Raw genomic sequence first — 230,686 nt, forward strand, 5'->3', positions numbered from 1 at the left:
GTTTGCAAAAACCAAATCATTCGTGTTGTTTTCGCTGCCGTATCGGCAGATTTAAAAGATCGGTTATGTCATGGGCAAGAGTATCTGTGGTTCCTAGTCATTAGGAAGACATCTTAAACGACGTAGTTGGCAATACCGAGATGAATGACCAATTTATTATTGGGTTTAAAGGCTTGTATTATTTTATTGATCACATTGGTTTTGATTTTTTCAAAGTCATCAACCAAGTGGCGTCCGCTTAAGTTGTTCGGTTGCAATCGAGCCTATTTACGATAACGCCAATGGTGCTTTAGCGCACATTATTCTGGGTGTTACACAACTTAAATTAAGGAAAATATAAATGAAACAAAAGGTATTCACTTTCTCGATGCTTACAGCTTCGTTGTTTGCGAGCAATGCATTCGCGGCCAATCATCAGGTGACCATTAGCGCAAATTTACAAGACCGTGGCGCTGTCATTAATAAGGACATCTATGGCCAATTTGCTGAACATTTAGGACGAGGTATTTATGGCGGTTTGTGGGTCGGACACGATTCCGACATTCCGAATACAAAAGGTTTTCGTAACGATGTTGTTCAAGCTTTAAGAGACATCAAAGTCCCTCTGATTCGCTGGCCGGGGGGGTGTTTTGCCGATCAATATCATTGGCGGGATGGGATTGGTCCTCAAGCGGATCGCCCGATTACCATCAATTCAAACTGGGGGGGCGTTGACGAAACCAATGCGGTCGGTACCCACGAATTTTTTGATTTAGCCGATCTGATTGGTGCTGAGACTTACATCAACGGCAACCTAGGCACCGGTAGCGCGCAGGAAATGGCTGACTGGATTGAGTACATCACGTCCGATAACGATTCCGCACTCGCCAATGAACGCCGCGCTAATGGCAGACGAGAACCGTGGGAAATCAAATACTTTGGTATTGGTAACGAGGCATGGGGTTGTGGCGGTAATATGAATGCGGATCACTACGTTGACCTTTATCGCCAGTACTCGTCAGCCATTCAAACGCCTCCGGGTAAAGAAATCTTACTTGTGGGGAGCGGTGGTACCACGGAGGATACCCAGTGGACTGAGGTGCTGAGCGACCGGATCCACAACGATATGGATGGGATCAGTTTCCACTTCTATACGCTCCCCACCGACGATTGGGATAACAAAGGTAGCGCCACCGAATTTGACAATACCATGTGGTTTCACACCATGGAACGCACCTATCGCATGAAAACCTATCTGGAAAATAATATCGAGATCTTGGATCGAAATGATCCTGAGGGTAAGTTAGGTTTCTATGTTGATGAATGGGGCACATGGTACGACACGGAAGAAGGTCGTGAACCCGGCTTCTTATATCAACAAAATACCTTGCGTGACGCGGTGGTTGCAGCAGTGAACCTCGATTTGTTTCACCAGTATGCCAAACGTGTTCATATGACAAACATCGCGCAAATGGTCAATGTGCTGCAAGCCATGATCCTGACTGACGGTGCAGAAATGGTAAAAACACCGACGTACTATGTTTACGATATGTATAAGATATTTCATGATGCAACGTCGATTCCGTTTACGCTGGACACCACGAAGTATGCTATGGATGGTAAAGACCTACCAGCGGTCAGTGCGTCATTAGCGCAGGGAACAGACGGCCGTATATACATGGCTTTGGTGAATTTGGATCCGGTGAACGATGCAGATATTGACTTGAATCTAAACGGAAAAATTAACACCATCTTAGCGGGGCGTATTTTAACTGCCGACGCCATCAACGCTAAAAATACGTTTGATAACCCACATGCTTTAGAGCCACAACCGTTCCAGGACTGGGCGGATAGTTTTGTGCTTCCTGCTAAATCAGTGGTTGTGTTAACGCTCAAGTAGCGGTCAGTCAGATTTGGTCAGACATCAAGCCAGGCGAGGGGACTCGCCTGGCTTTTTATGCAGAGAAAACCTCCAGCTAGGCTTGGGGCAGTGAAGCTTTTAGCTATGGGCCAGTTATCAAACCCCTCTCAATTTGTTAAAATAGCTTGAGGTTAGCGACTACAAGAGTTAACAAAAAACTGAAAAAGGGGGTAGAGCCCGGATGGAATCTAAAGTCGCCGTTTAACCCCCAAAAAACATAGAGGTAACAGGCTTAAACTAAAATTCGATGCTTTCCCTAAAACTTGTCGGGTTCCAATCACAAAGCTAACAGTATTGATGGAGATTACGGGCTCGAACCCACTGATTAAAAGAGACAGTCAAACGAACGACTTAATTAATGCTCGATGTTATAACTAATGGTGTCAATTCCGGACTTATTCATTATAATTTTCTCAATGCATTAGAGAGGTGTTTCGTAAGCTGTATGTTATGCACATGCTTGCTTTCTCACTTCATGAATTATCTGAACTGATACGCTATTGTAAGAACAAGCATGGTAATCACACTCGTGTTCTACTGCGGTAAATCACAATAGATACATGAGTGTTAAGGCTGGCAGATAATTATAAAAAGAATAGATCTGTCATTTAAAAAGAGAATGATAAATTTCGGTATGTGCTATGAATGAAAGTTTAAATTTTTCCAGCTTTTTCCCGTTCTCCAGTTTAACGTTTCCTCCGACGACATCTGAAGGACTAAGCTCTGTTTTTGTTGTTTTATTGATTTTTTTATCTGTTATTTTTGGATTTATTTCAATACGAGCTTATCTTCGAGCGAGAGGTCGTATTACTTCATTAAAAAAACTATTAAAAAAGACTGAAAACAATAATGTAGTGGATATTCGTCAAGATTTAATTGATGAGCTATCTCCTCCTAAATATGCTCAAATTCGACACCTATGGAATGAATTCGATGAAACGTTAATCGAGGCCATAGGACGAGATGGAATAGTAAGGCTTTATAACACTTATGATGCTGCCTATTTTTTTAATTCCAGTACTCTTGCTGCAGGAAGCACTGAGAGTCGGATGCTGACAGCTGTTCCTGGTTTTCTTACTGCCGTTGGGGTCATTGGTACCTTTATGGGATTACAATTGGGACTGGCTGATCTCAATATTGGTGGTAATGTTGGTATCGATGAGATGAAAAACGGAGTCGCAGGTGTTATTAGCGGTGCGAAAATTGCGTTTGTGACGTCTGTATGGGGTGTAACGTTAAGCGTTATTTTTAATTTTGTAGAAAAATTGTTTGAATACAAAATTCGTCGGCGTTTAAGTGACTTACAGCAAATTATCGATGACCTATTTCCTAGATTGAGTACAGAGTCTCAACTTGAACGTATAGCTCATGACAGCCATCAATCGCGAGAAAGTCTTCAGGGGTTGGCTGAACAAATTGGTGATCGATTACAAGATTCTCTTATACAGGCGACACAAGGTATTCAGAACGGTTTGGAATCGAGTCTCGAAAAAATTATGGCACCGGCTATTAACAAATTTGTCAATGAAACTTCAGACGGTAACCAAAAAGCGCTCGAAGCTACGCTGCAAGCATTTATGGATGGTTTTGGTCAACAAGGTGAGCAACAGCGTCTTGCTATGGATAGTGCGTCGAATGGTGTAAATGCATCTTTAGATAAGATGAGTACATCAATGGAGGCATTTTTAAATCGATTACAGACGCAGCAAGATGCATCGTCTGAACGAGAAAAAGATCTTATTAGTTCAATTTCAGTTCAAGTATCAGAGTTAGTTGAACAAGGAACAGAACAAAAGCGTACTCTTGCAGAGCTGGTGGATAGACAGGTTACAACACTTGGTCAGCAGTTTGATGATAGAGAAAAGGCTGCTGCACAACGTGAAGAAAAACTTGCCACATCTATAGAAACAACGATTAAAGATCTTGTTGATAATGTTTCTAGTCAAAGTCAGGTTCTCAGCAATTTTGTTAACGAACAAATAGGTTCTCTGACGAGCAGTTTTAATGAGAGGGATCTAAAGTCGCAACAGATGGAACGTGACCGGAATGAAGTTTTTGTTCAACAAACAGATGCGATGAAGCAGGGGACAGAAACATTGTTGTCGCGTGTTTCAGATGTCAGTGAAGCGAATATGAAAGCCGCTGAAAATATCCTTTCTCAAGGAAAACAATTACAAGCTAGCCTCGATTCATCAGTTTCAGCTTCAGCACGAGCTACGGAAAGCATGCAACAATCGGCTAAAGAGCTAAGAAGTGCTTCTGATAATATGCAGGTGTTTGGATCTCATATTAGAGAAGCTGGTAATAATCTTTCAGGTGCTGTTCAGCAGGCTGTTGAGAGCACAAAAGATCTGGCACAACAAAATCAGCTTTCCAGTGACAGAATCGAACAATTAAGAGTTAAATTACTGGAAGATGCAGCTAAGTTTGATTCCATTGCTCAAACATTAGATCGAACAATCATTAATGCGGACAGCACATTTACGGCACTTAAAGAATCTCAAAGTGAATTTTTGCAACAACAGCAAAGTAGTCTGACAAAGTTAAGTGAAAATATTCAAAATCATGTTAATGAGCTAAGTTCTCGGATGACTTCATTATTAGAGGACTACGCTGAACGAGCTAATTCGCAAACATCGAATCATCTTACCGTATGGTCTCAGTCAGTAAATGACTATGCAACAAATATGAATTTAGCAGTAAATGCTCTTTCCTCTGTAGTTGATGAAATTCAAGGTAAGGTGAGCTACGCACAATGAAAAAAGGATTAGCTAGTCACAACAAGCGGCACATCGATGAAGAAAACCCTTATTGGGTATCTTTCTCCGATTTGATGTCTGGATTATTGGTTATTTTTATTCTTGCATCCGTTGCGTTGATTATTGAACTAACCCAAAAGACGAATCAAGTCGATGCGGGAATTGAAGAACTGAAAAAGGCTGAGCAAGTACGTCGTAATATTGTGTTTGATATTAAAGAAGAGCTTGCCCGCCGCAATGTATTTGTTGAGATAGCTGAAAACGACACAGTTATACGTATCCCAGACAAGACATTATCATTTTTATCTGGTGAAGATGAATTACCCAAAAATAGTGAAATGCAGGATGCTGTACGAGAAATTGGATTGGTACTTCATCAAGCAATAATGAAGGAAGGTCGATTGAAATATCTCGATACGGTCTTTGTTGAAGGTCATACAGATAGTGACAATATCTATTATCGAGGTAAAGGTAACTGGGGGTTATCTGTAGATAGAGCGATCTCCGTTTGGAACATTTGGCAGAAAGATATTGAAATCGAACCAAAGTTTGGTGTTTTAGATAATGTTTATGGACAAAAATTGTTCTCGGTTAGTGGCTACGCTGCAACACGTAGGGTAAATACCACAGAAATTAATGATTCTGAAAAAAGCCAGAATAGGCGTATTGATATCCGTTTTACAGTAAAACGTCCAACTATTGCTGATTTGGAGAGGATAGTTGCGCAATGATGATGAACCTAAAGCGATTAAATTTTACTTTGCTCGAGCCAGAGACATTTTTTGAAAAGGAAATTTCAAATTTAAAAAAACTGAGTAATGAGCTCAGTGTTTGGGCTAACAAAGCGGGAACGAATAATCAGCGTTTTAATCGAGCGTTGGATGAAGTTCAAGATGCGATTCGATTTAAACGCCCGTTGGAGGAAACTCTCTGTTCAAAAACACATGTTCGAGCATTTGCCCTTTCTCTTGAATCGGATACCGATAACAAAATTAAGATTACTCAAAGATTATTAGATGCGATTACACAAATAGTTATAAAACCGACCAGTTTACTTATCGAGTCACTTTTTCAGCATTTTTTAAAGAAATTTGATGAACTTGGGGATATTGTCGCAACAGGTGCGTGGTTGCATAAGTCAATGAAGGGTCGAGGGATAGAATTAAAACACGGGAACGAAATATTATCTGAAAATGGTCCCCAGTGGTTAGCGAATCAGGCAATACAACAAAATATTGATTTTGACCAATTGGTTCGTGAATTAAAATTAGATCGTTACTCAAGCGGAAAATTTATCACATTGGCGCAAAGTATATATTATGTTGAGCGCTTGAAAACAATCACATTGAATCAAGGTCATGAACTCCTACATGAAGTTCAAAAGCCTAATGTTTATCAAGCTAGGTATGACAGCGAAAGTTTGTTAGGGCATAAGATTCTCGAAATATTGATCTCCAGAGCACAAGGAACGGCTATCGATGATTCTTGGCTTAATGTCATTATGGCGATAGCTGGCGATCCTCGGATACCTAAGTCCCATGAACGATATATCAAATGGTGGAGTCATATTCATCCCACATTGATTCAAACCGTCCGAGGATGGTTATCAAAACTCGATTTACGTCTGTTCCTTGAAGCCTTAGATGATTTTGCTAAAACATCCCACGACAGTGAATTGCGCCGAATGTATCCGGCGAGAAAACAATTTCTTGAGGGGCTATTTGATGCCGGATTAATTACTCATACTAGACTGTATATGAGTCGCCAAGCAGATTATTTTCTAAAGAGAAATTACGATAAAAACCACTTACCCAATTACTCTTTAGTTTCCAACGGTGATAAGTCGATCATTTATGTTCAGTTAACCGGAGCTCATCTTATTGAAGGTAGCCACAGCTGTTATCTCTGGATGTACAAACATCTCGATCCGGAAGTCTGTGTGTTCAACTATGACATTTCTCAGCCGACGTACAGTCAGTTGACGTCTGGTATTAACCATCAGATGCTTCAAATATCCGAGGATATGAGGGCGAAAGCAAAAATAACCCATTCACCAACCAATTTTTCTTGGCAGCGTAAAGCATTAACGACATTACGGGAACTGGGAGTTAAGGTGACGCCGAAAGATGTATTGAGCGATAAAGATTACAAACAATTCAAACAACAATTTGGGACAAGAGAATGGCAATAGGATCATTAATCAGCCGTTTTTTCTCATCTACAGATAAATCAGAATGTTTTGATGTAATTTGCGACGATGGACTCGATTTTTCCGCTGATAAAAAAGTACTGAATGCCATTACCATCGGTAATGCTGGTGAATACATTACCGCACAATATGTCTGTTTGAAAATGCTGGAAGAGCAGGGGCTGGTAACTGCTTTTCCGGATGGCTTTATGATGCCAAGTGATACGGCGGTCAGGTTGAGTGCTGAAGAACGTGAGTTGTTAAAACTCGCTGAGGTATGGACGGGCGGCATTGAGGTGGATGTGACCGGCCGTTCGAGTCATCCGGACTTTGCTGTTTCGTTTTCGGTCTCCAATTTCCGTGGGCAGATGACCAAAAGTTATCAGATTTCAGGTCCTTATATTCAGTTTAGTGAGCAATCCAAATATTTGCTCAGCCCTCAACAACTGATAGCATTTCAGGCGTTGGCCTCTCATCACTCTTCCGCAAAATCAGAATACGACAACCTGTTATTGATTCATGCATTGCAGCAAGCGCAGGAACAGGGGGGGCGGATTAATCTACAACACTTTGATAAATTGAGAATTATTACTCCAGATCAAATTGCAGTGGAAGCGGAAGTGGATGCCTCTGGGAATTTAATCCTTACACCGAACCTTGGACAAAAAGCGTCCCACAACAAGATGCAACGGGTGCTTGGTCAACTGACGCATGATTCTGCAACCACGCTGCGAATCGGTGACGAAATCGTCTTATTCAACGAAGAAAAACTGGATGCCGTTAAACAGATCATCTCAAATCGGGTGATTCCCAAACATCAAGTAAAACAGTTTTTAAAAACACCAACTGCATTTATTGATGCCAGTCTGGTCGATTTGGATCTGGGCTTTTCTTTGCGTGTCCATGGTGCGACAGTATTTAAGCATGCGTATTTTGGTGAAACGGATCAATCTGGTATTGATTGGTTTGCTCAAGCAGCTAATGCCGAAGTTATTTATCCGTTTTCAAAAATAAAAGATACTGTATCTGATGCTGAAACCTTGGAACAACTCAGTCAGAAAATTGATGATGCGATTCAAACTGGAGCTACGGTTATCGATTTTATGGGTAATACGTATGAGATACCCGATAAGGATGTTGCTCATACTGTTCTCAATGAAATCAAACATAACCTAGATATTGGGCATGAAACTATAGCTAATGAAGTTGATGATAAGGACGTTACTGAGAACGAAGGTCAAGTTTCAGAGCAGGATGGTATTTATGTTGTTGACATTGATCTTAACGATGACGATTTAAGTCAGGAATCAACCGTTGTAGTTAAAAATTTAGATCATGTGCTGGATAAGCACGAGTTAGACTGGAGCAACCATAAACGCACGCCTTTCCTTCATCAGGAGATTGGGGTGCGCTGGATCTTAGGGCTCGAAGACAAAGCTCGATCAGAAGATACCATTAGCGGTGCCATATTGGCAGATGATATGGGGTTGGGGAAAACATTTATGGCGCTGTCTGCTATCGAGCATAGTTACCAGCGTTGTGAATCGATGGATGTCACACAAAAACCAGTTCTTATCGTGGCACCATTAAGCCTGTTGGAAAACTGGCAAGATGAAGTGGATAAAACCTTTCATACATCACCATTCAACGATGTGGTGATTCTCCAATCGGATGCTGATTTATCCACGTTTCGTCTAGGCGGCACAGAAATAAGAGGGTCATCTGGCAATGACGACGAGCTTGAGCTCAGATATTCCTTAAAAGTCGGTAAGGCCTTTCTCAATGAGCGTCTCGATTTGCCTAAGCGTTTGGTGATTACCACCTATCAGACGTTGCGGGATTACCAATTTTCGCTGTGTCTGATTGACTGGGGAATGGTGGTATTTGATGAAGCGCAAAACATTAAAAATCCGAATTCACTGCAATCTCGTGCGGCCAAAGGTTTAAAAGCTGATTTTAAACTGGTGGCGACCGGGACGCCGGTGGAAAACAGTCTTGCCGATTTCTGGTGTTTAATGGATACCGCCTGCCCGGGATATTTGGGCAGTTATCAAGAATTCCGTGCTACCTATATTTCACCCCTTTTAAAGGCTGCGGGGGATGAAGTGGAAGCGATCCGACATCAGCTGGGCCGCGCCCTCAGAGAAAAAGTCGGTGCATTAATGTTGCGCCGTGTCAAAGAAGATAATTTAGAAGGATTACCTGAGAAGCATCTACATGCAGGCGGGCATTTTGATGGCTGGAATTATCTCGATTCACTGCATTCCGTCATGCAGGGTTATCAATGTAATGTGTATGAAGGCAGTATTCTTAGTCAGCTACAAAATGAAGACAGTCATGCCTTGACGACATTAGCCCGTTTGCGTGACAGTTCGCTGCATCCGAGATTAGCCGATGGCGGGCGGTTAGATGTCGGTAAATCATTCAAAGAGACCCTAGCGATATATCAGGAGTCCGGCAAACTGATGTCGCTGCTTACCACTTTGGAACAAATTAAAGCGAAGCAGCAAAAAGTGATTATTTTCGCCGTTAATAAACGACTGCAGAGTTTTCTCAGTGTTTCGTTAGGACAGCTATTTGGCTTAGGGCCGCTCTCGGTGATCAACGGTGACGCCAAAGCGGTTTCAAAAAATAGACTGAGTCCGACCCGCAAAACCATGATTGAAGCTTTTGAGGCCAAAGATGGCTTTAACATTATCGTGATGTCACCAGTAGCCGCAGGGGTGGGCTTAACGGTGGTCGGTGCCAATCATGTGATTCATCTTGAACGTCACTGGAACCCGGCCAAGGAAGCGCAGGCAACAGATCGGGTCTATCGCATCGGTCAGAAAGAAGATGTTCATATTTATGTGCCGTTGCTGTATCACCCCGAATACGAATCGTTTGATGTGAATCTGCACCGTTTGCTGACTAAGAAAACGCAGTTGAAAGATGCGGTTATCACTCCAGAGGATGTGATCCCTCAGCCCGCCGGAATGGGCAATGGTGTGTTTGGCGATACCCTATCAACACGAATTACGGCAGAGAATGTTGACCACCTGAGCTGGCAACAGTTTGAGGCGCTCTGTGTTGAAATTTTTGCGAAGCAGATGTCGTCTGAGAGCTGCTATTTAACCAAGCAGGGTAGCGATCACGGTGCTGATGGTATTATTGTCGGGAAACAGGGCACAAGTATCCTGATTCAGTCCAAATTTACCCTGCGTCGCTACGAAGGATATAAAGCTGTTCAGGAAATCACCTCAGCCAAACCGATTTATGAAAATGCGCTGAAAACCACCTTTGATCGCTTGGTGTTTATGACTAATTCTTCGACGCTCGGCAAAAAAGTGATGGAAGTCGCTAAGGCTTGTGATGTTGAAGTGATCGGTCGGGCGATGTTACTGGAACTGTTATCAAAAACCGAAGTGACTTACAAAGATGTATTAACCCGTTTAGATAAACAGCGATTATCTTTGTAACGCATAATTGGGAGCGAAATGTTGTTGGGTACCATAGTTTAACCAAGGGGGTTGGGTTTCATTGACCGCATAAGCTGCAAACCTAGCGCATCTCGCTAGGTTTGTTGTTATAGACGTATCGTTATAGACGTATCGTTATAGACGTATCGTTATAGACGTATCGTTATAGACGTATCGTTATAAACGATGGTTATAAACGTATTGTTATAGACGTATCGTTATAAACGATGGTTATAAACGTATTGTTATAAACGTGTCGTTATAGACGGTTAGAATTGGTAGTCAGCAATGACCCCAAATGTCCGTGGGGCGCCGATTTCAAGCAGATCGTTCTTATGTCGTAACACATAGTCTTCGTCGGTGACGTTTTTAACGTAAGCGCGAATCGTGAAGTTATCCGCGGCATAACCGGCGTTCAGGTTGACCACGGTGTAGTCACCGGCCGACGTGCTTTTCGTATTGGCTAAGTCAGTATAATACTCCGAGACGTAGTTCGCCCGGGCGCCGAAGAAGATGCCTGACTCAAGGTGTTGCGTGAAGCCGAGACTTGCAGACAGATCCGGCGCATAGCTGAACTCTTTGCCGTTGAGGTCTTCTGTTGTGCCGTTAGGCCCTTGAGTGACTTCTGTTTTCAATAGACCAACAGAAGCAAACACGTCTAAGCCAGAGTCGAACCAGTAAGTGGTTTCGACTTCAGTCCCATAGGTTTTGCCTTTCGGAATATTGGCAACGTAGTTGTCTAATCGGCTACCGCTGTCGCCATAAACAACCGTATGGTAGTTATCGTAGTCGTTGTAGAAGAGATTGGCGGTGACCCCCAGTTTTTTATCGAGGAAGGTGGAGCGTGAGCTCAGCTCGTAAGTCCAGACTTCTTCTTGTTTAAATACAAAGAGTTCTTGCTTGTACTCGTTATAACCAATTCCCCCGGCGTTGTAGCCTTTACGCGCGGTCAGTCCCAGCGTTGAGTTGCCGGAAACGTCATAAGTGACGCCAACTTTAGGCAGGAAAATGTTGTTATCATCATCGGCCTTAAAATCAATCGGATACTTTTCATGATCAAAATCGCGATCAAGGTCATCCCGCTCATAACGAGCGCCAAGCAACAGCCCCCATTTCGGTGTTAGCTTGATTTTGGAATCAAAGTAAATTGAATGGGTTTGCGTTTTATCAAAACGCTTCAGGGAGTCCGTCTGTGTATCCTGATCTTTGAAGTAACTGCTGAACCCGACAATCGCACTGTATTTTTCGTCCAGAGAGTTGTAAGCCAGCTTGGCTTCTGCGGTGTAGTTCTCCTCGTCGATATCTCCCCACCAATCCGTTTTTGGGTAAGCGATAAACTGGGTTGAGTAGTCACGTCTTGCAAGCAGGACATCCACTTTCAGTTCTTCATCAATCAGGTAAGCAACGTCTAAGTTAACGTTCCAGCTCTTCGTTTCTTGACGACGAGTACCGTTTGAGTCGGTGTATTCAAACTTGCCTTCTTCAGAAACCAAGTTGGTGTACTGACCTTTTTCATTACGGCTGGCGATCGTTAGCTTCGCCGTGAGTTTGTCGGTTCCCCACGGTTTGAACAGTAATTTACCCCGGATATTATGAGATTTGATTTCAGAAGGGTCCCAAGGATACTGGTCATTATCCGGTAAGGAATAGTCAATCGGCGTATTGCCTTTGGTGCCTTCAGCCGCAAGACGGAAGGCGAGTTTATCAGCGACGATTGGTGCGGAAACGACACCGGCTAAATGGTATTTGTTATCTTCGTTTTCGTAACCGGCGCGAACTTTGCTCTCGGTGTGAAACGTTGGATCTTTGGTTTTGATCACCACCGCACCACCGATACTGTTACGTCCTTGGTTGGTTGATTGCGGGCCCTTGTAAACTTCAACCTGTTCGGTGTCCCACAAACCTGCTTTACCGAATGCTTCGCCGGTCCATGATTCAGAGACACCATCAACCGTGGTATTGACGCGGGGCGTTGCACCGGTCATGTATGAAAGAAATCCGTCTCCGGCACCACCGCGACCATCGACCCCACGGATATGCGGCATGCCTGATGGCGCATTCAGCACATTCGGGACGCGATCCAGTAAATCGTAATAAGTCTGGTCTTCTCCGTTATCGGCCTCTGCGGTAAAAACGGTCACCGAACTGGTATTTTCGGCCAGCGTTCCCCCCAACTTTTCGCCAAGGACCACAATCGTCTCCGGGTTTTGAACGTTGTTTTGTTGCGGCGATTTTTCCGCATAAGCCCCTGTGCTGACGCCTAAGCAGATCAGACTACCCATTGCTGAAATGATCCTCTTCTGATGACGAAGAGAATAACCACTGTTTAAATCGATGAGCTTCATGGTCTAAGAAATCCTTTAAAATTTTAAAAATGTTTGATGTTGTAACAAATTTTATGTAAAAGTTTTCGCGAATGATTATGTTAATGATAATTATTATTGTTTACAATGATAATCAAAGTAAATTTATGCCACTTGATCACTTTTTCTGTGAATGAGTACGTGGTTTATCAATCGGAATAATTATGGTTTTTGAAAACATCCAAGGACAAGATAAACAAAACATGGCTGACGTTTGTCGTTGTCTCATCAGGAAAAATTGCAATATCGGGGATGAAACATGGTGGCAGAATATTTGCGCGGAAGGGACGCCGATAGTCGCTGCCGTTGCTGATCAGTTGGTTGATGTCATCTTTCTCTGGCGTGCGTCGCCATCCGATGCGGGATCCGCAGATATCCAAGCCGTGTACATTGATATCAACGGGGTCACCGATCATCACCGCTTCAATATGGCGAAGCTGACCCGGATAACCGGTACGGATGTGTGGTTGTATGTCGCATCAATTCCGCGCACTTGGCGCGGCGGATACGCGTTTATTCCCGTAACCTCAGCCGATGTACAGCCAGATTATGTGGGGCACGACGACGAAAAAAGAGAGCAGCACCGCCAATGGCTCCGGCGTATCTTTCCGCTGAGCTGCCATGATCAACTCAATTCAAATGGGCTGAGTCACTGTGGCTGGGGTTATGACAAAACGCCGCTGCATATGCCGGATGCACCCCCACAACCGCAGTGGCAACCGTTCGATCGGCGTTGCGGACAAAGTATCGAGAAGGCGACTTTCGCCATCGATTGGCACAGTGAGATATTAAACGGGAGCCGCCGGGTCTGGCTCTATTCCACTGCTTCCGCAGAGCAAGTCTTGCCGGTGGTATTCATTCTGGATGGCCGGTTTTGGTCAGAGTCGCTGCCTGTCTACGATGCATTGTCATGTGCCACCCAAGACGGCATTTTGCCAGAAGCCGTCTATGTACTGATTGATGAAATCGATGGGCGTCAGCGGAGTGAGGATCTGAGCTGTAACGCAACGTTTTGGCTGGCGATTATTCAAGAGCTGTTCCCTTTGGTGTCTGGCTATTTCACGCTGAGTGCCGATCCGCAGCGAACGGTCGTGGTTGGTCAGAGTCTGGGTGGGTTAGCCGCGATGTTCGCCGCGCTCAACTGGCCTGAGCGCTTTGGGTCGGTGGTCTGTCAGTCCGGTTCATTCTGGTGGCCGGACTTCTCGATTGTGAAACCGCCCGGTGATTATGTCGCACCCGAATCACCCCATCTGTTGAGTGATATGAGTCGGCAGGTGCATAACGGATTAGGGCGTCGCGCCTGTTTAAACATCTTCATGGAAGTCGGCAGTGGCGAAGACATCATGATTGACCTCAGTCAGGACATGTACCACCAACTCGCGGCGCAACAACACAATATTCAATACCGGGTCTTTGAGGGCGGCCACGAGCGCCTCTGTTGGCGTGGTGGCATCATCGACGGCCTGTCTTACATTTTTTCATTATAAATTTTTATCAGAACCTAACGGAGTCAGCTATGGCAGAACAATATGTAAACCCTTTTGATGATCCTGAAAATCAGTTCATTGTCCTGATCAATCACCACGGTCAATACAGCCTGTGGCCTGAGTTTAAACAGACGCCTTCCGGTTGGAAACAGACTTTTGGCCCATCCGGTAAACAGGATTGTATCGAGCACATTGAAGCAAACTGGCAAGACATCCGAGTGTAAACCGCACCGTAAGACCACAAAAATAACGAGAAAAAACAAGTCATTATTATTTTGAAGGAATGGACGAATGAAAGACCATCAAGTGCCAGAAGAACAGTATGCTCTGATTGGTACGCAGCAGGGGATTTGGTTTGGGCAGCAAGTCATGCCAAGACCGGAATCATTGAATGTCGCTCATTACATCGAGATTGAAGGCACGCTCGATTTAGAACGCTTCACTCAGGCCGTCAATCATGGTGTGGCAGCCGCAGACTCGCTGCATGTTGAATATCTAGACGTTGACGGAGCAATCAAACAAAGGGGGTTTGCGCCGGAACATGCGCAAGATGTTTTGGAAGTGATGGACTTTTCTCAGTCGGCATTGGTGGAGGCGTCTGCGCTGGCGTGGATGAAAGCCGATCTCGCGACGCCGATTGAGCTACAAGGCACCAGCCCAAGATATCGTCACTGTCTGATCGATGTCAGCGAGTCGGGGCAGCCGAAATGGCTGTGGTATCAGCGCTATCACCATATTGATGTGGATGGATTCAGTTTTAACGCGATCACGCAGCATATCGTCAGTGAATACAACCGGCTGATGCTGGGGACAGCAAAGCCAGCACCGTTTACACCGTTCAAAGCGGTGATTGCCGAGCATCAGCAATTTTATCAGTCTGAAGCATGTCAACAAGCCCGCAGTTTCTGGCAAAACCAAGCCAGCCAACTGCCCGATATCATGTCACTCGCGACCGGCGGGCGACGGCGCTCGGCCACCGGTGTCGAAAAATTCACGATTGAACTGGCGGGTGGGGATTGGCTGCACCGGGCCGGTCACCAAGTGCTGCCTTCAGAATTTGCCATGGCGTTAGTCTTTGCCTACTTACATTTAGTGTCAGGTACGCAACACGTATGTGTCGGCTTCCCGTTTATGCGTCGTATGGGAAGTTCGGCAGCGCGTTCAACTGGCGCCGTGGTCAATGTACTGCCTTTGACACTCGCGGTTGAGCCAACAATGACTATCTCTGATGTCGCGAAGTCGATGAACAAGGTCATTCGTCAAACCCGCCGCCATCAAATGTACGATGCGGAACAAATCCAGCGGGATTCCGGCAGAGTCGGGCAGGCGCTGTACGGGCCAATACTCAATTACAAACCGTTTGAAGAAGAAATCAATCTGGCCGGAACAAAAGGTCACACACACATTCTTTCCGCTGGTCCGATTGATGACATTGAGTTCTCTCCGCAGCTCAAGCATGACCAATTGAGCCTGACGTTAACAGCGAATGCCGAGACATATTCCCGGCAATCACTGGCTTTACATGCCCGGCGTTTCGCCCAGATGGTCGGGCAGATTGCCCGCAACCCGGATCGACCGCTACACGCTCTGGATATCGTCCCAAGCTGTGAACAGGCAAATATCGCCCGCTGGTCTACGGGACGCGTGTCGGAGGAACGTCTGCAAGCGCGTAGCGTGTTGACCGTGTTTGCGGGTCAGGTAAAACAGAAGCCTCATGCCATTGCGCTCAGTTTTGCGCAGCAACGCTGGACATTTGCCCAGCTTGATCAAGCCATCACAACGCGAGCGCAGCAGATAACCGCCTTCGGGGCCGGCAAGGGCGATATGATTGGGGTTGCCTTACCACGCAGCGCCGAAACGATCATCACGATGTTGGCAGTTCTTCGGGCGGGCGCGGTCTATCTTCCCCTTGATTTGGCATATCCTCAGGAGCGTATCGAAACCATCTTAGCGCAGGCCCGGCCCAAAGGCGTGATTGTCGAACAGACCGAATCACTGCCGTGGCAGAGCCTGACACATTGCATCTCCCTGACGGCGCTTGCCAGCCTGAATGTCACCGAATCAGAGCATCCTGAGCTTGAAATTGCCCCTTCGGATGTGGCTTATATCGTCTTTACCTCTGGCTCGACCGGGAAACCCAAAGGCGTGATGAATACCCATGTCGCGTTGGTGAACTTATTGGATTCACACCGGCAGTCTGTTTTTGCCAACGCGATCCATCGCCTTGCAGAGCAACAGCAGTGCGATGAAAGTGATGTACAAGTTCGGGCAGCGCATACCACATCGTTCTCATTTGATGCGTCTTGGGAGCAAGTGATCTGGATGCTGTGCGGGCATACCCTTCATCTGTATGACGATGAGCAGCGTAAAGATGCCTGTGAACTGACCGAAAAAGTCGCACAAGACCAGATCAATGCATTGGATCTGCCGCCTTCACTGTTGAGCCAAATGCTTGATAACGGCTTGATGACAGCCAGCCATGTGCCGACACTGGTGTTAATCGGGAGTGAAGCGGTGCCGGAACCACTCTGGTCAAGAGTCAAAGCCTACCCGGACTTGCTGGTTGAAAACTGCTATGGGCCGACGGAGTTTACGGTGGATGCGGTCAGTGCATCATTGAACGTCGATGACACCCCGGTGATCGGTCAGCCTATTTTAAATGCCAAAGCTTATGTGTTCGATACACAGTTGAATCCTGTTGCCGTCGGTGAGGTCGGTGAGTTGTATCTGGCCGGTGCCGGACTGGCAAAAGGATATCTCAATCAGCCCGGGATGACGGCAGAACGATTTGTTGCGGACCCGTTCGGCCATGGGCAAATCATGTATCGAACCGGTGACTTGGTGAAATGGCGCGACAATGGTCAGTTGGCGTTTATTGGTCGGAGCGATGACCAAGTCAAAGTGCGGGGGTTCCGTATTGAACTGGGCGATGTTGAAAGTGCGATGAATGCGATTGACGGTGTCGAGACCACCGTGGTCATTGCCCAGCGTCATGGCGCGTCACACCGACTGATAGCTTACTGCACCTTGGTGAATCATGCCCGGTCTCAGTTGGATGAGCACAGCTTGTTGACTCAAATTGCTGCCGCCGTGCCTGAATATATGGTGCCTGCTGCGCTGGTGATCATGGCGCAATTCCCCCTCAACGTGAATGGCAAAATTGACCGGCAAGCACTGCCTGAACCGACCATTGTGTCTGGTAATACCTGGGTCGCGCCGGTCAATCATCAACAACAAGTGCTGTGTGATGCGGTGGCTGAGTTGCTCGGTGCCGATAAAGTCGGCACCGCAGATGATTTCTTTGCTTTGGGTGGCGATAGTATCTCTGCGATGGGCTTGGGCACATTACTGAGAAAAGCCGGTTATGAACTGCGTCCCCGGGACATTTTCTCCGCCCGGCAGTTAAGGGGAATGGCTGAGTTGATGCAACCTCTGCGCCGTCAAGTGACGCAGAATCAGGACGGGGATATTTTGCCTTTGCCGATGTGGCGTTGGTTTGAAGAACACTTTGCCGAGCACACCCGCTATGTTCAAGGCGTCTTTGTCGAGATTGAATCGGATGTCACCTTGGCTCATCTTCAGGCCGGATTGACCCAACTGGTTGCCAATCATTCCGCGTGCCGACTGATCAAACAAGAGACGCGTTATGTGATTCAGTCGATGGCGCAGCTCAAGGTGGACACTTGGGTCGAGACAATGCAAGTTGCAGACCTTGATCACGCGGATTTAGATGGTGTGTTTGCCCACGCGAGTCAAATGCTCTCGCCAGACAGTCAGATGCTCCGGCTGGTGCAAATGCGGGATCGTACCGGGCGTTGCGGGCTGATGATCCTCGCGCATCACCTGATGATTGACGGGGTTTCCTGGCGAATTCTATTACCGCAGTTAAATACGCTCGTCCGGTCCCAAGTGAACGGTGTCAAAGCTGAGATGACACCGGAAGTGACTGGGCTGAACACATGGTCGCAAGCCCTCTGTCAACATTTGCCACAGTTGACGCAACAAGCATCCGATTGGATTGCGCAAGAATCCCGTTTTGTTGAACCATGCAAACCGCCAGCGGAAAAGGGGAACGTCGTTCACCGTCGCGTATTGCTGCCGACGGTACTGACGCAAAGTATGCTCAGCCACTGCCAAGATTCACAGGCGATTGATATCGATGAGTTGCTCATGGCTGCGGTGACTTCAGCGCTGGGACAGTGTTATCAAAAAGAGGCGATCAAGCTGTATTTGGAGTCTCATGGCCGCGAAGAGTTTGATGCTTCACTGAACCTCAGCCAAACGCTGGGTTGGTTTACGACCGAATTCCCGTTAGTCATCGATTTGCCCGCAGCGGGTGAGATTTCAGCCTTACTCAGACAGGTGAAGCAAGCGAAGCGACGTGTCAAAGATAAAGGCTTGGGTTACATGTCTCTCCGCTATCTCGACTGCCCCTCTCTCGACAACCCCTATTGCGAGACGCTCACCGCGTTATCTCAACAGCATCCGGCCTCGTTATTGTTCAACTATCTGGGCCGTTTTGAGCAGACACAGGCCATGTGGACGCCCATCAGTCGGGCAGGCCAGTTTGCTGACTCGTTTGCGGTGTCACTGAACAGTGAGCACGCGCTGTTACATCCGTTAGAGCTGAATATTTTCGTTGATGAGAGTGATAACGAGGCTCAATTTGCGCTCAACTGGGCTTGGGATGACGCGCAGTTCAGCCATGATGAGATCGATACCATTTGTGACCGGATCACGCAGCAACTTGCAGTCATGCTGCATTGGATGAATGCACAACAAGCGCTACAGGTCTCGCTGCGGGTTGCTGCTGAATATACGCAAACCGGCGTCTCGCTTGACGACGCAGCCGCGTTCGCGAATCGCTTTGGCCCGCTGCGCGATATTCTGCCAGCTTTGCCGCTGCAAGAAGGGTTGCTGTTCCAATCACAGTTAGGCGATGAGAATAGCAATTACAACTCAACCACCAGACTGACTTTCCAAGGCGAGGTCAATCCGCAGCAAGTTCAGCGAGCGTTAAACGCGGTGATCACGCGTCATCCGCAACTCGGGGCTAAATTCGACAGCTCGATTTTAGGCCGGACGGTTCAGCTGATGCCTCAAACCGATGTGTCTTGGCCATTAACGTGTGTTGATATCCGCAGCGAGAGCGCGCAACAGCAACAGACCTACCTTGCGCAAGCCGAAAAGCAAACGCTTGTTCGTCAGTTCGATCTCCATCACCCGGACGAATCCTTGCTCGATGCGACGCTCATCCACCATGGCGACGGGCAAAGCACACTGTTTGTTTCTGCGCATCACTTGGTTGTCGATGGGTGGTCAACCCCGATTTTGCTGGGGGATTTTCTTACTGCATACGCACAAGGTACGCCAAGCCTGCCCCCCGTATCGGCCAGCTATGCCGATGTGGTCAGCCAGTTGAAACAACGTGATAAAGGACAGGCCGGCCTGCTGTGGCAGCAAGTGCTGCAAGACGTCACGCCGACCATCGCATTTGAAGATGTGCCGGTTGACGATCAGGTTAAAGAGCATGCACTAATCATTGATGCGGAAAAAACCCAGCAACTCAGTCAACGGCTGAGTGCTTATGGCCTGACGATGAACTCGCTGATGCAGGGGGTTTGGTCATGTATCCTTGGCAGTATGACCGGTCGCGAAGATGTGGTGTTTGGGACGCCAGTCTCGGGGCGTTTCGGCCATGTCAAAGGCATTGATGAACAGATCGGTTTGTTCAGTAATACCATCCCGGTGCGGATGAAACTTGATGCCAAACAGAGCTTGTTGGCGCAATTGCAAGCGCATCAGGCAACGCAGATTCAACTGCTGGAACATGATGAACTGGGCTTGGGTGAAATTCAGCAGTTAGCCGGTGGCGAAACGTTATTCGATACCTTGTTGGTGGTGGAAAATTACCCGGATCATTCAGCGTGGTACGACCAAGATTATCAGGGGGCCACCCTGACCCATATTCACAATCGCGGTTATACCCATTATCCATTCACCATACTGGTGCTTCCCGGTGAGCAAATTCATGTGCTGTTTGAGTACCGGGACACGGTCGGTATTGCGCAGCAAGTGATGCAGCGTTTTGCAACGGTGCTGCAAGCCGTCATCGATGCGCCTGAACGACCACTGACGCAGCTTGATTTACGTCTGGATGACGAAATCGCGCTTCAGCAACGGATCAACCAAACCACCGCGGAGGTGAGTCAGCAGACGTTACGTTCCTTGATGGCCGCGCAGGCAGCGCGGACGCCAGAACAGATTGCACTCGTCGATAGTGACTATCGTTTGAGTTATCAGGCAATGCGTGAGCACGTGATCGCTATCGCGAATCTGCTTGTCCGGCAAGATGTGGGCGTGGGAGATGTGGTTGCGGTCGCTCTGCCAAGAAGTGTCAAGCTCAGCCTTGCCTTCAACAGTATTATTGAATGTGGCGCGGCCTACCTTCCGTTGGATGTGAGTTACCCCGATGAGCGGTTGGCTTATATGATCCATGATGCCAAGCCGAAACTGATTGTGACCACGTCTGAGCATCAAGCCCGTTTTGGTGATTATGGTCAGTTGTTGATTTTAGATGAGTTACCCGACCCAACACCATTGAGTGATGTGCCGGGCCAACCGGTTCTGGATCCGGCGCACGGGGCATATATCATCTATACCTCAGGTTCAACGGGGAATCCGAAAGGTGTGCTGGTGTCTCACCGGGCGATCGTGAATCGTTTGCAATGGATGCAGTCTGAGTATCAGCTCAATCACCATGATGTGGTGTTGCAGAAAACACCATGCAGTTTTGATGTGTCGGTGTGGGAGTTCTTCTGGCCGCTGATTCAGGGCGCGACGTTAGTGATGGCACCACCAGAGTCACACAAAGATCCGGAGTGGTTGATGGCGGTGATTGAAGATTACCAAGTCACCACCATGCACTTTGTGCCGTCGATGCTCGCGGCCTTTATGGCCTCGGTCGAAGCCAACGCTGAACAGCTTACTATTGAACAGATGACTGCTGAACAGACGGTTCAAGTTGCGCCGAGCTTACAGCGCGTCTTTTGCTCGGGCGAGGCGCTGTCTAAAGCGCTCGCCCATGTCTACGCGAAGTGGATTGATGCGCCGTTACATAATCTGTACGGCCCCACAGAAGCCGCAGTGGACGTGACATATTGTCCGGCATTTGGCGACCCCATCGACGAAAGCCTTGGTCACAGTGTGCCGATTGGTTTACCGGTATGGAATACCCAGCTGTATGTGTTGGATAGTTTTCTGCGAGCAACACCGGTCGGGGTGCCCGGTGAGTTATATCTCGCCGGTGATCAACTGGCGATTGGCTACTTAAATCGCAGCGCGCTGACCGCAGACCGGTTCATTGCCAACCCGTTTGAGCATGGGGAGCGTATGTATCGGACCGGGGATGTCGTGCGTTGGTTACCGTCGGGCAAAATCGAATATCTGGGCAGAAGTGATGACCAGCTCAAAATTCGGGGACAGCGCATTGAACTGGGAGAAATCGAAACGGCGCTGCAATCGCTGCCGGGGGTGAAGCAAGCGTTGGTGTGTGCGAAAGCTCTCGGGTCAGACACACTCGGGTCAGACAAGAGCATCACCGGTGCTGATGATCGCCAATTGGTGGGCTATGTGATTCTCAATGCCAGTGAGCAAACGGATGGTGAAGCGCTGAAGGCTGCCTTATCCACGCATCTACCGGCACATATGGTACCGATTGCGATCATCGTGCTGGAAGCGTTTCCGCTCAGCGCGAATGGGAAGTTGGATCGCAAAGCGTTGCCGCTGCCGAGTGACATTGTGACGGGAGAAAGGCGTAAAGCCCGCCCCGGTCTGGAAGCCCAACTGGTGGCTATTTTTGCCGACGTACTTGGTATTGACACCCTTGGGATTCATACCCTGTCGGCAGAAGATGACTTCTTTGCGTTGGGGGGACACTCTTTGATGGCGATGAAGTTAGCGGCAGACATCCGGCGGGTGTTGAATGTTCCGGTGACCGTCGGCCAAATCATGGTTAACCCGACGGTCGAAAAACTGGCGCTGTTACTGCTGGATGATGAGGCTCGCAATGATCCGACGCTGGCCGGTTTTGGCGAAGTCCTTCCGATCCGGGCAGGAAATGGTCCGGCGTTATTCTGTATCAACTCCGCATCGGGGTTTGCTTGGCAATACACCGGATTACCGAAATATCTGCAAGGCAACTATCCGATTGTCGGACTTCAGTCGCCACGACCGTCTGGTGCCATTGCAGCGGGGGCCGATATGCAAGCGGCTTGTGATATCCATATGCAAGCGCTGAAAAAAATTCAGCCTCACGGGCCTTATCATTTATTGGGATATTCATTTGGCGGCACCGTGGCGCAGAGCCTCGCCGCTCAGCTTCAGCAGCAGGGGGAAACGGTGGCGTTTCTTGGTTTACTGGACACTTACCCCCCTGAAGGGCAGGACTGGGACGGGCCTATGAATGAAGAAGCGCAGGAGGAAATTGAGCGGGAGAAAGACCTGTTTCTGGCCGCCAATGATGTGACAGATGATGAGCTTGATCAGCAAAGAGCCGCGATGTTTCAAGATATCTCAGCCAACTATGCAGATGCGGTGCGGCTGCTTTCGGGGGCGCGCTCCTCACCGTATGAGGGGCGGGTCGATCTGTTTGTGGCGCAACGAACACTGCCACAAGGCTATGATATCGACCACCACTGGCAGCCGTTTCTGACGCAGTTAGAACAGCACCACTTTGATTGCTCTCACGAGGATATTCTCGCGCCTGAGCATGTCGGTGACATCGGTGAACACCTCAATGCATTGTTGTGTCAGGTAGAGACCCTCCAGTCATAAAGCAAAGAACCGGCATCTGCCGGTTCTTTTTTCGTGTGACATTTTCGTGTGACAAGGGAAGGGGATTTACCCGGTTTCAGCTCGGATTTTGGCTAGCGTTTCGATAAAGGTTTCGGAATGACCAATGGGGTATGGGTCAATGGGTCATCAATCACGATGCTGTTTAATCCATAGACATCGTGGATTAGCGTTTCGGTCATGATGTCTTGTGGTGCGCCTTGAGCGATAACGGTGCCGGATTTCATCACGATCAGGTGATCCGCGTAGCGACAAGCATGATTGAGATCATGCAAGACCGCGACGATGGTACGGCCCTCTTGCAGGTTCAGTGTGCGGAACAGTTCAAGTAATTCGATTTGATGGGCAATATCCAGATACGTGGTGGGCTCATCCAAGAGCAGGTAAGGCGTTTGCTGGGCTAACACCATTGCAACCCAGACACGCTGACGTTGTCCGCCGGACAGCGATTCAACGGTCTGTTGTAGTAGCTCTTCAATCTGAGTCGCGTTGATGGCGTCATTGACCGCTTTTTCGTCTGCCAGTGTCCAGCGCCGCATGAAGGACTGATGGGGAAAACGACCTCTCGCCACAAGATCATGCACCGTGATGCCACTGGGTGCGATTGCGGATTGAGGGAGCAGGCCGAGTGCTTTAGCCAGCGCTTTGCGCGGATATTGCTCGAGGTCTTGACCATCAAAACAAATCTGCCCTTTGCTTGGCGAGAGTAATTTGCTCAGCCCGCGAAGTAGGGTTGATTTGCCACAACCGTTTGGCCCCAGAATCACGGTGAACTGTTGATCCGGTATTTTGAGTGATAACCCTTCAGTGATCAGCGTCTCTTGATAGGCGAGCGTGATGTTTTCGGCTATCAGACGATAGTTATGGCTGTGTTTATGGTTATCGGTGCGTGTGGTGTGCAGTACATCAGTCACAATATCAGCTTCCGGATTGTTGAATTAAAAGATAGATCAGGTAGACACCACCAATGCTGATGGTAACAATGCCGACCGGTAATTGATTCGGTGCGAAGAGGTTGGCTGCGACAAAGTCTGACAAAGTCAGCAGCATGGCGCCCATTAAAGCCGACGGAATGATGGCGACGCCGCCTTCCCGGGTCAGCTTTTTCGCCAATTGCGGGGCGACCAGCGCAATGAAAGAAATCGGGCCCGCAGTGGCTGTGACCGCCGCCGTTAAAATCACGCCGAATAACATCGCCAGTTGCCGTGTTTTTTCACTGCTGATGCCCAGCATATTCGCACTGTCATCCCCCATTTCGAGTAGGTTCATCTTTCTCGCTAATAGTGCTGCGGCAAGCAAAGCGATGACGATGAAGGACATCGACGGCACCACTTGATCCCAGCTCACACCATTAAGAGAACCGGCGCCCCAGAGTGCCGCTGCCATCGACGTTTCTAAGCTGCTCGAAATCATCATCCAAGTATTAAAAGCGCTCAACATCGCACTAACACCGATCCCAATAATGATCAGACGAAAGCCTTGTATACCTTGCTTAAACGCCAGCAAATACACCATGGCGGCACAGACAATGCCCCCGACAATCGCCCCGAAAGCAATCTGCAAATAGCTGCCGCCAAACAGAATGATGACCACGAGCGCGCCCGTATAAGCACCGGTGTTGAAGCCAATCACATCAGGACTTCCCAGAGGATTGCGGATGAGGGACTGAAACAAAGCCCCGCTGACGCCCAACGCTGCGCCAAACACTAATCCGGATGTGAGACGGGGCAGCCGCCATTCCAGAACAACGGTGGTCAGGAACTTTTCTCCTTCACCAAAAAAGACTTGTGACAGTTCAGCAAAGGTGGTTTTTAACTGGCCGGTGGATAGCGCAAAAACCGCAACGACAGCCGTGAAGCAGAGTAGCGCTAAAGACCACTTCAGCGCCCGTTTAGAGAGCAGAATATTGAGCCAGCCGGTTTGGCTGCCGAGCAGAATCGTATTGGATGGTCGCATTAGAGTTTACCAAAAGAGGTGACTTGACGTGCCAGATAAATCAGCACAGGCGCACCGACAAAAGCTGTCACAATCGAGACTCGGATTTCATTGACGGCGATAACCCGGCCGACAATATCGGCACTGATGATCAGTAGCGGGCCGAGTAAAATCGCATACAGTGTGAGCCAGAGTTGGTTCGGGCCCGACAGACGCCGGGCAATATGCGGGATCATTAAACCGATGAAGCCAATGGGGCCGGCAATCGCTGTTGAACAGCCGCACAGCAAGGCAATCGAGAACAAAGCGGCAAGCTGTACTAATTTCACATTGGTGCCTAAACCTTGCGCAATGTCTTCACCGAGCGAGAGGTTATCTAATGCCGGGGAAATCACGAGAGCGAGGAGGATGCCAAATATAATCGGTAACACCGCCATGGATGCGAGGGACAGATCGCGGATATCCAGTGATCCGGCATCCCAAAAACGCATTTGATCAAATGCCATCGGATTCATCAGGGTGATCGACGAAGACACCCCCGCGAGGAGCGCCCCGATAGCCACTCCGGCTAATGTGATTTTGAGCGGATTGACGCGGGCTTCTTTGTACGTGCCAACAAAATACACAAAAACACTGGTGATCAACGCGCCGAAAAACGCCAGCCAGAGATGCTCTGGCATACTTTGGTTCCCGAGTAACACTACCCCGGTCAGCACAAAGAAACTTGCCCCGGCGTTGACACCCAGAATCCCCGGGTCGGCAAGGGGATTGCGCGTGATGGATTGAATTAAGCACCCCGCGACAGCCAAAGCCGCACCGACGAGTAAGCCGATCACGGTTCTCGGGAATCGGCTCTCAACAATGATCAAACTTTCAGTTGAGTCAGTGTTGGCGAGTAAAACATCCATCACCATACTGGGTGAGATACTTTTGGCACCGACAAAGATGCTCACCGTACAGATCATCAGGAGCGCGAGTAGCAGCGCGATGAGTTTGCCTGACGGACTGGATCGTCGTGTCGGGAGCATGGCGCGTTGTCTGGAGATTTTTACGTCGTGACAGGATGTTTCAGGCGGTGAAAATAAGTTGGTCATAGATGCTAATAAAAACAATTATCATTTCCATTATTATAAATTAATGATTAGAATGTTCAAGCTTTAAGCGCTCGTCACGACGAGTAACGCCTTTAAATTCCTCCAATTTTGACGTAGAAGATCATGACAACGCGAAAACTGCTATTAGATTTTAGTCTGCTGAAAGAGAACCCCCATTTTAGAATGGTGTTTATTGCCAGAATGATGTCCGTACTCGCTTTAGGTATGATGACGGTCGCCGTGCCCATCCAGATTCATCAAATGACCGGTTCAACCTTGCAGGTTGGCTTGATTATGGCCTTAGACGGCATCGGTATGTTTATTGGCCTATTATTCGGTGGGGTGCTGGCCGATAAATATGATCGCCGGAAATTGATTTTGATTGCCCGCGCGACCTGTGGCATCGGTTTTGGGGCATTAGCGCTCAATAGCCTGTTGGCGAACGCATCATTGAGTGCGCTTTATATCCTCTCCGTGTGGGATGGTTTTTTTGGCGCAATGGGCATGACGGCGCTGATGGCGTCGCTGCCTGTGATTGTCGGGCGAGAAAACCTACCGGCGGCAGCGGCCTTGAGTATGTTAACGGTACGCATCGGGATGGTGCTTTCGCCGGCGATTGGCGGTCTGATCATTTCATTTGGTGATGTTAGCTGGAACTATTTAGCCGCGGCTGTCGGGACACTAGGGACATTGATCCCCTTGTTCAGACTGCCGACGATGAAACCGACGTATCACACGCCGGAGAATCCTTTACTCTCTTTGTATGAGGGGGTTAAGTTTCTGTTTTCCAATAAAGTGGTTGGCTGTGTGGTGGTATTCGGTACATTGGAGACTCTGGCGACAGCGGTACGGGTGATGTTCCCGGCATTGGCGTTAGAAACGTTTACCGGTGATGCAACGAATGCCGGTTTAATGTATTCAGCGATTCCCCTTGGTGCCATGGTCGGCGCTTTAACTTCCGGGTGGGTGAAAACGTCACGCAAGCCCGGCATGGTAATGATTTATGCGACGATGGGGACCTTCTTATCCATTGTTTTAATGGGATTGGCAGGTAACTTCTGGTTGTTCTTAGTGATTCTGGTGGTCTATGGCTATGCCGGCTCGGTTGCTTCTCTGTTGCAATATTCCATCGTTCAGGGGCATACGCCGGATCACTTATTAGGACGTGTCAGCAGCCTGTGGACAGCGCAGGATGTAACGGGAGATTCAGTCGGTGCGCTGGGGCTCGGCGCGCTTGGTAAAGTCATGGCGCCGGCGGTGTCGGTCTTTAGTTTTGGGGTCGGGGCAACCGGTATCGGCATGTTGATGGTGATTGTATTTCGTTCTTTACGTCAGGCGACACTGTTCGATCCGGCCTTAGCGCCTCAAGATGAAGCGGGTGGTGATACGCCACAAGCCACGACAAGCTAACTATTGCCGCCATCAGCGAATACTGTCACAAGTTAATACCGTTACAAGTTAATACCGATAGAAGTTAAACCGACGAAATCAAAATACCGCCTCAAACGAGGCGGTATTTTGGTTCGTCAAGCGTTTATTGGCTAAACGTTTTATTGGCTGAACGTCTCGTCCAGCGTGACAAGCAAGTTCATCGCACTGTAGTAATCGAGCCTGAAAGAGTCGTTACCCATTGCAAAAGCATTGCCTTGGCTGATCGCGGGCAGGTGGGCGATGAACTTGTTATGTTTAACCTGCTTGATCAGCGACTCATCTGCGGCAAATAACAGCACTGAGCGGCCTGTAATCGCATCGGCAAAGTTTTCTCCGTTGACCGGCACGATATCTTGGCGTTGGCCCATTTGATGGTTGTTCTTCAGTGCGTCAGGGAGCGGGCTCAGGGTAAAACCCAGTGCGTTCAGTATTTGTCCCTGTGCTGAGTCGTTGGTCCAGAAGTTACCGCCACGATTGTCTCCGTAATAGACCAGCGCGGAGACCGGTTGCGGTGGCAGTGAAATTCGCGCTCTCAATGCCGTCAGTTTGGTATCAAATTTGGTGATGGCTGACTCGGCTTGTTTTTCTCTGTCGGTGATAGACGCCAACAGACGCGCTAACGTTTGCCAGCTCTTGTCATCGTAATTGATGACCAATGTCGGTGCGATGGTTGAGAACTGCCGATAGAGTTTGAGCGCCGAGTCTCCGCCGGTCGCAGACACAATAATCAGGTCGGGTTTTTGTTTCGCGACGGCTTCCGCATTGGCGACGCCCTGATACAAGGGCTTGACCCCGCGGGCGTAGGCGACTTGGTTCCACTGATAAAAGAAACCGTTCTGGTCAGCCACGTGTGTGTTTGGGCGTGAGCCTCCCGAGGCAATGAGCGGCGCATCGATGGTGAGCAAGGTGCCGGTGATCGACACGCTGGTGGAGACAATGCGTTGCGGGGGCGCGTTCAGCGTCACCTTGCCGTAACGGCTGACAATGGTTTTCGGCCAGCCCTCGGCAATCGTCAGGGTGGTTTCTGAGGGTTGATTTGTCGTGTGATCATTGCACCCTGTCATGAGCGTGGAAAGTATGATCCCCAGAAGGAAAAATGATAAGCGAGACATAAGGTGCTCCAGTGTCTGTTGCGCGCAGATCTGATTGGATTGATCAACCAGCCGGTTACAGCGCTTGAGTTCATTGTTACAGGGCACACTTTATTGCGAATGGCTATCATTATCAATTGATTTTATGAAAGTGGCTGTTTATTATTATGGAAATGATAACTGTTAGCATTTGAGTGATTGTAAGTGCTAATTCGTATCGGTTTACTTCTGTTCGTGATTCTGTGTTGCGTGACTCTGTGTTTCGTGACTCTGTGTTTCGCGACTCTGTGTTTCACGACTCTGTGTTTCACGAACGTGAGTCGTCAGTCAGCAATTTTTTCAACAAGGATAATCGTCATGGCAATTCCCAAGATAGCCGCATACCCCATTCCCACTAGTGATTCATTCCCAGTGAACAAGGTCAATTGGCAGTTAGATGCAAAAAGGGCCGTGCTGCTGATTCACGATATGCAGGATTACTTTATTAATTTCTTCGATAAGAAAGCTGAGCCGGTTCCTGCGTTGATTCAACATATTCAGTCAATCAAACAGGCGGCAAGTACGGCGGGTATTCCGGTAGTGTATACCGCTCAGCCTGCGAATCAGGATCCGCAAGAACGTGCGCTACTAACCGATTTTTGGGGAACCGGACTCACTCAGGATACTGCAATCCTCACGGATGTCGCGCCGCAAGACAATGATACGACTTACACCAAGTGGCGCTATAGCGCATTTAAAAAGACCCCGCTGTTGGAATGGATGAACGACACAGGGCGTGACCAGCTGATCATTGTGGGTGTTTATGCCCATATCGGCGTGCTGTCTACGGCACTGGATGCTTTTATGCTCGATATTCAACCCTTTGTGGTTGGAGATGCCGTTGCCGATTTTTCATTGGCGGATCATCAATATGCCTTGCAGTTTATTACGGGCAGAGCAGGGAGTGTCAAATCCGCTCAGCGGGTTATCGACGAAATTCAGCAGAGCGCGTCATCCGTCACGTCGCTTGATCTTGATATCATGCAACAAGACGTCGCGGAGATTTTAGATCTCGATATCGAAGACATTGATGTCGATGAGAATCTGATGCTACTTGGGCTGGATTCCATTCGCGCCATGAGTTTGTTTGAAAAATGGCGCAAGCACGGGGTGGATGTCACTTTCTCTGAGGTTATCCAACAAGTGACGTTAAGATCGTGGTGGCAAACGATGGAAGCGGCTCAAGCCCGCGCAGTCGCCTGAGTGCGTTTGATATAAAAACCATTCATAAAAAAACCGATTTCATGTGAAATCGGTTTTTTTAGTTAGCGGGCCGAGAATTGTTCTCTGAGCTGTTTTTTATTAATTTTACCGACTGGGGTTTTGGGTAAAACATCCATAAATTGGATTTGATCGGGGATTTTATATTCCGCGAGGCCTTTGCCGTGCAAGAAGCGCTTGAGCACAATTGGTTTGATCGTCTTGGCTTGGTCGAGGCGCGTTTGGTTGAGAACAATAATGGCGCAGCTGCGCTCGCCGAGAAACGCATCCTGAACTGCAATTAAGGCCACATCATGGACATCCGGGTGTTGCAGTAATACGTTTTCGACTTCTTCAGCGGCAATTTTCTCGCCACCGCGGTTGATCTGATCTTTATCCCGTCCGGTGACGATGATATTGCCATCCTGAGTTAACTTGACTAAATCACCCGTCGAGTAAAAGCCCTCATGATTAAACGCTCGTCGGTTATGTTCCGCTGCCCGGTAGTAACCGCGAATGGTGTAAGGGCCGCGAGTGAGTAATTGGCCTTCCTGACCGGCAGGTACCGGTTGGCCCTCTTCATTGACCACCAGCACTTCGTCATCGGGCGAAATCGGGCGTCCTTGGGTAGAGACGATCACGTCAAGCGGATCATCCAATCGCGTATAATTGACCAGACCTTCTGCCATGCCGAAGATTTGCTGCAATTGACAGTGCAATGTCTCTGGCAGTTGTTGTGCCGCACTTTGGCTAAATTTGGCGCCGCCCACCTGAACCAGTTTTAAACTGGAGACGTCCTCACAGGCCGAAGGGGCGTACTGCATCCAGAGTAAGGCTAACGGTGGGACCAGCGCGGAGACGGTCACTTGGTAGCGTTCGATTAAGCCAAATGCCGCTTTCGGGGATGAATCTTGACCTAAGATGACGCAGCCCCCGGAAAAAAGCACACCCAGTGAGCCGGGAGAGCTCAACGGAAAGTTATGTGCCACAGGCAGAACACACAGGTATTTGGTTTCCGGGCCAAACCGACAGATTTCAATGCTCCCGATCACGCTGTACACGTAGTCATTGTGCGTTCTGGGGATTAACTTTGGTGTGCCGGTCGTCCCGCCAGATAACTGATAAAAAGCCACATCTGTTGCCTGACGGCCTTGTTCAGTACAAGCAAGTTTATTACCAGCGTGTTTGGCACTGACTTGCTTGGCACTGACTTGTTGGTTACTGACTTGTTGGTTACTCCCATCTAAATAGAGGGCGTCGAGCGATTGAATCTCGGGATGAGCCGCAGTACCTGACGTGATCGCAAGTTTTACCGAAGGGCAAGTGGCAAGCAGCTGTAATGCCTGTTTTTGGGTATCAAAACCGGTGATCTGATCAGAAAAAATATAGGCTTTTGCCTCGGTGTGCTGACAGAAATAGCTTAATTCCATATGACGATGGGCGGGCAGCGCGAGAACCGGTTTAATCCCTTGCATAGTTAAGGCAAAAAAGCAGTCGTAAAACTCAGTTTCATTCGCCATTTGCAGCACCACATTGTCACCGGCGTTGAGACCCAGAGAAGCAAAGCCTTGTGCCAGCCGGACGATGTTCTGCCGTAATTGTTGATACGTATATTGCTGATCGTGACACACCAAGGCGATGGCATCCGGTGACTGATCCACGGTTGCCGATAAGCAATCAAATAGTGTCCGGTCTTGCCAGTATCCTTGCTTACGATAGTGCTGCTCATATTCCGCAGGCCAAGGGGTAAAGTCTAATTGTGTTGAGGAAATCACGGAATGCCCCTTATGCTGTCAGTCGTTCGTCAAGTTGAATGCCTGCGGCTTTCAATATGGTGCCCATTTTGGCGCCGGTTTCTTCAAGTTCACTTTGAGGGGAAGACTCGTTGACAATGCCGGCACCGGCAAAAATGCACATTTCGCGTTGGCCGACTTCAGCGCAACGAATCGTCACCACCCACTCACCGTTACCACGTGCATCACACCAGCCAATCATGCCACTGAAATATCCGCGCTCAAATGTTTCGATCTGCTTGATGGCTTGATAGGCCGACTGTCTCGGGAAACCACAAACGGCGGGGGTCGGGTGAAGCTCCGCTGCGATTTGCAGCGCGTTCACATCCGGGTCAATCGCCTGACCTTCTAACACCGTCGAGAGGTGCAGCATCGTTTCGGTTTCGATGACCGATGGCACCATCGGGGTAAAGAGATTCCGACAATAACGGCTCAAGACTTTTTCGACTTCTTCGACCACAAAGCTATGTTCATTTAAATCTTTTTGGGTATCGAGTAACGAGGTATGCGAGCGCTGGTTGTCTGATGCATTGGCTGACTTGGGACGTGAGCCTGCCAGTGGGTTTGACATGACGTGTCCGCCTTTTTTGGCTAACAGTAACTCAGGGCTGGCTCCCATCAGCTTGGCATTGTCTCCGATATCCGCAGCAAATGTGTAACCGCGAGCATTGATGGAAAGCAGGTTTCTGAGCAGGGCGGTTTGATTAATATTTTGATCGGTTGCGATGCGCACCGAGCGGGAGAGGACCACTTTAGAAAGCTCGGTGGTATCGAATAGATTTAATAAGGTTGAGACGCCTTGTTTATAGTCATTGCCGGTCGGCGGAGAAATGACCGTCGCTTTGTTTGCACCAAGCGTGTCATATTTGCGCCCTCTGGCACTACTGGATACATACAGTTTTTGAGGAATAAAAAATTTCGTCGGCGTGTTTTCATCGAACGGGACAGTGGCAAACAGTACCGGATTATCATTGTCTGATGTTTTCGCCTGCGCAAGCATTTGGTTGGCGTACCGGGCAAGTTCAGAGAAGGGGATAGCCTGATTGAATTGTTGTTCAATACCGACACCCAGCATGGCGTTGTTTGGCGATGCAAAGAAAAAAGGCGCTGTCTGTAGTTCTTGGTTCAAGAGCTCTTGAGCCATTCTGGAGAATCCAACCACTTCGCGTTTCATAATTACCTCTTTCAAATTTGGTGACAAATAGTTGCCATTTGTTTCATACACAAAACATTGGTAGGATTATAGGTGAGAACGATTATCAATTTCAAATGATAATTTATCTTGTTTATAAATTGGCAATTGTCATGGTCGTGAATCGCAACAGGAGACGTTGAGTTGAAGCAAAATAACGAAACGGTATTGCTTACCGGAGCAAGTCAGGGGATTGGATATGCGGTATTGGAACGGTTGTTGGCTGAGGGGTACAAGGTGGTTGCAACGGATCGATGCATGGACGCGCTTGAGTCAAAGTTAGGTGATTTTAAACGAGCGTATGGTGAGCAGCTCGATTGGTACGCCATTGATCTGCTTGATCGTCAGTTGGCGCAGCAGGTCGCGCAGCTTTGTCGTGAATATCACTTCGATCATTTTGTCAGTTGTGCGGGGGTATTAAGCATCGGAAATGTTCACGCAATGGCTGCTGAAGACATCAGGCAAATGTTTGACATCAATACCTTCGGTGCTTTGACCATGATTCAACATGTCGCCGAGGGGATGAAACATCGTCAATCGGGGAGCATTGTGGTGATTGGTTCGAATTCAGCCAACACGCCAAGATTGAATATTGGTGCCTATGCTGCCTCAAAATCCGCTTTACAGATGTTGGTGAAGTGCACTGCACTGGAACTGGCGGAGTACGGCATTCGTTGCAATATTGTCAGCCCGGGCTCGACCAGAACCGAGATGCAAACTCAGCTCTGGCATGATAACTATGGTGAACAACAAGTGATTGAAGGCAATCTCGAACAATATCGTCTGGGCATACCATTGAAAACCATGGCCGAACCGGTCGATATCGCTAACGCGGTGCTTTTCCTGATGTCTGACTCTGCCCGTCAAATCACGATGCATGATCTGCGGGTCGATGGTGGCGCAACGTTGGATAACTAATCTGATAGCGCTCCCGCTTGTCTGATAGCGCCCCGTTTGCGACCCGACCACGAATTGGGTCATTGAGGCGAATCGATAACAATCACCATCGGCAAAAGCGGTGGTGATTGATGATGTCAGGCCTGATGGCTGCTTTGCTAAAACCTAAAAATAAGTATTGTATCGGTCGATGATGTTCAAGCTCTCATCCACAACCGCGATTTCACGCCACTTATCAAACGTTAAACAAGGGTGGGATGTCCCAAAACTCATCATATCTCCGACTTGTAAATCGATGTCAAAAGTCATGAATGCATGTTGGTCCATGATATCTTTTACCACACATGTTCCTGAATGAATGGCAATCGGCGTTTGGTCTCCGACATGATAATAAGTCAATGGGGTGGGGAGCCCGGCATCAAATGCCACATCACGTTTACCAAATCCAACAATGGCGACCCCTGGCTCAGGGATGGATAAAACGTAGGCCCAAAGCTCCATAGCAGACTGTAGCGTGGTATGACTCGCTTGGCACTGTGCATTTCTCAACATAATCTGTGTTTGAGAATCTTCATATATACCCATATCGTGAATCACGTAACATCCGGGACGAATGATCGGCACAACGTTTGGATGAAGATCCGCTTCTTTGAAAGCTTCACAAACGATGTCGTACCAAGCAGAACCGGCTCCGGTTAATAGTGGATGTTCAGCACGAATGGATGATTGAAAGAAATCAGATGTGAAGATGTTTAGTACCCAGTCAATAAAATTGCGGACTTGAGTGACTTCATCATCACCATGTATGACCCCTTCATAAAATTCCACACCAGATAAGCGTAGAGACGTGCTTGTGTTGATGGCTCTAACCACTGAATTGACTTGCTCTTCAGTCCGACAGCCACAACGGCCGTGGTGTGCACCAAGCTCGATGAGGACATTGAGTGTCAGCGATTTTTCAGTAAAAAATGTATCTAATGCGGATACGTTTTCGACTGAGTCAACGACGCAATAAAATTGAATACTGCTAGTTTCAAGCATATTGGCGATGATCGACATGTTTGCTTTACCAACTAATTGGTTCGCCATTAAAATATTCTGACATCCGGCATGATAAGCCGTTTGAGCCTGAACCGGATTGGCAACCGTCATTCCCCAAGCACCAGCCGATAATTGCGCTTTGATAATCTGAGGCGTCATTGTTGTTTTTGCGTGGGGAGCTAACTGAACGTGATATTTTTCGCTAAAGTTTTTCATCCACTGGATGTTGTTTTCTATTCTGTCTTTATATAAAAGCAACGCAGGTAAGCTAACATCTTCACGAAGTACGTTCGCTGCGGTATTTATGGGGTGACCTTTTTCTAGATATGTCGGATTCACTTTATTCATCTGATTCATCCTTGAGCGAATAATAACCGCTGTTGTGATTGATTAATGACTTCCATTCAGCTTTTGTGTCAGTTTGTTTGCGCAGCTGATAAGTTCAGATTTATAGTCATCAAAATTCTTTAATGCATCTTCTTTAGGCGCAATTAAACATAGGGTCGCTACCGGTACACGGTTTTCATCAAATACTGGGGCAGCAAAGCATCGCGTGAAAGTGTCAGAGATACTATTGAATGAGAAAAACCCTTCCGCTTTGGCCTGATTACATTCTTTGAGAAACTGCTCCTCAGGCAATCGGCTTTGATCTGGAAGAATGAAGTCATCAGGGGCGATAAACGCCAAAATTTCTTCATTACTCAGATGATTTAAAAGTAATCTGCCTGACGCTGTCCAGGGAATGGCAACTTTTTCACCGATATCCGCACTAATTCTGAAGGGGCGATCACCTTCTTTCATCATTGCAACCGTATATTTGTGTCCGTCAAGCATACATAACTGAGCGGTTTCTCGGGTCATCGTAGATAAGTGTTCTAAATATGTTTCTGCTTCACTTGCTAAGCTGAAATGTTTTAAATAACTCGTCCCTAAAAAATGCAGTTGTCTGCCCAAAAAAACACGGCCATCTTTATGAAAATTTTCTAATACGCCCATATCAAGCATGATTTTTATTAATTCATAAATAGAAGAAGTTGGTGCTTGCAACGCTTTTGCTATTTCAATTGGCCTGACCGCTTTTTCATTATTTCGAAGAAATTCCAAAATTTGAAATGCTCGCTCTATCCCTCTGGCTCTCACAAGACCTCCCATCATGATTTATATGAATGAGGTATTGATTACCCCATTCATGATCTAAGCTATTTTTGTTGATATGCAACACAGTCGATTTCCACTTTTGCGTCAACCATTAAGCTTGATTGTACACAGGCTCTGGCTGCCGGGAATTCGCCAAAATATTCAGTAAACACACCATTAAATGACCAAAAATCTCTGGCATCGTCAAGCCATACGCCAATTCGGACGATATCTTGGACATCGTAATCTGCCTCTCTCAGAATTTTCAGCATATTCTGAATTGCTTTATGTGATTGGTCGATAATACCACCATTGATAACTTCACCATTTTCCATGGCGACTTGTCCTGAAACATATAACCAGCCATCGGCTTCGGTAGCGCTTGCGAAAGGAAGTTGTTTGCCTGCTGCACCACGAGCATCGCAGCCGTATCGTTTAATTGTCATCGTTAAATTTCCTTCATAAGATTAAAAGTGGGAACTTTTCAAGAATTCAGCCAATCGGTTTGATTTAGGGTGATGATAAAGTTCTTGAGGATGTCCCTGTTCCTCTATTTGTCCGTTATTCATAAAAATAACGTTGTCTGACACTTCATAAGCAAACTTCATTTCGTGTGTTACAAGTACCATTGTCATGCCATCCTTCGCTAAGTCTTTCATGACATTTAAAACTTCATTGACTAACTCAGGGTCAAGAGCAGACGTGACTTCATCAAATAACATGAGCTTAGGGCTCATCGCCACTGCGCGAGCAATGGCGACTCGCTGTTGCTGCCCGCCGGATAGCTGAATCGGGTAATGGTCTTTTCGGCTCAACATCCCAACTTTATCCAGCCAATGCTCTGCGGTAGCGGTCGCTTCACTTTTACTCATCTTTTTGACTTTTAGCAGTCCAAGCGTGACGTTATCTAAGGCTGTCATATGAGGAAATAAGTTGAAATGTTGAAACACCATCCCTGTATGTGAGCGTTGCTTCGCTATTTCAGATTCCGAATGACGCACTCTCTTACTATTGGTGATGGAGTACCCCATATCTTGACCATCTAAAATAATTTGTCCTTGCTGATAATCTTCTAACAGATTAATCGTCCGTAATAATGTTGTTTTACCTGAACCACTAGAGCCGATGATAGAAACCGTCGTTCCCTTTTTGACTTCAAGGTCCACACCTTTTAATACTTCCAAATCTCCGTATGATTTATGAACGCCACGAATACTTAGTAGCTTCTTTCTATCCGTCATCATTTATTCCTTAAATAATACGATTCAGCGAATCGTCACTTTCCGCTCGACATAGCGGCCGAGTTGTTCTATTCCGAAATTAATACAGAAGTAAATAAAACCTGCGAATAGATAGAACTCCATACTCATAAAATTTCTGGAAATTATTTGCTGTGTAGTCAGCATGAGTTCTAAAACGCCAACAATTGACAAAAGCGTTGACGCCTTAACCATTTCAGCCGCTGTGTTAACCCAAGTCGGGAGAATTTGTCTCAATGCCTGAGGCAACAAAACATAGATGAACGTTTTTAAAAATGTTAATCCAATTGCCTTGGCTGCCTCTGTTTGTCCAATAGGAATTGCTGCGAGCGCGCCACGGACAATCTCTCCAATATGCGAACTACAAAAAATGGTTAATGCAATCACCCCGGCTTGGAATGCATCCAAATTTAAGCCCGCTGCTGAAGGTATATAAAACATGGCTAGTATTAAAACAAATACGGGGGTTCCCCGAATCATGTCAATATAAATACGAAACATGAATCTTATCGGTAAACTCCCATATTCAAGAGCCAGTCCAACGATAACACCGAGCATCGTGCCTAAGATGATAGCCAATGCTGAGATACTAATCGTGATGATAACACCGTGGTAGATAGCGCTTCTTGCATTCCATAATTCGTGTAAAAAATAGGATATATCCATAATTAGCAATTCTCCTTACCAAGGGAACTTGAAATTATGCTTGTAGATGTTGAACTGTTTTTTCGGGTTTTAGAAATCGTGATTTTCTTTTCTAAAACTCTGAGCGCGTATCCCAGTAAAAAACAGACAATAATATAGATGCCACTTGTTACCATCCATGTTTCAATCACCCGAAAACTCTCAACGTTTATTTTTCTTGCATAAAATGTTAACTCTGGTATCGAAATCGCTGCTGCGAGAGAAGTATCCTTGAATAAAGAAATAAAATTATTTGTAAGTGATGGTAATATGTTTCGTATCATGATAGGGACGAGGATCATTCGTTTTATTTGCAACGGTGTTAATCCAATAGCCAAGCCTGCTTCATATAACCCTTTCGATATTGATGTTAACCCTGAGCGGAAAACCTCTGTAAGATAAGCCCCCGCATAAATAGAAAGCGTTATAATAAATGACTCTATTTTCCCGATGCGTATCCCCATCTGTGGCAACGCAAAATAGGTGAAGAGTATTAATACTAAAATCGGCGTATTACGAATGATTGTAACGTAAATAGATGAAACATATTTAAAAAATCTATTTTTTGATAACATCATGAATGCGCATATGATTCCAATAACGCAGCCAATTAAAATAGAAATGAAGGCTAGACCCAGACCTAAGCCTAACCCCGATATTAATATGTCCCAATTTCGCCATACAACACTGAAATTGAAATCATAATCCATGTCTAAGTGTCCGATTTATTTATATTCAACAGGGAAGCCAGTTTTTGGCATTGGCAATTGCACGCCAAACCATTTCTCAAATGATTGAGAGTAAGCACCAAAATCAACACCTGTCATCGCTTCATGGAACACGACATTCACGAAGTTCAGCCATTCCTGATCACCTTTTTTAACGGCACAGGCGTAACTTTGAGGCATCCAAGAATAACCAGAATCCTTATAATGACCCGGGTTTTGCACCATATACCAACGGAGAGAAGATTGATCTGTTGCTGCTGCATCGGCTCGGCCAGAGTTTAATGCCTGATACATTAATGCAACGCTTTCATATTGATCGACCTCAGCTTTCGGTAACGCTGCATGCACCATCTCTTCTGCATAAACGTTTTGTAAAACCGCGACGACGACGCTGTCTCCGGCATCTTTTAATGAATCATAGTCGCTGTATTTACTTTTATTCATTAATAAAAGTCCGACACCTTCCCGGTAATACGGTATCGTAAAGCCAACCTGTTGAGCCCGACTTGGGGTAACTGTCATGAACTGGCAGCTAAGATCGACTTTATTTGTGACTAAATTAGGAATGCGGGCGTCACCCGATTGGTCAACAAATTTAATCTTGGTTTCATCGTCAAATAATCCTTTAGCCACTAACTTTGCCATATCTATATCAAAGCCTGCTAAATTATTTTTTGTATCTTTAAAGTGCCAAGGCGCATTTGTGCTTCCGGTGCCTACAATTAAATATCCGCGATCTAACACCTCTTGTAGTTTATTTTCTGCATGGCTAGTCGCTGAAATAAACAGGGGCAACAGAGCGAATGAACTCAAAACATATTTACTGGCTTTACTCTTCGTATTCAATCTCATCACTTATTCCTTGTTGTTGTGCTATCCATTAATTCCGGTATAATGGAATGAATATCTTTATACTGGAATATGTTTTTAGTATGCGGGGACTCTAAATACCTGTCAATAGCTCAAAAAACAATCAGTATATAGCTAGTGATATTATTATCAATTGGTGGTTTTTATGCTGGATTATTCGTTTTATCTAATTTAACAGTCTGGATTGTTTTTATATGACGGCTATTTATGCTGAATCCAATTTGGTGCGTTTTTTGTTTTTCTGCACAAGACTGGTGATCAATTGATTTATCTATTTTCTGTTGAATCTTTAACTCATTCATAAAGAAGAACATTAAATTGATGTTGCCGGATTCCGATAAAGCCACGGATTGGGCTTTGATATGTCGGTGTGACGACTGCCAGTGTATTTGAGGTCTGTTGCACGCTCTGAACGGTATTTTGTCATACCATTGATGAGCGGATTGAATCGGATGGTCATTGGAACATGCTAGTCGTGATTTCATGTTTTGCGGTTGAAGCTGAGGAGGATAACAGAGCCTCATGCTCTGTTATCCTATCATTACCCCGCGGTACTGGCTCTGCGTTTGAGCTTATATTTGAGGGTAGTTGACGACACCAATAAGTCGTCACCTTTTATGGCGCGTATCAGCTTTTCAGCGGCTTTTGTCCCCATGGTCTCATAGTCAAACTCCGCACAGCTCAGACTTGGGTAGGCGTGTTCTCCCATCGATGAACCTTCAAGACACATAATTGCGACATCTTTCGGCACCTTGAGCATTCTGCGATGACATTCAAATAACGCCCCAATCGCAATATCTTCATGACTGCATACGAATGCATCCAAGACTGAATCGCGTAAAAGCAGTTTCGCGAGCCCTTCCGCGCCTAATTGAGAAGAGGGGGCATCCGGTGTGGTTAAGAAATGATCGGGGGTTAAATAGCTATCGATCATCGCACTTTGCCAGCCATGTAGTTGATGTTGCAAGGTAAAATGGTCACCTCGCGCACCGATGAAGCCAATATGTTTAAAGCCTTGTTCAATCAGATGCTTGGTACACGTTTTCCCGACGTCGAAGTAATCAAAGCCGATGTTTAAGTAGTTTTCTTTTGAACATTGCTCTGCGATTTCTAACACAATGGTATTGGTTGATTTCAGCAGTTGGTGGGTTCGCTTGGTATGCTCTTGGCCGAACAGCACGACACCCGCCGGGCGACTTTCCAAAAATGTGGAGACCAGACTTTCTTCCTGAGTGATTGAATAATCACTGTAGCCGATGAGTAACTGATAGCCCGCTTTATTGAGTGTATGTTGAAACTTCGGCAGGAAAACCGCACAAGATTTTTCAAAAAGTGACGGAATGACCAGTGCGATAGAGTGACTGTCTGCGGATGCAAGTGTTCCCGCTGCTTTATTGGGGATATAACCAAGCTCATCAACAACTTGCTGAATTTTTTCTCTGAGATGTTCTGAAACTAAATCCGGTGTTCTTAATGCTCGTGACACCGTCATTGTGCCGACACCTGCTTTTTGCGCGACATCAGCCAATGTGACGCTACCTGTACTTCTTCGTTTACGCGGTCTGCTCATTTTTCCAATTTTATATGATAGGTTTGCTACGCTGACATGTTACCACAGCATGTTGATTATCGGTTCGATACTAACTTATCCGCATTCTGATTCCATTGATTCAACCCGGAGCAATGAGCAAACTTCTACGCGCGTCACACAAATGATAGCGCTATCAGATAGCGCTATCATTTGTGATCAGTTTAAGATTTTTCTGGCACATTGTTCGGTAAAGTATCATTAAATTACACGACAGAGTTGGACATAATCATGCTACGTGAACTGATAACCCCTGATGTGGTGCGCATTTATTCTGATGCGAGCGACTGGAAAGATGCGATTGAAAAATCTTGTGTGGCCCTGATTGACAACCATGCCATAGAACCCAGCTACGTTGATGCAATTTGTCGCTCGCATGAATCGATAGGTCCTTATTACGTCGTCGGTCCGGGGATGGCGATGCCTCATGCTCGCCCGGAGGATGGCGTCAACCGTTTAGCGCTTGCAGTGACGGTCATTCAGCAAGGGGTGAATTTTAATGCCGATGAAAATGACCCGATCAAAATGCTGGTGACATTAGCCGCGACAGATAGTAACAGCCACATTGAAGCGATTGCGCAGCTCGCTGAACTCTTTATGAATGAAGCGCATGTACAACAGATTTGCAACGCGCAAAGCCCAGACGATGTGCTGGCCGTGATTCACCAATATTAAATGTTATACCTCCTTACACTACTGAAAATAAAGGTCTGAATGATGAAAATTATAGTTGTTTGCGGTAATGGTCTTGGCACCAGCCTGATGATGGAAATGAGTATTAAAGCGATTGTAAAAGAGCTCAATATTGATGCGACCGTTGATCATGTTGATCTCGGCTCAGCGAAAGGCACCGATTGTGACATCTTCGTCGGTACGAACGATATTGCCGAGCAGTTAAATGCGTTGGCGGTAGCGCCACGTATTGTTGCACTGGATAACATGGTTGATAAAGCTGCGATGAAAGCGCGTTTGTCTCTGGCTTTGCAAGCGCTCGGTTACCTGTAAGGAGAAAGCGATGGAATTCTTTAATTTCTTAATGAATGATGTCCTGTCAGAACCCTCGGTGTTGGTCGGTTTTATCGCCTTGATCGGTCTGATTGCACAGAAAAAATCGGTGACGGAATGTATCAAAGGAACCGTAAAAACAATACTGGGTTTTATCATCTTGGGGGCAGGGGCCGGTCTGGTCGTGAGCGCGCTTGGTGATTTTGCTACCATTTTTCAACACGCCTTTGGCATTACCGGTGTTGTTCCCAATAACGAAGCTATCGTCTCGATTGCGCAAAAATCATTTGGCCGGGAAATGGCGATGATCATGTTCTTTGCGATGCTGGTGAATATTTTGATTGCGCGTTTTACACCATGGAAATTTATCTTTTTGACCGGGCATCATACCCTGTTTATGTCCATGATGGTTGCCGCGATTCTTGCCAGCAGCGGGATGGAAGGTGTGTCGCTGATTGCTTTAGGTTCGATTGTGGTCGGTTGTATGATGGTGTTCTTCCCTGCCATTGCTCACCGCTACATGAAGCAGGTGACCGGTTCTGATGATGTCGCAATTGGTCACTTTTCGACACTGTCTTATGTGCTCGCTGGGTTTATCGGTAGCAAACTGGGCAATAAAGAACACTCCACTGAAGATATGAATGTTCCGAAAAGCTTATTGTTTTTACGGGATACGCCGGTTGCTATCTCGTTCACCATGGGGATCATTTTCATTATCACCTGTCTGTTCGCCGGCGGTGACTATGTTCGTGAGGTCAGTGGGGGTAAACATTGGTTTATGTTTGCCTTAATCCAGTCAATCTCCTTTGCCGGTGGGGTATATGTCATCCTTCAAGGGGTACGGATGATTATCGCGGAAATCGTACCGGCGTTTAAAGGCATCTCCGATAAGCTGGTTCCCAATGCAAAACCTGCATTGGATTGTCCGGTGGTCTTTCCCTATGCGCCGAACGCGGTATTGGTCGGTTTCCTGTCGAGTTTTACCGCAGGTTTAATCGGGATGCTGCTGCTGTACATGATGAATTTAACCATCATCATTCCCGGTGTGGTACCGCACTTCTTCGTCGGGGCTGCCGCAGGTGTTTTCGGTAACGCAACCGGCGGACGACGCGGTGCTATCTTAGGCGCGTTCGCGCAAGGGCTGCTGATCACATTCCTGCCAGTCTTTCTACTCCCTGTACTGGGCGATTTAGGATTTGCCAATACCACATTCAGTGATTCTGATTTCGGAGTGATAGGGATCCTGCTTGGATTGATCGTTCGTTAATCGATATTTTTTAAAATCAAGATCTCGCTTGCGGGGAATGCAATGCCAGTCAGTTAAGCTGACTGGTATTTGTTCTTTTGGGGGCCTGATCACGTTTGAAGACCCATTTATGAAATGAATACTGATTTTAAACTTTCCCTCAATTTCGAATCAATATAGTATACATTTTGTTGTATACACATTAGTTGTATATTCGTCAGTTGTATAAATATTGGTTGTATATGTGTATCAACATATCTGAACAGCGGCAGGATGTCAGAACGCTGTTTACGCTCTAATCTGAATCTAAAGGAATAAAAATGAAGCTTAGAATATTATCTCTTTCGATCATGGGTCTGTGCTCACTTGGTGTTCAGGCCAGTGATTTATCACAATTTACTGAAATCTCTCAAAAAGCAAATTTTATTGATGGCGTTAATGTTGTTCAGCCTCCGGAATTTACCAACGATCCGACTTTCAGTGATTCGATTGTTGACCGGGCAGACGCCATGGGAGCGATTGCCGTTGATCGGGACGGAAATCAATCCACCGCTGAGATTTCAGAAGATGCATTGCGAGCACTTGAGGACGCAGTCAAGACATTGGATGAACTGGGTCTGGATGCCACGCTATTTACCACACCGGAAAAAGACGCAACGATTAAACCTAAAGTGACCGGAGAAGAGGAAGATGTTCAGGGGGTGGTCATTGGTCGTGATGATCGGACCCGGATCACAAGAACAACCGTTTCACCTTACAACTATATCGGCCATATCTCCGTTGGATGTACCGGTACACTGATTGGTAGTAAATATGTACTGACAGCGGGCCACTGTGTTGCAAACGGTCGTGGCAGTTGGTACAAGAAGCTGGATTTTGCCGCCGGACAGAATGGTTCTGCAAAACCTTGGGGAACCACCGGGTGGAAAACTGCAATCACCACTAAAGCTTGGTTCAATAACCGTAATTCTAATTACGATTATGCGTTAATCGTGTTGCAAAAAGCGCCGCACGGTGGTTACTCTGGTTGGGGAGTCTATTCTGGTGGTACCCATTCGGTGACCGGATATCCGGGAGATAAAACCCACTGGACCCTATGGACTGACTCCGGTAAAACCAATACCATCTCTTCTTATCGTGTCTGTTATACAATGGATACCGCCGGTGGCGAAAGCGGTAGCGGAATCCGGGATACTCGTAACTACGTTCGCGGCATTCATACAACGGGTTCATCTTCCCGTAACTGTGGTACTCGGCTGACTAGTACCGTATACAATACGCTGAAACAGTGGATATCTTCCTATTAATCGGTATTTTTTAAGTGGTACTGATGATAAAAGGAGCGGGTTTTGCTCATGCCGATCAGTTAAGCAATCCATGAGCGGTTGAACGCTATCCAAACCAGTGATAAAGGCTCTCAGAATTCAATCCGGGAGCCTTTTTTGTCTTTCAGCGAGGTGCTTTTTATCTTTCAATGAAGTGATTTTTTGTGATGCAGCGCTCGATCTGCCCGATGAATGATGTATGTGAGTGTTTCAACCGCGCGTATGATTGTGCTGTATTGGTGCAAAAATGCACAAAATGAGTTCAGTTGTAGCGAATCCGGTTCAGATAGGTTTCGTGTTTAACCCGCTTTTGATAATCGAGCGGTGTGGCACTGACTAATCGTTTGAATTCTCTCAAAAAATGAGACTGATCACTGAATCCCAGACCATAGGCCAAGTCAGAAAAGATGACCTGTTGCTGGTGGTTAATATGATACACCGCAGACTGGCACCGGATGATCCGGCTGAACGCCTTGGGCGACAGTCCTAAATCACTGAGAAACTGGCGTTGTAACGTGCGGCTGGTGTAGCCGGTCAATGCCTCTAACTGTTTGATCTGAATATTCCCTTTGTGATGAAAAATGTGCTCAATCGCTTGCGACGTGAGAGATGAAAAGCGCCGCTTTCTCTGACTGCACAATGACTTATCTTTCAGAAACTGCTGCGTCAGGGTCACTTGCTGGATAAACGTTGGCGCACTGACCACTTGTTCAAACAGGGCGTTGCACGTTGGCACCACATCATGTAAATGCAGTAAATGATTGACCATTTCACTGGCCGACGCATTCAGGAAATCAGGAATGACACCCGGCACAAACCGAACCCCGAAATAACGATGTTGTTGGACAAAATTGGCGTTGGTCGCTTCGAGTGTCGTCCCGCAAACGTATGCGGTCGGAGACGTGGCATCACAATCGAAAAGGATATCGATACAGCCATCCGGGATTGCGAGTGTCAGTGATGCAGACGAGTCCGCTTCAAAACCATAGAAGTGAGAAACCTCAGGAATATCAGAGGAACAGAGCGAAAAATCCTGCGCAGCACTCAGGACAAACCAAGGTTGTTTGGCGTGGATGCCTGCCACGCGTTTGACAATCGAAGCTTTTGACATAACGACACCTGCTTTCCGGGATAAATCGCGCTAGATATGGTGAGCAAAGCAAGCGAGGTGCCAATTTGTTGTTTTTATCAATACTTCTTCCAGAGAATCGACAATCTTTGTGTGATGTCGCAAAAATTCAATACGCTGCTTATCGGGCCCTCTATCATCCAAGCTATCCGTTGTTCATCCGATGTGCTTCGCCAAGGAAGGTCGATGACTGACATCCTCGGTGACCGGAACACGGCATACAAATTATACCCCCTATTTTTTGAGGTGATGTTATGTCAGAGAGTACCAAAATCGATTTTATTTACCTGTCGGAGCAGGACATGCTCAACGCTGGTGTTACCGATATGCCAAGCTGTGTCGATACCATGGAAGAAATGTTTGGCCTGCTGTGGCAGGGCGACTATCGCATGGCCGGTGCAAATAATGATTCTCATGGTGCGATGGTCATTTTTCCGGAGGAATCGCCTTTTCCGACCATGCCGAAACCGACCGCTGATCGTCGTTTGATGGCCATGCCGGCTTATCTCGGCGGAAATTTCCAGACGTGCGGGGTGAAATGGTATGGCTCTAACATTGCCAACCGGGAAAAAGGGCTGCCACGTTCGATCCTCATGTTTATCCTCAACGATATTGAGACAGGGGCGCCACTGGCATATATGTCTGCGAACCTGTTATCCGCTTACCGTACCGGTGCTGTTCCGGGCGTTGGTGCCCGTCATCTGGCGCGTAAAGACTCGAAAGTGATCGGCCTGCTTGGCCCCGGTGTGATGGGCAAAACGGCCGTGGCTGCATTTATTACCGCCTGTCCTCAGATTGATACCATCAAAGTGAAAGGCCGCGGACAGAAAAGTCTCGATAGCTTCCTCACATGGTTGGCATCCACCTATCCGCAAATCACTACTGTCGAGATTGTCGATTCACTGGAAGACGTGGTGCGAGGCTCCGATATCGTGACGTACTGTAATTCGGGCGAGACCGGTGACCCATCGACATATCCGATCGTCAAACGCGAATGGGTCAAACCGGGCGCTTTCTTGGCGATGCCCGCCTATTGTCGCCTGGATGAGGGGATGGAGCAGGATGACGTGCGCAAAGTGCTCGACAATACCGGTTTGTATCAAGCTTGGTACGAAGAAGTGCCGAAGCCGGCCCATCATCATATTCCGGTGATCGGTGTGCGCTTTATGGACATGATTGCCGAAGGAAAAATCACCCTCGATCAACTTGAAGATATCGGTGAGATAGTCTCCGGTGAAGCGCCCGGTCGCCACAACGATGAAGAGATCGTCATTATGTCCGTCGGGGGCTTACCCGTAGAAGATGTGGCGTGGGCAACGGTGATTTACCGTAAGGCACTCGCGCAGGGAATCGGCGTCAAACTGAACCTGTGGGACGAGCCTGAGCTAAGTTGAGCTGAGCTTTAGCACTGTATAGACCCCAGCCATTGTTATTTGCGATGTATTTTATTTGTGATGCAGGGAACCCCCAATGACCCAGATTGTAAAAGTAAAAACCGGCTCAAAATTTGAAGCGCTTGGCAGCTATTCCCGCCTTGTGGCCGTGGATAACTGGATATTTGTTTCCAATACAGCCGGCCGTCATCCTGAATCTCAACACATCTCTGATGATGTGATTGAACAGGCACAGCAGGTATTCGACAACATTGAAAAAGCATTGGCTTCCGTCGGTGCCGGGTTGGCCGATGTCGTGATGTCTCGTGTTTTTATTCAGGATCCGGCCGATGTTCCGCTGGTGATGGAATTTGTCGGCCAAAAATTTAAGGGAATTGACCCTGCAACGACGGTGACCTGTCCCCCTTTGGGATCGACGATCTATCAAGTTGAGCTGGAAGTCACTGCCTATCGTGGTGCCGGTGATAGCGAGACAAACAGAATCACGATCTGATGGTGATGCATTCAAGACGTCGCTGTTTGGTTGAGAAGAGATTTTTAAGGATGAGACGATGACACAGAGATTGGAACCCGTAAAGACGCAAGACCAGCACCCCGCATCAACGCAAGTGGTGATTATCGGTGGGGGCATTATCGGTGCCAGTGCCGCATTAGCATTGGCTGAGCGGAACATTCCGGTGGTATTGCTGGAAAAAGGACAAATAGGTGCGGAGCAGTCATCTCGTAACCTCGGTTGGATCCGCAAAACCAATCGTCATGCTGAAGACATTCCGTTGGCACAGGCCGCAGACCGACTCTGGGCTGAGATGCCGCAGCGGCTCGGGCGTTCGGTCGGTTACCAGCAGTCAGGCATTCTGTTTGCTGCGCGTGATGAAAAACAGATGGCCATGTATCAAGGGTGGCATCAATCCGTTCAGTCATTGCAATTGGATTCTCAACTCCTTAACCCACAGCAAATTGATCAACTGGCTCCCGGTGGTCGTGATCAATGGATCGGTGGCGTGTATACCCCTTCCGACGGATTTGCAGAACCAGCCATTGCGACCAGTGCCATCGCTCAGCGAGCCATTGAAAAAGGGGCGGTGCTGGTACAGAACTGTGCCGTCCGCACACTCTCAACCGCTGGCGGTAAGGTGAGTGGGGTTGTCACCGAGCAAGGTGAAATCCGCTGTACTCAAGTGCTGCTTGCCAGTGGTGCGTGGTCGAGACGTTTCTTAGGCAATCATGGGGTGTCGTTTCCGACACTACCGATTATCTGTTCAGTGTTGCGTACGAAAGCCACCCAAGGGCCGACGGATATTGCATTTGCAGCACCGGATTTTTCTTTTCGCCGCCATGCAGACGGTGGGTTTGTCATTACACAGCGCGGGGCGCTGGATGCACCGTTGACGCTGGATCATTTGCTGATCGGTATGCGTTATTTGCCGCAGTTACGTGCACAGCGCAGTTATATGCGCATGTCGCTCGGGCGTCATTTCCTCCGGGATTTGGCTTTGCCACGGCGCTGGAAGGCGAACGGTGTGTCTCCGTTCGAACGGATTCGTACCCTGAACCCGCCAGCGAATGACGGAATTAACCAAGAAGCACTGACGAATCTTGCCAATGCTTGGCCGATGTTTGCAGGCATTGGGATTGATGAAAGCTGGGCCGGTCTGATTGATGTAACACCGGATTCCGTTCCCGTGATTGATCACATTGGGGCGATTCCCGGCCTGACGGTCGCCACCGGCTTTTCTGGTCACGGATTTGGGACCGGCCCGGCAGCAGGACAGCTCGCCGCGGATTTGGTCGCGAATGTCACACCGATTGTCGATCCGACTCCTTATCGGTTTGAGCGGTTTTAAATATTGATTGATTTAGACATTGACCGATTTGAAGCATGGATCGGTTTACAGCATGGATCGGTTTACAACATGGATCGGTTTACAGCATGGATCGGTTTACAACATTGACGTTGTTTTTATTCATGAGAGGGATTTCACATGAGCAATCACACACATGTACAAAGTATGGATACTGTCGGGCTGTCGATGCCCCCTCGTCCACGGTTAAAAATGCGTTTGCCGACAATGATGGCAATCTGTATTGGTTTGGTTATCGTTCAAGGGGCGATGATTTCTGCAACGCAAGGCATCGGGATCGGCGGTATGTCGTTCATCACCGCGATGATTGCAGCATTAGCGCTCGCCCAGTTTAATGCGATGAGTTTTGCTGAATTGTCACTGATGTTTCCGCAAGAAGGGACGTTAGCCACGTACACGCAAAAAGCGATTGGTCATTTCCCGGCGATTGTCGCGGTGTTTGCCGGGTATGTTGTCGTTGCGATTCTGGCAATCCCCGTGGAAATGTTTCTGGTTGATGGCATGTTAGCGCAGCTGTTTCCGGGGACGCTACCGGACAAGGTGGTTCCGCTGCTGATTTTAGGGGTTCTCACCATCACGAATCTGGTCGGGACTGACGTGTTTGCCCGCGTTCAGAATATTCTGGCATTTGTGTTGGTCAGTGCCTTAATTCTGGTGGGCTTGACCGCAATTACCGGCTTGAGTCAGCCGCATCCTGATTTGGCCGGGCAAGCGGTGGACTGGAGTTTCAGCGGTGTGTGGGACGGGAGTTTCATCGGTTTGATCGCTTTAGCCATGTGGATGATGGTCGGGGTTGAATTTATCTGTCCGATGGTTAACGACGTCAAACAGCCGCGGAAGAACATTCCCCGGGCCATGCATTTATCACTCTTATTCATCTTCTTGATCTTTTTGGCTTTTGCTTATGGTGCCAGCCTTTATTTAAGTCGGGATACGCTGGTTGAATCGCCTCTGCCGTATTTGGATTACGTCAATGCTGTTTTCGGTCAAAGTGGGTTAGTCATCGCAACCGTCATGGCACTCGCTGCCACCTGTAGTACGATCAATACCGTACTGGCCTCGGTACCGAAAATGTTGCATGGTATGGCAATGCAGAAACAGGCTTTTCCGCAACTGAAAGCAATTAACCGGTTTGATGCGCCATGGGCTGCCATTATGATGCTTTCTGTCTGTACCGCTGTGTCTTATTTTATCTTCGATATTGATGCGTTGATTGTACTGGTGATTGCGGCAACCACCAGCTGGCTATTGGCCTATATTGTGGCTCACATTGACGTGATTGTGTTACGTCAGCGGCTGCCGCAACAAGAGCGCCCCTACCGCACACCGTTCTACCCTTGGCCTCAGATTATCGGGATTGTCAGTATGCTGTATGTGGCATTGAATAATTCACCGGACCCGAGTATGACCCGGATGGTGTACACCATCACTGGTAGCATTTTACTTATCATCAGTTTGATCGCGGCATTCTGGGTGAAATTTTACATGAAACGCGGATTGTTTGAGCCGGATGTCGATTAAGTCGTTCTCTGGGGGATCAACGCCACCAGAGACATTGTATCGATGAGCACAGAACTCACCGTGTCAGCGTCAGGACACTCGGATGAGAAACACCAGCAGCGTGACAGCGTGCGGTGATTTTCTTTCGAGTGTTTTCTCAGAATCCATGCTCAGGATTAAATCGGGGGGAGCTGATGATTTTCTCGCTGTGCATAGGCCTGTGGTGTGCATCCAAACAAGGTTTTAAAGGCACTGATAAAGCTGCTCACACTTTTATAGCCTAATTCATAGGCGACGCGATTGGTACTTTCTCCCTGTCTTAACAGCTCAAGTGTGCTAATCAAACGGTGCCTGCTGCACCATTGTCGATAAGTCATCCCCGTTTCTGCTTTAAACAGCCGTTCAATCGTACGGACACTGGCACCCACTTGTGCAGCACGCTGCTGTAGCGTGATATGGTGTAATGGCTCATTGATGATATGCGTGATCAGCCGGTTTAACCTCGGGTCTTTACCCGCGGGTAAATACACTTTGAGTTCATCCAGCGTGGCAATTTCATCAATCAACACCAGTCCGAGCCGTTTCATCGGTCCTTCTTGTAACGAATCGTGCCCTTCAACCAATCGCAAGACTAACTCACGGATCAACGGGGTCATTTTCAGCATCGCGATGCCTTTTTGCTGTGCCCGAATCGGAAATGACGGATCAACATACAAGTTGCGCATGTGGGTCACTGTTTCCGATTGAACCTGATGCACGACGCCACCGGGGATCCAAACGGCATGCGTGGACGGCACAATCCAAATCGCCGCATCACTGGTGACTTTGACAATGCCTTGGGCTGCCCATAACAACTGACCTCTGGGATGGGAATGCGGTGTCATGCGGGTTTCCGCCAACATACTGCGGCTATGCGTGAGCACCGGGCGAGAAGGGTCGATGGTATAGGCAAACTGGCTCGGTGGCAGTAATGTCGCTTTAGAAATATTCTTTGGCATTTTTAGGTCTTTTTGCGTCACGCGATATCCGCTATCTTAGAGATCATTATTTCTGCAATCAAGATGAATCAAGGTGAACGATATGAACAACAGTGTGTCGTTGAGGCATATTGCAGTTGCCCTCGCACTGATACTGGCTGCTTGGCTGGTTCTATTTCCGGTTGAGGGGGTTCAACCCAACGTTTCGCACAGCGCAGCGGTGATACTGATTACGCTGGTGGGCTGGAGTACCGGTTTGTTTCCGCCATTTTTAACTGCCTTAATCTTCTTTGCGCTGGTGACCATCTTCCAGTTACTTGCCCCGGGGGTACTGTTTGCAGGATTTGGTTCGACCGCCGTGTGGTTAATTATTTCCGGATTTATCATTGGCTCAGCAATTAGTCTTTCCGGATTAGGCAAAAGACTGGCATCCCGGATTGCGCCATATTTGGTCGGTAGCTATTTCCGCCTGATTTTCGGCTTGGTTGTGAGTGCGATGATATTGGGATTTTTGATGCCTTCGTCCGTGGGGCGCTCTGTGGTAATGATCCCAATCGGCATGGCTTTGGCGGAGAAAGTCGGTTTTTCTCGCGGCAGTAACGGGCGTCTGGGGGTCGCGACATCACTGACACTGGCCTGTAATATGCCGAGTTTTGCGATTCTGCCGGCCAATATTCCTAACATGATCTTAAGTGGTGCCAGTGAGACGTTATTTCACCTGAGCTTTGGTTATACCGAATATCTGTGGTTACATTTTCCTGTTCTCGGTATCGTGAAATCGTTAATCATTGTCGCGCTGACATTAGTGATCTTTCCTGCTCACATTCGTGCTGAAGCCAGCGATGAAGCGCCGCAACAGCAAGAAGAGGTATATCAGACAGCGTTACAAATCCGAGTCGGTATAATTTTAGGCGTGACATTGTTATTGTGGGTGACGGACACCATTCACGGAGTGAACTCTGCGTGGGTCGGGCTGGCTGCGGCGATTGTGTTGCTACTTCCCCGTTGGGGTGTGGTCCCCCCCAAATCATTTAACAGCAGTATTGATTTCGGAGCGGTTGTTTTCGTTGCCGCAGCACTTGGGCTCGGGGCGTTAGTGAATCGGTCGGGGATTGGTACGATCATGGGCGATATTTTGGGAGGCTTCATTCCCGGCAAGGCTGGGGGCGATTTTCTGAACTTCATGGCGCTTTCGCTGATGTCAATGCTTACGGGTTTCGTTGCGACAGTTCCCGGGGTTCCGACCATCCTGACTCCGATGGCCGGAGATTTAGCGCAAGCCACCGGTTTTACCGTTCCTCAGGTATTAATGACTCAAGTGGTTGGTTTCTCGACAATTATTTTTCCATATCAGGTGACACCACTAATCATTGCGATGCAGTTATCGCATGAACCGTTGTCGAAGCTGTTGAAACTGACATTCCCTCTGGCGATTATCACGGTATTGGTGTTAATGCCGTTAGACTATTTATGGTGGAATTTGTTGGGGTGGCTGGGGTGATCTTGGGGGGGGGGGAAGCGCTGCTGTATCTCTACTTTTATGTACCTAGCCTCCGACCCTGATTGTCTACGCTGAAACCCAAAAAGATGCTTTTGGTTCCTTTTGACATTTATCAAAAGGAACTGGGGCGCTATTGAAGAAATTATTGAAATCGGCAAAAGCAATTGCGCACCAAACCAGCAGACTATGATTTTTACCTTCCCAGCCACCGGCCCCAAAACTGGAACATTGCAGTGCCGACACCATCCGTCTAAACACAGAAATGTTATCTCCATTCAAAAAATCGCCTTCCCAAAATCAAACTGACTTGATAATGCGTGAATCCTAACCTGCATGTTGCATATAATGGTCCGACTTGCAGATTAATTTTTATTTTATATCAATCATCTGACTGCGGTAGCGTGGTGGCTCAGGAAAGACTTGGTTAAACAGTGTTCAGTCACCATGTTCCAACAATCATAAAGAAAGCACACGAAGGGTGTTTACATGGCAACGTTAGGATTCAGACTCACCATTGATGGCGTCAATGATGAGACATTGGTGGTCCGTGACTATCAGGGCGTCGAATCGATTTCAGACTCGGTGGATGATCAAGGTCAACCGGTTTATGGCTATCGGTATCGCATCGATATTGCCAGCCGCAACAGCGACCTGAGTTTCGAGCAGATGGTCGATAGCAGTGCATTGCTGGAAGTGCTGCGCGATCAGGAAGTGGTGCAAAAAGTGCACGGCATTATCCGCAACTTCAGCCGGGGCGATACCGGGCATCACCATACATTCTATTCACTGACGTTGGTGCCTTCTCTGGAAAGACTGTCGCTGCGCCATAACAGCCGGATCTTCCAGCAACTGGATGTGCCGGAAATTCTCTCGGTGCTGTTTCAGGAAATGGATATCAATGATTATGCGTTTTCGGTACGCCGTGAGTGTGCCAAACGCGAATACTGCGTCCAGTACCGCGAGACCGATTTAGAATTTTTCCACCGTCTGGCGGCTGAAGAAGGGCTGATGTACCACTTTGAGCATCAGCAAGACAAGCATGTGTTAGTCATCACCGATAATTCCGAAGGGTTCGGTCGCCTTGCCATGCCGGTGCCGTATAACGCGCTGTCCGGCGGGGTGTTTGAAACTCCGTATGTCTCGACCCTGACCGAGCATAAACAAATGGACGTCAGTGACGTCCGACTGGGCGATTACAGTTTTAAAAAGCCATCCTACAATCTGGCCCAGTCCGCCACTGGCGCTGATATGAGTTATCAGCGCGGTGACTATGAGCACTTTGACCAGCCGGGACGATTTAAAGACGACCCCAGCGGTCAGGCGTTTACGCAAATCCGCCTTGAAGCCTTGCGCCGACATGCGCATACCTTCAGCGGTAAAAGTAATGAGGCGCAACTTCAGGCCGGGAAGCGTTTTGATTTGATGGAGCACTTGGATGGTGAGATGAATCGCAATTATCTGCTGATTCAGGTCACCCATCAGGGCAGCCAGCCGCAAGCGCTGGAAGAATCCGGTGGCAGTGGTGCCACCACGTACGCCAACCAGTTTGCTGCGGTGAGCGGCGATCAGGTGTGGCGCATGACACCACGCAACAAACCAATCCTGAAATTTCCGACCATGGGGAAAGTGGTCGGCCCTGACGGCGAAGAGATCTATTGTGATGAGCATGGCCGGGTGAAAGTGCAGTTCCCATGGGATCGCTATGGCAGCTCGAATGAGCAAAGTTCTTGCTGGCTCCGTGTCACACAAGGTTGGGCCGGCGCGCAATATGGCATGATGGCCGTACCACGGATTGGTCACGAAGTGGTGGTGCATTTCCTCAATGGCGACCCCGATCAGCCAATCATTACCGGTCGGACATACAACGCCAATAATGTTACGCCGTATCCGTTGCCGGAGCACAAAACCAAAACGGTGATCCGCACCGAAACTCACCAAGGCGAAGGTTATAACGAACTGAGTTTTGAAGATCAGTCAGGCAGTGAAAAAATCTACCTCCATGCGCAGAAAGATACCGACACGCTGGTCGAAAACGACGCGACCACGCATATCAAGCATAACCAAAGTACCACCATCGACAATGACCGCTACAGCCATATCAAGGTCAATGATCACCACACCGTCAGCGGTGAAGCGCGCACCAAAATCGCCAAAAGTCAGACACTGATGATTGAAGGCGAGCTACATGTGAAAGCGGGTAAAGTGTGGGTCAACGAAGCCGGTACAGAAATCCACATCAAAGCCGGTGAGCAAGTCATCATCGAAGCGGGGAATGAAATCACCCTCAAAGCCGGTGGCAGCTTCGTTAAAGTCGATCCATCTGGTGTTTCCCTCAGCGGTGCCGGGGTGAACCTCAACTCCGGTGGCAGTGCCGGGAGTGGCAGTGGGTTTGGTGGGGAATTACCATTTAATGCCAAGGCTCTTATTCAGGAAGAGCAAAAACATATCATGGAGTTCTTCTATATGGATCCTGAGTTACAGCCATATGCAGGTACAAAATATAAAGCTGTTCTGAGTGATGGTACTGAGTTAACAGGAGCACTTGATGAAGACGGGTATGCCAAACTTGAGAATGTACCTAACGGTGTTGCCCGCATTCATTATCTTTCCGATGAAGCCTTTGATGATATTCCCAGAGAATCGATTTCTAAGGTTGTGAATCGACTTGATAGTTTACTGGGAGCGTAATTCATGTGGGGAAATGATGTTTATGAATGGCTTTATGACAATCTGGAAGATGCTTATACCGCAGGCGAAGACTATATCAAGCAGAAAGCTCAGGAAGCAAAAGATGCGGTTATGGGGCCAGTTCAGTGGATTTGGGAAACCCTTCAAGGCGACTTTAATGCAGATATGAGTACTGGGCAGATTGCTGCCAACACTGCGTTGGGGTTAATTCCAGTTGTTGATCAGATATTAGACTGCCGAGATTTGGTAGCGAATTGTAAAAATATCAAAGAGGATAAAAGTAATAAAGGGGCGTGGATTGCTTTATGCTTGACGTTGATTGGTCTATTTCCGACATTGGGTTCGGCAGCAAAAGGGATTTTGAAAATATTCTTCTTGTTCCTGCGTAAAGCGGGAGGGGATGTAGCGAGAGTGATTCGTCCGGCGATGAAACCTGTTCTGTCTTTTCTGGCAGATCCGAAAGTACAGAAAATACTGGGTCAGAAGCAGGCCGGGGAAGTATTGACCAAAGTTGCTGACCAGTTGAAAGAGCTCTCTTCGATGGTGACAAAATCCAAACTACTTGCTTTGTTCGATGAAGCAGCCGATGCATTGAAAGGCGTCGTCAATAAAGTCAAAGCGGTTGCGCCTGCAAATGTCTGCCGGATGTTGGATGATTTTGTGGAGACGGTTGTCGAAATTCGCGGTAAAGCCGATGAAATGATCGGGGTTGTACTTGAGCCGGTACAAAAACTTCTCGATGATTTGGAAAAGCATCTGAAATTACAGATTGATGAGTTGAATAACAGCCATTTAGCTCCGGCAGGAGGTGTTGTTGTCCATCAGTTGGATGATAGTGTGGTGGCTATTCAGCCAAGAATTATTAAAGCGACCAATAAAGAGAAGGGAATTTTCGGTGAAATTATCAGTGATACTTTTATGGAAAACCGACAATTCAAAAATATGTTACCGGAGGACCGTCGTGTAAGAAAGATGACGGATAAGCCCCGAGGGCGGGGGATTGATGGCATTTATGAGAACACCAATCCACCACCACCGTTTGTGGTTACTGAAACTAAATATCGAACAGATACGGGTAAATATATAGATGATGATGGTGTAGCGAAGGATTCTGTTCTTAGTAAAACACGAGGTTCATCAGGTTTTCCAGCAGCGAAGCAGATGAGTGATGAATGGATTGAACCTAGAATTAGAGCCGAGCTGAATCCTAGGAAAGCTGAAGAAGTAATAGATTCTGAGTATGAGCGTTGGCTTATGATTGTAGATGATTCCGGCCATGTGATTAATGTTACTAAACTAGATGATAAAGCTAACAGTGTTGAAGAGGTTATTTTATGACGATGGATGTGACTGATTTTGAATTAAGTAGACGTGATCCTTTATTAAGTGGTGATGTATATAATGAACAGAGAGACTTTTTTCAAGATGATAAGTCAAATCGATATGATAAAGTAAACGACTCGACAAATAGTATCGCGTTAAGAAGTCGGGTCAGTTGGTCATTGTCATTAGGTAAATTTGAGTATGCAACACTTGAATACTCGGCGGGAAGTAGTCTTGAAGAGGCTGAAATTCTAATTAGAGATGCCCTTGCTGAGCTGAATAGGCACAAAACTCAGTTTCCATTTAAATCATTTTCATATTGGGAACCAGATTCGTTTCAGTTTTTACTTTGGTCTCTCAGTTTTGCTATATTTTCTGGAGAGAAAAAATCGCTTGCCACGATTATACGTATGTTAAGCAAGAATCCACAAGATGATGACGATCCTCTTCTTAGCATCCTTTTAGCTCGTTTAGGGTATATAGGTTTACCTCGTATAACCTATTTAGTATTCCCAAAATCCTATCAGCACCTTTACGATGCAATTAAAGGCGATGGTATTTCTCCTACAAAAACAGAGCGGCAGGAAAGTATCAAGCAGTATCTCAAAGGTTGGTATAAAGGGATGAAAGACTGCTACTGGTATAACCGTCATAAAGGTCAATTCCCGACTTTCTTTGGCTACTGGGCATTTGAAGCGGGGTTGGTGACATTACTCTATGGTTTGGACGATAGCAGTTACCGTCACATGCTCTACTATCCAAAAGATTTGGTTGATCACGCCAGAGCACAGGGGTATGACCAATTGTTTGCACCGGAGCTAATGGAGCAGCAGAAGCACTATATTGTTTTACCCGGAGATGAATGTTCGATAGATGGCACTTTTTTATGTAATCTGACGAATGACCAAATTATATTAAACCGTGGTGATCGAGCTCCGGGGCCGATAGAAGATGAGAATGGCAACCGTATCTTTTGGGTGAGTCAATAGGAGGTTGTTCGAGACTATTCATTATATTGTGAGTTTCATTCTATCAATCCAGATAAGCCACTCAAAATGATGCCTAAATCAAACCGAGCCGCATCCGCGGCTCGTTTATCACAAACACTTGGATGGTGAGATGAATCGCAATTATCTGCTGATTCAGGTCACCCATCAGGGCAGCCAGCCGCAAGCGCTGGAAGAATCCGGTGGCAGCGGTGCCACCACGTACGCCAACCAGTTTGCTGCGGTGGGCGGTGATCAGGTGTGGCGGATGACACCACGCAACAAACCAATCCTGAAATTTCCGACCATGGGGAAAGTGGTCGGCCCTGACGGCGAAGAGATCTATTGTGATGAGCATGGCCGGGTGAAAGTGCAGTTCCCATGGGATCGCTATGGCAGCTCGAATGAGCAAAGTTCTTGCTGGCTCCGTGTCACACAAGGTTGGGCCGGCGCGCAATATGGCATGATGGCCGTACCACGGATTGGTCACGAAGTGGTGGTGCATTTCCTCAATGGCGACCCCGATCAGCCAATCATTACCGGTCGGACATACAACGCCAATAATGTTACGCCGTATCCGTTGCCGGAGCACAAAACCAAAACGGTGATCCGCACCGAAACTCACCAAGGCGAAGGTTATAACGAACTGAGTTTTGAAGATCAGTCAGGCAGTGAAAAAATCTACCTCCATGCGCAGAAAGATACCGACACGCTGGTCGAAAACGACGCGACCACGCATATCAAGCATAACCAAAGTACCACCATCGACAATGACCGCTACAGCCATATCAAGGTCAATGATCACCACACCGTCAGCGGTGAAGCGCGCACCAAAATCGCCAAAAGTCAGACACTGATGATTGAAGGCGAGCTACATGTGAAAGCGGGTAAAGTGTGGGTCAACGAAGCCGGTACAGAAATCCACATCAAAGCCGGTGAGCATGTCGTTATTGAAGCGGGTAATGAAATCACCCTCAAAGCCGGTGGCAGCTTCGTTAAAGTCGATCCGTCCGGTGTTTCCCTCAGCGGTGCCGGGGTGAACCTCAACTCCGGTGGCAGTGCCGGGAGTGGCAGTGGGTTTGGTGGGGAGATGGCAGAGTTGCCTTTAGCAGAAGGTCACAGAACAAATCAGGGGTTTTACGATGAGTAGTATTGCACTAAAAGAAATATTGACGAATAAAGAATATACTTTTAAAGAAAATATCAACTTAGACAACAATACATCGGTTATGGCAAGCTTTCAGTTACAAGATAAAAATGGAAAGCTTTTAGGAAAAGAGATCCCGAAAAATTTAAAAATTAAGGACAAGAAAGTCTCTACTAAAGTAAAGGTGGAAGATTTAGCTAAACAGAATAAAGTTTCTGTTAAAGATATTTATAAGCTAATGGCTTCAATTGATGTAGATAATGACAAAGTTTTTCAGAAAAATGAAAAAACTACTGTTGAAGTAATACCTATGGTATTGCAATCTGATCTGCTAAAAGATTCGGAAACTCTGAATAAGCTCGCAGTGAAGAGAAGTAAAGGATACAAGAAAGGAATTAAAGGAAATGAGGAAGTTAAACTAATTCAGAAAGCTCTGATTGAGTTGAATTTTGATTTGGGGAATGCTGGCGCTGATGGTTATTTTGGTAATGGGACAAAAGGAGTCATTGCACAGTTTCAAGCAGCTTATACTCCCACACATGCAACACACAAAGTATATGATTTTGGTGATATTGATGGCATTGTCGGTAAAGATACAATTCTTGCTTTAGATGAAGCTTTATGTGATGAATGGACTAGTGAAATTAAATGTTCATGTAATCGGGACTTCTCTGTCGAAGATATAAAGAAATTAGTTGCGGCTATTCGGAGTAATACATATTACGATGGAGAGAGAATATTATTTTTCCATAAGAATAAACTCTTTAATTATTATGCTAATGTTCCAGATGAAGATAGAACACATGAGAAACTAACTAAAGTATTGAATGATTCATTTAATAAATATGGAATATCAAAATGTATACACAAAATACATTATTTAGCTAATATGTATGTGGAAACAATGTATTTTACTGCTACGAGAGAAGGTAAAGGGATATCTGACTATAGATATGATCCGTATAGAGGTCGAGGATTTCAGCATCTAACCTGGAAAGAAAACTATGAAAATTATAAAGAAGAACAATGTGTAGATATAGTTACTAATTATGAATGGGTTGCTGATAAGTTAGATATTGCTGCTGATACAGGAGCATGGTATTGGGATAAGAAATCAATAAATGATTACGCGGAGAAAGATAGTATATTTGATACAGCACGATTAATAAATATTCCTGGGGCGAAAAAAAGCAGTCAGATTAATGGTTATGATAATAGAGAAAGTGCATGGAAAGCTTTGAAAAATATATTTAAATATCCAAGTAAGTGTTCTAGTGGAGGGGCTTAATATGATGTGGATGACTTTTATTATATTGTTTATTTCATCTGTCTCTAGTGCAGAATCAATAGAGTATGATCCTTTGAATTATATAAAAATTAAAGATATATCCAAAAGTGGATATATAGTAAAGGATTTGAATGAAGATGGATTGAACGACTTTATTATAAAAGAAAAAAATAGTCTTAAACTATTTTTATCTGAAGTTGATGATTATACTAGTTATGAGTTTTTTGTAAAATCAGATCATTTTGGATTGTCAAATAAAGACAATTTCTTACCTAATAATACTAATGGTTTTAATCTCTGGTTTGCAGAGAAAAATGGTGTTGAAGCTGATGTCGCATTTTTATATATAGATGGTAAAATAAAGAGTTCTATTGGATATTATAAAATTTCTGAATATGATGTATTGGGGAATCGTTTAAAGAAACAAATGTATGTCATATGTGATGATTTTTCTCTTGATAAGAATGATGTTTATAGCATAATGGACAAAACATTATTTTATAAAGATAATCATTTCTCAATAAACGAAAGTGATCTTGAATATTTATTAAAAGAAAATCCAATAAATAAGAAAAATTTAATTATGTATAGTGATACTGCCAATATTTTACAGAAGAAAGGTTTCTTAAGTGCATCTATATATCTATTGGGTGAGATTGTTAGAGTATATCCATCAAAAACTACTGCTTATGAAAATCTTGGTGATGCCTACTGGGTGCTTGAAAAGGTCAATAAAGCAAAAGATGCATATCGGACTTATATTGAATTAATGAAAAAAGATGGTAAGGAAAGTAAAATTTCTGAGCAAGTCTTAGAACGTGTAGCTCGATGATTACTAGGAACTGTGGAATAGTTAGTCGTGGTTGTTGTGCAATTTAAAGTTTAACTATCTCTCAAACCGAGCCGCATCCGCGGCTCGATTATCACAAACACCAATCAGGTTTTATGCAATATTTTCATCCCCGTCTTCATGATACCGACAATAGTGGGTGGTTATTAAGTTGTTGAGATAGAGTAAAACTTCACACATTTCCTGTCGGTTTTCCCGTTGTTCCGCCAGAAAAATCTCTTCCAGTTGGCGTAAGTATTCACGGGCTTTTTGTGACAGTTGTGGATCATAGTGGATGGTTTCGAACATAGTAAATTCCCAGGTAAAGTTGAAATTTGTTCCATCATCCAAAGGGACCAATCTTTGGGTGGTGGACTGAGTCGGGTTTGGTCCTACCGTTACCTAGGCTACGGCCAGCCAAGCGGCTGCCCAATCAGTCCACCATAATTTTCAGGCGGCACTGATAGTCGCATAAAAACAGTTCGGAGAGAACCGTGTTTATGCACCTAAGTATTAGAAAACGGGGGACCAATCCCATCCCGGAATGTTTCCGGTACAGGGTTAGATTAATGAACGTCGGGCACTGGTACAATAGACGCAAGTATGGAAAAAGTATGAGGTTCTTCGAGTCAGTTCACTTTTCTGATGGAATCTAAAAGAGAAGCGCGATTGATGATGAAGACAGGCACATAATCAGCCAGATGAGAATTGGATGAAGGTTATTCAGCGTACAATACAACTCAATTTATGGTATTCTTGCTTTAGATGAAGCTTTGAAGGAAAAGTGGGAGCATAAATTTAAGTGTGCATGTAGTCGTGATCTCACAGTTGACGAAGTAAAACTAATTGTAAAGGTTTTAAGAAAATCTGAGTATAAAAAGAGTCTGGATCTCTTTGATGATTCCAGTTGTAATATCCCAGATAAAGATAAAACATACGAAAAATTTACAGAAGAACTAAATAAAACCTTTAGTAAATATAAAATTAATACTTGTATCAGGAAAATTCATTTCTTAGCTCAAATATATCATGAAAGTTCTAGGTTGAAGAAGACTGTAGAAGATGGAAATGGAGATCAATACGATCCTGAAAATAATGTTAAAGCTGAAAAACATGGTAATACTAAAGCTGGTGATGGGAAAAAATATCGTGGCCGAGGTTTGATGTAATTAACTTGGAAAAACACATATGAATATTATAAAGATTATTCTGGTTCTGATGTTGTAACTAATTACACTGATGTATCTGATGATTTGCATACAGCAATAGACAGTGCTGGATGGTTCTGGCAACAAGGAAAAATACTAAGTAATAATAAGCCAGGAACATGGTCGGCTCCCTCCTTTAAAGGTAAAGTAGGAGAAGCTGTTGCAGCTGAATCACCCAGTATAACGAAGACAATAGTAACATATGGTAAAAATAAAACAGAATATGGAGTCCTTGACTTAAATTTATTAGCTGATGAAGATTATAGAGATACGATTAGTTGGCTAGTTAATGGTGGTGGAAATGGTTTTGAGGAAAGACAGAAGTATGTTAAATATTTAAAAGTGGTGATGAAGTATGAAAAATGTTCTAATTAGAAATGGATTTTTTTTATTTTCAATTCTTATATCGATTAATTGTTTGGCTAATAATTTTGATGGTTTTATAAATAATGATAAATATGAAATATATTACTTTGATATAGATCACGACGGTATTAATGATGCTGTGGTTAATGATTTATCCAATGAAGAAATATTGGTTTTTCTTAATGTAAATGGTAAATATAAATACAAGTATAAATCTGAAAATTATAACTTTCAGGGGATTTATATGGTAAGAAAAATTAAGGAAGAAAAAGGTGATGATGTTAATTTATCTATAATATCAATGTTTTCTGGTGCCGGTGGTCAAGAGAAAAAATACTTCTTAGGTATAAATGATAATAAATTAGAACTTGTTCAAACAGTGACGTTCGATTCTTCTTACAATAATGATTCGTATTCATTACGTATCTGTGTAATAAATAAATCGGGTAAGAGACTGTTCATTATTCTGTGTCACGCCCATTTTTATAAATCCAGATATGGAGTGAGTCGGCCTTCAAAGTGGATGCTGAGCTGAGACAGTGTCAGGTTCCAGTTCTGCACCGGATGTGTCCACTTTTCACTGGCTTTCAACATACCTGCATACAACAGCTTGAGCAAGCTGGTTTCATTAGCAAAACCGCCCTTGGTTTTGGTCAGTTTGCGGAACTGACGATGTACCGCCTCAACCGCATTGGTGGTGTAAATGGCTCTGCGAACCTGCTCGGGATATTTGAAATACACCGATAAGTTCTCCCATTTATTGCGCCATGACTGAATCACCAGCGGGTATTGTGGTCCCCATTTGGCTTCCAGCTCATCCAGCTCATGTTCGGCAGCTTTAAGGGTTGCCGCTTTATAAACACATTTTAAATCCGCCATAAACGCTTTCTGATTTTTGCTGGCGACATACTTCATCGAGTTACGGATTTGATGGATAACACAGAGTTGGACTTCAGTCTGCGGGTAAATGGTTTCAATCGCCTGAGGGAACCCTTTGAGGCCATCGACACAAGCAATACAAATATCTTTGACACCGCGATTTTGTAAGTCGGTCAGGACACTGAGCCAGTAATGCGCGCCTTCGGCATCAGAGAGATAAATCCCCAGCAGCTCTTTTTTTCCTTCGATATTGAGTGCAAGGATGGTGTAAATGGCTTTGGAAACAAAGCGACCGTTTTCCTTGATTTTGTAGTGAACGGCATCAAGCCAGACGACCGGATAGACGGGGTCTAAATCCCGCTCCTGCCATGCTCTGAGCTCAGGGATAAGACGGTCGGTGATGGCGTTAATCGTGCCATTGGAAACGCTGATACCATACATATCCAGCAGATATTCCCGGATATGTTGATAGCTGTTGCCAAGGGCAAACAGGGAGAGGACATTACGTTCCATCTCATCGGTCAGTCGGGTCTGGTGCTTCTTGACAGTTTGCGGGTCAAAAGAGCCATTTCGGTCACGGGGCGTTTCAAGTTCAAATTCCCCGGATGAGGTTTTAACGGTTTTGCGGGATTTTCCATTTTTGCGATTGTCGGGCTCAGCTTCAAGGTGCTGTTCGATTTCAGCCCCGAGCGCGGCTTCAGAGATTTGCTTAATCAGCGGGGTGAGCAAACCATCTTTGCCGTTGAGGCCCTGACCGGATTGCAATGCTTTGGCAAAAGCTTGAATATCAATTTCGAATTTATCGTCAGACATAAGGTGTCATTTCCTTTTTGGTTCAGTTTAAAGAAATGACACAGAAATTTGAACACTACCTCGGGTAAAGAAAAATGCCACGTTAAAAAATCTGATAAGCCTTTTAATTCTAAGTATATAGACGAATATCCTTATACAAATGTTCCATAGCTACTCATGTTTTATTGTTAATGCAAATTGCTCAAGAGCCAATAAATCATGTTCAAACCGAGCCGCATCCGCGGCTCGCTTATCACAAACACTAATCAGGCTTTATGCAATATTTTCATCCCCGTCTTCATGATACCGACAATAGTGGGTGGTGATTAGGTTGTTGAGATAGAGTAAAACTTCACACATTTCCTGTCGGTTCTCCCGTTGCTCAGCCAGAAATATCTCTTCCAGTTGACGTAAGTATTCACGGGCTTTTTGTGACAGTTGCGGATCATAGTGGATGGTTTCGAACATAGTAAACTCCAAGTAAAAGATTATATTGCTTCACCACAAAAAGGGACCAATCTTTGGGTGGTGGACTGTATCGGGTGTGGTCCTACCGCTACTTGGATGACGGTCAGCCGAAGCTGCCCGATTCAGCCCACCATAATTTAGGCGCACTGATAGTCGCATAAAAACAGCTCGGTGAGAACCGCATTTATATATCCAAGTATTAGAAAACGGGGGACCAATCCCGTTCCGGAATATTTCCGGTACAGGGTTAGATTAATGAACGTCGGGCGTTGGAACAATAGACGCAAGTATGGAAAAAGTATGAGGTTCTTCGAGTCAGTTCACTTTCCTGATGGAATCTAAAAGAGAAGCGCTATTGATGATTAAGACGGGTATACAATCAGTCGGATGAAAATTGGATGAAGGTTATGCTGCGTACAATACAACTCAATTTATTATGGCAACGCTAGAGTTCAGGCTCACCATCGATGGTGTCAATGATGAGACATTGGTGGTCCGTAACTATCAGGGGATCGAGTCCATCTCAGATTCAGTCGATGATCAAGGCCAGCCGGTTTATGGTTATCGCTATACCATCGATATTGCCAGTCGCAACAGCGACCTGAGTTTCGAGCAGATGGTCGATAGCAGTGCATTACTGGAAGTGCTGCGCGATCAGGAAGTGGTGCAAAAAGTTCACGGCATTATCCGCAACTTCAGCCGGGGCGATACCGGGCATGATCTACGTAAATCCGCTTTGAAACTATGCACGGACAGGTTCTTAGTACCAAAATAGTAGTCTGATTTTGATGGAAAACTTTTCATTAATAGAGCAATATATTCAATTATGAGGAGAATCACAGTGAATAGAATTTTATTTATTATTTTTTGTTTATGCTCATCATATATATACGCAAATGAACTATATAATGAACTTATAGAAGATGACCGATATATTAGTTTTGATATCTATTTGAATGATGACTTAATAGTTGATAAGGTAATAACAAGTAAGCCATACGAAGGCGATGAAATATATCTGTTTATCAATAAAAACAAAAATTATCTATTATCTTTTAAAGGAAGTAATTTATCTGAAGATGGTGGGATGATATTCGATAACATTGTTCAATCAGATATGGATCGTAAGAGAAAAATATTTTATATTATACTAAATTCAAACAATGAAAATTACAAAGAAATTCATCATATCAAATATATTCAGGGCGTGTGGTATATAGAATCAACAGATTATGTTATTAATAATAACTTGAATGACTATACGAAGACTTTCCATTGTCATGTTAAACAGAATATTGAGTTGAAATCATATAGTCGAATACACTCAGCGCCTAACTCAGATGATTATGATAAGAAATGCACAGTTGTATATTATGTAGAATCGTCTTTAGCTGAGTTTGAATCTCGATTCAATGATGATGACTCTGTTATTTATTTAGGTGTAGATAGATATAAGGATTTATTAATTAAATTCCCATTAAACAATGATAGTGCAGCTCAATATAGTAGTATTGCTTCTATGTTAGTCAGAAATAAAGCATATAAAGAAGCTATATATTTATTAAATCATATTATTGATGTCTACCCATCCAGAACTGTTGCATATATAAATGTTGGTGATGCTTACTGGGCGCTTGAAGAGACCAATAAAGCAAAAAATGCATATCGGACTTATATTGAATTAATGAAAAAAAATGGCAAGGAAAGTAAGATACCTAAGCAAGTATTAGAACGTACAGCTCGATGATTACTAGGGACTATGGAATAGTTAGTCGTGGTTGTTGTGCAATTTAAAGTTTAACTATCTCTCAAACCGAGCCGCATCCACGGCTCGTTTATCACAAATACCAATTAGGCTTTATGCAATATTTTCATCCCCGTCTTCATGATACCGACAATAGTGGGTGGTGATTAGGTTATTGAGATAGAGTAATACTTCACACATTTCCTGTCGGTTTTCCCGTTGTTCCGCCAGAAAAATCTCTTCCAGTTGGCGTAAATATTCACGGGCTTTTTGTGATAGTTGTGGATCATAGTGGATGGTTTCGAACATAGTTGTCTCCTAGACTGAGTTAAGTTTTCCATCATCCAAAGGGACCAATCTTTGGGTGGTGGACTGAGTCGGGTTTGGTCCTACCGTGTCTAGGAAAACGGCCAGCCCGGAGGCTGCCCAATCAGTCCACCATAATTTTCAGGCGGCACTGATAGTCGCATAAAAACAGTTCGCTGAGAACTGCTAATATGCGCCTAGACTGGTGAAAACGGGGGACCAATCCCGTCCCGGAATGTTCCGGTACAGGGTTAGGTTAATGCAGATTCCCCAGTCAGAACAATAGGCGCAAGTATGGAAAAAGTATGAGGTTTTTCGACTCAGTTCTCGTTTTGGATGGGATGACCGGAATCTCAGCGTCAGGCCGCCCCAAAAAACTAATCAATCAGACGGTGATTGTCATCAAAGAACGGGTAAGGCCCGTCCACTGCATCGATATAACTGATATGGCTGCAAATGCCACTGGGCTCCAGACGAAAGAGCTGAATCGCTCTCGGCTCCAGAGAGAAGCAGGCAGGCGCTTGAGGATCCAAATCGAGTGTGACGGCATGGCTATGGGAGGGGCCGATCCAGACGGGGATCCGGTGCCACGTTGCAACTATCGGGCGATGGACATGGCCGACGACAATCCCGGCAACATGTGGATGTGATCGCAGCACATCATATAACGCATCACTGTTTTGCAGATTTTGTACATCCATATGGTGTAAGCCAACCGTCATGGGCGGGTGGTGCATGAATAGTAACGCCGGATGCGGTGTCACTGCCGAGAGTTGTTCATCGAGCCATTGGAGTGATGCTTGACTCAACATACCATAAGGTTGGCCGGGTACGGCAGTATCTAGCCCGATCAATTGATAGCCGCCGAGCGGTTCACTGAAGTTACAACACTCCGGCGTGTCAAACGCGAGCCATCCCTGCAACGCATCGCGCAAGTGCGTTCTGTTGTCATGGTTGCCGGGAACCACTCGGACCAGTGGTTTCAGGCGTTGGAGCTCGGTAACCAGCAATTGATATTCGCTCGGGTGACCGAAATCCGCCAAGTCACCGGTGATGACCACTCGGTCAGGCATGGGGTTGAGATGGTTGATATGATCGATAGCGCGCCGTAAGCAACCTAAGGTATCGACCTTTTGATACGCCAGTTTTCCTGACTGCTTAATGTGTAAATCGGTTAACTGTGCGATTAACATTCACGGTCTCCCAGAAAAACCAATCGCTGTGGCGAAATGGATAAGTAAACGGGTTGGTCAGGCTGATAATGACGTCGGGCAAAACAGTCGATCAGCAATGGCTCATCAAGGCTGGCGATTTTCACCTGTACACGGGTCCGGTCGCCTAAAAAGGTACTGTTTTGCACTTCACCGAGCAGTGTCTCTTCGGTGGCTTCATCGAGGATTTGAATATCTTCCGGGCGAACCATCGCGGTGACGGGGTGTCCCTCATGGAGTTGTGCGCAGTGTTGCTCGCTCAGATGTAATTGTTGCGCCTGACCCAGAACGAATGCGTTGTTTTTCCGTTTGCCATAAAAACAGTTGATCTGACCGATAAAGTCAGCCACGAAGTGATTGTTGGGGGTCAGATAAATCTCTTCTGCACTGCCGATTTGCGCAATTTCACCGTGCTCAAGAACAGCAATTCGATCCCCCATCACCATCGCTTCTTCCTGATCATGCGTGACATAAATAGCCGTGATGCCTAATCGTTTGAGCATCTGGTGGATTTCACCGCGCAGCCGTTGTTTGAGGCGAGCATCTAAGGCTGAAAGCGGTTCATCAAGCAACAATACTTCAGGTTGGGTAATAATCGCTCGGGCCAGCGCGACGCGTTGACGTTGTCCTCCGGAGAGTTGGTGGACATCACGATCAGCATAGGGTTCAAGATCGAACATGGTGAGCATTTCAGCGACTTTGACTTGTCGCTGTGCTTTGCTTTCACCGCGCACCCGCAAACCATAGCCAATATTTTCCCGGACATTCATATTCGGGAAAAGTGCATAGGATTGAAACACCATCCCGACTTGGCGATGCTCGATGGGGTGATGGGTGACGTCACGCTCACCAAAATGGATCGCACCGCCCTGATCGGCAAACTCTAGCCCGGCAATCAGACGCAGGGTGGTGGTTTTGCCACAGCCGGAAGGGCCGAGCAGAACTAAAATCTCACCGGGTTCGACATGTAAATCAAGAGGTTTGAGTGCCAATGTGCCGTCAGCAAAGGTTTTCTGAACCTGATTCAGAGTAATCGCAACACTGGATTTCGCTATATTCATATGGATATCACTTTCATGCAGCATCGGTTAACGACGCTGAGTTTTTCGGTTAAATAGTTGGGCCAGAATCAGCAGCGGCAGAATCAGACACAAAAAGATCAGGGTGTAGGCAGAGCTCACTTCAAGCCGCATCGACGCGTAAGCATCCGCAAGCCCGACCGGCAGCGTTTTGGTGAGGGGCGTGTGCAGCATCCAAGTGAGATTAAATTCACCGACGGAGAGTGTCAGTGTCATCAGTACGCCACTGATGATGCCAGTCATACAGTTTGGCACGATAATATGCATAAACCGCTGCGAGAAGCTGGCTCCCAGACTTGCCGCCCCTTCTTCCAATACGTGAAAGTTGATGCTGGTGAGAATCGCTAAGACCGCTTTGACCATGAATGGCAAGGTAAAAATGACATGACCGACTAAGATGAACAGCCAACTGGTGCGAAAGTGGTGAAAGCCGCCGTAAATCGAAATCAGCCCCAGCGCAATCGCCATGCCCGGTATAGCAATCGGTAATGTCAGGCATTCTTCGAACCACAGCGCAAAACGATTGCGGTAGCGGGCGAGATAGTAAGCACACGGTACACCGACGATCACGTTAATACAGGTGGTGGTTAACGCAATTTGTAACGTCAGCCAGACCGTATCGGCATACATCGACCAGACTTGTTCAACCCAACGCAGCGTGAGTCCACTTTTCAGGCCGACGAAATAGTTTTCGGTTAAACCTGCCATGACGGACATCACCACAGGGATAATCAGAAATGCGCACACTAGAATGGTAAAGATCAGTTGTGCGTAGAAATAACGATTTTTGTCCATGTGTCAGCCTCCCATGTTCAGGGATGTCGCCCCTTTCATCCGCGCCAGTGCGAGACACAGCCATGTCACCGCACCCAATATCAGACTTAATGCAGCCGCCATGGCGAAATTGGCATTCAAGGTAAACTCCGTATAAATGGTCATTGGCAGCACATCGATGTCGGTTGCCAGTGAGAAGGCGGTGCCGAACGCACCCATCGATGTTGCAAAACAGATGGAGCCGGAAGAAATCAGACCGGGGGTTAAAGCCGGCAGGGTGATATCCCGCAGGATTTGCCAGCGACTGGCGCCCAGTGAGCGTCCGGCTTCAACCAGATGATGATCGAGTTTTTCGGCCGCGCCCATAACCGTCAGCACCACACGCGGAATCGAGAAATAGAGATAGCCGAGGAACAGCCCTGCCATCGTATAAGCAAATACCCAACGTCCCCCCGTCAGGGCGAGACTCATCTGAGCGATGATCCCTTGTCGGCCTGCCAGCATAATGACGAAAAAGCCAATCACGACCCCCGGAAAGGCCAGCGGAAAACTCAGCATTGCAATCAGGAGTGATTTACCGCGAAACTGATAGCGGGTTAAAAACAGCCCGGAGATGGTCGCAATCACTAAACTGACGAAGGTCACAAGAGTCGACAGGACAATCGTCGAGAGCAGGCTGCGGTAGTAAATCGGTTGGGTGAAAATCGACCAGTAGGGCTGCCCAGTCCCATCTGCCAATGACAGCCAGATGAGCTTACCAACGGGCAGAAGAAAAAAAGCCAGACTGATAATCAATGCGGGCAGCAGTAACATCAGCCGTGAAAAATCGTGTTTCATCATAAGATGCAGGGTGGTGTTGCCACCACCCGGCCTGTCATTATTTAACTTCATTCAGATAACGTTGTGCAAAGGCGTTTTGTGCCTGTGACATCTTGGCAAAATCGACAGCTTGTGCTCGTTGGTAGTCAGCATCCGGCAGGAATTTCGCGCGAGTGGCAGCATTCATTGCCGAAGGGATAACCGGACGAAGATAGGCATCAGCCCACAACCGTTGACCCGCATCAGAGAGGACAAAGTCGAGCACTTTGCGGCCATTCTCAGGGTGAGGTGAGTTTTTCACTTTACTCATCACGTAAGGTACGACAATGGTGCCTTCTTTGGGGATCACAAACTCAACCGGGGCTTTATCGTTATATTTGGCACGATAGGCGTTAAAGTCATAGTCAAGCAGAATTGGGATCTCGCCTGAAACCACGCGAGCGTAAGAGGTTTGCTTGGGCACAATCGGGTGATTTTTACGCAGGGCTTGGAAATAGTGAATGGCCGGGGTGAAGTCATCCATATTGCCGCCCATCGCTTGGTTGATCGCCACTGCACTGGCATAACCGACAAACGCGCTGGTCGGGTCTAAATAACCGATCATTCCACGGTATTCCGGTTTGAGTAAATCTTGCCATGACTGAGGCACCGGTGCGCCATCGAGGGCCGCTTTATTGACAAAAAAGCCCAAAGTGCCGGAATGAATTGCAAACCAGTAGCCTTGCGGATCTTTCAACCCTGCCGGGATTTTGTCCCAATTGTGTGGTTTATACGGTTCGACAACCCCTTTCTGAGCCGCGTGAATTCCAAAAGAGACACCGTAGTAGACCACATCTGCAACCGGGTTATCTTTTTCTGCGACGAGCTGAGACAGAGATTGTCCTGAGTTTTTGTTATCAATGGGGATATTGATGCCTAATTTATCTTTAATCTGTTTTAACTGGCCGCCCCAGTTGGCCCATTCCGGGGGACAGTTATAACAAATGGCATCGGCCGCCTGCGCACTACCAGCAATCAGGCCGGTTGCCATCAGTGCCAAAGTAGCAATATGTTTTAATTTCATAACAATCATCCTATTGATTGAATTGATTCAAAGTGAGGTTTAACCGGAGCAACGGTCCCTGTAAGACTGAGCTCATAGGGCAGTTCTCGCTGTCGTGGTAAAGTGGTGTGGTGTTTCGAATTTAAAAGTAAATCAACGGCAAGATGTCCCATTTGCAGATGAGGAACCTTAACCGTTGCCAAAGCGGGGTAGGTGATTTGTCCGAGTGACATTCCGTCAAATCCCACCACGGAGGTTTCTTCCGGAACGCGCGTCCCTGCATGGCGCAGGTGACGGATGAGTTTCAGCGCAATAAAATCATTGCTGCAAAACCAAGCACTCGGGGCATTGTTTAATAAAGAATTGTTTAGTGAGGCATTGTTTAACTGATCATTATTTAACTGATCATTATTTAACGGATCATTATTTAATGGATCATTGTTTAACGAAAAACTATGTACGCGTGACTGTTCAAGGTCGGTAAACGGGGAGTTGGCCATCGGATCAATTTCCAATAACGTCAGCAGCCGAGCCTGTTTATCCTGAGAAATTCGTGCTTTGAAGCCTTCGTAACGCAATCGTGCCCGGTCAGAACGGTTGAACTGGCCTGCGACCATCCCGAGTTTTTGATGGCCGAGCCTGAGCAAATGATCCGCGACATCCCAGCCTGCTTGAAAATTGTTGACGTAAACTGTGGCATCATCAGCCGTGAACTGGTTGTGAACCAAACTCAGCGGGAAGTTAAATTCTTTCAGCAGCGACAAGGCTTGATTCTTCTCGATACTGGCGACGGTCAGAATGACACCACTGACGCGTTGACGAATGAAATCGACCACGGCCTGTTGTTCGCGCGCTTGCTGGTATTCGGTGTCGATAATGATGGTCGAGTAACCAAAGTGACGGGCTCTTTCTTGAATCCCTGCGACGATTTCAGCAAATACCGGGTTGAGTAAACTGGGGATCAGAACACCAATGGTCGGGTTGTGGTTGAGTGCGACGCGAGTTGATTTCTGCTTCGGATGATAGCCGGTCAGGTGCACGACTTTCTCAATTCGCTCGCGAGTCTGATGACATATCAGTCCATTGCCATTGAAGTAACGCGATATGGTTGCCGGAGATACATTGGCTAGTGCTGCAATATCTTTAATGTTCATCATTTCCCTCCCAGGTACCGCAGCAAGGTTAGGAATAGCAGGTGACGTATTTATGACAGAAAAAACAGTGAATGCATTATTTTGGCGGTGTGTTTTTACCTTTTCGCTGCATTTTTTCTAAAAATAGCGGATGAAACATTCTCGTTTCATTGACAATTTATGACAGATACAGAAACTCATTACTGAGTTAAATATTATTTATAGTGTGATTCTGGTCACGTTTTTGGGAGGGGAATTGGTCGTCTATGGCGTGGCTATCCGCGCTCTCAATCTGACAGTCCCGGTATTGGTGACTGTCAGATTGATGTTGCACCGGACATACAATGAGCACCTTCAACAATGGTTACCTAAAACAATGGTTACCTAAAACCATCTTTACTTAAAACCATCTTTACTTAAAACAATGGTTACCTAAAATAATGTTTACCTAAAACAAAGAGGAGGCTTGATTAGGATGACGCGCCTTGCTGTGCTTTTTTGGTTTGTGACGCTTTCGTTGATGCGGTTAAAGTGTCAGTTGTTTTAGCTTCCTGAAAATCGACGACTTGTTGCTCCGGAGCCGGTTTGGTCACGCCATTGAAGCGTCCGCCTTGTTCAATGCTGATATCGTCGGTATAGAGTGTGCCATCGACACGACCTTTACTTAAGATTTCAACGCGAGTGGCATAGCAGGTACCGTTGAAACAACCGTTGACGATGATGTGCTCGGCATAAATTTCACCACTTGCAGAGCCGGATTCACTGATAATGAGCGTTTTATCTGTCTGGATCTGGCCTTCAATCTTACCATCCACCTGCATATTGCTTTCTACTCTGAACTGGCCATTAATGGCACAGCCTTCAGCGATGAGAGTTGTAACTGAGCACTGACTCTTTGCTCGACGTTGTTTATTAAAGATTCCCATCTTACTCCTCCAACTTTTGTAAATATCGTATCAAAATTATTAATTCCCCAGTTCACAAAGGGTTTGGGATTTAACGAACGGCCAACAAAGCGAATTTCATAATGTAGGTGTGGCCCGGTACTCAATCCAGAATTACCCACGTAACCGATGAGATCGCCTTTACTAACGAATTCACCCATTTTGACAGCAAATTTGTTCATATGAGAATAAGAGCTGGAAAATCCGAATGAATGTCTCAATCTTAGATAATTTCCAGAGCCTTTGACCAGACTAGGACGCACAACTTCGACCACGCCGTCGGCTGGCGCGTAAATTTTCGTGCCTTTTGGTGCGGAAAAATCCTGACCGCGATGGAATTCACTCTTTCCGGTCACCGGATTAATCCGGCGCCCATAATCGGAAGACATTCTGTATTTGAGAACCGGGAAGCCATTCGGGATCTGATTCAGCAGCACCATACGAACAGAAGAGGTGATCGCAGCGGTATCCAATCGGGATTCAATGGTGGCGTCGTCGGAGTCACTGACACCGAGCACTTTTTCCAAATCACCCAAGCGATCCGAGACCGTCTGCATTTTTTCTTCACGATCAAGCAGCTCACTCTGCAAGCCGACCTTTAGTTTTTTGAGTGATGCGACATCTTCAGAGAGTGACATCGACTGATTTTCCAGTTCTCTTTGCTTTGATTTAGCAAAATCCACTTCGTGCATCAGATAATAAATGATACCGGCTGTACCAATAATGGCTGCCATTAGGATATAACCAGCACTCTTGATAAATTTCTGATACCAACGGCCGACATGGAAATGATGTGTCCCGTTGATAGAAGATACTGATATAACGAGGTTCTCTTTCATACATCATCAGCATTCGTAAATACAATGTCAGGATTCTATCAGTTTTCTGTCAATGATTGAATTTTCATCAGTGATCTTGAGTGGAAAACTGCAATATTGTATATCTTTCGCTTAAACGGTATGCAGAAGCACCGACATGCATATGTCTAGTCGGTGCGAGTCTCACTCAAAAATAATTGGTTTTGATTACTGAGGGGATTTCAGTGCGATAGTTGGTGAATCGCCTGACTCAATGCAGCATCCCGATGGTGGCTGAGATCGGCCAGTGTAAAAGGCACCGTCGGTATATCTGGTTGTATTCCAGACGATACGTTCCGCACCATATAAAGTATCTGCTGAGCTGCCATTGATGACTCGTACACTGCCGGAATCCATCATTTGTTGTTGAGTCAGGGAGACTTGCGCCAGGCTGTTGGCAATATAGGTATCGAAGTCGCTGATTGCGGTTTGATTGAGAAAGCCTTGTTGCAGTGTTCGTAACACGCCTTTCGGTGGGGCGGGAGAATACTCTTCATCACCATCAGTCAGAGAGACATGATCATCGGAAAAGCCACTGAGCGACATTTTGATCACCGCGAGTAGTTCACTGTCGGTCATGTCGGTACTCAAATTCGCTGCTGCTTGCTGATAGACCTCATCCCAGTCGATGCCGCGTTCCTGAAAGAAAGCATTATAGTCATGCATAGTCGCCCAGAAAAAACGATAGACTTCAAGGGGAGATGTCTGCGTATCGAAATAATTGCCCGGGTTGGCACATGGCGGGTAATGCGGACAGGCGTTCAAATTGCTGCACAAAAGGACGTGCTATTTGGTGCGACGTCAGGTTCATGCCGTCATCAGAGAGCGTCGCATTGGGAAAGTAGGTGGCTTGCATGGCTACTTTTGTCATGGTTTCTGCCAGCACACAGCCCTCACTGTTAAATTGATAGATTTTACTTTCAGTATCGTTCAACTGATAAATGTCACCGTATCCCGTATGTTTCCACAATCCATCAAAATACAGGATATTGGGATACTCAATGGTTATATTGGTGTGCTCCACTCTTTGGTGGATTGATGGCTGTTGTTTGCAGTCGACTACTTATCCCGGGAAACGATACCACCTCACTGGAATATAGTGATAGGCTATCTCGATGAAGCCTGTTCTCTATTTATAATCTATTTGAGGAATAACTGAACGACTATAACAATAGTTATATAAATATTTAAAATTAATAATTTACTTTCTGACTTCGTCTTTCTAATATGATGACATCACGCCATTTGCCATCCATTTCACCCACTTTTTCGCGATGCCCGACTTTCCTGAATCCTTGATTATGGTGTAATCGGAGACTTGCTAAGTTTTCAGGAAATATGCCTGATAGTAAAGTCCAGTAGCCTGCTTTTTCTGATTCGTTGATTACTGTGGACAAGAGTTGTTTACCTACCCCGAGTTGATGGTGTTGAGGGCTGACATAGATACTTATTTCAGCAACACCCCGATAAGCATGGCGGCTGGAGTATGGGGACAACGCAACCGATGACTTGATCATCTATACAGGCGACATAACGGCAAATATCTATATGGTCCTTGTCCCATTCACTCCACTCCGGTGCGGAGGTCTGAAATGTGGCATTGCCACTATCGATACCAGCTTGGTAAATCGTTTTGACAGCATTCCAATCCTTCTCCTGCATCGGTATTACATTTATTCCTGACATTCGACTATCCTATAGAAATTAATTTTTAATTAATAAAAAGACTAGTCTGAAAATATCATTACATGGTATGACTCGCAACGATCTATTTCGCTATGTAATTTGAATTACATATACAAAAATGTTTACGGAAATTATTATTGCAACTTTTACCGTAAACGAAATCAGTTGTCTTTTGTATGTATGGGAAATCGCTTGTTCAACTTATTTTAGTTCCATCAGAGCATCGTCGACCATAAATTTTGTAATTCTTGCTCATCAAATGCATTCACATTATCTAGCTCTTGTGAAAAGAAAGTCTTGGCGTGCGGATTGTTGGGATGCCATCTGGTGTAGGACGCCATATCGGGATGATATATTGCGAGTGTTTTTTTCTTCAACCCGGTTGCGATATGTACAGTTGCTGTATCGACAGATACGATAATATCACTCATATCAATATGTGTTGCCACATCATCAATTGAGGCACATTGCTCATCACAGAAAACGTCATCATTAAATTTATAACAAATACGGTTGACTAAATCAGAAGTGCTTGGTGAAGAAGATAAGAATACAGAATATCCGTTGTGTGCCAAGATTGGAATAATTCTACAGATTGTTTCTTCATTCATACTTTTTGACTTATTACTACCAAAGGGATTGAAAAATACCACTTTTCTACTTTTGAATTGTGGTGCCATTCGCTCCCGGCAACAAGCCGATAATGGAATGATGTAAGAATTATCATATTTCGTGATATTAAATGATGATAATAAACTATTAAATCTTTCAACATAGTGACCATCATTTTTGAGACGAAGGTTATACATTTTTACATCAGGTAATATCCCGGCATTTGACTCGGCTGATATCATTCTCAAAAGAAATAGATCTTTCATTCTTACGATATCTTGCGCATTGATAGCAATGTCAATTTTTCCTAAGCCCTTGGTTAATTTAAATATTTCAAAATATGAAGGGCGTTTTTTTAATGCATAGACGTTATCAACGAATTCCATTTTCTGATAAAAATCATAGGTGTTTTTTGAAGAAATAACTTTGATGACTGAGTTTGGAATATTTTCTTTGATGGCTTTCATTGCAAATGACGATATAACTGAATCACCATACTTAGAGTCATTTCGAATGAATAAAAAATTTTTCACATGATTACGGTTGAAATCTTTTTTACGAATATCAAAAATTATTTTCCCTAGCCAGAATCTAAAGTCATCTCTAAATAACTGGAACTTTGATATCAAGCCTTTACTCATTAAATATCACCATCATACAGTTTAAATTACCTTTGCTTCAAATTTGTTCTATATCGTTATTTAAATGTACAACATATAGCAAACAGGTATATGTTGATGAAGCAAGACTCCATTGCTTACGTATATAACGCTGTGATTTACGCAAAACACATAGCAAAATACCTTCTGATCATATCAGAATGGTCTGTTGATAGTGAAGCTATTTATGTGTCAATCTTCGGACAGGTTTGTGTGGTCCTGATTAGGGACATCTTATTCTCAGGCATCCGCTTCGTGTCGCGTCATTACATTCAATCTGGCAGTCTTATGATGTCTTGAGTCTCTTGTCGATTGTTCGGGCATTTGAGGTAACTTTGGTCGTCAACCGATAGTCTGTACGATGGATTGGTTGAAAAACCAATTCTTTAGCAACAAATCGTATGAGAAACTATCGACTTCGGCATTGTTCGATTAAGATAGCGGATGATTTGTTGATACATACATTGAAGGATTCATCGATGGGGCGGAATAAAATTCCTCGTGTTATTTGTGGTAAACCTGCGGATAGTTGTTTCAAACCGAACGGCATTCCGATGAGCCAGCTTGAGCATCTTGAGTTAGCTGCCGACGAATTTGAAGCACTGCGCTTGGTTGACTTACAAGGCATGCATCAGCAGGATGCGGCCGTCGCAATGGGGGTCTCCCGACAAACGTTGGCAAATTTGGTCAAGGCTGCCCGTTTTAAAGTCGCGGACTGTTTAGTCAATGGTAAAGCATTAATGATGAGCCATTAAATTATCCTCCTTTCTATTTTCTGATCGCCCGCTTTGCTGACAAACAACCTGGCATGCATCATCAACGGTATGTCCGGTTATTTGTATCCGTGATTAACCTGTCTTCTCTGGTTTTTCGATACATCGCTCAAATCCGTCTGTTGCACCATCCTGTTGTACCATCCTGTGGCGCGTTATCCGGCACTCTTTGAATATTTATAATTTGCATATGCCAAAAAATAGGACTATAAATAGCATATGCTAATTAATTGAGGTGCAAATCCTCACTCTGTCGATGATAGGACAGCACTGGTGAGCACCGTTTTTATCTCGATCAAACGCTTATTTCGACCAAACTCATTTTGTCGGCTGGGTTTGATCAACACTCAGTACAGGAGTTATTTCTGATGATTATTGCTATCCCGATGAAAGAAGACCGAATTGCCAACCATTTTACCAAAGCTGACCATTTTCTTTTTATGGATGAGTCTGGTGAGGTAGTGGGACAGAAACCCAATCCTGCACAACATGCTGGTTGTTCAGGGAAATCAGCATTACTTGCATTACTCCAGAGCGAGCGGGTTGAACGAGTGATTGTCCGTCAGATTGGTCAGCGGATGCTGGGGCGGTTACTCGAAAACCAGTTGGCTGTGTTTCAAACGCATACAGGCCGCCAGACTTTGCAGCACATTGTCCAGACCGGGAATGAACTGGTTCCGCTCACGGATGCAGAGCAAGGGCGTCAGTCTGTGAATTATCAAACAAAGCAACAACAAGGCGGTTGTTGTGGACATCATCAGCATGAACATCATGCCGATGTTCATGCTCGCGGTCAGGGACATCGTTGTTGCGAGACCGGTGAGCAGCATCGTGGGTGTGGTGCCCATGAAAACGGTGAACATCATCAACATCGATCTGGCAAAGGGCGTTGTTGTCACCATTGAAGAGATTGTCACCCCTGAAAATGCATAACAATGAGAGCCATATGGCTCTCATTTCTGTGGTGGAAGATTTGATATCGGTGACGTTGTCACTTAGCGGCCTGAGCCACTCGTTTCTCCTGCTGCTGTAATTGATACATGGCACGATATTGGCCCTGTGGTCGCGCCATGAGCTGGTGATGGTCACCTTGTTCGATTAAGTGACCATGCTCCAGTACCAGAATCTGATCGGCATGACGAATGGTGGACAAGCGATGCGCAACTACAATCAGCGTGACCTGACCTTGCAGATCGTTCAGCGCCCGCTGGACAACCTGTTCGGTTTCACTGTCGACATTCGCGGTGGCCTCATCCAGTAACAATACCTTGGGTGAGCCTGCCAAGGCTCGGGCGATAATCAGTTGTTGACGTTGCCCGGTTGAGAGTCGCAAGCCGCCTTCGCCGAGCTGTGTCTGGTAACCCTCGCTCATGGCAATAATCACATCATGCAAATGCGCCTGACGTGCGGCAAGTCGTACTGCTGACTCACTTAAGTTCCGCCCCATATCGATGTTATCGAATATGGTGGTAGCAAGAATAAACGGATCCTGCGGAATAAAACTGACCCCTTGACGTAAGGCGTCATGACTATAGTGATCAAGAGGATGTTCATCAATACAGATCGTGCCTGACTGGGGCTGATAAAAATTGAGTAACAGACTCATTAAGGTACTTTTACCACTGCCGGTATGTCCGACGATGGCAAAGAGTTGTCCGGCATTGATTTCGGCATTGATATCCTGCAACACCGGATGATTATTGTGGTAAGCAAAATTCAAGTTTTTGATACTCAGATGTCCGGTATCAATCCGGGAAAAGGTGCCTTTTTCGGGCTTAGCCGAAGATTCTTGCAGCAGTTCATAGACTCGGTTACCTGCCACAATCGCTTGCTGGTATAACCCGAAACGTTGCGTAATCTCGATTAATGGCTCTGAGAATCGCCCCAAATAGTTGAGGTAAGCATATAGCACCCCGACTTCAGCGACGCCTTGAACGACCTGTAGACCAAAAAACCACACCACACCTCCCAGCGCCATAATACTGAATAAGTTGATTGCCGGGCGGAGCAGCAAGGATGAAATCGTCACGGTTTTCAGCCGGGTATCGTAGTAGTGCGCATTGATCTGATCAAACTGAGACAGTTTCGCCTGTTGTTGATTGGTTGCCTGAATTACGGTCATACCGCTGATGGATTCATTCATTGTGGCGTTAATGTCTGAACGTAAACGGCGGCTGTCCGTGACGTTTTTGACACTGAAACGTTGATACAGATAAATTAATCCTATCACCGTCGGTAGCAGCAAGAGCGCGACCAGCATCAGTTGAATGTCCAAAATCGCCATGGCAATCAAAATACCGATCAGCAGAATGATATTGGTCAGGACATTGGATAAAAACTGTACGTAAATATCTTTAATTGACTCGGTATCATTGGTAATCCGGCTGACCAGTTGCCCGGTACGGGCATAATCGAAATACGACATTGGCAAAGACAGGACATGTTTAAACACCCGTTTGCGAATATCAAGCACCGCGAATAATGCCATATCCAGAAAACGCAGGGTTTGTCGATACTTGAGGTAGGTTCCCACAATCGTTGACAGAATAAACAAACTGATAATGCCGACAATCGGCCAGAACGGATAATGATCCGGCACAATGAAGTCATCGATAAATACTTTGCTTAATAGCGGGCCCAATACCTCAAATCCCGTCGCGATCACAACCAGAATCAAGGTTTTAATCAATAAAGCTTTGTCTGCGAAAACATAACTCATCAATAGGCGTAGTGAGCCTGCGTGTTTATCATCCTGCTTAGAATTCTTGGTACTCATGAGGATGTACTCTCCATCGCCTGTTCCATCTGTTGATAGGCTGCCATTCGTGAATACCAGCCGTCACCCGCAATTAATTGTTGATGTTTGCCTCTTTCAATCACTTCACCATGGGCCATGACAATAATTTCATCCGCGTGTTCTACAGCGGATAAGCGGTGACTGACAATGATGAGTGTCTGAGTTTTTCGTTGCCGCAGATGCTGAATGATGATTTTTTCCGTCCGGATATCAACGGCCGAGAGCGCATCATCCAAAATGAGGAGCGGGGCATCACTGATCAACGCCCGGGCAATCGAAATCCGTTGTCGTTGTCCCCCGGACAGGGTTACACCGCGCTCTCCGACGGTGGTCTGATAGCCATCGGGGAACTGGCGGATATCATTATCAATCGCGGCTAATTTAGCGGCTTGATAGACTTGTTCATCGGTGGCTGCGGGGCGTCCCATGCGAATATTTTCCATGATCGTGGCACTGAACAAAAATGCATCCTGAGGAACATAAGCATAAAGTGCCCGCAGTTGAGCCAGCGGAATCTGGCGCAGTGGTGTGCCACTGATCTGGATGGCACCTTCTCCGGATTCCCAATAGCGCATCAAAAGCTGGAGTAGCGTTGATTTTCCTGCACCGGTGGCACCGACAACCCCGAATACGCGGTTTTCTCTCAAACGAAACGAAACATTCTTCAGACTCGGCTGAGGGATATCCGGATAATGAAATGTCAGGTGGCTGACGGTTACCTGATATCCTCTGGGGGTGAACTGGCCGTGGTCTTCGATGGTATCGGGTAAGGTGAGTAACTCATCGAGACGTTCGATGGCGGCATTGCCGCGTTGCAAGATATTCATTAACCAGCCAAAGGCAAACATCGGCCAGATCAGCTCTGATAAGTACAGGGTAAAGCTGGTTAATTGCCCGACAGTTAAGCGACCTTCGTGTATTTGCCAACCACCGGCAAGTAAGGCGATGAGTAACGCTGCGCCAAGACTCAATTGAATGATGGGATCAAACAGGGCTTCTGAACGTTGCACTTTATAGGTACTGCTGGCGGCCTGTTCTGCAATCTGGTCAAACTGTTCGGCTTCGATTGACTCTCTGCCCATCGATTTGATCATGCGAATGCCAGTCATGGCTTGTTGGGTTTGCTCATTCAATGAGGAAAACCGGTCAAGTGTGGTCTTGAATTGGTGGTGAATCTGACTGGACAGGCGGTAAAAGCCGATCCCCATGAATGGAAAAGGGAGGATTGCTAAAGCTGCCAACTGCCAGTCGATAAAAATAAACATCATTACCAGGACCAGAATAAAGGTTAGCAACCCGTCAAAGCCCGATAAAATCCCTTCACCCGCAGCGATTTCAACCGCATCAATATCATTGGTGGCGCGAGCCATCAAATCACCGGTTGAGTGGTGATTATAGAATGCCTGTCCTTGTCGGGTCAGACGCTGATAAAACTGCTGACGCAAGAGATTGCCCAGCTTATAGGATGTGCCGAATAACATCCGTCGCCAGCCATAACGGAGCAGGTAGACGATGATACTGGCGAGCAATAAACCGAGAAGATCGTATTTGGCTTGTGCCATGGTGCGCGTTGCGAGCAGGTGGTCAATCGTTTGACCAATAAACCATGGGATGGCCATGTTGATCAGCGCGACGATGACGAGCATGAGTAACGCAAATGTGTAAGTCAGCCAATAGCGGCGAAAGAACCATCCCAAGTGTTGAAATAATTGCATGTAATTTTTATCCGGATAAGCGTGTGAGCGTTGATCTTTTGGGGCTGCTCATATTGAGTCGATTGCATTGTCTATCGGGAGCATTTTTACGTCAACCAAGTCACCTTGTCTAGTCAGATGTCTTGAACTTACCGTTATGCGTCGCCTGGTTTGTCGCGTTGCGGTTGCACCGTGGCTCAAAATTGCTTGGTTCTGAGCATGTTCTGGCTGTGAAGTCCATGTTTTTGGGGCGTATCCCCGATACTTTGGGTATAGTAATCTTTTCTGCCTGCCGTTAAACTTTGGCCAGTTTTTTTATCAATCAGGTTGCTTTATGTTTACCCAAAGAATGTTGTTGAACCATTTTCGTTGTGTTGCTGCGCTGGTGTGCCTTGTTATGGTGACCGCCTGTAGTCGGACACCGGAGTTACAGAAGTTGGAAGGTTATGCTCAGGGAACAACCTATCATATCAGTTGGTGGTCTGAGTCGGATGTGTCGCCCGATGACATTCGTCCGTTGTTTGATCAGCAGTTGGCGACGATTGATAAAGAATTATCGACTTATCGGGATGATTCTTATATTTCAAAATTTAATCAGAGCACTTCAACCCAGTGGCAACCGGCTTCAGATGATTTCTTACAGCTTCTGAGTATTGCGCGGCAGATCAATCAGAAAACCCAAGGTTGTTATGATCCGACTATCGGGCCGCTATTCAATTTGTGGGGATTCAGAAAGCACGATTTCAAAGTGCCGGATAGTCAGCAAATTTCAGCCGTGAAAACCGAGGTCGGATTGGACAAAATTCAAGTCGATGAACAGGGCAAACGCATTCGTAAAACGTTGCCACAGGTGCAGATCGATTTTTCTTCGATGGGTGAAGGCTATACGATTGGTAAGCTCAGTGCGATTCTGGAATCTCAGGGGATTGTCAATTATTTGGTGGAGTTTGGCGGAGACATGAAAATCAAAGGCCACAAACCCGATGGTTCGAAGTGGCGTATTGCCATTGAGCGCCCAATCCATAAAGATGATGATATTCAGCCTTATAAGATTGTGACGATTCAGGATGAGCAAGGGGTGACGCTCGACACATCAGGGACTTATCGTCGTTCTTTTGATGCCGATGGTCAGTCATACTCTCATATTCTTGACCCGCGGACCGGGGCTTCTGTGACGCACGATTTGGTGTCTGCTTCGGTATTCGGCCAGACCCCCGCAGAAAGTGACGCATGGGCTACGGCGATGCTATGTCTTGGTCCGAAAGCGGGGTATCAGGTCGCGCAACGGGAAAACCTAGAAGTGTTCTTTATTCGCACAGAACAAGGGAAATTTATTGATCAGCAGAGTTCGGCTCTCGAGCACTCCAAACGAGTGATGTTCAATCAGGAATAAACCTGAGAATGCTCTCCGGAGGGACATATCGGTTAACTCTCGTGATGAGTAACGGCAAATACAGGGTAACCTGAAGAAAAGGTGAAAAATATGGCACATTTTACGGTGATTGGTTTAGGGCGGTTTGGCGTGGCAACCAGTCTGGAGTTGATCAATCTCGGGCATACCGTGACCGGCGTCGATCGAAATCCGAAAATCGCTGAGTTGTATGTTGAAGAATTGACGCAATCAATCATTTGTGATGTGACCGATGAACACGCACTTAGGGAGCTGGAACTGGCAGCGAGTAGTGCCGTGCTCGTTGCGATTGGTGAAGATCTGGAATCGAGCCTGCTGTGTATTCTGGCGTTAAAGAATCTTGGTGTAAAAGAGATCTGGGTGAAAGCCAGCTCTAGAGCTCATCATACCATTGTCTCAAAGCTTGGTGTGGCGAGAATTATTCACCCTGAAGAAGAGATGGGGGTGCGAATCGCACAGGCTCTGAATTATCCGATGGTGAATAATTACCTGGCGATCGGCAATGGCTTATATGTGGTGGATATTGAGGTAACGTCGGGACTACATCATCAGCCGGTTTCGACCTTGCTGGATAAAGCGCAAGGCAAGGTTGAGGCGATTTTGGTGAAACGCGGTCGGGAAACATTTACCCAACTGACGCATGATTTTCTTTTACAGGAAAATGATACATTTTTGCTGTGCGGGAGCAGAGAAGCGTTAGAACAGATTGCGCCAAGGTTGGTGTGACATGGCATTATGGCAGCCGTCCACATCTCCGATAGTCAGGAGACCAAAAACAAGGCGAAAGATTGCAGCTGCGCCCCCGATTGTCTTATGTGGCAGTTTTCTGTTGTTGATTTTACTGGGGACATGTTTATTGAAGCTGCCGCTGGCGACGGTGACGCCAATCAGTTGGGCGCACAGTCTGTTTACAGCCACCTCGGCAGTGACCGTAACTGGACTCTCCGTCGTTGATACAGGCACCGCGTTTACCGGTTTTGGTCAGGTGATTATTGCCATACTGATCCAGTTCGGTGGGTTGGGGCTGATGACATTTGCGGTTGTGACGCTAATCGCATTGGGCGGTAAAATTAATTTCTTGCAGCGAACGGTGATCAGAGAAGCGTTTAATCAAACCGATGCACCGACATTAGTTTCTACTGCTAAATCTGTTTTATATTTTTCTTTGATTGTCGAATCGATCGGCATGGTCATTCTGTCGCTTTATTGGTTGCCGGAACTGGGATGGAAAACCAGTTTCTTTCATGGCTTCTTTTATACCATCAGTGCGTTTAACAATGCCGGGTTTGCGCTGGATAGCCGTAACCTGATGCCGTATGTCTCGGATCCGGTCGTCAATCTGACGATTACCGGATTGTTTATTATCGGGGGATTGGGATTTTCCGTCTGGTTGGATTTGATCCGCAATCGCCGCTGGGTTTTGCTGACACCGTACAGCAAATTAATGATCTCCGGGACGATTATCATTAACGCGGTGGCCGTGATTCTGATCTATTGTATTGAATACGATAATCCTCATACGCTGGCACCTTTGAGCGAAACAGGGAAATGGCTGGCTTCATGGTTTCAGGCGGTGACGCCGAGAACCGCCGGGTTCAATACGCTGCCAATCGATCAGCTTAAAGATGCCACCACATCTGTGATATTGGTACTGATGTTTATCGGCGGCGGCTCAATGAGTACCGCCAGTGGCATTAAAGTGGTGACATTCATTGTGCTGATTTTAGCAACATATGGGTATTTGCGGCGAGATTCAGCCATTCAGGTGTTTAAACGAGAAATTTCCAAAGAAACGATCAATAAAGCATTGGCGCTGACCGTTATTTCCATTGGGGTCAGCTGGATGGCTATTTTCGGTTTGCTGCTGAGTGAACATGCCCCGATGGTTGATATTATTTTTGAAGCAATTTCGGCATTGGGAACGGTCGGACTTTCCAGAGGATTGACAGCGTCGCTGTCTGGTACCGGAGAGGTGATTATTATGTTGATGATGTTTATCGGCCGGCTGGGACCACTGACCATCGCTTATTTTCTTGCCAGCCCCAGAACGCATCGTTTGCGTTATCCGGAGACAAAACTCGTCATTGGGTAGCGGCGTTATTGGATCGCGGATAGACAAGTTGATGTTGTGGTTGATAGCTCAACCATCATGTCTGCCTGAAGGAAGATCCGCGTATTGACGTTGGTATCTGGCCAGCATACTGATATTGCCCAGTAAACCGCCTTGATGAATATAGATCAGCGGTGTGTCAGGATGTTCGGTCAACCAGTTTTGCAGGCAGCGCCACATCAGCGGGTCATAGAGTAAATCAAATTCAACTTGGGTCTCGTGACAGAGCTTCAGCCAGAGCGCGTAGTCTTCGCGATACAATTTGCCGAAATGGTGCTTTTGTGCCAGAGACAAAATTGTCGGGTAGCTGGTGGCTGCCAGCATATCCCACTGTTGCTTCAGGTAAGATTCCCCACCGACACAGGCGCAGGTCAGCACTTCAATCTGATGAGCGGCCAGATGTTGATGTAAATAGAGTGCGGTAGTGCCGGTGCCCGCGGGCAGCGCGACGACAGGGCGCTCAATCTGGTGTTTATTGCACCAGTCGATGATCTCATCCCCGAGGGTGGCGATACCCGGTTGAGCAATATCACTCCGTCCGCCTTCGGGCAAAACCAGGCAACTTTCATCAGGGCGACGAATCTGTTGAATATGATCACAAGGGTGCATCGCTGAGGCTGGATGTTGTCCTGTGGGATAGATGGTTGCACCGAGTGCCAACGCTGCTTTGTAATTTCCCTGCGGATGTTCGGCTAACCACTGAGGAATATGATCAACGTAATATTCAAACTGCCAGCCTCTGAGCTGTGCCAGCGCGGCAAATGAGAAAAGAGAATTGGCTTGCGGAGAACCATAGCTGATCAACGTGGTGATTTGAGGCAGAGGGGTATCAAGCAAAGTCATCAGTTTGCGGGCTTTGTTGCCTGAAAACTGAGGATGGAGTAGATCATCTCGTTTGAGATAGAAGTGTTTGCCGTTAAAGGTGTGTTCGGTGGTCGGGCTTTGGGTCAATATATTCATGTCGGCCAGCATAGCTTGAGTTGATTGTTATCACAAGGCGTACCCAAGGCAAAAAGCAAGACAAAAAAAAGCCAGTACAATCGGTACTGGCTGCTATAAATAGGAGTTAACAAGAAAAAGCAGTATTGACAAAAAATCATCCAACATTTCTGTCAATCTTGTTAAATCAGACTGGTGATGTCACAGATAGTTCCTCATGTTTTTTATTTTTTGTTTGAATTCGTGGCACGAGTGAGGTGCCTTTAAATAAAATTCATATTTTTTCAATGGGATAAATCCATTTTTAGCGTTGAAATTGATGAAAAGAGATCCAACCACTCACTTTTTGAGGGGAAATCTTAAGAAATAGGGTGAGATTTCGAGGCGAAACTTTTATTCTTACGGGGTTTTTTAAAGGAAGTTGAATATGATCATCAAACCTAAAATTCGTGGATTTATTTGTACGACGACACATCCAGTCGGATGTGAAGCGAATGTCAGAGAGCAGATCGCTTATACTCAATCACAAGGAAGCGTAGAGAATGCGCCTAAGCGCGTACTGGTTGTCGGATCTTCCAGTGGCTATGGACTTTCATCGCGTATTGCTGCGGCATTTGGTGGTGGTGCGGCAACAATCGGTGTTTTCTTCGAAAAGCCGGCAACCGAGAAGAAACCGGGTACCGCAGGATTTTACAACGCTGCTGCATTTGACAAGTGTGCACATGAAGCGGGTCTTTATGCGAAAAGCATTAATGGTGATGCGTTTTCTCATGAAGCAAAACAGAAGGCGATTGAGCTGATTCAACAAGATTTGGGTCAGATTGATCTGGTTGTCTACTCTTTGGCATCACCAGTCAGAAAAATGCCTGACAGTGGCGAATTGGTGCGCTCAGCATTGAAACCAATTGGTGAAACGTACACGTCAACCGCTGTGGATACCAATCGGGATGTTATTATTGAAGCCAGTATTGAACCCGCAACTGAGCAGGAAATTGAAGACACTGTGACAGTCATGGGCGGACAAGACTGGGAACTCTGGATCAATGCATTGAACGACGCTGGTGTGCTTGCAGACGGCTGTAAAACCGTTGCGTATAGCTATATCGGTACCGAGCTGACCTGGCCGATCTATTGGGACGGTGCGCTTGGCCGTGCGAAGATGGACTTAGATCGTGCTGCAACAGCGCTGAACCAGCAACTGAGCGCGAAACAGGGCTCTGCCAATGTTGCCGTATTGAAATCGGTTGTTACGCAGGCCAGTTCTGCAATTCCGGTCATGCCGCTTTACATCTCAATGGTGTTTAAAAAGATGCGTGAAGAAGGCGTTCATGAAGGATGTATGGCGCAGATCTATCGTCTGTTCAGTGAGCGACTGTATCGGACTGATGGTCAGGCTCCTGCCGTGGATGACCACAATCGTCTGCGTCTTGACGACTGGGAGCTGAGAGACGATATTCAGCGCCATTGTCGTGAGTTGTGGCCTCAAATCACAACCGAAAATCTCAAACAACTGACAGATTATGAAGCATACAAAGAAGAGTTTTTGAAACTGTTTGGTTTTGGTATTGATGGCGTAGATTATGATGCTGATGTGAATCCGGCCGTTGAGTTTGACGTGATTGATATCTAATTCGTTTTAGATGAAATATGAAAAAGCGCCATTATGGCGCTTTTTTTGATCCGAAATGACCGTTGTGGTGGTCATGATCGCTGTACTGTCCTGAGCTGCATCGGTGCGAAGAATGAATCGAATTCACTCACTCAGCGTCACTAACTTAGGAGAATGATAACCGTGCCGGTCAGGGTCATCAGAATATTGGCAATGGTATAGGTGCCGGCGTATCCGAGTGCAGGGATGGTTGATTTCGCATAGTCATTCACGATGTCCATCGCTGGTGCGCAGGTTCTTGCGCCGATAATGGCACCAAACAGCAACGCGCGGTTCATTTTCAGCACATATGCACCAATGAGGTAAGCAAAAAATACCGGGACGACACTGACCAGAAATGCCAGGCCAATGACTTTGATACCGATTTCTGACAAGTGCTCAAACATACTGCCACCGGCACTCAAACCGATACCAACCATAAAAATCATCAACCCGAGATCTTTGGTCATATTCAGTGCACCTTGCGGGACATAACCAAAAGTCGGGTGATTGGCCCGTAAAAAGCCGAGCGTAATCCCAGAGAGCAACAGCCCGACGGCATTCCCTAAACCAAAAGAGACTTGACCGAAGGTCATGGTAATCAGACCGAGCGTAATTCCAAAAATGAAAAAGGCACAAAAAGCCAGCAAGTCTGCCATTTGGCTGTGAATCGAAATGAAACCGATTTTATCCGCGAGCCCTTGTACCCGACTTTTTTCACCACTGACCTGAAGGAGATCACCTTTGGTGAGCACAATATCTGAGTCCATTGGCATTTCAATTTGTGCCCGGACAACGCGGTTGAGAAAACAGCCATACTCAGAAAGGTTCAGGTCAGAGAGCCGTTTTCCGACCATGCTGTCACTTTTGACCACGATCTCTTCTTCTGAAATACGCAGGTCAAGTAAATTGCGGTCAAACACTTCTTTACCGTTTCTGAAACTGGGATCCAGTCTTGCGTGACTGTCGGGGAAACCAACCAGTGCGATTTCATCACCTTCTTGCAAAATCGCGTCACCATCCGGATGGGCCAAAATACCATTCCGTCGGATTCGCTCAATGTAACAGCCTGTTTGACGATAGATTCCCAATTCACGAAGATTCCGACCATCAATCCAGTTGGTCAGTTCTTTTCCCACCCGATATGCGCGAATAATGGGTAAATAGACTTTCCGTTGGCCGTTATGACCTAAGCCGCGCTCCCGAGCGATTTGCCGGGCTGAATCTGAGAGGTTTTGCTTTTGTAGTCTCGGCAGAAGCTTCGCAAACATAATCATACTGATGAGGCCGATGAGATAAGCAATGGCATAGCCGACGGAGACATTTTCCAAAACGTGGGACATATCCATGCTATGGGGGATTTCTGCCAATCCGGAACTTAAGGCATCTTGGGCTCCGACGAGAATCGGTGTGGAGGTGAGTGCTCCGGCCATCATCCCCGCAGACAGACCGTAATCCAGATGCAGGGCCTTGCCTCCGAAATAAGTGATTAGGTTAGCAATGATAAGGACCGTCAGGCTTAAGATCAGGTAGTGTTTTCCATCTCGGAAAAAGATACCAAAAAAATTGGGACCCGCTTCAATACCGACACAGTAAATAAATAGCATGAAACCGATGGTGAGCGCTTCTGAATTCAGAGAAAAACCAAGGTGACCCATAAGAAGTGAGGTGACGAGAACACCGATGGAGTTACCGACCTGTAGGCTACCGAAACGAATTTTTCCCAGCGCCAGACCGCTCGCCAGAACAACAAAAATAAGCAGAATAGGGTTTTCTTTTAACAGCAGAACAACGTTTATATTCACAACTTGACTCAGGGATGTGGAAAAAGATGGCGGACAAATTGTATCTGAAATATAAGAAAAAATAAGGGTATTTTTCAGGCTTTTTGGCACAAAGAAGAATTTTCATCTTAACGAAGGGACGAGGGGAGAGAATCAATGTGTTGGTGCGTCAGAAAAGCAAAACCTGCCAGATAATTGGCAGGTTAGTCAGGTCGTGATTATGCATTAAACAGACCTAGATTGTCTCTGGCATAAGCTTCGAATTCAGTACAGCCACCAATATGAGTCTGGTCAATGAAGATTTGCGGTACGGTTTCAACGGGCTTGCCTACGGTTTTTTCTAAATCGGCTTTGCTGATGCCTTCTGCTTGGATATCAACGTAGCGGAAATTAAAATCGTCACGTTTTTCTTTTAACGTTTCTGCATGTTCTTTTGCCCGAACACAGAATGGGCAGCCGGGACGACCAAAGATCACTACAAACATAACTTTCTCCTTCATGTGTTGTTGGCGTAACTATGCCTGAAGTCACTTTGGAAATAAAGTTACATCTGCCTCTTGCTTTAATAGATTAAACCGATGTAACCGATAATCTGCCACTGAAAAATATGGGCCACGAATGGCCCACATGAAATGAAAATCTTAAGAATATACAGTTCAGGGTCAGAACTGAGGTAATTTATCGTAGCGGGAATCTTTTAAGACATCTTTCACTCGTTTGAGATTTTCCCGGAATCCTGAACCGCGACGTAATGTAAACCCGGTTGCGAGCACGTCAATGACGGTCATCTGAACTACTCTGCTCGCCATCGGCATGTAGACATCAGTATCTTCCGGGACGTCAAGACAGATGGAGAGTGAGCAGACCTGATCGAGCGGTGAGTCTTTGGCAGTGATGGCGATGACGGTTGCACCGTTCTGTTTTGCGAGATGTGCGATCTCAACCTGACTTTTGGTCCGGCCAGTATGAGAGATCAGCACCACGACATCATTATCAGTGCAATTGATACAGCTCATGCGCTGCATGACAATATCTTCAAAGCAAGAGATCGGAATATTAAAGCGGATAAACTTATTTTGTGCATCACGCGCGACCGCGGAAGATGCACCCAGGCCAAAAAACGAAATTCTCTTGGCTTGCGTCAGCAAATCCACGGCACGGTTAATTTGTACGGCGTCGATGCTGTTTTTGGCAACATCAAGGCAAGCCATGGTGGATTCAAAAATCTTATGTGTATAGGCATCGGGACCATCATCTTCTTCGACATTACGGTTCACATACGGTGTCCCGTTTGCCAGACTTTGGGCAAGATGAAGCTTGAAGTCCGGAAAGCCTTTGGTATCTAAACGACGACAGAAGCGGTTGACCGTGGGCTCACTCACATCAGCCATTTTGGCAAGGGTTGCAATACTGGAATGGATTGCAGTTTGCGGTGATGCCATGATGACTTCTGCGACTTTGCGTTCAGACTTACTAAAATTTTCCAGATTTTTTTGAATTTTTTCTAATGTATTCATAGTGTTCACACGGGGAAAGAACATTTCAGGAATTCGACCTGATCACTGGCGATATCGAATCATGATACCCAAAGCATTCAACATTCATCACGAAGTGGGCATGGGAAATGAGTATAAACGTATGCACCGGTAATTCTGTAACATTTCAGGTTATCAGATGATAAGAATATGACAGGCCTCAAACTAAATTTCATATGATCCCCTAATTTTACCGCTAAATCCGACAAAACAGTATGTCTTCAAGACAAAATGATTCATTTCTTACATCAGTCAGAAATAAAATTTCATCAGATATGATCGAGTAACCGAAAACAGGGGGATGCATATTATACGTTGCCTGACAGAATGCTTTCTGCTGAGCGTTGGATTTGACGCAGTAATGTCGGGGCGAGTGTGGCAATATGCCGCTGCTCTTCTAAAACTGCATGCAAGATATCTTTCGTGGTTAATGGGTTGGCAAGCACGACGCGGAAGACGATGGTATTGAGGTACTGCCAACGCTTTGGTGTCAGTTGAGTCCGGGAAACAAATGATTTTCCTGACTCTCTTTGCTTTTTCTGAATAAATTTTGTCAGTGCATTCAATTGTTGATTGAGTTGGGCGAGCGCATCATCGGTGCAGTGTTGCAAGGCGAGACGGGCTTGTTGAGGGACGTAACGATAAGTCAGTAAACACAACTCAGGTTCTGAAACGAGTTCGAAGTCATCCTGCTGACAAATGAGATCGGCAAAATAAGCTGCTTTTTGAATACTTTCATTGATCAGTAATTCATAACCCGCACGACTAATGATATGCATACATGCATAGACTAGCATTGCCATGCCAGAACGTGAGCCTTCTAGTGTCCGGCTGCCTAAATCTTTCGATCCTTCACGGAGAATATATTGGGCATGATGCTCAATCGCATGGCTTGATGTGGGTGACTTAAACAGCACCATTCCAGCACCCATCGGGAGGTAGAGTTGTTTATGGGCATCGATGGTCACTGAATCAGCGTGTTCGATACCGTTTAATAGATAACGGTATCGATGCGACATCAATGTTGCGCCGCCCCATGCCGCATCGACATGAAAATGACACTGTTCCTGCTGACAGATGGTCGCCATTTCAGCAAGCGGGTCGATATTCCCCGTTTCCGTTGTCCCGGCAACACCGACTACTGCAAATGGCAAAATTTGTTGTTGCTTCAGGCGTTGAATGGTTGTTTTTAGCGCATCGGGTTTAATCCGATTGTGTTCATCCGTCGGAATCACAACCAAACCTTGCTGACCAATTCCCAGTAAATCCGCTGCTTTTTTTAATGAATAATGGCCGCGTTCGGAGACTAGAATCGCTAATCCTTCATAGCCATAATGTTTCATGGCCCGAAACAGACCTTCCTTTTCGGCCCCCTGAAATGCGCCCTGAGCTTTGAGTGCATTATTGCGGGCAACCCATAAGGCCGTGATGTTGGCGATGGTTCCACCTGAGCAAAATGCCCCCAGTGAATGGTTGGCGCTATGCATCCACTGAGTATAGAAGTTTTCATGACCGGCATAGATCAGTCGGTGCAACATGCCGATGACCTGACGTTCGAGTGGTGTGAAGGCTTTCGATGTTTCAATTTTGACTAGGTTTTGGTTCAGAGCAATCATGATTTTTGACAGCGGCATCAGAAAATAGGGCAGTGCCGATGTCATATGGCCGATAAAGCTGGGAGCCGATGTATGAACCGACTGAGCAACGACCTTATCCAGCAAATGCTGGGCATGCTCAGAGACAAATGCCGGTTGTTCCGGAATCTGTGAAGATAGAAAATCTTGCTCAATTGTTTTCAGCGGTTTTTCTTCGGAAACGATATGCTCTCGTAAGAACTGATTGAGGTTCTGAGAAATCTTTTCTTCGATTTGGGTCAGCGTGGACCCCGGACCTTCCGGTATAGTAAAAATCCGAAGCAGGCTATCAAAATTGGCTTCCGCTGTTTTGCTTTTTACAACCATAAAGCTATCAAATCGTGTCGTGGCCTATTCTGGCGGGACAATCTAAACGAAAATGTAATGAATGTCCCGCATTAATTGATGGGCTTGCCCGTACAGCTGTCATCACCATGATGGCTGTACGGGCACCTTAATCGTCAGGGGTTAAAATCCAGATGAATGTATGATCGAACGAATCTGAGATTTGAAGTCGTTATCTGATAAGTTACTTAATTCGTATAAGACTTCAGCACCCGTTGCGTTGATTTCAACCTCATGATCGTCAATGCTTTCATCTTGCTCACGGAACAGCAGTAAGTGGTAAGCAATCTTGGCAACATCAAGATAAGAGACCTCTCTTGGTTTATGTGGTCTCTCCCGGTTGGATGCCACAGAAAGGAAATCCTGATCAAATCCCCATGTTTTGAGGACATGATAGCTGGTCCGGTTACAGCGAGATTCAAAAATACGCATTGCCAAGTCATGATCAAGGTAGTTGCCTTGCTCAAGATAGAGGTGGTATTCATTGAGTAAGCAGAATAACCCGATATCCGCTAATAGACCGACTAGCAAGGCTTTATCTGATTCCAGATAAGCATATTCCTGCGGATCAAGGTGCTTAAACGCATTGGTGACCAGAACCATTGTTGCGCATAGCTTTCTTGAGTTAGTGGCACTTTGCCGTAGGATTTGATTACAGTCATCCCGAAGATTTACCGAGTATTTCAGTTGTTTCACAGCCTGTGCCGTGACAATGTCTCTGACCCGAAAAATCCCCAGCCTGGATACAGCGGTGTTGATATCGCTATAGGCAATATTTCTTGAGTTAAAAATAACGGAATTGGCAATACGCAGGACAACCGCAGTCAAGCCCGGATCATCGATCAGACATTCCGCAACATCAGTGACAGTCGTCGCTTCATCCAAACAGAGTTTCTGGATTTCCAGCACAACCTGAGGGATCGGAGGGAGTTCTATCTTTCCGCTTCGTATAGACAATTCAACCATTTGGGCAAATTCGGTTTCAATTGCCTGAAATAAGGCTTGTTGATCACTCGGAAGCCAAAAAAAAGAGACGTGATTCATATTCATCAGATTCGTTGCTATTTACGTTATTTTAGCGTTGCGCTGACAGCACCGCAATGAATTATCGATGAGTTATAAAAAATATTAGTTTTACGCTCAAATTGAGAATACGCACGCATATTTATTATCTCTACGTGATTGCTCTGGTTTTGATGGGACTCATTTCACACCCCTTGCCGAGATTTTAGAAATCAATTCGTTATATCTTTTAAACCGACAATAGGGCGATAGCTCGGATGTTCCCGCAATGAATCTTCGAGTTATCGCCTATGAAGTCAGCCTGAAATATACATATAACGACTACTGAGGCTAGGGTAAATGATAGCAACAAAATTTTTTGATTACTTAATAGAGAGAGAAAACTTTGACACGAAGTCAATATTTGGGGATATCGGGCTGTTTTGGCAAGATGCCATGTTTGCTTTAATCAGCACCAATCATATTTATATTCGAGGTGGAGACATTCTGGATGAAAAATTAAATGCCTTAAATTGCTCAAAATATGTCTTTGTTAAAAAACAAAGTATTTCTAAAGTGAATTATTATGATATTACTGAATTATTTCAATCCGGTTATCCTTGTTTGGGAGAGTTGATCAGCCGCTCAAAAGCATTGGCTATTTTTCAAAAAAAGCAAAAGTACTCATTATCGAACCGACGTTTGAGAGATTTGCCCAATTTGCACTTGACTATCGAGCGAATGATGAAGAAATCGGGGATTCCGGATGTTGCCACATTTTTTAAACTGGGGGCTTTGAAAGCTTTTATCAAAGTCAGGCAACTGTATGGTACAACGACGGACATTAAACTGTTATGGAAATTCGTGGGAGCCATTGAAGAAATTCACTGGAAACTGATCCCGGAAAAACGCAAACAGCAGCTATTGAATGAATGCTGCACTCTGATGGAAATAGAGGAGGGATAAGATTGAACAGCCAAGTCGCTTAACTTGGCTGTATTAGTTATGAGTAATCAGGTTAATCGTTCAAATTAGTATTTGAAGCGGGCGCTTAAGATAATTTGATCGTCATATGTGTCATTAAAGCGAGCTTCAGCTGCAACCGAGAACAATTCTGTCGAGTGGAAGCGAGCATAGGCAGCACCCAACCAATCGTCATCATCATCAATGCTCAGATAGCCCACTTTACCACCAACTTCAAGTTGTGGCCCTAACCACTGGCGAACACCCAGATTCAATTCCATGCCGGTATCACTACCTCGGGAGTCATCGTGATCAACCATGCGGACTAACATCTCGCCGGTGAAATCAGCCCAGTTGTTTATGGGAGCGTGGAAGCCTAAGCCACCGGTTAGGTCGTAATCACCGTCAAGTTCTGAATCGACTCGTCCTATCACATGTGCATTGGGATGAACTGACATACTAAAACCTGCACCATAAGTATTGGGACTAATACCTATCCGTGCTTCATAGTAGTCATAACTAAAGTTGCTCATTACCGATGGACTGTTTGGATCTACCGCTGCAAATGTATAACCAGAAGCTAGTAACAACACTGTTGCACTAATAATTTTACGCATAACTGAACCTATCTTATTTAGAATCCCTGTAAAATGGCAGTAATTCTGCCTTCAATCAACCCTTTAACACATCATAAACCGGATGAGAGGCATAATGCTACCTTAAGAGTGTCATGCTTTTGTCGTGTGAGTAAATCGTTTGCAAATACAATGCCATAAATGAGGGCTAAAACACATCATAACGTTGATGAAGGGGCGATAGCCACTTCCATTTGAAAGAAAATGACTATCGAAGACCATTCAATCATGTCACCTGCACCGTATTGAATCACTCGCCAAATTCACGACGTCGTTGAGAGAGCGCCGCGAGTATTTCCGCTGTATCCAGTATTTTCATCCAAGGTGACAGATCAGTTTCGTTCTGAATCATATACTGAGTGAGTTGGTGTTTAATCGCTTGGCGAAGTGCATCTCCTTGCCAAGGTTTACTGATATAAAAATCCAAACCAGCATGATTAATCGCTTTGACGGTATCATCAAGGCCAGCCTGTCCTGTCAGGAGAACTTTGCGAGCCTTTGCTGTTTGCGGATCGGCATTGAGCTCTATCAGAAATTGAATGCCTGTCTGTTCCGGCATGATGTGATCACAAAGAATCAATGCCAGAGGAATCTCTTGTTGTTGACAGTCAGACAACACTTCTTTTGCCTCCGATACCGACTGGGCGGCCTCAACGACGAAATTATCTTCAAAACAGTCGAGGTCTTGGACCACGCTGTCTAAAATCTCCCGTTCGTCATCAACACAGAGGATCAAATAACGTCGATTCATAGTGTGCTCCTTCATCATTACTATTCATGATTGCATGTGTTTATCAATGCCCGGTTGAATGAGGGGGAGATAAACATCAATTGTTGTGCCTTCGCCCACTTGTGAATTGAGCTGAATCCAGCCTTGATGCTGTTGAATTATCTGCTGACAGACTGAAAGGCCGATCCCGAGACCGAAGTTTCCTTCTTTTTTGGTGGTAAAGTTTAGTTCAAAAATTCTATCTTGGAGTTCACTCGGAATACCGGTCCCATTATCGGTCACGGTAACACACAAGTAAGCGCGATGTTGATGTTCGATCTGACAGGTGTGTATTTCAATCTTGCCATTGTGTTCAGGAAGCGCGTCGAGTGCATTTGACAATAGGTTGACCCAGACTTGTTGTAATGCGGTGGGTTGACCGTAAACCAATGCGTTTTCGGTATATTCTTTGATCAACTGATATCTTTTGAGTCGGTTTTCAAAAATGACCAAGGTATCTTCAATGCCCTCATGAATATTGACGGGAAGATAGCCTTCATCGTCTTTACGCGCATAACTTTTCAGACCTTTGACCATATCTGTGATCCGTTGCGCGCAGATGAGCACGGACCGCAGCGCATTCCCTGTTTTCATATAATGTTCAAGTTGATGAACGTACGCCTTGGCGTCGGTCTTGTCTGTTGTGAGCTGTTTGATGAGATCACGATCATGATCCAGTTGTAATTTGACCAATTTTTTGGCGAGGCTGCGGTCCGGTAACTGATTTTCCAGCGCTTTTACCCGTTGTCTCTCTTCTGATGTTGAAAGCGGAGAGACGGTCATGGCACGGTGCAGTAACGCAGTTGCTTGCTCAGTCAATGCCGATGTGTGTGTATTGAACACCCACTGAATTTGCTCGGCCAGTGTTTCAGCACCGCGTTGGATCGCCGCGACCGGGTTATTCAGTTCATGGGCGACCCCGGCCACGAGTTGACCGAGGACGGCAAGCTTCTCCCGTTCGACTAACTGTTGCTGAGTGGCTTCCAGTGATTCGAGCGTTTTCTGTAATTCCAGCTTTGTGGTAATACTGCGTTGTAGGCGTCGGTTAAAATGACGTAAAAGTAAATTAGTGAACAGCGGCAAGAGTTGACTGTCGGAATGCATCACCTTGGCAAAAACTTCTCGATCAAGCTTGATGACATGGGCTTTGGTTAGTGTGACCGCCGTTGAAAATGAAGGCTCGCCCGTCACAAATGACATCCCACCGACCAGGTTTCCTTTTTGATGTCGAACGACTTCGCGTTCATGACCAAGTTCATCTCGCTTAAACAGGGCAACCTCTCCTTGCGTGATAAACCAGAGAAACTGATTTTCTTCGCCTTCTTGGGTGAGCAGGTGATTCGGGGAGTAAGTCCGGCATGCGTGGGTTTCATCTTTTTGCTCAAAGAAGGCATACAGGAGGATGATCACCTTTTCTGCCAGTTCGGTGTCACTCATCTGATGGTAATCATGAATAAATCCCTGGCGGAAATGTCGCATAGAATTATCCACATGGGCGCGTAAGAGTTGTTTCTGGTCGAGCACTTGACTGTAGTCTAATAAGTTGTCAGATTCGGTGTCGAGAATAAATTGGGTCAGTTCTTTGTGGGCGGTTTGGTACAAAATTTGGTCGGGCAGTGGCTTGGTGAGCGCGTGATCCAATCTTCCTTCATTAACGGCAGACAAAATGACCTGAATATCTTTCCCCGCGCTGATGAGTACTTTTCTGGCATCCTTGGTATGTGGCTGTTTGTCAAGCTGAATTAAGAAATCAGCGCCATTGAGCGCATCATGGTGGCAGGCGATCACTAAAGCAACAATTTGTAAACGTTGATGAATAAAATCCAGTGTATACTGCGCGTCGCTGATAGAATCGACACAATATAGATCGAACAGGCCAGTAAAAGGGGTCAGTTCATGCTGATACTGTTCCACACTGATCGGGTTGTTATCTAAGCATATAATCGCGTAGTGGTTCACAATGCTCTCACGGATAAGAATATTTTTCTGAAATTTTACCAAGGTTTTACTGATAGGGGTGAGAGCTGAGTTCTATAATGAGCGGTTTGTCGGTGAAAAGAAATGCAACAGTCTGGATTGCATGATTGATGTGAATGTCATCGATAAATACACATTGAAAGTGTAAGAATAAATATTCAAATGACTTTTTTCTGAAACGGATGAGTATCTGTTTCAAGGTTATTTGAGTATGTATGATAGACAAATAAACCAAAGAGATCCTGTGTTATGAATCAACTTAAAAAAGTAGCAGCAGTTGGCGGTGCGGTCTGCTTAATGGCCTGTTGGCCATTAGTCGTCGGACAGATAGCCGAAAGAGTATTTCAAGACAATATTGGCAATATTGATAATCAGTTGGTGACCGCAAAAGTACTGAATTATGACCGTGGATATCTTTCGTCACATGTTCAAACGGAGATTCAGGTGACTGACCCGGGTTTAAAAGCCCAGATGCAGCATGATGATTTACCCACGTCATGGGTTTTGAACAGTGATGTGAAACATGGTCTTTTTTCGATTGATGCGGTTACTCAGTTAGACAATCAGCCGGATGAGTCTCTCAAAATCGTGACTCAGACACAACTCAACGGCAATACCCATTTTGAAATCGATAGCCAAGTGACGCATTATCAGGGCACCACATGGTCGATCACATCCACACCGATGTCCTTGTCTGGTGATGTGACAACGTTAGGTGAAATTGATTATCGGCTGGATGTCCCATCAGTACAGTTTAGTCATGCTGATCTTCAAATTAATTTAAACAATTTCTATGGCAATGGTCAGGGTAAGAAAGAGAAAGGATTCTGGGTTGGTTCTCAAACGCTCCAAGTCGATAAAACAGTGATGTCTGATGCTTCTGGGCTCGGTGATTTTATTTTAGAGAATGTCGGATATCAGAACACCTCATCAATGGATGCGGATCGGGCCCGGTACGATACTCGCCAACAGTTTAATATTGCTAAAATTTCGGCTCAGGATGGTGTGGTTGAACATCTGAATGTTATTTTCTCGATGGGGCAGCTTGATGTCGATAGTTTGGCGAAGATCGCTGAAATATTGGAGCACTATGCCGATATCACACCGGCTGATGCGCAAAATTTACAGCAAGCACTTGATCAATTGGTTGCCAAAGGTTTTTCAATTGCATTAGAACAGCTGGACATCGGTTTAGCACAAGGACAAATCGAGTCTAAAGTTGATTTGAAATTGCCCGCAGATATGCAAAGTACACCACAAGATCCGCTAGAAGTTGTCAAAAAACTGACGGGGCATGTGGAAAGCCAAGTGCCTAAAGCGGTTGCTGATGCTTTCCCGGTATTGCAGCAAGGGGTCGATGAACTGGTGACCATGAAAATGATGCGGGAAAATGGTGATGTCTATCAGATGAACGCAACCGTGCAAGATGGCGACCTTGTGTTTGAAAGTGGTAAAAAAGTGCCGCTGATGGTGATATTGATGTCAGCGATGATGCAAATGTAACCATTCTTTATCGTTCAATCGATTTATGCTGGGTTATTTCAGTACCAGTATTCGAAAAGAGGCAATTTGCCTCTTTTCTGCTTTTTTTGTCACAGGAAAAGTGATATTAATCAAAGCTTCTATTATAAACGCATGATTGACCGTAGGAGCAACGAACCCATGAAGTTAAAGTCTGACACCGTGTATAACTTCAGTGCAGGCCCGGCAGCTTTACCAAAAGCCGTGATGGAACAGGCGCAATCCGAATTTATCAACTGGAATCAACTGGGCACATCGGTGATGGAAATCAGCCATCGCAGTAAAGAGTTTATTCAAGTCGCCCAAGCGGCAGAGCAGGATCTTCGGGATCTGTTGAATATTCCTGATAATTATAAAGTCCTGTTTTGTCAGGGGGGGGCCAGAGCACAATTTGCGGCGGTGCCGTTGAACTTATTGGGTCAGTCAAGCAAGGCGACTTATATTGATGCCGGATACTGGGCAGAGAGTGCAATTGATGAAGCGAGTAAATACTGCAACATCGATGTATTTACTGCCAAAACCGATATTGACGGACAATTGGCCGTGAAACCAGCCGATGAGTGGCAAATTGCACCGGATTCAGCGTATGTCCACTTCTGTCCGAATGAAACCATTGATGGTATTGAAATTAATGATTTGCCGGTCACGGATAAACCAATCGTGGCAGATATGTCTTCCAATATTCTGTCTCGGGAAATTGATGTCAGTCAGTACGGTGTGATTTATGCCGGTGCCCAGAAAAATATTGGACCGGCGGGGATTACGATTGTCATCGTTCGGGATGATTTACTTGAACTTGCGCATAAGATGCTACCGAGTGTCCTGAACTATAAAGAACTGGCGGAAAAAGATTCGATGTTCAATACGCCGCCAACATATGCTTGGTATCTTTCTGGTTTGGTCTTTAAATGGCTGAAAAGTCAGGGTGGGGTTAAAGCCATTGAGCAGATCAACCGTGAGAAGGCCGAGACACTTTATGGCTACATCGATCAGTCGCCGTTTTATCGCAATACGATTCACCCGAACAATCGGTCTCGGATGAATGTTCCGTTCCAGTTGGCAAAACCTGAACTGGATGGCAAGTTCCTTGAACTGGCAAAAGAAAGAGGTTTGGTGGCATTAAAAGGTCACCGTGCCGTGGGTGGTATGCGAGCGTCAATTTATAATGCAATGACGTTAGAAGGTGTTCAGGCATTGGTTGCATTTATGCAAGAATTTGAGGCGGAATACGCATAATCCTGAATTCACGTCATATTGATAAAAAACGCAGCCAATGTGCTGCGTTTTTTTATGGGTTACGATTATTTTACCCGTTTTGATTTGGCGGTATTTCTGCCACGCTGCTGCGATTTTTCCGGCTGAGATGACGTTCCCTGAGGTCGCGTTCCTTGAGATCGCGTTCCTTGAGACTGATCACGGCCCTCGCGTAATGGCGCAAATCCCGGTTGAGATTTGGTATGTTTGGTTGCAAAACGCTTTGCCCCGTGTCTGCCGGACTGTCTGCGTTGCGCCGGTGTTTGCTTTTGTTGGTCATCTGCCGGAATCAGACAGTGCGGACCGTCACCAATCAGATGTTTTTTACCCATATCGACCAGAGCTTGTCGTATTAATGACCAGTTATTCGGATCATGATAGCGAAGTAATGCTTTATGCAAACGGCGCTGACGCTCTCCTTTCGCTACTGGAACAATATTACGCTTTTTATATTTGACGCGTTTGAGAGGATTTGTCTCCGCATGGTACATGGCTGTGGCGTTACACATCGGGGACGGGTAAAAATTTTGAACCTGATCGCATTCGAAATTATTTTTCTTCAGCCATAGCGCCAAGTTCAACATATCTTCATCTTCGGTGCCGGGATGAGCCGAGATGAAGTAGGGGATCAAATACTGTTTTTTCCCTGCTTCAGCACTGTATTGCTCGAACATGGTTTTGAACTGTTCGTAACTGCCCATACCGGGCTTCATCATCAGATCTAACGGCCCTTTTTCAGTATGTTCCGGCGCAATCTTCAAATAGCCGCCGACATGATGGGTCACCAGCTCTTTAACATATTCCGGGGATTCGATAGCTAAGTCGTAGCGGACACCGGAGGCAATCAATACTTTCTTGATGCCTGTAACTTGGCGGGCTGAACGGTATAGATCAATCGTGTGTTTGTGATCGGTATTGAGCTTATGGCAGATGCCCGGGAATACACAGGAAGGGCGGCGGCAATTGGCTTCAGCTTTCGGGTCCGAGCAGCCTAAACGATACATGTTAGCTGTTGGCCCGCCGAGATCAGAGATTGTACCGGTAAAGCCGGGAACTTTGTCACGAATCTCTTGCAGCTCTTCCAGAATCGATTCTTTTGAACGATTCTGAATGATCCGGCCTTCGTGCTCGGTGATTGAACAGAATGAACAGCCACCAAAGCAGCCACGCATAATATTGACCGATGTCTTGATCATATCGTAGGCCGGAATTTTTGCTTTTCCGTAGCGAGGATGCGGTACTCGGGCATAAGGCAGGCCAAACACAAAATCCATTTCTTCGGTAGACAGCGGAATCGGCGCCTGATTGACCCATAACTCCCGATCACCATGTTTTTGTATCAGCGCCCGTCCTGAGTATGGGTTGGTTTCCAGATGAAGCACCCGGCTCGCGTGTGCATAAAGAATCCGGTCATTGACCAGTTTTTCATACGACGGGAGGCGAACTGCCGTTGTTTCTGCATCATGGCGGGACGGACGAATGGTAATCGGTTGTGCCGCTGTTTCACCGGTGGTATTGGTTTCACAGTCGGGTTCCGCTTGATAAGGATTGGTTGGCACAAAGGGTTTCCCCGGCTTTTCTATCCGTGAAGAGTCGATAACCCGATAGCTGTCAGGGGTTTGTGAACAGATCACGGCTGTGCCCCGGATGCGTGTCATCGACTGAATCGGTTCTCCCTGAGCCAGTCGGTGAGCAACGTCGACCAGTGCCCGTTCAGCATTACCAAATAGCAGAATATCAGCCTTGGCATCAAATAAGATCGAACGGCGGATTTTATCGGACCAGTAGTCATAATGGGCGACACGGCGAAGGCTAGCTTCGATACCCCCTAAAACAATCGGTGTCTCTTTATAGGCTTCGCGGCAGCGTTGCGAATAGACCAGTGTCGCTCGATCCGGCCGTTTTCCGCCCTCATTTCCGGGCGTGTAGGCATCATCATGACGCAGTTTTTTATCTGCGGTATAACGATTGATCATCGAGTCCATGTTGCCGGCAGTGATGCCAAAAAACAGATTTGGCTGTCCCAGCGCCATAAAATCATCTTTGTTATGCCACGCCGGTTGCGAAATAATCCCGACCCGGAATCCCTGCGCTTCGAGCAGACGGCCGATAATCGCCATGCCAAAGCTTGGGTGATCGACATAGGCATCACCGGTGACGATGATGACATCACAGCTATCCCAGCCCAACTGGTCCATTTCTTGTCTGCTGGTTGGCAGAAACGGTGCGTGACCAAAGCACTTGGCCCAGTAGGGTTCATAACGATGAATTGGCGTAGTGGCGCTGTGCATATTTTGACCTCATGAATGTGCGGCGGGCATTATAGCGGCAAGTGGGGGGACTCGCCAGCCTCATTCATCCACAAAATTAATCGGGTGATTGATTTGTCATGATAAGGGCTTGTTGACACGATGTGCCTCGACAGTTCTGCATCATTCGGCTTTCATCCAACTGCGTTTTTGGTATGATCACGCTATCTAATTTTATGCCAGATTTCGTTATGCTGAATGCTTTTATTGCCGTATTGCTTCCAATGACCGCCGGAGCACAACTCATTCTTACGCTTGTTTTGACTAAAGGAGAAATTTGTCCGGGGCAGCGGGGAAGAATTCACCGCATTTTACCGCTTTTATTGGTGCTATGGCTGCTGGTTGCTTCCCAACATTTATATACATTATTAAATGTTGCGCTGATTGGGTATTTCTATTCTCAGGTTAAAACGGGTAAGACGCGACAGGAAGGACCACTCAAAATACTTTACCTCGCAAATGGCGTGGCCGGACTGACAATGCTTGATGCCATATTGACTGCACCCAATTGGGTTGCTGCGGTGATGTTGATATTGTCATGCTTATTGTTGGGGGCAATCGCCGCGCATTGGTTACTGACGATTGCCAGAACGCGTCTGCAAGCTTTTCATCGACTGTTACCGATTGCAGGGATTCTGGCGGCGATGTTACTGACGCTTTGTATCGTACCGCTGACTGCCAATATGGATCCGATGCAGTTGCAAAACATGCTTCACGCTATTTTACTCAGTTTCTCTTTGTTAGTGACGGCTGTGATTATCTGGTCGTGGCATTTACTGACGGCCAAAAGTGCAGATAAAATTCAGTTGGGTATCTCCTGTTTGGTGCTTCTAACGTCGCTGACCGGATTTCACCAGTTGTATTTCTAATTCGGTTATACTTTTATTCAGTTGTTTGTCAGGATTTCGCACTACACTTAAACTTGGTTGATTTTATTCAGGCTGATAGCCTCAGAATCACCGAAAGGAGGATAGTGATGGACTTTTCAATGATTGATCGTTTAGAACATTCGATTTTACTTGGGATCGTCAATGAGAAACTGCGGCTCGAATGTGAAAGTTTTGATGATTTAGTGACCACTTATGAGTTTAACTCCCAAGCAGTGCTCGATAAGTTAGGTCATCTGGGTTATCAGTATGATCCGCTCACCAATCAATTTAAAGCCGAAAACTGAGTGTGTTCATCGGCTGAGAATGGTTGAGCATCATTGAACGCCCGATGGCAGACCGGAATAACAAAGGCCGGATGTTATTTCCGGCTCTTGTTATTGGGAGGCTTTGCTTAGATTCATTGGTAGCGTGAATCATTGGATATGTTTGAGCGCTGATGTTACTCGGGTTCATGATCTTTGACTGGGGTGTAAAAGGAGCGTTTCGGACTATCCAGAACCACATGCGTTGTGACCCGCCGGATTTTAGGATTCTCCTGCATTAGCCTCTCGATAAACGCATCATATTCCAGTGCTGTGGCTGCGGTCACCAAGACCATCAGGTCGAACTGGCCGGTTACATAATAGATTTGCTGGATATTTTCTTTCTGTTCGGCCCAGCTTTTGAAGTGGGAGAGTGTCTGGTAGTTGTCTCGTTCGATCTCTAAACCCGCCAGAAAGCTCATATGACTGACCAGATATTGTGGATCAATGATCGCCACTTCCTGTTGAATGACCCCAGCCTGACGTAATTTTTTGATCCGACGCTGGACGGCGGATGCCGATAATCCAACCTGTTCTGCAATCCGTTCGGTTTGAAGCCGACAGTTGCGTTGCATAATATCCAGTATTTTCTTATCAAATAAGTCGAGTTGCATATTTTAAGGTCTCGGAGTGCGGATTTTCTGCATATTACGATAAAAAATGCATAAAATCACAACTTGGTGCGGTGATTTCTCCGTTCAGCGGCTCTTTTTTACCCGATACTGTCTGCTCCAAGATGAGGCGCGTCACCGTTCGCATCTATCCTATGGTGCACTCTATTGTTGTGCATCCTATGTTTGAAACCTATTTGACACTTATGGAAGCTTGTATCGATGTCTAAGCCCTTGCAGTATTGTCCTGAAACGCTGGCACTGTCAGCTGGTTTTTTTCCGGACCAGCAAACCCAAGCCACGACCCCCCACATTACGATGTCGGTCAATCACAGTTTTGTTCCAGAAGAGGGTTCATTTTCTGCGAACGGGATTGCGGATTTGGCCGATGCGCCTTTTTTGTATGCCGGCTGGACTAATCCGACCGTCCGCCAGCTTGAACAGCGCATTGCTGCACTGGAATGTACTGATGATGCCTATGCGACGACAACCGGTATGGCTGCATTGTCGGCGGTGTTTTTTTCACTGCTTCGTGCCGGTGATCATTTGATTATCAGTGATGTCTGTTATGCCGCCGTTTATGAGCTGGCAAGAGATGTGCTGCCCGATTACGGTATTGAAGTGACGCCGGTGAATCTGACGGATCTCGATGCGGTCGCGCAGGCGATTCGTCCCAATACCAAACTGATACATGCTGAGAGTCCCTGTAACCCATTACTTCGGCTGACGGATTTGGCACAACTGGCCCATTTAGCCAAACAGCATCATGTACTGTTGTCGGTTGATTCCACCTTTGCTACGCCAGTGATTACTCGTCCGGCAACGCTGGGGGTTGATCTTGTGATTCACTCTCTGACTAAATTTATCAATGGTCACGGGGATGCATTGGGCGGATGTGTTGCGGGGAGTAAAGCTTTGATTGCACAAATTCGTTCCAGAGCGGCGGCGCATTTTGGTGCAACGATCAGCGCTCAAAATGCCTGGCTGATTATGCGTGGTATCGAAACATTATATCCACGGATGAAAACTATCAGTGATTCCGCGTTACAGATCGCGCAATGGCTGGCAAACCATCCCCGGGTCAAACAAGTGAATTATCCGGGACTGGCTTCTCACCCCCAATATACACTGGCAACTGAGCAAATGGCTTATGGCGGGGGAGTGATTGTCTTTCAGATCGATGCGATGGATGAGATTGCGCAACGGTTTGCGAGAGATGCTCGCTTATTTTATTACGCCTATTCGATCGGTCACCAGCGTAGTTTGGCAGTCTTACTAAAAACGGCGGACTTGATGGCATCGACTTACCGGATGACCACTGAGCAGGAACGACAATACCGACGCTATGCCGGAGATGGGGTATTCCGGCTGTCGATTGGTCTGGAAAATCCACATGATCTGATTGAAGAACTTGACCGGTTACTGTGTTGATGAGTGCGGCTTGATTTTTGCTTATCTCTTGTTAGAGCACTAGAGAGGGCAAGGAATGAACAGTGTATTATACTGTCCATATTATTTGATTTTTTTGTAGATAAAATGGTGATTAATTGCAATGAAAGTATTGAAAGATACTACTGTTCTGGCGCACTATGTTAAGGATAACTTTGCTGAATCATTCAGCTAAAGTTCACAACACAACATCGCATTTCCTGATGGAAATGGTCACGGATATAAAAATCATAAAGGGACAATATGAATAAAATATTAAAATCAGCCATTGCCGGGGCGATACTTGCCTGTTCGGCATTGACGACTCAGGTTTATGCCGCATCCTCTGCACTGGAAAACATCCTGAATAAAGGAGAACTCAGAGCTTGTTTTGACGCTGGTTATGTGCCGTTTGAAATGAAGACCAAAGATGGTCGTTTTGTCGGTTTCGATTTAGATATGGCAAAACATATGGCACGTTCTATCGGTGTGAAATTTGTGCCGGTCAATACCGCATGGGATGGGATTATTCCTGCCTTGCAGACCGACAAATGCGATATCATTATTTCCGGGATGACGATTACACCGGAGCGCAACCTGAAAGTTAACTTTGCCGACCCTTATATTGTCATCGGACAGTCGGTACTGATTTCGCCTAAACTGGCGGGCAAAGTGAAAAGTTACCAGGACCTGAATGATCCGAAATATACTTTAACCAGTAAGCTGGGCACCACGGGCGCAGATGCTGCGAAACGTTATATTCCGAAAGCGAAGCTGGATCTTTATGACACAGAAGTGGATGCGGTGCTTCAAGTCTCGAATGGTAAAGCAGATGCCTATGTGTATGATTTACCATATAATGCTATTTATGCCGCACAGCATTCACAGCAGGTGGACCATCTGGATACACCGTTTACCTATGAACCACTGGGATGGGCGATTCGTCAGGATGATCCGAATTTCCTGAATTTCCTGAACAATTATCTGCGTCAGGTAAAAGGTGATGGCACTTACCAGCGTATTTATGATAAATGGTTCAAATCTGATAGCTGGCTGAAGGATGTTCAGTAATTTCGCTATTCAAATCAATTGATATAAAGTACCGGACTCGGGTTTTTCCTGGTCCGGTTAAGCAGTAAACAGAAGAGAATCATTGTAATGCAGTCAAAATCCAGCCGTTGGATAGGCCATGGAATTTATGCCGTCATGATGGTGTTGCTGGTGAGTGGGATCTATTTTTCCGGCAAAACGATTAATTATAATTGGCATTGGGATCGATTATGGCCCTATATCGTTAATACTGAGATGCAGAGTATCCGGGCCAGTGGTGATGGTGTATCCGTTATCGAAGGCAATCACATTATTGTGAAATTTGATAACGGTGACCCCGATCAGGTCATCAAATCTTATGATCAGCGGGCGATTGGTGATGGCGATTTAATTTTCGAAGGGGATACCCTTGCACGGGTCGAAGATTGGAAATTCGGGCCGATAGCCGTCGGTCTTTGGGTGACGGTGAAAATCTCTTTTATCTCGCTCTTCTTTGCCATTTTTCTGGGCCTGATTTTCGGGCTGATGCGGGTGGCCAAAAATCAGACTGCCCGGGACCTTTCCCTAACCTATGTTGAAATCATTCGCGGAACACCGTTACTGGTGCAGATTTTTATCGTGTACTTCTTTATCGGGACTGTATTGGATTTGGACCGATTTACCGCGGGGGTCGTCGCACTGTCGGTGTTTACCGGTGCTTATGTCGCAGAAATTATCCGGGCGGGGATTCAGTCTGTATCCAGTGGTCAGATGGAAGCGGCGCGTTCATTAGGGATGACTTACCCTCAGGCCATGCTGTATGTCATATTGCCGCAAGCCTTTAAGAGAACGTTACCACCGCTCGCCGGACAATTTATCAATCTGATTAAGGACTCGTCATTGGTTTCGGTGATTTCAATTACGGATCTGACTAAAGCGGGTCGGGAAGTGGTTGCGGGGAGTTTTGCTCCCTTTGAAGTTTGGTTTACCGTTGCAGCACTTTATCTGCTCGTCACCGGTTCACTGTCGTGGGCGATCCAAGTATTAGAAAAGAGGTTATCGGCTAGTGACTAATAATCAATATTCCGGTGAAGAAATGATTGTTGCCGAAGGGATTGAAAAATTTTATCCCAATGGGTGCCATGCACTGAAATCAGTCAGTGCGACGGTGAAGAGAGGCGAAGTTGTTGCGATTATCGGACCTTCCGGTTCAGGAAAATCTACCTTCTTGCGGACGCTGAATCAACTTGAAGCCATTAACGAAGGTACGATTATCGTTGATGGTATCGATATGTATGCTAAATCAACGGATATCAATCAACTGCGACAAAATGTCGGGATGGTGTTTCAAAGCTTTAATTTGTTTCCCCATAAGACAGCTTTAGAAAATGTGATGCTGGCACCACTGAAAGTGGGCAAACGTCCGGCGAAAGAGGTTGAAGTCGCCGCGAAAGCATTGATGACGCGGGTTGGTCTGGCTGAGCGGATGAATAACTATCCTTCGCATTTGTCCGGTGGACAACAACAACGTGTGGCGATTGCCCGGGCGTTGGCGATGGAACCGGATTTGATGCTGTTTGATGAACCGACATCCGCGCTTGACCCTGAAATGGTTGGTGAAGTATTGGATGTAATTAAGGGATTGGCAGCGGAAGGCATGACGATGGTGATTGTCACTCACGAAATGGGATTTGCCAAAGAGGTCGCAGACCGCGTATTGTTCATGGAAGAAGGCGCACTGTTGGTGGATGATACACCTCAGGTTGTGTTTGAATCTCCGCCACATCCTCGCTTGCAGCAGTTTCTGGCTAAAATTTTATAACCAATACCTTCCGCCAGCGTTAACTGGCGGGAGTCATTTCTATCAGGCGATTCTTATCCCTTCTAAATGTGTTTTACACTGTTGCCGGGCCGTAGCAAAGAAAGCCTGTAGGTAACGTTTTTCTTTTTCCCCATGTCTTACAGCAGCAAACAGTCGCCGCCATAGTCCTTGTCCCAGTTGTTTGCTGGTGATCAGGCGCTGGCGAGAAAATTCGCTGATCGCCCAATTAGGCAGTGCCGCAACCCCTAAGCCAGCTGACACCATCTGAACCAGCATGAGCGTATTATCTGCCTGCTTCCATTTGAGCGGTTCTACATCGGCCGGATGAAGAAAGTGTTTATACACATCGAGACGCTGTTTCGGGACCGGATAAGTCAACATCGTCTGGTCGGCTAAGTCTGCGGGTTGGATGGCAGCCGCGTCAGCCAGCGGATGATTGATCGCGGTGACAAGACGCATTTCAAAATCAAACAACGGCTCATAGTGAATTTCGGAGCGAGGCATAATATCCGAAGTGATCAAGAGATCAAGCTCTCCTGCCAGTAGTGCCGGGAGGGGTTCGAAACCAAATCCGGAAGAAAAATCCAGTGTTACATCCGGCCAGCTGAGCTGGTACTCCTTAAGCGCAGGCATCAGCCATTGAAAGCAAGAATGGCAATCAATCGCCATATGCAGGCGTCCATTCACATCTTCTTTGAGACTGGCGATTTGGTGTTCTGCCTGAGCCATTCGCGGTAATACATCTTCCGCCAGCCGCAGCAAAATTTCACCTTCAGATGTAAATCGAACGGGGCGCGTTTTTCTGAGAAACAGCGGACTGCCAATCCGCGATTCCAGATCTTTAATCTGATGGGACAGAGCTGACTGGGTTAGGTGGAGTGCTGTCGCGGTTGCGGTTAAAGACCCCGTATCTCTGAGTGAAATCAATGTTTTGAGATGTTTGATTTCTAACATGAGTTTTCCTCATTCATGACTAATCATGTTGAATATTTTTACTAAACTACGCTGATATTCATTGTATGTAAACATCCAGACGGCTATGTGAGTTAGTTAATTTCAATTTATTTTTATGATTATGAATTTTATTAATGTGGCAGTTGAGTCGTTGACGATTGGCGCGGAGAACTTGGTCAGTTTTATAAAGAAAGATTTCATCAATAAAAAGCCCCGATAACGGGGCTCTTTGCCATATGATGGCACGATACAACTGACGAAATTGACCGGCTCAGTTATTGCTTTTTCGAATACTTGCTACACGCGGCTTGGTTGATCAGTTGATCAATCATTAGTTGTCCGCGGGTATTACGAATTTTTATCCGGTAGGCCAGTCCCGCATCGAGATTCGACTTGGTTTCTGTATTGGCACAGTAACTTTTGATGCTTTGGGTTAAAAGTGACTGTGTTGACTTGGCTTTAGGCGCATCATTGTTATAAATCATCATGATTTCAATGACACTTCCCTTTGACGAGGCGCGCATGATGGACAACGGTCCGGACTTAATCGGGAGTTCAGCATGAATAATACTTGCCCGGTTGGCTGCAAGGAGCTCTAGCTGTTTTTGCTCATTATTACTACTACAACCGATTAAGAGAGCACTTAGCCCAACTGCAATACATATTTTTCTTATCATGGAATGCTATTCTCAGATCGTTAAAAAACTTGTTTATAGGGTTTGACGATCACAGACTGGTACACACCAGCTGTGACATAAGGGTCGGCATCTGCCCATGTCTTGGCTTCATCCAGAGACGCAAAATCAGCAATGACTGTTGATCCGGTGAATCCGGCTTCTCCCGGGTTATCTGAGTCAATAGCAGGCAGAGGCCCGGCAGTGAGTAAGCGCCCTTCATTTTGTAACAGCTGTAATCTTTCCAGATGCTGCGGCCGGGCGCCCATCCGCTTCTCTAAAGAGTTTTCTACATCTTGAGAAAATATGACATACCACATATTTATATCCTTATACAAAAGTCGGGCAATTGACGCGACTTGTGTTCACTCTCCGGCCTGCGGCTTTGGGAGAACAATGATTTATCTTATGGGTGAAGCTCAATCATTCTCGGGCGTCCGTCACTATCGACGGCCACGTAGTTGAATGTGGCTTCACAGACCTGAAACCGATCACCGATACCGTGTGCATGAACGGGCTTAACCCAGACTTCAAGCTCAACTGACATGGAGCTACGACCAATGCGGACACATTCACCATAACAACAAACCACATCACCGACACTCACCGGTTTTTTAAAGGCAATGCTTGATACGGAGACTGTCACAATTCTGCCGTGTGAAATTTCTTTTGCCAGAATGCCTCCGGCCAAATCCAGCTGTGACATAATCCAACCGCCAAAAATATCACCGTTAGCGTTGGTATCCGCTGGCATTGCAAGTGTTCGTGAAAGGAGCTGGCCTTTCGGGGTATTCACTTCAGACTTCATAATTTCGTACTACATAGGTTGAATGCTTTCAGGAGAAGCGTCGATTCATCAATCAAATACAATGAATTCATCCAACTTCGAAACAATAACAGATGGTGCATCGGATTTCACAAAGAAGCAAGAAAGAACCGATGCAAGTTCACGTTTTTCACCCTATTGATGATCTTCATCTTTGGGTAATCGGGTATAGATGTATATACCAGTGAATAAGGTGTATACCAGTGTTGCGATCAGCAGACCAAAGACTTTGAAATCGACCCAAACATCTAAAGGCAACTTGAACGCGACATAGACATTAATGGCTGCACAGGCAACAAAAAAGAATACCCAGGCCCAGTTAATTTTTGACCAGACGTCATCCGGAAGTTGTAGCTCTTTACCCAACATGCTTTTAATCGCTGATTTGCCCATAAGATGAGTCACCGTCAGGCCGATGGCAAAGACAAGATAGACGATGGTAACTTTCCACTTAATAAAATTGGCATCATGGAGGAAAATCGTCATCCCACCGAACACTGCGACCAGAACAAAAGTAATGACCTGCATTTTTTCGACTTTTTTATACCAAAAGTAGGTGATAGCAATTTGCATCGCACTGGCAATAATCAGGGCACCTGTTGCTACATAGATGTCGTATAGCTTGAACAGCACGAAAAACACAATAAGTGGGATAAAGTCGATCAGTTGTTTCATGGGTATTCAGTCCTTCACTAGAGAGCGCTACAGTCTAACTAAAATTGACAGGTATCTGAATAGTCAGATCATGTTTTGTCACGATTTCTGACTATCAGAGTGGGTTTGGGGCGGATTTGAGTGTCACTTTGCTTTTGCTGAGTGTTTTAGAGCAAGAAATATTATAAAACTAAGCACCTAAAAAGGTTATAGGATTGGAGGATTACTTTATGATGGTTAATATTTTGTATGTTTAATTGTAATAAAATTAATACATTAAAATGTCTCTATTTAAAAAGATATGTTTGCAACAAAATGCCAGATCGCAGATATATAACAACTTCTTTTTTATATAAACCAGCTCAAATAAATTTGTATAAATATTAACCAATGAATGAGCTTAATTTATACGGATTAAAATATAAGGAGGGTGATATTGGAATTTTGATCACGTTTTTTATACTTGTTAATATGATAAGTTTTCTCAAATTTTATAAAACTATTGTTCTTATATATTCAATAATTATTATCAATCATATTTGCTAAGTTTAAAATGGGATATTTACATGAGAGAAAAAATGGGGACGTTGAAATTAGGCCTTAAGAGTTTTGTTATGGCTGGTCTAGCTATATTATTAGCCGCTTGTTCGAGCACTCCTCAACCAACAGTCACACTAGATACAAACTTTGTCAATGAGCACTTAAAAGTTGGGGTTTTATATATACCACCTCAAGAGGAAGCAACTACACACATATTTGGCGCTTCTTGTTTACTATGTTATGGATTTGCATCGACATTAACAAGTGAATTAGATACCTATTTAGAGAAAAATATTACAACAGACGAGTTAATAAAAATAAGAGATTTGGTATTATCAGAATATTCACAGCGTTCACAAGAAACAAAGTTGGTATCCTTACCTTCCTCAATAAAAGATTTAAAAGATTTTAATGGAGATCTTGGTTTTGCTAAGAAAGATTTTAGGTCATTGAAAGAAATTTTAGATATTGATGTACTTGTTGTTTTACATATCACTAGATATGGAGCCTTCCGCAGTTTTTCGGATTATATCCCTAATGGTGATCCTCAAGGCTATGTGGCTGGATTGCTATATTCAGTCGATTTAAATAGTAATGCATATGTTCAATATTTAGATATTACTGAAGTCGTTCAACCATCTGGTGAATGGGACGAGCCGAAAGAATTTCCAAGTGTCACGACGTCGTACTATCAAGCGATTGAAAATGTAAAACAAAAAATTAAAGATGCAATTTAACTTATTGCTTTCTAAGGATAGTAAAATAAGCATGCGATTTTTTTTAATGATCTTTATGATAACTTTGGTTGGGTGTGGTAGCACACCCTATCAAGATGATTATACTAAACATGTAAACTTGATAGCCGACGGTTATATTAATGATACTAACTTTAGGTTTACTTTCGAGGATCTATCGAGAGTTGATTTACGTGGATTATATTCACTTAATGATACGATTAAATCTCCTAACATGTTGTATCAGGGGGATGCAGGACTCGTTGGCGTGATTGCTCAGATTAGTGCACGTATTGCGATGGTTCATTCACAAAGGGATGATAAATTAGCAAAGGAACAAGAGAAAGCAAACGAGCAAATTCAGCCTTTGAGAAAGATAGCAGATGAATTATCTCTGACTGACATGGTTGGGGATTATCATGCATACTTGGTCAATGCAGAAGAAGCAGATCGTAAGACTATCAACATAAAGCCTATTTTCTTCAGTAATAGTGATATGACAAATATTTCTATTAAATCGATTGTCTGGTTATCATCATCAGACAAACATAAAAGTCGTAGGTATGGAATAAAATATAGAAACTTGATTCAGGTATATAGTCAGACGTTTACAGAATCTCAAACCAAGAACCTTATTGATGGAAATGGTGAATTTTTGTCTCAGGTATTATCTTCTTTACTCAGGATGACATTATATGTAGTTAAAAATGAATTAATGGGAAAATATTCTGAAATTAAAAATCCAGACCAGAATTTTTTAATTAAAGATAATTCTGGTGTAAAGGTTGTCCGTGGTTCTGCTGTAGATAATCGATGTGGATATAGAATTATCCAAGATATCCATTCTTGGTTCATTGCATATCCAGAAGCTGAGGCTCTTAGCCAGAATAAGGCTACGATACCATCCTGTTAATACTGATTTAATTTTATTTGGTATCCAATATACTATTTTTCTTATGAGAGTAGGAGAAAGCCACTCATTGATGAGTGGCTTTCTTAAAACAAGTGAACAGTTATGCTTCTTGTTCAACCGTATTTTCTTCTGGGGCCGGTTCTTCAATCAGAGAATCGACAATCACTGCACAGGCGGCATCACCCGTGATGTTCAGTGCGGTACGAATCATGTCGAAGATACGATCCAGAGCAAATAACAGCGGCAGACCTTCAATTGGAATTCCAGCCGCAAGTAGTACAGCGACGACAAGGAAAGATGGCCCCGGAACACCTGCCTGACCGACAGCACCCAGTGTTGCTGTCACGATGATGGCGACATAAGAGCCCATGCTCAGGTCGATGTTGAATAGTTGAGCAAAGAAAACTGCAACCAGTCCGTAGTAAATTGCGTTACCGGACATGTTGATCGTAGCACCCAACGGGAGTACGAATGATGCGGTTGAGCTTCTGACACCCAGATCGTTTTCAACTGCATCCATGGTCACTGGCAGCGTTGCCATTGACGATGCTGTAGAGAGGGCAACGGCTTGAGGCTTTTTCATTACGCCAATGAATTTACGAGCTGATGTTTTGGTAAAAATCTGAATCATCAGTGGATAGACAATGAAACCAAAAATCAGAATAGCAGCAACATAGACGACAAAGAGTTTCAGTACAACCGTCAGCGCACTGAAACCAAATGTACCGACGGCTTCTGCCATCAGGCCGAAAACCCCGATTGGCGCAATGACCATCACTTTATTGATCATCCAGACCATGGCATCAACAATCGTGTTTATACCATTGATGATTGGCAAACGACGTTCTTCACTCTGTTTGGCGAGCGCCACACCGAAGAAAAGGCAGAACACCAGTATTTGTAGAATATTTGCGTTATTCAGTGACTGGAAAACGTTGGTTGGGATCATACCGATAATGGTTGCCCAAAAAGTAGGAAGTTCACCTTTTGACGCATATTCTGAAGAGAACATACCTTCAACACCAGAAACATCAATGCCGATGCCGGGTTGGAAGAAATGTCCCATCAATAGTGCTAAAGCAACTGCCAGTGCAGAAGTGACAGCAAAGTATCCTAAGGTCACGGCTCCGACTTTGCCTGCGGAGTGGCTGTTCCCCAAACCGGCAGAGCCTGAAATCAGTGCCACGGCAACCAATGGAATGACCAGCATCTTAATCAGATTGATAAAGATAGCCCCGAGTGGTGAGAACATTGCGGCGTCATGTCCCATGGCGGCACCGACAATCGACCCCAGAATCATCGCAATGACAACCTGAACACCAATATTTGATAATAAACTCTTTTCTTTTAACACTACCGTAACCCTTGTGTTATGAATTTTTAATTTCCTAGGATTACCCACCAATATTACTAACATTTATGGGTAAATATTCCGGCTAAGTTTTTACACTGATATCTTTTTCTGATCAAGATATCAGTTATGAAAATGCTCAATAGACAGAAAATTTACGCAAACGTTTGGCAAAAAATATCATGAGCAGAAATATATGCTAAATAATGTTTCAGTTGTAACATTATTGTTTATGTGAATGGGCTTGAATAGCCCGAGATGGCGCGATTCGCGGTTTCCGTAATGGAAACCGCTGATTGAACGGATTATAGCTGCGTCGCTGCCTTCATCGTAGAGACAAACTGATGGAGTTGTGTCAACAGTGTTGAGGTATCGTGTTGATTGGATTCGATGATTCTCACCACCGCTGAACCTGAAATCGCACCTGCCGCACCTGCGGCCAAGGCCTGTTTGACTTGCTCTGGTTCTGAAATACCAAACCCGAGTAATGCCGGTGGTGCCTGATATTCTTTCAGCATTTTCAGCAAGTTGTCTACGGGCATTCCGGCTTTTGTTTCCGTGCCAGTCACTCCTGCTCGAGAAAGGAGGTAGGTATAGCCTTTGCTACGTGATGCGACGATTTGTAACGTTTGCTGATCTGCCGTTGGCGGGGCAATGAAAATCGGTTCAATCCCATGCTTTTCTGCTGATCGAATGAAATCTTCACTTTCATTGGTTGGCACATCAGCGATCAGAACCGAATCGACCCCAGCCCGTTGGCAGCGGTGATAAAAGTCGTCAATGCCACGAGTGTAGACTAGGTTGGCATAGACAAGCAGACCGATCGGTAAATCCGGATAATTTTGCCGCACTTGCGTTATGAGTTCAAAACAGATATCCGGGGTGGTCTTTGCTGCGAGAGCCCGCATGTTCGCTCCCTGAATGGTTGGGCCATCAGCGAGCGGATCAGAGAACGGGATACCCAGTTCCAGTGCGTCCGCACCGGCTTCAATCAACGTATTGATAATTTCTAAAGAGAGTGACGGGGTGGGGTCACCAATGGTTACAAAAGGAACAAATGCGCCTTGATTCTTTTCCGTCAGTTGTTGGAAAAGTGTTTGGTAACGATTCATGACAGCACTCCTTTTTCTTCTAAGATTTTATGGACGGTGAAAATATCTTTGTCACCTCGTCCAGATAAGTTCACCACCAGCGTCTGTTCTTTCTCTGGTTCGCTGCGAGCCATTTTGAGGGCATGGGCTAAAGCATGAGAAGACTCAAGAGCCGGGATAATGCCTTCATGACGAGCCAATTCTTGAAAAGCATCCAGAGCTTCGTCATCGGTGATATTTTCATATTCGGCTCTGCCGATTGCATTTAAATGAGCATGCTGCGGACCGACTGATGGAAAATCGAGCCCGGCAGAAACCGAATAAGATTCTTCAATCTGACCATACGCATCTTGCATCAGTGGGGATTTCATGCCCAGATAAATCCCGGTTTTGCCATATTTTAATGGTGCACCATGCTGATGAGTTTCAACCCCTTTCCCACCGGGTTCGACTCCGATCAAGCGGACATTTTCTTCTTCAATAAAATCAGCAAACATACCAATCGCATTTGAACCGCCCCCCACACAGGCGATCACCGCATCCGGTAATTTACCTTCACGCGCTAAAATTTGATGTTTTGTCTCTTCCCCGATAATTCTCTGGAATTCCCGCACAATGGTCGGGAATGGGTGAGGCCCCGCAGCCGTACCTAATAAATAGTGGGATGTTTCGTAGCTTGCTGACCAGTCGCGCATCGCTTCGTTACAAGCATCTTTGAGTGTTGATGACCCCGCGTGGACAGGAATGACGGTTGCACCCATCAAACGCATCCGAAACACATTCGGACTTTGACGTTCAATGTCTTTGGCACCCATGTAAACCCGGCATTTTAACCCCAACAGTGCACAGGCAATGGCTGTTGCAACACCATGCTGCCCGGCGCCCGTCTCTGCGATGATTTCTTGTTTACCCATTCGTTTGGCCAACAGAGCTTGTCCGAGCACCTGATTGGTTTTATGAGCGCCGCCATGCAGCAAATCTTCTCGTTTGAGATACAGTTTGGTCTTGGTACCTTTGGTCAGGTTTTGGGTGAGGGTGAGCGCTGTCGGACGTCCTGCGTATTCTTGAAGCAGAGACATAAATTCGGCCTGAAATTCAGGGTCTTCTTGAGCGTCAATAAAAGCCTGTTCTAACTGATCAAGTGCCGGAACCAGTATTTGTGGGACAAACTGGCCACCGAACTCGCCGAAGTAGGCGTTAAGTTTAGACATGATTGATTCCTTTTTGCTGTTCTGTCAGGTATCGGTATTCCGACGACTAATAATCTCTAATTTTTTGAAATGCTTGCTGTAGTTTGTCGGTGTCTTTGATGCCGGGAGCCGATTCAACCCCTGAATTGAAATCCAGTCCGTTACATCCCAGAGCCGCCGCTTCTTTCGCATTTTCCGGTGATAAACCACCGGCAAGCATCACGCCTTCAACTTGAGTGAGCTGTTGCCAGTCAAATGTTTGCCCGGTCCCTCCGCTCTGTTGGCCGACTTTGCTATCGTATAAATGACGATCAATATGCTGTGCTAACGGTGCTGGAAGTTGGTCTGAGACTGCATAAGCTTTCCAGATCGCAATATCAGCAGATAGCGCTTTTCGGAGCTGATTGACGTAGGCTTGATCTTCGTTGCCATGCAGTTGTACAGCGCTTAACTGAAGTTCATGCGCGATTTGAGCCACCTCTTCGACGGTGTGATTCTGAAATACGCCCACATACTTAAGTGGTGCGCCGGCCATGGTTACGCGAGCTGACTCCGGTGTGGTGTAGCGTGGGGAGGCTTCGACAAAAATAAGCCCACCGTAGACGGCGCCAGCCCGGTAAGCTTGCGCGGCGTCATTCGGACGGGTTAGTCCACAAACTTTGTTCTCACCGAGGATCACACGACGAACCGCTATTTCCAGATTTTGTTCGGACATCAGAGAACTGCCGATCAGGAAGCCCTGAGCATAGGCAGACAAATCCCGGACTTGCCGATGCGTATAAATGCCAGACTCCGAAATAATCGTGGTGCCTTTGGGCAACTTTGGTGCCAGTGCTTTAGTTCGGTTCAGATCGGTCGTTAAGTCTCTTAAATTACGGTTGTTGATCCCGATGACTTTCGCTTGGAGTGCAACTGCCCGTTCCAGCTCTGCCTCATTACTGGCTTCAGTTAAAATGCCCATGTTGAGCTGATGAGCAACCTGAGCGAGGGTCTGATAAGTTTCATCGTCTAATACGGAGAGCATCAGTAAAATGGCATCCGCACCGTAGTGGCGAGCCAGATAAACCTGATAAGTATCGATCATGAAATCTTTACACAGTATCGGTTGGGTGACCTGATTGCGAACCTGAGGAATAAACTCAAAGTTTCCTTGGAAGTACTTCTCATCGGTCAGGATAGAAATCGCATTGGCATACTGTTTATAGACCGATGCGATATAGTCCAGATCAAAGACGTCGCGGATCAGTCCTTTGGAGGGCGATGCCTTTTTGCATTCAAGAATGAACGCTGCTTTTCCAGTATTCAACGCATCATAAAAACTTCGGTCTGAAGGCTTCAGTAAACTCTTAAAGCTTGCTAATGGTTGATTTTGTTGACGTTGTTCGAGCCAGAGATGTTTATCGCGAACAATCTTGACGAGGACTTCTGCCATTTCCGTATGTTCTGTGGTGATGTGTTCTGATAACTGTGTTGTCATGTATTAGCTCCGCTGTGCAAGTTGACGGACTCGTTGGAATGCCTGTCCTGATTTCATGATATCAATTGCTTGTTGGGCATTGGCTTTTAAATCTTCGCGGCCGAACAGACGAAGTAACAGTGCCACATTCACTGCGACCGCAGCCATTTGAGCCTCTGTTCCTTTGCCCGTTAACAGATTTTCAATCAGCTGACGATTTTCTTCAGGCGTTCCCCCCTGAATAGCTGATAAAGGATACGTTTTTAATCCGAAGTCTTCAGGCGTTAACAGATACTCAGTGATCGTTTGATCGCGAATCTCTGCCACCAGTGTCGGACCATGGATGGCGACTTCATCCAGTCCGGAACCATGGACTACCGCTGCGCGCTTCATCCCCATTTTTAGCATGGTTTGAGCAATCGGCTGAATGAGGTCTGGATCGTAAACGCCCATCAGTTCGATATTTGGCCGTGCCGGATTAATCAGTGGACCGAGAATATTGAAAATCGTTCGGGTTTTGAGTGTTTGACGCACTGGCATCGCGTGCCGCACGCCACCATGGTACTGCGGGGCAAACAGAAAAGCGACCCCCAGCTCGTCCAGTGCTTCGCGGGTCGCCTGAGGTGTCATCGTCAGATCGATACCGAATGCATCCAGCAGGTCAGAAGACCCGGATTTGCTGGAAACGCCTCGGTTACCATGCTTGGCGACTTTGACACCGCAGGCGGCTGCGACAAATGCAGACGTCGTGGAAATATTAAAGGTATTAGCACCGTCGCCACCGGTGCCGACAATATCGGCAAAATCGTAGTCAGGGCGAGGAAATGGGGTGGCATTATCCAGCAGTGCTTGTACGGCACCGGAGATTTCTTCAGGCGTTTCCCCCTTGAGCTTCAGTGCCGTTAACATTGCAGCCATCAGAATAGGGGCCATTTCACCCTGAATAATTTGGCTAAAGAGGGTATGGGCTTCTTGTTGAGATAATGGCATCTGTGAGAACAGTTTATCAATGATTGGTTGCATGTGGTCCTTTCCCTTCTCTTGAGACTTTAGTTTGGTCAATAATATTTCGGCTTAGTTCTCTTGAAGCGCCCATTCAATCGTATTTGCCAGTAGTTTCGCGCCATAAGTGGTCATGATCGATTCCGGATGAAATTGAAATCCGCAGACTTTGTGCTGTTCATGGATCACCGACATGGTTAAACCATCGACTTCAGCGGTCACGGTCAATGCCTCCGGTATCTCTAAGGCAATCAAAGAGTGATATCTGGCAACGGTCATCGGTGACGGTAGACCTTGATAAACCGTATGTCCTTGATGTGCCATAAGCGAGACTTTGCCGTGGACGATTTCACCGGCACCTGCAACCCGGCCACCATAGGCTTCAACAATCGCCTGATGACCCAAACAGATGCCAATCACCGGTACCTGACCGATGAGCTGTTGCAACAGCTCTGGCATACAGCCTGCTTCGGAAGGAACACCGGGACCCGGAGAAAGCACGACGACAGGATGTTCAGTCCGGTTGAGCGTCGCCATGATCTGCGCGGTTTCGATATTATTGCGATAAATGGTGACCTGATGTCCGAGTGAACGGAATTGATCGACAAGGTTGTAGGTAAATGAATCAAAATTGTCGATAAAAATGAGATTAGCCATGACGTTTGTCTCCCTGAACTGAGCTGTCTGGTGCCTGATGAGCCATCTGAATCGCAGTAATGACGGCTTGGGCTTTGCCTCTGGTTTCATCGGCTTCTGACTGTGGGTCAGAATCGTAAACAACGCCGGCACCTGCCTGAACGCTGGCTATCCCATCTTCAATATAGGCTGAGCGAATCACGATACAAGTATCCAGATCACCTTCACCCGTCATGTAACCGACTGCCCCCCCGTAACTGCCCCGGCGCTCTTGTTCAACCGACCGGATTAATTGCATGGCCCGGATCTTCGGGGCACCGGTCAATGTTCCCATGTTCATACAGGCCTGATAGGCGTGTAGGGCATCCAAATCATGTCTTAGCTGGCCGACGACCCGGGAAACCAAATGCATGACATGGCTGTAACGGTCCGTTTTAAGGAGATCAGCAAGATGACGACTTCCGGCTTCAGAGATTCTGGCGACGTCATTGCGGGCTAAATCAACCAGCATCATGTGTTCTGCGTTCTCTTTTTTATCATTACGAAGATCTAATTCCAGTCGGCCATCGAGATCGAAATTGATTGAACCGTCTGGATTTCTCCCCCGTGGGCGAGTCCCTGCAATGGGATAGATTTCAATTTGGTTGGTATCACAGGCATATTTGAGTGCGCTTTCCGGAGAGGCCCCAAACAGCGTAAATTTTTCATCCTGAATATAAAACATATAAGGACTTGGGTTTGTTTCTTTGAGCTTTTTATACGCGGCTAACGGTGACGGGCATGGCAGCATAAAACGTCGTGAAGGGACAACCTGAAAGATATCCCCTTGGACAATATATTGTTTCAGATTGTCCACCACGCCACAGAAATCCGTATCACTCATCGAGGGGAAAACGGTCACATCATGACACACCACAGCCGCCGGAAGTGGCTGAATGTCCTGACACTGATGAACAATTGATGTCAGGCGCTGTGATAACATCGCCGTAGTCTGTTCATCCGGATTAAACAGTGAGCCCTGAACATGACAACTGCCATTCTGATGGTCAATGATCATCAGCGACTCAGCGACATAAAATACATAATCAGGGCATTGGTTGGTGGTTTCTGCATTGCCCAGCGGTTCAAAGTTGGCCACGAGATCGTAAGCGAACAGTCCACCTAAGAAGATGGCATGTTTATCGAGTCCGGTCAGATCGAAACTGTGCTGAATCAGACGTAGGGCATCAAATGAGGAAGATTCTTGCAAGCGACTATCTTCATCAAGTCCTGTCCGCGGTGCATCGAAATGAAGTGTCAGTGTCTGTTCGGTTAGTGTTGCGGTTATTTCGGATTTGATATTTCGGACCAGATGATGAATCAGATGTTCTCCGTTGGGCGTCAGTGCATGAAACGTCACTTCGTGTCCAAAGCAAATCACGCGAACCGCAGCATCAATAAGAAGCAGACTTTTCAAATCCTCTTTCGAATCAATTTCTGCCGATTCAAGCAACAGGCAATCGCTCTTATGCCCGCACAAAGTATGGAATACTGCGGTTGGGTCTGCTGAATAGGGCAAGGTTTCTGATAGAAGACGCAGTGTACCGAGCTGAGTGATATCAATGGTGTTATTCATTTACTGATCCTTTATTCTTAATACCTTCGTTGCCAACTGCCTTCGTGATCAATAGATCGTGCGATGCAATGCTGATGAGAGGTGGAACATTGTTACACTGTCTGTCCATCAGAAACCTGTCCATCAGAAACCTGCCCATCAGAAACCGGCCTATCAGAAATAAGTGTGAGAGCGTTTGGATTCATGTTGAATTCTTGTAACATAGGTGTCTGAGTGTTGGTATGTATTTTTGTACTAGTAAACTAGTGCGAAGGTTCGAAGTCAAGCTTTTATTGGTGAAAAATCAAAAAAATGATGAAAATAGATTTACATAGTCACACCGTTGCTTCCGATGGAAAATTATCTCCGGAGGAACTGCTGCTTCGCGCTGTTTCGTTTGATATTGATGTACTGGCGATTACGGATCATGATTGTGTTGATGGTTTAGATGCAGCGCATCGATTTATTGAGGCACAACAATTACCGATTCGTTTGGTTGATGGCATTGAGATATCGACGGTTTGGCAGAACAAAGATATCCATATCGTCGGGCTGAATGTTGATGTAACTTCTGCTGCATTGAATGACCTGATTACCCAGCAAAAACAGCGTCGTGATGTGCGTGCGACGATGATCGCAACACGTTTGGAAAAAGTGACTCGGCCGGGCATTCTTGCTGAAGTCAAAGAGATTGCCGGTGATGCAGCAATTACCCGTGCTCATTTTGCACAATGGCTGGTTGCGCATGGCTACGCCAAGACGATGCAGCAGGTGTTTAAGAAATATTTAACCCGGAATCAGCCAGGTTATGTCCCGCCAGACTGGTGTTCTATGCAAGATGCCATCGAGGCGATTCATGCCGCAGGAGGACAAGCCGTATTGGCGCATCCGGGACGATATGACCTGACAACAAAATGGTTGAAGCGTCTGATTGAAGCATTTGCCGGGGTTGGTGGTGATGCGATGGAAGTTGCTCAGCCACAACAAGCACCTCAGGAAAGGCGCAATCTGACGAATTATGCGTTACAATACAGACTGCTAGCCTCTCAAGGTAGTGATTTCCATTATCCTTCTCCGTGGATGGAGTTAGGCCGGAATCTTTGGTTGCCTTCTGATATTGAACCTGTGTGGAAAGATTGGGGCTTGTCCGTAGAGTAAGCATCGAGTTGCTCGATGGTGAGGAGTAATAATGAGTCAGTATTTTTATGTTCATCCAGAAAACCCACAAGCCCGATTGATCAATCAGGCTGTGGCGATTATTCGTAATGGCGGGGTTGTGGTTTATCCGACTGATTCTGGTTATGCATTGGGATGTCAGTTAGAGAATAAACGAGCACTGGAACGTATCTGTCAAATCCGTCGTCTGGATGACAAACACAATTTTACGCTGTTGTGCCGGGATCTGTCTGAACTCTCGCTGTATGCCCGAGTTGATAATACCGCCTTTCGATTGTTGAGAAATAATACCCCGGGGCCTTATACCTTTATCTTTAAAGGAACCAAGGAAGTACCGAGACGGTTAATGAATCCGCGGCGAAAAACCATTGGGATCCGTGTACCGGATAACCGCATTGCGCTGGATTTACTTGAAGCTCTTGGTGAACCACTCATGTCAACATCGTTGATCCTACCGGGGAAAGAAACCACTGAATCTGATCCGGATGAGATCCGTGATTCACTGGAACATGCTGTGGATGTGATTTTAAATGGGGGATACCTCGGAGAGCAGCCAACAACCGTGATTGATTTCAGTGAAGATACCATGGTGGTGCAACGGCTGGGAGCAGGTGACCCGACCCCATTTGAATAGTCATGTTGAAACGGTTGTTGCAGATAATCGTGTTATCAAAAGAGATGCTTTTTTCACTTTGATTTGAGATAATGTGCGACCGCGATTCTGAGGTCGCATTTTTATTCGACGTCTGAGAAGACGACAAGCAAGGTAAGTTAATGAGCGAAAAGTTACAAAAGGTTTTAGCACGCGCAGGTCACGGCTCTCGCCGTGAGTTGGAAACGTTGATTCGGAGCGGGCGTGTCAGTGTTAATGGCAAGGTAGCTGTTTTGGGTGAGCGCTTAGAAGATGAAAGTGCCGTGATTCGGATTGACGGACATGTTGTCTCAATGAAAGCCGATGAAGAATTGGTTTGCCGGGTGCTCGTTTACTATAAACCTGAAGGGGAATTATGTACCCGACATGATCCCGAAGGGCGAAGAACTGTTTTTGATCGATTGCCAAAAATCCGGGGTTCACGCTGGATTTCCGTCGGTCGTCTGGATGCAAATACATCCGGGCTGTTATTGTTTACCACGGATGGCGAACTTGCCAATCGGTTGATGCACCCAAGCCGTCAGGTTGAACGTGAATACTTAGTTCGTGTGTTTGGTGAAATTAACGAACAAAAGATCAAAAATCTCGTCCGTGGTGTTGAGCTGGAAGATGGCGTTGCACGTTTCGAAGACGTTGTATACGCTGGTGGTGAAGGGATGAATCACACATTTTATGTGGTCATCAACGAAGGACGTAACCGCGAAGTCCGCCGTTTGTGGGAATCTCAGGACACCACCGTGAGCCGCCTCAAACGAGTTCGTTACGGCGATATCTTTTTAGATAAAACGTTGCCTCGCGGTGGGTGGGTTGAACTCAATCTGTCTGATGTGAATTATCTGCGTAAACTGGTAGAGTTACGGCCGGAGCAACACACCATGATCGACGTTTCTAAAGACAACACGTCTCGTAAACGTGAAAGGGCAAAAAGCCAGAAAATTCGCCGGGCGGTCAAACGCCATGAAGAGCGGATCTCCGCCCCGAAAGGGAGAGGGCAGCGAAGTCAGAAAGCGACTCCTCAGGCGAAAGCCAAAAGGCGTCAGCGCTAGAAACCCGATATAGAACACAAGAAAATAGAACACAAGAAAAAGGTGCTTAAACAAGCACCTTTTTTTATTCCTATCATGTGTTACACAATCCTTTATGTATGACACCATTATAACGTTTGGTTCAGCGCATAATATCGGCCCTGCTGCGCAATGAGCGCTTCGTGGCTGCCATATTCGACGATCTGGCCCTGCTCAATCAGGCAAATGGCATCCATTCGTTCCAGCTCGATTAAACGGTGCGTAATGAAAATCACGGTTTTGTGCGCATAATGTGTACGTAACAAATCCATAATTTGTCGCTCGGTCTGCTTATCGAGTCCTTCCGTGGGTTCGTCCAGTAATAGAATCTCTCCCTGATGGAGTAGTGCCCGGGCAATCCCCAAACGACGTTTTTCACCCCCGGAAAGATGACGACCGCCATCACCTAACCAAACATCCAATCCCGGCTCATCAAGGAGTTTATCCAATCCGACCTGACTGAGGACTTGTGTATACGTCATATCATCAGCGTCTGGTGCCGCGATCTGTAAGTTTTCGCGTAATGTGCCGTTTAGAATATCAACCCGTTGGCTGACAATACTCATACAGGCGCGAAGATCGTGTTCGTTCCAGTGTTTCAGATTGGTTCCGGCAATCGATACTTGACCTTGACTCGGATCCCAGTAGCGGGAAATCAATTGAAGTAGTGTTGATTTGCCAGACCCAGTCTGACCGACAATCGCAACTTTGTGACCTGCCGGAATGTGGAGATCAATATCAGTCAGGACGCGTTGTTGCTGGTGGTCCGGATAATGAAAATGAATCTGTTCAAAACGGATGTCGAACTGACCATTGTGCTGTGTCGGCTCCGTTTGAAACGTCACTTCAGGCTCAGAAGATAAGACTTCATTCAGGCGTCGTGCCGAGGTGAGTGTCTGGCCTAAATGCTGAAATGCGCCAGCGATCGGCATTAACAGTTCAAAGCTGGCCATGGTGGCAAAGACAACCATTGCGATCATCGGGTCCGGTTGCGCTTGACCCACACCATTGCCGACAAACCATAGCATGAATACCAGTGTCCAGCCGCTGGCCAGCATGAGCAATGCCTGAGCAAAGCCACTATAACGGGTGTTGATATACTGCCGCGAGATCAGGTCTTGCTGATCTTGCATAATTGCCTGACGGTAGGTCGGCTCGGCACCAAAAATCGTCAGTTCGCTATAGCCTTGAATCCAGTCGAGTAAGGTGACCCGGAGATTTGCTTTACTTTGGGTCAGCGCCGCACCATTTCGTTTGCCCAGTTTGTAAAATAACACCGGCCAAGACAGTAATAACACCAGCAAAATTGCGCCAAGTGTCAGACCGACCATTGGGTCAAACCAGTACAGAAACGCCGAAAGAACCAATACGCCCAAGATACCAATTACTACGGGGCTGATCAGTCGTAGATAAACGTGATCCATGGCATCGACATCAGCAACCAGTCGGTTGAGCAGATCGGCATCACGAAGGTTAGCAATCCGTCCCGGAATGAGTGGTGACAGTTTCTTGAAAAAGAAAATCCGCAGATCCGCCAACACCTTAAAGGTTGCATTGTGGCTGACGACTCGTTCTCCCCATCGTCCGGCGGTTCGTCCAATCGCAAAGCCGCGGACAAAGGCACTGGGTAACATATAGTTGAACGATTGCCGGGCTATCGTTAAACCGGCAACTGCGGCTGCGGAAAGAAACCAACCGGACAACGTCAGTAACCCAATCGAGGCACACAGGGTTAGGAAAGCCAATATGATTCCCAGCGTCAGACCAAACCAATGCTTTTTATAGAGTTTGAGAAATGGGAGCAAATCACGCATCGAGATTCCCCTTCTGATGTTCAGGTTGCAGTGTATGGTTGTCTGTCAACATGGATTGAAACAAGCCGTCTTCATGGCGGAGGGTCTGGTAATGACCTGACTGGACAATTTTTCCGTCTTGCATCACCAGAATGTTATCTACCGTCTGCAGTTGAGCAAGTTGATGCGTGACCAGTAACGTGGTGTGCTGATGGATCTGTTTTGCCAACCCTTGCATGACCAGCTGTTCACTTCGGGCATCAAGGCTGGCGGTCGGCTCGTCCAGTAGCCAGAATGAACCGTTTTGCAGCATGGCGCGGGCGAGGGCAAGTCGCTGAGCCTGACCGACGGACAGCCCCCCGGAGCGGTCACTGATCAAATAGTCCAGCCCGTGGTTTTCGACAAAGTCAGCCGCAAAAGAATCTTTGAGGGCATTCTCGAGCTGCTCATCGGTAATTTGGCGTTTACTCAGAGTGACGTTGTCACGAATTGTGCCATGAACCAACAAAGGATTTTGACCGACCCAGCTAATCAGTTGTCGCCAGTCTGCATGAGAGAGTTCATGGAGATCGACACCATTGATCAGCAATTTTCCCCGATAAGGCATGAAGCCTAAAATCGCTTGTACCAGCGAGGTTTTCCCCGCCCCGCTCGGGCCGACTAAAGCCGTTGTTTCATGAGAGTTAAGGCGGAATGACACCGGGCCAACCAGCCTTTTTCCTTCGGGGCTGATGACTTCCAGACTCTCGGCTTCGATGGTGATATGTTCAGGTGTCGGAACAGATAGTGTACCCGATTTTACCTCATTCACATCGATTTGGAGAAACTCAACAATACTTTCGGCAGCGCCAACGGCTTGCTGTTTGGCATGATAGAAGGTTCCCAAATCCCGCAATGGCTGGTAAAACTCTGGCGCAAGAATCAGGACAAATAGTCCGGTGAACAGGGTAACTTCTGTTCCGTAATAACCGAAATCCATTTCCCCGATAAAACTGAAACCGAAATAAACCGCGGTGAGGGCAATAGAAATCGAAGTAAAAAATTCCAGAATTGCCGAGGAAAGAAAAGCGATTCTCAGCACGTCCATGGTTCGCATCCGAAAAACTTCGGATGCCGCACGCAAATGTTCGGCTTCGGCTTGTGTCCGGTCGAACATCCGGATGGTGGTCATCGCTTGAAGGCGGTCATAAAAATGCCCCGAAAGACGTTGTAGCGCTTTGAAGTTTTTCTGTGCAGCTTCCGCAGCTTTGATCCCGACCAGTGCCATAAAGAATGGCACCAAAGGGGCTGTCAGCAGAAAAATCAATCCAGCGGCCCAGTTAACAGGAAATACGACGATGAGGATGACAAACGGAATCAGAACGGACAGCGACATCTGAGGAAGGTATCGGGCAAAGAAGTCATGCATATTCTCAACTTGTTCGAGCACGAGTGTGGCCCAACTACCTGCCGGTTTTCCTTTGATGTAGGCGGGTCCCATTTCTCTGAGTTTATCCAGAATCAGTTGCCTGATATAGATTCTGATCTGTTCTCCGCATTTGAATCCGGCAATTTCACGTCCCCAGCTCAGTCCTGCTCTCACGGCAATGATTGCTGCAAGTCCCAGAAAATAGGGGATTAAATCCGTTTTAGCGGTCTGTTCAATGATCAGCTGATGTAAAATCGAAGCCAGCAAAGCCGCTTGGAACAGTAAGAAAATACTGGAGAGGACACCGAGCCCGACAGCGAGCATCAGCCAGCGTTTTGCCAGCTTGCTTTGTTGGCGGAGCCAGTGATTTAAGCTACGTTGTTTATTCTTATCCATTTTAAAGGCTTTTATAGGAATGAGTTGATAAGGTGCGTTTACCCAGAGGTATCACGGCACACCCGCAAGTCAGTAGTATACAAAATAAAACCCGGTGGGGACACCACCGGGTCGAGGGGATTTCACATCAAAAATGGTGAAAAATAATGTACTTATTCTGACAGGCTATCAAGATAACGTTCTGCATCTAGTGCAGCCATGCAACCAGTTCCAGCTGAGGTGATCGCCTGACGATAATTATGATCCATCACATCCCCGGCAGCAAAAATACCCGCAATACTGGTTTGTGTCGCATTTCCTTCCAGACCGGATTGAACAATAATATAACCGTTCTTCATTTCTAATTGATCTTGAAACATTTCGGTGTTCGGTTGATGACCAATCGCAATGAATACGCCCATCACATCGAGTGACTCGATCGTGTCTGATTGAGTGTCTTGCAGGCGCACGCCCGTGACACCCATGTCATCACCAGTGACTTCTGCCAACGTACGGTCGGTATGTAAAATAATTTGGCCATTGGCAACTTTGTCCATTAAACGATCAATCAGAATTTTCTCAGAACGGAAGCTATCTCGGCGATGAATCAGATGCACTTCAGAAGCAATATTGGATAAGTACAACGCCTCTTCGACGGCGGTATTACCACCCCCGACCACTGCGACTTTCTGATTGCGGTAAAAGAAACCATCGCAGGTTGCGCAGGCGGAGACGCCTCGTCCTTTAAATGCTTCTTCTGAAGGGAGGCCCAGGTACTTGGCCGACGCGCCAGTTGAGATAATCAGCGCATCACACGTGTAGGTCTGGCTGTCACCTTTCAGCGTAAAAGGCCGCTGGGTAAAATCCACTTCATTGATATGATCAAAAATAATCTCGGTATGAAAACGTTCCGCGTGGGTTTTCATGCGCTCCATTAACCCCGGTCCGGTGAGTCCTTCCGGATCGCCGGGCCAGTTTTCGACTTCAGTCGTGGTTGTGAGCTGACCGCCTTGTTGCATACCGGTAATCAGAACAGGATTCAGATTGGCGCGAGCTGCATAAACCGCGGCTGTATAACCGGCAGGTCCGGAACCAAGAATCATCAATTTAGAATGCTTTACGTTGCTCATCTTATCCTCAGGGGAATCTTTTTACTCTATCTGACTCACGATTGTAGGAGATTCCTCCATTCAATAAAAGTATGAAAAAAACTATATTATGAAAGAAAAGGTTATAGATGGCAGGGAGAGCCGTGGTATGGGGCGTTCGGTATCATTCAAACGGATTGGGGAGTCATTCGGTACACCATACGCTTGCTAAACGGTATAGGTGAAAATTCCGTATTTGGCACTGCTTCTGTCTTTCCGTTGAACGGATAGTGTGATTTTTAATGATGGTTTGGATGAATATTCTTAATTTGTCAGTTTTATTCATATTTTGATTTATATTTTGTGGAAAAGACAAAGTAATCAACTATTATTTTGTTATAAAAATGTAAAATCATGCTAATTTTTAGTAGAGGAATTGAATATGATGCATGAACATGAGAATACACTGCATATTACCCAGCTGAGTGATACCGCTATCCATCAACTGGCTCCTTCATTTCAACAACTCCCTCATACGGCTCATGCCGACGGACAATATCGACTGAGACGTTATTCGGTGATTCAGTTCATCAATGGGCAGGTCGTTGAAACCGATAAACATGATTTCACCCAATCCGGTCACTATAACCCGTTTCAGGGGGATATTAAGCGCCAGTTTGAGCCGGTGTTGCAAGACACACTGATAAGTGAGGGATTGCATGAAATGTGTGAATTATTTGTCGAAACCAATGGATTACCCGACGGGCAAATTATCGATGTTCATCAGATGCGTATTGCATCGGTTTTTGATGAGACGATGGTGTCTCCGGAAGGGGTTCATCAGGATGGCTACGACTACATCGCGATGATCGGTATTGACCGTCATAATATTGTTGGTGGTGAACTGATGCTCTATCAGGATCATCATGCGGCCCCGTTTTTTCGCAAAGTGTTGGAAGATGGTGAAATCGCAATGGTGGCGGATAGTGCCCTATGGCATAACGCAACACCGATTCGGGTGATAGAGCATGGTGAAGAAGGGCATATGGATGTCTTTGTTCTCACTGCGAAGGATGGCAACCATGAATTTCACGCCTGAGGCCGTTCGTCAGCAATTTCCGGTATTTCGGCAAGATGAGCCACTGTTACCTTTGTGCTTCGACGGGCCGGGCGGAAGTCAAGTCCCGGCGGTTGTCGGGGAACAAATCGCTCAGTATCTGTCGGGAGGGACGGCGAATGTGGGGGGATATTACCCAACGAGTGTTCAGACCGGTCAACTGGTGGCTCAGGCAAGGGAAGTGGTTCAGGCATTTTTGCATGCACCGGCGCCTGAGAATATTGTCTTCGGAGCCAATATGACCACGCTGACATTCCATATGAGTCGGATTTTAAGTCGTGAATGGCAACGTGGTGATGAAGTGATTGTCACCGAGCTGGATCATTATGCCAATGTGTCGAGTTGGCAGCAGGCGGCAGCCGATCGGGGTGCGGTCATCCATCAGGCCCGGATTGATGAGCGCCAATGCTCACTGGACGTTGATCACCTGATTGCTCTTATTGGTGAACGAACACGGCTAGTGGCGGTGACGTATGCATCCAATACCACCGGTTCTATTGTTGATGTTCAGCGGATTATCAAAGCCGCGCATCAGGTTGGCGCATTGGTTTATGTCGATGCGGTTCATTTTGCTCCGCATCAATTGATTGATGTTCAGGCGTTAGATTGTGATTTTCTAGTCTGTTCAGCTTATAAATTTTATGGGCCACATGTCGGCATTCTGTATATTGCACCACGCTGGCTGACGCACTTTATGCCTTATAAAGTGGCACCGGCACCTAATGTCGGGCCGGGACGTTATGAAACGGGAACGCTGAACTTTGAAGGTCTGGCCGGGGTCATTGGCACGATCGAATATCTCGCACAATGGGGAAAAGCCGAAGCACCGTTGAGAATGAGATTGGTCGAGAGCTTTGCCCAGTATCAACAACATGAACAGCGGTTAAGTGCCTTGTTTTTAGCGCTGATGGATACGTTATCTTCAGTACAGCTATACGGAGCCAGTGTGGCTGATAGCGTAGTGAGAACACCGACCTTTGCCCTGAATTTTACTCATCAGACGCCAGCGTTTGTTGCCAAAGCACTCGGTGAGCAGAACATTTGCGTATGGCATGGTCACTTTTATGCGCTGGGCGTGGTGAGGCGCTTAGGACTTGAAAATCACGGTGTTCTGCGTATTGGTCTGATGCACTACAATACCGAGGCGGAAATTCACCGTTTATTTGAACACCTGCAGCGTCTGGAGAAAAGTTAACCGCAGCGTTGTTGAGGCTACCGCGGATAAGTTGAAGCACAGCGGATAAGTTGAAGCACCGCGGATAAGATGTGTGGAACGTCACGGTTCTCACACATCATAACGACAATCAAGCAGTGGCTGCGTTTATCGCGCGGTTGCGCTCGCCAAAGCAAGACATTTCAGAATGAAAGCGGTTGAAATTCAATTTCATAAGACGTGAACTTACGAATATTGATAACACCGGTATCGAGAATCAGATATTGCCCTTTGATTCCCTGTAAGAGCCCTGATACTTCAGGGTTTTTATCAAAATTGTGTGACACGATTTTGGTCGGGTGTTGTTGTACCGGGAACTGAATCTCGGTGATATCTGGATTGACTTCAGTGACCGCGTCCTGCCCGTATGTTTGGCGGATCTTTTCAATGGTATCCGCAACCAATGGACGAAGTTTCTCTGCCTGTTGGTGAAGCGCGAGTGGATCTTGGTCTTCTTTCAATAACGTTCGCCAGTTGGTTTTGTCAGCAATATGTTGCGCTAATTCAACTTCGATCAAGCCTGAAATATAACGACTCTTGACCTTAAAAATTGGTAACCCTTGTGTCGCGCCTTGATCGATCCAGCGGGTCGGAATCTGAGAATGACGGGTGATACCGACTTTGAGACCGGATGTGTTGGAGAGATAGACATAATGATCCGTCATGCAATGTGACAGTGCCCATTCCGGTTCCCGACAGGTTCCTTGCTCATAGTGGCAGGTTTCCGGCTTCATAATACACATATCACAACTCGCCAGTTTCTGCATACAGACATAGCAGTGGCCTTGCGCGTAACTTTTTTTGGTCCGTTTGCCGCAATGACAACAATAAATATTGCCGGTATAGGTGAGGGAGACCGGCTGGCCGATCAGCGAGTTTAAGGCGACTTCCGTTGCTCCGACAGGGAGATAATACTCGGTGTGTGGGCTGAGGGTCGCACGTAGTTTACTGAGGGTTCCCTTGATGACTGAAGACATGACATTGCTCTTTTTATGGTTGAAATTGATATTAGGTATAAATGAAGCGGGTGATCGCAAAACGGGCTGAAGCTTGTTCAGACAGTGCATATTACCCGTTTGGTGATATTAACAGAATTGAGTCGCTTCTAGCGAGTTTACTCAGCGGTATGAGGATGTTTTGTGTCGTTTGGATGATTGTCGTTCTCAGATATTCCCGCAGGTGTGTTATGGGATGCGTCATCGGAGAAAATCGGTTCTTTCGGTCCGAGGAACTTAGGTTTGGCATCGATGATAAATAGATCGAGGATCGCCCGGGCCCGGGCAAAAATTTCACGGATTCTTATTTTGAGATCGGTACCGTGGGTGGGGCCGGGGACAGCAAAACAAGCCGCATCAATCTTGTGATAGTTCGCGATAAACAGCGCTCGTTCGCAGTGAAAGCGTTGCGTAATAATCAGAAAATGGTTGGTATCAAAGATTTTTTTGGCCCGGATAATCGAATCGAGCGTTCTGAATCCGGCATAGTCCAAAGCGATATCTTGTTCCGGTATACCTGCTTTCATCAAATCACGTTTCATCGTCCATGGTTCATTGTAAGAACGATGAGCATTATCGCCACTGAGCAGAAAATGAGTCACTTTGCCTGAACGATAGAGCTGAATCGCGGCTTCAATACGATGAATGTAATACGCATTGAGTATACGGCCTAGATATTTGCTGGTTCCTAATACCACAGCCACTTGGTAGTGCTCAATATGATCGGTATTGGTGAGTATCTGGTCTTGTGTTTTCCAACTGACCCAGCGATCAATGACGTACAAGGATACGACCAGCATAAGCAATATGATGAGCATGGCTTTGATGAGTCGCCAGCAAAGATGGCGTATTCTGCTGATGCATCCGCTATCAGCGTGATATTTACTGAAACGAGAGTGGATAACGATACCTTTTATCTAAATTATATTTGCCTGTTCTTCTGAGCCCAGAGCCCGATGCTGACAAAACTGACAATGACAACGACAAACATGGTGCCTCGTTCTAAGTGGGCAAGTGTCCGAGCTAAGTCAGGGCTGAGTTTGACGATGATAAATCCATAACCAAATGCATTAAGTAATATAAAGGTAAATGTGCGAATGACAAAGTGTTGATTACGCAACATCCGGCGTAATAGCGCATTAATTTCACCACCCAGCACCACCAACAGGCAGGCAATCAGTGCGATGGCGATCTCTTCCAGGTAAGGTGCGAGATATTGTCCCGCAGGACTGAAAAAATGCAACATGGTAAATATCCTTGCCAATAAAAAGCCTCTGTAACAGAGGCTTATCTTATCATATTGATATCGTTTGACCGATTTAGAATGCGACGCGCTTATAGCGACGATAAACCGGTTGCCAGAAATTACGTTCGATCGCTTGCTCCAGTGCTTCAGTTGTAATGGCATCAGCAACACCTTGTTCAATCGCCTTTTTCGCGACGGCAAGTGCAATTTTTTTCGAAACCGAGTGAATCGCTTCCAATGGTGGTAGCAGTGAACCATGACCATTGATTGCCAGTGGTGAACATTCAGCCAGTGCCCGGCTCGACTCCATCAACATCTCATCGGTTACTCGTTTTGCATTTGCTGCAAGGACGCCAAGTCCGATACCGGGGAAGATGTAACTGTTGTTACACTGAACAATCGGGTAGAGTTTGTCACCTAACATGACCGGTTCAAACGGACTACCGGTTGCAACGAGTGCTTCTCCGTTTGTCCATGTCAGCAGATCACTTGGCAGCGCTTCAACACGGCTTGTCGGGTTCGACAGTGGGAAGATAATCGGACGTGGACAGTGTTGATGCATCTCACGGACGATGTCTTCACTGAATAGTCCCGGTGCACCGGAAACACCAATCAAGACGGTTGGTTTCGCTTCTCTGACAACATCGTGCAGAGAGAACCCAGTCCCTTCTGCTTCCCAGTGTTGCGTATTGGATTTCTTCTGCACTAAACGCTGTTGGAAATCCAATAGATTTGGCATACCTTCTTGCAATAATCCCCAGCGGTCAACCATATAGACCTGTGAGCGGGCTTGCTGATCAGAAATACCTTCTGAAACCATTTGAGCAATAATCGCTTCGGCAATACCACACCCGGCAGAGCCGGCACCAAGGAAGGTGATTCGCTGTTCTGCCAGTTTACTGCCAGCAGCTTTACATGCTGCCAGTAAAGAGCCGACCGTGATAGCGGCTGTTCCCTGAATATCATCGTTAAAGCAGCAAATCCGGTCTTTGTAACGCTCAAGCAGTGGCATGGCATTTTTCTGAGCAAAGTCTTCAAACTGAACCAAAGCATCAGGCCAGCGGCGTTGAATCGCTTGGATAAACTCTTCAACAAATGCATCGTATTCTGCACCGGTAATCCGCGGATGACGCCAGCCCATATACATTGGGTCGGCTAAACGTTGTGGGTTATTGGTCCCAACATCCAAAACAACCGGGAGTGTATAAGCCGGGCTGATCCCCCCACAGGCGGTATACAGGGCAAGTTTTCCGATTGGAATACCCATCCCACCGATACCTTGGTCACCCAGACCAAGAATACGCTCACCATCGGTGACTACGATGACTTTGACGTGATGGTTAGAGGCATTATTCAAGATATCATCAATTTTATTGCGGTTCGGATATGAAATAAATAATCCACGACCACGGCGATAGATATTAGAGAAGTTTTCACATGCAGCACCAACGGTCGGTGTGTAGATGACAGGCATCATCTCAGTGATGTGATTTTGCACCAGTCGGTAGAAGAGCGTCTCATTGGTATCTTGTATATTGCGAAGATAGATATGCTTATCCATATCATTGTCGAAATTGCAATATTGTTGGTACGCACGGACAACTTGTTCCTGAATGGTTTCTGTTGCTTCAGGGAGCAGACCACCAAGGTTAAATGAGCTTCTTTCTTCTGCTGTAAAAGCGGCACCTTTGTTGAGCAGTGGTGTACTGAGGAGCATAGAGCCCGCGTGGGAAATATATAAAGGGCGTTTGTCGTTGTTCATTGTATGCCTATATTTTGTAGGATGATGAAGGGAAACGGGACAAATTTTACGGGTACTCCTGTCGGTTGTAAATAGAGGCAATTTGAAGTTTCCCTCATTCTCGTAGGTTAATTGGCGGTTTTTTTTGAATATGGTTTACCAATATTTGCATTTTAGTGAATAAATATAAGTTTATTTGTTAAACAAAATATGAATCATTCATCTCACCAAGCTAAATATTTGTTCAATAGTTGTTATTTATATGCATCTGATAGAGCGTTTTTATATATGTTTTCGGCCATAAAATACCGTTTTTTTATATTCTATTGCTATAAACGGATTGGCGGATCATAGTGTGTCTATGGTGCTGTCACTTTCGTGGGGGGCGAAATGATTCAACCGACCCGAGTCCGAGGTGTATTTGATTACACCGCATTCTTAGATGTTGCATGTCATAAACATTGGACACTGTTTGAAGCCTTCTTTCATACAGAGCGCGTTGCACATGATGAATCATCACAAACGACCCGTCAGGCATTAGCCCCGGATGAACGTTTGTGGAAGAAAGCATTGCAAAATCTGTCTCTGGGACGTAGTGATCAGGAAAATCTGATGATCTTGTCAAAGTTGGCAAGATCAGAAGGAATTGAGGCGTTACAAGTGATGATGCCTTATGCCTTGGATGCACAACAGTTGCATGAGATTGAAACGCTGGGGTGTCATACGACACAGCGGGTTGAGGTTGATGAACTGTTGATTGAGTGGTGAATCGAAGTGAGATTACCGTTGTTTGAATCCGCTCATCGTCAGTGTTGTGATGAGCGGATGATATCGATCAACGGATTGATGTAATCCATAGCGGTTCTGCTATTGAAGCATTATGCAGGCTGAATGAGGCCATATTCCCGGTCAAGTATCTCAATAATTTCTTGTTTTGGATTGTTACTCAGATGGATGGGCTGACCCGTAATCTTTTCGGCAATCCCCGTATAAGTTTCGGAAATGTCCTGTAATGCTTTCAAGGGTAAAGCATTGTCTCTGGCGAGCGCTTCTCGCTCAGGCATGCGTGTTTTGTTCAGCAGAATGTCTGGGTCTGGGAAGTAGTTCAGCAAAAACTGACGGAAGCCTTCTTTTGAATTTTCAACGATATGGCCGGCAGCATATTGCTGAGCATCCCAGATTCTGGATGAATCCGGTGTACCAACTTCATCCATATAAATGAGTTTATCTTGCCCCTGAGCATCGGTGACATAACCAAATTCAAATTTGGTGTCGACGAAGATCTGGTCAATATCAGCGAGCGTCTGGCTGATCACATCAAAGCCTTCTTTCAGTAACTTCTCATATAAACTGATATCTTCTGGCTGACGGAAGTTAAATGCGGCGTAATTTGCTGCGATATCTTGTCGGCTGATGTTGACATCATCGGCCTCTGGAACACCGGGAATTCCTTTGAGAATGCCTTTCGTTGATGGTGTGAACAGCAATTCAGGCAGTTGCTTATCTTTTCCTAACCCTTCGGGAAGCTGAATACCGCAGAATTCTCGCTCACCTTTCTCGTAGGCCCGCCACATTGAACCCGTGATATAGCTGCGGCAGATGGCTTCAATTTTAATCGGTGTGGCTTGCTGAACAATCCAGACAAACGGGTGGGGGATATCAAGAATATGGCTGTCTGCCAGACCGTGCTGGCGAAATAGTTTGAACCAGTGATTGGAAATTGCGTTGAGAGCAGCGCCTTTTCCCGGTACTCCGGCGATACCACCTTCAGCGTGCCAGATACAGTCAAAAGCAGAGATACGGTCACTGATGACCATAATTGCCAGCGGGGCATCTGCTGCGACGTTGTAGCCTTTTTGTTGAATCAGGCGACGGCTGTCTTCTTCAGTTAACCAGTAAACGGAACGAACTTTTCCACTATGAACGGGTTTGCTGGTGCGAATGGGGAGGTCGTCATTGACGGCGAGAATTTGATCGGCGAGGCTCATTCAGACATTCCTATCTAAAAAGTAATCGGTTCAACTGACAGATACCCGTTGACCAGACACAGAGTGACAAACATTACGGGATATCCGATTTCTGAGCGCATCATACCAGAACTATTTTTCACTGCCAGAGAAAAAGCAAACGTTTGCTTCAAGGGGGGTATTTTCAACCAATCACTGATCTAAAAAAAATCCCCTGTGTAGAGGGGATGAAATGGTGATTGCAGTGTTCAGTGGTGATGTTGAGCGTTTTGGTTGCCGGAATGAGTCGCTGGAATCAATGGTAGTGGCGGTTTGGATCCGCCACAAAGAAAATCTCACAGTGGTATTGTTGACCCAACTGTATGAGCTGTTTCCGCGCCTGTTCGGTGAGTCGTTGTGAAGCCACGATGGCGCAGGCATTGCCTGATAGGATGGCTTTACGAATCACATGATACTCATCCATCGTCTTTGAGGCTTTCAGTTGCACAACTTGATGACCCGGAATCTTGTGTGAATCGAGTGAGCGTAGATCCGGCCGGTAGGATTCCGATGTGACCAGAATCCACTGTGGCAGTTGAGAGAGCTGTGCTAAACGATCATACAGATAGCTTGCCATTGCGTCATATCGGGTCGCATTTTGGGGCGAGTGGTGACCGGTATAGTGGTGCAATCCGGATGAGTACATCAAATCATTCAACAAACGCATAATACTGATTCCTTATACATGCTGTATATATATACAGTATTTTATATTGAATGACTGATCAAGTAGGAATTGGTGTAAATTCGTACTTTTCTGTTATCAAGATCTCATTACTGAATATTTCCTGTTCGTGAATGCGAACTGGAATCGAGAAAATCCAATCGGACACGCCTGTCTGTCAGCGGTGGTGACAGACAGGCGCGGGACTGAGCAAGGGAACTGGTGTTTCACTGCTGAGTAATGGTGGGGATTCGGCTTTGAGTTTTGAGCGAGTGACTTATCGTAAAAAGGCATATCGCGTTGTTGTATTGTCGTGATAAGCGGTTTGACTGATGCAGACAACGACTACTGCACAGTCATGGTTTCGGGTGTTATTGTTTTATTGCGCTATTGTTTTATTGCGCTATTGTTTTATTGCGCGGAGGTGCTTTGCTGATGTGCTAATAGTGATTTTAATGCTTGATTTAACCGTTTCATCTCTTCATCACTGCCTTTCATATCCGGGTGATAAATCTTACTCAGCTGTTTATAACGCAGTTTGATCTGTTTGACATCTGGTATTTCTGTGACTGAGAAGCCAAATAAAGCACATGCTAAATCGAGGCTATTCGGGCGAGCTGGGGGCTGTTTGGGTGGCGTTTGTTGTAAGCGCTTCATCTCTTGAAACAGCATGGTCATTTGTTGTTTTTGTTTGCGAATCGTTTGTTCCTGCTGCTTGATTTTTTGCTGTTGTATAGTGGTACCAGACTGAACCTGTAACGGCTCTGACGGTGGTAGTTGAACCTCAGGGCGAGTTGATTCCGCTGTTCTGAGCTGTTTTTTGAGTCGAATATAGACAACTCCCAGTAAAGTCAATGCTAGCATCAGTACGGCTACAATCACGCTGGATATGATCTGAGGCAGCGTGAATTGAGCAGCATCGGCTTGAGCATTATTGAAACGGACCGGAGAAATTGTGGTATCGGGGGCTTGAGCATCTTCGAGTGCTTTTCTCCGCGAAATTTCTTTCATTCGGCGGTGATTGAACTGTTGTTCGAGTAACTGGCTGTAGCGTTGCTCTGCTGTTGGATTAGACAATCCTGCAATCCGGTACCAAATCAGTGCCTGAGTTTCACCCGACAGATCCGTCACTTGTTCATAGAGTTGACCCAGTTTGAACTGTGCTGTCGTGTCGCCTTGTGTTGCTAAGCGAGTCAGCCAATAGATCGCTTGTGTTTTATCCGGTGTGACACCGACGCTGCCATTAAGATAAGCATTCGCGACTTGTAATTGCGCCTGCTTATGGCCATTTTCAGCGGCTTGTTCCATCCAGTAAAAAGATTGTTTGGGGTCGGCTTTCACACCTTGTCCCTGTTGATAATGCAAGGCAAGTTGGTACTGTGCGTTTTTGTCACGCAAGATGGCTTGCTGGCGTAGGGTATTGATGTCGGCGGCATATGCAGATGCAAGAACCAGCAACAAACATATCAGTAATAATCTCAATCGCACGCCTGACCCCTAAGGTTGATATTCCGGATTCAGCGTAATTTCTGATCCGGAATATTTGTCAGTTTATTTCAGTGGTAGGATCTGTATTTCAACCCGTCGGTTACACTGTCTTCCCTGCGGTGTACTATTGGTGCACAGAGGGTGGCGCTCGCCAATGCCCCGAGCAATCGCCCGACCGGGAGCAACGCCTTGTGAGACGAGATACTGACGTACCGATTCTGCCCGTTTTTCTGATAAGACTTGATTCGTGCGGTCGCTACCAGTGCTGTCGGTATGGCCATCAATGACTAAACTGGTTTCGGGATATTCCACTAAAATTTTAGCCACACCATTTAAGGTATTGTGAATCGAAGCATTGAGATGGTAATCGTTGGTATTAAAACCGATTCCGTTTTTCATGCGTAAACGAAGCTGATGTTCTCCGACGCGCTCAACCTGAACGCCGGAATTGACAAGAGAACGTCGTAGTGCTGCTTCTTGTTTGTCAAAGTAGTAGCCGACACCGCCACCAATCGCAGCACCACCGGCTGCGCCAATGAGTGCTCGCTGGCGCCGCTCTCTGGCGTTATCACCCGAAGCGAGACCCACTGCAATCCCCGAAATTGCACCAATTAGTGCGCCTTTGGTGGTTGAGTTGGTTTCGTTTTCACCCGTTGTTGCATTCTGTCTTTGCGTTGCTTCGCACCCGGCCAGTAGCGAAAGCAGAGAAAGCATAATGATGGTTCGTTTCACTGAGATACTCCCTGATTGTTATTCTCGTATCATGAATCACAATTATCTATCACATTGTAGACAATAATTCGGATGAATTATTTCAATAATTTTGGTGCTTGTGCACCATCAATCGGTCTGTTGACAGAAATTCTACGTCCTTTTTTCAATCCGGTCTCGTAATCTTCGGTCAAATTTTTCATCGCTTCTTTGAGTTGTTTCTTAAATGTTTCGCGGTCAATGTTCTGGAATTCCCGATCAATATAGCTATTGATTTTATCTGCGGAATCTTGATCGGGGGTGATATCCGGTAATTTTTCCAGTGCACCTTCGATCCAACCAGATAAAAAAGAGTTAACTCTGCGCGACACTTCTTGTGTCGATGTGCCACTGCCAGCAAAACTATTACGGAACTGACCGGTTTGCTCGTTCATTTCACGATAAATGACATCAAAAGCAAAAGCGGCAAAAATAGCGCGATCCGCTTCACCGATAAACTCGACTCTTTTCAGACCTTTATGATTCAATAAGACGGCCTCTACACCAAACTTGGTGTTGATACCTCGGATAATACGGAGCAGGTGACTGCTGATTTGGGCTGGTAGCAGGTGAGAAGACTGGGTTTTCCCCATTTTGATGAATTCAATATCATCTTTATGCAGACCATATTTTAACATCAGGCTATGCGCCATCTTGATGGCACTTGCCGCCTCATTCACATTCGCGGAATTACCAAGTTCCAAGCATTTGGCTATTTTTTTAAGGGCTTTTTCTTTATTCATTGACCTGAGATATAGGGAGTTGAGATGCACAGCAAAGTCAGACATTCTAACTTTTCTGATCGAAAATGAAAAGAATGAAAAGAGGGGGCGTCAGTCACAACGGACTGGGATTCTGCCACGCAAAGGGTTAACCGACGAACAGTGAATGTCAGCATAATGGGCAACGGTTGGGGATGTCGATGAAGATCCGGATAAAGTGTGACTTTATCCGGGTAACATCAATGGCTGGTTATTTATAAGCCAAGCTGATCGAGTAAATCAGCCGCGTTGCCGCTATCTTGCTGATCATCTTTGTGATTTTTCGGATTACTAGCAGATGATTGAGAGGATGACGCTTGTTCTGATTGTTGCCATGTGGATTCGAGAATATCGTCTGGGTTTTCATCTTCGGAAATCTCAAATTCCTCTAACTGAATGAATTCGGTTTTGTCCATTGCGAGTTCAAGATAGAAAATGTTGTTTTTTTCGGTAGAGAAGGTAACTCGGCGGGCTTGAGGGCGATCAAGATTGGTATCCACAGAAAGTAACACCTGCTTGTTCAGTGACAGCATTTTGGGTTGGTTTTGAGTAATGTTGGTCTGTAGTTCTTTGCGAACTTTGTTGGTGAAATCACCGACGAGTTGATTCATGAGTTCGCCTAATACATCTCCGACTTCGTCCGATGTATGCAGCACCGCCAGCTCTTCTTCCGGCATGCCCATATTACGCATGTAATTTCTATAAATCTCCAATGCAGCTTTGGCATTGAAGTTAATGACAACCAATCCGGTAAACCCGCCATCGAAAAGCACAAAACAACCAAAATCAGGTTTGAGTGCGGTTTTATTAATTTTCTGAACCATAGCAGAATAATGAATCTGCGAAGCGGTTGCTGTCGTAAGCACCTTAGAAACAGACTGGCACAACATCAGCAGAATATCTTCTGTGGTGACTACTTGACTTTTTTTCATATGATTGTCCATCAAAATATTTCAACAACAAGGCATCACATCATGCCTTTTCCTATTCTTGAACCGAGATTCTGTTTTAATCGCCTCTTTAAATGTTGTAAAGTGAGCTAACTCAAAGATCAAGAACAAAAAGTATTAACCCATCGCTGCATTGAAGTCAGCGTCGTACGGATAGGAAGCAAATGTTACCGAGACTTCACCATCAATCCGATATCGATCCCGTCATATTCCAATTTCTACAAGACCTTAAATCTCATGAATTTTCCGGTGATATCGAAACGCACTATTCAAGCCGTCTTGCGGTTTCTACAGACAATAGTGTCTATCAGCAGTTACCGCAAGCAGTCATTCATCCCAAGACAACAAAAGATGTCGCCCTGATTGGGAAAATGAGTGCTCAATCGGTTTATAAAACCGTGACCTTTTCAGCGCGAGGTGGTGGAACAGGGACCAATGGACAATCATTGACGAAAGGAATCGTCGTCGATTTATCCCGTCATATGAACAACATTCTGGAAATCAATCCGGAAGAAGGATGGGTTCGTGTGCAGGCTGGGGTGATCAAAGATCAACTCAATGATGCCGTCAGACCTTATGGTTATTTCTTTTCTCCTGATCTTTCCACCAGTAACCGAGCCACGCTCGGCGGTATGATCAATACCGATGCATCGGGGCAAGGGTCATTGAAATATGGCAAAACCTCGGACCATGTGTTGTCGTTACAGGCAGTATTTGCTGATGGTTCAATACTGGAAACCGATCTGTCGGCTGGATTACCGCAGCAAGAGACTTATGCCGCTGAAGCGCTGACGGTCACGGAATCTGTTTGTCGGGACAAACGGGCTCAGATTCTGGATAAATTCCCGCCCTTGAATCGATTCCTGACGGGGTATGATCTGAAAAATGCGCTCGATGAAAGCGATGATACCTTTAATTTTACCCGGATTTTGTGTGGTGCTGAAGGGTCGTTGGCATTTATTACTGAAGCCAAGCTGAATTTAACACCGATTCCAAAGACTCGGATGCTGGTCAATGTCAAATATAACAGTTTCGAGTCAGCGCTCAGAAATGCGCCATTCATGGTTGAAGCGCAAGCCTTATCTGTCGAAACGGTCGATTCGATAGTGTTGAACCTGGCAAAACAGGACATTGTCTGGCACAGCGTCAACGATTTATTGTCTGATGTGCCCGGTAAAGAGATGCAGGGGATCAATATCGTTGAATACGCAGGACAGGATCTGGCTGAAATCGAGTCTCAGGTTCAGGCGCTGACTGACAAATTGGATCAAATGCTGGTAAACGAAGAGGCTGGCATTATTGGTTATCAGGTATGTCAGGACTTAGCCAGTATCAATCGTATTTATAATATGAGAAAGAAGGCGGTGGGTTTACTCGGTGCAACGAAAGGGCGGGCCAAACCGATCGCATTTACTGAAGATACGTGTGTGCCACCAGACAATTTGGCTGATTTTATTGCGGAATTTCGTGCTTTGCTCGATTCGAAATCACTGGCTTACGGGATGTTTGGTCATGTAGATGCGGGGGTATTGCATGTTCGCCCTGCATTGGATATGTGTGATCCGCAACAAGAAGCGATGATGCATCGTATCTCGGATGAAGTCGTTAAACTGGTCGCCAAATACGGCGGTTTGATGTGGGGCGAACACGGAAAAGGTTATCGTTCTGAGTATGGTCCTGAATTCTTCGGTGAAGAACTCTTTCAGGAACTTCGGCGGGTTAAAGCTGCTTTTGACCCGCATAATCAAATGAATCCGGGGAAAATCTGTACACCGCTGGATAGTGACCATCAGCTGGTGAAAGTCTCGGATGTCAAACGGGGTTATTTTGACCGTCAAATCGACATTCAGGTTCGTGACAGTTTCAAACAGGCGATGGAATGTAACGGCAACGGTCTTTGCTTTAATTACGAAACCAGCTCTCCAATGTGTCCTTCAATGAAAGTGACCGCAGATCGACGCCACTCTCCGAAAGGGCGGGCAGGATTGGTTCGTGAATGGCTGCGTCAGTTAACAGAGCAGGGTGTTGATATTCTTGATCTGGAAAAGCAAACCTTGAATTCGACGCTCTCGGTGAAAACGCTGATTGATCGGATTCGTCATGCTTGGCATCAAGAGCGGGATGGTGATTTTTCTCATGAAGTCTATGAAGCGATGAATGGATGTCTGGCCTGTAAAGCCTGCGCCAGTCAATGTCCGATTAAAGTGGATGTGCCGAGTTTTCGGGCGCGTTTCCTGAATCTTTACCATACCCGTTATCCGCGCCCGCTCAAAGATTATCTGGTTGCCAATATTGAAACCATGCTGCCGCTGATGGCCAAGGTCCCGACCGTAGTGAATGGTGTTCTGTCCCAAAACTGGATGCAACGCCTCACACGTTCGACGGTGGGCTACATTGACGCGCCTTTGCTGACGGTGCCGACACTTGCTAAACGGGTCGGTCATAAAGCATTGGTACCTTATCATTCTGAAGGACTGGCACAGATTCCTGAGTCACTGCGTCAGGACTATATCATTATCGTTCAAGACCCATTTACCAGCTATTATGATGCTGATGTGGTCGATGACTTTATTGAGTTGGTGATCCGGTTAGGTAAACATCCGGTATTGTTGCCATTCAAGCCGAATGGTAAAGCACAACATGTGAAGGGATTCCTCAAACAGTTTACGGCAACGGCCAATTCAACGGCTGCGTTTCTCCGCGAGGTCGCTGAACTGGGGATTCCGATGGTTGGTGTCGATCCTGCCACGGTGTTGTGTTATCGCGATGAGTATCAGGAAATTTTGGGTGAGCAACGAGGTACATTTCAGGTCTTGAGCGTTCATGAATGGATGGCGCCACGTTTATCTGAATTCCACATCGAGTCGTCTCAGCCTTCGGTTTCTTCCCCTTGGTATCTGTTTTCGCACTGTACCGAAAAAACGAAGCTACCGAATAGTGAGAAAGAGTGGATGACGATTTTTAGTCATTTTGGTGCCAAACTTGAGCCGGTTGCTGTTGGCTGCTGTGGGATGGCTGGCACTTTCGGTCATGAAGCAGACAAATTCGAGATGTCAAAAGACATCTATGGTTTAAGTTGGAAACCGAATCTTGAGCAGCTGCCGGCGGAGCGCTGTCTGGTTACTGGTTATTCATGCCGGAGTCAGGTGAAGCGGTTTGAGCAGATCAAACCCAAACACCCGTTACAGGCGCTACTCGCGCATCTTCAGTAACAAGCCGTCTTTCACTCTGTCTCAGAGAATAGGTTAACTCTTGCTCTCTGAGATGGTGTTGAAAGTGATGTGAAGGACAGTGTCGAGGTGAACTGTGAACTATCGTTTAGCATTGAAAGTGCCGCCCGTGATCGTATTTGTGATCGCGCTGATATTGATTCATCTGGGCAACTGGTGGTTGCCGGGCACCTCGGTTGAATTACCGTTTCGATGGGGGGTGGTTAGCGGGTGCTTCGTCTTGTCTGGCTGGCTGGGGTTATCCGCTTTATTTACTTTTTACCGAGCTAAAACAACGGTCAATCCGGTGAATCCAGAGTTAGCTGCAACGGTGGTTACTCACGGTGTCTTTCGATTTTCCCGTAACCCGATGTATCTGGGACTGGTACTCATTTTGATCGCAGATGTGTATTGGTTGGGAAGCTTCACCGGGCTGATTTGTATCATCGGATTCGTGATGTATATGACGTATTTTCAGATTATGCCTGAAGAGCGGATATTAGAGGCCCGGTTTGGGGAATCCTATCAGGCGTATCAGCGACGTGCTCGACGCTGGCTGTGATGTATGTCGTGACGATAATATTGGTTTGAACAAGACCGTCAGAAAAGCAAAAACCGCTGTAATACACAGCGGTTCTTTATATCTTCATTAGGGCTGGCGTATCGACGGGTTGAGTCTTTAGGCGGCTTGGCCTGCCATCTGCGCTTGAAATGCATCTTTGAGTTCATGAAACCGAGCAACCAGATTGTCAATCGCGTTGTCATCGTATGGACGTAATCCGCTGACGACGAGGCGTTTGGTTCCTTGTCCGACGATTTGACCTTGATTGATAAAATTAAAATACAGTGTCACGAGACCACGCTTTCCGTCGACATCAAATGTGGTATGACGGAGTTCGACTGTCGGATGCGTCAGGTCAAGGTGAGTAAACTCGGCTTCCATACTTTCATACATGACCAATGGGCGCTCACAGTTAATCATCACATTTTTATTTTTCATCAGAGGGACAAGAAGATGGGGAAAGTTCATCCCGGAAAAGCGGGCATAACTGGTCACGAAATGTTCGATGAATGCATCGTCGTGGCTCACTTCACCGTCGCGGTTCATATGCAAGTATTCCTTGCCGTTCTCGTCAACGACAGCGCTCTCTTTGCCTTCCTTATTTTCAATATGCAACGGTGTTTGGTCACCCACCATACCAGAAAATTTAAATTTCATGGTCTGGCTAATCCCTGCTTTTTTCAACAGCACAGCAAAAAGTAAGTCACCGGGCACACAAAAACGTTTGTTATCCTCGTTGTGGATAGGGTTGAAATCACCGGCAACTTTTTTAGCAAAATGACTTGCTTGCTGGCGCGTAAACTGAAACTGATGGTTATTGCTTGAGAAATAAGGATTTAGGAACATATTTAATAGTAAGCAGCCAAAACTGACAGGAATTATATACGATTTTTAGCGAAAAAATGGTCTATCCAGATAAAAAATAAATGTAGACCACATGAATATATCCATGAGCAGTGTAGTTTGTCAGGCCATAGGTGTCAATATTTTGTCAATTTTGTTGATTTAATTATCGATTTTCAAATCATGCATGATTGAAATAAGTTTTCTGATAAAACATCAATTGCATAAAGTCTCGTGTCAAGAAAATAGAAACGTTTCAGGGGAGCACCATAAAAATGGTATGATTGACGCAAATAAACCACGGCTTCCGTATCGGAAACCGTGGTTATGTTTTGTGTAGCGGTCGTCGCTTAGTCTCTTTTCCAGAATATATGACAAAACTTATGTTCCGGATCCCGACTAATCAACATGCGGGCGAAAACATCATCTAAAGTGTCATTTTCTTCGTTGACGAGGCCAATATTAACTTCAGCGTAGGTTTCTTTATCAACCTCGAAACCAACTTGATTGCTCCAATCATCTTTGACATCAACCAATTCGGCAGCACCGCGATCATCAAATTGTGCCGTGAACAGGATGATATCGGCTGGTTCGAGATTATCCGGTGCCATCTCAAGAAAGATATCATAGGCTGTATCGATGGCATCATCGTAAGACATGAGTTCATTCATTTGCGTTATGCTCGGTTCATGAATTTACGTTCTGTCGTGTTGATAACAACACGATCGCCCGTGGCGATATATTCCGGCACCTGAACGACTAAGTCAGTTGCGAAACGGGCTGGTTTGGTTCTTGCCGAGGCTGAAGCGCCTTTGATCGAAGGGGCGGTCTCTTCAATCACCAATTCAACGGATGCCGGCAGATCTAAGGCAACGACCTGTTGATTGACGAGCACAACATACAGCCCTTGCGTCTCTTCGTTGATGAAGAGTAACTCATCAGCAATATCATCGTGTTTGAATGTGTATTGGGTAAAATCTTCGGTATCCATGAAGATATATTCATCACCATCAATATACGAGAAACTGATTGGGCGTTTGGTCATATCAACCGTTTCAAGGACATCATCGGATTTAAAGCGTTCATCGACCCGAGTACCCGTGGTTAAATCGGTGCAGCGGAACTTATAGATTTTTGCACCGCCTCGACCACCGGGGGTTGTAATTTCAATATCTTTCACCAACAGCATTTTGCCATTGGTATCGATGACAAAGCCTTTTTTAATTTCACTTGCCTTCGGCATTGCTTTTCCTTACATGGATTGATTTGAGAAAAACCGATTATATACTGACTCAAGTACGTTGATCATCTCTTGTTCTCTTCTTTTGGGATAAACGTGTCTCTGCGAGACATTCAGACATGCGTTAAGCCATTCGGGTGATTGATTGGGTTGAAGATAAAGGGACATCAAAAAATCGCGGGCACTCTCTTTGATAATATCTTTTACAACAATATCCTTTAGCGTCATGATTCGTGTATGATAGCAAAGCTTTTTAGCTGTATTTTTGAGTTTTTATGATGACATATTCCGGTTATGCAATTACCAGTGATTAATCCGAACATTCCTTTTCAGTCGCAGTATCAGCCCGTTGTCAGTTCCCTTATTGCTTACTTAAAGGCTGGTCTGAAAGATAATTTGCACAGTGTCTATGTTTACGGCAGTGTCGCTCGAAAAACCGCTTGCCCGGGGCGTTCAAATATTGATGTCATCGTTGTGACGCATCGACATTTTGAGATGCAAAAAACGACGATTTTCAATACATTGCGCTGGCGTTTTCAAAAGGACTATCCGTTTGTCACTGATGTGTCGCTTGAAACCGCGCTGGTTGAAGAGGTGGCCTCACTCGATAGCCTTTTTTCATGGGGATTCTTGCTACGCCATTGTTCCGTCTGCGTCTATGGACCGGATTTAGCTGAGTGTTTTGGTCATTATGAACCGAGCTGGGAAATTGCCAAATTCTGGAATATGGACGTAGCGGATTGGGTGAGTTATTACCGAGATAAAATCGCGAAATCAAATGCCCCGGACGAACAGGTGAAAGCACAGCAGAGTATTGCTAAGAAATTACTTCGCGCAAGCTATTCTTTAGTGATGTATCGCGATAAACAGTGGATTGATGATCCCGTTGTTTGCGGAGAGCAGTTTCTTCATTACCATCCTGAGCGGCAAACCGATATTGAACGATTGGGGATACTACTGAAGACACAGCGCATTATTCCGAAACGTTCAGTCATCGGCCTGTTGGACGACTACGGACAATGGCTGGTCAAACAGTATCAGAAAACCGAATTCCGCATTGGTTGATATGCCGCATTGGTGGATGAGTTGGCAAGGTTCAATGGCTTGTTAAACAAATGCCTGTTTAGAACAGCCCTAACTGAGGCCGGGTCAAGTCATCAAACCGATAGCCGATAAACGGCAGAATTGCATCAGCTACGGGCCGGAGTTGCTTATCGATATAGTGCTGGTAATCTAGTTGACTGGACTGATAGGCGACAGGCTGCGGACCGCTTAAGGTGATGACGTACTCGATCACGCCTTTGTTTTGGTATTGTAGCGGTTTTCCTCGTTGTTGATTGATCTCGTCTGCCATTCGGGCCGCTCGCACTTGCGGTGGGATATTTTTCTGATATTCATGGAGTTTGCGACGGAGTCGTTTACGATAGGTCAGTTCTTGATCGTATTGGCCGGCAAGGGTTTCAGCAACGAGTTCGCGAATGTAGTCACAGGGGTTTTCACCGTGAAAAACCTGCAGATATAGTTGTTGTTGAAAGCGTTTGGCGAGTTCAGTCCAGTCGGTTCTGGCACTCTCTAGCCCTTTAAAAATCAGTTGTTCTCCGTCATCTGTCTGAATTAATCCCGCATAACGTTTTTTGGAGCCGGTATCGGCACCGCGGATCGTTGGCATCAAAAATTTGATGTAATGGGTCTCATATTCGATTTCAAGAAAGCTATTCAGACGGTAGTTTTCCCATAAATGGGTTTTCCACCACTGATTCACAGAAGCAACGAGTTGTTGACCGATGTGGTCGGCATCATGCTGGGTATATGCTTTGCCTAACGATACAAATGTAGAGTCAGTATCACCATAAATCACCTGATGGCCTTGCGCTTCAATCAGCACTTTGGTCTGCTTCATAATTTCATGGCCGCGCATGGTAATGCTGGATGCGAGCCGAGTATCGAAAAACCGACACCCCGCAGAGCCCAGAACACCGTAAAATGAGTTCATAATGATCTTAATGGCTTGAGAGAAGGCTTTTTCTTGGTTCTTTTTTGCTTCATCTCTGGCCGCCCAAAGTGTTTCGATCATTTGTGGCAGAAAATGTCGGGTACGGTGAAATTGCCCGCCACGAAATCCGGGGACTGCCTGATGCGCTTCAGAACCGATGTCGAGTTTTAGTCCCTCAATTAGCCCCAATGGATCAATCAAGAAAGAGCGAATGATAGAAGGGTAGAGGCTTTTAAAATCGAGCACGAGTACCGAGTCATAGAGATTGGGAATTGAGTCCATGACATAACCGCCCGGACTGGCTTGCCAATGGTCAGTACTCAGGTTGGGGGCGACATAACCAGCCCGATGAAGCTGCGGCAGATAAAGGTTAGTAAAGGAGGCCACTGAACCACCGATTCGATCCAGCTCAATACCGGTGAGACGAGCGCGCTGAATGACAAAGTCGAGGAGATGGGTCTTGGCAAAAATGCGATTTACTAACTGACAGTCTTTGAGATTGTAAACCGCCAGACGAACTTTATCATGGCGAAACATGGTGTTGATTTCTTCCATCCGATCATCCACTTGATGAATGGCTTTTCCCTCGTTGAGTAAGGTGCGCGATACGGATTCCAGTGACCAAGACGGGAATTGATAGGTTGCCGTTTTTAACGTATCGATACCATCGAGAACAACGCGCCCGGGAATGGTGACAAACCCTTGTTGAGATTGATTCGATGTTCTGAAATAACTACTTTGGTGCTTCCGCCCCAGCATCAGCTTCAGGTGATGTTTTTCTGCCCGGCGATGCAATAGACGGAAATCGAAATCAATGACGTTCCAGCCAATGATGATGTCTGGGTCATAGCGTTGAAACCAATGCACCATTGCCAACAAAAGTGCACGTTCATTTTCAACCCATTGGATCATCGGGATGTCACCGGATTGATCGGCGGGAGAGCAACGCTCCGCTGACGAAACCTCAACTGTTTGTTGATCGTCAATCATGATCACCCGGGAGTCCATTTCACTATCAAATCCAATCGAGTACAAATGTCCTTTTTCCGAACATTCGAGATCCAGAGAAACAACGTTGAGTGTGGGTAAAAAGTCGCTGCGACGACACTTGGCATCCTGAACGGTTGTGATATGACCCTGTTGAGTCATTTGACCTGTGAATTCAAAACTCCCCCGAATAAAGCGTTCCATCAAATAGCGTTCAGCCAGTTTGATATCACTTTCAAGCACTTCAATCGTTTCCTGACGGCAGAGATCATGGATACGGGCTGCTTCTTGGAGTGTGGCGGTATAACAAGCAGTTAACGGCTCATGCTCAAAACTTTTGAGTGGCAGCGAGTTTAGTTCGGCGGTGATACCCATCTGAGTTAACTTCTGGGCCATGTATTTTGATTTTGTGGTAGGGATAAAACAGACGGGCTTCTCGTGATGGATTAAAATCTGGGTTGGCCCTTCAGGCGTTGCTGCCCAAAGTTCTATTTGTGTTGTGCCGTTTATATCCCGGGCATGGCGGGTTAAAAGGAAACCTTTCCGGAGCGTCAAGCTTGGCTACTCATTTTGTTATTTATAGTCACAATAATTTCATCAATTAATCCAATCCAGATCAATCTTCATTATAGTTTTATCGGTAAAAATTAGTGCATATTCTACACTATATAAGGATGTCTGATATTAGCATGTCTGGAGGATCGTATGATCACTATACACAGAGATTACTTATTAGTTCATCGCGGAAACAGAGATCATGCACATGTGAAGGTTAATCCTGTTGGTCATATCGACATTGAGTTGAACTCATGTCAAGCGTGTTATCATTCCGCATTTGACGATGTCCATTTTGAGAAGACGGGTCAAAAGACCAAACTGACTGGGAATCATCATTCATCTTCACCTTGGCAGGTGATGTTGTCTGATAATGATGCTAAAGAGCTTAATCATTTGATTGAAGAAGCCAATGAAGTTTATGAAGCATTGATGCGAGATCTGTAGTCAGATGTGATTCGTCGGATAAGAATTATATTCCCTGAAAATTTGTAAATTGGATTGATGCGCCAAGAGGGGAGCTGATAAGGTGGCCTGTTCAAGGCGTTTTTTTTTGAATGTCTACTGATGGTGATGTTTTATCTCGTACACGTGTCATGCTGTAAGCTACTTATTATAAACTGGTTTGTGCTTGGTTTTTGAGGCGAACAGGTTGCCACATCGACAAGATTTTGAGGTCGCTTAGATTAACGTGCCGAGAGACAAAGAAGTGCTTGCCAAAGCGATTGTTTGGGCTCATAGTCAGGGAATAGTGAAGGTTTTGGGTTAGGCATAGTTGTGTCTGCCTGATTGTGTTGAACCAATTGGATGCTGAGCCAATTGATTGTGGAGATGCAAGTTTGATTAGCGTATTCCTTGTAGATGATCATGAGCTGGTTCGCACAGGGATTCGACGTATTATTGAAGACGTCCGTGGCATGAACGTAGCAGGGGAAGCTGATAGCGGTGAACAAGCGGTAAAATGGTGTCGTAATCACCATGTTGATGTTGTTTTAATGGATATGAATATGCCGGGAATCGGTGGCCTTGAAGCAACGAAAAAGATACTGCGTTATAATCCGGATATTCGTATTATTGTACTGACTATACATACGGAAAATCCTTTTCCGACCAAAGTGATGCAGGCCGGTGCGGCTGGGTATTTGTCCAAAGGTGCCGGGCCGGATGAAATGGTGAACGCAATTCGGGTTGTTCATAGTGGTCAACGCTATATATCCCCTGAAATTGCGCAGCAAATGGCACTCAGTCAGTTTTCACCTGCGTCTGAAAATCCGTTTGCCGATTTATCGGAACGGGAATTACAGATCATGATGATGATCACCAAAGGGCAAAAAGTTACTGATATCTCAGAACAGCTGAATTTAAGTCCGAAAACCGTTAACAGTTATCGCTATCGCCTGTTTGCCAAGCTGGATATCAACGGTGATGTCGAGTTAACCCATTTAGCGATACGACACGGAATGCTGGATACTGAGACGTTGTAGTGACTCAAGCATTTGACCCTTCTTCTTTTTTAGCAACTGTGACTAATCAGCCTGGTGTTTATCGAATGTATAATACCGGGGCTGAGGTAATTTATGTTGGTAAAGCGAAGGATCTCAAAAAACGTCTGTCCAGTTACTTTCGTAAAACACTGGATAACGAAAAGACTAAAGCATTAGTCAGTCATATTGCCAGAATTGATGTGACGGTAACGCATACTGAAACCGAAGCGCTCATTCTGGAGCATAATTACATCAAGCAATACATGCCTAAATACAATGTGCTATTGCGTGATGATAAGTCTTATCCCTATATTTTGGTCAGTGCTCACAAGCATCCGAGAGTGTCGGTGTACCGTGGTGCAAAAAAGAAAAAGGGAGAGTATTTCGGTCCTTATCCTGATGCTGGTGCCGTTCGTGAGACGCTGCATTTAATTCAGAAGATATTCCCTGTTCGACAATGTGAAGATTCAGTCTATAGTCATCGGACACGTCCTTGCCTGATGTATCAGATTGGTCGTTGTGCCGGTCCGTGTGTTTCAGATTTGATTTCTGAACAATCGTATCAGGAACTGGTTGATGATCTGCGACTGTTTTTACGCGGCAAAGATCAACAAGTCGTTTCAATGCTGGTGGACAGAATGACATCCGCCAGTGAAGCATTGCGTTTTGAAGATGCCGCAAAATACCGCGATCAGATTCAGGCGATTCGTCGTATTCAGGAGCAACAATTCGTCTCGGCCGATAGCCTGGATGATATTGATGTTCTGGGATTTGCACAGGAAAATGGCTTAGCATGTATTCATACTTTGATGATTCGGCAGGGCAAAATTCTCGGCAGCCGAAGTTTTTTCCCTAAAATTCCCGGTAATACCACGCATGAAGAGGTGTTTGAAAGCTTCCTTAAGCAGTATTATCTCTCTCATAACGAGTCACGGACACTGCCGACTAAAGTGATTGTGAATCGGGGATTGCTGGACGATATTCAAGTTTTCCAGCTTTTGTTGACTGAGATGGCCGGGCGAAAAGTGCAGTTCTTTGTCGAGCCGTCAGGGGTCCGCGGACGATACCTGAAGTTGGCGAATACCAATGCTCAGACTGCCATTACCACCCGTCAGAATCATCGCATGACCAGCTTACAACGGGTCAAAGCGCTTCAGGATGAATTAGAGATGGAGCAGATTCAACGGATGGAATGTTTTGATATCTCCCATACGATGGGGGAAAGTACCATTGCATCATGTGTGGTCTTTAATCAGGAAGGTCCGGTTAAGCAGGAATATCGTCGTTATAATATTAGCGGTATTACTGGCGGAGATGATTATGCCGCGATGGGGCAGGTTCTCGAGCGTCGTTATTCAAAGCAGATCGATGTCGATAAAATTCCGGATATTATCTTCATTGATGGCGGAAAAGGTCAGCTATCTCGCGCACATCAGATTGTTTCGCGTTACTGGGATGATTGGCCAAAGCGGCCTTTATTGATGGGGATCGCCAAAGGTGTAACCCGTAAACCCGGACTGGAAACCTTGCTGACAGTTGAAGGCGATGAATTTCATCTGGCGAATGATGCGCCAGCGTTACATTTAATTCAACACATCCGCGATGAGAGTCATAACCATGCAATTAGTGGTCACCGTAACAAACGCGGAAAAACTCGGCGAACCAGTGCACTGGAAGGTATTGAGGGGATCGGGCCGAAACGACGCCAGGCACTGTTGCAGTTTATGGGCGGGCTACAAGAACTGAAACGCGCCAGTGTTGAAGAAATCACCAAAGTTCCGGGTATCAGTCGATCTTTGGCAGAAAATATCCATCAAGCATTGAAACAATAGCGAAAATACAGCAACATAACAGCGCAAACAATAAGAGCGAAGCATATGCGTTTAAATATCCCTAATATATTGTCCCTGATTCGGCTTTTCCTCATTCCGGTATTCGTTGTCGCTTTTTATTTGCCTTACAGCTGGTCTTCTTTTGCTGCGGCAGTGGTGTTCTGGGTTGCCGGCATCACGGACTGGCTTGATGGGATGCTCGCGAGAAAATTAGACCAAACCTCTCGTTTCGGTGCATTTATCGACCCTGTCGCGGATAAAGTGTTGGTTGCGACAGCATTGATCTTGATTACGGAGCATTTCCATAGCATCTGGATTACGATTCCTGCTGTGACCATGATTGCCAGAGAAATCATTATTTCTGCGTTGCGGGAGTGGATGGCAGAAATCGGCAAGCGCGCCAGTGTTGCGGTGTCTTGGATTGGTAAAGTGAAGACAATGACTCAGATGTTTGCGTTGCTCGCATTGATTTGGCGCTATGATGACTGGATGATTTGGTTAGGATATATCTCAATCTATGTTGCAACGATTTTGACTTACTGGTCGATGTGGCAATATTTGATGGCTGCTAAAGATGATCTTCTGAGTGAAGAAAATCACTGATAGTGCACCATTTTCTATGATGAACCCTGATATGGCTGTTTTCATATCAGGGTTTTTTAATGATATTTTATAACGCATTGAATTATATTTCTTCACTATACAGATATGCACCTGTATTTAATGATACATCCTGAATAAAGTGATATTTTCTCACCCGATCTGTCATCACAAATGTCAAACACCATCGTAGTTATCCACAAAATCTGTGGATAAGGTGTTTTAAAGGCAGTGAGTAAGAATAACATTTTGATTTAAAAAACGAACGTGCACAAAAAAAAACATTTTGTGCACGATTTTGGCGCGTTAGAAAGTGGGGCTTTTCTTGAACTGAACCAAGACTTTACCTTCTTTCGTCAGTACCGCTTTCAACATATATTCTATCGATAGTGCGAGAGAAATATTCAGCACCACGAAAATCGCAATCATGATCATAAATTGGTATTTGGCGGCGATAATTGGTGAGGCCCCTCCTAAAATCTGCCCAGTCATCATCCCTGGCAAAGTGACTAGGCCGATGCTTGCCATCGAAGCCAAAATCGGTGCATTCGCTTTTTGTATCGCATTTTGAATAAACGGTTGTGATGCGTAACGGGGAGATGCGCCCAAAGATATCGCCGCTTCGTATTCACTTCTGCGTTCGTGATAGGCTGTAAATAGGTTTTGCAGGGCAACAATATTGCCACTCAGTGTATTCCCCATCAGCATGCCAGCCAAAGGAATCATGTATTGCGTGTTGTAAAAGGGCACCGGTTGAACCATCAATAGACACAGTATGGCTAACATGGGCAGTAAGCCAATCATCATCCCTGCCATTAGCGGGATGATTAACCGGCGTTTAGGCAGATGAGCTTTTGATAGAATGGCGCTCGCACCAACCCCGATGATCAGCAATAGCCAGCAGACATTCACAACAAGGCTGTTCAGTGCAAATAAATACTCCAGATAAATACCGACTAAACAGAGTTGCAGCCCCATTCGGAATACAGAGATAATAATATCTTTGCTGATCATCAATCGGTATCGGAAACTCATCGCGATTGGAATAAGCAGTGTCAGGCTAAATATTGCCAACTGCCACCAAGAAATATCAATGACGCTTTTCATTACAGGCGGTTAAGTTTAGGAACGGAATGGTTACTCTATCCGAATTTAGGGGGCAACCACAACTAGAATCAATGATTGCCGAGCATCATTGTGAGGCTTACAGGCCAAACTGTTCGATGATTGGGGCGTGTTTGGATTGAGATAAAGCTTGTTTGAGTTTTCCTTGCTGTTGGTACTGCAATAGTAACTGTTTGAGGGGATGTTGAAGTGCTGAGCTGTCCATGCCGGGAAGAAGGGTCGGTTCATAGAGCAGTTCCAGTAAAACGATGTCTAAAGGGGATAGAAAATCGTTGGGGGTTTTATCATTGAATATGGAAGGATAAGCCTGTTCCGAGTCATTGAATAATCCAAGTGCCTGAGTCGATTCTTCAATAATACATCCGAGTAGTTTACCGTGAGAGCGGGCTTGATCGACGGGAATAATCACGGTTGCCCGACGGATTTCATGGCTGTCGGGATCAAGCTTTACGCCAAACATGCAGACAGAACCATAGGTATTTTTTAAGGATTTTTCCCCGAGCTCTGCACGAATAATTTTTCGCCATTGAGATTGGCGGGTAAAATACCAAATAAAATTGGCATCAGCACGTTGATTCACAATCGTGATAGGGACATGTGTCAGTTGTTCGAGATGAGCCAAATGGAGACGAGCCATTTTTTCGTGTAACGCTTGAGCACCGACATCATGCTCAAACCATACCCGAATCGGGTGAGTCCACTTAGCGAGGCGTGGTGTTTTCACCGAGGTAAATTCGTATTCGAGTGCGACATGGAAGAAAGCATTTTGAATAAACGCCGGACGTTCCCATGTCGGTAACTCAGCGAGCGCTACGTTGCTGAAGCTCATGGTTATCATCAACCAGCACAGCGGTCGCCACCGCATATTAATTCTCCGTCCCGAACTCAGGGATTCGACTGAAGTGACTTTCGATCATCCGCTGGGTGATGATGTGTTGTGGATTCGAAAGCACCTTTTCAGTATAACCGGATTCAACCACTTTACCTTCGTGCATGACGATGACTTTATCGGTAATGTGTTTAATTACGCCAAGGTGTTGGGAAACATAGACGAAAGACACGCCCATTTCCTCCTGTAACTCCATCAACAGATTAATGATTTGCGAGCGCATTGCCATATCCAGACCATTCAATGCTTCATCGGCAACAATGATTGATGGCTGCAAAATCAGAGCTCTGGCGAGACACACCCGCTGTTTTTGTCCTGTTGCCAACATTTGAGGATAAAAATAGGCATGTTCGGGGAGGAGACCGACCCGTAATAAGGTATCTTTAACCCGTTTCTGGCGCGCTGCGGGTAACATTTCTGTATTCCGTTTCAGTGGCCCTTCTAAAATGCGTCCAACCTGAATTTTCGAATTCAGTGATGTATTTGGATCCTGAAAAATCATGCGGATAAGCTTACATCGGGTCGCATAATCTTTATGCTCCAGACGTTCGCCATTCACCCGGATTTCTCCCGTTGTCGGTTCGACCATACCGGATAACATACGAGCAAGCGTTGACTTACCTGAACCATTTTGGCCGATGAATCCAATGGTTTGACCGACTTCCAATGTAAAATCTACCGACTCGACAGCATGATGAATTTTCTTCTTAAATAAGCTGGGACGAGTAGTAAAAGTCTTCGATAAATCAGAAACTTCTAATAGAGGAATCGTCATTGTGTCTCTTCCATATTCAACGGATAGTGGCAGGAGTATTTATGATTTTTAATCCAGCGGCTTTTCGGGATTTCCACACATTGGCGTTGCGCATAGGGGCACCTTGGGCCGAGCCGACAACCAATCGGTAAATGTTGTAGCGGCGGAATTGACCCCGGCAGTGAGTTTAATTTCTGCTTATGTGGGATTGATGAGCTGAAATCTGGCATGGCTGTCAATAGCGCGACAGTATATGGGTGTTTTGGCGTAGCCAAAATATTGCGAGTCATCGCAGACTCGATTGACTGACCACAGTACATCACCGTAATACGATGTGCCCATTGCGTAATGGTGGTCAGGTCGTGTCCGATCAATAGAATTGTCGTGTTATTGACCTGATTCATTCGGCTTAACAGACGCAGTATTTGCGACTGTGTGATTGGATCGAGGTCATTGGTTGGTTCATCTGCTATCAGTAATTTGGGCTTTGTGGCAATCGCCATTGCGATCATCACTTTTTGGCATTCACCATCGGTAATTTCATAGGGATAGCTTTTTAAAATACGATGGTGATCTTTAATCCCCACTTTATGCAGTAAAGCAATGGCTTGTTTTTTACGCCATGAAAAGCGTTGCCACCATTGCCCTTTAAATGTATGGGACGGGATGGCTTCGAGCAACTGTTTTCCCACCTCATCTGAAGGGTCAAGACACGTTGAAGGCTCCTGAAATATCATGGCGATATCTCGGGCAATCACACGCCGACGTTCCCGTGGCGTAAGTTGCAGCAAATCGATATTGCCTAGCCTCATCCGGTCAGCAGTAATACGCCAGTTTTCTTTACATACACCGACAATAGCTTTGGCAACAAGACTTTTACCAGAGCCTGACTCACCCACTAAACCACGAATTTCACCTTCATTCATGGTCAGACTGATGCGATCTACCGCTTTGACAAGCCCTTGTGGCGTATCAATTTCAATCGTCAGATGACGAATATCCAGCATTGGCATTATTCGACCCCCTCGTTGAGTGACTGACGCGCCCCTTCACCCACAAGGTTGACAATAATAACGGTAAACATAATTGTCAATCCGGGCAGAACCACAGTCCATGGCGCGAGATAAAGCAGTTCTACGGAGTCTCCCAGAATCGCACCCCACTCAGAAGTGAATGACTGTGCCCCTAATCCTAGAAAACCAAGTGAGGTGATATCTAAGATAGCAACCGTCATTGCAAAGTTAATTTCTAATACAATGGTTGATAAAATATTGGGTAAAATCGAGTACCACAGCAGGTAAATGTCTTTTGCCCCGTCCAGTCTGGCGGCCATGATGTAATCTTTGCCGACTTCATTGTGGACCGCGGTATAGGCTGAGCGAATAAACCGAGGAATCAGAGCCAGCCCGATTGCCAGTAGAATATTGGATTCACCAACCCCAAGAATCGCAACAAAAATAATGGCGAGCAGGAGTGATGGGATCGACATGATGGTATCCATCAAGTGATTCAAAATACTCGAAAGCAATCCGGAGGTCATGCCTGCTGAGATACCGATAATAGAACCGACGCATGTGGCGAATATGGTCAGAATCACGGCATTACCAAAAGAGTGCCGTGTCCCTTCAATGAGGCGGGATAGAATATCCCGGCCAAGATCATCGGTACCAAAGAAATACTCGACCGAACCTGCCGGATCCCAAGAAGGGGGAACAAGTAAATGACTGGTGTGTGCTTGTGCATCATGTGGGGAGATCCAAGGGGCAAACACAGTAATGAGGATCAACGCCAGCAGGCACCATAGCCCGAACATTGCCAGATTATTATGACGAAAACTCCGCCAGAATCGTTCGAACGGGGTAGGGATATGCTCTTCTTGATAGATATTATTTGTTAGCATACCAAGCTTTCCTTACGAACGGATTGATCAGGGCGCCGAGCAAATCAGATAAAACGTTTGCGGTGAGCACCAGTGTTGAGACAGAAATAACGCCGGCCTGAATTGAAACTAAGTCTTCATTTGCTAATGCATCCAGCAGCCACCTGCCGATTCCCGGCCAGTTAAAGATGGATTCGGTGATAATCGCAAACGTCAGCATGGTTGAGAGTTGGACCCCGAATTTAGGAATAATCGGCGGAATTGCATTGCGAAGCACATGTTCTCTGATGATTTGATATTGCGAGAGACCGCGGATTCTCGCTACCCGAATATAGTTCTGATTCATGACGTCTGCCACTGATGTTCGCATTAATCGAATGATCTGTGTGGTCGGAGCCAGCGCCAGCACAGTACAGGGAAGAATCAGATGAGAAATCACGCTTTGTAGAATCTGAGGGCGGTAAACACTTTTTGACAGAAAAGCGTCAATCAGTGCAAATCCTGTTACATGCTTAATATTATAAAGCAGGTCGTAACGACCGGAGACCGGGAAAATTTCGTAATTCAGTGAAAATACCAGCAACAACATCAGCGCGATCCAATAAATTGGTGCTGAGTAGCCACACATTGACACAAAGGAAATCACGGTATCGAGCCACTTTCCTTGTTTCATGCCCGCGATTGTCCCGATCGGGATGCCAATCATTAATGAAATCATAAAGGCAAATAGGCACAGTTCCAATGTGGCGGGAAACACGATCACTAATTCATCGATGACGGGTGTGCCGGAACGGTTGATTCCAAAATTGAGCTGACTAATTTCAGACACATAAGTGAACCATCCTTGCCAGAAATTCTCGAGTGCCCAGTGGGAATAAGGATCGAATCTGAGAATGCTGTATCCGATCAACGTTAAAATCAATAAGGTGATGATAAAAAGGTTAAATTTACGGATTGTATAGAGCAGCATTATTTTATCCTCTCAACCATATTGAAAGGCTGCACATTAAATGGGTTCAGTTGAAAACCAGTCAATGAATCATTATATGCCTTAAATTGCATGCCGTGGGCAATCGGAATCACCGGGAACTCTTGGTTAATGATATTTTGTGCCTGCTTGTAAAGGTTGAGTCGATAACGATGACGGTCAACTTCTAATGCGAGATTCAGTAGGAAATCAAAATCTTCATTACACCATTTGGATAGATTGATGCCTTCTCCTCTCGCGTCACAGGAGAGAATTGGGCGTAGAAAACTATCCGGATCGCCAGTTCGCCCTGACCAGCCGGTCAGATATAAGTCAACATCGGCATAATCGGAGCGATTTTGTCGGTCAATCCGCTCTTCAGGGATGAGGTGTAATTTAATGCCTATATCTTTCAGGTTTGCCTGAATGAGCTCAGCGGTTTTCCGAGGACTCGGATTATAAGCTGTTGGTTCGAGCGGAACCAACATGGAGAGTTCTAATCCGTTACTGAAACCGGCATCCCGTAACAATCCGAGTGCGTAACTGTGATCATAACGGACCTGAACCGCATCTTTTTGATAGGCCCAGGATGTCGGGGGTAAAATATTATAGGCAATTCTGCCAGTGCCATAATAAACAGAATCTAAAATATTTTGCCGGTTAATAGCAAAACTCAATGCTTTGCGCACGCGAGGATCACTGATCGCTGGGTGAGTTGTATTCACTGCGATAAAAGACACATTCATGGCGGGCGTCGAGCTGAGCAAAATATGCTTTTGCTGTTCGATGATCGGAATTTGGCTCGAGATCGGTGTACTGAGTACATCACACTCATTACGCAGTAGTTTTGCCAGCGTGCCAGTGCCTCGCTGGGCAATATCAAACACAACCTGTTGCATTTTCGGCAGACCTTTCCAGTAAAGTGGATGTCTTTTGAGTCTGATAAAGTCGCTCACCTGCATTTCATCAAGATAGAAAGGCCCCGTCCCGACGGGGTGGGTGTCAATCATTGACTTTTCATCTGCATAAATCAGTTGATCGGCATATTCTTTTGAGAGAATCACAGCATGTGTGGTTGAGATATTTGCCAGAAAGCTATTGTCAGGCCGTCGTAATGTGAACTGAACGGTATAGGGATCCAGCGCATCAACACTTTTGACCAGATGTTTGAAGTTAATACCGGCAAACCACGGATAGTGGCTGTTGCTGATATTGTGAAACGGGTTGTATGAGCTAAGGATCCGATCAAAGCTAAATACGACATCTTCAGCATTCAGGTTACGCGATGGACTAAACCATTTCGTATGTTGAAAAGGCACATGATGACGGAGATAGAACGTGTACACTGTACCTTGTTCATTCACGGTCCAACGCTCAGCCAGATTCGGTGAAGGGCGCTGTGTCTCAGGATCGAGAATGAGCAACGTGTCATAAATTTGAGGACCGAGGGATTCAGCAGTAATGCCACTATCAACCAGTTGAGGGTTAAACGTATCCGGTGTCCCCTGCCCACAGTAGACGAAGCCTGTCTGTCTGATTTCGCTATGATCGGTATTCTGGTCATTACAGCCTGTTAAGAGTCCCAGACCGCAGAAACTCAAGGTGAGTTTTATCAGTATTTTCATTTTAAAAGCGAATATATGAAACGAGGCTCTCTAAGCCACAGAAATCTGCCTCAAACAAGCAGCTAATTTACCACTTTTATATAAGTGAACCAATGAAAAACACATTGAAATTGATTCATAACTCACTCATTTTTAGTTATGAGCTGATATTTTCGGATGAGACCTCTTAATTGATGATAGCTTAATCCTAATAATTGAGCGGCATTCTTTTGATTATATTTGGCTTGTGTCAGTGCTTGCATAATGACGTGGCGCTCTTGGGTGTCTACCCACGATCTGAAATTAAGTGGAAATACAATGTCACTCGCATGCGGGGCGTCTTGACTGGTTAGGATGCTTTGCTCCTGATGAACAGCTGCTTCATCGGGGGCGTTGTTGCCTGATGGTGGCTGCAGCCACTGGCACTGAAATGGATCCAGCACTAAATCATCAATTGGGTCATCGACTGAACGATGCTGGTAGACCGCGCGCTCAACCACATTTTTTAATTCCCGGATGTTTCCGGGCCAGTGATAGCCCAGTAATTGGGCTCGTGCTTGTTGACTGAATCCCGCAAAGTAGGGGCGTGCGATTTCATGACACATCCGTATGGCATAGTGTTCGGCGAGTAGTAAAATATCTTCGGTTCTTTCCCGGAGCGGTGGCAGGTGAATAATATCAAAGGCTAACCGATCCAATAAATCTGCGCGAAATTCGTGACGTTCGGCCATGGATAACAAATCACCGTTGGTCGCACAAATCAGGCGGACATCCGTTTTGAGTGTTTTGGAACCACCCACGCGTTCATATTCCCCATATTCAATGACCCGTAGCAGCTTCTCTTGGACATTCAGCGGTGCTGCTGCCAGCTCATCAAGAAACAGACTGCCATGTTCTGCCCGTTCAAAACGGCCTTGATGACGTCCTTTTGACCCGGTAAAAGCCCCTGCTTCATGACCGAACAGTTCGGAGTCAATCACCCCTTCGGCAAGCGCAGCACAATTGAGAGAAATCATCGGATGTTCCCATCGTTGGGACAAATAATGGATACGTTGGGCAATCAGTTCTTTACCGGTTCCCCGTTCTCCTAAAATCAAAACCGGTCGATTGATTTGAGCCAGATGAGACGCTTTTTCCAGCACGGCCAGAAAATGAGGGGATTCACCAATCAGGTTAATTTTCATGGGCTATTCCAATAAGCAGTTTCAATCATCAAATAATGGTCAGATTAACCAAAAAGTGGTCATAAATACAAATGTTGTGAAGGGGAGATGCTCTGATATATGTTAATTATTTGATTTTTATGATTTTTTAAATATGGCACAGGTTTTGAATAGTATGAAGTGGCATAGCGTATGAACAGACCATGTAAACAAGAGGAACATCATATGGGTATTTTTTCCCGATTTGCAGATATTGTAAATTCTAATATCAGTGCATTACTTGATAAAGCAGAAGACCCTGAAAAAATGATTCGTCTGATTATTCAGGAGATGGAAGACACGTTGGTTGAGGTTCGGAGCCACTCTGCCAAAGTGTTGGCAGATAAAAAAGAGCTGTTGAGAAAAATAGAGTCTCTCGACAGTCAGATCGAAGAGTGGACACAAAAAGCCTCTCTGGCACTGGCGAAAGAGCGAGAAGATCTGGCCCGCGCGGCGCTGATAGAAAAGCAGAAGTTGCAGGATACGGTTAAAGGTTTAAAAACAGAGTTTACGTTGGTTGAAGAGACCATTGATAAACTGGCGGATGAAATCACCAAGTTAGAAACTAAAATTACCGAAACCAGAGCCAAACAGAAGGCGATGATGATTCGGGCGCAGACCGCGGGGAAGCGTCGTGATGTTCAAAAGCATTTGCAGCGCAACCGAACCGATGAAACGATGGCAAAATTTGATCAGTTTTCAAGACGTGTCGATGAGCTTGAAGCTGAAGCGGATATTTACGAGCACACCGGGCAAGGGAAGACTTTAGAGCAAGAGTTTGCCAATCTTCAGGCCCAGGATGAGATTGACAGCGAGTTGGCGAAGTTGAAACAGGCGCTGAAAAAAAATGAGTCAGAATAAGGAATAACTATGTTAGTGATGCTTGTGTCTGTACCACTGATCGTCTTTATGGTGGTGGTGGCACCTTTATGGCTGATTCTTCACTATCGAAGCAAAAAACGTTCGGAGAGTGGTTTGAGTCAGGAAGACTATGAACAGTTGGCGGCTTTGTCGGCAAAAGCGGATTCTCTACAACAGCGTGTTCATACGTTAGAAAAAATTCTCGATGATGAGACGCCAAACTGGAGGTCACATTATGAAGGGGCATAAATCCCTGTATCGGGATCCTCGTCATGGCAAAATATCAGGTGTGTGTGCCGGCGTTGCCAACTATTTTGAGCTGGAAGTGTGGCTGGTCAGAATCATTGTGTTGTCAGCCACGTTATTGGGGGGCGGCTTTCTGGTGATTCTGGCTTATATTGCGCTTAGCTTAATGTTGGAAAAACAGCCGGAAGATTATGATCAGACCGTTCAGATGCAGCGTGAGCATAAGCTGAAAAGTCGGCCATGGAAACAGGGTGCTTCCGCTCACCAGCTCCTCCATAATTTATCGCAGGAGCTTGATAAGGTTGAAGTCAAAGTCTGTCAGATTGAGGCTTACGTGACATCCGATGCATTCAAAGTCAATAAGGCTTTTCGGGATTTATAAGTTGTTGTTAGGGACAAGGCTTGCGATCTGTTCAGGGCAATCCGTTCAGAGAGTCTCCGGTGTTGAATGTTTCAAACACCGGAGAGCAACATCTTTACAGTGGCGTTGATATTGTCAGGCCGAGAGACTGTCGAGTGCTTCCTGATAACGCTGGAATCCCGCTTCTAGGTCAGCAATTAAATCATCGGTATCTTCGAGGCCGATGTGAATACGAATCAGCGTTCCGGTAAAGTTTGGATGCGCAACCGTGCGTAATGCATTGAAGCTTTTCGGTTCATTGGCAAGAATCAGACTTTCAAACCCACCCCATGAATATCCCATACTGAAATGTTGCATGTTATCGAGCAAAGCGGTCGTTGCACGCGAATGACTGGTTTTCAATACAAACGAGAACAAACCGTTTCCTCCGGTAAAATCCCGTTGGAAATAGTCATGTCCCGGACACGTTTCCAGCCCCGGATGGCGCACATGATCCACTTCCGGACGTTCTGCCAGCCAGCGAGCCACTTTCAAACTGCTTTCAGCGTGTTGTCTGAGTCGGACATCGAGCGTCCGGATACCGCGCAATCCCAAATAAGCATCGTCAGGGGAGACACATTGACCCATCAAATAGCTTTGTTCCCGTAGTTGCTCCCAACACTTTTCATTGGCAACGGCGGTGCCCAACATGCTGTCAGAATGACCGACAATATATTTAGTGGCAGCCTGTACCGAAATATCTACACCGTGCTCAAAGGGTGAAAAATTCACGCCTGCGGCCCACGTGTTATCGAGAATCACGATAATGTCATGTGCGTGAGCAATCCGGGATAACGTCGGGATATCCTGAACTTCCATCGTGATCGACCCGGGGGATTCGGTAAATAGAATCTTAGTATTAGGACGAATCAGGGATTCAATGTCTTCACCGATCATCGGATCGTAATAGGTGGTTTCAATCCCCATCTTTTTCATGATGGTTTCGCAAAACTCGCGGGTCGGCTCGTAACAAGTATCGACCATCAGAATGTGATCACCGGTAGACACAAATGAGAGAATTGCATTGGTAATGGCTGCCGTACCACAAGGATACAGTGCACATCCGGCACCGCCTTCGATATCGGTCATGGCCTCTTGAAACGCAAAATGTGTATTGGTGCCACGACGACCATAGAACAACGTTTTATTGGCCCGGTTGATCGTCGCGTGATTTTTGGCAGCGACGGAATCGAAAATAATAGAAGAGGCTCGTTGTACTGGCGGGTTCACCGCGCCTTGTGTCCATTCTTTATTACGACCAGTGGTGACAAACTTCGTTTTTCTTCCTTCTGACATGCAAAGTCCTTTGAGGCGAATTCAGTGATTATTTATTTAAAACATGGGAGAGATATGCATTTCAACCCTGAGAATAAAAAAAGTCACAATAATGGGTTAAAAAGGTAGAAAATCCGTTCTAAAAGTCGATTGTAATGGGGCCGATTTTGCCATTCTTCATCCGTCACAGGATAGGATTGCTGAATATATTCATCCTGCAATCGAGATAGCTTTTGGGTAAATTCAATATCATCAACAGCCAGCGTGACTTCAAAATTTAACCATAGGCTACGCATATCCATATTGACGGTGCCGACCAGACAAAATTGTTGATCGATGACAACGGATTTGGTGTGGAGCAGACCACCATAAAACTCATAGATGGTGATACCGATATCCAGTAACTCACCGTAAAATGAGCGAGAAGCCCACTTGACCATGGTTGAATCATTCTTATGGGGAATGATGAGATCAATGCTGATTCCCCGTTGGGCCGCGGTTTTCAGCGCAGAGAGCAGCTCAGAACTGGGCACGAAATAAGGGGTGGTGATTCTGATGGACTCATTGGACTGGTGAATGGCGAGGATCAGTGCCTGAGAAATCAAGTATTCGGGCATCCCCGGCCCAGATGGGACGACCTGAATCGGATGGCGTGGTAAACCGTCATCAATGCGACACTGGGGAACTTGCGGAAACTCTCTGACGCCAGTTTCAAATTCCCAATCCCAGCAGTGAATTGCTGCCAGCACATTTACGGTCGGCCCTGTGAGACGGACCATAATATCAATCCACTGACCGACACCGGAGTCCTGTTTGAAAAACGCCGGATCGACCAAATTCATTGAGCCTGTATAAGCCACCAGATCATCAATCACAATAATTTTTCGGTGTTGGCGGAGATCAAGACGATGCAGAAAAATACGCCACGGGCGGACTTCCAGTGCCTGAACGATCTGAACGCCGGCATCGGTCATCATGTGGTACCAGTGGCTTTTGATAAAACGGTGACTGCCCGCAGAGTCTAGCAGTATTTTGACATCGACCCCCCGTTTCACTGCCTGAATAAGACTTGAGGCGACGGCATCTGCCAGTCCGCCGACATGCCATATATAAAAAACCATGCGGATAGAACGCTGTGCCTGTTCAATATCTGCGATGATTGAATTCAGAATGACCTTCGGATCGCGCTGTAGCGCCAGCGTGTTTCCGCTGAGAGCCGGAATCCCCATGCGATGATTACAGAGTTCATCGATTTTATAGATGTGTGCACCCATATTCTCGGTAATGTGAGCCTGACAGTGATTCAGTTGCGTAAACCATTCGCCGAAAGAAGGTGACATCGTTTTGGCTAGCTCAGCCCTTTTTCTGCCAAGATTGAGCTCTCCGAAGAGGAAATAGCAGAAAACGCCAAGAATCGGCAGAATATAGATGACCATCAGCCATGCCAGAGAAACACTGACGGCTCTCTTTTTAAAAACGATTCGAAACGTCACAAGTGCGACTAGTAACCAATAGATACCAATGCTGACTAAAGTGAGGATGTGATAAATTTTATCCATATACCGTTGTATATCCGTTTTATCTCTTCATGGATATTAATGTGAAAGTATCGTTTAGGGAAGCAAGATTCACCCACACCTATCAATTGTTACAATTGATAGGTGTGGGGGCTTGGTGTTGATATTTTTATTTCTCCCAGAGGACGTTAGCTTCTGAGTTTAAATTGTTGAATTAAACCGTTGAGCTGTTCAGATTGTTCGGTGAGTTCTTGAGCGGACTGAGCACACTGTTCTGAATTTGTGGTGTTTTGATGTGTCACTTCATCAATCTGATGGATGCCTAAATTGATCTGTTCCGCACCCGTTGCCTGCTCTGTCGCTGCCTGAGCAATTCCATTCACTAACGTTGAGACTTCACTAACACTCTGCACGATTTTGTCCAACGCTGCTGCGGTTTGTTCTGAGAGCTGGATCCCGCGTTTGGTTCTTTGCGCTGAGGTTTCGATGAGTGAGGCCGTTTGTTGTACAGCTTTTGCACTGCGGGCTGCCAACTGGCGGACTTCATCAGCGACGACCGCAAAACCACGGCCTTGTTCTCCGGCGCGAGCGGCTTCGATCGCCGCATTCAGTGCCAGTAAGTTCGTCTGTTCAGCAATCTCTTCAATCGATTGAATAATATGGTTGATATCATTGCCTGATGACTCGATCTCTTGCATCGCACTTCTGAGTTCAGTCATCAGTTCATTGCCATTCTCAGCGGATTGTAGCGATTGTTGTGACAGGTTACTGGCTTGTTCTGCATGGCCTGAACTTTCTTTGATTTGTGCGGTAATCTGGGCGATGGTGGCACTGATTTCCGTAACAGACGATGCTGAATTGGTCGCACCATTGGCTAAATCTTGACTCAGTCCGGCAATGGTATCGGCATTTTGAGTAATCACACCTGAGCGATGACTGATTTGACTGACTAATGTATTCAAATCATTCACCATCTGTGTCAGAGCATGACCGAGTTGATCTTGCTCAGATGCAAGTTCAACGGTGAGGTTGAGGTCTCCCTTGGAGATTTGCTCAGTCACTGACACTTGTTTTTGTAAGCTATCCGCCATGTTGTCTAGTGCCTTGGATAATTGACCGACTTCATCGGCCGAATGATAATTCAGACGGCTGTGGAACTGACCACTAGAAATTGACTGAGCCATATTCACCGCAGCCAAAATTGGTCGCGCCAGTGTTCTGGCCATCAGGAACAAGGCTCCAATTGCAAGTATCGTAATCCCTAAGCCAATGAGAATTTGCCAAGTCATATCTTCTTGATTGTTATCAGCAAGCTTTTGGGAAAGTTGGTGCACATTTTCCAGCACCAGCGCCTGATCGACGCGGATCAGAATAAACCAAGTGATACCGCTATTGCCTAATGAAATCGGTACATATATTTCGATGAGATTGTCTTGATCATCGGCATGCGTTAACGGCTGTTTCTGCTGGATAACGGCCATGATTTGAGCGCTCTTAGCGCCGAATAATCCATCAATTGATTTGCCAATGAACTCTGGCTTTTGACTGTCTGCGATAACCAATCCCGAGTCTGTCAGAATTGAGATTTGAGAATGACCATCATACAGTTTCGAAGAGATTTGCTGGCTGAGTTGTTGGACAAAATCGAGGTTGTAGTCGGTGCCCACAACCCCTTTGAACTCACCATTGACAATGACAGGGGCGGATAAAGTTGCCAGCCAGACATTTTTTCCTTGAACCACATAAGGCAGTGGTGCGGTTACTGTTTCGTGCAATGTTTTTTCAGGAACCTGATACCAGGCACCTTTGATCACGCCATTCGGATGAGGTTCAGTGGAGTCATATTCGACTAATGGCTGAACTTCAATTTTACCAGACTGATCGCGTGTCCAGTAGGGGGTATAACGTCCGGTGTCTTCATTATTACCATTCAAGCTGTTTGCATTGAGATAGTCTTGGTTGTCAAAAGCGTTTGGTGCCCAGCAACTATATGAGCCATTGAGATCAGGGTTATTCTTCAAGATAGCTAACAACATATCATTGAACGATTGTCGGTTGAGTAATTCGACTCGGTTGGCATCTTCGTAGACTTTCGAAGCAGACGTGACCTCTGCTAATGTCCGTGCTGTATTGAGACCTTTTTCAAGGCGTCGGCTAATCGATTGGGCATACTTGGCGGCAGTTGCTTCTAGTTCGTTAATCGTGATTGTTTTGACAATAGTTGAGACTTGTTGAGAAACCAATTGTTGTGTGGTTGAAGCGGAATAAACGCCATATCCGACTAAGATGCCAGAAGTAATAAATAAACAGATACCTGCGGTGAGCGCTATCTTGGTTTGAATCGATTTAAATGTCATAAAGGCTTCCCTGAATTATTATCCCAATTTGATTTGGTACATGCCTGCCTCGATGTGAACCAATGTTATTCAGCTGTTTGTGATATGGAGTTTCAGATGAAAATTCATGTCTTTAGCCTTGGTTTCACTCGTCAATGAAAAGTGATGATTCATTGAATTAAATAAGCATAGATATGAATATAGCCTGATGTATCTCAATTGGATTACAGTTATTGTATGAATTGTGAATCGATGAGCGGCCTAGCCAGCAACCCTGATGGCAAAAAAACAAGTCCTATAAGCATAGATGAATGTATTCGTGATACATAACTTTTTAGTCGTAATTCACTGTGACTTATATCTGTTTTCTATGATATGAGCACATCGGGAAGGCGGGATGAAAACGGATAACGCAGTCATGATGTTTTTAACAAGGAAGAGGGAACCGGTTTGCAAGATTTCTTGTTGTTCTTTTGTTAAAGCAGAGATAAATCGTCAGGGGGTGGTTAAAAAATCGGCATGTAACTCGATAAAATAGGACACTATCAATAAATAAAACTGTTTGGCCTTCCAATTTTAAGGACAAACTGTTTTACTTGCCACGCTTTGCGAATCAGTAGAATTTTGAGTAAATGTACATTTTATTTTACACCCATCTGGTTCCATTCAGTGTAAACACAATATCGGCATAAAAATTGGTATAAAACATATGGCAAGTAATACAAGAGGTCATTTTTCTTCGAAACTTGGCTTTATTATGGCAGCTGCTGGCTCAGCGGTCGGTCTGGGTAATGTCTGGGGATTTCCCACCAAAGCTGCCAGTAACGGGGGCGCTGCTTTTTTGGTGATCTATCTTGTGATGGTCTTTTTGCTGGCATTTCCAATGCTTGTGGCTGAACTGACTATCGGGCGACATGGGCAGGCAAATCCTATTTCCTCCTTAAAATCAATCTGGACTAAAAATCGTGCGCTTGCCGGTGGGTTTGGACTGATTGCGATTGTGACCGCATCATTTATCCTGAGCTTCTATTCAATTCTTGCGGGTTGGTTGGTCAGCTATGCCATCGCTCCGGCGATTGATTTGGCTGGCTTTCATCAAACCTCAAGTTGGTTAGTGGATTTCGGTGTTTCACGTAATCTCATTTTTACAGTTATTTTTTCTCTATTAACGATTTTGGTTGTGCTGCGAGGCGTTGCTGATGGCATTGAGCGCTGGTCAACACGATTGATGCCTATGTTATTCGTCTTGTTTGCGGTGATGATTCTATACATCTTCACTCAAGACGGTGCGATGGAAGGGCTGAAGATGTATTTGGTCCCGGATCTGTCTCAGCTCCATGGTGGATTGTTTGTTGATGCCATGGGCCAGGCATTTTTCTCCCTGTCACTGGGATGCGGTTCAATGATGGTTTATGGCTCGTATCTGAAAAAAGATGTCAATCTTCCCAAGATCGCTGCGCAAGTTGCTTCGATTGACACCGGTGTTGCTTTCTCTGCCGGATTACTGATTTTACCGGCAATGTATGTTGCGAAAAACAACGGTGTTGATATTTTCACTGAAAGCGGTGCGCTGAAAAGTTCCGGTGATTTAGTTTTTAAAGTGTTGCCTGCCATGTTTGAAACCATGGGGAATATCGGGGCATTACTCGGATTCGGTTTTTTTGTTTTGATGGTCATTGCGGCCCTGACATCTGCAATTTCGATGCTTGAAGTCCCGGTTTCCTGTGCTCAGGATGAGCTTGGGTGGGGGCGTTCAAAAGCGACTTGGTTGATCGGTGGTTTGATCCTATTCATTAGCATTGTGATTTGCCTCAATTTTGGTCAGCTTTTTGGTTTAGTGGCTGATATTACGACCGTGTATATGCAGCCATTGCTTGGTGCCGCTTGGGCTGTTGTGGTTGGCTGGATTTGGAACCGGAATAAACTGCTCAATGAAATTAAGCAAGGTTATCCGGAGATCGAACAAGGCTTCTTTTGGAAGATTTGGCCGTGGTACGTTCGTTTTATTTGTCCGGTTGCGATCATCATGGTATTTGCTTACCCATTAATCTAATGACTCAACTGAAATTTCCTGCCAAAACACCTTCCTTCGGGAAGGTGTTTTTATGACTGTCGGTTTTGTTTCTCCTACTTTCCCTCTATACTCCACCGCCTGACGTGGAGGATGCCGTGTTTCGTATATTATTTGTTCATGCCGACTTTGTGTTGATTCACAAATATCCCGGTGTTTCGGTGCATAAAGATGATGGGGACACCATGCTTGTCCATGAAGTGAGTCGTCAACTGGGAGGCGGACCGCTTTATCTGGTCCATCGACTGGACAAGATGACATCAGGGCTGTTGTTGTTGGCTCGTTCTGCTGATGCAGCCCGAGCATTATCAGCCTGTTTTGCCGAACGAATGGTTGAGAAATACTATTTGGCAATTGGTGCGAAAAAGCCAAAGAAGAAGCAGGGGATCATTTGTGGTGATATGGTTCGTTCTCGTCGTTCCGGATGGATGCTGACGACGGCACAAACCAATCCTGCAATCACTCAGTTTTTTTCGACCGCTGGTGAACAAGGAGAACGCTTGTTTATTTGTCGCCCTTTGACGGGTAAAACCCACCAAATCCGAGTCGCACTGAAGTCGATTGGTTCTGCAATCGTCGGTGATCCCATTTATCACAACAGCCATAGTGCGGATCGTGGCTATTTACATGCTTACGCATTGGCATTTCCGTATGCTGGTGAGTGGCACCAGTTTATCTGTGATCCGAGACATGATGATGTCATGGGTGAGAAGTGGCGGGAGCCTGCGATTGTCCACGGTATTGAAACGTGGTCTGAACCGTGGTTACTCGATTGGCCTAAAATTAAACGAAAGCCTTGAATTTATTATGGATAGCAATCAACTAACAGTTTTTTTTCAACACCTTGAGCAGCAACTTGAACCTGAATTCTTTGAAATCAGACGTGTGTTTCATGGCCGGGGACGATGCTGGCCAGGTCTGGAGCAACTGACGGCAGACTGGTTAGCGCAGCAACTGGTGGTGAGCCTTTTTAAAGCGCCTGATGAACAGTTTATGCATCTGTTACGTCAAGGGTTACACGATCTGACACGACAAGCGTATTGGCAACAATGCGGTGGAAAAAGTATTGTCATCCAGCATCGTTATGCGCAAGGTGCGCCTGTTGAAGTGTTGTGGGGAACGTTGACATCACATCCGGTCGCAATCGAGGATGGCTTAAAGTATCAACTGGATATTGGACGGAATCAGAACTGTGGTCTATTTCTCGATATGCGTTATGGGCGACGCTGGGTGAGAGAACAAGCGGCCGGTAAGAAAGTGTTGAACCTTTTCGCTTATACCTGTGGCTTCTCTGTTGCGGCGATTGCCGGTGGCGCCGACCAGGTCGTCAATCTTGATATGGCCAAATCTTCATTGGCGAAAGGGCGGGACAATCATCTCCTCAATCAACATGATGTCAGTGATGTCCATTTTCTGGCCCATGATTTATTGAAATCATGGGGAAAAATCAAAAAATATGGTCCATATGATTTAATCGTCATTGATCCACCGACCTTTCAAAAAGGCAGCTTTGCTTTGACCAAAGATTATCGGAAAATTTTAAGGCGTTTGAATGATTGGTTGGCCGAAGACGGGCAGGTGCTTGCTTGTGTGAATGCGCCGATGGTTCCAAGTGATTTTCTGATTCAGAGTATGCGTGAAGAAGCACCGACACTGACGCTCAGCCAGCGTTTAGAAAATCCACCTGAATTTGCTGATGTCGATCCGGAGTCTGGTTTGAAAGCACTCGTGTTTCATTGAACCGAGACCTGATACGGCTGTTCCCGGTGGTATTTGCCACCGGGAGCGCATAGCTACTTGCTCTGAGCCTGAAATACAAGGGTATGTTTTTCACCTTTTAAGGTCAGTTTGTTTTTATCAATGTCGATGCGACTCCATTCGGAGAGCGTTGATATAACGGTGTTATTGAGTGCCATTGATTTTTTCAGGCACAATTTCATCGTTGAGTTCAAATGGGTAATTCTGAACTCATGTGAATCGACATCGATGTCTACTTCACCAACATAATCATTACAACCCGCCAGCCCGGTAGCCGTCATTTTTTGATCAACACCGAGTGATGGTGCTTTTTTTCCTTTCGGGCGTTCCAAAGCTTTGCCATCCAACTCGACCAGATGCCACTGAGGTGTTTGCAGTTCAGACAACTGAATCGGCTTATCTTTACTCGCGCACCCTGCCAAGCCAGCCAAAGCTGAGAATGTGATTGTTGTGACGATAGCCTTTGAACTAAGCTTCATATAACCAACCTTTGATTGTTAAAATTGTGACGTTGTTATTCTTTTTGCATATAGATTTACGGTCAATCTGGATACTCAAAGAATATATCCGGTAACCTTACTTGAGGGGCTGGACGACTCGTCATGATATGCAAATACAATTTGGCGAAGTTAACCAATTCCCAACGGGGATTGTAAAGAAGGATTTTGATATTTCAATCACCGGAGTGAAATAACGGAACGAAAATACATTCCAGACGTAAGCCATATTGAACGAAACTATGGATATCGCACCAGATTTTGGATCATAAGACATGGAACAACTCGAATTTTTTGATATTCCCAGCCCTTGTATCCGAGTGTGTGAAGTGGATGAAAAAGGTTATTGTCGGGGCTGTATGAGAAACCGAGACGAACGTCTTCGTTGGTTGAAGATGAGTTCGGCTGAGAAGATCCATGTCATTCAATTATGCAAAATGCGTTATCGCCGTAAAATGGCTAAAAAACAAACTGCTGGTCATCTGGACAAACACGACTCGCAAAGCCCGCAGCGCGATCTATTTTGAATGATGTTTTAGGCAGATGTGAAGCGCCGTGTGACCCAGTTTTTTGATTATTTGTTGGTGTGCCAGCGATCATTGACCCAACCACCAGCCTGCTCATCAAAATGATTGCCCGTAAATTGACGGTTACTATCTGCTTTTCTTTCATGTCGAGGTTGTTCATGGAGTAGGTGATGGATGTAGTTTGCCATTGGATCATTAGATTGACCGTGTTGTTTTAGGGCGACCTCCTTAATCATATTGAGTCGATATGTTGAACTTGAATGTTTCATGTGACCTCCTACTGGTGAGTGTTGTACAAAAAATAGTCACTTTGTATGACTGCGTCAATAAGGACTGCTTGAGTTTTCCGTTATTTTTGATCTTGGGCAAAAAATACTTAAAGATGTGCCAATACCAGCGTACGAAGTTAGGTGTCGTGAAACACAGATAAAAAAAGAGATAGTCATTGGACTATCTCTTCGGGCAGTGGTTTAGTGACGACTGGGTTTGTCGTGTCCGGTCAAATTAGCGTGTCGTTTGCTGAAATTTTTCGGAAGCGTCACGACAGCTTTTCTCAACATTACGCAAGTGTTTGCTTGTTTTCAGAAAGTTGTTTCCAATGGTTTTCAGGCTAGCGATAATTTGTTTTTGCGCTTGTGTTTCAGAATTCATCTGCAAGTCCCCTCAAGATAAAAATAAAAAGGCTAACGAGAGCATTGCTCATACGTTAGCCGAACTTACCGTTGTTAGAGACCTGAAGCAGAATGAATCGGAGCTGTTATCTGTTTTAGCGATTCATCGCTTTACTATTATTATTCATGTACGTTTATTATTTATGTACGTTGTGTCTGTAATCGTTATGTTGTGCTTGATTATTGCCCCGAGTATACGGGAAGAGAGGGGTGTTTTCGAGCTATTTTGAACAAAAATTGATCAAAGCGAAGGGCGGGTTGCGGTTTTTTGTTTATTTATTAAACGTTTCATAACGAGATTGCTTCTCTACTATCATCGTTTAGCGTGGGAAGGCGAATAAAATAGCGAAACCCCGATGTTTGGTAGTCATCGGGGTTTCTAAATTGTAGATATCACGGTTGGTAAAGCCGATTATCTTTATGCAAAAGGTGCTGGATTACTCCGGCTAATTCTAAAGAGAATTAGATACGGATGAAGTCCATGTGTGTTACTTTTGGCTTGAACACATGACGTTGCACATCTTGTGGTTTCACCTTAACTTCTGCACCGTCAATCACAAGAGTGATTGCTTCGTAGAATTCAGGCTTGTCCATTTGGTTGATGACATCATCATGGGTCAGTGCGATAGATACAGGGGCTGCATCACCACCGTAAACGATAGCTGGGAATAGACCAGCATGACGTAGGCGGCGGCTCGCACCTTTACCTAGTTCAGTACGTAAAACTGCTTCAAGTTTCATATTATTTACTCTCAAAATTAGTAAATGGTTTGGTTAAGTCTGGCAATGCGACCTTGCCAGACGAAGTCCGTTTCACACAGATAATGAAACGAGCGCGGATACTATCATTCTCTGCATTTACGGGCAATAAGTATCTTGTGATCTAATGTTTTTGGCTCAATTCATCGGCAAATATCTTATCTCTGAGTTTCCAGAAACGGCCCGATTTTCGGGCTATCACAAATTGTGGCAACCGAAACCGATGTTGATGAGCGATGACTCGGCTTGGTGACGATTCGAGAAATGGCCGGTGTTTATCTGCCAGATGGGGCCTGACGAAACGTTGATGAAACAGCCGTTTCTGTTTTTGGGTTGTCAAAGGCCAAAATTCATGAACTTGAGCCTGATTCTCTCCGTGGTAAGTGATTTTTAACTGGTTTTTGCCGTGATTATCTTTATGTAGATTGAGCTCCATATTCAGACATTCAAACACTAATGCATCTTTCAGATTGAGGGCTTCTTTCAGTTTTTTATCCGGATCGACCAGTATGGCCTGGCATTCATGGCAGAAGCGAGCGGCAATATCATTGTCGGCACCACACTCATGACAATATTTCGCCCGGAAACGATAGTCACAATGATGCCGTTCTTGCGTGTCTTCATCAGTAAAGTAGCCCTGACACCGTCGTCCGTAATGTTCGATCAGAAATCCGCCGGCATCTAACTTGCCCCAAAAATTATTGTTAAAACCACATGCGGGGCAAGGGACGGTGACAATCTCACTTTGGCTATCGGGTTTGGGTTCGCCAATTTCGGGTTGCTCGAGATCGTATTGATTACCGGCATAATCGAGGATCAGGCAATCTTGCTTACCGGGAGAAAGACGTAATCCCCGGCCAATAATTTGCTGATAGAGACTGACGGATTCGGTCGGGCGGAGAATCGCGATTAGATCTACATGAGGGGCATCAAAGCCTGTGGTTAATACCGAGACGTTGACCATATATTTCAACTGACGCTGTTTAAATTGCCGAATCAGCTGATCTCGTTCTTGGGCCGGTGTCTCACCGGTGATGATTGCTGTTTCTGATTCGGGAAGCAGGGCATAGATTTCCCGGGCATGATGAACGGTTGCGGCAAAGATCATCACGCCATGTCGGTCTTGAGCTTGTTGGATGACCTGAGCAATAATCTGAGGCGTCGCTCGTTTTGCTTGCGAAATGACTTTGTCCAGTTCAGAGGTTTTATACACACCGGTTGCCATCGGTTTGACTTGAGAAAAGTCATAACTGAGTACCGGTGCATCAATCAACTTTGCCGGCGTCAAAAACGCTTCATCTAACAGATAGTGAATCGGCAGCTCGAAAATACAATCCCGGAAAAAACGGGGTTGTTCACTGCGAACCTGACCGCGGGTATGGTATTGATAGATCCAACCCATCCCCAGCCGATAGGGCGTCGCCGTTAAGCCAAGGATTTTAATCCCGGGATTATTGGCCTGAAGGTGTGAAATGACTTTCTGATAGCTGCTGTCTTGATTGTCCGGCACGCGATGACATTCATCGATGACGAGCAGCGAAAACTGATGGCTAAATGCCGATAAGTGACGAGCAACCGACTGAACGGATGCAAAGACCACTTGTTGATCGGTCTCCTTTCTGCCAAGTCCGGCAGAAAAGATGGCACCGTTCAGGCCGTACCCTTCATATTTTTCATGATTTTGTTCAACCAACTCTTTCACATGAGCCAGCACGAGAACCCGTCCTTTTGCCAGTCGGGCCAGTTCTGCAATGACAAGGCTCTTTCCCGCGCCTGTCGGTAAGACAATGACTGCCGGAGTATGGTGATGACGAAAATAATGGATGACCGCTTTCACAGCATCACTTTGATAAGGACGAAGTGTATACATAGATTCAATTATTCAAGAAAAGTGTGAAACTGCTCAACTAATGGCTGATAGGTAGCTATAATAGCGCACTTCAATATCATGAGGTACGCATGCGTCTGGATAAATTTTTATGTGATGCTTTAGGCATCACTCGTAGAGAAGCAACGAAGGTCATCAAACAGGGTGAGGTTTGTGTCAATGAACAGGTTCAAAAAAGTGGCGCGCTGAAACTGACCGCAGCAGATGAAGTTACGTGGCAGGATCAACCGATACGGTTGCACGGGCCTAAGTATATTATGTTGTATAAGCCTGAAGATTATGTGTGCTCTCACGAAGATGGCTTTAATGAAACAGCTTTTATGTTGCTCGATGAGCCTCATCTGAAACATTTGCATTTTGCGGGGCGGTTGGATGTTGATACGACCGGTCTCGTGTTGATTACCGATGATGGTCAGTGGTCTCACCGGGTGACTTCGCCTAAACATCAATGTGCCAAGGTCTATCATGTGTGGCTGGCTGATCCGATTGCAGAGGATGCTGTTGCCCAATTTAAACAGGGAATTCAGTTACGCAATGAACGGGAACTGACTTTACCGGCCCAACTTGAAATTCTTGATGAAAAGGAAGCGCGCCTGAAAATTTATGAAGGCAAATATCATCAGGTGAAACGCATGTTTGCTGCCATTGGCAACAAAGTCGTCGGATTACACCGGGAGCAAGTCGGACAAATCTGTCTCGATGATACGCTGGCTCCGGGGGAGTATCGGTATCTGACCGAGGCTGAAGTGCAGTCGGTCTGGGAAAACCCGGCTGCGGATGTTTAGCATGTTATTGCTTATTAATCAGTATCATGCGTTCATTTGAACGGTGGCAATCACTTAAATAGGAGATTTATGAGTACTGGGCAGGCATTAAAACATGACAGTTCTCCTCGGATGGACTTATTACTTTTTATTATTTTAGGTGCGATTGGTGCGATTACTCCATTAGCGATTGATATGTATCTTCCGGCCATGCCCGTGATTGCCCGTGATTTAGGGGTGAGTGCCGGGGCGGTGCAGATGACTTTAACGGCCTATACGGCCGGATTTACAGTGGGGCAGCTTGTTCAAGGCCCGTTTTCGGATAGCTATGGTCGTCGTCCGGTTATGTTACTCGGGATCGTTTTGTTTGGTCTTTGCTCGGTTGTATGTGCCAGTGTTAACGATATTGAAGCGCTGACCTATATTCGTGCCGCACAAGGGTTTGCCGGTGCAGCCGCTGCAGTTGTGATTCAGGCAGTCGTGCGTGACATGTTTAATCAGGAAAATTTTGCCAAGGCGATGTCCTTTATTACGCTGGTTATCACGCTGGCACCCTTGGTTGCTCCTATGTTAGGGGGGCATTTGGCGGTCTTGTTCGGCTGGCGCTCAATTTTCTGGGTGCTGACGGGGTTTGCGTTGCTCGTTATTTTGATGGTGCTGTGGAAGATTCCTGAAACCTTAAAAGAAGAAAACCGTCAGTCATTAGATTTGAAACGGACCCTGAAAAACTATTGGCAATTGTGTCAGTCAAAACGCTCTCTCGGTCTGATGCTTTGTGGCGGATTCTCTTTTGCCGGGATGTTTTCTTTCTTAACGGCTGGCTCGTTTGTTTACGTTGATATTTATGGTGTGAGTCCGGATAAATTCGGTTATCTGTTTGGTCTGAATATCTTAGGTATTATGTTGATGACCAGTGTGAACAGTCGCTTTGTCAAAAAAGTCGGCTCGATCATCATGCTTCGTTTTGGGTTATTGATTCAGTTTGTGGCGGGTCTCGGATTGTTAATCGGTTGGTTCTTTGACTGGGGATTATGGGGAACCGTGCCGTTTGTGGTGCTCTTTATCGGGATGATTTCAACCATCGGCAGTAATGCGATGGGGCTGCTCATGAGTGGCTATCCGCACATTGCCGGAACCGTTTCGTCATTGGCGGGTACGTTTCGTTTCGGTGTCGGCTCGATCGTCGGGGTGATTGTTGCGGCAATGCCCGGCGATGCAGTCTGGCCGATGGTGTTCAGTATGGCGGTCTGTTCCGTATTATCTGGGGTGAGTTACTGGGTGTCTGAAAAGAGCTTAAGGAGCGCATGATGACCTATCATGATGAAATTCAGCGGGTAGTGAATACGGCGTTGACGGAATTAGCACAAGCGCACCAACGCGGCCAACTGGTGAATGCGCCGGTGTCCAACAATCATTTTCTGGTTCGCTGGGTGACGAACGCTTTAAAACAGCAACGTTTTCACCGCTGTGTCGGCGATGACCTGACAGGATGGCAAAAAGCCGGGCGTTCTCAGGGGAATCATGCCGCACTGGAACGTGTATTTCAGCGGATCTCGGCTTATTACGGCCTGTTCTTTACCACTGATACGTCAGCCGGGCAGCAAATTACCGGGCAACAGATTACCGATCAACAGATTGAGCAGTTTCTGGATACCATGACAGAAGCAGGGTGGGAGATCGCCACTTCAGAACCGCTGGTCGGCTGCGGTAAAGTGCAGTTATTTACGGAAAGCTCTGATTCATTAGCACTTTGTGCACAGCAGTGTGAATCTTGTTTTGATGGCGCGTTCCTGACGCAGCCGATGAGCTTATTTGTACGGGGCAACCATACCCAATTTGTTGATCAAGCCTGGCAAGCAGGTCTGATGGTCCATAAACAGACCAATTATAAATCCAATGTAAAATATCACGGCGAGTATTTGATCTATCCGGGGAATCGGGGAGAACAACTGGCAGAAATTCCCCTCGGATTTGTGATTGAGTGAGTTGATGTGAGCGTAAGCTGAAGCCCCCTCAAATTGAACTTATCAAGGAGCATCCTTTTAAGTTCAGCATTTGTATCGGATGCGTTCCGTTTTACGTCGTTAGGTGAGCTTTGTCAGCTGCTTATCAATGTGCATCATCAATCCCGTTTCTCCTTTTGATAGATGCTCGGCTAAGATATTGGCATGATAATCCTCACTATCTTGGCGACGGAATGGGATAGGGGCTTCATCAAATAGCTGTTCAAGGCGAGAATTCCAAGCGGTAAGCTCTGCCTCAAGCGCCGCTGGTTCTAATTTCCCTGTTCCATAGACAGCATGAGTCGATAAGACATCGAATCCCGGAAAAAAGAGCATCCCGTGGGTAATCGGGAATAACAGCTCGTCTAAGGAGCCATTAATCCCGCGCAGACCATAATCTTGATCTGGTCCTCCTACCATGACGGACAGTATTGCTCGTTTACCTTTGAAAATACCGTCGCCGTAGCGATAGCGATTCCCCTTACCTTGATAGCCGTAAGCAAAACCATAAGCATACACTCTGTCTATCCAGCCTTTCAGAATAGCAGGCATACCAAACCACCAAAGTGGAAAATGAAAGATGACAGCATCCGCGGCCAGTAGCTTCTGCTGCTCTGCGATAACGTCCTGAGTTTGTTGGCCTGTAACATAAGCGTGCTCTGATTCTTGGATAAACATAAGCTGGTCAGGATTGGTCCGATGGGGAAAGTCTGCTGCATCGAAAGTCGCTTTCCAACCCATGCTGTATAGGTCTGATTGCAGCACGTTATATCCAAGACGATCTAACGTTTGTAAAGTGTCGGACACGAATCGGCGCGTCAGAGATTTCGGTTCTGGGTGGGCATACACAACGAGTACAGTTTTTGACATTGGTCTTTTCCTCAGGTTATGTCAGCAAGCGAGATGCTTTGCTTGTCGATACCGAATGTAGTGTGCAGGTAAATATGGTATATCTGAAATATAAATATTTATTCGTAGGTATAGATTAAATGGATACCAAAAAACTGGATCTCAATTTACTGGTAACATTTGAAGTTTTAATGGAAGAGAAAAATGTCAGTAAGGCTGCTGCACGGTTACATCTGAGTCAGCCCGCAGTCAGCACCCAGCTCAGTCGGCTGAGAGATTTGTTCAATGATCAGTTATTGATTCCAGCTCGGCGTGGCATGATTCCTACTGCTAAAGCACTCGAGTTAACTTTGCCTTTGCGTCTTGCGTTAGATCAGGTTCGGGATACGCTGACAACGCACCAAAACTTTGAACCACAACAAGCCGACCTAACCGTGATGCTCGCTTGTACGGATTATCTTCAGTCTGTCATCGGCTTGTCCATTATTGAAACTTTAAGGCGGCAAGCACCTAACGTGAAGGTTGGGTTACGCAGCTTAGAGCCAGCCCGGTTAGAAGCGCAGCTGGCGAATGGTGAAGTCGACCTTGCTCTGATGACACCGGAAGCGGCACCTCCCGCTTTACGTACCAGACATTTGTATGATGAAGTCTATGTATTGATTGGCCGAAAGGGTCATCCACAGCTTGTCGATGATATGAGCCTTGAAGATTATGTCCGACTTGAGCACATTGTCGTATCTCTCGATGGCGGAAAATTTTTAACACCTCATGATCAAGCGCTCAAAGCACTTGGCTATTCACGCAATGTTGTACTGTCGGTTGCCACATTTCTGATTGTTCCGGAGCTCGTCACTCAATCAAATTTTGTAGCACTGGTACCAAAACGTATGACATTAGGGCGAACGGACTTAACCGTTGTATCTTCGCCTGTCACATCAACCGGATTTTCTGTAGGAATGGTGTGGCATGAGCGCACCCACGGTCACAGTGCACACCGCTGGGTCCGTGAAATGATCAGTCACATTATGCTTTAATGACCGATGAGCACTGTGTTTTGTTCTTCGGGAGAGAGTCGGCTCTCTGGCTCATTTATGTCCAGAGGCTTCTAGACATGAAGTTTTACTCGTGGCACTTTTCTATCAAAGTGCCAGCTAGCTCAGATCTGCCCCATTCTTTGTTATCTCATCTTTTCAGTGGCGAATCGTACCAATGGGATCGCAGTACTTTTGCTAATGGTTGGCAGCGTAGTGATGGTGAAAGAAATCTCCCATTTTCTATCAAAATCAGTGTTTCAATCTGCGGTTTTCATTTGAATTGTTATGCATGTACGTTGGTGATCAGAATATTGCATTAGTTAAAGTTTATCTTCCGGACTTTATGTAAACATTTCCGAACTTCTCATCAATCTGTCAGTGAGTCTCCTGGGGCATTATGTTCTTGTGCCTAGCCAACAATACATTAAACAGGAGAGCCATTTTGACTACTACTAATACATCAGGACCAATTGTAATCATCGGCAAAAACGCAAAGACAGGTGTAAGAGTTAATAAATTATTATGTGATCTAGGAATTGAAACTCGACCGGTCTCCCGAAGTACTGCTATTCACTTCGATTGGAACAACAGAAATTCTTGGTCTCAAGCCTTGAAAGGTGCAAAATCAGCCTATGTCACCTATCAACCAGACCTAGCCGTTCCCAATGCAGAAAGTGACATTCGAGCTTTTGTAGAAGTCGCTAAGAAAGAAGGTGTAGAACATATTGTTTTGCTATCTGGTCGTGGAGAAGAAGGGGCCGAGAAAGCAGAACAAATTCTGATTAACAGCGGTTTAGATTGGAACGTGGTTCGCGCGTCATGGTTTGCTCAGAATTTCAGTGAAAGCTTTATGGCGGAGGGGGTGCTAAATGGGAACTTGGTTTTGCCAGCGGCAAGCACACCAGAACCTTTCATTGACACTGATGATATAGCGGAAGTAGCAGTAGCAGCACTCGTTGACGCAAGTAAACGTAACCGCCTTTACGAAGTAACGGGACCAGAACTATTAACCTTCCGAGATTGTGTCGATGAAATATCTAAACAACTGGGAAAAAAGATCGCGTTTACCTCGGTGAGCATTGATGACTACTTGACCATTCTGGAAAGCCAAAAAGTCCCACAAGACTATCAATGGTTGCTCAACGAGTTGTTCACCGTGGTATTTGATGGTCGCAATTCTAATTTAACCCATGGAGTGGAGGAAGCTATTGGACGTAAGCCAACTAAGTTTTCGGACTATGTTTCAAAGACTATTGAGGCTGGTTACTGGGGCTAACTAAAGAAAGGAAATCGAAAGTACTGCCCGATTTTGTTATTGGGCAGTTATCTGTCTGGTTGATGCGAAGCGGCGCTATACATATTGTTTTTTTGTTGTTGATGGAGACTCACCATATTTTGCTTTATAAGCACGGCTAAAAGCGGCTTCTGATTGGTATCCTACATCCAGAGCGATATTCAACACATTTGCTTTCCCATGTAATAGCCTCTCTCTAGCGAGCGATAAACGCCAATCTGAGATGTATTTCTTCGGGGGTTGACCAACCATCTTTTTGAAATACGCGATGAAGCTTGTGCGAGACATACCGGATAACTGTGCTAGAGAGTCGATATTTATATTCGCAGAAGAGTCGTTGTGTATCACTTTCATTGCACGAGAAAGACGCTTGTCTGTATGCGCGACTATCCAATTTGGGTTCTCGTCAGACACCTCATTTATCCAAGAACGTATGCACTGCAAAATCAAGATATCGGCCAATTTAGAGACCACTAACTCCGAACCATAATCCTCGTATCTCGTTTCCCTATGTATAGCTTGCACCATATTTTTGATCGTTTCGTGTGCCTTTGATTGAGTTGAGATAATAATAAAGTCTGGCATAGAAGAGATGATCGAAGTCGTGATCTCGTTATCAAACAATACAGTCCCACATAGTGTAGTCGTGATATCACCATGTTCCTTGGTCTTTAGTCGTTCGTAGTGCTCCGTAACTTTCTCTAGCTCGTTTTCAAATAAATCTCTAGCGACAGTATTGTTTATATCAACAATATCATGACCAGTTCCGCGTGGTATCAGGATGAAATCCCCAGGTCCAAGTTTCACCTTCTCATCAAACACCGACACAATTGCTTCACCCTCAAGTATCAAGTGAAACATAGTGCTAGATGGAATGGCTGGCATCTTGATGCCCCATGGTTGCTTCATGGTGGAATGCGTATAGAACACGCTGTTCATTTTAAGCTGACTTAATGGTGAAGCAGAATCGATTTCTTTGCGCTTTTCCGGAGCAAACTTCGCCAACGCCTGGGATTTTTTATCATCCATAATTGTACTTCCTGCAAATCTTCTGAGATTTCCTGCAAACCAAATTATCACTGAATGACTTGTAATAGACAAACTATTCGATGACGAGAAGAACTAAATGCTTATACTTACATTCCAAGCTCTTAGCTTGATAACGGCCATTTCAACAGCGCTATTAGCAGGGACTTACTTTATCTTTCATAACACAGTCATGATAGTGCTTGCAGAGCAATGTGGTATGAAAATGATGAATCGCATAAATAAAGTCATCTTGAACAAAACATTTTTGACCATTTTTGTATTGTCACCTTTATGTAGCCTTTTGTTGCTCATCATTGGCTTGACTGGAGGGCAACTAACTACACAAACACCGTTGCTCTATGGTACTTTGCTTTCAATTCTAGGCTTCCTCATCACCATTCGGTTCAATGTGCCACTTAATAATCGTTTAGCTCTTGCAGTAGAAAGCGACAAAAATATGTGGGAACACTATCTTGTACATTGGGTAATCTGGAATCAACGTCGCTATTATATTTCGACTTTAGCTGTCGCAGGTTTTCTATTTTAATATTAACGATATAGAAAAAATTAGAGCCGTCATTTCGTCAGCGCCAAAGCTTCATTTGAGTTTGGACAGATGCCCTGACACGCCTTTGCCCCATTCGGTGTTAACGTAATTACTCAGTGGCAAATCAGCGGCATTGAAATCACCGTACTTTTGTTCATGTCTACCAACGGAAAGACAGTGACAGAAAACTCCCAAAAGCGAGCAACGGCAACCTCATAGAGAGCTTGAAGTTTACTGTGATAACAACTGCCATAACGACCAATAGTATTGATATAAGGCCCCCCCTTACGTTAATGAAAAACAACGGTTCTCGCGGTTGTCTAAGGCTTTAAAATACGGTAATCGGGGCGTAGCTCAAATTCGGAATTCAAACTAACTCTGATTTGATATTGAAAATATTAATAATGGGACTAAGTGAATCTTTGTTTGGTACATCTCCAACATCGCCAAATCCATATCCATAGAAAAAATATGAAATTGTTTGTATTAGTATTCCAGCAATCAACCAAAACATTGCGCTAGTTAATAATGCATGAGCCATCTTTACACAAGTAACAGTGTCATTGGTTAAATCATAGTTTTTCCGCAAAGTACTCAACAATTTTTTCACTAATTGCAGTTGTAATGTTTTGGTGTTGTTATGCGTTATTAACTCTTTCCAGTTTAATAAGTGGAAAGGTGAAACTTTAAGTGCTTTGTGAGACCACATGACGCACCTAACCAATATAGTTAATGCCAACATGAATACTGCAATTGTGAGTAAATCTAATACACTTAAAAGATTAAATTTCACTGGTATTTTTAGTTTGATGACTACTGGAGCCAATGAGAGGAGTATTGTTATTAGTGCGATTGAAACAGCGATATATACACCAGCTTTACTATCTATGGTGGATCGTCTTGCCTGTTCCTGATCATACAATCGTCTAGACTCATCTAAGAGAATACCTGTTGCGTCATTAGTTGATAAACCAGTTATTAGGTCTAAATCTTTTTCAAGTAGTTCTCTTTTTATACTTTGAGAATCTTGCGAAAGCGTTGGCCAAAATAAGTCAAGATTCATAATTGTTCTCACTAATCTTCAGTAGTTCATCAACGATAGATGAAGCTATTGGTAACTTAGTTTGATTCTCAATCCAAGCCCACTGACCATTAGGATTGATCTCAAGAAACCAATAGTCCCCATCTAAGTCACACACCAAATCAATAGCACCGAATCTCAGGTTTAAGTCTTTGACTAAATTGATACATTTCATTTTGAGTTCATCTGGTATATCTATATGTTCGTGCAGCAGATCAATTCGCCCTCCTTGACGCCAATCAACCTTGGTTGCTTCTGATGTTTGTGACCAAATAGCAACAGGAAACACTTTGTTGCCAACTACAGTTACCCGAACATCATATTTTTTAGAGATTTCTTGTTGGTATATAGAGGGAGCAAAGGCTATTGACTCTTCATACTCAGGTGTAAGAGATGGTATCTGGCTAGTAAAAATAACACTTTCATTCTTTCCCTTTAGAAGTGCTTGTCTCAATGGCTTGGCTATGAGGCTTTCATTCGTCGTTCTTTCCATGACAGTAAAAACATCATTGGTAATGATACCTTGTGGTATCTGAAACCCAAGAGCATTAGCAGCAACAAGCTGTCTTGGTTTATCTTCAGCTAAGGCTATGTTGGGTTCTACCCCGTTTTCACGGACGGTTTAGTAAAGACGTAAACTTGCTGTCTTGATTCGCCAGTCTACGTCGCATTCTTGGATTATGGAACCGTTCGATATAATCAAAAATATCTGCTCTGGCTTCATTTCTTGTCCGGTATTGTCGATAATTGATTCGTTCCCGTTTCATCACACCGAAGAACCCTTCACAAGCCGCGTTATCTGCACAATGGCCTACAGCACTCATGCTGCTGGTTAGGTTCTTTTGCTTGAGAAAGCGCTGATAATCTCCGCTGGTAAATTGTGTGCCACGATCTGAATGTAAGATAACATGATGTCTTTCCTGTCGCTGCCAAACCGCCATTTCGACGGCTCGAATCACCATATGACGGTCTTGTCGATGATGCATCGACCAGCCAACGATGAGCTTGTTAAACAGGTCAAGCACCACACACAGATAAAGCTTCCCTTCAAGTGTCCCAATTTCTGTAATGTCTGTGACCCATTTGGTTTCCGGCTCCAAAGCATGAAAGTCCCGCTCAAGATGATTCTTTAAACCGTCAGGACGTGCGGACTGTCGCTTTGCCCCTCGACCTTTTTTACGCGGCCTGCCATAAAGTCCATTCGCTGACATCAGCCTGGCGACACGATTTAAGCTCGCTTGCAACCCTTCGGCTTGCAGATCTTCGTGCATACGTGGTGCGCCGATAATACCACCGCTATCATCATGGATCTCGCGCATTCGTTTTAATAACGTTGCGTTAGCAAGAGCACGCGCACTTGGCTGACGTTCCACCCGGGTTCTACCCCGTTTTCACGGACGGTTTAGTAAAGACGTAAACTTGCTGTCTTGATTCGCCAGTCTACGTCGCATTCTTGGATTATGGAACCGTTCGATATAATCAAAAATATCTGCTCTGGCTTCATTTCTTGTCCGGTATTGTCGATAATTGATTCGTTCCCGTTTCATCACACCGAAGAACCCTTCACAAGCCGCGTTATCTGCACAATGGCCTACAGCACTCATGCTGCTGGTTAGGTTCTTTTGCTTGAGAAAGCGCTGATAATCTCCGCTGGTAAATTGTGTGCCACGATCTGAATGTAAGATAACATGATGTCTTTCCTGTCGCTGCCAAACCGCCATTTCGACGGCTCGAATCACCATATGACGGTCTTGTCGATGATGCATCGACCAGCCAACGATGAGCTTGTTAAACAGGTCAAGCACCACACACAGATAAAGCTTCCCTTCAAGTGTCCCAATTTCTGTAATGTCTGTGACCCATTTGGTTTCCGGCTCCAAAGCATGAAAGTCCCGCTCAAGATGATTCTTTAAACCGTCAGGACGTGCGGACTGTCGCTTTGCCCCTCGACCTTTTTTACGCGGCCTGCCATAAAGTCCATTCGCTGACATCAGCCTGGCGACACGATTTAAGCTCGCTTGCAACCCTTCGGCTTGCAGATCTTCGTGCATACGTGGTGCGCCGATAATACCACCGCTATCATCATGGATCTCGCGCATTCGTTTTAATAACGTTGCGTTAGCAAGAGCACGCGCACTTGGCTGACGTTCCACCCAAGCGTAATAACCACTAGGAGAGACGCGCAAACAACGGCACATGAGGCGAATAGAAAACACATCGCGGCAACGCGATATCGCAAGATACCTTACGGTAACTCTTTGGCGAAGAACGTTGCCGCTTCTCGCAAAAAATCTCGTTCCTTTTTCACTTTCGCTAATTCGCGTTTTAGCCTCGCCATTTCTTCATCACGAGGAGAGCCACTGCCTTGAAATGCTTTATCTTGTGACTGCTCCGCCTCTCGTTTCCAACGGTTTAATAAGTTAGGATTGATGCCGATATCTAATGCTATCTGACGACAACTCACACCCGGTTGCTGAGTCAGCGCAACGGCTTCGCGTTTGAATTCTGCAGAATATTTTCTTCGCTTGGTCATAGACACTCCTTTTAGGCATAGTATGCCTCTTTATAGATGTGTCCGTAAAATATGGGTAGAACCCAAGTGATTTACTAAAGCTGCATGTATATGATGTTTCTTCGCAAGGAGTAATCTATGAAAGGGTTCAATGCATCCAGCAAAAAACTGGCACCGACGTCCACTACGGGATTACCCCGAGAACGCAACAAAGTATTAGCCGATGGATCTACTCGGCATCCTTAGAGGCAAGCAGTTTTTTGTTTCCAAGTGGTCGCCGAAAAGGACAACCTATCAGCTACTCATTCTATCGATCGATTATCAGGAACTGGGCAGTAAAACTTGGATTGAATGCGGACTACTATGGCACTCATTCCATGCGCCGTACTAAAGCAACCTTGATCTATGCCAAAACAAAAAACATCAGAGCGGTACAGATTTTACTGGGGCACTCGAAGCTAGATAACACTATTCGTTACCTTGGAGTGGAACTGGAAGACGCTCTGAGGCTCTCAGAGCAAACAGACTGCTGAGGCTTGCTGATACAGGCTTTTCTCCTGAAAAGCCTGTGCCCCAAAATCTTTCAGAGTAGTTATTCGACCGTATTCTGTTAATGAGATTTTCCCTATCAAAAGTAATGTTTGTAACAAGGCAAGAATTGACCCTATCGGTCTTTCTTTGCAATTAATTCCTTTTGAGCATCTGATAAATTATTAATAAACTTGCTGCGTTGCACACTTAGAGATGAGTGTCCGTCAAGTTTGTGGTTATATAAATATTTTATACAACTATCTATCAAATTATATACATAATTTGTATTACCTAACTTTTCATCTAATTCGGTATCTTCTTTAAATAAATCAGATAATTTTGTGAAAATGGCTTCATGGTCGGATGTGGCATTTTCCTCATCTCTATAGCGAAATGCGTGATCACGTACCGCATACAAAGTCTTTACTAGCAATTCGTTATTAAAATACACTTTTAGTCCACGAGGTCCACTATAAAGTAAGCAATAGTCTAGTAAGTCGCTATATGGGAAAATATAGGGTTTATTTTTTTCTAGAAATGTGTTCCCAGTGAAAATTATTAGGTTGTCCAATATATATTTGAAGTGATGAACTTCTCTATTAATATAGAAAATATTCGAAAATAACATTTTATCGTCAAGGATTACATCTCCACTTTTATATTTTTTAATTTTTACAATGTGCAACTGATTTTTGAGTCTCATTACCCAAGTAACAATATTGTCTAATTTATTGAAATCGACTGAAGTATAGGTAAGGATTTCTCTAACAAGGATTTGATAACAAGCAATTTTGTCTGATAACTCCCCACTGGAGCCTTTCTGTTTAATATCCACACTTGTGCTAAAGTTATTGAAGTTATTTTCTGGGAAAATAGATCTATAGAATCGATCTCGGTCTGTAAATTTATATCGATTTTCATAGGTTTGTTCTAACTCATCCAGAAGTTTCATAAATGCTTCTTTGTGAGACTGATACATTTGGATTCGTTGAAGAGCTTGTTGGTCTTCATGTTGTTTAGTTAGGAAGGTTAAAGTTTTTCGCGTAAAGTTTGCAGCAAAAATAGCTCCGAAAGCAGCAATTATAGCGGCTATAGCCGATAACCAGGCTGCACCTATATCAACGAAGACATTCATTGCTCCGCCTATAATTGCCCCTAACATAACTAGAAGGACAGCTACGGCGATTTTTAGGTAATACTTAAATTCATTTTGCACTTAAACACCCATTTACACCACTATACGCTTAATACATAGGATAACTCATTTTAATCCTTGCTGGACTGGTAAATCCAATGTTGGTAATAACAGGGACACAAAGATTAAGCTGAACGGAAAAGGACTGTAGTGACTGAGTAAAATTGACCACCATTTTAATTATTTCGAATACATTTTCTCATCCGAAATAGACGGATTTCAATTCGTTTGCCAACTCAATTCTGTCCAATTCCTTTTTAAAAACTGACTGTCCCCAAATTCACTGATTCCTATGCTCAACATCCCAAAATCTCATACTTTTTTCATACTTTTGTCTATCGAAAAACTGATAGCCTGTGAATGCACTGGCAAAATCCAGTGTCGGGATTGAGACCCCTGTATTTTCTTCACAAGACATGTAAAATGCCAGCTCTGCTGATATTTTCATGTAACTTCAGCACACCTGAATTATGGTGGACTGGATAGGGGCGCTTTGGCGCACCGTTTCTTGTGAGCGGCTGTCTCAAACCTGTCCGGTTCGCCACTCAAAGTTTGAGACCTTTGTGTGGTGGTGTATCGTTCATCACAAGAAGAGGTTACAACCTATGTACGAAACCATCCCTTACGATCATCAATTCGCCCAAAAAGCCCGCGAATACCTGCGCCAGTTAGAAGAAATGTTTGAAGCCGAACAGCGGCACAACAGTCAAGAACTGCGCAACGTGCTGCTGTATCTGAATAACCTGATTACCACCCATTACGTGCGCTATCATGAAGAGCCGGATGAGTAAGATTGGTATGATGATTGATTGGTTTATTTAATTTTCGAGCCGCAATTGCGGCTCGTTTTGATCAAGTTCTAAGAGCCTGCTCTGATCGCGGGACTGAATCACATGCTGAGTATCGTAGGTGTATTGTTTGCGAGAAAATTTTGATGATTAAAACGGTGGTAACTATGCCCCTTTCCTTCTTAACGTAATTACTCAATAGCTGATCACGCCACTGGAATCACAGTACTTTTTGTTCATGACATACGGTTGAGGGGCGGTGCTCAAAACCTCCCCCAAAACCATTACGATTTAACATTTACCCTCTATTTTATATTTGCATAATAATTCGCTTGGACGATTTTCCAGTCTGGGTGGCGCAGTCCAGTTCCCTATTACACCGGATTTGATACATCTAGGTTCTATAAACAGTACAGTTGAAACAGCCAGGATTCGCATTATGAACCTGTAGGTATTTAACGTTGGGCTCGGTCAACTGATGGTAAATAATATTTTCCAAACCAGAAGCCAAAGTAGTTTCAGCATGAATCATAATACTATCTTCACTATAAGCTCTTACCGACAGTAGTCGTTTAGTGAGTATTTCGGGAATTTCATTTATGTTCAATTTTGCCTCTACAGCATCTTCCCGAATGAAAATGGGTCCAGAAGCTTTATATGGTGAGTTTACATCATGATATTTGTGCGGGATGAGTAAAACCCTCTCGCCAATCTCAGCTTCTTTTAAAGAGACTCGACATGGGAAACCAGGCTTTGAGTCTGCAATCAACCATTTTGCATTAAATTTTTCAAGTTGTTGATCGTTGAGGTTAAAGTATTCACTAAACATGCTCTTTTCAATTGGTTTTATAATAAAGTTTGTATTCATTAGGTTATACCTGATTAGCTATTTTGCTTTTGATGAATACTCATGCTAACGATGTGAACCGCTCTTAAACATCCGAAAATTGCGCCATATTCAAATTGAAGGGTTAATAAACATCCTCGAATTAACCAGCAAGAATCGGATGGTATCATCAAACTTGGTGTGATGAGATGCTGATGAATCACGCGACACAGTGAGCGTAGCTATGCCAAAGTTATCAGACAATGCAATGAAAAATGCGGTAGCGCAGAGAGATGGATCTTTTGACGGACATTTTTACTATGGCGTCATCACCACTGGTGTATTTTGTTCGCCTTCCTGTTCAACCAAAGCGGCAAATCCAGAAAACCTGAGATTCTTCTTAGACATCGAATCTGCAATGCAAGCAGGTTTTCGTCCTTGTAAGCGTTGCAATCCAGCAGGACAGGACGAGCGTACTCAACAGCTAATCGATGTGGCTCGCCATATAGAAACTCATGCCGAAGACAAGATGACACTAACCCAGTTAGGCAATATTGCAGGATTTTCACCTTCCCGATTACAACGCTCATTTAAAGACATGTTTGGTGTGTCTCCCAAGCATTATCAGGATGCAGTGCGAATGCGAAAATTTAAGCGTTCGTTAAAAGAGGGGGAGAGTGTGACTGATGCGATTTATTCGTCAGGTTATGGCTCAATAAGTCGGGTATATGGTGAAGCGACCAGAAATATAGGCATGACGCCAAAAGCATACAGAGCTGGCGGTAAGGGTGAAATTATCCATTATGCGTGTCGAGAGACAGCCCTTGGATACATGATAATGGCTGCGACAGATAAGGGGGTATGCTCGGTACAGTTTGGTGATGACAAAGATTCTTTGCTAACTTTGTTAGGTGACGAGTTTCCAGAGGCTCGGCTTGTACTTTCTGCGGCACAAGAGGCACCAGAGCTGGATAGCTGGATATTGGCTTTAGATCAGCATATTAGTCAGGGCGCTCCCAGACCCGATGTCCCTCTTGATATCAGAGGAACGGCATTCCAAATTAAGGTGTGGCAGTTTTTACTAAGTATCAAAGAAGGGGACGTGATGAGCTATGGTGAGGTTGCAGAGCATATTGATAATCCGAAGGCGGTTCGCGCTGTAGGAACGGCTTGTGGCAAAAACCCAGTTGGGATTCTTATCCCCTGCCATCGAGTATTGCGCAACGACGGTTCTTTAGGAGGTTACCGCTGGGGACTAGAGCGCAAAAGAACATTGTTGGATATGGAAAGAGCAAAGCACTAATTCAACTGACCACTAGGATAAGTGAAATATTGAATACTCACTGATAAATCCTGCATTAAATGAATCTAATAGTGTTGGTGGAGAGTGGAAGATTTTATCCAGTTCCGCGTAAATCGTTCACCGCTGACAACGGTGGTCTTTGATGTTTTAGGATACGAAAAGTCATTTAAATATGCATAAATTATTGAATTAAGTGAAAAAACTTTATCCAAGAGTGAGTTAAACACGACTTTTAGCCAGTAGTCGGTTTACTTTCCCTTTTGCTGTTTTACTAACGGTTTGCATAAAGTGAAAGCTTGGATTGGCGATTCCTGACAGCTCTAAGTCTTCGACCATGTGAAGCCAAAGTTTGGCTGTCATTTGTGCATCAGCTAATGCTCGGTGAAAAACACCGTCGTTATCGATGTTTTTGTAGCGAACCAGTTCACCTAGTTTGTATGACGGAGCATCTTGAATCAGTCTTCTTGCCACCAGTAATGAGCAACCGAATTCTCCTGCATAACCACGGTTGATTCTTTCAAGCTCTGCGTCCAGAAATCGTTTATCGAACGAAGCGTTGTGAGCGATAAGGTTCTCATCGGCAATGAACTCACTAAAAGATATCATTACCTCATCGCAGCTTGGCGCTGTTCGTAACATGGTATTGGTGATGCCGGTATAATTTTCAATGAATGAGCTTACTCTGAAGCCCGGATTCATTAGTTGTTGAAAACTATCGACAACCTCACCATCGACTAATTTCACCGCACCGATTTCAATTGCGCGGTCACCAAGGTTAGGAGAGAGGCCAGTGGTTTCAAAGTCGAGTACGATAACGGAATTGGCTTGAGGCATGACGTTTTCCAACTAAACACGAATGTGTAAGAGTATCATCGAAGGCGATAGAAAAATAAAGGCGATTAGGGCGCTGTCCAGCTTTTCTATACCTGAGATTCAAGTGTCCTAAATAATCTAAGCCGATCCTAAACTGAATTTGGTTGCCCTTATATGGCACTCAGGCGCATTCAATGTACCCGACAATCACAGCGGTATGATTGCAATATCTTGTGCCTATCAACAAAAGTATTCCTGAGCTTTCATCACGTTCAAATAATTATTAATAAAAATGTAAATAATCGGATTAATTTACATATTTATCATTAACATGTTATTAACATAGTTGGCTAATTTAGTACAGGGTTAAATGAGCGTTGTTAACATTCACCCTACTCTTGAAAAACGTTTTGTTCGAAAATATTTATATTCAAACGTTAGGGAGTAATTATAGGTTATGGAATCAAGAAATATTGCCATTGTCGGTGGTGGTGTTGGAATGCTGTCAATTTTAGATCACCTTAGTAAACAGGTTGATGGTATATGTAATATTTCAGTTTTTATGAAAAATACGACTGGTATTGGTGAAGCGTATCGTTTTGCTCCAGATGAGTTAATCATGAATACTCGAAATGACAGCATCAATTTTTTCGATCATATTGTCGATTTTAAACAATGGCTAAAGAAACATCATAACGACATTTCTTCTGAGTTTGAATTTATACCCCGACGTATATTTGGTTCTTATTTACACTTGGTGAAAAAGAAAATTCTGAATAAATTTCGATTGAAAGGACATAGAGTTGAATTCCGGGAGGAAATAAAAGAGATTGATAAAAAAGGTACTATTGTAACTCAAAATGGTGATTATAAATATTTTAGTGCAATATTTGTATCTGTTGGTTTTGGCACAGATACAGCGATTAAAGAAAATACGATTAAAATCAGAAATATTCCTAAAAATGGCATTTTAAATATTGTTGGTTCTGGTTTGTCTGCTATAGATTGGATCATTTTAACTAACAGTATACGTCCAGATATTTTTATTAATGTTGTCTCGAAAAGTGGATTGTTCCCTGCGGTTAGAAGTTCTTTTTCATCGAGTGATTATCCCAATATTATTGAATCTAATGAGGAGCTGATTAAAAAACCGGATTTAATTAAATTCTTAAAAATACTCAGAAATGAATGTAAGAAAGATATTAATTACGGTTTGGATGATTTTATTAATCTATTGATACCCAATAGGAGTCTTTCTGAAGAGCTAAGTATTGCACAGAAAAGAATACCTGTTTGGCAACCTCTATTATATCGTTCAACAGTAAATTACAAGGATTTTTTTAAAGCATTACCTGAATATCAAAAGAAATATTTGTTGAAACGACGTTCTAAATTTATAAATAGAAGAGGAATGTTTCCAGTTAAGAATGCGAAAATTATTCATGAATTAATTGAATCAAATCGTTTAAAGATCGAATCAAAAACCATTCCAGATGATGAAATTAGTGCTATAGATACAATTAACTGCACAAATGATAATTTGGCAATGTATGAATTTTTAGATCGAATAAATATAGACTGTTTAGATCGGAATAAAATAGTTAATAATAATTTCAAAGCATGTGTATCTAGAAATTTATATCTACTTGGTCCGGCAACGAATACAGTTAACTTTTTTACCGAAGTCTCATCTCTTACGTATGTTCATGCTGAACATGCAGTAAAAGATTATTTAAACCATTAATGAAAGGAGAAAGTAAATGGTTATCAAGCAATATGAAAAAAACATATTTAAGTCACGTCTGAAAAATGGTGAAAAGCTACATGGTCTGTGGTTTTCTTCATGTAGCCCAATTATTGCAGATGTCATTCGTGACTCGGGTTATGACTGGGTACTGATTGATATGGAACATTCTATCAACACGACAGAAAGTGTGAGTAACATTCTGCGTTGTTTCCGTGATAGCGATACTGCGCCGATTGTCCGGCCACCTGTAAACGATCCTGTAGAAGTAAAGCGCTTACTGGATGCTGGTGTTAGAAACTTTCTATTTCCACTGACGGAGTCTGTAGAAATGGCAGAGCAGGCTGTTGCATCGACGCGTTATAAAGCAAAAGGCGGTCTTCGTGGTGTATCTCTGGGACAGTCAGCCAACCATTTTGGGCGAATTGCCGATTATTTCGATAAAGCGAACGATGATATTACGGTGATCCTCCAGGTTGAAAGTACTCAGGCCGTTTCACTTGTTCCACAATTGGCATCGGTGGAAGGTGTTGATGGTATTTTCGTCGGCCCTGCCGACTTATCTGATGATATGGGGAAAACCGGAAAAACTTTTGAAGGGGACGTTCAGGAAGTAATCAATGACTTTGTTCAATTATGTAAGGCTTCGTCTATTCCTGCTGGCTCTCTGATTTTCAATGAGGAAGTGGCTGAACAGTATTATTCAAAGGGATTCAGTTTTATCTCTTGTGCAAGTGACATCTCGTTATTACGAAATGCAGCTGATGCACAAGTGAAGAAGTTTTCTAATGAATAAGGTATAAAATAATGGAGATGGTTGATCTATCGTTGGGTATACCGAATTCCCCAAAAAAACATTCGGATATAATTTCGAAAGTAATATTTAGTGAGGGTGTGTTCTGCGATAGATATCCATCTTCATTACTATCTTCTGAATTAGAAATAGTGGATAGTTGTTTTCTGAATAAACTTGGCCTTGATGTTTTTTGTGATAAAAATTTAAGTGTTCATCATGGAGGTAGAGGAGCACTGTTTACAGTATTATCATGTCATTTAAATCATGAAAATGTAAATATTGATACGTCATATCCATATTGGAATGGTTATAACTCAATCGTTAAATCTATAAATGAAAACTCTATGATTAACAACATGGATAATCAAAGTAATAGTCAAGTGTCTTTATTATGCTTACCTAACAATCCTGATGGCTCTTTGGATATTGAAAGATTAAATTATTGCTTAAAAAATTATGAACATGTTGTTATTGATTTGGTTTATTTTAACTTTTTGGATGCTTTTGAAATTAAGTCTATTTCAGATGTACTCATGGGTCGAAATAACTATTCTTTGATTTTTAGTGTATCGAAACATAGTGCTTCTCCCAATGTGCGTGTTGGTTATGTTTATACACCATCTACTGAATTATCGGCAAAGTATAGAGCCTTTCAGTTTAATATATCTAACTTGCCATCAAATATTAATCGTACAGTCGCTGTTTATCATCTGATGCAAGAAGAAAGAAATCTGATGATTACAGATTATTACAATCGCATTTCATTTGAAATCAATAATATTCAAAGCTATCCAGGGATTAGGATTTGTGCAAAAGGTATGTTTGTTTGGATTACATGTGATAAGAAAAAATCAAAATACATTGTGGATGCTATTTTATCCGAATTGAATATTAAAGGAGCTTTAGGCGATAGCTTTGGAGACGAATATGGTTCGAGGTGGTTAATTAAAGATGGTGTTGATTATAAAAAATTGATTGAAAGAATTTATTATCTAAACAAGGGGTAGTATATGCGTGATGTTATTTTTAAACAAAACTTACTCAATGACGTAAATCAAATTAGTTGGTCACCAATGAACACGGATGGTCGACTTGGGGTAAACATTTGTGAAATTTTCAATGATATATCATTTGGAGAACACGGTTCCCGGTTAGCAATACTGAATTATGAACCTGGGGCTTTAGTTCCTAAGCACCTACACACTGGTTACGAGATGATTTTTATGCTCGATGGTGAACTTTTTGATGACTATGGTACTTATTCGAAAGGAGACCTTGTTGCGTATCAACCAAATTCGGAACATTCCCTTTCAACTCGTTCAGGATGTACTTTCCTAGTCTTATGGGAAAAGCCAGCGATCAGTATTCAGGGAGATGCTTAATGTCTCATAAAGACGTCCAGCGTATGGCCAATATTCTTTCTGGAGTAAATGTAATTGATATCGTTGGCTTTGGAAGTTGTATGTCTCCTGATTACTTGTTCAAACTGATGATTCAATCTAAGAACCTATCGAACCGAAACAAAAAGTACGGATTTATATGTCCGACTTTTCCCGGTTCGGGAATGAATGGTGGTATCAATGAATTAGCCGACAGTGGTTTAATCGAATGGACGATTGGTGGATTCTATGGTGCGGCCCGAAAATTAGGGCTTGATATTTCAAGAGGGATCATCGACGGATATACCATACCTCAAGGGGTTGTCAGTCACTTGTTAACTCATCCTGAACGAACAATGTGTTCAGATATTGGCTGTGGAACATTGGTCGATCCTCAATGCCGGGGAGGGGCTTTAGGGGATGTACCGAAATTGACCCCTGTCAGGTCAATAGAAAAGCCACAATTAAATCAATCCGGGATGCTGAGTTTTACATTGCCTGATTCAGATTTGGTATTGATGCGTGGTGCTGGCTTTACTGATAGTGGAGACATTATTTTAGAGTCATTTCCAATTCATCTTGATTTAAAGGATATTTTAATTTCTGCAAAAATCAGAGGTGCTAAGGTCGTCATTCAGGTTCCGGATTTGCAGCAAGTGCCATCAATTGATTCAAATTGCGTATCGCCGGATTTGTTTGATGCAGTATTGATCTCACCACCGGCATACCATCAGGATACCTATCGATCTGAGTATTCGAGGCATTCAACCGATGGAAAACTCTTTCGTCAGAATGATGTTGTTGACGAATTAGCGGTCCAACTAAGACAAAGACTAAATCCACATGAGCGCATCATTGCAGGTATTGGTTTACCCGTCGCTGCAGTCAACACGATCAATGATCCATATGAGAAATACTGTGTCTCTGTTGAGTCAGGCAATATTGGAGGGTATCCAATAGACGGAATAGGATTTGGCATATCAATAAATCCTCAGAATATTATCTCTCAAAAAGCGATGTTTTCTGATATTTGGTCTGGGAAATTTGATCATGCTTTGCTCGGTGTCGGAGATATGGATGATGATGGAAATATTTATGTTGCAAAGCTTGGTGAGCAAACATTTGGTATCGGAGGATTTATAGATATTGTTAATAGCGTCAATAAAATTACTTTTGTTGGGAGGAAAGGAAAGAAAAAATTTCAATATCCAAAAAGTGAATGGGTGTGTTATAAACATAACTGTAACACTGATGTTAAATATATTTTGGCTTAGTTGAGGTAAGGATATTCCTAATGGTTGAGTATAATTCCCTGTTTGCTTTTTTCGTTTTAGCAGTTGTTGCAACCCTGTCACCCGGACCTGCTGTTTTGTTGGCAATATCGAATGGTGCCAATCTTGGCGTCAGAAAGGCTGTGATTGGCATCTTTGGTAATGTATCAGCCATGATTTTCTATGCGACGTTCGCATCGCTAGGGATGGGGGTTCTGATTAACGAAGGTGGAGAATTTTTACTGAGATGTATACAGTTTGCCGGAGGACTCTATTTATGTTACCTCGGTTATAAATCCATCGTGTCAGTAAGGACGAATAAACCCCTTTCAGAACCCCACCAGTCACAAGGGATCTCTGTATTCACAAAGGCTGCACTTGTGGGATTATCAAATCCAAAGGCTATCATTTTCTTTTCTGCACTTTTTCCTCAATTTATTAATAATCAGGGTGATTTTTTAGTTCAAACGACAATATTGACCTCGATCTTTGCTGGTTGTTCTTTTTCAGCACTCACGATGTATGCATTCCTTTCTAGCAAAATATTTGTTGGCAGAAATAATAAATGGTTTAATTTTATTAATAAACTATCTGGTGTCATATTCATGTGTTTTGGTATTGCACTCATGGGGAATAGTATAAAAAATTAAGCATAAGATGGGAGGATAGGGCAAGGTCGTGAACATTATTTGAACAAAACAGATCAGTTTGACGATCACATCTTGCTGTAGCCATTTTTACGGTTTGGTTGCTCGCAATCTTCCAGATGTTGTTCGAGTTCCGCCTTTAAGGCGGCTTCGGTGAGCTGTTTGATGAGAGGAGTAAGAAAGCCGGTCTTGTCCCGACTGAAGAGCTTTAAGAGCTTGTTCTAGATCGAAGTTTGTGGTCAGTGTGTCATTCCTGTTTTATACATATTACTGAAATAACAGAGATTTCTAAACACTACCTAAGATGGAATCAATAATTTTTTATATTGCTCTTTCATATATTGCTCCGCTTTTTGGATTTTATATCGAATCTTAGAGCGGAGCCAACTGTCTTGAAACCAATGTCTATCAACTTCAGTGCTTCCATATATTTCTGTTGCAATTTGTTTGTGTGACTTTTTTGAATTTCTCATATCTAATATTATTAAATATTCTAAATATTTTCTATTGGCTTCTTTGAAAGGTATACTGCCAGAAGTGTTAATAACTTGATTTACAATCCGAATGATTTCTGATATGTACAGTTCTGGCAAATTGGCAGATATAAGTAACATACCTTGTTCACTTAGTAGTTGATTTTTATTGTCGGAATATAATTGTATCATTTCACCATTATTAGATAATGAAACAATACTATTATCATTTTCTAAATGTATAATTTTTTTCGTACCATCAAATTTGCTTAGATCAACATAAATATCCCATTTAGATTTAAAGTGATTTTCTCCCAAGCTGACAAACCTCAGGTATCTCCCTATATCAATGCAGTTCCAAATAACCTCCCTGACATCTTCAATTTGTGGATCGCAGTATGAGAGTAATCCCCAGCGTTTCGCATTTTTACTATGTATCCACTTGATATTATCTTGCTCTTTCTTTAGGTATTTCCACTCATTGATGTAGTCTGGATTTCTTCTTAAAAACTCCCAAGCCAAAGATAAATTACTGATCGTTGTACTACTATGTTGTGTCATATTGTTCTCATTATTCTGAATTAAAACCGATTAATGTTATCAATATGTTGATTTATGTGCTTTTTTATGTAAAGACAACTCTTTTTTGACCAAAGATATGGTGGAATGATTGCGTAATCCCGGTAGGCCTGAGTTGCTAAAGAACCCAACCCGAGCAAGGTTGTACGTCGCATTAACTCGCGCACGTCATAGTGTTGCTATTGTGCTAGACCCTAATGAAGAAGAAGTATTCGAAGGGGCTACTGATCCGCACCAGCAGTTTTGGACATCGAGTTAAGTGAGTACAATCACTAACGAGGTGAACCATGACAAGCAAGAAAAAACTTATTATCCATTCTCCTGAATTTAAAGCAGAAGCCCTGAATCTAGCAGAGAAAGTGGGAGTTGCTGTGGCAGCTAGACTGCTCGGGTTACACGAATCCCAGATCTACGGTTGGCGTAAGGCAGTCAAGAAAGACACCAATACCAGTCAGCGAGAAAAAGATTGAAGTCGCCAAGCTCAAAAGGCAATTGGCTGAGCAAGCTGAGGAGCTAGATATAGTAAAAACAGCCACCTACTTCGCGAAAAATCTAAAGTAGATTGCTACGAATTTATGCTCGAACACCTGCTGTGCTTCAATGTTGTCCGTATGGCTAAGGTGTTTGGGGTTTCTCGAAGTGGTTTTTATTACTGGATTAAGCTCCGCCACAAGGCCATCCAGCGCGAAGCTAATCAGCAAGAGCTAGCTGAGAACGGTAATAGCCATAATGTCAAAACCATTGCCGCCAGTATGAGGCGTCAGGATTTGACTCCGAAAGCCGCACGCAAGTTTAAATGTACAACGGACAGCAAGCATAAAATGCCTGTCGCTCCAAACCTGTTGGCTCAGGACTTTCTTTTGAGCCTAGTTTCCTACTGAAAATGCTTGAGCGAGAACACTGTTCTCGCTCAAGCCTCCACAGAAAGTTTGTTTGCTATCTAATTAGTTATCGAACTGCAAACTTGGCAAGGCACAGGTGTTCAGATTAGTATTGGAAGAAGACAGAGAATTTGGTGGCCCCTCGCAGACTTGAACTGGGGACCCATCGATTATGAGCCGCTTGGTGTGGTTTTTTGCTCCGCCTGTCGGCAGATTCGTTTCACCATGCCTTTAAAAATAAATAAGTGCGCCGGCATCATTACGAACCAATAGAGCAGGCCATAGAATCCTTGTGGATGCCACCATGCGCGGATGTCTAAGGTGCGGTGGGTGCCGTCATCGGTGATGGAACATTCCAGCCGGCCCAGTCCCGGCGCTTTCATGCCAAATAGCAGGGAGAGAAACTGACCCGGCTCGCAACGAATCACTTTCCATGAATCGATATAATCACCGACCTTCAGGTGATCGCCTTGCGGCTTTCTTCTGACGGGTTTGCCGCCGCCGAAAAAGAAGTCTAGCCATTCCCGTGTTCGCCATAAACTGTCGGCGAAAAAGTACCCCTCTGGTCGTTGTCCAATCCGTTCAATCACAGCCCAGAGTTGTTCGGTTGTCGCGGTGGTCTGACATGTTGCGCCAGCCTGTTTGGGATAATAGCCATAACCGTGTTGCCAACGATTGAGTGCGTGTGGGTCGAATCCCCAGACCTGACTCCGTACAAACCGTCCTTCATGGGCAATTGTCTGTTGTACAGCGTCGCTGTAGCTGAGTAACTTTTGTGGGTAAAGCTGGGTGATTGCACGGTTATCAGCCACATAGTCATGGGTTAGGCCAGCCAGCAGCGCTTTGCCAATACTACTTGGCACCGAGGTAATCATTCCGAGCCAGTAGGAAGCGATTTGGGGTGTCAGTAAGCGTGTTGACCAGAGACGGAAAGGCTGGTTGGCCATCTGGCAAATTGTTTTGAATTGCTCGCGGTAACTGAGCACCTCCGGGCCGCCAATCTCAAATAATTGATGTCCGGTAGGAGAGGATTCTGCAAAGCGTAGTAAATAATAATTGAGATTTTCCAGTGCGATAGGATTGGCTTTTGAATCAACCCATTTGGGCGTAATCAAGATCGGTAAGTTGTAGACAAAATCACGCATAATTTCAAAAGCAGCGGAGCCCGGACCAATCACAACGCCTGCCCGAAGTTCAGTGATCGGGATTGAAAGCTGGCGCAGACATTCTCCGGTCATTTTTCTGGCTTTGAGGTGTTCAGAGTGGCCTGAATCCGGCTGAATGGCACTGAGATAAATTATATGTTCAATGTCACTGTGTTCTGCCGCCTGTCGGAAATTTTCTGCCAGTTGTAATTCGTAGTCAAAAAAGTCCCCGCCGTAGGCCATGCCATGCACGAGAAAGTAGACCAGTTCAAAGTGAGGGATTAATGCTTGTGTCGCAGTGGCATCGGCTAAATCAAGATATGCGAGCTGGAGGTTAGGGTGAGGCGCCAGACGTGCTTTTAATGACTCAACATGGCGCGTTGCGGCTGTGACGGTGTAACCTTGTGCCAGCAGGTGGGGGACAAGTTGTGAACCGATGTAACCGGATGCGCCGAGGACGAGTACATTTTTCATAAATAATCCATAAGTCGTGGGTTATGCCGATACGGTGATTCAGTCTACTGATATGAATAACGATTAGCATACAGAATACCTTTTAGGGTGTCACTGGCCCGTGTTATACTCACACGGTTTTTCAGTCTTTCAGTACCTATATTCAGTACCTATATTTTCCTGAGTCATGACGGGCTCAGATGTATCGTCCTGTCACGGAGTCATAAGCTTTTGTCTAAGATTATCACAATTTTTTCCTCGATCAGGGGCAGTTTTGTACGTCAGTTGATTGCGATTGCTATCCCGATTGCGGTGCAGAATATTTTGTTCTCTAGTCGGGGGCTGGTCGATGTCATCATGCTGGGGCAGCTCGGTGAGGCAGAAATTGCCGCAGTGGGTGTCGCTGCCAGAGCGACATTTGTCTCAACCATCATGCTGGTTGGCGTGACAACCGGCGGGGCGCTGCTTACCGCTCAATATTGGGGCGCTGCGAATCGGCAGGGCGTTCGGGAAAGCACCGCATTGACCTGTTTAGTGTCGATGTTTTTTGCCACTCTCACCGTATTACTGTTTATGTTTTGTTCCGAATCGGTGATGTCGTTGGCGACAGATTCGCCCGATGTGATTCGTTTGGGGAGCGAATATCTCCGGATCACGTCGGTTAGTATGTATGCAGTGGCGCTGGTCAGCAGTATGGCGGTCGGCTTGCGTGCGATGCATAAACCCGCAGTAAGCACCTTTTTCAGTGCGATCGGGATTGGTGCGAATGTGGTGTTGAACTGGGTCTTGATTTTCGGTCATTTCGGCTTACCCGCGATGGGGATAGCGGGCGCTGCAATTGCAACCGTGCTCAGTGGCGTGATCGAAATTGTGACTTTGTATGGTTACCTTTACCGAAAACAGCATTTATTGGCGTTTGGGTGGCATGACGTGGTCGCTGCGGTTAATTTGCGGAAGATGAAGCGCTTTTTGCAGCTCTCATTGCCGACGACATTTAACTTCTTGATCTGGTCTGGCGGCTTGTTTGCTTATCATGCCATTATGGGATTGAGTGGGGTGCAAGGGCTGGCTGCGCTATCGGTGATGACACCGGTTGAATCGATTTCGCTCAGTTTTATGATCGGCATTTCCAGTGCCGCATCGGTGCTGGTCGGTAATCAATTGGGCGCGAAAGAATATGAGAAAACCTATGATCAGGCCATTGCATTGACGATGCTGTGTGTCTTTGCCAGTATTGTCATCGCTATCTTGTTGTATTTGTTGCAAACCCCTGTGCTCAATGCGTTTTCTGCTTTAACGCCGGAAACTCGCGCGTTGGCTGAAAAGTTTATCGCAATTCTGAGTATCGGCATTGTGTTACGTTCTTTTCCGATGTCTGCAATTGTTGGTGTGTTGCGTGCCGGCGGTGATGTGAAATTCTGTTTATATCAGGATATCTGTGCACAGTGGGTGATTGGCATTCCGGTCACAGCCATCGTGGCGGTCATGCTTCATGCGCCACCTGAATGGGTTTATCTGTCATTCCTGACGGAGGAATGCGTCAAATGGATTGGCTCAATTCTCCGGATACGGAGTAAGAAATGGATGAGAAATCTGATAGACACAGATGTGTGATTAACACCGCAAAATACTTTCTCCATTATGGTTTTTAGTGTAGATTCACACACCGAGATGTGTGAGAGTGGATCCAAAGATGTTAGAACTGACAGACCTGTGTAAAGGCTATTTAGATGGGGAGGAATTTCACCCTATTTTACAAGGCGCAGAGCTGAAACTGACATCGGGTGAGCAGGTCGCATTGATGGGAGAGAGCGGCTCTGGTAAGAGTACACTTTTGAACCTGATTGCAGGGATTGATAAAGTCGACTCTGGAGACATTTGGTTTCCTAATTTCCCGATGCATAGCGCTTCAGAACACCACCGTGCGGCTTATCGACGCCATCATATCGGTCACGTTTTCCAACAGTTTAATTTACTTCCGACGCTGAATATTGCCGATAATATTCGTTTTTGTCGTCAATTACGCCGACTACCCGAAGATCAAGGCTTGTGGCGTCAGATTTTATCCGCCCTTGATTTAATGCCTCTGCTCGGGCGTTATCCGGAAGAAGTGTCCGGTGGTCAGCAGCAACGTGCCGCGATTGCCAGAGCGCTATATATGGAACCGAAGCTGCTGTTGGCTGATGAGCCCACGGGAAGTTTGGATGAAAAAAATGCAGAAGCGGTACTCCGGCTACTGACATCTTTATCCCGTAGACTTGAATATACACTATTGCTTGTCACCCACAGTGAAAAAGTGGCGAGTCATATGGAACGGTGTGTTCGTCTACAGGGAGGGCAGTTACATGTTGTGTCCCGTAGTTAAAGGACTGATGGGTCATTATCGTCGGTCACCATTACAGATTTTACTGGTCTGGTTGGGGCTGACATTAGGCGTTTCTATTCTGATCGGTGTGACAGCGATTACAGAACATGCCCGTAAAAGTTATGCGCATGGCGAAAAGTTATTTGCGAATCCGCTGCCGTATCACATCCGTCCCCGTTCCCTCGAAAATCAGATTCCATATCAAGTTTATCAACATCTCCAGCAGACCGGTTTTCACCAGTGTGTGCCTTTCAGCCGTTTTAAAACCGAAACGCAGCACGGTGAGACGATCACCGTGATTGGGATCGACCCGGTCAGTATGGCGAATGTCATTCCTTCAAAGCAGTCACTCTGGCAACAACCACTGTTGCCGTTACTGATTGCACCAAATTCGGTGATCATCAGCCGCGAGTTTGCCAAGCATGAACAGCTAAAAAATGGTGACTGGATTACACTATCATCCGGAGGGCATATCGGCCCGGTGATTGTCGATCAACATGATTGGGTTTATGGGCGCCGTGTGATGACCAACCTGGCGCTGGTCCGTGCTTTGACGGGGGCGAATTTTCTATCGGTGATAGCCTGCCGGGAGATGCCGAATGAGACGTTACAGCGATTAAAGCAGGTACTGCCACCGACGTTGTCGATTAATCGGCAGTATCGTTCTGATATCGGGTCGCTGACTAAGGCTTTTTTGTTGAACTTAGATGTCATTGGTGTGCTGGCTTTTTTAGTCGGACTTTTTATTTTCTACCAAGCGATATCACTTTCTTTTATTCAGCGCCAATCGCTGGTGGGCATCATGCGTCAGGCGGGTGTCTCGGGCCTCGAACTGACGAAAGCATTGATGATCGAGCTCATCCTATTGATTCTGATCTCTTGGGTTTCTGGTAACTTTTTGGGATTACTGTTGGCGGATCGTTTGATTCCGTCCGTATATTCAACGGTGATGAGCGAACCGGACAGCTTCTTCATCGACTGGAACTGGCATTGGGGGCTATACAGTTTCGTCATGGCAACGCTCGGTGCTTTGGCTGCATGCCTGTGGCCATTGATTCGGCTATTGAAATCACCTTCCATCCGTTTAACTGCAAAAGTCTCTTTGGTGCGTTTCGCTGGCGTTGAGTTTGCCTGTCAGGCAATTGCTGCCGTGTTATTATTCGGAACCGCAGTCCTGATTTATCTGTTTGTGCAACAGGCGTGGATTGGCTTTGTCGTACCGGCACTGATTTTAATGAGTGTCGGGTTAATGACCCCATTTCTGTTCTGGAAAGTTTGTGACTGGCTTTCTTATCGTCTCAAAGATGTCAAACGACGCTGGTTTTTTGCTGACGCTGCCGCAAGTATGGGATATCGCGGTATTGCGACCATGGCGTTCTTAATTGCGCTGACTGCCAATATCGGTATTGAGACTTTAGTCGGGAGTTTCCGGGGTACGATGGAACACTGGCTCAATGAAAAATTGGCCGCTGATTTGTATATCTACGCTTCACCATCGTCTCAGGCAGATATGACTCGCTGGCTACGGCAGCAGGATGAGGTCGACTTTGTCTGGAAACGTTGGGAGCGTGATATTCCGTCAGAACAAGGTCTTATCCAAGTGGTGAGTACCGGTGTGACGGATATTGAGTTGGGAGCCACGACCATGAAAGTTGCCGTACCGAATTTCTGGGAGTACCTGCATCGAAGCAAGAGTGTATTGATTAGTGAGTCGATGGCGTTGAAACTGAATATTCAACCCGGAGAGCAAATCTCACTGCCACCCCCGCTGGGAAAAGGCTGGTATGTCGCTGGTATCTATTATGACTATGGTAATCCTTTCTATCAGGTTCTTATTTCGGAATTTGCCTGGCATAAAATCTTTGCTACGCACGGGGATATTATCCTTAATATCTTGACGAAAACGTCGGATCTTGAGGCCGAAAGTCGTCTCAAGCAGCGATTACTGAATACTTTTTATCTGGATAGTGAGCGGGTCTTTAATCACCGGACCGTTCATCAAGCCGTCATGCGTACGTTTGACCGCACTTTTTCTATTGCAGATAAACTCAGTAAAATTACCTTGCTGATTGCTGTGATCGGGATTTTCTTCGCCACTTTCTCCGGCGAGTTGGCAAGACGCAAACATCTGACACTGATGCGTTATCTTGGTGTATCCGGTAAAGAGCTGGTCATGATTGGGAGTTTACAACTGTCGACTTTCGGTATCATTTCTCTGTTGATTGCCATTCCACTCGGTATTAGCTTGTCCATCTTGGTGATGGACTTGGTCATTCGGCAGACATTTGGTTGGTCTGTACAACTTCATTTCACGTATTTCGGTTATTTATCCACGGCACTGTGGTCGATTGCAGCACTGGTTATTGCCGGGGCAATTCCAGTGGTTAAATTAACGTTGCGTTCTCCGATTCAATCTTTCAGAGATTCTCTATAATCTTTAAATAGTCATATTTTCTCGGTTTTTTCATTCGTTTTTTCCGAAGTGAACTATCATTAGAATCGATTTTTATATATTCCAATTGATTGTTAAAATCGTGATATGTATGTTTCAAAAAATAGTTTGAATCAGGAGCCTTCGAATGACGCAAATGATCCGGAAATTCTTCAGCATGGAATCAAGCAGTGGGGTGATGCTGATATTCGCCTCTATTTTAGCAATGTGGGTTGCTAACTCGTCACTACAAGGATTATATGAGGAAGTTTTACATATAAAATTAGTCGGTTTATCACTGCGTCACTGGATAAACGATGGATTAATGGCGGTATTCTTTCTGCTCATTGGACTGGAAGTTAAACGAGAGCTGTTTATTGGTGCTCTGAATAAGAAAGAAACGGCGATGTTTCCTGCGATTGGGGCCGTTGGGGGCATGCTTGCTCCTGCTTTAATTTACGCATTTTTCAATCAAGGTGATGCGTTGGCGATTCAAGGCTGGGCGATTCCCGCCGCGACGGATATTGCATTTGCTTTAGGGATTATGGCGTTATTGGGGAACCGGGTGCCAGCCAGTTTAAAAGTGTTCCTATTGGCGCTGGCGATAATTGATGATTTAGGCGTCATTGTGATTATTGCGCTGTTTTATAATAGTGATTTGTCAACTCTGGCGCTATCTGTGGGTTTGGCAATGACGGCGCTTCTGGCCTTTATGAGCTATAAACGTGTTACCCATCTGACACCTTATCTGATCATTGGTGCAATTCTCTGGGTTGCGGTGTTGAAATCAGGTGTCCATGCGACTCTGGCTGGTGTTGTGCTTGGTTTCTCGATTCCGCTGAAAGGAAAAGATGCGCATTCCTCCCCGTTAAAGCAACTGGAGCACTGGCTACATCCCTATGTGTCCTTCATTATTTTACCTATCTTTGCGTTTGCCAATGCAGGGATTCCGATGGATGCGATTTCTAGCGAGGTATTGACTAGTCCTGTGCCATTGGGCGTTGCGTTAGGACTCTTGCTTGGTAAACCGCTCGGGGTGTTTAGTTTCTGCTATGCTGCGCTGAAATTGGGGGTTGCAAAACTGCCGCGCGGGGTACAGATCAAACAGATATTTGCAGTGTCTGTGCTGTGTGGTATCGGTTTTACTATGTCGATCTTTATCTCTTCGCTGGCGTTCGGTGAAATTGCGGAAGCACTCGATACTTACGCAAGGTTAGGGATTTTACTCGGGTCAACGGTTGCAGCAATACTCGGATATATTTTATTGAGTCTTGCTTTGCCCGCGAAGAACACAGAAAAAGTCACCGTTTCGGATGAACTTTAAACCAATAATTATCGTGAAAGACGGGGCTTTGCCCTCGTCTTTTTTTGGGAAATTGTTCAGAAAAATAATTGCAAGTTGTGTCCGTTGTATGTTAGATTTCGCGACAATCTCGGAGTGAATCACACTTTCTGGGGGATACGCGTAGTGAACATTCAGGCTGATTGTGTCATTACGTAGGGTAGGTATCAGCAAATCCTTTTGTTGATAGACGGGATACTCTAGTCGTGGGAGCGGCATCAAAATGGGAAACCCAACATTGAAACCATATATTTTATCTTCATTAATCAGCTTTGTTCTTCCTCAATGCCCTGTCCAGCAGGACAGTAGTATTACTGAACCTTGATACCCAGCAATCGCTGATTTTCCACTTTATTTATTGTGTCTCTAAACACGTCTGTCGTATATATCCGATTGTCCAGATGATGTAAGAGGCCGGTTGCTATTACCCATCCTTATCATTGATATTTTTATTCCTTAAAGATGGGCGTTTTTCCTGAGGGGGCGCAGATGAGTACTGCCTTTGAAGTCAATCAAAATATTTCACCAGTTTTTTCATCACAATTACCTGACGTAAAAGGCGTTTATGATTTAACACCGGATCAGGTACTCTTAGATCAAGAGAAATACGAGTCTGAAGTTCGTTCGTATCCCCGGCGTTTGCCCATTGCTATCAAACAAGCTTATGGCCTTCTGGTTGAAGATACGCGCGGTCAGATTTTTCTTGACTGTCTTGCCGGTGCCGGGACTTTGGTGCTTGGATATAATCATCCGGAAATCAATCAGGCATTAAAAGAGCAGTTAGATACAGGACTGCCTTATCAAACGCTGGATATGACTACACCAGCGAAAGATCATTTTATTAAGCAGGTTCGCTCATTTCTCCCTCAAGAGCTTAGCTCGAACTGTGCGATTCAGTTCTGTGGACCTTCCGGTGCCGATGCCGTAGAAGCCGCTATCAAGCTCGCCAAACAAACGACGGGTCGCAATACGATGTTTGCCTTCCGTGGTGCATACCATGGTATGACCAACGGGACGATGGGCATGATGGGGAATTTGAATACCAAAGCCCGTCGGACCGGTTTGATGTCTGATGTCCATTTTATGCCGTTTCCTTATCACATTCGCTGTCCGTTTGGTCTTGGCGGAGAAGAGGGCGCGCGCGCCAGTATTCGTTACATTGAACGGCTATTGGGCGATGATGAAGCTGGGATCATGAAGCCGGCAGGGATCATTGTCGAACCGGTTCAAGGGGAAGGGGGGGTTGTTCCTGCGCCTGCATTCTGGCTTCGTGAACTCCGTCGTATTTGTGATGAACACGGTATCTTACTGATTTTTGATGAAGTGCAGTGTGGTGTCGGCAAAACTGGCTACAACTTTGCGTTTGAAGAAGCGGGTATTATTCCGGATATTCTTTGTCTGTCCAAAGCGATTGGCGGTGGATTGCCAATGTCGCTGCTCGTCTTCAAAAAAGAAGTCGATACATGGCGTGCCGGTGAGCATACCGGTACATTCCGTGGTAACCAGTTAGCAATGGTCTCCGGTGCGAAAGCGCTGGAAATCATTCAGCGTGATAACTTAGTCGAGCATGCCAATATTGCTGGCCAATATCTGCGGATGGGGCTGGAGAAAATTCAAAGCCGTGTGAACTGTATTGCAGACGTTCGTGGTAAAGGGTTGATGCTGGGCGTTGAGATTAAGGATCCGCAAGGCGGCCTGAATAAATTTGGTGAACCGCAAGCCGATGGGGAACTGACACTCAGAATCCAACGCGCGGCTTTAGAAAGAGGCCTGATGGTTGAAAAAGGCGGCCGTGAAGGCGCTGTGATTCGTTTCCTGCCACCGATTATTATTTCTTACGAACAAATTGATTTTGCACTGCGTGTATTAGAAGAAGCCATCTTAGTTGCCGGTGGCGGCGAGAAGTTACCTGAAGCATCTCATCAGGCTGAATGGAAGAAGCATTTTATTCAGACCGGAGCTCAGGGGAGTGAGCAATTTGCCAAAGTCATGAATCACACCACCGCGGCAATGAAATCGATTTTTGAAGCCGTTCAGGCACCTTATTGCGGTATGGATCCTGCGCAGTTGGAGCAAACCATTTATGCCGTCGATTTAGATCATAAAAATGCGCTGCTGACCGATGTGATTTCTGATACAGCAAAACGAGTTGGTGCCAACTCAATCATGGTTCAGCATCCGAACTGTATTGCACATTTACATACTCCACCGTTGTTAGCTTCTGTTGCGGCAGAGTCGATGATCGGCGCATTAAATCAGTCGATGGACTCGTGGGATCAGTCATCCGCGGCAACCTATGTTGAACAGTGTGTGATTGATTGGTTGTGTACCAAGTTCCGGTTAGGCGATTCACCTGATGGTGTCTTTACCAGTGGTGGGACGCAAAGTAATCAAATGGGCTTGCAATTGGCGCGCGATTGGATTGCTGACAAGTTAAGCGGTCACTCGATTCAGAAACTTGGTTTGCCTGACTATGCCGATAAATTACGGATTGTCTGCTCTGGTAATGCACACTTCACAGTGCAAAAGGCAGCCTCTTGGATGGGATTGGGTGAGAAAGCAGTATTAACGGTGGATTCTTTGCCAAATGGGACAATGGATGTCTCTAAACTTGCAGATGTCATTGAGCAAGCGAAGGCTGAAGGTTTGATTCCGTTTGCAGTGGTTGGTACCGCCGGAACCACCGATCACGGCGCCATTGACGATTTAAACATGATTGCAGACGTCGCGGAGCAACATGACTTATGGATGCATGTTGATAGTGCCTATGGCGGTGCGTTGATCCTGAGTCGTCATGCGGCACGTTTAAATGGTATTGAACGAGCTCGTTCAATTACCGTCGATTTTCATAAATTATTCTATCAAACAATCAGTTGTGGTGCATTTCTGGTCAACAACAAAGCGGATTTGAAATATCTGTTGCACCATGCTGACTATTTGAATCGGGAACATGACACATTGCCGAATTTGGTTGATAAATCACTGGCAACGACCCGACGTTTTGATGCGTTAAAAGTCTATATGACAATGCAAAGTGTCGGACCGATTGCTCTGGGAGAAATGTTCGATCATTTAATCCAGCAGACACAGCAGGTCGCGCAGTTAATTGATGATGCTCCGGGATATGAATTGTTATCTCAGCCATCATTATCTACGGTTTTATACCGTGTTGTGCATCCCGCAGCCACTGATCTCGATGCATTGAATCAGCAGGTGCGTTTTGAAGCATTAACTCGCGGGATTGCTGTACTCGGTGAAACGGTGGTGAACGGTCAAACAGCTTTGAAATTGACCATTTTGAATCCATGTTTAGACATCAACGATTTCGAATCGTTAATGGAGAAGATTACACAGCTAACTCATGAATTAGTCGGATAATTAAGGTAATAGGACTATGTCAATTTTACAAATTGGAGCAGGAGGTGTTGGTTGGGTTGTTGCGCATAAGGCAGCTCAGAACAACGATATTTTAGGTGATATTACGATTGCATCTCGGACAATCGCAAAGTGCGAAAAGATTATTGAATCTGTACGTCGTAAAGGCAACCTGAAAAACGCCCAAAAGAAGTTAGAAGCTCGTGAAGTTAACGCAGACGATATTGACGCTTTAGTGGCGTTGATTCACGAGGTTCAGCCTGATTTAGTGATCAATGTTGGCCCTCCGTGGGTCAACATCCATATTATGGAAGCCTGTTATCGGGCGAAAGTGTCCTACTTGGATACGTCTGTTGCTGTTGATCTCTGTTCTGAAGGTCAACAGGTGCCTGAAGCCTACGATTGGCAATGGGAATATCGTGACAAGTTCAAAGAAGCCGGTATCACGGGGATTCTCGGCGCTGGTTTTGATCCGGGTGTGGTCAGTGTATTTGCAGCTTATGCTGTCAAACATCTTTTCGATGACATTGATAGTATTGACGTCATGGATGTCAATGCGGGCGATCACGGCAAGACATTTGCGACGAATTTTGATCCTGAAACGAATATGTTAGAAATTCAGGGCGATTCATTTTACTGGGATGACAACGAATGGAAACAGGTCGGTTGTCATACACGAATGCATGAATTTGATTTTCCGGTGGTTGGTAAACATAAAGTTTACTCAATGGCGCACGATGAAGTGCGTTCCATGAAAGAATTCATTCCGGCAAAACGAATCGAGTTTTGGATGGGATTTGGTGATCGTTATCTGAATTACTTTAATGTGATGCGAGATATCGGTTTATTAAGCCCTGATCTGTTGACCTTACCCGATGGCCGCGAAGTTCAGCCTCTGCATGTCCTCAAAGCTTTATTACCGGATCCGACTTCTTTGGCACCGGGGTATACGGGAAAAACCTGTATCGGGACTTGGGTCCAAGGGCAAAAAGACGGGAAAGCGCGTAGTGTTTTCTTATATAACATCGCAGACCATGAAATCGCTTATCATGATGTTGAGCATCAGGCGATTTCTTATACGACGGGTGTGCCTGCTATTACAGCAGCAATTCAGTTCTTCCGTCAGCAGTGGGCTGCGCCCGGTGTTTTCAATATGGAACAGTTGGATCCGGATCCGTTCCTCGAGACCATGCCAAGTATTGGTTTGGATTGGGATATGCAGGAACTCGACGTAGCTCAGCCGGACATCCAAATTCTGAAATAATTGAGATGTCGTTCGTCGAACTGACAATAATGACACATATTAAGCGGCCGTAGCAGTGATGCTATGGCTGTTTTTTAACCTATCCCCGTACTGGATGTAGTTCTCAATGAATACTGAGTGGCGTTATGGATGCTGCTGAGAGATCAACGTCACATGCGTACAGGGTAAACATGATCAATCGGTAAATGAATCATGCAAAAAAGTGAATTTAAAACCCCTTATTTTATGATTGATGAATCTAAATTGATTCGCAATCTTGAAATCGCCAAACAACTTAAAGCTATTTCCGGTGTGAAATTAGTGCTTGCTCTCAAGTGTTTTTCCACATGGGGCGTGTTTGATATTATCAAACCATATCTGGATGGCACAACCAGCTCAGGTCCTTACGAAGTCAAGCTGGGTTATGAGACATTTGGTGGTGAGACTCATGCTTATAGCGTTGGCTATAGTGAAGATGATGTCAAAGCGGTCGCAGATATCTGCGATAAAATGATTTTTAACTCACAGTCACAATTAGCGGCACATCGACATTTGGTTGAAGGAAAAGCATCGTTGGGGTTGCGTTTGAATCCCGGAGTGAGTTACGCGGGTCAAGATTTAGCGAATCCGGCTCGCCAGTTCTCTCGGTTAGGCGTGCAGGCCGATCATCTTGATCCGAGTGTGTTTGAGTCTATCGATGGTGTGATGTTCCACATGAACTGTGAGAATAAAGATGTTGATGCATTCATCCGTCTTTTAGATGCGATTTCAACACAGTTCGGCGCTCATCTGGATCAACTCGATTGGGTCAGCCTTGGTGGCGGCGTATTCTTTACCTGGCCGGGATATGATGTTGAAAAACTCGGGATGGCTTTAAAAGCATTTGCTGAGAAACACAATGTCCAGTTGTATCTTGAACCGGGAGAAGCGATTATCACTGGCACAACTGATCTGGTGGTGTCTGTAGTTGATATTGTTGAGAATGAGATGAAAACCGCGATTGTTGACTCTGCAACAGAAGCGCATCGCTTGGATACCTTGATCTACAATGAGCCCGCTTCAGTGTACGAGAGCAGTCAGAATGGCGATCATGAATATGTGATTGGGTCTTGTTCATGTTTGGCCGGCGACCAATTTTGTATCGCAAAATTTGCTCAACCGCTTGAGATTGGCCAAAAACTCCATTTAATGGATAGTGCAGGGTATACCATGGTGAAACTCAACTGGTTTAATGGGTTAAAAATGCCTTCAGTCTACTGTCAACGTCTCAATGGGGAAGTCCAAAAACTCAATGAGTTTGACTACGCTGATTTTAAACGTTCACTCTCTCTGTGGTCGGTGCAATAAGTCAGAAGAACAATGATTCGATGACATAAAAAGATCCCCCAACGATGACATATCAATCATTGGGGGATTTGTTGTTTTATTGCCTGTTGAATGGTATTTCGAAAGGACTACAGTTTGAACATCATCAGTTTGTCATCCAATTGTTGAGACATACTGGCTAAACGTTCACTTTCTTTGGCAAGCGTCGTTGCTGATTCTGACATTTCCTGAGCAGAATCATTGATACCAGAAATGTTGCGATTCATCTCTTCGGCAACGGCACTTTGTTCTTCGGCAGCCGTAGCAATTTGCGCAGACTTATCAGTGATATGCTGAATATGAGTGACAATTAATTTTAAGTCGCTCCCGGAACCTTCCGCACGCTGAACACTGTTGTAAGCCAGCTCTTGGCTCTTTTTCATGGCATCAGCGGTACTGACAGCCAACTGTTGCAGCCGATTAATGGTGCTCTGAATCTCTTCTGTGGATTGATTGGTCCGACTGGCCAGATTACGGACTTCATCAGCAACGACCGCGAATCCACGTCCTTGTTCTCCGGCTCGGGCTGCTTCTATTGCGGCATTTAGCGCCAGTAGGTTGGTTTGTTCGGAAATACCGCTAATCACAGAAGTCACTTCACTGATTTCCATGACGCCTTCTTTGAGTTTATTGACCCGATCAGAAGCGACTTCCAGCTCTTGAGAGAGGGACTTGATGCTTTCAACACTCGATGAGACATCCTGATCGCCAAGTCCGGCTTCTTGACTTGCTTCTGCTGTGTCCTTGGCGGTTGATTCTGCGTGGTTGGCAACATCTGCGACGGTTGCACTCATCTCATTCATTGCTGTTGCAATTTGGGTGAGTTGATCTTTCTGGGAACTAACCGCTTGACTGGTATCCTCTGCGGACGAGGCAATTCGATTGGCTGCTTCAGACAGTTGTTTGGCTGATTTGACTGATTCATATAAGGCGGTTCGTATAGAACTGATACTCTCATTAATACGTTGGGCAAGAACACCGATCTCATCCTTGCCGTTAATGGGAATTTCAACGGTCATATCGCCATTAACAATATGATACATTGTATCTTTAATCTGCTCCAACGGTACAATAATTGCTCGGGAGATGACGACTCCGAGTAAAATCATACCTGCCACAATAAGGAGTGTTGATAATCCCATTTTGATTAATAATGAATTCATTTCATGATCAATATCAGAAACGAGCATTCCTGAGCCGATAATCCAACCCCAAGGCCTATAACTATTGATATAGGAAAGTTTATCAACTACTTTGCCATTTCTATCTTGGAAGCGGTAAAGTACCATATCACCGCCTTGCTTCTGACCGGCTTTGACAAATTCAAACCAGCGTTTATCTTCAGGGTTATTGGCCTTTCCCATCTGTTTACCATCTAACTCTGGTTTTATCGGATGGACAATAATATACCGTGATTTATTTAACGTGAATAAATAATTACCTCCGTCAAAGCGAGTCGTGTTCAGTAATAATTTTGCCTGTTTTTGTGCTTCTGCTTTGGGAAGTGTTTGATCAAGGTAAGCTATTTGAGAAATGACGGATTCGATGACAGCCGAAAGACGTTGTTTTTTTTCATTGAGTAAGTTCCTTTCTAATGTTTGATTGGCAATCACGAGTAATATAACAAAACCGAAAATAGCGACTAACACCAGACAGGCTAGTTTTCGGCTGACTTTCATATTTTTTAGCATTGACATGACGTTTTACCTCGAAGCACCTACAAAAGATGCTTGTTTATTATTATTTCAACAATGTTATCCACTATTATATTTTATAATGGTCCATACAACTATCTCCGCAATAATAAGCGGTTATTTTGCTGATTAGATCATAGAAATATGTAATTGACAATATTATTTTTTGCGACTTAGTTGTCATTTTTGGAATAAAATAATAAGTATTTTCATACATCTATGTTGTTGACCCAATTAATGCATTGTTGAGCTATCGATCAGGACTTGGGTATCTTCACTCAGAGATTCCAGTTCACTAATAACATCATCGATTAATAATGTCTCAGGTAAACGAAGGGAGATATGTGCCGTAAATAAACTGGAGTTGACACCGCAACGGTCAGAAATAAATATGCGCTGACAATTCATGTCTAACACTCTAATTCTCTGACTATCGAGTAGGTGAGTGATTTCATTGACAATGCCTGCTCTATCGTTCGCGTCTATTCTTAAATTATATTCTTTTTTTTGTTCAGTATCGTGCGGCTCACAGTCGGTAATCATCGTTGATAAGTTTGGTTGTGACAGAAAGGCATCTTTAATATACATTTCGGTCTCTTCGGGGGCAGATATTTTGATCAATGCTGCGACACGGTTTTCTAAATAGTTGATTTTACTTGTTATCCATTGTCCACCATTTTCATGGGTAATTGCAGCGAGATGATGGATATCCGCTGGTGCAGCATCACCGATAAAGCTGACAATAAATAGGTGATTCATCCGGTTTCTCCTTACCAAGTTTACTGACTGATACTATTATCTTAGGCTGAGGTGTCGTGATTAGCAGAATGTTTTACAGTTTTGTTAATTAGATCGGATCTTTTTCCGACGGAGACAGAATCAGCGGTTAAACGGCTATCAGGTTGAAATCAAAGCAAATGAGACGGAGAATAACAAGTCTTTTCCTCTCGTGTATTGTATGATGTAACGACGTAGATTTCTGGGCTAGGGAATAAGGGAAGCACCTCTTTCGTACCTAGGTGATTTGGACTGAATAAAAGGTTTTAGTGATGCTAAAAGTTGCGATGCTTAGTACCGGTGAAGAAGTACTCCATGGTGATATTCAAGATACGAATGCGACATGGTTGTCCAGCCTTTTTTTTGAACAAGGCTACCCACTGACAAAGCGTTCAACCACTGGCGATAACCGTCAGATGTTGCGTGATGAAATTCTGATGCTGGCTTTAAATTCAGATGTTTTGATTGTCAATGGTGGTTTGGGACCAACCAGCGACGATCTGTCTACCGAAGTCGCAGCAGAGGCGGCTGAGCAGCAGTTGGTGTTATTTCCAGACTGGCTTGAAACAATGAAAGTTCGTTTCGCTCAGCGTAACTTGGTTATGTCTGACAGTAATATCAAGCAAGCAATGTTACCGGAACATGCAACGATCTTGGATAACCCCATAGGAACCGCTTGTGGGTTTAAAGTGGAAATTCATGGTTGCCTTTGTTATTTCACCCCCGGAGTCCCGTCAGAGTTTCAAAAAATGATCAGCGAGCAAGTGCTGCCGGATTTAAAGCAACAGTTTCCGGATAGCTCTGATCTAGTTTGCCATCGTTTATACACGTTAGGGTCGTCCGAGTCTGTTTTAGAAGACTTACTCCATCAGGTTGAACTGCCTGACGAATATCTACTGGGTTTTCGTGCTTACCTTCCTTTTATTGAAGTCAAATTGTTCGGACCGGCAGGGCAAGACAATGAAATGTACCGTTTAATGGAAGATATTTTTACCCACGTGTCCGAGTGGACCGTCAGTATTGATCAGCCGATGCTGGCCCAGCTTTCTCAAGTTATGTATGACAGTGGTAAAACACTGGCAATTGCTGAACAGTCAACACGAGGCTGGCTGGTGGATTGGCTGTTTAGTGATGATGCGATCTTTGAACAATGCGGGAGTAGTTGGGTGCTAAGTCCGAAAGTCTCTGGAAAAATGTCTGATCAAGACTCGGTTTCTGCCGTTTTGGCATTAGCCAGTGCGACGAAAGAGAAAAGTGAGACAGAGCTCGCTCTCGTGACGGGGGAGTTTCGCGAAGATGGTTTTACATTGGCGTTATCAGCCTCTGAAGGGGAGTGGGCACAGCAGCTAAAATTCAAACGGGATTATCGCGCTGATGAGCGAAAAATTTTGATCGGTACGATTGCTGCGGATATGTTGTTGCGTTACTTATCCTCAAAACCTGTTTTTGGCAAGTATTCATCGACTCTGTCCGAGAAACAAATTTATATTCCGGCAACATCCTTATAAATCAACATATTATATTCAGATGTATCGTTTTGCTCCGGTATGTGTCTCCCCCCGTATCATGTTAGTCATCACATTTGATAGGGGGTAATACTTTGAATTGCCACCTTATAATTTCAAAGAAAATATGATTATTCTTTATGCGTAAATTGTCTAATGTTTAATCCGATGATTTCTTAAGTGTTTCCTCATTCCCTCAAAAATGGTTATACCCAAGAGTGTCCTATCCACGCTAAACTAAAATCTCGTAAAACGGATACGGCAGGAGGCTGACATGCAGAGTCATTCAAAGATTCTTGTTTGGTACAAAGTTGCAAGTCAACAAGTTGTTTTGGGAGAAGCATATCAGGATATGAGTGATCGACTGGTTTCGCTTTGGTTAGATACACCGACGGAAAACGACTTGATGAGTGATTTGGGCTATCATATTTCACTGTTTGGAGATGATGGACGTAAGATTGCCGATAAAGCAATTTCAATGTTGACCGCTGATCAGTTATTGGGAAAAGCACAACGACTTGCTGAAGCCGGAAAAACTGAGGCCCGGCTATAGCGACTAGAAATCAGCCATAGCCGTGTGATAAACATCAGATAGATTGTTGATTTGATGGTAATCGGCTAGGCTCGCTTCACTTTATGCTTGTAATGAACATCCTGAAGTTCTATCGATTGACCACTTGCCCGGCAAATACAAGGTAAGATTTCATCAGACCGGGTATACGCGAGCGCAAAACCCACATACTCAACTTCCCCCGCAGATAACTTACATCGACAGGCACCACAGTGCCCGTCTCTGCAATTATATTCAACATTCAGCCCAGCGTTTTCCATGGTCTCAAGTAATGTCTCGGAGCCATTGGATTCGATTGTGAGCGTCTGATTGATTTTGATGGTTGGCATGATTACAGCTCAAAGCCTTCAAAGTCATCAAGGTTCACTTGATTATCAATCTGGCCGACCAGATATGAGCTGATCTCTGCTTCCTGAGGGGCAACCTGAACATTATCTGAGGATAACCAAGCATTAATCCAAGGAATCGGGTTATTGACTGCCTCCGGATAAGCCACTTCCAGCCCGACAGCTTGCATACGGATATTGGTTATATACTCGACATATTGACAGAGGATATCTTTGTTCAGACCAATCATTGAGCCATCTTTGAACAGATATTCTGCCCACTCTTTCTCTTGCTCGGCTGCAGTCTTAAACAGATCAAAACACTCTTGCTTACACTCTTCTGCGATCTGAATGAACGAAAAATCATCCTGACCATTGCGCAGGAGGTTAAGCATATGCTGTGTGCCGGTCAGGTGGAGTGCCTCATCGCGAGCAATCAGCTTGATAATTTTGGCATTGCCTTCCATCAGCTCTCGCTCCGCAAAGGCAAAAGAGCAGGCAAAGCTGACGTAAAAACGAATCGCTTCAAGTGCGTTGACTGACATCAGACACAAATAGAGCTTTTTCTTTAATTCATGGAGGCTGACAACGACAGTCTGATGATTGATCTCATGTTTGCCTTCACCATAACGGTGATAGTCGTTGGTCAATTTGATCAGTTCATCATAATAATAGGCAATGTCACCGGCTCGTTTAATGATGTGTTCATTTTCAACAATATCATCGAAAACGACTGCGGGGTCATTGACGATATTACGGATAATATGGGTGTATGACCGAGAGTGAATCGTTTCAGAGAAAGACCACGTTTCAATCCATGTTTCCAATTCAGGCAGTGACACTAAAGGAAGGAGTGCGACGTTTGGACTGCGTCCCTGGATGGAATCGAGCAGCGTCTGATATTTCAGATTGGAGATGAAAATATGCTTTTCATGATCCGGTAGATTGTTGTAGTTGATTCGATCTGTCGAAACATCGACTTCTTCGGGACGCCAGAAGAAAGAGAGCTGTTTCTCAATTAATTTTTCGAAGATCTCATATTTTTGTTGGTCATAACGTGCCACGTTTACAGGTTGACCAAGAAACATCGGTTCTTTGAGCTGGTTGTTCTTTTTTTGTGTAAAAGTGCTGTAAGCCATAGTCGCCTCAATCTATTTCACCCTCTCGTTGAGAGAGGGTGTAAAACTGGTATATGTTGACAGAGAAAAATTCTATACGGTATACGCGTTAAATCTTACAAGCGCCACCGGCACAATCATCATCTTCAGCGATTGATGAAGTCGCATCATTCTGATCGTCTTTCGCGCCATCTCTCGTATTGTGATAATACAGGGTTTTCACGCCAAATTTGTAGGCAGTCAGTAGATCCTGAAGCAGTTGCTTCATCGGCACCCTGCCACTCTCGTAACGCGTCGGGTCATAGTTTGTATTTGCCGAAATCGATTGGTCGATAAATTTTTGCATAATACTGACAAGATGCAGATAGCCTTCATTTGAACCGATATTCCACAAGAGCTCGTAGTTAGATTTCAACTCAGTAAACTCAGGAACAACCTGTTTCAAAATCCCGTCTTTAGATGCTTTCACTGAAATATAACCACGTGGAGGCTCAATTCCATTGGTTGCATTTGAAATCTGAGAAGATGTTTCTGAAGGCATCAGTGCGGTCAGCGTTGAGTTTCTCAAACCATATTCCATGATATCGGCGCGAAGCTGACCCCAATCATAGTGCAGTGGTTCAGCACAAAGTTGATCGATATCCTTTTTGTAGGTATCAACCGGCATGAGGCCTTTCGCATAGTTGGTTTCATTGAAAGCAGGACAGCGACCTTGCTCTTTCGCCAAATTCATTGATGCTTTGAGCAAATAATATTGCATGGCTTCAAAAGTACGGTGTGTGAGGGCATTCGCGCTACCGTCAGAATATTTGACCCCGTGTTTTGCCAGATAATAGGCATAGTTGATCACACCAACACCCAGCGTCCGGCGATTCATGGTTGCTTTACGCGCTGCGGGAAGTGGGTAATCTTGATAATCAAGCAGGGCATCCAGTGCGCGGACAACAAGATCAGAGAGACCTTCAAAGTCATCCAGAGACTGAATTGCACCGAGGTTAAAGGCAGACAGCGTACACAGTGCAATTTCACCTTCGTCATCTTCAACATTGCTCAATGGCTTGGTTGGCAGCGCAATTTCAAGGCACAGATTCGATTGGCGAACCGGGGCAACACTGGCATCAAACGGACTATGGGTATTGCAGTGATCAACGTTTTGGATATAGATCCGTCCGGTAGAAGCTCGCTCTTGCATCAGCAGGGTAAAGAGTTCAACCGCTTTCACAGTTTCTCTCTTGATCGAAGCGTCATTTTCGTACTGAGCATACAAACGCTCAAACTCAGCCTGATCTTGGAAGAAAGCGTCGTAGAGCCCCGGTACATCAGAAGGGGAGAACAAAGAAATATTGCCGCCCTGAACCAGACGTGTATACATTAGCTTGTTGAGCTGAACACCGTAGTCCATATGGCGGACTCGGTTTTCTTCAACACCACGGTTATTTTTAAGGACCAGCAGTGATTGTGATTCGCGATGCCACAATGGGTAAAAGACTGTCGCAGCCCCCCCGCGAACACCACCTTGAGAGCAACATTTTACAGCGGTTTGGAAATATTTATAGAAAGGGATACAACCGGTGTGAAATGCTTCTCCGCCACGGATTTCAGAACCCAGCGCACGAATACGACCAGCATTGATACCAATGCCTGCCCGCTGTGATACGTAACGGACGATAGAACTCGATGTTGCATTGATCGAGTCGAGGCTGTCACCACACTCAATCAAAACACAGGAGCTGAATTGACGTGTCGGTGTACGGACACCTGACATAATCGGCGTTGGTAACGAGATCTGAAACTTTGATGTCGCATCATAGAAACGTTTGATATAGCTCAGGCGTGTTTCCTGAGGATATTTGGCAAACAGGCAGGCTGCGACCAGAATGTACAGGAATTGGGCACTCTCATAGATTTGTCCGGTAACACGGTTTTGGACGAAATACTTACCCTCCAACTGCTTAACGGCAGCATAAGAGAAATTCAGATCGCGGCGATGATCGATATAGTTGCCCAGTTCTGCCCACTCTGCTTGGGTATAATCTTCGATGAGATGACGGTCATACTTGCCCATCTCAACCAGTTTTGTCACATGGTCGAATAATGTGGGCGGCTCATATTGACCATATGCTTTTTTTCTCAAATGGAATACAGCAAGTCTGGCAGCAAGATATTGATAATCTGGCGAATCTTCGGAGATCAGATCGGCTGCGGATTTAATCAGTGTCTCGTGAATGTCGGAAGTGGTGATGCCATTATAAAACTGGATATGGGCTCGGAGTTCAACTTGCGAAACCGATACATTGTGCAGTTCTTCTGCTGCCCATGCGATAACCCGATGGATCTTATCTAGATCAATTTGCTCTTTACGTCCATCGCGTTTCGTAACTGTGAGTTGTTGGTTCATTCTGCTTTATTTCCCTAACAAAAAAACTGATAAGGCCGACTATGAATTATTTGAGATTTAGGGGCATGCTTATCTGATATAAATAATATTATACGCAAAACACAATATATAGGGTCTTCGTGCCTTGCGGATTACAAGATAGTGCTATTACGGGCTTATTTCAAGTCTGTCATCAGGGGACATCTTGTGGATAACCATCGCATGAAATTTTTTTGTTAGTAGCTGCTTACTGAGAACCTGTGCTTACAAGAGAATGGCAAAAACAGGGAAGATTTATTTGAGTGAAGTTCTACTAAAATGAAAAAAAAACCGCTTGATCTTTAGAGGCAAATGATCAGATCAAATGCCTGATGTTAATTTCGTCAATATGTATGAAAATTGAGCATTAGCAAGCCGATGCACTTACTTTATATAAGGAATCGAAAGAGACTATTCGGGCAATATTGTATGCACAATATAATTGACATCGACTCGATGCCCGAGACGATATGTCTGAGTGAAGGGATTGTAGTGTAGCCCCGTGATCCCTCGCTCTTGCAGCGGTGTCTGATCAATCATCCGGAATAACTCTGAAGGACGAATAAATTTCTCATGGTCATGTGTGCCTTCCGGTACAATCTTCAGCAACTTCTCTGCACCGACAATCGCAAATAGATAGGATTTCAAGTTACGGTTCAGGGTTGAAAAGAACACATGTCCACCGGGCTTAACCAGTCGGGCACACGCCTGAATAATAGATTGAGGTTCAGGGACATGTTCGATCATTTCCATACATGTGACCACATCATAAGCTGCTGGATGGTGTAGGGCGTGTTCTTCAATGGTTGTCTGGACATAATCAATTTGTAAATGGCTTTCTAATGCGTGGAGTCGTGCAACTTCCAGCGGCTCTTTTCCCATGTCGAGGCCTGTGACAGTCGCGCCCTCGCGCGCGATACTCTCAGTGAGAATGCCACCACCGCATCCGACATCCAGAACTTGTTTACCGAATAGTCCATTGGCTTGTTGCAAAACATAATCTAGGCGAAGTGGGTTGATTTGATGTAGTGGTTTAAACTCTCCTTCCAGATCCCACCATCGGGAAGCCATGTCTTCAAACTTTTGAATTTCTTTCGGGTCCACATTCTGTGTTGTCATTTTCAGATCCGTTGTTGATATCTACATTGTCGCAATCGCGATGTATCGTTTTGCTCGTCGTATTATACAGAAATGCAATGCCCCCGAAAGTTTCAGTCTCTGAAACAAGCAATATTTACCATTTATTCATCTCATCGATTGATTCCGGCTCGCTAATTATACTGATGACTGTCAAAAGTTGATTGTGTTATGCGTCGAAAAAATGCACTGATGAATCAATGACTCTTGACGAAGTGAGTAAAATATAGGCAGTTAATTCGCGACCGATGTGACAAGCTGAGAAAAGGAGAGTGAAAGTGATGCCGAAGTAGCAAAACCTGTGTTATATTTTCCGGTCTTATACGTATCGAATATACGATCAAACTATAGAGGGACAATGGCTCTATGAGCGATCTAGCTAAAGAGATCACGCCTGTCAGTATAGAAGATGAGCTGAGAGGCTCATACCTTGATTATGCAATGTCGGTCATTGTAGGTCGGGCACTTCCTGATGCACGTGACGGACTTAAACCTGTGCACCGTCGGGTACTATACGCAATGAGCGTGTTGGGGAATGATTGGAATAAACCCTATAAAAAATCGGCTCGCGTTGTCGGCGATGTCATCGGTAAATATCACCCCCATGGTGATAGTGCCGTCTACGACACAATTGTACGGATGGCACAACCGTTTTCACTTCGTTATATGCTGGTCGATGGTCAGGGCAACTTTGGCTCGATTGATGGTGATTCTGCGGCAGCAATGCGTTATACCGAAGTTCGGATGTCAAAAATTGCCCATGAGTTGCTTGCCGATCTGGATAAAGAAACCGTTGATTATGTTTCAAACTACGATGATACCGAGCAAATTCCAGCCGTATTACCAACAAAAGTTCCGAACTTGTTGGTCAATGGTTCTTCTGGGATTGCGGTCGGTATGGCGACCAACATTCCTCCTCATAATTTAGGGGAAGTTATCGATGGGTGCCTTGCTTTCATTGATAATGAAGAGATTACGATTGATGAATTAATCGAATACATTCCGGGCCCGGATTTTCCAACCGCAGCAATGATTAGCGGACGGAAAGGCATCATTGATGCTTATAAAACGGGACGAGGAAAAATCTATCTCCGCTCTAAAGCGGATATCGAAACCGAAAAGAATGGTCGTGAAACCATTGTTGTTACTGAAATTCCTTATCAGGTCAATAAAGCACGTCTGATCGAGAAGATCGCAGAACTGGTCAAAGATAAAAAAGTCGAAGGTATCAGTGCACTACGTGATGAGTCCGATAAAGATGGGATGCGTATTGTTATCGAATGTAAGCGTGATGCTGTCGGAGAAGTGGTACTGAACAACCTGTATTCACAGACTCAGTTGCAAACGACTTTCGGTATCAATATGGTCGCTCTTGATAATGGTCAGCCCAAACTGTTTAACCTGAAAGAGCTGTTAAAGTGTTTTGTTAACCATCGCCGTGAAGTGGTTACCCGCCGTACAATTTTCGAATTACGCAAAGCACGAGATCGTGCCCATATCCTT

Annotated in this window: 198 protein-coding genes and 6 pseudogenes (1 of these 204 running past the window's edge); 94 read left to right on the forward strand and 110 right to left on the reverse strand. The window is 45.3% G+C overall.

Going from position 1 to position 230,686, the window contains the following annotated elements:
- Positions 1 to 340 precede the first annotated feature (340 nt).
- The 5 genes from OCU60_RS07165 (at position 341) to OCU60_RS07185 (ending at position 10,305) form a co-directional block, all read left to right on the forward strand.
- The gene (locus OCU60_RS07165; protein WP_074373913.1) at positions 341 to 1,879 is read left to right on the forward strand and encodes an alpha-N-arabinofuranosidase; all 1,539 of its coding nucleotides are present in this window, start codon (positions 341 to 343) and stop codon (positions 1,877 to 1,879) included.
- A gap of 662 nt (positions 1,880 to 2,541) precedes the next feature.
- Complete coding sequence (zorA, locus tag OCU60_RS07170; protein ID WP_074373914.1) at positions 2,542 to 4,659, forward strand: anti-phage ZorAB system protein ZorA; 2,118 nt, start codon at positions 2,542 to 2,544, stop codon at positions 4,657 to 4,659.
- Positions 4,656 to 5,390, forward strand: coding sequence for an OmpA/MotB family protein (locus OCU60_RS07175; RefSeq protein WP_074373915.1), 735 nt, complete (start codon positions 4,656 to 4,658; stop codon positions 5,388 to 5,390). Before zorA ends, OCU60_RS07175 begins: the two co-directional genes overlap by 4 nt.
- Positions 5,387 to 6,850, forward strand: coding sequence for an EH signature domain-containing protein (locus OCU60_RS07180; RefSeq protein ID WP_074373916.1), 1,464 nt, complete (start codon positions 5,387 to 5,389; stop codon positions 6,848 to 6,850). The genes OCU60_RS07175 and OCU60_RS07180 overlap by 4 nt, the downstream gene beginning before the upstream one ends.
- The gene (locus tag OCU60_RS07185) at positions 6,841 to 10,305 is read left to right on the forward strand and encodes an SNF2-related protein (protein ID WP_074373917.1); all 3,465 of its coding nucleotides are present in this window, start codon (positions 6,841 to 6,843) and stop codon (positions 10,303 to 10,305) included. The genes OCU60_RS07180 and OCU60_RS07185 overlap by 10 nt, the downstream gene beginning before the upstream one ends.
- Positions 10,306 to 10,574: 269 nt before the next feature.
- On the opposite strand, the gene OCU60_RS07190 is transcribed toward OCU60_RS07185, so the two are convergent.
- The gene (locus OCU60_RS07190; RefSeq protein ID WP_074373918.1) at positions 10,575 to 12,650 is read right to left on the reverse strand and encodes a TonB-dependent receptor; all 2,076 of its coding nucleotides are present in this window, start codon (positions 12,648 to 12,650) and stop codon (positions 10,575 to 10,577) included.
- A 182-nt stretch (positions 12,651 to 12,832) separates the two neighbouring features.
- Here OCU60_RS07190 and fes point away from each other — a divergent pair, with 182 nt between their 5' ends.
- The 3 genes from fes (at position 12,833) to OCU60_RS07205 (ending at position 22,990) form a co-directional block, all read left to right on the forward strand.
- The gene (gene fes / locus OCU60_RS07195) at positions 12,833 to 14,155 is read left to right on the forward strand and encodes an enterochelin esterase (RefSeq protein ID WP_095533322.1); all 1,323 of its coding nucleotides are present in this window, start codon (positions 12,833 to 12,835) and stop codon (positions 14,153 to 14,155) included.
- A 29-nt stretch (positions 14,156 to 14,184) separates the two neighbouring features.
- Positions 14,185 to 14,379 (forward strand): MbtH family protein, encoded by a 195-nt coding sequence (locus tag OCU60_RS07200; protein ID WP_021020197.1) that lies wholly within the window; start codon positions 14,185 to 14,187, stop codon positions 14,377 to 14,379.
- A 67-nt stretch (positions 14,380 to 14,446) separates the two neighbouring features.
- Positions 14,447 to 22,990 (forward strand): amino acid adenylation domain-containing protein, encoded by an 8,544-nt coding sequence (locus tag OCU60_RS07205; RefSeq protein WP_074373920.1) that lies wholly within the window; start codon positions 14,447 to 14,449, stop codon positions 22,988 to 22,990.
- 92 nt (positions 22,991 to 23,082) lie between these two features.
- Here OCU60_RS07205 and OCU60_RS07210 read toward each other — a convergent pair whose 3' ends face one another.
- The 3 genes from OCU60_RS07210 to OCU60_RS07220 all read right to left on the reverse strand — a co-directional run bounded on the left by OCU60_RS07210 (position 23,083) and on the right by OCU60_RS07220 (position 26,037).
- Positions 23,083 to 23,820, reverse strand: a complete 738-nt coding sequence (locus OCU60_RS07210; RefSeq protein ID WP_205410513.1) for an ABC transporter ATP-binding protein — start codon at positions 23,818 to 23,820, stop codon at positions 23,083 to 23,085.
- Positions 23,821 to 23,926: 106 nt separating this feature from the next.
- Positions 23,927 to 24,964: an iron-enterobactin ABC transporter permease gene (gene fepG / locus OCU60_RS07215; protein ID WP_074373921.1), complete on the reverse strand. Its 1,038-nt coding sequence runs from the start codon at positions 24,962 to 24,964 to the stop codon at positions 23,927 to 23,929.
- Positions 24,964 to 26,037, reverse strand: coding sequence for an iron chelate uptake ABC transporter family permease subunit (locus OCU60_RS07220; RefSeq protein WP_083602707.1), 1,074 nt, complete (start codon positions 26,035 to 26,037; stop codon positions 24,964 to 24,966). The genes fepG and OCU60_RS07220 overlap by 1 nt, the downstream gene beginning before the upstream one ends.
- A gap of 123 nt (positions 26,038 to 26,160) precedes the next feature.
- On the opposite strand from OCU60_RS07220, the gene entS reads away from it, so the two are divergent.
- Positions 26,161 to 27,447 carry an enterobactin transporter EntS gene (gene entS, locus OCU60_RS07225; RefSeq protein WP_074373922.1) on the forward strand — a complete coding sequence of 429 codons (1,287 nt, stop codon included), beginning with the start codon at positions 26,161 to 26,163 and terminating at the stop codon, positions 27,445 to 27,447.
- A 140-nt stretch (positions 27,448 to 27,587) separates the two neighbouring features.
- Here entS and fepB read toward each other — a convergent pair whose 3' ends face one another.
- The gene (fepB, locus tag OCU60_RS07230; RefSeq protein ID WP_074373923.1) at positions 27,588 to 28,580 is read right to left on the reverse strand and encodes a Fe2+-enterobactin ABC transporter substrate-binding protein; all 993 of its coding nucleotides are present in this window, start codon (positions 28,578 to 28,580) and stop codon (positions 27,588 to 27,590) included.
- Between the two features lie 336 nt (positions 28,581 to 28,916).
- On the opposite strand from fepB, the gene OCU60_RS07235 reads away from it, so the two are divergent.
- Positions 28,917 to 29,801, forward strand: a complete 885-nt coding sequence (locus OCU60_RS07235) for an isochorismatase family protein (RefSeq protein ID WP_074373924.1) — start codon at positions 28,917 to 28,919, stop codon at positions 29,799 to 29,801.
- A 62-nt stretch (positions 29,802 to 29,863) separates the two neighbouring features.
- Here the strand turns inward: OCU60_RS07235 and OCU60_RS07240 are convergent, their stop codons facing one another.
- A complete protein-coding gene (locus tag OCU60_RS07240; protein WP_074373972.1) occupies positions 29,864 to 31,570 on the reverse strand; it encodes a (2,3-dihydroxybenzoyl)adenylate synthase in 1,707 nt (568 codons plus the stop codon).
- A 13-nt stretch (positions 31,571 to 31,583) separates the two neighbouring features.
- The gene (locus tag OCU60_RS07245; protein ID WP_074373925.1) at positions 31,584 to 32,765 is read right to left on the reverse strand and encodes an isochorismate synthase; all 1,182 of its coding nucleotides are present in this window, start codon (positions 32,763 to 32,765) and stop codon (positions 31,584 to 31,586) included.
- Positions 32,766 to 32,927: 162 nt separating this feature from the next.
- Between OCU60_RS07245 and OCU60_RS07250 the strand changes: the two genes are divergently transcribed.
- Positions 32,928 to 33,701 carry a 2,3-dihydro-2,3-dihydroxybenzoate dehydrogenase gene (locus OCU60_RS07250; protein WP_074373926.1) on the forward strand — a complete coding sequence of 258 codons (774 nt, stop codon included), beginning with the start codon at positions 32,928 to 32,930 and terminating at the stop codon, positions 33,699 to 33,701.
- A 144-nt stretch (positions 33,702 to 33,845) separates the two neighbouring features.
- On the opposite strand, the gene OCU60_RS07255 is transcribed toward OCU60_RS07250, so the two are convergent.
- From OCU60_RS07255 to OCU60_RS07290, 8 genes are all read right to left on the reverse strand, one after another.
- Positions 33,846 to 35,069, reverse strand: a complete 1,224-nt coding sequence (locus tag OCU60_RS07255; RefSeq protein ID WP_074373927.1) for an amino acid deaminase — start codon at positions 35,067 to 35,069, stop codon at positions 33,846 to 33,848.
- A 42-nt stretch (positions 35,070 to 35,111) separates the two neighbouring features.
- On the reverse strand, positions 35,112 to 35,861 hold the full coding sequence (locus OCU60_RS07260; protein ID WP_205410511.1) for an IclR family transcriptional regulator: 750 nt from the start codon (positions 35,859 to 35,861) through the stop codon (positions 35,112 to 35,114).
- Positions 35,862 to 35,920: 59 nt separating this feature from the next.
- The gene (locus tag OCU60_RS07265) at positions 35,921 to 36,304 is read right to left on the reverse strand and encodes a RidA family protein (protein ID WP_074373929.1); all 384 of its coding nucleotides are present in this window, start codon (positions 36,302 to 36,304) and stop codon (positions 35,921 to 35,923) included.
- Positions 36,305 to 36,325: 21 nt separating this feature from the next.
- Positions 36,326 to 37,102 (reverse strand): amino acid ABC transporter ATP-binding protein, encoded by a 777-nt coding sequence (locus OCU60_RS07270; RefSeq protein ID WP_074373930.1) that lies wholly within the window; start codon positions 37,100 to 37,102, stop codon positions 36,326 to 36,328.
- A 21-nt stretch (positions 37,103 to 37,123) separates the two neighbouring features.
- A complete protein-coding gene (locus tag OCU60_RS07275) occupies positions 37,124 to 37,783 on the reverse strand; it encodes an amino acid ABC transporter permease (protein ID WP_074373931.1) in 660 nt (219 codons plus the stop codon).
- Between the two features lie 2 nt (positions 37,784 to 37,785).
- Positions 37,786 to 38,511, reverse strand: a complete 726-nt coding sequence (locus tag OCU60_RS07280) for an amino acid ABC transporter permease (protein WP_074373932.1) — start codon at positions 38,509 to 38,511, stop codon at positions 37,786 to 37,788.
- A 15-nt stretch (positions 38,512 to 38,526) separates the two neighbouring features.
- Positions 38,527 to 39,381 carry a transporter substrate-binding domain-containing protein gene (locus OCU60_RS07285; RefSeq protein ID WP_083602709.1) on the reverse strand — a complete coding sequence of 285 codons (855 nt, stop codon included), beginning with the start codon at positions 39,379 to 39,381 and terminating at the stop codon, positions 38,527 to 38,529.
- Between the two features lie 559 nt (positions 39,382 to 39,940).
- Positions 39,941 to 40,969: a LacI family DNA-binding transcriptional regulator gene (locus OCU60_RS07290; RefSeq protein ID WP_074373935.1), complete on the reverse strand. Its 1,029-nt coding sequence runs from the start codon at positions 40,967 to 40,969 to the stop codon at positions 39,941 to 39,943.
- 249 nt (positions 40,970 to 41,218) lie between these two features.
- Here OCU60_RS07290 and OCU60_RS07295 point away from each other — a divergent pair, with 249 nt between their 5' ends.
- The 4 genes from OCU60_RS07295 (at position 41,219) to OCU60_RS07310 (ending at position 44,545) form a co-directional block, all read left to right on the forward strand.
- Positions 41,219 to 41,662 carry a PTS sugar transporter subunit IIA gene (locus tag OCU60_RS07295; RefSeq protein WP_074373936.1) on the forward strand — a complete coding sequence of 148 codons (444 nt, stop codon included), beginning with the start codon at positions 41,219 to 41,221 and terminating at the stop codon, positions 41,660 to 41,662.
- Between the two features lie 42 nt (positions 41,663 to 41,704).
- Entirely contained in the window at positions 41,705 to 41,992 is a 288-nt protein-coding gene (locus OCU60_RS07300; RefSeq protein ID WP_074373973.1) for a PTS sugar transporter subunit IIB, read from the forward strand.
- 10 nt (positions 41,993 to 42,002) lie between these two features.
- The gene (locus tag OCU60_RS07305; protein WP_074373937.1) at positions 42,003 to 43,259 is read left to right on the forward strand and encodes a PTS ascorbate transporter subunit IIC; all 1,257 of its coding nucleotides are present in this window, start codon (positions 42,003 to 42,005) and stop codon (positions 43,257 to 43,259) included.
- A gap of 299 nt (positions 43,260 to 43,558) precedes the next feature.
- Complete coding sequence (locus OCU60_RS07310) at positions 43,559 to 44,545, forward strand: trypsin-like serine peptidase (protein ID WP_074373938.1); 987 nt, start codon at positions 43,559 to 43,561, stop codon at positions 44,543 to 44,545.
- Positions 44,546 to 44,825: 280 nt separating this feature from the next.
- Here OCU60_RS07310 and OCU60_RS07315 read toward each other — a convergent pair whose 3' ends face one another.
- The gene (locus tag OCU60_RS07315) at positions 44,826 to 45,674 is read right to left on the reverse strand and encodes a helix-turn-helix domain-containing protein (RefSeq protein ID WP_074373939.1); all 849 of its coding nucleotides are present in this window, start codon (positions 45,672 to 45,674) and stop codon (positions 44,826 to 44,828) included.
- Positions 45,675 to 45,946: 272 nt separating this feature from the next.
- Here OCU60_RS07315 and OCU60_RS07320 point away from each other — a divergent pair, with 272 nt between their 5' ends.
- From OCU60_RS07320 to OCU60_RS07335, 4 genes are all read left to right on the forward strand, one after another.
- Positions 45,947 to 47,086, forward strand: a complete 1,140-nt coding sequence (locus OCU60_RS07320; RefSeq protein WP_074373940.1) for a tyramine oxidase subunit B — start codon at positions 45,947 to 45,949, stop codon at positions 47,084 to 47,086.
- Positions 47,087 to 47,162: 76 nt separating this feature from the next.
- Entirely contained in the window at positions 47,163 to 47,579 is a 417-nt protein-coding gene (locus OCU60_RS07325) for a RidA family protein (protein ID WP_074373941.1), read from the forward strand.
- A 58-nt stretch (positions 47,580 to 47,637) separates the two neighbouring features.
- Positions 47,638 to 48,930, forward strand: a complete 1,293-nt coding sequence (locus OCU60_RS07330) for an NAD(P)/FAD-dependent oxidoreductase (RefSeq protein WP_074373942.1) — start codon at positions 47,638 to 47,640, stop codon at positions 48,928 to 48,930.
- Between the two features lie 138 nt (positions 48,931 to 49,068).
- On the forward strand, positions 49,069 to 50,469 hold the full coding sequence (locus OCU60_RS07335) for an APC family permease (RefSeq protein ID WP_074373943.1): 1,401 nt from the start codon (positions 49,069 to 49,071) through the stop codon (positions 50,467 to 50,469).
- A gap of 155 nt (positions 50,470 to 50,624) precedes the next feature.
- Here the strand turns inward: OCU60_RS07335 and OCU60_RS07340 are convergent, their stop codons facing one another.
- The gene (locus tag OCU60_RS07340; RefSeq protein ID WP_074373944.1) at positions 50,625 to 51,446 is read right to left on the reverse strand and encodes an AraC family transcriptional regulator; all 822 of its coding nucleotides are present in this window, start codon (positions 51,444 to 51,446) and stop codon (positions 50,625 to 50,627) included.
- Positions 51,447 to 51,528: 82 nt separating this feature from the next.
- Between OCU60_RS07340 and OCU60_RS07345 the strand changes: the two genes are divergently transcribed.
- The 7 genes and pseudogenes from OCU60_RS07345 (at position 51,529) to OCU60_RS07375 (ending at position 61,190) form a co-directional block, all read left to right on the forward strand.
- Entirely contained in the window at positions 51,529 to 52,926 is a 1,398-nt protein-coding gene (locus OCU60_RS07345) for an SLC13 family permease (RefSeq protein WP_074373945.1), read from the forward strand.
- 486 nt (positions 52,927 to 53,412) lie between these two features.
- Entirely contained in the window at positions 53,413 to 55,614 is a 2,202-nt protein-coding gene (locus tag OCU60_RS07350) for a type VI secretion system Vgr family protein (RefSeq protein WP_261854744.1), read from the forward strand.
- A 3-nt stretch (positions 55,615 to 55,617) separates the two neighbouring features.
- Positions 55,618 to 56,952 carry a hypothetical protein gene (locus OCU60_RS07355; RefSeq protein ID WP_074374966.1) on the forward strand — a complete coding sequence of 445 codons (1,335 nt, stop codon included), beginning with the start codon at positions 55,618 to 55,620 and terminating at the stop codon, positions 56,950 to 56,952.
- Entirely contained in the window at positions 56,949 to 57,926 is a 978-nt protein-coding gene (locus OCU60_RS07360; protein WP_074374967.1) for a PoNi-like cognate immunity protein, read from the forward strand. Before OCU60_RS07355 ends, OCU60_RS07360 begins: the two co-directional genes overlap by 4 nt.
- Before the next feature lie 112 nt (positions 57,927 to 58,038).
- Positions 58,039 to 59,028, forward strand: a pseudogene (locus tag OCU60_RS07365) (type VI secretion system Vgr family protein); the annotation flags it as partial.
- Between the two features lie 37 nt (positions 59,029 to 59,065).
- On the forward strand, positions 59,066 to 60,358 hold the full coding sequence (locus OCU60_RS07370) for a peptidoglycan-binding protein (RefSeq protein WP_074374086.1): 1,293 nt from the start codon (positions 59,066 to 59,068) through the stop codon (positions 60,356 to 60,358).
- Between the two features lies 1 nt (position 60,359).
- Positions 60,360 to 61,190: a tetratricopeptide repeat protein gene (locus OCU60_RS07375; protein WP_074374085.1), complete on the forward strand. Its 831-nt coding sequence runs from the start codon at positions 60,360 to 60,362 to the stop codon at positions 61,188 to 61,190.
- Between the two features lie 111 nt (positions 61,191 to 61,301).
- Here OCU60_RS07375 and OCU60_RS07380 read toward each other — a convergent pair whose 3' ends face one another.
- The gene (locus tag OCU60_RS07380) at positions 61,302 to 61,496 is read right to left on the reverse strand and encodes a hypothetical protein (RefSeq protein ID WP_021020225.1); all 195 of its coding nucleotides are present in this window, start codon (positions 61,494 to 61,496) and stop codon (positions 61,302 to 61,304) included.
- Between the two features lie 464 nt (positions 61,497 to 61,960).
- Between OCU60_RS07380 and OCU60_RS07385 the strand changes: the two genes are divergently transcribed.
- From OCU60_RS07385 to OCU60_RS07395, 3 genes are all read left to right on the forward strand, one after another.
- Positions 61,961 to 62,356, forward strand: a complete 396-nt coding sequence (locus OCU60_RS07385; protein WP_074374084.1) for a hypothetical protein — start codon at positions 61,961 to 61,963, stop codon at positions 62,354 to 62,356.
- Between the two features lie 84 nt (positions 62,357 to 62,440).
- Positions 62,441 to 62,770 (forward strand): hypothetical protein, encoded by a 330-nt coding sequence (locus tag OCU60_RS07390; RefSeq protein WP_074374083.1) that lies wholly within the window; start codon positions 62,441 to 62,443, stop codon positions 62,768 to 62,770.
- A complete protein-coding gene (locus OCU60_RS07395; protein WP_139302135.1) occupies positions 62,751 to 63,296 on the forward strand; it encodes a hypothetical protein in 546 nt (181 codons plus the stop codon). The genes OCU60_RS07390 and OCU60_RS07395 overlap by 20 nt, the downstream gene beginning before the upstream one ends.
- On the opposite strand, the gene OCU60_RS07400 is transcribed toward OCU60_RS07395, so the two are convergent.
- Positions 63,245 to 64,453 (reverse strand): IS256 family transposase, encoded by a 1,209-nt coding sequence (locus tag OCU60_RS07400; protein ID WP_261854745.1) that lies wholly within the window; start codon positions 64,451 to 64,453, stop codon positions 63,245 to 63,247. The two genes, OCU60_RS07395 and OCU60_RS07400, sit on opposite strands and share 52 nt — an antisense overlap.
- 252 nt (positions 64,454 to 64,705) lie before the next feature.
- Entirely contained in the window at positions 64,706 to 64,900 is a 195-nt protein-coding gene (locus OCU60_RS07405; RefSeq protein WP_021020225.1) for a hypothetical protein, read from the reverse strand.
- A 394-nt stretch (positions 64,901 to 65,294) separates the two neighbouring features.
- On the opposite strand from OCU60_RS07405, the gene OCU60_RS07410 reads away from it, so the two are divergent.
- Both OCU60_RS07410 and OCU60_RS07415 read left to right on the forward strand, forming a co-directional pair.
- Positions 65,295 to 65,675 (forward strand): hypothetical protein, encoded by a 381-nt coding sequence (locus tag OCU60_RS07410; protein WP_074373540.1) that lies wholly within the window; start codon positions 65,295 to 65,297, stop codon positions 65,673 to 65,675.
- 66 nt (positions 65,676 to 65,741) lie between these two features.
- The gene (locus OCU60_RS07415; protein ID WP_074373541.1) at positions 65,742 to 66,647 is read left to right on the forward strand and encodes a tetratricopeptide repeat protein; all 906 of its coding nucleotides are present in this window, start codon (positions 65,742 to 65,744) and stop codon (positions 66,645 to 66,647) included.
- A gap of 111 nt (positions 66,648 to 66,758) precedes the next feature.
- On the opposite strand, the gene OCU60_RS07420 is transcribed toward OCU60_RS07415, so the two are convergent.
- From OCU60_RS07420 to OCU60_RS07480, 14 genes are all read right to left on the reverse strand, one after another.
- Entirely contained in the window at positions 66,759 to 66,953 is a 195-nt protein-coding gene (locus tag OCU60_RS07420; protein WP_021020225.1) for a hypothetical protein, read from the reverse strand.
- A 374-nt stretch (positions 66,954 to 67,327) separates the two neighbouring features.
- Positions 67,328 to 68,143 (reverse strand): phosphodiesterase, encoded by an 816-nt coding sequence (locus tag OCU60_RS07425; RefSeq protein ID WP_074373542.1) that lies wholly within the window; start codon positions 68,141 to 68,143, stop codon positions 67,328 to 67,330.
- A complete protein-coding gene (locus tag OCU60_RS07430) occupies positions 68,137 to 69,222 on the reverse strand; it encodes an ABC transporter ATP-binding protein (protein WP_074373640.1) in 1,086 nt (361 codons plus the stop codon). Before OCU60_RS07430 ends, OCU60_RS07425 begins: the two co-directional genes overlap by 7 nt.
- A gap of 27 nt (positions 69,223 to 69,249) precedes the next feature.
- Positions 69,250 to 70,035 carry an ABC transporter permease gene (locus tag OCU60_RS07435; protein ID WP_074373543.1) on the reverse strand — a complete coding sequence of 262 codons (786 nt, stop codon included), beginning with the start codon at positions 70,033 to 70,035 and terminating at the stop codon, positions 69,250 to 69,252.
- Positions 70,036 to 70,038: 3 nt separating this feature from the next.
- Positions 70,039 to 70,851 carry an ABC transporter permease gene (locus OCU60_RS07440; RefSeq protein ID WP_083602687.1) on the reverse strand — a complete coding sequence of 271 codons (813 nt, stop codon included), beginning with the start codon at positions 70,849 to 70,851 and terminating at the stop codon, positions 70,039 to 70,041.
- A gap of 40 nt (positions 70,852 to 70,891) precedes the next feature.
- Positions 70,892 to 71,896 carry an ABC transporter substrate-binding protein gene (locus OCU60_RS07445; RefSeq protein ID WP_074373544.1) on the reverse strand — a complete coding sequence of 335 codons (1,005 nt, stop codon included), beginning with the start codon at positions 71,894 to 71,896 and terminating at the stop codon, positions 70,892 to 70,894.
- 5 nt (positions 71,897 to 71,901) lie between these two features.
- A complete protein-coding gene (locus OCU60_RS07450; protein WP_083602681.1) occupies positions 71,902 to 73,032 on the reverse strand; it encodes a substrate-binding domain-containing protein in 1,131 nt (376 codons plus the stop codon).
- A 446-nt stretch (positions 73,033 to 73,478) separates the two neighbouring features.
- On the reverse strand, positions 73,479 to 73,829 hold the full coding sequence (locus OCU60_RS07455; RefSeq protein ID WP_235862187.1) for a bactofilin family protein: 351 nt from the start codon (positions 73,827 to 73,829) through the stop codon (positions 73,479 to 73,481).
- Between the two features lie 8 nt (positions 73,830 to 73,837).
- Positions 73,838 to 74,791: a M23 family metallopeptidase gene (locus tag OCU60_RS07460; RefSeq protein ID WP_074373547.1), complete on the reverse strand. Its 954-nt coding sequence runs from the start codon at positions 74,789 to 74,791 to the stop codon at positions 73,838 to 73,840.
- Positions 74,792 to 74,977: 186 nt separating this feature from the next.
- On the reverse strand, positions 74,978 to 75,475 hold the full coding sequence (locus OCU60_RS07465) for a S41 family peptidase (RefSeq protein WP_074373548.1): 498 nt from the start codon (positions 75,473 to 75,475) through the stop codon (positions 74,978 to 74,980).
- 25 nt (positions 75,476 to 75,500) lie between these two features.
- Positions 75,501 to 75,833, reverse strand: a complete 333-nt coding sequence (locus OCU60_RS07470) for a hypothetical protein (RefSeq protein ID WP_074373549.1) — start codon at positions 75,831 to 75,833, stop codon at positions 75,501 to 75,503.
- A 169-nt stretch (positions 75,834 to 76,002) separates the two neighbouring features.
- On the reverse strand, positions 76,003 to 76,326 hold the full coding sequence (locus OCU60_RS23030; protein WP_235862188.1) for a GNAT family N-acetyltransferase: 324 nt from the start codon (positions 76,324 to 76,326) through the stop codon (positions 76,003 to 76,005).
- A complete protein-coding gene (locus tag OCU60_RS07475) occupies positions 76,262 to 76,495 on the reverse strand; it encodes a GNAT family N-acetyltransferase (RefSeq protein WP_235862190.1) in 234 nt (77 codons plus the stop codon). Before OCU60_RS07475 ends, OCU60_RS23030 begins: the two co-directional genes overlap by 65 nt.
- Before the next feature lie 215 nt (positions 76,496 to 76,710).
- Positions 76,711 to 77,748, reverse strand: coding sequence for a glycosyltransferase family 9 protein (locus OCU60_RS07480; RefSeq protein WP_074373550.1), 1,038 nt, complete (start codon positions 77,746 to 77,748; stop codon positions 76,711 to 76,713).
- Between the two features lie 497 nt (positions 77,749 to 78,245).
- Here OCU60_RS07480 and OCU60_RS07485 point away from each other — a divergent pair, with 497 nt between their 5' ends.
- Together OCU60_RS07485 and OCU60_RS07490 are read left to right on the forward strand one after the other, a co-directional pair.
- Positions 78,246 to 78,521, forward strand: a complete 276-nt coding sequence (locus OCU60_RS07485; protein WP_074373552.1) for a DUF134 domain-containing protein — start codon at positions 78,246 to 78,248, stop codon at positions 78,519 to 78,521.
- Between the two features lie 386 nt (positions 78,522 to 78,907).
- Entirely contained in the window at positions 78,908 to 79,444 is a 537-nt protein-coding gene (locus OCU60_RS07490; protein WP_074373553.1) for a NifB/NifX family molybdenum-iron cluster-binding protein, read from the forward strand.
- Positions 79,445 to 79,530: 86 nt separating this feature from the next.
- On the opposite strand, the gene OCU60_RS07495 is transcribed toward OCU60_RS07490, so the two are convergent.
- Together OCU60_RS07495 and OCU60_RS07500 are read right to left on the reverse strand one after the other, a co-directional pair.
- Positions 79,531 to 81,315, reverse strand: coding sequence for an ABC transporter ATP-binding protein (locus OCU60_RS07495; protein ID WP_074373554.1), 1,785 nt, complete (start codon positions 81,313 to 81,315; stop codon positions 79,531 to 79,533).
- Entirely contained in the window at positions 81,312 to 83,051 is a 1,740-nt protein-coding gene (locus OCU60_RS07500; RefSeq protein ID WP_074373555.1) for an ABC transporter ATP-binding protein, read from the reverse strand. The genes OCU60_RS07495 and OCU60_RS07500 overlap by 4 nt, the downstream gene beginning before the upstream one ends.
- A 313-nt stretch (positions 83,052 to 83,364) precedes the next feature.
- Here OCU60_RS07500 and OCU60_RS07505 point away from each other — a divergent pair, with 313 nt between their 5' ends.
- The 3 genes from OCU60_RS07505 to OCU60_RS07515 all read left to right on the forward strand — a co-directional run bounded on the left by OCU60_RS07505 (position 83,365) and on the right by OCU60_RS07515 (position 86,533).
- Positions 83,365 to 84,423 (forward strand): FAD:protein FMN transferase, encoded by a 1,059-nt coding sequence (locus tag OCU60_RS07505; protein ID WP_074373556.1) that lies wholly within the window; start codon positions 83,365 to 83,367, stop codon positions 84,421 to 84,423.
- 90 nt (positions 84,424 to 84,513) lie between these two features.
- Entirely contained in the window at positions 84,514 to 85,167 is a 654-nt protein-coding gene (locus tag OCU60_RS07510) for a potassium channel family protein (RefSeq protein WP_074373557.1), read from the forward strand.
- 1 nt (position 85,168) lies between these two features.
- Positions 85,169 to 86,533, forward strand: coding sequence for a TrkH family potassium uptake protein (locus tag OCU60_RS07515; protein WP_074373558.1), 1,365 nt, complete (start codon positions 85,169 to 85,171; stop codon positions 86,531 to 86,533).
- Positions 86,534 to 86,581: 48 nt separating this feature from the next.
- Here the strand turns inward: OCU60_RS07515 and OCU60_RS07520 are convergent, their stop codons facing one another.
- Positions 86,582 to 87,511 carry a pyridoxal-phosphate dependent enzyme gene (locus OCU60_RS07520; RefSeq protein ID WP_074373642.1) on the reverse strand — a complete coding sequence of 310 codons (930 nt, stop codon included), beginning with the start codon at positions 87,509 to 87,511 and terminating at the stop codon, positions 86,582 to 86,584.
- A 406-nt stretch (positions 87,512 to 87,917) separates the two neighbouring features.
- On the opposite strand from OCU60_RS07520, the gene fabV reads away from it, so the two are divergent.
- Positions 87,918 to 89,120, forward strand: coding sequence for an enoyl-ACP reductase FabV (gene fabV, locus OCU60_RS07525; protein ID WP_074373559.1), 1,203 nt, complete (start codon positions 87,918 to 87,920; stop codon positions 89,118 to 89,120).
- A 140-nt stretch (positions 89,121 to 89,260) separates the two neighbouring features.
- Here fabV and OCU60_RS07530 read toward each other — a convergent pair whose 3' ends face one another.
- The 5 genes from OCU60_RS07530 to OCU60_RS07550 all read right to left on the reverse strand — a co-directional run bounded on the left by OCU60_RS07530 (position 89,261) and on the right by OCU60_RS07550 (position 95,480).
- The gene (locus tag OCU60_RS07530; RefSeq protein ID WP_074373643.1) at positions 89,261 to 90,943 is read right to left on the reverse strand and encodes an aspartate:alanine antiporter; all 1,683 of its coding nucleotides are present in this window, start codon (positions 90,941 to 90,943) and stop codon (positions 89,261 to 89,263) included.
- Positions 90,944 to 91,140: 197 nt separating this feature from the next.
- The gene (locus OCU60_RS07535) at positions 91,141 to 91,407 is read right to left on the reverse strand and encodes a GrxA family glutaredoxin (RefSeq protein WP_074373560.1); all 267 of its coding nucleotides are present in this window, start codon (positions 91,405 to 91,407) and stop codon (positions 91,141 to 91,143) included.
- Positions 91,408 to 91,584: 177 nt separating this feature from the next.
- A complete protein-coding gene (locus tag OCU60_RS07540) occupies positions 91,585 to 92,439 on the reverse strand; it encodes a MurR/RpiR family transcriptional regulator (protein WP_074373561.1) in 855 nt (284 codons plus the stop codon).
- Positions 92,440 to 92,765: 326 nt separating this feature from the next.
- Positions 92,766 to 94,418, reverse strand: coding sequence for a pyridoxal-dependent aspartate 1-decarboxylase PanP (gene panP / locus OCU60_RS07545; RefSeq protein WP_074373562.1), 1,653 nt, complete (start codon positions 94,416 to 94,418; stop codon positions 92,766 to 92,768).
- Positions 94,419 to 94,559: 141 nt separating this feature from the next.
- A complete protein-coding gene (locus OCU60_RS07550) occupies positions 94,560 to 95,480 on the reverse strand; it encodes an HDOD domain-containing protein (protein ID WP_074373644.1) in 921 nt (306 codons plus the stop codon).
- A 318-nt stretch (positions 95,481 to 95,798) separates the two neighbouring features.
- Between OCU60_RS07550 and OCU60_RS07555 the strand changes: the two genes are divergently transcribed.
- Positions 95,799 to 96,404, forward strand: coding sequence for a TfoX/Sxy family DNA transformation protein (locus tag OCU60_RS07555; protein ID WP_074373563.1), 606 nt, complete (start codon positions 95,799 to 95,801; stop codon positions 96,402 to 96,404).
- Positions 96,405 to 96,469: 65 nt separating this feature from the next.
- Here the strand turns inward: OCU60_RS07555 and OCU60_RS07560 are convergent, their stop codons facing one another.
- From OCU60_RS07560 to OCU60_RS07570, 3 genes are all read right to left on the reverse strand, one after another.
- Entirely contained in the window at positions 96,470 to 97,018 is a 549-nt protein-coding gene (locus tag OCU60_RS07560) for a hypothetical protein (protein ID WP_074373564.1), read from the reverse strand.
- A gap of 268 nt (positions 97,019 to 97,286) precedes the next feature.
- Complete coding sequence (locus OCU60_RS07565; protein ID WP_074373565.1) at positions 97,287 to 97,787, reverse strand: response regulator; 501 nt, start codon at positions 97,785 to 97,787, stop codon at positions 97,287 to 97,289.
- Positions 97,788 to 97,811: 24 nt separating this feature from the next.
- A complete protein-coding gene (locus OCU60_RS07570) occupies positions 97,812 to 99,764 on the reverse strand; it encodes an ATP-binding protein (protein WP_074373566.1) in 1,953 nt (650 codons plus the stop codon).
- Positions 99,765 to 100,031: 267 nt separating this feature from the next.
- Between OCU60_RS07570 and OCU60_RS07575 the strand changes: the two genes are divergently transcribed.
- The gene (locus OCU60_RS07575; RefSeq protein ID WP_074373567.1) at positions 100,032 to 101,285 is read left to right on the forward strand and encodes a DUF945 family protein; all 1,254 of its coding nucleotides are present in this window, start codon (positions 100,032 to 100,034) and stop codon (positions 101,283 to 101,285) included.
- A gap of 159 nt (positions 101,286 to 101,444) precedes the next feature.
- A complete protein-coding gene (gene serC, locus OCU60_RS07580; RefSeq protein ID WP_074373568.1) occupies positions 101,445 to 102,539 on the forward strand; it encodes a 3-phosphoserine/phosphohydroxythreonine transaminase in 1,095 nt (364 codons plus the stop codon).
- A gap of 65 nt (positions 102,540 to 102,604) precedes the next feature.
- Here the strand turns inward: serC and OCU60_RS07585 are convergent, their stop codons facing one another.
- Positions 102,605 to 104,848 (reverse strand): YgiQ family radical SAM protein, encoded by a 2,244-nt coding sequence (locus tag OCU60_RS07585; protein WP_074373569.1) that lies wholly within the window; start codon positions 104,846 to 104,848, stop codon positions 102,605 to 102,607.
- Positions 104,849 to 105,057: 209 nt separating this feature from the next.
- Between OCU60_RS07585 and OCU60_RS07590 the strand changes: the two genes are divergently transcribed.
- Together OCU60_RS07590 and OCU60_RS07595 are read left to right on the forward strand one after the other, a co-directional pair.
- A complete protein-coding gene (locus OCU60_RS07590) occupies positions 105,058 to 105,735 on the forward strand; it encodes a hypothetical protein (RefSeq protein ID WP_074373645.1) in 678 nt (225 codons plus the stop codon).
- A gap of 107 nt (positions 105,736 to 105,842) precedes the next feature.
- A complete protein-coding gene (locus tag OCU60_RS07595; protein WP_074373570.1) occupies positions 105,843 to 106,040 on the forward strand; it encodes a DUF4250 domain-containing protein in 198 nt (65 codons plus the stop codon).
- Positions 106,041 to 106,195: 155 nt separating this feature from the next.
- Here OCU60_RS07595 and OCU60_RS07600 read toward each other — a convergent pair whose 3' ends face one another.
- A complete protein-coding gene (locus OCU60_RS07600; protein ID WP_074373571.1) occupies positions 106,196 to 106,672 on the reverse strand; it encodes an Lrp/AsnC family transcriptional regulator in 477 nt (158 codons plus the stop codon).
- Positions 106,673 to 106,891: 219 nt separating this feature from the next.
- On the opposite strand from OCU60_RS07600, the gene OCU60_RS07605 reads away from it, so the two are divergent.
- The 4 genes from OCU60_RS07605 to OCU60_RS07620 all read left to right on the forward strand — a co-directional run bounded on the left by OCU60_RS07605 (position 106,892) and on the right by OCU60_RS07620 (position 110,948).
- Positions 106,892 to 108,100, forward strand: coding sequence for a trans-sulfuration enzyme family protein (locus OCU60_RS07605; protein WP_074373572.1), 1,209 nt, complete (start codon positions 106,892 to 106,894; stop codon positions 108,098 to 108,100).
- A gap of 261 nt (positions 108,101 to 108,361) precedes the next feature.
- Positions 108,362 to 109,168, forward strand: coding sequence for a transporter substrate-binding domain-containing protein (locus OCU60_RS07610; RefSeq protein WP_074373573.1), 807 nt, complete (start codon positions 108,362 to 108,364; stop codon positions 109,166 to 109,168).
- An 87-nt stretch (positions 109,169 to 109,255) separates the two neighbouring features.
- Positions 109,256 to 110,200, forward strand: coding sequence for an amino acid ABC transporter permease (locus OCU60_RS07615; protein ID WP_074373574.1), 945 nt, complete (start codon positions 109,256 to 109,258; stop codon positions 110,198 to 110,200).
- A 22-nt stretch (positions 110,201 to 110,222) separates the two neighbouring features.
- On the forward strand, positions 110,223 to 110,948 hold the full coding sequence (locus OCU60_RS07620) for an amino acid ABC transporter ATP-binding protein (protein WP_083602688.1): 726 nt from the start codon (positions 110,223 to 110,225) through the stop codon (positions 110,946 to 110,948).
- Between the two features lie 42 nt (positions 110,949 to 110,990).
- Here the strand turns inward: OCU60_RS07620 and OCU60_RS07625 are convergent, their stop codons facing one another.
- The 5 genes from OCU60_RS07625 to OCU60_RS07645 all read right to left on the reverse strand — a co-directional run bounded on the left by OCU60_RS07625 (position 110,991) and on the right by OCU60_RS07645 (position 114,077).
- Positions 110,991 to 111,902, reverse strand: a complete 912-nt coding sequence (locus tag OCU60_RS07625) for a LysR substrate-binding domain-containing protein (protein WP_074373576.1) — start codon at positions 111,900 to 111,902, stop codon at positions 110,991 to 110,993.
- 275 nt (positions 111,903 to 112,177) lie between these two features.
- Entirely contained in the window at positions 112,178 to 112,576 is a 399-nt protein-coding gene (locus OCU60_RS07630; protein ID WP_159439472.1) for a GspS/AspS pilotin family protein, read from the reverse strand.
- A gap of 23 nt (positions 112,577 to 112,599) precedes the next feature.
- Positions 112,600 to 112,896, reverse strand: coding sequence for a YciI family protein (locus tag OCU60_RS07635; protein ID WP_074373578.1), 297 nt, complete (start codon positions 112,894 to 112,896; stop codon positions 112,600 to 112,602).
- Positions 112,897 to 112,982: 86 nt separating this feature from the next.
- Entirely contained in the window at positions 112,983 to 113,384 is a 402-nt protein-coding gene (gene yciA / locus OCU60_RS07640) for an acyl-CoA thioester hydrolase YciA (protein ID WP_074373579.1), read from the reverse strand.
- 153 nt (positions 113,385 to 113,537) lie between these two features.
- Positions 113,538 to 114,077, reverse strand: coding sequence for a septation protein A (locus OCU60_RS07645; protein WP_074373580.1), 540 nt, complete (start codon positions 114,075 to 114,077; stop codon positions 113,538 to 113,540).
- A 545-nt stretch (positions 114,078 to 114,622) separates the two neighbouring features.
- On the opposite strand from OCU60_RS07645, the gene OCU60_RS07650 reads away from it, so the two are divergent.
- Both OCU60_RS07650 and OCU60_RS07655 read left to right on the forward strand, forming a co-directional pair.
- Positions 114,623 to 115,333: a hypothetical protein gene (locus OCU60_RS07650; RefSeq protein ID WP_228449010.1), complete on the forward strand. Its 711-nt coding sequence runs from the start codon at positions 114,623 to 114,625 to the stop codon at positions 115,331 to 115,333.
- On the forward strand, positions 115,323 to 116,243 hold the full coding sequence (locus tag OCU60_RS07655; protein WP_074373582.1) for a hypothetical protein: 921 nt from the start codon (positions 115,323 to 115,325) through the stop codon (positions 116,241 to 116,243). The genes OCU60_RS07650 and OCU60_RS07655 overlap by 11 nt, the downstream gene beginning before the upstream one ends.
- 100 nt (positions 116,244 to 116,343) lie before the next feature.
- Here the strand turns inward: OCU60_RS07655 and OCU60_RS07660 are convergent, their stop codons facing one another.
- The 7 genes from OCU60_RS07660 to OCU60_RS07690 form a co-directional block, all read right to left on the reverse strand.
- Positions 116,344 to 117,660, reverse strand: a complete 1,317-nt coding sequence (locus OCU60_RS07660; protein ID WP_083602682.1) for a dicarboxylate/amino acid:cation symporter — start codon at positions 117,658 to 117,660, stop codon at positions 116,344 to 116,346.
- Between the two features lie 239 nt (positions 117,661 to 117,899).
- A complete protein-coding gene (trpA, locus tag OCU60_RS07665) occupies positions 117,900 to 118,706 on the reverse strand; it encodes a tryptophan synthase subunit alpha (RefSeq protein WP_074373583.1) in 807 nt (268 codons plus the stop codon).
- A complete protein-coding gene (gene trpB / locus OCU60_RS07670; protein WP_074373584.1) occupies positions 118,703 to 119,896 on the reverse strand; it encodes a tryptophan synthase subunit beta in 1,194 nt (397 codons plus the stop codon). Before trpB ends, trpA begins: the two co-directional genes overlap by 4 nt.
- A gap of 46 nt (positions 119,897 to 119,942) precedes the next feature.
- A complete protein-coding gene (gene trpCF, locus OCU60_RS07675; protein ID WP_074373585.1) occupies positions 119,943 to 121,352 on the reverse strand; it encodes a bifunctional indole-3-glycerol-phosphate synthase TrpC/phosphoribosylanthranilate isomerase TrpF in 1,410 nt (469 codons plus the stop codon).
- 3 nt (positions 121,353 to 121,355) lie between these two features.
- Complete coding sequence (trpD, locus tag OCU60_RS07680; protein ID WP_074373586.1) at positions 121,356 to 122,354, reverse strand: anthranilate phosphoribosyltransferase; 999 nt, start codon at positions 122,352 to 122,354, stop codon at positions 121,356 to 121,358.
- Between the two features lie 51 nt (positions 122,355 to 122,405).
- Positions 122,406 to 122,990, reverse strand: a complete 585-nt coding sequence (locus OCU60_RS07685; RefSeq protein ID WP_074373587.1) for an aminodeoxychorismate/anthranilate synthase component II — start codon at positions 122,988 to 122,990, stop codon at positions 122,406 to 122,408.
- Positions 122,983 to 124,584 carry an anthranilate synthase component 1 gene (locus OCU60_RS07690; RefSeq protein ID WP_074373588.1) on the reverse strand — a complete coding sequence of 534 codons (1,602 nt, stop codon included), beginning with the start codon at positions 124,582 to 124,584 and terminating at the stop codon, positions 122,983 to 122,985. The genes OCU60_RS07685 and OCU60_RS07690 overlap by 8 nt, the downstream gene beginning before the upstream one ends.
- Before the next feature lie 294 nt (positions 124,585 to 124,878).
- Between OCU60_RS07690 and rnm the strand changes: the two genes are divergently transcribed.
- The 3 genes from rnm (at position 124,879) to rluB (ending at position 127,437) form a co-directional block, all read left to right on the forward strand.
- Positions 124,879 to 125,721, forward strand: a complete 843-nt coding sequence (gene rnm / locus OCU60_RS07695) for an RNase RNM (protein ID WP_074373647.1) — start codon at positions 124,879 to 124,881, stop codon at positions 125,719 to 125,721.
- 31 nt (positions 125,722 to 125,752) lie between these two features.
- A complete protein-coding gene (locus OCU60_RS07700; protein ID WP_074373589.1) occupies positions 125,753 to 126,373 on the forward strand; it encodes an L-threonylcarbamoyladenylate synthase in 621 nt (206 codons plus the stop codon).
- Between the two features lie 140 nt (positions 126,374 to 126,513).
- Entirely contained in the window at positions 126,514 to 127,437 is a 924-nt protein-coding gene (gene rluB / locus OCU60_RS07705; RefSeq protein WP_074373590.1) for a 23S rRNA pseudouridine(2605) synthase RluB, read from the forward strand.
- 107 nt (positions 127,438 to 127,544) lie between these two features.
- Here rluB and cydC read toward each other — a convergent pair whose 3' ends face one another.
- The 3 genes from cydC to trxB form a co-directional block, all read right to left on the reverse strand.
- Positions 127,545 to 129,269 carry a heme ABC transporter ATP-binding protein/permease CydC gene (gene cydC / locus OCU60_RS07710; RefSeq protein WP_074373591.1) on the reverse strand — a complete coding sequence of 575 codons (1,725 nt, stop codon included), beginning with the start codon at positions 129,267 to 129,269 and terminating at the stop codon, positions 127,545 to 127,547.
- A complete protein-coding gene (gene cydD, locus OCU60_RS07715) occupies positions 129,262 to 131,052 on the reverse strand; it encodes a heme ABC transporter permease/ATP-binding protein CydD (protein ID WP_074373592.1) in 1,791 nt (596 codons plus the stop codon). Before cydD ends, cydC begins: the two co-directional genes overlap by 8 nt.
- A gap of 152 nt (positions 131,053 to 131,204) precedes the next feature.
- On the reverse strand, positions 131,205 to 132,161 hold the full coding sequence (gene trxB, locus OCU60_RS07720) for a thioredoxin-disulfide reductase (RefSeq protein ID WP_074373593.1): 957 nt from the start codon (positions 132,159 to 132,161) through the stop codon (positions 131,205 to 131,207).
- 400 nt (positions 132,162 to 132,561) lie between these two features.
- Between trxB and OCU60_RS07725 the strand changes: the two genes are divergently transcribed.
- Complete coding sequence (locus OCU60_RS07725; RefSeq protein WP_074373594.1) at positions 132,562 to 133,218, forward strand: 2OG-Fe dioxygenase family protein; 657 nt, start codon at positions 132,562 to 132,564, stop codon at positions 133,216 to 133,218.
- The gene (locus OCU60_RS07730; protein ID WP_074373595.1) at positions 133,202 to 134,431 is read left to right on the forward strand and encodes a cysteine desulfurase-like protein; all 1,230 of its coding nucleotides are present in this window, start codon (positions 133,202 to 133,204) and stop codon (positions 134,429 to 134,431) included. The genes OCU60_RS07725 and OCU60_RS07730 overlap by 17 nt, the downstream gene beginning before the upstream one ends.
- A gap of 161 nt (positions 134,432 to 134,592) precedes the next feature.
- On the opposite strand, the gene OCU60_RS07735 is transcribed toward OCU60_RS07730, so the two are convergent.
- The 4 genes from OCU60_RS07735 to OCU60_RS07750 form a co-directional block, all read right to left on the reverse strand.
- Entirely contained in the window at positions 134,593 to 135,426 is an 834-nt protein-coding gene (locus OCU60_RS07735) for a DUF2797 domain-containing protein (RefSeq protein WP_083602683.1), read from the reverse strand.
- 137 nt (positions 135,427 to 135,563) lie between these two features.
- Positions 135,564 to 136,262, reverse strand: a complete 699-nt coding sequence (locus OCU60_RS07740; RefSeq protein ID WP_074373596.1) for a SanA/YdcF family protein — start codon at positions 136,260 to 136,262, stop codon at positions 135,564 to 135,566.
- 104 nt (positions 136,263 to 136,366) lie between these two features.
- Complete coding sequence (locus OCU60_RS07745) at positions 136,367 to 136,690, reverse strand: DUF3392 domain-containing protein (protein WP_074373597.1); 324 nt, start codon at positions 136,688 to 136,690, stop codon at positions 136,367 to 136,369.
- A gap of 73 nt (positions 136,691 to 136,763) precedes the next feature.
- Positions 136,764 to 138,452 (reverse strand): NAD-dependent malic enzyme, encoded by a 1,689-nt coding sequence (locus OCU60_RS07750; RefSeq protein ID WP_074373598.1) that lies wholly within the window; start codon positions 138,450 to 138,452, stop codon positions 136,764 to 136,766.
- 369 nt (positions 138,453 to 138,821) lie between these two features.
- Between OCU60_RS07750 and OCU60_RS07755 the strand changes: the two genes are divergently transcribed.
- Positions 138,822 to 139,199: a hypothetical protein gene (locus OCU60_RS07755; protein ID WP_074373599.1), complete on the forward strand. Its 378-nt coding sequence runs from the start codon at positions 138,822 to 138,824 to the stop codon at positions 139,197 to 139,199.
- Positions 139,200 to 139,309: 110 nt separating this feature from the next.
- On the opposite strand, the gene OCU60_RS07760 is transcribed toward OCU60_RS07755, so the two are convergent.
- From OCU60_RS07760 to OCU60_RS07785, 6 genes are all read right to left on the reverse strand, one after another.
- Positions 139,310 to 140,419: a phosphoribosylaminoimidazolesuccinocarboxamide synthase gene (locus OCU60_RS07760; RefSeq protein WP_074373600.1), complete on the reverse strand. Its 1,110-nt coding sequence runs from the start codon at positions 140,417 to 140,419 to the stop codon at positions 139,310 to 139,312.
- A gap of 274 nt (positions 140,420 to 140,693) precedes the next feature.
- Positions 140,694 to 141,104, reverse strand: a complete 411-nt coding sequence (locus OCU60_RS07765; protein WP_083602684.1) for a hypothetical protein — start codon at positions 141,102 to 141,104, stop codon at positions 140,694 to 140,696.
- A gap of 408 nt (positions 141,105 to 141,512) precedes the next feature.
- Entirely contained in the window at positions 141,513 to 142,589 is a 1,077-nt protein-coding gene (locus OCU60_RS07770) for a tetratricopeptide repeat protein (RefSeq protein ID WP_083602685.1), read from the reverse strand.
- A gap of 63 nt (positions 142,590 to 142,652) precedes the next feature.
- The gene (locus tag OCU60_RS07775; protein WP_095533316.1) at positions 142,653 to 143,303 is read right to left on the reverse strand and encodes an OmpA family protein; all 651 of its coding nucleotides are present in this window, start codon (positions 143,301 to 143,303) and stop codon (positions 142,653 to 142,655) included.
- A gap of 95 nt (positions 143,304 to 143,398) precedes the next feature.
- Positions 143,399 to 144,082 carry a DUF2786 domain-containing protein gene (locus tag OCU60_RS07780; RefSeq protein WP_074373651.1) on the reverse strand — a complete coding sequence of 228 codons (684 nt, stop codon included), beginning with the start codon at positions 144,080 to 144,082 and terminating at the stop codon, positions 143,399 to 143,401.
- A 233-nt stretch (positions 144,083 to 144,315) separates the two neighbouring features.
- A complete protein-coding gene (locus OCU60_RS07785) occupies positions 144,316 to 145,032 on the reverse strand; it encodes a DUF3334 family protein (protein WP_074373652.1) in 717 nt (238 codons plus the stop codon).
- Between the two features lie 182 nt (positions 145,033 to 145,214).
- Here OCU60_RS07785 and ydiJ point away from each other — a divergent pair, with 182 nt between their 5' ends.
- On the forward strand, positions 145,215 to 148,262 hold the full coding sequence (gene ydiJ, locus OCU60_RS07790) for a D-2-hydroxyglutarate dehydrogenase YdiJ (protein WP_074373602.1): 3,048 nt from the start codon (positions 145,215 to 145,217) through the stop codon (positions 148,260 to 148,262).
- Positions 148,263 to 148,356: 94 nt separating this feature from the next.
- A complete protein-coding gene (locus OCU60_RS07795) occupies positions 148,357 to 148,821 on the forward strand; it encodes a methyltransferase family protein (protein ID WP_074373603.1) in 465 nt (154 codons plus the stop codon).
- Positions 148,822 to 148,938: 117 nt separating this feature from the next.
- Here the strand turns inward: OCU60_RS07795 and OCU60_RS07800 are convergent, their stop codons facing one another.
- From OCU60_RS07800 to yeiP, 3 genes are all read right to left on the reverse strand, one after another.
- Positions 148,939 to 149,667, reverse strand: a complete 729-nt coding sequence (locus OCU60_RS07800; RefSeq protein WP_074373604.1) for a DUF3581 domain-containing protein — start codon at positions 149,665 to 149,667, stop codon at positions 148,939 to 148,941.
- A 347-nt stretch (positions 149,668 to 150,014) separates the two neighbouring features.
- On the reverse strand, positions 150,015 to 150,335 hold the full coding sequence (locus OCU60_RS07805) for an HI1450 family dsDNA-mimic protein (protein WP_074373605.1): 321 nt from the start codon (positions 150,333 to 150,335) through the stop codon (positions 150,015 to 150,017).
- 5 nt (positions 150,336 to 150,340) lie between these two features.
- Positions 150,341 to 150,907 (reverse strand): elongation factor P-like protein YeiP, encoded by a 567-nt coding sequence (gene yeiP / locus OCU60_RS07810; RefSeq protein ID WP_074373606.1) that lies wholly within the window; start codon positions 150,905 to 150,907, stop codon positions 150,341 to 150,343.
- 291 nt (positions 150,908 to 151,198) lie between these two features.
- Between yeiP and OCU60_RS07815 the strand changes: the two genes are divergently transcribed.
- Positions 151,199 to 151,969, forward strand: a complete 771-nt coding sequence (locus OCU60_RS07815) for a nucleotidyltransferase domain-containing protein (protein ID WP_074373607.1) — start codon at positions 151,199 to 151,201, stop codon at positions 151,967 to 151,969.
- 58 nt (positions 151,970 to 152,027) lie between these two features.
- Here the strand turns inward: OCU60_RS07815 and OCU60_RS07820 are convergent, their stop codons facing one another.
- Complete coding sequence (locus OCU60_RS07820; RefSeq protein ID WP_074373608.1) at positions 152,028 to 154,439, reverse strand: DNA polymerase II; 2,412 nt, start codon at positions 154,437 to 154,439, stop codon at positions 152,028 to 152,030.
- Positions 154,440 to 154,589: 150 nt separating this feature from the next.
- On the opposite strand from OCU60_RS07820, the gene OCU60_RS07825 reads away from it, so the two are divergent.
- The 4 genes from OCU60_RS07825 to pgsA all read left to right on the forward strand — a co-directional run bounded on the left by OCU60_RS07825 (position 154,590) and on the right by pgsA (position 158,358).
- A complete protein-coding gene (locus OCU60_RS07825) occupies positions 154,590 to 154,886 on the forward strand; it encodes a hypothetical protein (protein WP_074373609.1) in 297 nt (98 codons plus the stop codon).
- A 392-nt stretch (positions 154,887 to 155,278) separates the two neighbouring features.
- Positions 155,279 to 155,923 carry a UvrY/SirA/GacA family response regulator transcription factor gene (gene uvrY / locus OCU60_RS07830; protein WP_074373653.1) on the forward strand — a complete coding sequence of 215 codons (645 nt, stop codon included), beginning with the start codon at positions 155,279 to 155,281 and terminating at the stop codon, positions 155,921 to 155,923.
- Entirely contained in the window at positions 155,923 to 157,755 is a 1,833-nt protein-coding gene (uvrC, locus tag OCU60_RS07835; RefSeq protein ID WP_074373610.1) for an excinuclease ABC subunit UvrC, read from the forward strand. Before uvrY ends, uvrC begins: the two co-directional genes overlap by 1 nt.
- 45 nt (positions 157,756 to 157,800) lie before the next feature.
- Positions 157,801 to 158,358 (forward strand): CDP-diacylglycerol--glycerol-3-phosphate 3-phosphatidyltransferase, encoded by a 558-nt coding sequence (gene pgsA, locus OCU60_RS07840; RefSeq protein ID WP_074373611.1) that lies wholly within the window; start codon positions 157,801 to 157,803, stop codon positions 158,356 to 158,358.
- Between the two features lie 303 nt (positions 158,359 to 158,661).
- Here the strand turns inward: pgsA and OCU60_RS07845 are convergent, their stop codons facing one another.
- The 8 genes from OCU60_RS07845 to pspF all read right to left on the reverse strand — a co-directional run bounded on the left by OCU60_RS07845 (position 158,662) and on the right by pspF (position 166,757).
- The gene (locus OCU60_RS07845) at positions 158,662 to 159,462 is read right to left on the reverse strand and encodes an ABC transporter permease (RefSeq protein ID WP_074373612.1); all 801 of its coding nucleotides are present in this window, start codon (positions 159,460 to 159,462) and stop codon (positions 158,662 to 158,664) included.
- A gap of 97 nt (positions 159,463 to 159,559) precedes the next feature.
- On the reverse strand, positions 159,560 to 160,345 hold the full coding sequence (locus tag OCU60_RS07850) for a DUF2927 domain-containing protein (RefSeq protein ID WP_074373613.1): 786 nt from the start codon (positions 160,343 to 160,345) through the stop codon (positions 159,560 to 159,562).
- Position 160,346: 1 nt separating this feature from the next.
- Positions 160,347 to 161,144: a peptide ABC transporter ATP-binding protein gene (locus OCU60_RS07855; protein WP_074373614.1), complete on the reverse strand. Its 798-nt coding sequence runs from the start codon at positions 161,142 to 161,144 to the stop codon at positions 160,347 to 160,349.
- The gene (locus OCU60_RS07860) at positions 161,141 to 162,136 is read right to left on the reverse strand and encodes a peptide ABC transporter ATP-binding protein (protein WP_074373615.1); all 996 of its coding nucleotides are present in this window, start codon (positions 162,134 to 162,136) and stop codon (positions 161,141 to 161,143) included. The genes OCU60_RS07855 and OCU60_RS07860 overlap by 4 nt, the downstream gene beginning before the upstream one ends.
- Complete coding sequence (locus tag OCU60_RS07865) at positions 162,136 to 163,023, reverse strand: ABC transporter permease subunit (protein WP_074373616.1); 888 nt, start codon at positions 163,021 to 163,023, stop codon at positions 162,136 to 162,138. Before OCU60_RS07865 ends, OCU60_RS07860 begins: the two co-directional genes overlap by 1 nt.
- On the reverse strand, positions 163,010 to 163,972 hold the full coding sequence (locus tag OCU60_RS07870) for an ABC transporter permease (RefSeq protein WP_074373617.1): 963 nt from the start codon (positions 163,970 to 163,972) through the stop codon (positions 163,010 to 163,012). Before OCU60_RS07870 ends, OCU60_RS07865 begins: the two co-directional genes overlap by 14 nt.
- Complete coding sequence (gene sapA, locus OCU60_RS07875) at positions 163,972 to 165,594, reverse strand: ABC transporter substrate-binding protein SapA (protein WP_074373618.1); 1,623 nt, start codon at positions 165,592 to 165,594, stop codon at positions 163,972 to 163,974. The genes OCU60_RS07870 and sapA overlap by 1 nt, the downstream gene beginning before the upstream one ends.
- A 122-nt stretch (positions 165,595 to 165,716) precedes the next feature.
- Positions 165,717 to 166,757 (reverse strand): phage shock protein operon transcriptional activator, encoded by a 1,041-nt coding sequence (pspF, locus tag OCU60_RS07880; RefSeq protein WP_074373619.1) that lies wholly within the window; start codon positions 166,755 to 166,757, stop codon positions 165,717 to 165,719.
- A gap of 204 nt (positions 166,758 to 166,961) precedes the next feature.
- On the opposite strand from pspF, the gene pspA reads away from it, so the two are divergent.
- The 3 genes from pspA to pspC are packed head-to-tail and all read left to right on the forward strand — an operon-like array spanning position 166,962 to position 168,264.
- Positions 166,962 to 167,636 carry a phage shock protein PspA gene (gene pspA, locus OCU60_RS07885; RefSeq protein ID WP_074373620.1) on the forward strand — a complete coding sequence of 225 codons (675 nt, stop codon included), beginning with the start codon at positions 166,962 to 166,964 and terminating at the stop codon, positions 167,634 to 167,636.
- A 9-nt stretch (positions 167,637 to 167,645) separates the two neighbouring features.
- The gene (gene pspB / locus OCU60_RS07890) at positions 167,646 to 167,885 is read left to right on the forward strand and encodes an envelope stress response membrane protein PspB (RefSeq protein WP_074373621.1); all 240 of its coding nucleotides are present in this window, start codon (positions 167,646 to 167,648) and stop codon (positions 167,883 to 167,885) included.
- Positions 167,845 to 168,264, forward strand: coding sequence for an envelope stress response membrane protein PspC (gene pspC, locus OCU60_RS07895; protein ID WP_074373654.1), 420 nt, complete (start codon positions 167,845 to 167,847; stop codon positions 168,262 to 168,264). Before pspB ends, pspC begins: the two co-directional genes overlap by 41 nt.
- Before the next feature lie 114 nt (positions 168,265 to 168,378).
- Here pspC and OCU60_RS07900 read toward each other — a convergent pair whose 3' ends face one another.
- From OCU60_RS07900 to OCU60_RS07910, 3 genes are all read right to left on the reverse strand, one after another.
- Positions 168,379 to 169,578 carry a cystathionine beta-lyase gene (locus tag OCU60_RS07900; protein WP_074373622.1) on the reverse strand — a complete coding sequence of 400 codons (1,200 nt, stop codon included), beginning with the start codon at positions 169,576 to 169,578 and terminating at the stop codon, positions 168,379 to 168,381.
- 83 nt (positions 169,579 to 169,661) lie between these two features.
- A complete protein-coding gene (gene cls / locus OCU60_RS07905; protein WP_074373623.1) occupies positions 169,662 to 171,116 on the reverse strand; it encodes a cardiolipin synthase in 1,455 nt (484 codons plus the stop codon).
- A gap of 146 nt (positions 171,117 to 171,262) precedes the next feature.
- Entirely contained in the window at positions 171,263 to 173,431 is a 2,169-nt protein-coding gene (locus tag OCU60_RS07910) for a methyl-accepting chemotaxis protein (protein WP_074373624.1), read from the reverse strand.
- A gap of 688 nt (positions 173,432 to 174,119) precedes the next feature.
- Between OCU60_RS07910 and OCU60_RS07915 the strand changes: the two genes are divergently transcribed.
- The 3 genes from OCU60_RS07915 to OCU60_RS07925 all read left to right on the forward strand — a co-directional run bounded on the left by OCU60_RS07915 (position 174,120) and on the right by OCU60_RS07925 (position 177,221).
- Positions 174,120 to 175,463 carry a sodium-dependent transporter gene (locus OCU60_RS07915; RefSeq protein ID WP_074373625.1) on the forward strand — a complete coding sequence of 448 codons (1,344 nt, stop codon included), beginning with the start codon at positions 174,120 to 174,122 and terminating at the stop codon, positions 175,461 to 175,463.
- Positions 175,464 to 175,579: 116 nt separating this feature from the next.
- Complete coding sequence (locus OCU60_RS07920) at positions 175,580 to 176,281, forward strand: TIGR01621 family pseudouridine synthase (protein ID WP_074373626.1); 702 nt, start codon at positions 175,580 to 175,582, stop codon at positions 176,279 to 176,281.
- A gap of 7 nt (positions 176,282 to 176,288) precedes the next feature.
- The gene (locus OCU60_RS07925; RefSeq protein WP_074373627.1) at positions 176,289 to 177,221 is read left to right on the forward strand and encodes a class I SAM-dependent methyltransferase; all 933 of its coding nucleotides are present in this window, start codon (positions 176,289 to 176,291) and stop codon (positions 177,219 to 177,221) included.
- A 53-nt stretch (positions 177,222 to 177,274) separates the two neighbouring features.
- On the opposite strand, the gene OCU60_RS07930 is transcribed toward OCU60_RS07925, so the two are convergent.
- A complete protein-coding gene (locus OCU60_RS07930; protein WP_074373628.1) occupies positions 177,275 to 177,718 on the reverse strand; it encodes an META domain-containing protein in 444 nt (147 codons plus the stop codon).
- A gap of 293 nt (positions 177,719 to 178,011) precedes the next feature.
- Here OCU60_RS07930 and OCU60_RS07935 point away from each other — a divergent pair, with 293 nt between their 5' ends.
- Positions 178,012 to 178,263, forward strand: coding sequence for a DUF1289 domain-containing protein (locus tag OCU60_RS07935; protein ID WP_074373629.1), 252 nt, complete (start codon positions 178,012 to 178,014; stop codon positions 178,261 to 178,263).
- 47 nt (positions 178,264 to 178,310) lie between these two features.
- Here the strand turns inward: OCU60_RS07935 and OCU60_RS07940 are convergent, their stop codons facing one another.
- The 4 genes from OCU60_RS07940 to OCU60_RS07955 form a co-directional block, all read right to left on the reverse strand.
- Positions 178,311 to 178,532 carry a hypothetical protein gene (locus OCU60_RS07940; protein WP_074373630.1) on the reverse strand — a complete coding sequence of 74 codons (222 nt, stop codon included), beginning with the start codon at positions 178,530 to 178,532 and terminating at the stop codon, positions 178,311 to 178,313.
- A gap of 235 nt (positions 178,533 to 178,767) precedes the next feature.
- Complete coding sequence (locus OCU60_RS07945) at positions 178,768 to 178,914, reverse strand: hypothetical protein (protein WP_159439471.1); 147 nt, start codon at positions 178,912 to 178,914, stop codon at positions 178,768 to 178,770.
- 482 nt (positions 178,915 to 179,396) lie between these two features.
- Positions 179,397 to 179,675, reverse strand: a complete 279-nt coding sequence (rplY, locus tag OCU60_RS07950) for a 50S ribosomal protein L25 (protein ID WP_074373631.1) — start codon at positions 179,673 to 179,675, stop codon at positions 179,397 to 179,399.
- Positions 179,676 to 179,817: 142 nt separating this feature from the next.
- Complete coding sequence (locus OCU60_RS07955) at positions 179,818 to 181,563, reverse strand: DEAD/DEAH box helicase (RefSeq protein ID WP_074373632.1); 1,746 nt, start codon at positions 181,561 to 181,563, stop codon at positions 179,818 to 179,820.
- 89 nt (positions 181,564 to 181,652) lie between these two features.
- Between OCU60_RS07955 and rsuA the strand changes: the two genes are divergently transcribed.
- The 3 genes from rsuA (at position 181,653) to OCU60_RS07970 (ending at position 184,330) form a co-directional block, all read left to right on the forward strand.
- Positions 181,653 to 182,366: a 16S rRNA pseudouridine(516) synthase RsuA gene (rsuA, locus tag OCU60_RS07960; RefSeq protein WP_074373633.1), complete on the forward strand. Its 714-nt coding sequence runs from the start codon at positions 181,653 to 181,655 to the stop codon at positions 182,364 to 182,366.
- A gap of 69 nt (positions 182,367 to 182,435) precedes the next feature.
- Entirely contained in the window at positions 182,436 to 183,653 is a 1,218-nt protein-coding gene (locus tag OCU60_RS07965) for a Bcr/CflA family multidrug efflux MFS transporter (RefSeq protein ID WP_074373634.1), read from the forward strand.
- Positions 183,650 to 184,330 carry a DUF2913 family protein gene (locus OCU60_RS07970; protein WP_074373635.1) on the forward strand — a complete coding sequence of 227 codons (681 nt, stop codon included), beginning with the start codon at positions 183,650 to 183,652 and terminating at the stop codon, positions 184,328 to 184,330. The genes OCU60_RS07965 and OCU60_RS07970 overlap by 4 nt, the downstream gene beginning before the upstream one ends.
- A gap of 99 nt (positions 184,331 to 184,429) precedes the next feature.
- On the opposite strand, the gene OCU60_RS07975 is transcribed toward OCU60_RS07970, so the two are convergent.
- Entirely contained in the window at positions 184,430 to 185,218 is a 789-nt protein-coding gene (locus OCU60_RS07975; RefSeq protein ID WP_074373636.1) for an NAD(P)H-dependent oxidoreductase, read from the reverse strand.
- Between the two features lie 119 nt (positions 185,219 to 185,337).
- Here OCU60_RS07975 and OCU60_RS07980 point away from each other — a divergent pair, with 119 nt between their 5' ends.
- Together OCU60_RS07980 and OCU60_RS07985 are read left to right on the forward strand one after the other, a co-directional pair.
- A complete protein-coding gene (locus OCU60_RS07980) occupies positions 185,338 to 186,231 on the forward strand; it encodes a LysR family transcriptional regulator (RefSeq protein ID WP_074373637.1) in 894 nt (297 codons plus the stop codon).
- A 442-nt stretch (positions 186,232 to 186,673) separates the two neighbouring features.
- Entirely contained in the window at positions 186,674 to 187,507 is an 834-nt protein-coding gene (locus OCU60_RS07985) for an NmrA family NAD(P)-binding protein (RefSeq protein WP_235862191.1), read from the forward strand.
- Positions 187,508 to 187,582: 75 nt separating this feature from the next.
- On the opposite strand, the gene OCU60_RS07990 is transcribed toward OCU60_RS07985, so the two are convergent.
- Positions 187,583 to 188,554, reverse strand: a complete 972-nt coding sequence (locus tag OCU60_RS07990; RefSeq protein WP_074373638.1) for an AraC family transcriptional regulator — start codon at positions 188,552 to 188,554, stop codon at positions 187,583 to 187,585.
- A gap of 97 nt (positions 188,555 to 188,651) precedes the next feature.
- On the opposite strand from OCU60_RS07990, the gene OCU60_RS07995 reads away from it, so the two are divergent.
- Positions 188,652 to 189,101: an anthrone oxygenase family protein gene (locus OCU60_RS07995; protein ID WP_074373639.1), complete on the forward strand. Its 450-nt coding sequence runs from the start codon at positions 188,652 to 188,654 to the stop codon at positions 189,099 to 189,101.
- Positions 189,102 to 189,468: 367 nt separating this feature from the next.
- On the opposite strand, the gene OCU60_RS08000 is transcribed toward OCU60_RS07995, so the two are convergent.
- From OCU60_RS08000 to OCU60_RS08015, 4 genes and pseudogenes are all read right to left on the reverse strand, one after another.
- Entirely contained in the window at positions 189,469 to 190,164 is a 696-nt protein-coding gene (locus OCU60_RS08000; protein WP_024701201.1) for a hypothetical protein, read from the reverse strand.
- Positions 190,154 to 190,675: a hypothetical protein gene (locus OCU60_RS08005; RefSeq protein WP_235862192.1), complete on the reverse strand. Its 522-nt coding sequence runs from the start codon at positions 190,673 to 190,675 to the stop codon at positions 190,154 to 190,156. Before OCU60_RS08005 ends, OCU60_RS08000 begins: the two co-directional genes overlap by 11 nt.
- Positions 190,676 to 190,782: 107 nt before the next feature.
- Positions 190,783 to 191,552 (reverse strand): annotated as a pseudogene (locus tag OCU60_RS08010) (IS3 family transposase); the annotation flags it as partial.
- A gap of 10 nt (positions 191,553 to 191,562) precedes the next feature.
- Positions 191,563 to 192,715 (reverse strand): annotated as a pseudogene (locus OCU60_RS08015) (IS3 family transposase).
- Between the two features lie 65 nt (positions 192,716 to 192,780).
- Here OCU60_RS08015 and OCU60_RS08020 point away from each other — a divergent pair.
- A pseudogene (locus OCU60_RS08020) lies at positions 192,781 to 193,227 on the forward strand (tyrosine-type recombinase/integrase); the annotation flags it as partial.
- A gap of 131 nt (positions 193,228 to 193,358) precedes the next feature.
- Here the strand turns inward: OCU60_RS08020 and OCU60_RS08025 are convergent.
- On the reverse strand, positions 193,359 to 194,441 hold the full coding sequence (locus tag OCU60_RS08025) for a hypothetical protein (RefSeq protein WP_074372378.1): 1,083 nt from the start codon (positions 194,439 to 194,441) through the stop codon (positions 193,359 to 193,361).
- Between the two features lie 584 nt (positions 194,442 to 195,025).
- Here OCU60_RS08025 and OCU60_RS08030 point away from each other — a divergent pair.
- Positions 195,026 to 195,211 (forward strand): hypothetical protein, encoded by a 186-nt coding sequence (locus OCU60_RS08030; protein WP_074372379.1) that lies wholly within the window; start codon positions 195,026 to 195,028, stop codon positions 195,209 to 195,211.
- Between the two features lie 391 nt (positions 195,212 to 195,602).
- Here the strand turns inward: OCU60_RS08030 and OCU60_RS08035 are convergent, their stop codons facing one another.
- Positions 195,603 to 196,076 (reverse strand): DUF1203 domain-containing protein, encoded by a 474-nt coding sequence (locus tag OCU60_RS08035; protein WP_074372380.1) that lies wholly within the window; start codon positions 196,074 to 196,076, stop codon positions 195,603 to 195,605.
- 202 nt (positions 196,077 to 196,278) lie between these two features.
- Here OCU60_RS08035 and OCU60_RS08040 point away from each other — a divergent pair, with 202 nt between their 5' ends.
- Positions 196,279 to 197,337, forward strand: a complete 1,059-nt coding sequence (locus OCU60_RS08040; protein ID WP_074372381.1) for a bifunctional transcriptional activator/DNA repair enzyme AdaA — start codon at positions 196,279 to 196,281, stop codon at positions 197,335 to 197,337.
- 219 nt (positions 197,338 to 197,556) lie between these two features.
- On the opposite strand, the gene OCU60_RS08045 is transcribed toward OCU60_RS08040, so the two are convergent.
- Positions 197,557 to 198,171 (reverse strand): 3'-5' exonuclease, encoded by a 615-nt coding sequence (locus OCU60_RS08045; RefSeq protein ID WP_074372382.1) that lies wholly within the window; start codon positions 198,169 to 198,171, stop codon positions 197,557 to 197,559.
- Between the two features lie 436 nt (positions 198,172 to 198,607).
- Between OCU60_RS08045 and OCU60_RS08050 the strand changes: the two genes are divergently transcribed.
- Genes OCU60_RS08050 through OCU60_RS08075 form a run of 6 tightly spaced genes read left to right on the forward strand, consistent with a single transcriptional unit; the run spans position 198,608 to position 203,990 of the window.
- Positions 198,608 to 199,894 (forward strand): FAD/NAD(P)-binding protein, encoded by a 1,287-nt coding sequence (locus OCU60_RS08050; protein WP_074372383.1) that lies wholly within the window; start codon positions 198,608 to 198,610, stop codon positions 199,892 to 199,894.
- A gap of 16 nt (positions 199,895 to 199,910) precedes the next feature.
- A complete protein-coding gene (locus OCU60_RS08055) occupies positions 199,911 to 200,690 on the forward strand; it encodes an HpcH/HpaI aldolase family protein (protein WP_074372384.1) in 780 nt (259 codons plus the stop codon).
- A gap of 11 nt (positions 200,691 to 200,701) precedes the next feature.
- Entirely contained in the window at positions 200,702 to 201,697 is a 996-nt protein-coding gene (locus OCU60_RS08060) for an aminotransferase class I/II-fold pyridoxal phosphate-dependent enzyme (protein WP_139302096.1), read from the forward strand.
- A 3-nt stretch (positions 201,698 to 201,700) separates the two neighbouring features.
- Positions 201,701 to 202,072 carry a cupin domain-containing protein gene (locus OCU60_RS08065; protein WP_074372386.1) on the forward strand — a complete coding sequence of 124 codons (372 nt, stop codon included), beginning with the start codon at positions 201,701 to 201,703 and terminating at the stop codon, positions 202,070 to 202,072.
- Positions 202,072 to 203,343: a hypothetical protein gene (locus OCU60_RS08070; RefSeq protein WP_074372387.1), complete on the forward strand. Its 1,272-nt coding sequence runs from the start codon at positions 202,072 to 202,074 to the stop codon at positions 203,341 to 203,343. Before OCU60_RS08065 ends, OCU60_RS08070 begins: the two co-directional genes overlap by 1 nt.
- Positions 203,344 to 203,363: 20 nt before the next feature.
- Positions 203,364 to 203,990 carry a LysE family translocator gene (locus OCU60_RS08075; RefSeq protein WP_074372388.1) on the forward strand — a complete coding sequence of 209 codons (627 nt, stop codon included), beginning with the start codon at positions 203,364 to 203,366 and terminating at the stop codon, positions 203,988 to 203,990.
- 80 nt (positions 203,991 to 204,070) lie between these two features.
- Here OCU60_RS08075 and OCU60_RS08080 read toward each other — a convergent pair.
- Together OCU60_RS08080 and OCU60_RS08085 are read right to left on the reverse strand one after the other, a co-directional pair.
- Positions 204,071 to 204,230 (reverse strand): annotated as a pseudogene (locus OCU60_RS08080) (IS256 family transposase); the annotation flags it as partial.
- A gap of 56 nt (positions 204,231 to 204,286) precedes the next feature.
- A complete protein-coding gene (locus OCU60_RS08085; protein WP_074372389.1) occupies positions 204,287 to 205,021 on the reverse strand; it encodes a DNA -binding domain-containing protein in 735 nt (244 codons plus the stop codon).
- Positions 205,022 to 205,326: 305 nt separating this feature from the next.
- Here OCU60_RS08085 and OCU60_RS08090 point away from each other — a divergent pair.
- Positions 205,327 to 205,896 (forward strand): annotated as a pseudogene (locus OCU60_RS08090) (transposase); the annotation flags it as partial.
- A gap of 194 nt (positions 205,897 to 206,090) precedes the next feature.
- Here the strand turns inward: OCU60_RS08090 and OCU60_RS08095 are convergent.
- Positions 206,091 to 207,539: a DUF2867 domain-containing protein gene (locus OCU60_RS08095; RefSeq protein WP_074372391.1), complete on the reverse strand. Its 1,449-nt coding sequence runs from the start codon at positions 207,537 to 207,539 to the stop codon at positions 206,091 to 206,093.
- A gap of 240 nt (positions 207,540 to 207,779) precedes the next feature.
- Between OCU60_RS08095 and OCU60_RS08100 the strand changes: the two genes are divergently transcribed.
- From OCU60_RS08100 to nspC, 7 genes are all read left to right on the forward strand, one after another.
- Positions 207,780 to 209,132, forward strand: coding sequence for an MATE family efflux transporter (locus OCU60_RS08100; RefSeq protein ID WP_370738670.1), 1,353 nt, complete (start codon positions 207,780 to 207,782; stop codon positions 209,130 to 209,132).
- Positions 209,133 to 209,211: 79 nt separating this feature from the next.
- Positions 209,212 to 209,883 carry an ABC transporter ATP-binding protein gene (locus OCU60_RS08105; protein WP_021020390.1) on the forward strand — a complete coding sequence of 224 codons (672 nt, stop codon included), beginning with the start codon at positions 209,212 to 209,214 and terminating at the stop codon, positions 209,881 to 209,883.
- Positions 209,864 to 212,317: an ABC transporter permease gene (locus OCU60_RS08110; RefSeq protein ID WP_074372393.1), complete on the forward strand. Its 2,454-nt coding sequence runs from the start codon at positions 209,864 to 209,866 to the stop codon at positions 212,315 to 212,317. The genes OCU60_RS08105 and OCU60_RS08110 overlap by 20 nt, the downstream gene beginning before the upstream one ends.
- A 145-nt stretch (positions 212,318 to 212,462) precedes the next feature.
- The gene (gene nhaA / locus OCU60_RS08115; RefSeq protein ID WP_074372394.1) at positions 212,463 to 213,638 is read left to right on the forward strand and encodes a Na+/H+ antiporter NhaA; all 1,176 of its coding nucleotides are present in this window, start codon (positions 212,463 to 212,465) and stop codon (positions 213,636 to 213,638) included.
- Between the two features lie 507 nt (positions 213,639 to 214,145).
- On the forward strand, positions 214,146 to 217,034 hold the full coding sequence (locus OCU60_RS08120) for a pyridoxal phosphate-dependent class III aminotransferase (protein ID WP_074372668.1): 2,889 nt from the start codon (positions 214,146 to 214,148) through the stop codon (positions 217,032 to 217,034).
- 16 nt (positions 217,035 to 217,050) lie between these two features.
- Positions 217,051 to 218,295, forward strand: coding sequence for a carboxynorspermidine synthase (locus tag OCU60_RS08125; protein WP_074372396.1), 1,245 nt, complete (start codon positions 217,051 to 217,053; stop codon positions 218,293 to 218,295).
- A 192-nt stretch (positions 218,296 to 218,487) separates the two neighbouring features.
- Positions 218,488 to 219,621 (forward strand): carboxynorspermidine decarboxylase, encoded by a 1,134-nt coding sequence (gene nspC, locus OCU60_RS08130; protein WP_074372397.1) that lies wholly within the window; start codon positions 218,488 to 218,490, stop codon positions 219,619 to 219,621.
- A 107-nt stretch (positions 219,622 to 219,728) separates the two neighbouring features.
- Here nspC and OCU60_RS08135 read toward each other — a convergent pair whose 3' ends face one another.
- Together OCU60_RS08135 and OCU60_RS08140 are read right to left on the reverse strand one after the other, a co-directional pair.
- The gene (locus OCU60_RS08135) at positions 219,729 to 221,336 is read right to left on the reverse strand and encodes a methyl-accepting chemotaxis protein (protein ID WP_074372398.1); all 1,608 of its coding nucleotides are present in this window, start codon (positions 221,334 to 221,336) and stop codon (positions 219,729 to 219,731) included.
- A 231-nt stretch (positions 221,337 to 221,567) separates the two neighbouring features.
- A complete protein-coding gene (locus tag OCU60_RS08140; protein WP_074372399.1) occupies positions 221,568 to 222,092 on the reverse strand; it encodes a glycine cleavage system protein R in 525 nt (174 codons plus the stop codon).
- A 290-nt stretch (positions 222,093 to 222,382) separates the two neighbouring features.
- Between OCU60_RS08140 and OCU60_RS08145 the strand changes: the two genes are divergently transcribed.
- Both OCU60_RS08145 and OCU60_RS08150 read left to right on the forward strand, forming a co-directional pair.
- Positions 222,383 to 223,618 carry a CinA family nicotinamide mononucleotide deamidase-related protein gene (locus tag OCU60_RS08145; RefSeq protein ID WP_074372400.1) on the forward strand — a complete coding sequence of 412 codons (1,236 nt, stop codon included), beginning with the start codon at positions 222,383 to 222,385 and terminating at the stop codon, positions 223,616 to 223,618.
- Between the two features lie 271 nt (positions 223,619 to 223,889).
- Positions 223,890 to 224,168: a 30S ribosomal protein S6 modification protein gene (locus tag OCU60_RS08150; protein ID WP_074372401.1), complete on the forward strand. Its 279-nt coding sequence runs from the start codon at positions 223,890 to 223,892 to the stop codon at positions 224,166 to 224,168.
- A 65-nt stretch (positions 224,169 to 224,233) separates the two neighbouring features.
- Here OCU60_RS08150 and yfaE read toward each other — a convergent pair whose 3' ends face one another.
- From yfaE to ubiG, 4 genes are all read right to left on the reverse strand, one after another.
- Positions 224,234 to 224,515 carry a class I ribonucleotide reductase maintenance protein YfaE gene (gene yfaE, locus OCU60_RS08155; RefSeq protein WP_074372402.1) on the reverse strand — a complete coding sequence of 94 codons (282 nt, stop codon included), beginning with the start codon at positions 224,513 to 224,515 and terminating at the stop codon, positions 224,234 to 224,236.
- 2 nt (positions 224,516 to 224,517) lie between these two features.
- Positions 224,518 to 225,651, reverse strand: a complete 1,134-nt coding sequence (nrdB, locus tag OCU60_RS08160) for a class Ia ribonucleoside-diphosphate reductase subunit beta (protein ID WP_074372403.1) — start codon at positions 225,649 to 225,651, stop codon at positions 224,518 to 224,520.
- Between the two features lie 88 nt (positions 225,652 to 225,739).
- Complete coding sequence (gene nrdA / locus OCU60_RS08165; protein ID WP_074372404.1) at positions 225,740 to 228,028, reverse strand: class 1a ribonucleoside-diphosphate reductase subunit alpha; 2,289 nt, start codon at positions 228,026 to 228,028, stop codon at positions 225,740 to 225,742.
- Positions 228,029 to 228,457: 429 nt separating this feature from the next.
- On the reverse strand, positions 228,458 to 229,165 hold the full coding sequence (gene ubiG, locus OCU60_RS08170; protein WP_074372405.1) for a bifunctional 2-polyprenyl-6-hydroxyphenol methylase/3-demethylubiquinol 3-O-methyltransferase UbiG: 708 nt from the start codon (positions 229,163 to 229,165) through the stop codon (positions 228,458 to 228,460).
- 384 nt (positions 229,166 to 229,549) lie between these two features.
- Here ubiG and gyrA point away from each other — a divergent pair, with 384 nt between their 5' ends.
- Positions 229,550 to 230,686, forward strand: partial view of a DNA topoisomerase (ATP-hydrolyzing) subunit A gene (gyrA, locus tag OCU60_RS08175; RefSeq protein WP_074372406.1) — the 5' portion only. 1,623 nt of this gene lie beyond the right edge of the window; 1,137 of the gene's 2,760 nt are visible here — the first part of the coding sequence; the start codon lies at positions 229,550 to 229,552; its stop codon lies off the right edge, out of view.

The sequence above is a fragment of the Vibrio spartinae genome, from assembly GCF_024347135.1.
GTDB lineage: Bacteria > Pseudomonadota > Gammaproteobacteria > Enterobacterales > Vibrionaceae > Vibrio > Vibrio spartinae.

Excerpts from the sequence above, each read along its gene's own strand:
- OCU60_RS07560 (WP_074373564.1), bottom strand. The coding sequence starts at position 97,018 with ATGCGTAAAATTATTAGTGCAACAGTGTTGTTACTAGCTTCTGGTTAT.
- OCU60_RS07430 (WP_074373640.1), bottom strand. The coding sequence starts at position 69,222 with ATGAATATAGCGAAATCCAGTGTTGCGATTACTCTGAATCAGGTTCAG.
- OCU60_RS07165 (WP_074373913.1), top strand. The coding sequence starts at position 341 with ATGAAACAAAAGGTATTCACTTTCTCGATGCTTACAGCTTCGTTGTTT.
- OCU60_RS07380 (WP_021020225.1), bottom strand. The coding sequence starts at position 61,496 with ATGTTCGAAACCATCCACTATGATCCACAACTGTCACAAAAAGCCCGT.
- OCU60_RS07760 (WP_074373600.1), bottom strand. The coding sequence starts at position 140,419 with ATGAGCCTCGCCGATCAAATTCTCGCCGTCAATGACGACCTCCCCATT.
- fes (WP_095533322.1), top strand. The coding sequence starts at position 12,833 with ATGGTTTTTGAAAACATCCAAGGACAAGATAAACAAAACATGGCTGAC.
- OCU60_RS07265 (WP_074373929.1), bottom strand. The coding sequence starts at position 36,304 with ATGACAATTAAACGATACGGCTGCGATGCTCGTGGTGCAGCAGGCAAA.
- OCU60_RS08095 (WP_074372391.1), bottom strand. The coding sequence starts at position 207,539 with ATGAAAAATGTACTCGTCCTCGGCGCATCCGGTTACATCGGTTCACAA.
- trpA (WP_074373583.1), bottom strand. The coding sequence starts at position 118,706 with ATGAATCGTTACCAAACACTTTTCCAACAACTGACGGAAAAGAATCAA.
- OCU60_RS07900 (WP_074373622.1), bottom strand. The coding sequence starts at position 169,578 with ATGTCAGAAGGAAGAAAAACGAAGTTTGTCACCACTGGTCGTAATAAA.
- OCU60_RS07785 (WP_074373652.1), bottom strand. The coding sequence starts at position 145,032 with ATGAAAAAAAGTCAAGTAGTCACCACAGAAGATATTCTGCTGATGTTG.
- OCU60_RS07485 (WP_074373552.1), top strand. The coding sequence starts at position 78,246 with ATGGGGCGGAATAAAATTCCTCGTGTTATTTGTGGTAAACCTGCGGAT.
- OCU60_RS07255 (WP_074373927.1), bottom strand. The coding sequence starts at position 35,069 with ATGAATAAAGTGAATCCGACATATCTAGAAAAAGGTCACCCCATAAAT.
- OCU60_RS08065 (WP_074372386.1), top strand. The coding sequence starts at position 201,701 with ATGCGTGATGTTATTTTTAAACAAAACTTACTCAATGACGTAAATCAA.
- OCU60_RS07730 (WP_074373595.1), top strand. The coding sequence starts at position 133,202 with ATGAATTTCACGCCTGAGGCCGTTCGTCAGCAATTTCCGGTATTTCGG.
- OCU60_RS07185 (WP_074373917.1), top strand. The coding sequence starts at position 6,841 with ATGGCAATAGGATCATTAATCAGCCGTTTTTTCTCATCTACAGATAAA.
- OCU60_RS07615 (WP_074373574.1), top strand. The coding sequence starts at position 109,256 with ATGCAGTCAAAATCCAGCCGTTGGATAGGCCATGGAATTTATGCCGTC.
- fepG (WP_074373921.1), bottom strand. The coding sequence starts at position 24,964 with ATGCGACCATCCAATACGATTCTGCTCGGCAGCCAAACCGGCTGGCTC.
- OCU60_RS07585 (WP_074373569.1), bottom strand. The coding sequence starts at position 104,848 with ATGCACAGCGCCACTACGCCAATTCATCGTTATGAACCCTACTGGGCC.
- serC (WP_074373568.1), top strand. The coding sequence starts at position 101,445 with ATGAAGTTAAAGTCTGACACCGTGTATAACTTCAGTGCAGGCCCGGCA.
- OCU60_RS07750 (WP_074373598.1), bottom strand. The coding sequence starts at position 138,452 with ATGAACAACGACAAACGCCCTTTATATATTTCCCACGCGGGCTCTATG.
- OCU60_RS08030 (WP_074372379.1), top strand. The coding sequence starts at position 195,026 with ATGTACGAAACCATCCCTTACGATCATCAATTCGCCCAAAAAGCCCGC.
- OCU60_RS07325 (WP_074373941.1), top strand. The coding sequence starts at position 47,163 with ATGACCCAGATTGTAAAAGTAAAAACCGGCTCAAAATTTGAAGCGCTT.
- OCU60_RS07425 (WP_074373542.1), bottom strand. The coding sequence starts at position 68,143 with ATGTTAATCGCACAGTTAACCGATTTACACATTAAGCAGTCAGGAAAA.
- OCU60_RS07565 (WP_074373565.1), bottom strand. The coding sequence starts at position 97,787 with ATGAATCGACGTTATTTGATCCTCTGTGTTGATGACGAACGGGAGATT.
- OCU60_RS07915 (WP_074373625.1), top strand. The coding sequence starts at position 174,120 with ATGGCAAGTAATACAAGAGGTCATTTTTCTTCGAAACTTGGCTTTATT.
- OCU60_RS07660 (WP_083602682.1), bottom strand. The coding sequence starts at position 117,660 with ATGTTAGTAATATTGGTGGGTAATCCTAGGAAATTAAAAATTCATAAC.
- OCU60_RS07600 (WP_074373571.1), bottom strand. The coding sequence starts at position 106,672 with ATGCAACTCGACTTATTTGATAAGAAAATACTGGATATTATGCAACGC.
- OCU60_RS07335 (WP_074373943.1), top strand. The coding sequence starts at position 49,069 with ATGAGCAATCACACACATGTACAAAGTATGGATACTGTCGGGCTGTCG.
- nspC (WP_074372397.1), top strand. The coding sequence starts at position 218,488 with ATGCAAAAAAGTGAATTTAAAACCCCTTATTTTATGATTGATGAATCT.
- OCU60_RS07970 (WP_074373635.1), top strand. The coding sequence starts at position 183,650 with ATGATGACCTATCATGATGAAATTCAGCGGGTAGTGAATACGGCGTTG.
- OCU60_RS08135 (WP_074372398.1), bottom strand. The coding sequence starts at position 221,336 with ATGTCAATGCTAAAAAATATGAAAGTCAGCCGAAAACTAGCCTGTCTG.
- OCU60_RS07235 (WP_074373924.1), top strand. The coding sequence starts at position 28,917 with ATGGCAATTCCCAAGATAGCCGCATACCCCATTCCCACTAGTGATTCA.
- OCU60_RS07465 (WP_074373548.1), bottom strand. The coding sequence starts at position 75,475 with ATGCATGACTATAATGCTTTCTTTCAGGAACGCGGCATCGACTGGGAT.
- pgsA (WP_074373611.1), top strand. The coding sequence starts at position 157,801 with ATGCGTTTAAATATCCCTAATATATTGTCCCTGATTCGGCTTTTCCTC.
- OCU60_RS07860 (WP_074373615.1), bottom strand. The coding sequence starts at position 162,136 with ATGCCAATGCTGGATATTCGTCATCTGACGATTGAAATTGATACGCCA.
- OCU60_RS07290 (WP_074373935.1), bottom strand. The coding sequence starts at position 40,969 with ATGAGCAGACCGCGTAAACGAAGAAGTACAGGTAGCGTCACATTGGCT.
- OCU60_RS07440 (WP_083602687.1), bottom strand. The coding sequence starts at position 70,851 with ATGAAACACGATTTTTCACGGCTGATGTTACTGCTGCCCGCATTGATT.
- rplY (WP_074373631.1), bottom strand. The coding sequence starts at position 179,675 with ATGAAACTTGAAGCAGTTTTACGTACTGAACTAGGTAAAGGTGCGAGC.
- OCU60_RS07190 (WP_074373918.1), bottom strand. The coding sequence starts at position 12,650 with ATGAAGCTCATCGATTTAAACAGTGGTTATTCTCTTCGTCATCAGAAG.
- OCU60_RS07605 (WP_074373572.1), top strand. The coding sequence starts at position 106,892 with ATGTCTAAGCCCTTGCAGTATTGTCCTGAAACGCTGGCACTGTCAGCT.
- OCU60_RS23030 (WP_235862188.1), bottom strand. The coding sequence starts at position 76,326 with ATGATCAAGTCATCGGTTGCGTTGTCCCCATACTCCAGCCGCCATGCT.
- OCU60_RS07740 (WP_074373596.1), bottom strand. The coding sequence starts at position 136,262 with ATGCTCATCATATTGCTTATGCTGGTCGTATCCTTGTACGTCATTGAT.
- OCU60_RS07995 (WP_074373639.1), top strand. The coding sequence starts at position 188,652 with ATGCTTATACTTACATTCCAAGCTCTTAGCTTGATAACGGCCATTTCA.
- OCU60_RS08145 (WP_074372400.1), top strand. The coding sequence starts at position 222,383 with ATGCTAAAAGTTGCGATGCTTAGTACCGGTGAAGAAGTACTCCATGGT.
- OCU60_RS07700 (WP_074373589.1), top strand. The coding sequence starts at position 125,753 with ATGAGTCAGTATTTTTATGTTCATCCAGAAAACCCACAAGCCCGATTG.
- OCU60_RS08085 (WP_074372389.1), bottom strand. The coding sequence starts at position 205,021 with ATGACACAACATAGTAGTACAACGATCAGTAATTTATCTTTGGCTTGG.
- fabV (WP_074373559.1), top strand. The coding sequence starts at position 87,918 with ATGATCATCAAACCTAAAATTCGTGGATTTATTTGTACGACGACACAT.
- OCU60_RS07315 (WP_074373939.1), bottom strand. The coding sequence starts at position 45,674 with ATGTCAAAAGCTTCGATTGTCAAACGCGTGGCAGGCATCCACGCCAAA.
- OCU60_RS08060 (WP_139302096.1), top strand. The coding sequence starts at position 200,702 with ATGGAGATGGTTGATCTATCGTTGGGTATACCGAATTCCCCAAAAAAA.
- nrdB (WP_074372403.1), bottom strand. The coding sequence starts at position 225,651 with ATGGCTTACAGCACTTTTACACAAAAAAAGAACAACCAGCTCAAAGAA.
- OCU60_RS07270 (WP_074373930.1), bottom strand. The coding sequence starts at position 37,102 with ATGATGACGGATAGAAAGAAGCTACTAAGTATTCGTGGCGTTCATAAA.
- OCU60_RS07775 (WP_095533316.1), bottom strand. The coding sequence starts at position 143,303 with ATGCTTTCTCTGCTTTCGCTACTGGCCGGGTGCGAAGCAACGCAAAGA.
- OCU60_RS07345 (WP_074373945.1), top strand. The coding sequence starts at position 51,529 with ATGAACAACAGTGTGTCGTTGAGGCATATTGCAGTTGCCCTCGCACTG.
- rnm (WP_074373647.1), top strand. The coding sequence starts at position 124,879 with ATGAAAATAGATTTACATAGTCACACCGTTGCTTCCGATGGAAAATTA.
- OCU60_RS08005 (WP_235862192.1), bottom strand. The coding sequence starts at position 190,675 with ATGGAAAGAACGACGAATGAAAGCCTCATAGCCAAGCCATTGAGACAA.
- nhaA (WP_074372394.1), top strand. The coding sequence starts at position 212,463 with ATGACGCAAATGATCCGGAAATTCTTCAGCATGGAATCAAGCAGTGGG.
- OCU60_RS07460 (WP_074373547.1), bottom strand. The coding sequence starts at position 74,791 with ATGAAAGAGAACCTCGTTATATCAGTATCTTCTATCAACGGGACACAT.
- OCU60_RS07755 (WP_074373599.1), top strand. The coding sequence starts at position 138,822 with ATGATTCAACCGACCCGAGTCCGAGGTGTATTTGATTACACCGCATTC.
- OCU60_RS07200 (WP_021020197.1), top strand. The coding sequence starts at position 14,185 with ATGGCAGAACAATATGTAAACCCTTTTGATGATCCTGAAAATCAGTTC.
- OCU60_RS07555 (WP_074373563.1), top strand. The coding sequence starts at position 95,799 with ATGATAGCAACAAAATTTTTTGATTACTTAATAGAGAGAGAAAACTTT.
- OCU60_RS07285 (WP_083602709.1), bottom strand. The coding sequence starts at position 39,381 with ATGAGATTGAATACGAAGAGTAAAGCCAGTAAATATGTTTTGAGTTCA.
- OCU60_RS08000 (WP_024701201.1), bottom strand. The coding sequence starts at position 190,164 with ATGAATCTTGACTTATTTTGGCCAACGCTTTCGCAAGATTCTCAAAGT.
- OCU60_RS07955 (WP_074373632.1), bottom strand. The coding sequence starts at position 181,563 with ATGTATACACTTCGTCCTTATCAAAGTGATGCTGTGAAAGCGGTCATC.
- OCU60_RS07180 (WP_074373916.1), top strand. The coding sequence starts at position 5,387 with ATGATGATGAACCTAAAGCGATTAAATTTTACTTTGCTCGAGCCAGAG.
- OCU60_RS07845 (WP_074373612.1), bottom strand. The coding sequence starts at position 159,462 with ATGAAAAGCGTCATTGATATTTCTTGGTGGCAGTTGGCAATATTTAGC.
- OCU60_RS07300 (WP_074373973.1), top strand. The coding sequence starts at position 41,705 with ATGAAAATTATAGTTGTTTGCGGTAATGGTCTTGGCACCAGCCTGATG.
- OCU60_RS07645 (WP_074373580.1), bottom strand. The coding sequence starts at position 114,077 with ATGAAACAACTGATCGACTTTATCCCACTTATTGTGTTTTTCGTGCTG.
- OCU60_RS07910 (WP_074373624.1), bottom strand. The coding sequence starts at position 173,431 with ATGACATTTAAATCGATTCAAACCAAGATAGCGCTCACCGCAGGTATC.
- OCU60_RS07330 (WP_074373942.1), top strand. The coding sequence starts at position 47,638 with ATGACACAGAGATTGGAACCCGTAAAGACGCAAGACCAGCACCCCGCA.
- OCU60_RS07620 (WP_083602688.1), top strand. The coding sequence starts at position 110,223 with ATGATTGTTGCCGAAGGGATTGAAAAATTTTATCCCAATGGGTGCCAT.
- OCU60_RS07175 (WP_074373915.1), top strand. The coding sequence starts at position 4,656 with ATGAAAAAAGGATTAGCTAGTCACAACAAGCGGCACATCGATGAAGAA.
- OCU60_RS07275 (WP_074373931.1), bottom strand. The coding sequence starts at position 37,783 with ATGGATATATCCTATTTTTTACACGAATTATGGAATGCAAGAAGCGCT.
- cydD (WP_074373592.1), bottom strand. The coding sequence starts at position 131,052 with ATGGATAAGAATAAACAACGTAGCTTAAATCACTGGCTCCGCCAACAA.
- OCU60_RS07355 (WP_074374966.1), top strand. The coding sequence starts at position 55,618 with ATGTGGGGAAATGATGTTTATGAATGGCTTTATGACAATCTGGAAGAT.
- OCU60_RS07855 (WP_074373614.1), bottom strand. The coding sequence starts at position 161,144 with ATGACGATTCCTCTATTAGAAGTTTCTGATTTATCGAAGACTTTTACT.
- pspF (WP_074373619.1), bottom strand. The coding sequence starts at position 166,757 with ATGAAAATTAACCTGATTGGTGAATCCCCTCATTTTCTGGCCGTGCTG.
- rluB (WP_074373590.1), top strand. The coding sequence starts at position 126,514 with ATGAGCGAAAAGTTACAAAAGGTTTTAGCACGCGCAGGTCACGGCTCT.
- entS (WP_074373922.1), top strand. The coding sequence starts at position 26,161 with ATGACAACGCGAAAACTGCTATTAGATTTTAGTCTGCTGAAAGAGAAC.
- OCU60_RS07295 (WP_074373936.1), top strand. The coding sequence starts at position 41,219 with ATGCTACGTGAACTGATAACCCCTGATGTGGTGCGCATTTATTCTGAT.
- OCU60_RS07575 (WP_074373567.1), top strand. The coding sequence starts at position 100,032 with ATGAATCAACTTAAAAAAGTAGCAGCAGTTGGCGGTGCGGTCTGCTTA.
- OCU60_RS07370 (WP_074374086.1), top strand. The coding sequence starts at position 59,066 with ATGAGTAGTATTGCACTAAAAGAAATATTGACGAATAAAGAATATACT.
- OCU60_RS07815 (WP_074373607.1), top strand. The coding sequence starts at position 151,199 with ATGCAATTACCAGTGATTAATCCGAACATTCCTTTTCAGTCGCAGTAT.
- OCU60_RS07780 (WP_074373651.1), bottom strand. The coding sequence starts at position 144,082 with ATGAATAAAGAAAAAGCCCTTAAAAAAATAGCCAAATGCTTGGAACTT.
- OCU60_RS07360 (WP_074374967.1), top strand. The coding sequence starts at position 56,949 with ATGACGATGGATGTGACTGATTTTGAATTAAGTAGACGTGATCCTTTA.
- yfaE (WP_074372402.1), bottom strand. The coding sequence starts at position 224,515 with ATGCCAACCATCAAAATCAATCAGACGCTCACAATCGAATCCAATGGC.
- OCU60_RS07990 (WP_074373638.1), bottom strand. The coding sequence starts at position 188,554 with ATGGATGATAAAAAATCCCAGGCGTTGGCGAAGTTTGCTCCGGAAAAG.
- OCU60_RS07980 (WP_074373637.1), top strand. The coding sequence starts at position 185,338 with ATGGATACCAAAAAACTGGATCTCAATTTACTGGTAACATTTGAAGTT.
- OCU60_RS08050 (WP_074372383.1), top strand. The coding sequence starts at position 198,608 with ATGGAATCAAGAAATATTGCCATTGTCGGTGGTGGTGTTGGAATGCTG.
- OCU60_RS07805 (WP_074373605.1), bottom strand. The coding sequence starts at position 150,335 with ATGAATGAACTCATGTCTTACGATGATGCCATCGATACAGCCTATGAT.
- yeiP (WP_074373606.1), bottom strand. The coding sequence starts at position 150,907 with ATGCCGAAGGCAAGTGAAATTAAAAAAGGCTTTGTCATCGATACCAAT.
- OCU60_RS07540 (WP_074373561.1), bottom strand. The coding sequence starts at position 92,439 with ATGAATACATTAGAAAAAATTCAAAAAAATCTGGAAAATTTTAGTAAG.
- pspA (WP_074373620.1), top strand. The coding sequence starts at position 166,962 with ATGGGTATTTTTTCCCGATTTGCAGATATTGTAAATTCTAATATCAGT.
- OCU60_RS07940 (WP_074373630.1), bottom strand. The coding sequence starts at position 178,532 with ATGAAACATTCAAGTTCAACATATCGACTCAATATGATTAAGGAGGTC.
- OCU60_RS07735 (WP_083602683.1), bottom strand. The coding sequence starts at position 135,426 with ATGTCTTCAGTCATCAAGGGAACCCTCAGTAAACTACGTGCGACCCTC.
- OCU60_RS07690 (WP_074373588.1), bottom strand. The coding sequence starts at position 124,584 with ATGAATAACACCATTGATATCACTCAGCTCGGTACACTGCGTCTTCTA.
- OCU60_RS08105 (WP_021020390.1), top strand. The coding sequence starts at position 209,212 with ATGTTAGAACTGACAGACCTGTGTAAAGGCTATTTAGATGGGGAGGAA.
- OCU60_RS07925 (WP_074373627.1), top strand. The coding sequence starts at position 176,289 with ATGGATAGCAATCAACTAACAGTTTTTTTTCAACACCTTGAGCAGCAA.
- OCU60_RS07305 (WP_074373937.1), top strand. The coding sequence starts at position 42,003 with ATGGAATTCTTTAATTTCTTAATGAATGATGTCCTGTCAGAACCCTCG.
- OCU60_RS07205 (WP_074373920.1), top strand. The coding sequence starts at position 14,447 with ATGAAAGACCATCAAGTGCCAGAAGAACAGTATGCTCTGATTGGTACG.
- OCU60_RS07550 (WP_074373644.1), bottom strand. The coding sequence starts at position 95,480 with ATGAATCACGTCTCTTTTTTTTGGCTTCCGAGTGATCAACAAGCCTTA.
- OCU60_RS07395 (WP_139302135.1), top strand. The coding sequence starts at position 62,751 with ATGAAAAATGTTCTAATTAGAAATGGATTTTTTTTATTTTCAATTCTT.
- cls (WP_074373623.1), bottom strand. The coding sequence starts at position 171,116 with ATGGATAAAATTTATCACATCCTCACTTTAGTCAGCATTGGTATCTAT.
- OCU60_RS07320 (WP_074373940.1), top strand. The coding sequence starts at position 45,947 with ATGTCAGAGAGTACCAAAATCGATTTTATTTACCTGTCGGAGCAGGAC.
- OCU60_RS07310 (WP_074373938.1), top strand. The coding sequence starts at position 43,559 with ATGAAGCTTAGAATATTATCTCTTTCGATCATGGGTCTGTGCTCACTT.
- OCU60_RS07475 (WP_235862190.1), bottom strand. The coding sequence starts at position 76,495 with ATGTCAGGAATAAATGTAATACCGATGCAGGAGAAGGATTGGAATGCT.
- OCU60_RS07610 (WP_074373573.1), top strand. The coding sequence starts at position 108,362 with ATGAATAAAATATTAAAATCAGCCATTGCCGGGGCGATACTTGCCTGT.
- OCU60_RS07515 (WP_074373558.1), top strand. The coding sequence starts at position 85,169 with ATGGCATTATGGCAGCCGTCCACATCTCCGATAGTCAGGAGACCAAAA.
- OCU60_RS07725 (WP_074373594.1), top strand. The coding sequence starts at position 132,562 with ATGATGCATGAACATGAGAATACACTGCATATTACCCAGCTGAGTGAT.
- OCU60_RS07280 (WP_074373932.1), bottom strand. The coding sequence starts at position 38,511 with ATGGATTATGATTTCAATTTCAGTGTTGTATGGCGAAATTGGGACATA.
- OCU60_RS07655 (WP_074373582.1), top strand. The coding sequence starts at position 115,323 with ATGCAATTTAACTTATTGCTTTCTAAGGATAGTAAAATAAGCATGCGA.
- OCU60_RS07480 (WP_074373550.1), bottom strand. The coding sequence starts at position 77,748 with ATGAGTAAAGGCTTGATATCAAAGTTCCAGTTATTTAGAGATGACTTT.
- cydC (WP_074373591.1), bottom strand. The coding sequence starts at position 129,269 with ATGCGTGATTTGCTCCCATTTCTCAAACTCTATAAAAAGCATTGGTTT.
- OCU60_RS07865 (WP_074373616.1), bottom strand. The coding sequence starts at position 163,023 with ATGCTAACAAATAATATCTATCAAGAAGAGCATATCCCTACCCCGTTC.
- OCU60_RS07220 (WP_083602707.1), bottom strand. The coding sequence starts at position 26,037 with ATGACCAACTTATTTTCACCGCCTGAAACATCCTGTCACGACGTAAAA.
- sapA (WP_074373618.1), bottom strand. The coding sequence starts at position 165,594 with ATGAAAATACTGATAAAACTCACCTTGAGTTTCTGCGGTCTGGGACTC.
- OCU60_RS07975 (WP_074373636.1), bottom strand. The coding sequence starts at position 185,218 with ATGTCAAAAACTGTACTCGTTGTGTATGCCCACCCAGAACCGAAATCT.
- OCU60_RS07340 (WP_074373944.1), bottom strand. The coding sequence starts at position 51,446 with ATGCCAAAGAATATTTCTAAAGCGACATTACTGCCACCGAGCCAGTTT.
- OCU60_RS07765 (WP_083602684.1), bottom strand. The coding sequence starts at position 141,104 with ATGCGTTTGTTGAATGATTTGATGTACTCATCCGGATTGCACCACTAT.
- rsuA (WP_074373633.1), top strand. The coding sequence starts at position 181,653 with ATGCGTCTGGATAAATTTTTATGTGATGCTTTAGGCATCACTCGTAGA.
- OCU60_RS07825 (WP_074373609.1), top strand. The coding sequence starts at position 154,590 with ATGATCACTATACACAGAGATTACTTATTAGTTCATCGCGGAAACAGA.
- OCU60_RS07635 (WP_074373578.1), bottom strand. The coding sequence starts at position 112,896 with ATGTGGTATGTCATATTTTCTCAAGATGTAGAAAACTCTTTAGAGAAG.
- trpD (WP_074373586.1), bottom strand. The coding sequence starts at position 122,354 with ATGCAACCAATCATTGATAAACTGTTCTCACAGATGCCATTATCTCAA.
- OCU60_RS07455 (WP_235862187.1), bottom strand. The coding sequence starts at position 73,829 with ATGCAGGTGGATGGTAAGATTGAAGGCCAGATCCAGACAGATAAAACG.
- OCU60_RS07590 (WP_074373645.1), top strand. The coding sequence starts at position 105,058 with ATGCTGAATGCTTTTATTGCCGTATTGCTTCCAATGACCGCCGGAGCA.
- OCU60_RS08110 (WP_074372393.1), top strand. The coding sequence starts at position 209,864 with ATGTTGTGTCCCGTAGTTAAAGGACTGATGGGTCATTATCGTCGGTCA.
- OCU60_RS07850 (WP_074373613.1), bottom strand. The coding sequence starts at position 160,345 with ATGCGGTGGCGACCGCTGTGCTGGTTGATGATAACCATGAGCTTCAGC.
- nrdA (WP_074372404.1), bottom strand. The coding sequence starts at position 228,028 with ATGAACCAACAACTCACAGTTACGAAACGCGATGGACGTAAAGAGCAA.
- OCU60_RS08045 (WP_074372382.1), bottom strand. The coding sequence starts at position 198,171 with ATGCCTCAAGCCAATTCCGTTATCGTACTCGACTTTGAAACCACTGGC.
- trpCF (WP_074373585.1), bottom strand. The coding sequence starts at position 121,352 with ATGACAACACAGTTATCAGAACACATCACCACAGAACATACGGAAATG.
- OCU60_RS07930 (WP_074373628.1), bottom strand. The coding sequence starts at position 177,718 with ATGAAGCTTAGTTCAAAGGCTATCGTCACAACAATCACATTCTCAGCT.
- OCU60_RS07450 (WP_083602681.1), bottom strand. The coding sequence starts at position 73,032 with ATGATGAACATTAAAGATATTGCAGCACTAGCCAATGTATCTCCGGCA.
- OCU60_RS07625 (WP_074373576.1), bottom strand. The coding sequence starts at position 111,902 with ATGTTAGAAATCAAACATCTCAAAACATTGATTTCACTCAGAGATACG.
- pspC (WP_074373654.1), top strand. The coding sequence starts at position 167,845 with ATGAGACGCCAAACTGGAGGTCACATTATGAAGGGGCATAAATCCCTG.
- trxB (WP_074373593.1), bottom strand. The coding sequence starts at position 132,161 with ATGAGCAACGTAAAGCATTCTAAATTGATGATTCTTGGTTCCGGACCT.
- OCU60_RS07445 (WP_074373544.1), bottom strand. The coding sequence starts at position 71,896 with ATGAAATTAAAACATATTGCTACTTTGGCACTGATGGCAACCGGCCTG.
- OCU60_RS08120 (WP_074372668.1), top strand. The coding sequence starts at position 214,146 with ATGAGTACTGCCTTTGAAGTCAATCAAAATATTTCACCAGTTTTTTCA.
- OCU60_RS07350 (WP_261854744.1), top strand. The coding sequence starts at position 53,413 with ATGGCAACGTTAGGATTCAGACTCACCATTGATGGCGTCAATGATGAG.
- trpB (WP_074373584.1), bottom strand. The coding sequence starts at position 119,896 with ATGTCTAAACTTAACGCCTACTTCGGCGAGTTCGGTGGCCAGTTTGTC.
- OCU60_RS07800 (WP_074373604.1), bottom strand. The coding sequence starts at position 149,667 with ATGTTCCTAAATCCTTATTTCTCAAGCAATAACCATCAGTTTCAGTTT.
- OCU60_RS07505 (WP_074373556.1), top strand. The coding sequence starts at position 83,365 with ATGTTTACCCAAAGAATGTTGTTGAACCATTTTCGTTGTGTTGCTGCG.
- yciA (WP_074373579.1), bottom strand. The coding sequence starts at position 113,384 with ATGAAGTCTGAAGTGAATACCCCGAAAGGCCAGCTCCTTTCACGAACA.
- OCU60_RS07245 (WP_074373925.1), bottom strand. The coding sequence starts at position 32,765 with ATGAAACGCGAAGTGGTTGGATTCTCCAGAATGGCTCAAGAGCTCTTG.
- OCU60_RS07405 (WP_021020225.1), bottom strand. The coding sequence starts at position 64,900 with ATGTTCGAAACCATCCACTATGATCCGCAACTGTCACAAAAAGCCCGT.
- ubiG (WP_074372405.1), bottom strand. The coding sequence starts at position 229,165 with ATGACAACACAGAATGTGGACCCGAAAGAAATTCAAAAGTTTGAAGAC.
- OCU60_RS08125 (WP_074372396.1), top strand. The coding sequence starts at position 217,051 with ATGTCAATTTTACAAATTGGAGCAGGAGGTGTTGGTTGGGTTGTTGCG.
- OCU60_RS07595 (WP_074373570.1), top strand. The coding sequence starts at position 105,843 with ATGGACTTTTCAATGATTGATCGTTTAGAACATTCGATTTTACTTGGG.
- fepB (WP_074373923.1), bottom strand. The coding sequence starts at position 28,580 with ATGTCTCGCTTATCATTTTTCCTTCTGGGGATCATACTTTCCACGCTC.
- OCU60_RS07870 (WP_074373617.1), bottom strand. The coding sequence starts at position 163,972 with ATGCTGCTCTATACAATCCGTAAATTTAACCTTTTTATCATCACCTTA.
- ydiJ (WP_074373602.1), top strand. The coding sequence starts at position 145,215 with ATGTTACCGAGACTTCACCATCAATCCGATATCGATCCCGTCATATTC.
- OCU60_RS07500 (WP_074373555.1), bottom strand. The coding sequence starts at position 83,051 with ATGCAATTATTTCAACACTTGGGATGGTTCTTTCGCCGCTATTGGCTG.
- OCU60_RS07435 (WP_074373543.1), bottom strand. The coding sequence starts at position 70,035 with ATGGACAAAAATCGTTATTTCTACGCACAACTGATCTTTACCATTCTA.
- OCU60_RS07745 (WP_074373597.1), bottom strand. The coding sequence starts at position 136,690 with ATGTTGCATTTTTTCAGTCCTGCGGGACAATATCTCGCACCTTACCTG.
- OCU60_RS07375 (WP_074374085.1), top strand. The coding sequence starts at position 60,360 with ATGATGTGGATGACTTTTATTATATTGTTTATTTCATCTGTCTCTAGT.
- panP (WP_074373562.1), bottom strand. The coding sequence starts at position 94,418 with ATGGTTGTAAAAAGCAAAACAGCGGAAGCCAATTTTGATAGCCTGCTT.
- OCU60_RS07420 (WP_021020225.1), bottom strand. The coding sequence starts at position 66,953 with ATGTTCGAAACCATCCACTATGATCCACAACTATCACAAAAAGCCCGT.
- OCU60_RS07400 (WP_261854745.1), bottom strand. The coding sequence starts at position 64,453 with ATGTCTGACGATAAATTCGAAATTGATATTCAAGCTTTTGCCAAAGCA.
- OCU60_RS08150 (WP_074372401.1), top strand. The coding sequence starts at position 223,890 with ATGCAGAGTCATTCAAAGATTCTTGTTTGGTACAAAGTTGCAAGTCAA.
- OCU60_RS07965 (WP_074373634.1), top strand. The coding sequence starts at position 182,436 with ATGAGTACTGGGCAGGCATTAAAACATGACAGTTCTCCTCGGATGGAC.
- OCU60_RS07495 (WP_074373554.1), bottom strand. The coding sequence starts at position 81,315 with ATGAGTACCAAGAATTCTAAGCAGGATGATAAACACGCAGGCTCACTA.
- OCU60_RS07520 (WP_074373642.1), bottom strand. The coding sequence starts at position 87,511 with ATGAATATATTGACCCAAAGCCCGACCACCGAACACACCTTTAACGGC.
- OCU60_RS08140 (WP_074372399.1), bottom strand. The coding sequence starts at position 222,092 with ATGAATCACCTATTTATTGTCAGCTTTATCGGTGATGCTGCACCAGCG.
- OCU60_RS08070 (WP_074372387.1), top strand. The coding sequence starts at position 202,072 with ATGTCTCATAAAGACGTCCAGCGTATGGCCAATATTCTTTCTGGAGTA.
- OCU60_RS08040 (WP_074372381.1), top strand. The coding sequence starts at position 196,279 with ATGCCAAAGTTATCAGACAATGCAATGAAAAATGCGGTAGCGCAGAGA.
- OCU60_RS08035 (WP_074372380.1), bottom strand. The coding sequence starts at position 196,076 with ATGAATACAAACTTTATTATAAAACCAATTGAAAAGAGCATGTTTAGT.
- OCU60_RS07935 (WP_074373629.1), top strand. The coding sequence starts at position 178,012 with ATGGAACAACTCGAATTTTTTGATATTCCCAGCCCTTGTATCCGAGTG.
- OCU60_RS08075 (WP_074372388.1), top strand. The coding sequence starts at position 203,364 with ATGGTTGAGTATAATTCCCTGTTTGCTTTTTTCGTTTTAGCAGTTGTT.
- OCU60_RS07945 (WP_159439471.1), bottom strand. The coding sequence starts at position 178,914 with ATGAATTCTGAAACACAAGCGCAAAAACAAATTATCGCTAGCCTGAAA.
- OCU60_RS07650 (WP_228449010.1), top strand. The coding sequence starts at position 114,623 with ATGAGAGAAAAAATGGGGACGTTGAAATTAGGCCTTAAGAGTTTTGTT.
- OCU60_RS07510 (WP_074373557.1), top strand. The coding sequence starts at position 84,514 with ATGGCACATTTTACGGTGATTGGTTTAGGGCGGTTTGGCGTGGCAACC.
- OCU60_RS07490 (WP_074373553.1), top strand. The coding sequence starts at position 78,908 with ATGATTATTGCTATCCCGATGAAAGAAGACCGAATTGCCAACCATTTT.
- OCU60_RS08055 (WP_074372384.1), top strand. The coding sequence starts at position 199,911 with ATGGTTATCAAGCAATATGAAAAAAACATATTTAAGTCACGTCTGAAA.
- zorA (WP_074373914.1), top strand. The coding sequence starts at position 2,542 with ATGAATGAAAGTTTAAATTTTTCCAGCTTTTTCCCGTTCTCCAGTTTA.
- pspB (WP_074373621.1), top strand. The coding sequence starts at position 167,646 with ATGTTAGTGATGCTTGTGTCTGTACCACTGATCGTCTTTATGGTGGTG.
- OCU60_RS07535 (WP_074373560.1), bottom strand. The coding sequence starts at position 91,407 with ATGTTTGTAGTGATCTTTGGTCGTCCCGGCTGCCCATTCTGTGTTCGG.
- OCU60_RS07685 (WP_074373587.1), bottom strand. The coding sequence starts at position 122,990 with ATGGCTAATCTCATTTTTATCGACAATTTTGATTCATTTACCTACAAC.